The sequence below is a fragment of the Siccirubricoccus deserti genome, assembly GCF_014283215.1.
Taxonomy (GTDB): domain Bacteria; phylum Pseudomonadota; class Alphaproteobacteria; order Acetobacterales; family Acetobacteraceae; genus Siccirubricoccus; species Siccirubricoccus deserti.
Map to the genome: position 1 here is coordinate 1 of NZ_JACOMF010000002.1, position 222,712 is coordinate 222,712.

Consider the following 222,712-nt stretch of genomic DNA (forward strand, 5'->3'; position numbering starts at 1 on the left):
CGCCGCGCGGACCATCGACGGGCTCTGGGATGCCATCCGCGACGCCCTGCCACGCTTTACCCCGGAAGAGTGCCGAAACTACTTCACCGCCGCAGGCTATGAACCAGAATGATCGGATTCCGCCCTAGCCCTTGCCTGCGTCCTGGCTCTGCTCGTCTTCATCCAGGAGGTGGCGCGCATGGCGGTCGCCGACGACGTGGTCGAGCGCGTCGGTCGCGAGCTTGATGCCAGCATCAAGCCCCTCCCCGCCCTGACTGCGCAGGAGGGGCCGAAGCGCCGCGACGGTGATGATGAGGGCGCGAACGAGCGGACGCTGTGGGACGCGGCTGGGCATGTCGCGCAGCGCCACGAGGGCTACGTGCAGGCCATCGACTACGAGGGCCTCCTGACCTGGGCGGAGCGGCACGGCGCGGTGCTGCGGCTCGACTTCCTTGCGGGCGACTTCGTCGTCGCGGGCGACCGGCGCATCCTCGTCCACCCGCCTGAGACGGCGGATACGGCCGAAGCGGACGCAATCTGGAAGCTCGCTGTTGTGGGGCGGGAGCGCACGCCCACCCAGGACATCGAGTTCGCGGTCCGCCACCTCGTCGAGGTCGCGGTGCGGGCACTCTCGCCCGGCGTCAATGACCCCTTCACCGCCGTCGCGGTGATCGACCGGCTGCGTGGCTGCCTCACGCGGCTGACGGAGAAGCGCTTGCCCTCACCGATGCTGCGCGACGGGGCGGGTCGGGTGCGCCTCGTGCGCGAGACGACGACCTTCGCCGGCCTGACCGACGCCGCCTTCCACCAGATCCGCCAGGCTGGGGCGAGCCACCCGGCGGTGGTTATCCACCTGATCGAGGCGATCGCCCGCGTCGCCGAGCATGCCCGCACCGCGGAGCAGCGCGAGGCGCTGAACCGCCACGCCCGGATGGTGGCCGAGGTCGGGCTACGGGAGGTGGCCGAACCAGGTGACGGGCGCGACATCAAGCGGAGCCTGGCCAGGGCGGAACGGGCGCTCACCGATGGGGAGACGCCGGAGCCATCGACCGGCCGCGCGGCGTGACCCGCACTGGAGGCAAGAACCGACCAAGCCAGTGCTCTCAGGCTCTGAGCCAAGCCGCCGCCGCGAGGCAGAGAAGTCCGAGATAAGGAGCGGGCGGTCCTCTCATTGCGGGTAGCGAGGGCGCGCCATCCATCAGGCGGGCCCAGAGGTTCTCGACGAGATGTCGGTTGGTGTAAGCCCAGTCTGGGCAATCGACGGGCGCGCCGGTCGCTTCGGTGGGATCGCGGGGCATGCGCCCCTTTCCCAGATGCGTTCACGGAAGGTATCGGGGGCGAAGCCGCGATCGCCAGCCACCCATTCCGGCACATCGGGTAGGCAGCCGAGCAAGCCCGGCGCCCAGGTCTGTTGGTGCGCCTGACCGGGCGCGAGCATGAAAGCGAGCTGGGCAAGATTAGCCGGGATGCTCCGCCACTTGGCTCCGTTCTGGTGCCGCCAGAAGATCGCCGAGATTGTCCGCCGCAGCTCCTCGGGCGGCAGCTTGCCATGAGACCGCACCTCGTCAATTGCCGGTTCCCACTTCGCCCAGGCCGCATCCGTGAAAACAGGCACAGGGCATAGGAATAGTATTCAAGCTCTAGCACGCTTAACCCTCGTACCGGCTCGGCGGCAACGTCAGCCCGTAGTGCTCGCGCAGCGTCTTCCCCGCATAAGCCCGGCGGAACCGCCCGCGGCGCTGCAGCAGCGGGATCACCTCGGCGGTGAAGGCATCCAGCATCGCCGGCAGGATCGGCGGCATGATGTTGAAGCCATCCGCCGCACCGGTGCTGAACCAATCCTCGATGAGATCGGCGATCTGCTCCGGCGTGCCGGCCATGGTGAAATGGCCGCGGGCGCCGGCCAGGCTCTGCAGCAGCGCCCGCAAGGTGGGCTGTTCCCGCCGCACCAGGCCGATGATCACCTCGGTCCGGCTGCGCGCCGCCTGGACCTCGGACGGATCGGGGAAATCCTCCACCGTCAGCGGCCGGTCGAGCGGCAAATGCGAGAAGTCGAAACCGCCGAAACGGTTGGACAGGCGGATGCGGCCGACCTCCGGGTCGGTCAGCGCATTCAGCTCGCGCCAGATGCGCTGCGCCTCGGCCTCGGTACCGCCGATCACCGGGCTGAGGCCGGGCAGGATCAGGATCTGATCGGCGGCGCGCCCCTCGGCCGCCGCCAGCACCTTGAGATCGGCATAGAATTCCTGCGCCGTGGATTTCTCCATATGGGCGGTGAACACCGCCTCGGCATGGCGCGCGGCGAAGCGTCGGCCGGTGTCGGAGGAGCCGGCCTGCACGAAGACCGGCCGCCCCTGCGGCCCGCGCGGCAGGTTGAGCGGCCCGGCCACGCGGTAATGCGCCCCGGCATGGTCGATGCTGCGTACCCGCCGCGGGCTGGCGTAATGGCCGCCGGCGCGGTCATCCAGCACCGCGTCCGCCGCCCAGCTGTCCCACAGGCCGGTCACCACCTGCATGAATTCCTCGCCGCGGTCGTAGCGCTCCGCATGCGTCAGCGGCGGCGCGCCGCCGAAATTCCGCGCCGCCGTCGCCATCCAGGAGGTGACGATGTTCCACCCCACCCGGCCGCCGCTGATGTGGTCCAGCGAGGCGAATTGCCGTGCCAGGTTGTAGGGCTCGGTATAGGTGGTGGAGGCGGTGGCGATCAGCCCGATGCGGCTGGTGGCCCCGGCGAGCGCCGCGAGCGCCGTGATGGGTTCCAGCCAGTTGCGCGCCGCATGGTCGAGATCCTCGGCCAGCGCGAGCTGATCAGCCAGGAAGATGCTGTCGAACAGCCCGGCCTCGGCGCGCTGCGCGACATCGCGGTAGTAGGCGATGTCGGTCAGCGCCAGCGGCGAGGCCGCCGGGTGCCGCCAGGCCGCCTCATGGTGGCCGCGGGCATGGATGAACAGGTTGAGGTGAAGCTCTCGGGCCATGCGCACGGCCTACCAGCTGGCGTCGAGCGGGGCGCTGAGCGGCACGCCGGGGACGCGGATGCCGGCCGGCCGGCCCTTCGCCGTCGCCCCCTGCCAGACCTTTGTATAGATCGCCGGCAAGGCAGGGCCGTCGTCGCAGGCCAGCCACAGGCGGAACAGGTGGCGGCGCTGATCCGGCGCGGGGAAATCCTCGTAGGCGGTGCGCGAGTGCATAATCCAGTGGTTGTTGACGAACTGGATGTCACCGGGGCGGAATTCCATGTCGAGATGGATTTTCGGGCTGTCGGCCAGCGCGTCCAGCGCGTCGCAGGCGGCTTCCAGCGCCGGCGTCATGCGCGGCACCTCGGGGAAGCGTTGTGCCTTCCGCATCGCGCTGCGGACGTAGGTGGCGATGACGCTGCCATCTGGCATCGGGTTGAACACCGGCACGGCGTACCAGGGGTCGGCGCCCTCTGGCACCTCGTTGCGGCGGTCGCGGTACACCGGCTTCAGCAATTCGGGCAGCAGGTCGGGGTGGCGGCGCAGCATCTCGTTGTACAGCGCGGAGGAGCTGACGATGCTGGACAGCCCGCCGGATTTCGCCGGCTTCAGGCAGAGCAGCCCGACCACGTCGGAGCTGTCGCAATGGTAGGGCAGCCGCGCCGCGGTCTGGTAGCCGCGATGATCGGGCCGGGCGTAGTCCGCGCCGATGTCCTTCACATGGCCGAGGATATGCCCCATCGCATTCTGCGACACCGGCTCGCCGAGCAGCGTGCCGAGGCCGAAATAGGCGATGGCGCATTGCCGCACGGTCCAGCGTTCCACCGGCACGCCGCGCAGTAGGATGAAGCCGCGGCCGTGCAGCACCGCGCCGCGGATCTCCGCCACCAGCGGCTCCAGCCCGGCCTGTTCCAGGTCGGTCGGGCCGATGGCGGCGATGTCGATGCCGGTGGCATCCAGCCGGATGACGGCGGCATCCAGCGCCTCGGTCTCGGCCGCGCTGAGCAGGCGGATCCAGTCGCGGCGATTTGCGAGATCGGGTCCATACCAGAGCTGTGGCCCGTCGACCGGCCGCATCGGCATCGCCTGAGCCATTCCGCTCTCCCGCGTTTCCCTTGGCGTGCAGCCTAACGGCCGGGTAGCGCGCGCGGCAAGGCTGGGGCCGGGTGGCTGCGCGTGACGGCGGCGGTGCAAAGTTTTTCTGAGCGGGCGAGGCCCGGTTAGCGGCGCACCGGCCTTGATGCGATGACCGATCCACACCGTACGCCGGGGCGGCACCGCCGCGACGAGTTCTCCAGCATGGCGCGGCAGGTGATGCATTGCACTCTCCGGCGGTCATCCTTCCAACGCCGGGCGACCGGCGGCCAAGGTGAAGCAAGCAAGCCGAAGCTGCCGCCGTCATCCCACCGCAATCCCACCAGCGCCGTGTCATAAACATGTGTACGCCGACATCGATAGGGATTGCGCCAAGTCGCAGGCTTTATTACTTAGCCTTGTATCAGCCAAGAAAACTATGCCTGACGACTCGCAGGCCAGGTCGCCGGGCGGCGGCGTTTCTGCGCATTTCCGTGAACGAGGACCCACTTTGGTATTGACCGCCGAACAAGTCGCAGCCGCTGTCGCTTCCGGCTGTGTCTTCGAGCCAGCCTCGCCCGCCGCGGTGCAGCGCCTGGCCATGCAGCGCAAGGTTTTCTACATCGACGGGCAGGCCGTGTTGGCCGGCAGGGGTGACGGGTTGTTCGAAACCGTCGGCACCCTGATGCAGCTTATTGATCAGGGCCGGCAGGTGCTGGCGTATCATGAGGCGCCGGTCGCAGCGTCTCCGGCCGAAGCACAGCAGTCGGAGCCACTGGCCCGGCCGGAGGCGGTCGCCACCGAAGGCGCGCCGCCGGGCGATGCCACGGCGGATGATGCCCCGGCCACCCCGCAGGAAATATTGGCCGAAGCCCCGGTGGCAGCGCCACCGGCCCAAGCACAGCCGTTGGAGCCACCAGCCCGGCCGGAGCCGGTCGCCACCGAAGACGCGCCGCCGGGCGATGCCACGGCGGATGACGCTCCGGCCGCCCCGCAGGAAACATTGGCCGAAGCCCCGGTTGCCGCACCTCCCCGCAGGGCGCGGCGCCGCACGCTGCCGGCCCCGGCCAGCGGCCTGCCCTCAGTCGACGAACCCACCGAAGCCGCGCCGCTGGCCCCGGATGCCCCGGCCGTCCAGGCGCGGCTGCCGGCCCGGCGCCCCGGTCGTGCCAAGCCCCGATGGGTGACCGCAGGCGCTGAACGCCGTGGCCGGCGCGACAATCACTGGAGCGGTCGCCAGAAGTAATCAGGCCCATGGGCGCCATCGCCTGGCGGAGCGTACTTCACCCCTGGACAAGCTTCGCTCAGCCGCCGCACCCTTCCGGCAAATCCGCGCCATCGGCGCTGGGAGGGATGCATGTCAGAGCCAATCGGCCCGCGGACGATGTTCGAGAAGATCTGGTCGCGCCACCGCGTGACGGAGCGCGAGGATGGCCAGACGCTACTCTACGTCGGGCGGCATTTGCTGCATGACGGCGGCGCCACCGCCTTCGACGTGTTGCGCAGGCGCGGGCTGAAGCCGCGCGCGCCGGACCGCATCTTCGCCACGCCGGACCACTACGTCTCCACCGCGTCGCGCAAGGTCGAGGAGATCGAGGATCCGCGCCACCGCGAGATGGTGGAGAAGCTGGCGCGCAACACCGCCGAGCATGGCATCCGCCAATTCGGCCTCGGCGATCCCAACCAGGGCATCGTGCATGTGGTCGGGCCGGAGACCGGCCTTTCCCAGCCCGGCATCCTGCTGGTCTGCGGCGACAGCCATACCTCGACGCATGGCGCGCTGGGGGCGCTGGCCTTCGGCATCGGCAGCACCGAGGTGGCGCATGTGCTGGCGACCCAGACGCTCTGGCAGCGCCAGCCGAAGACCATGCGCATCACCGTGGACGGCACGCTCGGCCCGCAGGTGACGGGCAAGGATGTGATCCTGGCGATCATCGCCAGGATCAGCGCCGCGGGCGCGACGGAGCATGTGATCGAATTCGCCGGCAGCGCCATCCGCGGCCTGTCGATGGAGGGCCGGCTGACGCTCTGCAACATGTCGATCGAGGCCGGCGGCCGCGCCGGCATGGTGGCGCCGGATGAGACCACCTACGCCTATCTCGCCGGCCGTGCCTATGCGCCAAAGGGCGCGGAATGGGACCAGGCGGTCGCCCGCTGGCGGCAACTGCCGAGCGACGAGGGCGCGGTGTTCGACACCGAGGTGACGCTGGACGGCAACGCCATCCAGCCCATGGTCACCTGGGGCAACAGCCCGGAGGATGCGCTGCCGATCGACGGCGTGGTGCCCGACCCCGCCGCCGCGCCGGACGCCGAGCGGCGCGAGCAGATGGAGCGGATGCAAGCCTATATGGGCCTCACCCCCGGCATGCCGCTGACAGACATCGGCATCGACCGTGTCTTCATCGGCAGCTGCACAAACTCCCGCATCGAAGATCTGCGCGCCGCTGCCGCCGTGGCCCGCGGCCGCAAGGTGGCCGAAGGCGTGCTGGCCTGGGTGGTGCCGGGCAGCGAACCGGTGAAGCGTCAGGCCGAGGCGGAGGGGCTGCACGAGGTGTTCCGCACCGCCGGATTCGACTGGCGGGAGCCTGGCTGTTCGATGTGCCTCGGCACCAATGGCGATATCGCCCGGCCGGGGCAGCGCGTGGCCTCCACCTCCAACCGCAATTTCATGGGACGACAGGGGCCCGGCGCGCGCACCCATCTGCTGAGCCCGGCGATGGCCGCCGCGGCGGCGGTAACCGGACGTTTCACCGATGTGCGCCGGCTGGTGGGGGGCTGAGCCGATGGAAGCCTTCACCCGGCTCGATGCCGTCGCCGTGCCGATGGCGCGACCGAACATCGATACCGACCAGATCATCCCGGCCCGCTTCCTCTCCCGCCCGCGCGAGGTGGATCACGGCCAGTTCCTGTTCCATGACGCGCGACGGCTACCGGATGGCGAGCAAAACCCCGAGTTCCCACTGAACCGGCCGGAGTGGCAATCGGCCCGCATCGTCGTCGGCGGCAGGAATTTCGCCTGCGGCAGCTCGCGCGAGAGCGCGGTCTGGGCGCTGTTCGACGCCGGCTTCCGCTGCGCCATCGCGCCCAGCTTCGGCGACATCTTCCGCAACAACGGCATGAAGAACGGGCTGCTGCCGGTGGTGCTGCCGGCGGAGGTGGTGGAAGCGATTATCGCTCAGCTGGAAGCCGAGCCGGGCGCGCGGATCGGCGTGGATCTGCCGACGCAGACCGTGACCGCGCCGGATGGCAGCGTGCATTCCTTCGAGATCGACCCCTTCGCCAAGCATTGCCTGCTGAACGGGCTGGATGATTTCGGCCTGACCGCCGCCTATGAGGAGGATATCGCCGCCTTCGAACGCCGCTACGGCCGCGAGAACACGCTGTAGGCCGCAAGGCGGCGGCCGGAACCCAGTCCAACCAGAGCCTGAAAGGCCGACCATCATGCAGCGTCCGACCCGCCGTGCCGTCCTGGGATTTGCCCTCGCCACCCCCACCGTGCTGGCGCGGGCGCAATCCGCCGAGGGCTGGCCCAGCCGCCCGGTGCGGCTGATCGTCGCCTTTGCCGCCGGTGGCGCCGCTGACACCGCGGCACGCACCATGGGTCAGAAGCTGGCCGAGATCATCGGCCAGTCGGTGGTGATCGAGAACCGTACCGGCGCCAATGCGGTGATCGCCGCCAATGCCACGCTGCAATCGCCGAAGGATGGCTACACCTTCCTGGTGGATGCGGCGAACCAGCTGACCAATCCGCCGCTGATGAAGGACCTCGGCTTCGACTACCGCACCGCCTTCATTCCGATCACCCAGGTCTGCAGCTTCCCGCAGGTGATCGCGGTGAAGCAGGATTTCCCGGCCCGCACGATCCAGGAGTTCATCGCCCTGGCCAAGGCGCGGCCCAATGGCATCAGCTACGGCACGCCGCCGGCCGCCGGCATGGGCCACCTTGCCGGCGAGATGTTCCAGAAGCAAGCCGGCATCCGGCTGATCCACACTTCCTATCGTGGCGGCGCCGATGCGGCGCGGGACATCGCTGCCGGCGTGGTGGATGCGGTGCTGATCACCACCAGTTCCATCCGCCCGCCGGTGCAGGCGGGCCGGGCGCGGATACTGGCAGTGACCAGCCTGAACCGCGTGCCCTCTATCCCCGAGGTGCCGACCCTGGCCGAAAGCGGCTTCCCCGGCTATGACATGAACGACTGGAATGGGATCTTCGTTGCCAGCGGCACGCCGGCGCCGATTGTCGCGCAATTTGCCGCCGCGGTCGCCAGGGCCTGCGCCGATCCGGGGGTGAAGCAGCGCATGGACCCGCTCGGCGCAGTGATGGTCGGCAGCACGCCGGCGGAATTCGCCCGCTGGCTGGAAGCGCAGCGGGTGATCTGCGAGCAGGTGATCCGTGACGCGGATATTACCCTGGGATAGGGTAGCTCGACCGCTCCGCCTGGATGGCTGGGCGGGGCCCAGAGCAGAGCGTAAATTCACTGTAGCCGCCGGACAGTGACTTTCGTCGCATCCGCGCCCCCCGCGCCGGGCTAGGGAGAAGGCCGGACGCCGGGGTCATTCGTCCAGGACATACCCCTCATTCGACCTGCGAGTTGGCGCCAGACGCGTCGATCAACCAGTTTGCGCCTACATCCAGGGGCCGAAGCCGGCGCCCGCCTTCTACGAAGAAGCCACCATGTCCCGCCTTGCCATCCTTCTCGCCGCCATCGGCTTCGGCCTTACCCTGCTGTCCGGCAGCGGCTTCGGCCTGGGCCGGTCGGTCACGGGCATCACCAACTGGGCCTCGCGGGCCCCGGTCGCGGCGGCGCCCAAGGCGGCGCCCGTCGCGCCGAACAACTGGGCCTCGCCACGCCAGGCCCGCTGACCCAAGGGTGAAGGTTCCCCGCCGTACTCAGCAGCGGTACTTGGCGCCCTTGCGGTCCACCGTGCGCACCAGGCCCTGGAACTCCATCAGCCCGTATTCCGGCGTGCCGCGCAGCTTCTGCATTCGCGCCTTGGCGCGTTCCTGGACATAGGGCTCGATCACCACCGGCGGCTCGTCCAGGCTGCGGGCCATCAGCTCCACCTCGCAGGCCCGCTCCAGCATGTAGAGGCGCATCAGCGCACCATGGATGGTCTCGCCCCAGGTCAGCAGCCCATGGTTCAGCAGCACCACGCAGCTGCCCTTCTGGCAGGTCACGCCCAGCGCATCGCATTCCTCCTGCGAGGTCGGCACGCCATATTCATGGTAGGCGACGTCATCCAGCACATGCAGCGCGTCCTGGCTGATCGGCCGCAGCCCATTGCGCAGCAGGGAGACGCCGGCGCCGGCGCGGGTGTGGGTGTGCAGCACGCAATTCGCATCCGGCCGCGCCTTGTAGACGCCGCTGTGGATGGTGAAGCCGGCGGCGTTGAACTTGCCCTGATCGCCGATGACGTTGCCGGCGAGGTCCATCTTCACCAGGCTGGAGGCGGTGACCTCATCGAACATCTCGCCATAGCGGTTGATCAGGAAGTGCTCCGGCTCGCCCGGAATCCGCGCCGACATGTGGGTGTTGATCAGGTCGGTCCAACCCAGGTCGTGCACCACATGGTACAGCGCGGCCAGGTCGCAGCGGGTCTGCCACTCGGCGTCGGACATGTCGGTGGCGGCGAGCTTCATTGCTGATGACATCGCTCTATCCCTTTTCATGCGTGCCGGCGGCGATGCCGGGGCGCGGGATATCCTGGGCGAGGTCCAGGGGGCCGGCAAGGCGGAAGCGCAGCGGGTGCCGCCAGGATCAGTAGAACCGGGGCGTGGCGCGCCTACAGCGGCATGCAGCGGACGATGTTGTCGTGGCCGTGGGCCAGCGTCGCCATGGTGCCGTCCGGGCATTCCCGGGCCTGGACATTGGCCGCTGCCTCCAGCCCATGCATCCAGCGCACCGTCGGCGTGCGATTGCGTGCCTTGCCGCGCCGGGCGGTTCGGCGATTGCCTATGGCGGTGCTGGCGGAGGCCGCCCGCGCATCCCGTGTCACCCCCACCTGGCCGCGCACCGGCACCGAGCGGTGCACGACTGCCGGCGGCCGCGTGGTATGGGGCTTGCTGGCCTTGGCCGAGGCACTGGGGCTGCTCCGTGGGCCGGCGGTGGCGGTACCAGCGGCCAATAGCAGGCCAAGGATGGCAAGCGTCAGGAAGCGCATGAACACCCCTCTCGAATCCGTGATTGTTATTACAGCGTGTTACGTCAAATGCGGCAAGACCAGATAATCCTGACTCTGCATTTCCATCAAGCGGCTCGCAGTGCGCTCGAACATCGCCGCGTTCTGACCTGATTCATAAAGACTGTCAGGCGGCGCCTCGGCCGAGACAACCAGCTTGCAACGATGTTCGTATAATGCATCCACCAATGTTACGAATCGCCGCGCCCGGTCGAAATTCTCCGGCCCGAGCCGCGGCACGCCATCCAGCACCAGCGTATGGAAATGCGTCGCCAGTGCCAGGTAGTCCGCCGGGCCCAGCGCCCGGCCGCACAGCGCGTCGAAATCCATCCGCGCCACGCCGCGCGCCGTCTCCGTCACCTCGACATTGCGGCCGAGCACGGTCAGCCGACAGGGCGCGCCCTGCGCCTGCCCGGTCAGCTCCAGGAAGGCGCTGTCGAGTGCCCGTTCCGCCCTGCCATCCACCGGGCAGTGCCAGGTGGGCAGGCCGCGGATGCGCTCCCGCCGGTAGTCGCGCTCGGCTTCCAGGTGCAGCACGTTCAGCCGCTGCTTGATCAGCGCGATGAAGGGCAGGAAGGCGTCACGTCCCGGGCGGCCCTTGAACAAATCGTCCGGCGCGGTGTTGCTGGTCGCCACCACCACCACGCCGCGGGCGAACAGCGCCTCAAACAGCCGGCCGAGGATCATGGCGTCGGTGATGTCGTGCACCTGGAATTCGTCGAAGCACAGCAGCGCCGCCTGGGCGAAGATGCTGTCGGCGAGTGGCGGGATCGGGTCGGCCTCGCCCGGATTGGCCTGCTTCCAGCGATGGATGCGCTGATGGCAGTCCTGCATGAACTGATGGAAATGGATACGCTGCTTCCGCGGCACCTCCGCGCAGGCGAAGAACAGGTCCATCAGCATGGATTTGCCGCGCCCGACTTCGCCAACCAGATAGAGGCCCTGCGGCGTGCCCTCCGGCGCCTCCGGTACCGGCTTCCTGCGGAAGAAGCGGCTGAGGAAGCCGCCCTGATCGGGCGCCTCGGTCGAGGGGTCGTAGCCGCGCAGCCGGCGCCACAGGTCCTGCAGCGTCTCGGCGGCCAGTTCCTGGGCGGGGTCGGGTTTCAGCTGGCCGGCGGTGACGCGGGCGCGGTAGGCCGGCAGCGGGCCCGCGGCCAGGCCGGTTGCCGGGGAAGGGCCGGGTTGGAAGTCCATTGCCGCCCGGGATAGCCCGGCCGCTGGCGCCGGACAACCGTGGCCCGGCACGTTCCGCTGCCGCGGTTGACGTTGCGCTCCCCTCTCCCTAGCCTCTTAGGTCGGAGTCCAAAGGGGTTTACGCCGCTGATGTTCACGCCGAAAGCGCCGGTCGGTTCGCCCCTGGGGGTGTCGCTGAGCGGGTCTGCCGGCGCCAGCTTCGCCGGCCTCGACAGCCGCAGCTCCACCATCCTGCGCGAACTGGTCGAAGTCTACGTCCTGACCGGAGAGCCGGTGGGCAGCCGCACCTTGTCCCGCCGTCTGCCGCTCGGCCTCTCCCCCGCCTCGATCCGCAACGTCATGGCGGATCTTGAGGAGGCCGGCTTCCTCTACGCCCCGCATACCTCCGCCGGGCGGCTGCCGACCGAGCGGGGGCTGCGGCTGTTCGTCGACGGGCTGTTGGAATTCGGCGACCTTGGCGAGCAGGAGCGCAGCGATATCGCCGCGCGCTGCGCCGCCTCCGGCCGGTCCTTGCAGGAAACATTGGCGGAGGCGGGGCAGATGCTCTCGGGCCTCGCCGGTGCCGCCGGGCTGGTGGTGGCGCCGAAATCCGAGGGCACGATCCGCCATATCGAATTCGTGGCCCTCGGCCCGGGCCGCGCCCTGGTGGTGCTGGTCGGCGCCGATGGCCAGGTCGAGAACCGCGTCATCGAAGTGCCGCCCGGGCTGCCGCCGAGCGCCCTGGCCCAGGCCAGCAACTACCTCAACGCCCAGCTCGCCGGCCGCAGCCTGGATGACGCCCGGCTGCGGGTGTCGGAGGACATCGCCGCCAACCGCACCGCGCTCGACGCGCTGACCAGCCAGGTGGTGGAAAGCGGCCTCGCCACCTGGTCCGGCGGCGGCGGCGGCAGCTTGATCGTCCGCGGCCAGGCGCGGCTGCTGGAGAACCTCGACCAGCTGGCCCGGGTGCAGGAGATCCAGGCGCTGTTCGAGCGGCTGGAGGCGCAGGAGACGGTGCTGCGGCTGCTGGAACTCGCCCAGCGCGGCCAGGGCGTGCAGATCTTCATCGGCGCCGAGAGCGGGCTGTTCGACACCGCCGGCCTCGCCATGGTGGTGGCGCCCTTCCGCAATGGCCCGGCGGGGCAGGGCGAACGCATCGTCGGCGCCATCGGCGTGATCGGGCCGACCCGGATCAACTACGGCAAGGTGATCCCGGTAGTGGACTACACCGCACGGGTGATCGGCCGGTTGCTCGGATAGAGCAGATCGCCTGAAGGCGTGACCCTGCTCTGGGAGCAACAGGCCAGGGCGGATCGCAATCCCAGGCGGACTGCGATCCGCCCTGGCTTGTCGCGCGGCCGCGCCTGCTTCCATGATGCCTCAACATCAGGGGAGGACATGGGCCATGGCACGGCTCGCAGGCAAGGCGGCCTTCATCACCGGTGCTGGCACCGGCATCGGCCGGGCCACCGCCGAAGTCTTCGCGCGGGAAGGCGCGCGGGTGACGATCGCCGAGATCGACGCCGCGAGCGGCGAGGAGACGGCGCAGCGCATCCAGGCCGCGGGCGGACAGGCGATCGCCATCACCACCGACGTGCGGGTGCCGGAGAGCATCGAGGCATCCATCCGCAAGGCGGCGCAGCACTGGGGTGGGCTGCATGTGCTGCACAACAATGCCGGCGGCTCCACCCTGGTTGATTCCAACGTGGTCGATGTGCCGCTGGAGGAATTCTGGCGGGCCATCACCCTCGACCTGTTCGGCACCTTCCTTGGCTGCCGCTTCGGCATACCGGAGATCATCCGGTCCGGCGGCGGATCGGTGATCAACATGGCCTCGGCCGTGGCGCTGATGGGCTTCGAGGGGCGGGATTGCTACACGGCCGCCAAGGGCGGCATCGCCGCGCTGACCCGCTCGCTGGCGGTGCAATACGGCCGCCAGGGGGTGCGGGTGAATGCCATCGCCCCCTCCGTCACCATGACCGACCGGGTGAAGCGGCTGCTGGCGGAAAGCCACGGCGTCAAGCAGGTCGCCGACCAGCATCTGCTCGGCCTCGGCGAGCCGCTGGATGTGGCGCATGCCGCGCTTTACCTCGCCTCGGACGAGGCGCGCATCACCACCGGCAGCATCCTGCCGATTGACAGCGGGGTGGTGGTGGCATGAGCGCGAACATCGCCGATATCGGCTTCATCGGTCTCGGCCAGATGGGGGCGCCGATGGCCGAGCGGCTGTTCGGGCCGGATGTACGGCTGCATGTCTTCGACCCGCGGCCGGAGGCGGTGGCCGAGTTCACCGCCCGCGGCGCCATCGGCCATGCCTCGGCCCGGGCGGTGGCGGACGCCGCGGCTATCGTCTTCGCCTGCCTGCCGAGCGGCAAGGTCAGCGAGGCGGTCGCCGCCGACGCCGCCGAGGGACGCGCGGTGAGGGTCTACGCCGAGATGTCCACCATCGGCCGCGCCACGGTGGAGGCCATCGCCGCCCGCATGGCGGCGCGTGGCATCGCCATGGTGGATGCGCCGATCAGCGGCGGCCCGGCCGGCGCGCGGGCCGGCACCCTGGCGATGCTGGCGGCCGGCGATCCGGCGGCGGTGGCGGCGCTGCGCCCCTGGCAGCTGCGCATCGGCGCCCGGGTCTTCGTGCTGGGGGAGACGCCGGGTCAGGCGCAGGTGATGAAGCTGGTGAACAACCTGGTCTTCGCCGCCAACATGGTCTCCACCTGCGAGGCGCTGGTGATGGGCGCCAAGGCCGGGCTCGATGCCGACACCATGGTGGCGATGCTGAACGCCGGCACCGGCCGCAGCATGGTGAGCGAGCGGGTGATGGAGACGATGCTTGCCGGCGAGTTCCGCTTCGGCGCCGCCATGGCGATCCTCGACAAGGATGTCTCGCTCGGCATCGCCGAGGCGGGGGCGATGAAGGTGCCGATGTGGACGCTGGAACAGGCCGCCCGGGTCTGGCGGCTTGCCACGGTGGCGGAGGGGCCGGAGCAGGACATCTCCACCGTCATCCGCATGATGGAAGGCTGGGCCGGGGTGGAGGTGCGGCGGCGCGCGGAATAGGCCGGCGCCCGGCAAGGAATCGGCAATCGCGGTACGGCAGGAATGCAGCGCCGCGACCCACGCGCGGGTTGCGGCAATCGGCTCCGCCACGCGCACCGCAGGGTGGCGGCGTGCGGAACCACACGGCGCGCTGGATGTTGCCGGTTGCGTCCATGGTAAGATGCCCTGGCCGCCCGGGGATTGCTGCCGCCGTCGGAGCCGATTCCACCGCGGCGCGGCCTGAATGCCGTCCCTTCCACAATGCACGGATGCGAGCGTGACCTTCCGACCCAGCCTGTTCCGCAGCTTCTTCCTCGGCGGTTTCGAATGCTCGACGCATCGCCGGAATGACGGGCGCCGCCTCGATCTCATCGCCGCCACCCGCCACGACCTGCTGGCCGAGGAGGATTACCGGCAGGTCGCCGAGCACGGCATCCGCGCGGTGCGCGACGGGGTGCGCTGGCACCTGGTGCAGGCCGCCGGCCCCGGCCAGTACGATTGGTCGGCGGTGCTGCCGATGCTGCACGCGGCGCAGCGCGCCGGCACCCAGGTGGTCTGGGACCTCTGCCATTACGGCTGGCCGGATTGGCTGGACATCTTCTCGGCCGATTTCGCCCCGCGCTTCGCCGAATACGCCGCCCGCTTCGCCGAGCTGGCGCGGGCCGAGACCGGCGCCGCGCCGACGCTCTGCCCGCTGAACGAGATCTCCTTCCTCGCCTGGGCCGGCGGCGAGACCGGCCATTTCAATCCCTGCACCAATGGCCGCGGGCCGGAGGTGAAGCGCCAGGCGGTGGCCGCGACCCTGGCCGCGACGCGCGCCATGCGCCAGCTGGTACCCGGTACCCGGGTGTTCGCGGTGGAGCCGCTGATCAACACCGTCGGCCGGCCCAATGTCGACGCCGACATCGAGCCGGCGGAACGGCGCAACGCCGGCATGTGGGAAGCCTGGGACATGCTGCTGGGCCGCCAGGCGCCGGAGCTGGGCGGCAGCGAGGATATGCTGGACGCCATCGGGGTGAATTTCTACTGGAACAACCAGTGGTGGCTGCACGAGGGCCGCGACGCCGCGCCACTTTCGGTGTTCGACGAACGCTGGGTGCCGCTGCGGGCGCTGCTGGCACGGGTGCATGCGCGCTTCCAGCGGCCGATCTTCGTCGCCGAAACCAGCATCGAGGGCGACCGCCGCGCGCTGTGGCTGCGCTACGTGGCGGATGAGGTGATCGCCGCGCTGGAGGCCGGCGTGCCGGTTGAGGGCATCTGCCTCTATCCGGTGCTGAGCCACCCGGGCTGGGACAATGACCGCTACTGCCCGAACGGGCTGCTGGAGATGGAGCCGAAGCATGGCCGCCGCCCGGTGCACCTGCCGCTGGCGCAGGAGCTGCGCCGGCAGCAGGCACGGCTGGCGGCGCTGTTCGGGACGGGGGAGGAGGCGGCGGCCTGACCGGGCGGCGCCGCGCGCCTACTCGACGATCGCCACCTGCGCCGGGTCCAATTGCATCCAGACGGGATCACCGACCTCGTGGACCTGCAGCGGTGGCGCGGTCACGCGGAGCCGCATGTCGCTGCCCGCCGGCTGGATGACGTAGTCCCAGGTCTCGCCCAGGAACACCCGCTGCGCGATGACACCAGGGATCACCGGGCGCCCGTCCCCGTTGCCTGGCCTGCCGCAGTGCAGCCCGATGCTCTGCGGCCGGACGGACAGCAGAATGGGGCGGTTGGCGCCGCCCATCGCGGGGTCGAGTTGCAAGGCCTTCATGGCGAAGCCGTCGCACCGGATGTCGCCATTCTCCAGCCTGGCTTCCAGCAGATTGGTCCGGCCGATGAAGCTGGCCACGAAGCGGGTTCTTGGCCGGGTATAGAGCAGGTGGGGGGCGTCCACCTGCTCGATGCGGCCGGCATTCATCACGGCGATCCGGTCCGAAGTCGCCATCGCCTCGGCCTGGTCATGCGTCACATAGACCGTGGTGATGCGGAATTCGTCATGGACGCGGCGGATCTCGAAGCGCATCTCCTCGCGCAGATTGGCGTCGAGGTTCGATAGCGGCTCATCCAGCAGCAGCACATCGGGCTTCACCACGATCGCCCGCGCCAGGGCCACGCGCTGCTGCTGGCCGCCCGACAGCTCCGCCGGGTAGCGCCCGGCGAGGTGCCCCATCTGCACCACGCCCAGGATCTCCGCCACGCGGCGGCGCACCTCCTCCGCGGGCAGCTTGCGCAGCTTCAGGCCGAAGGCGACGTTCTCCTCCACCGTCATGTTCGGCCAGATCGCATAGCTCTGGAAGATCATCGACATCTGCCGCCGCTCGGGCGGCATCACCGCCCCGGGCGCAGAGATGATCTTCCCGCCCATCTCGACCGTGCCGGCCGTGGGCTCGACGAAGCCCGCGATCATGCGCAGGGTGGTCGTCTTGCCGCAGCCGGATGGGCCCAGCAGGGACACGAACTCGCCCTCCACCAGGGTCAGGTTGATGTGGTCGACGACCGTCAGCTTGCCATAGGCCTTGGTCAAACCCCGAAGGGAAAGGCGGGACATCCTCAGCTTCTCCGCAGCATGAAGTCGCGGCCGACCAGCTTCATGCCGATGGCGACGAACACCAGGGTGATCAGCAGCAGAAGCCCGCCGAAGGCGGCGAGCACCTCGAAATTGCCGGCCTCGCTCAGGTCGTAGAGCAGGACGGACATGGTCCGCGTGCGCGGCCCAACCAGGAAGATCGCCGCCGAAAGCTCCCGCGAGGCGACGATGAAGACGATCAGCCAGCCGCCCAGCAGGGCCTTCTTGATCAGCGGCGCGGTGACGCGGGAGATCGCGTGCAGCCGGCCGCTGCCCAGGATGCGCGCGGCCTCCTCCATCTCCGGGTGCACGGCACGTATCGCCGCCGACGAATTCGCATAGGCGATCGGCAGGAAGCGCGCGGTGAAGGCGAAGATGATGATGGCGGCGGTGCCGTACAGCGCCAGTGGCGGCGAGGCATAGGCGGCGTAGAAGCCGATCGCCATGACGATGCCCGGGATGACGAAGGGCGCCATGGCCAGGAAGCCGAGCGCCTCGCCGAAGGGAACCAGCCGCCGGTTCACGATATAGGCGACCAGCAGCGCGATCAGCACGGCAAGGGTCGCGGCCGCGGCGGAGAACCAGATGGTGTTCCAGATGGAGGTCATCGCCATCTCATGCTCGAACAGCAGCAGCTGGTAGTTTCGCAGGGTGAAGTTGTCGAGGCTGACGCCGCGCCCCCAGGCCTTGGCGAAGGAGGCCTGCACCAGGATCAGCAGCGGCATCGCGACGGACAGGGCGCCGACGCAGGCGCACCAGCCGAACAGCGCCCAGCGCCAGGGGCCCAGCTTGATGACCCGCCGCTCGCCGCCCTTGCCGGTCTGGGAGACGAAGCCCTTCCGCGCGAGCATCAGCTTCTGCACCACGATCATGCCGATGGTGATCAGCAGCAGCGGCATGGCATAGGCGGCGGCCACCTCGACCCGCACGGGGTATTCGAAGAACTGCCAGAGCTGGGTCGTCACCACATTGATGCGTGCCGGGATGCCGATGATCGCCGGCGTGCCGAACAGGGCGATGGTCTCGAGGAAGACGATGATGAAGGCGCCCAGGATGGAGGGCCAGACCAGCGGCAGCGAAACCTTCCGCATCGCCGTCCAGGTGCCAGCGCCGAGGATGTTGGCGGCGTCCTCCATTTCGGATGAAACGAGGTCGAGCGCCGCCTTCACGAAGATGAAGACCAGCGGGAAGGAGTGCAGCGCGATGACCAGCGACAGGCCTTCGAAGCTGTAGACGTTGAAGAATGCCCCCTCGGCGCCGGTGATGGCGCGCCAGAGCTGGTTAACCACGCCGGAATTCGGCCCGGCCAGCAGGATCCAGCCGATGGCGCCGAGATAGGGCGGCATGACGAAGGCCCCGAGCACCACCGCCCAGGTGATGCCCTTTCCCGGCATGTCGGTGCGCGAGACCGCCCAGGCCATCGGCACTGCCAGTACCACCGAGATGGTCGCGGAGGTGAGGCCAAGGATCAGCGAGTTGACCAGGGCATCGAGGTAGCGGGCCCGGCCATAGGCGGTGAGATAGTTGGACAGGGTGAAGGCGCCGGTGTCCTGCGTCTCGAAGCTCACCATGAAGAGCTTCGCCAGAGGCGCCACCACCAGGAACAGGAGCAGGAGGACCAGAACCAGCCAGACCAGGGCAACCGGTTCGACCTGGCGCAGCCGGCCGAGAAGACCGGTGCGCCGGCCCGCCGACCCGGTTGCGGGTTCGCGAAGCGCAGTAGCGGAATTGGTCATGCGGTGGACATCCGGCCGCCCGTGATGGAGGCCCTGCCGCAGCGGGCGCAGCAATGCCGCAGGGCCGGGCGGATCAGACGCCGAAGGTGTCGCGCCAGAGCTCGCGCACTTCCGGCACGCCCTTCTCCTGTTCCTCCAGGGTCGGTGTCAGCAGCTTGATTTGGTCGAGCGGCAATGAGCCTTCCGGGCCAGGCACATCTGGCCGCAGCGGCTCAGCGAACAGGCCGCGGATCACCTGGGACATCTCCTTGCTGGCCTGGTACTCCATGAACAGCTTGGCGGCGTTCGGGTGCGGTGCGTTGCGCGGGATGGCCGATGGCGCGATGGTCGCGAGGACGCCCTCGGTGGGGTAGATGAGCCGCAGCGGATTGCCGCGGGAGATGCTGAGCAAGGTTGTCCCCGCCGGCACGCAGACGCCGACGGTCCGCTCGCCAGCGTTCAGCAGGGTCACCGGGTCCTGGCTCGACCGGCCGATCTGCGGACGGTTCTGCTCCAGCCGCTTGAAGTAGTCCCAGCCGTACATCTTGCGCATCTGCACGGCCCAGACGCCGATCGCGCCGCTGAACCCCGGATGGCCAACGGCGAGCTGGTCGCGCCACTTCGGCTCAAGCAGGTCGGTCCAGCTCTTGGGCGCCTCGGCCTCGCTCACCTTCTGGGTGTTATGGCCGAGCTGAAACAAGCCGAGGAAGGTGGTCTGGTAGAAATTATCCGGATCCGCAACGCGGATCGACTCCAGCATCCCATCGGCATTGCGCGGGCGGAATTGGGTCAGGCGGTTCTCGCGCTTCAGCAGGGTGAAGTGCCCGGAATTCGTCGAGCTGAAGACATCGCATTGCGCGACGCGGGCGCGGGCATCCTGCGACAAGCGCTGGAAGGCGACCTGGGAGGTGCTGCGGACGACATTGCACCGTACCCCGGGATAGCGTTCGGTGAAGGCGCGGCCGACGGCTTCCGACCCCTCCGCGCTGTACTGGCCGGAATACCAGGTGATCTCGCCTTCGCGCTTGGCCGCCTCATAGAGCTCGCGCTCGTGTGGAGGCAGGGTCTGGGCGGTTGCCAAGGCCGGGGCGGCCAGGCCGTAGACGGCGGCGCCGGCCGCAGCCTTCAGAACGTGGCGCCTTGTGGCGTTCTGCATCTTCGTTCCTCCCGTTTCGTTTGTTTTTGCAAACCTACCTTATCGTGCAACGGAACAGTGCTCGATGCCGGGTTTGGCGTCTGTTGAAGCCTGCCATGATGACCGTGCACCTCCAAGCTTGGATATCGGCTTCGGTAGGTCTGAAACAGTCTCGTGCCGGAGTCGTGTGGCGCTGCCGGTGCGGTCCGCGGCATTCCGTTCCGCAGGCAGCCCTTCTCTACCCCTGCCGCAGGAGCGCCGCCGCCCGCTCCCCGATCATCAGCGCCGCCGGCTGGATGTTCGAGGACGGCACCAGCGGCATCACGCTGGCATCCGCCACCATCAACCCCTCCACCCCTTTTAACCGCAGCCCGCTGTCGACCGGCGCCAGCGCATCCTCGCCCATCCGCGCCGTGCCGCAGGGGTGATAGACGGTGCCGCCGTCGCGACGGATGTGGGCGAGGATCTCCTCATCCGTCGTCACCTTGGCGCCGGGGGTCAGCTCCTCCTCGATCAGCGCCGCCAGCGGGGGCTGGGCGGCCAGCGCCCGGGCGTATTTCACCCCCTCGACCATCAGCCGCTGGTCATGCGGCGCTTCCAGGTAATTGGCGCGGATTACCGGCTTGTCGTCGGGGGAGGCGCTGCGCAGGGTGATGGTGCCGCGGCTGTCCGGGCGGCACTGGCAGGCGCTGAACATGAAGCCGGGCCAGGGGTCGGGGCCCTGGTCGTAGGTGGTGACGGTGAAATTGACGAAGAGGTACTGCATGTCCGGCTCCTCGGCGCCGGGCAGCACGCGGGCAAACAGGTTGGCCTCCGCCGCGCCGATGGACATCGGCCCGCGCCGGTCGAAGGCGTAGCGCGCCGCCATGCGCAGCTTGCCGATGGGGCCGCGCACCAGCTCGTTCACCGTGCCGCAGGGCTTCACCCGGTAGCGCATGCGTTGCAGGAAATGGTCCTGCAGGTTCTGGCCGACGCCCTTCGATTCCACCAGCACCGGAATGCCGTGGTCCTGGAGATGCGCGCCATCGCCGATGCCGGACAGCATCAGGATCTGCGGCGTGCCGATGGCGCCGGCGCTCAATACCACCTGGCGCCGCGCTTCCCAGCGTTCCAGCCCGGCCGGCCCGCGCACCAGCGCGCCGATGCAGCGCCTGCCCTGAAACAGCAGCCGCTGGATGGCACGCTCCGGCATGATGCGCAGGTTGGAGCGGGTGCGGGCAGGCTTGAGGAACATGTCGCCGGAATGGCTGCGCATGCCACGCCTGACGTTCATCTGCATCGGCCCGGCGCCCTCATGCCAGGCGCCGTTGAAATCCTTCACCCGCTTGTGTCCCATCGCCAGGGCGGCATCGATGAAGGCCTGCGCGCCCTTCGAGGTATGCCGCGCCTCGGCAGCGTGGATCGGGCCATCGGTGCCACGCTCCTCGGAGGGCTCGCCGGACCAGGTCTCCAGTCGCTTGAAGAAGGGCAGCACGTCGTCATAGCTCCAGCCACGTGCGCCGGATTGCGCCCAGCGGTCGTAGTCGCGGGGTGAGCCGCGCAGGAAGACCAGCCCGTTCACCGCGCCGGAGCCGCCCACCACCTTGCCGCGCGGCCAGTGGATGCTGCGGCCGTCCAGGCCCGGCTCCGCCTCGGTATGGAAGCGCCAGTCGTACTTGCCGCTGGCGTAGAGCCGGGCGAAGCCAGCGGGGATGCGGATCCAGGGATCACGCCAGGCCGCCGGCCCGGCCTCGATCAGCGCCACCTGGGTGGTGCTGTCCTCCGACAGCCGGGTGGCGATGACGCAGCCGGCGGAACCGGCGCCGAGCACCAGCACATCGGTGGTGTGGACCGTGGCGACGGTGGCCGCATCGGGCGCTTCGGGCATGGCGGTTCCCCCCTTTGGTGTCGTTGGGGGGATGATGGCAGCGGGCGGCGGGCGCGGCTACTGCCCGGCGCGGTCCAGCGCGGCGCGGATGGCGGCGGCAGGGATGCGGATGGTACTGGAACAGTATTGGGCGGCAGGCATCGCACCGCCAACGATATTGAGGCAGAGACCTCGTTGATGTGCTGCAGGTCATGGGCGGGCCGGCGCCGTGCCCACCGTAGGGCCGCATAATGTAGAGGCAGGAACGGACGCTTATCCTGATCTTATAGTGATGCCGTACCGATCCGCCAAGCTGATGGTCTGGCTTTCCGCAGGAGAGTGTCCTCTCGCCGGACAAGATTGCTCACCAACTCTCTGATGTTGGACCGACCGAAATCGCAGAGGCAGATCTTGGCGACGGCGGTCATCGCACGCAGACGCCAAAGAACCGCGAGGTTCCAGCGAGTGCGGAGATGGACGAAAAGCAGCTCGCGTGGCGGATCGTTGCCGGCCGAACCCGGCAGTGGTGGTGCCTCTCCGGCCTTCAAAACAGTCCATTGCACATCCGTGATGCGCGACGGCACGAGCTGCATGCAGCCGCCAAGGACCACGGCAAGCAATGGCACGAGGAGGAAGGATATGCGCAGCACGGGGCTATCCGCCTGCCGTGCAGCAGATCCTCGATTGTGCCGCCACCGGATATTCGACTCCGCAGCATGCGCGCGAAGTCAGCGTGGATTTCTGGCACCTGAGTGAACACGGTCGCATGGCGCCGCGGCGCACGCCGTAGCGATCGCCTATCCGGACGATGGGAGTGGGAAATTCGGACCAGGCACCGCCGGTCGCCCGCATGTTGATCCAGCGCTGGGATATGGCTTCCCCATTTACCGTAACCCCCGCCGCCCCTGAACGCCCCCCCCTGCGTCACCGCCCTCCGCGCCCGCAGCACACCGTGCCCGACGCAATACGCATGTCACTGCGCTGTCATCCAAGCGTCACAGCGGATTGCTACAGCCCCCGCAACGCGGGAGATGGGGATGCTGGAGCTGGAAGGTCTGACGCGCCGGTTCGGCGCCATGACGGCGGTGGACTGCGTCTCGCTGGCGATCGGGCCGGGCGAGATGGTGGGCGTCATCGGCCGCTCAGGGGCCGGGAAATCGACCCTGCTGCGGATGATCAACCGGCTGACCGATCCCTCGGAAGGCCGCATCCGCTGGAACGGGCGCGAGGTGACGGCGCTGCGCGGCCGCGCGCTGCGGCAATGGCGCGGGCAATGCGCCATGGTGTTCCAGCAATTCAACCTCGTCCCTCGGCTCGACGTGCTGACCAATGTGCTGGTCGGCCGGCTTTCCCACGTGCCGTCCTGGCGGGCCCTGCTGCGGCTGTGGTCGGAGGAGGAGCGGGCCATCGCCCTTTCGGCGCTCGAGCAATTCGACATGGGCGCGCTGGCGCCGCAGCAGGCGGGTTCGCTCTCTGGCGGCCAGCAGCAGCGCGTCGCCATCGCCCGCGCCCTGGTGCAGGAGCCGGCGATCATCCTGGCGGATGAGCCGGTCGCCTCGCTCGACCCGCGCAACACGCAGCTGGTGATGGATGCGCTGGCGGAGATCAACCGCCGCTACGGCATCACCGTGCTGGTGAACCTGCATTCGCTCGATCTGGCGCGGCGCTACTGCGACCGGCTGGTCGGGCTCACCGCCGGCCGGCTGGTGTTCGACGGCCCGCCGGAGGCGCTGACCGATGCCGTCGCCCGCCGGCTCTACGGGCTGGAAGCGGCCGAGGTGGTCGGGGCCGTGCCGGCCCTGGCCGATGCCTGAACGACCAACACCTCTGGAGCATTCCCGCATGTTCAACCGCCGCAGCCTGCTCGGCGCCGCCCTCGCGGGTGCCGCCATCCGCCCGGCCGCCGCCCAGCCCTGGCGCGCCGCCTACCCCGAGCTGGTCTTCGCCGTGATCCCGGCGGAGAACGCCGCCGGCGTGCTCAACCGCTACACCCCCTTCGTCGAATACCTGGCGAAGGCGCTGGGCACCAAGGTGACCTTGCGCATCGCCAATGACTATGCCGCGCTGATCGAGGGCCAGCGCGCCGGCAACATCCATATCGGCCAGTACGGCCCCTCCTCCTTCGCCCGGGCGCTGATGATCGGCGTGCCGGTCGAGGCCTTCGCCATCGAGGTCAACCTCGACGGCAGCAAGGGCTATCATTCGGTCTTCTACGTGAAGGCGGACTCCAGCTATCAGAAGATCGAGGATCTGCGCGGCAAAAATCTCGGCCTGGTCGATCCCAACAGCACCTCCGGCAACAACGTGCCGCGTTTTGCGATGAACAAGATGGGGATCAACCCGGAGCAGTTCTTTGGCCGCGTCGTCTACACCGGCAGCCATGAGAACGCGGTGATCGCGCTGAACCAGGGTACCGTCGATATTGCCGCCAATTGGTGGAACGACGAGCAGGAAAGCAATCTGCTGCGCATGGCGCGCAAGGGCATGGTGAAGGCGGAGGATTTCCGCATCATCTTCAAATCCGAGCAGATCGTAAACTCGCCCACCGCCTATCTCACCACCCTGCCGGCCGAGCTTCGCGCCGCCATCCGCACCGCGGTGCTGGAGCTGCCGGCGAAGGAGCCGGCACTGTTCGAGCGGCTGGTCGATGGCAAGCAGCGGCCCTGGGTTGCGGTGGACAACGCCGCCTATCAGCCGATCATCGAGCTGAACCGCTTCGTCGACGGCCTGCGCCGCCATCGCGGCTGAGCCCTTGCGTCCCGCTCCCCTGCTGCCCCGCCTGCCGGGGAGGCAATTGGCCCCGCTGCTGGTTGCGGTGGAGGAGGCGCGGCGGCAGGACCGCCTGCGCCATCTCTGCGCCACCGTGGTGCTGCTGGCCCTGGCGCTACTCAGCGGCTGGGTTGCGCAGGTCCAGCCGGAGACACTCTGGACGCATGGCGGCCGCTTCTTCGGCTATTTCGACCGGCTGCTGACCCTGGAGGCCGGCGCCCATGCCGGCCAGCGGGTCTGGATGGATCCGGCGGAATGGCTATGGGGGCTGCAGCACTGGCTGGCGCTGCTCGGCGACACGCTGCTGATGGCCTATGTCGGCACCGTGCTCGGCGCCGCCGGTGGCTTCCTGCTCGGCCTGCTCTCCGCCGCCAATATCACCCGCGGTGCGGCGCTGCGCTGGGTGGTGAAGCGGGTGCTGGAGTTCTGTCGGACGGTGCCGGAGATCGTCTTCGCCCTCGTCTTCGTCATCGCCTTCGGCCTTGGCCCGCTGCCTGGGGTGCTGGCCATCGCGCTCCACACCATCGGCGCGCTGGGCAAGCAGCTTACCGAGATCGTCGAGAACATCGACCTGAAGCCGGTGGAAGGTGCGGTCGCCGCCGGCGCTGGCTGGTCAGCCATGGCCCGCTTCGCGGTGGTGCCACAGGTGCTGCCCGGCTTCACCGGCTATGCGCTGCTGCGGTTTGAGGTGAATCTCCGCGGCGCTGCGGTGCTGGGCTTCGTCGGCGCCGGCGGCATCGGCCAGGAGCTGATCGAGGCGATCCGGAAGTTCTATTACAACGATGTCGCGGCGTTGCTGCTGCTCATCATCCTCAGCGTCATGGTCATCGACACCGCGACCGGCGCGCTCCGCCGCCGCCTGCTGGAGGGCCGCGCATGACCCCGCTCCGCGCCGCGGCGCTGGACCGGCTGCCGGCGCTGCGCGACAGCCACCCGGCGGTGTTCCGGCAGGTGACGACGTCCCGCGCCACGGTGCTGGGTGTGGTGCTGTGCGGCACGCTGCTGCTGGCCTTCGGCATCTGGCGCCTCGACATCGAGCCGGCACGGCTGGCCACCGGCTTCGGCCGGATGCTGCATTTCCTGGCGCTGATGCTGCCGCCCGACCCGGGCTCGGCGGCCAATCTGGCGGGCATCCTGCGGGCGCTGGCGGAGACGCTGGCGATCGCCTTCCTCGGCACCTTCGGCGCGGCGCTGATCGCCCTGCCGGTCAGCTTCCTTGCCGCCCGCAACGCCACCCTGCACGGGCTGGTACGCTTCGCCGCGCGCCGGGTGCTGGACGGCATCCGCGGCGTCGACGCGCTGATCTGGGCGCTGATCTGGGTCGGCATCGTCGGCCTCGGCCCCTTTGCGGGCGTGCTGGCCATTCTCACCTCCGACATCGGCACCTTCGGCAAGGTCTTCTCCGAGGCGATCGAGGCGGCCGACCGCAAGCCGCAGGAAGGGGTGGTGGCGGCCGGCGGCGGCGGGCTCACCCGGCTGCGCTTCGGCGTGCTGCCGGAGGTGTTGCCGGTGCTGGCCGGGCAGGTGCTGTATTTCTTCGAATCCAATGTCCGCTCCTCCACCATCATCGGCATCGTCGGCGCCGGCGGCATCGGGCTGCAACTGGCGGAGATGATCCGGACCCTGGAATGGCCGGTGGTCTCCTTCATCATCCTGCTGATCCTTGCGATGGTGGCGGTGATCGATCTGGTTTCCGGCCGGCTGCGGCGGCAGCTGATGGGCAGGCGCGGGCGGCTCGACGGCTAAGGCGGGAGGCGTTACCTCCCGGCGATCGGCGTGCTGCCAGCGCACCGCCCCCGCCGGAGACCCCTGCTTATGCGCCTCGCCCGCCGCGCCCTGCTCGCCGCCCCTATCCTGCTTGCCCTGCCGGCTCAGGGGCAGGCCCAGCCCGCCTGGCCAGACCGGCCGCTGCGGCTGATCGTGCCCTTCCCGGCCGGCTCCACCCCCGACATCGCCGGCCGCGCGGTGGCGACGCATCTGGGTCAGGTGCTCGGCCAGCCCTGCGTGGTGGAGAACAAGGCCGGCGCCGGCGGCAACATCGGCACCGATGCGGTCGCCAAGGCGACCGACGGCCACACCATCGGGGTCTCGATCAACGGCCCGCTCAGCACCGCCCCGGCGCTGTTCCCCAACCTGCCCTACGACCCGGCACGCGACCTGGCGCCGGTTTCGCTGCTGCTGCGCGGGGCGCAGATCCTGGTCATCCACCCGGATGTGCCGGCGCCGGATTTCGCCGGCTTCGTCGCCCATGCGAAGGCCAATCCGGGCAAGCTCGCCTTCGGCTCGGTCGGCTCCGGCTCCGGCAGCCATCTGGCGATGGTCGACATCATGGCGCGAAGCGGGCTGGACCTGCTGCACGTGCCCTATCGCGGCTTCCCGCCGGCGGTGCTGGACCTGATGGCGGGACGGATCCAGGCGCTGGTGCTGATCAGTGCCGGCATCCTGCCGCAGATCCGCGAGGGCAGGGTGCGGGCGCTGGCGGTGACGGCGGAGGCGCGGCTGCCGCAGGCGCCCGACGTCCCGACCCTGGCCGAGGTCGGGCTGGCGGATGCCGCGAGCTATGCCTGGAACGGGCTGATTGCCCCGGCCAGCATGCCGGCGGAGCGGGTGGCCCGACTGGCGACGGAGACGCAGCGCGCCCTCGCCGTGCCGCAGACCAGGGCGGCGCTGGAGGCGGCGGGGTTCGAGGTGGTGGGCAGCAGCCCGGCGGAGTTCGCCAGCTTCATCGCCGCCGAGGCAGTGCGCTGGGGCGGGCTGATCGCGCGGTTGGGAATCAGGGCGGAGACCTAGGCGGCCCGCTTCGGAAGGCACGGCGCCATCACACCCGGCTCAGTGCCCGAATCATACTTATGCGGACCGTTCCGGCATTCGGGAGTATTGGCAACGGTCGGCAAGGCTGTCCGTGCGCGCCGGATTCCGCGACCGCCCCTGTTGCTTCGACGTCCTCGCGAGACCATCTCCCTGTTTGCGCCATAGGGGCCGGCACACTACTGTCCAGCCCGGCACAGCACCGCCGCGCGCGGTGACACACACGGTTTCATCGGGGCGTCACAATGGGTTCCTTCAGCATCTGGCACTGGGTCGTCGTGCTGCTCGTGGTCCTGCTGCTGTTCGGCAGCGGCAAGATCAGCGGGCTGATGGGCGACCTCGCCACCGGCATCAAGTCCTTCAAGAAGAACATGAAGGAAGACGAGCCGGATGCGTCGCTGGCCGAAAGCGCGCCGCCCGCGGCAACGCCGCCCGGCGGCAGCATCCAGGGCCCCGGCGCTACCCAGGCGGCGTCGCAGCCGCACGCGACCACCAGCCGCCCGGCCGCCTGAGCCGCCCATGTCCGGCGCGCTGGGCTGGGTCCGGCCCGGTGCCGGTGCGGATGGAATGAGCCTCGCCACCGCCGCGATCATCGCGGCGGGACGGCGCATGGATCGTCATGGCTGGGTACCGGCCACCGCCGGGAACCTCTCCGTCCGGCTCTCGCCTGGCCTGATCGCCATCACCCGCTCTGGCGGCCACAAGGGTCTGCTGGAGCCGGAGGACGTGATCCAGGTCGACCTGGACGGTGCGCCGCAGCGGCAGGGTGACCGTCCCTCCGCCGAAACCGGCCTGCATTGCGGCATCTATCGGCATTTCCCCGAAGCCGGAGCGGTGCTGCATGGCCATTCGGTGGCGGTCACCGTGCTGTCGCGCCTCGGCGGCGATGCCATCCGGCTCAGCGGCTACGAGCTGCTGAAGGCCTTCCCCGGCCTGCCGACACATGACGCCACCATCACCCTGCCGGTGTTCGACAACGACCAGGACATACCCCGCCTGCAGGCCGCGGTCGGGGAGCGCTGGCGGCAGGCCGAGGCGGTGGTGCCCGGCTACCTGATCCGTGGCCATGGCATTTATGTCTGGGGCGCCGACATGCCGGCCGCGCTGATGCGACTGGAAGCGCTGGAATTCATGCTGGCGTGCGAAATGGAGCAACGGAGGATCGCATGACAAGCCGTCTGACCGTGTGGGAGGCCGCGAGCGGCCGGGAAATCCTGCGCACCGAGGACCCCACCGCCATTGCCCAGGCGCTGGCCCCGATCGGCGTGCGCTTCGAGCGCTGGGAAGGCGTGGCGGTGCCCGATGGCGCCGACAACGACGCCATCCTGGCCGCCTACCGCCCCTGGCTGGACAAGCTGATGGGCGAGATCGGCGCCGGCTCGGCCGATGTCGTCAGCCTGACGCCCGACCACCCGCAGGCTGCGGCGATGCGCGAGAAATTCCTCAACGAGCATACCCACTCGGAGGATGAGGTGCGCTTCTTCGTCCGCGGCAGCGGCGATTTCGTCCTGCATGTCGATGGCAAGGTGTGGGATGCGCATTGCGTCCAGGGCGACCTGCTGAGCGTGCCGGCCGGCACCCGCCACTGGTTCGACGCCGGAGAGAAGCCGTATTTCACCGCGCTCAGGGTCTTCACCGACCCGGCCGGCTGGGTGGCTGAGTTCACCGGCACGGACATGGCGCAGCGCTTCCCAGTCGCGGCCTAGGTGGCCATGCCGAAGGCGGTGCTGCTCGACATCGAGGGCACGACCACCAGCATCGCCTTCGTCAAGGACCGGCTCTTTCCCTTCGCCGCCGAGGCGCTGGACGGCTTCCTGGCGACGCATGGCGACGCGCCGGCGGTGCGGGAGATCCTCGCCGAGGTGCAGCGTGCCGCGCCGGCCGAGTCGCCGGCGGAGACGCTCCGTGGCTGGATGGCGGCGGATGCCAAGGTGACGCCGCTGAAGGCGTTGCAGGGGCTGATCTGGCACCAGGGCTACGCCGACGGCAGGCTGAAGGGGCATCTCTGGCCCGATGTGGCGGCCTGCCTGCGGGCCTGGGCGGCCGGCGGGGTGCGGCTGGCGATCTATTCCTCCGGCTCGGTTGAGGCACAGCGTGACCTGTTCGGCCATTCCGAAGCCGGAGACCTGACCCCGCTGCTCGCCGGCTTTTTCGACACCCGCATCGGCGCCAAGCGGGAGGCGGCCAGCTACGCGGCCATCGCCGCGGCGCTGCAGCAGCCCCCGGGCGAGATCCTCTTCCTCTCGGATGTGGCGGAGGAGCTGGATGCGGCGCGCGAGGCCGGGCTGCTGACCTGCCAGCTGGTCCGGCCGGCGGATGGCACGCGCCCGGCCGGCCGGCACCCCGAGGCGGCGGCGTTCCCGGAGGTCGCGGCACGGTTCGGGCTGCCGCGGTAGCGGCCCGGGCATCGCACCGCGCCACGCGCATCGCGGCATCCATCCTGTCGATCCGGCAGGGCTGTGGCCCCTGGGACGCGATGGCGCGGGCAAAACATTTCCTGACGTTGCGTGGCCGCCGATTCATGCCTCGGGTGTTTCCACCTGGGGCGATCGCAGGTTAGAAGCCGGACACGCCGTCCGGCCGGGAGACGTGCATGCTCACGACCTACACCATCGAGACCGGCCACCTCGTGGTGCGGGAAGGTGCGCAGGATACCGAGGCGCTGCGCCGCGCCGTCTGGATCGACCTGCTGACCCCGACCCCGGAGGAGGAGCAGCAGGTCCAGAACGCGCTCCGGCTCGAGATCCCGACCCGGGAAGAGATGCAGGAGATCGAAAGCTCCTCCCGCCTCTACAAGGAAGACGATACGCTGTTCCTGACCGCGCCCTTCCTCTACGGCGTGGATGGGGGAGAGCTGGGCTCCACCGCCATCACCTTCGTGCTCGGCAACAGCCAGCTGGTGACGGTTCGCTACGCCACGCCCAAGGCCTTCGCGGTGTTCAGCGCCCGCTGCCAGCGCACGCCGGCGATGCTGCTGGGCACCGCCGATGGGGTGATGCTGCACCTGTTCGAGCAGGTGGTGGACCGGCTGGCCGACATCCTTGAGCGCGTCGGGGCCGACATGGACCGCGCCAGCCAGGCCGCCTTCCGCACCGCCCGCGCCAAGGTGAAGGCAACCACCAAGGACGCCGACCTGAAGGGCGCGCTGATCACCCTCGGCCAGGTCGGGGAGGTGACGACGCGGGCGAATGAGACGCTGCTCGGCCTGTCGCGTATCCTGACCTTCGTCGGCGCCGAGAAGGCGACGGCGGTGCGGCGGGAGAACCAGGCGCTGATCAAGTCGCTGGTGCGCGACGTGCGGTCGCTGGTGGAGCACGCGAACTTCCTGAACAGCAAGGCGAATTTCCTGCTGGATGCGGTGCTCGGCATCATCAACGTCGAGCAGAACGCGATCATCAAGACCTTCACCGTGGCCAGCGTGGCGCTGATGCCGCCGACCCTGGTCGCCAGCATCTACGGGATGAATTTCCGGGTGATGCCTGAGTTGCAGTGGGAGTTCGGCTACCCGATGGCGCTGGGGGTGATGGTGGTCTCGGCGGTGCTGCCGATCTTCTATTTCAAGCGGAAGGGATGGCTCTAGGCCGCGCCGCCACCGCGGCCGGCGCGGCGCTGCTGGCGCTGGGGCTGGCAGGAGCTGCCCGGGCGCATGGCGGCTGCCCGTCGGCGGAGCCGCGCCTGCGGCTTTCCGTGGTGGACCCGGAGCCTGTGGTGGGCCATGAGCTGGGGATCGACGCGCTGCATGGCGAGACCGGCCAGCCACGTAGCGAGACGCTGCACCACCTTGGCCTAACCACCTCCCGCGTCGAGTGGCAGAGCGAGATCGAGACGCGCTACCGCAACACCGCCGGCGGGGTCTGCGCGGTGCCGGCGCGAGTGACGCTGACCCTGGTGCAGACCGAGCACCTGCTGCGCATCGCCCGCGAGCTGCCGGAGGGCAGCTGCCTGTACCGCGAGGTGCTGGCGCATGAGCGAAGGCATGTGGCGGTGAACCGGCGGACCCTGCGGGCGGCGGCGGAGCGGGCGCGCGGCGCGGCCGAGGCCTGGGCGGCGCGGGCGGAGGGCCGCGGGGCGACGCTGGAGGAGGCGATGGCATCGCTGCAGCAGGGGCTGCGGCGGGCGCTGGAGCCTTCGCTGGCCGGCATGCGAAAAGCCCGGGAGGCAGGGCACCGGGGCATCGACACCGCGGCGGAGTACCAGCGGTTGGCGCGGGTTTGCCCGGCCGACCAGCGGTTGTTGAGAGAGGGGCTGCGGGCGGCGGCGACAGGGTGACGCGGCCGGTGCAGATCTGATCGCTTCCGGGCGAGCCTTAAGTCAACCAGCCGGTTCCATGACCCACTCGAGCGTATTTCTGCGCGCCGCACCCGGTGGTGCGAAGCCAAGGCTCACGGATGCGGGCCGCCCGGCTTTGAGGCGGCCCTGAACCTGGCAAGGTTCAGGGCCGCTGATATCAGGTATTCATCGCGTCGAAGAAATCCTGGTTGGTCTTGCTGTACTTCAGCTTGTCCAGCAGGAATTCCATCGCATCCTGCGTGCCCATCGGGTTCAGGATCCGCCGCAGCACCCACATCTTCGCCAGGGTCGGCCGATCCACCAGCAGCTCTTCCTTGCGGGTGCCGCTCTTGGTGATGTCGATCGCCGGGAAGGTGCGCTTGTCGGACAGCTTGCGGTCAAGGATGACCTCGGAGTTACCCGTGCCCTTGAACTCCTCGAAGATCACCTCGTCCATGCGCGATCCGGTGTCGATCAGCGCGGTCGCGATGATGGTCAGGGAGCCGCCTTCCTCGATATTGCGCGCCGCGCCGAAGAAGCGCTTCGGCCGCTGCAGGGCGTTGGCGTCCACGCCGCCGGTCAGCACCTTGCCGCTGCTCGGCACCACGCTGTTGTAGGCGCGGCCGAGCCGGGTGATGGAATCCAGCAGGATCACCACGTCGCGCTTGTGCTCGACCAGGCGCTTGGCCTTCTCCAGCACCATCTCCGTCACCTGCACGTGCCGCGTCGCCGGCTCGTCGAAGGTGGAGGCCACCACCTCGCCGCGCACGGTGCGGGCCATGTCGGTGACTTCCTCGGGCCGTTCGTCGATCAGCAGCACCATCAGGAAGACATCGGGGTGGTTGGCGGTGATCGACTTGGCGATGTTCTGCAGCATCACCGTCTTGCCGGTGCGCGGCGGCGCCACGATCAGCGCCCGCTGGCCCATGCCGATCGGCGCGATCAGGTCGATGACCCGGTGGGTGTAGTCCTTGGTTGGCCCCTTGCCGACCGCCTCCGCCTCGGCGTTTTCCATGTGCAGGCGGCGGTTGGGATAGAGCGGGGTGAGGTTGTCGAAGTTGATCCGGTGGCGCAGCGCCTCCGGCGGCTCGAAGTTGATGGCGTTGACCTTCAGCAGCGCGAAGTAGCGCTCGCCATCCTTCGGCGCGCGGATCTGGCCCTCGACCGTATCGCCGGTGCGCAGGCCGAACCGCCGCACCTGGGCGGGGCTGATGTAGATGTCGTCGGGCCCGGGCAGGAAGTTCGCCTGCGGGCTGCGCAGGAAGCCAAAGCCGTCCGAGAGGATCTCGAGCGTGCCCTCGCCGTAGATCGCCTGGTCGTTGTCGGCGAGCTGTTTCAGGATCGCGAACATCATGTCCTGCTTGCGCAGCGAGGACGCGTTCTCGATCTGCAACTCCTCGGCGAAGGAGAGCAGGTCCGCGGGGGTCTTGGCCTTGAGTTCGGAAAGATGCATGGCGCAGTGCGTCCGGATGCGAGGGGACGGGACCGTCCCAAGTGAAACCGGGCCAGTGAAGCCGGGGGCCGCGCGGCAGGCCGCGGGATGACCCCGGCCGGTCCGCCGGTGCCGAGAACACGACCGCCATCCGAATCATTCGGAGAGGGTCGGGGCCTTCGGCCGGCGAATGTCCCGAGGAGGAGGAGGGAGGTAGGGATCGCGCGGTGCGTGACGCCGGCTGGCCCAGGAAGCGTTGCGACCCTAGGGATCGCCCCGCCAATCGTCAACTGGCTATCCGCGGGGGCGGAGTCAATGATTTTCTGAAGAGGGGCCAGGCCCCGCTGTCAGAACGGCTTCACGATCACCATGATGACGATCACGATCATCAGCAGGGTCGGCACCTCGTTCATCGCCCGCCAGTAACGCTCGGAATGCCGCCGGTCCTCCTGCGCCAGCGCCTTGCGGCTCGCGCTCAGATGGTGGTGCACGCCGGTCATTGCCACCACGCTGAGCAGCTTGGTGTGCCACCAGCCGGCCCGCCAATCGACCACACCCGGGGTCAGCACCAGGGTGATGCCCAGCAGCCAGACCAGGATCATCGCCGGGTTCATGATAGCCCGCAGCAGCCGCCGCTCCATCCCCTGCAGCATCTCCGCCTGGGGGGAGCCGGCCGGGGCGCGGTAGTGGTTCACGAACAGCCGGGGCAGGTAAAGCATCCCGGCCATCCAGGCGATGACCGAGATCAGGTGCAGCGCCTTTACCCAGGGGTAGGCGGGCGCCAGGGCATCCAGCGTCACGTATCCTCGCCCTGGCAGCTGCTGGCCGGGCGGGTGAAGGCGATCCAGCGGCCCTGCAGCTCCAGGCAGCCGTTCTGCCATTCGCCTTCGAACACCTGGCCGCGCAGGGTCAGCCTGCCCTGGCCCTGCGGCTGGCCGGCCCGCATTCCGCCTTCGTACACCAAGCCGATCCGGCTCATCTCCAGCCGCCCCTTGGCCAGGTGGTCGTTGCGGTACTCGCCCTCCTCGATGGCGATGACCTGGCCGGCCTCCCGCGTGGTCAGCCGGCCCGGGCCTTCCGCCTTGCCGCGAATCAGCGTGCCTTCGTATTCCATCGACCGATCCTTGCCGCCGACCCGCCAGCGAATGTCGGAGCGGCCGGTGCCCTCGGCCGGGCCTTCCGGACAGGTGCCGGACCAGCGGGCGGTGACCTCCGAGGCGCCGGCCTCGATCCCGCCGACCCAGACCCAGCAGCCGCCGGCGCCATCCGTCGCCCAGCCGGATCTGCCACCAGGCACCACGCGCTCCGCCGCCGGGGGCTCGCCGGCCGCCGCCAGCAGCAGCAGCGCACCCGCCAGCCCAAGCCCGCGCCAAGCCCTCATGCCTTGTCCTCCCTCAGCCCCAGCAGCCCGGGCAATTCCGCCATCCGCGTGAAGGTCCGGGCGCCGACTGCCGCCAGCACCCGCGCATCCGTCTCCCGCGCGAAGCCCAGCACCCGGCAGCCGGCGGCGATGCCAGCGCGGGCGCCGAGCAGGCTATCCTCCACCACCACGCAATCGCCCGGGGCGGCGCCGCAGGCGGCGGCGGCGGCCAGATAGATGTCGGGCGCCGGCTTCGGCCGTGCCACATCCTCGAAGCTGAAGACCCGTGGGCCGAAGATCGCGGTCATTCCCAGCCGGGCCAGCTTCACCCGCAGCTCCGCCGCGGTGGAGTTGGAGGCGACCGCCACCGGCACCCCGGCGGCCACCACCGCCGCCAGCGCCGCCGGCGCGCCGGGGATCGGCTCCAGCATCTCCTCGACCATCCGGCCGATGCGGTCGGCGACGTCGCGGACCCAGCCCGCCGGCAGCGGCCCGACCCGGGCCTCGATCACCGGCAGCATGGTGGTGATCGACATGCCGAGGAACAGCTCCTGGCATTCCGCCGAGGAGATGCGCCAGCCGCGCACGGTCAATTCCTCGGCGACGACGCGGCTGGCGAGGCCCTCGCTGTCGGCCAGCACGCCGTCGCAGTCGAACAGCACGGCTTTGGGAAGGGTCACGCCGGCTCCTTCGCCCCGGCCCGTAGCTTGCCGTGCGGACAGCCGCCGAAGGGTTTCGGGCATTGCCGGGCGCCGGCGAAGCTGCGCAGCGCCCGGCCGCCGGACCGCGCCTGCAGCACCAGATCGCGCAGCGCGGCGATGAAGCCGGCATCGCTGTTCAGCGCCGGCACCCGGAAATAGGCTGGCACGCCCAGCTTCTCGGCCTCCGCCCGGTATTCCACGTCCAGCTCCACCAGTGTCTCGGAATGCTCGGAGACAAAGGCGATGGGGCAGACCAGCACCGCCGCCTTGTCCGCGGCGGCGCGCTTCAGCTCCTGCTCGATGCTTGGGCCGAGCCATTTCTGCGGAGTGACGCGGGACTGGTAGCAGATGGCGTGGTCCAGCTCGCCGAGCCGCGCCATCACCGCGGCCACGGTTCTCTCCACCTGCCACTGATAGGGGTCGCCCTGGCGGACGAAGGTCTCAGGCAGGCCGTGGGCAGAGAACAGGATGCGCAGCGGCACCGCCGCCGGCAGCTTCGCCCGCGCCTCGGCATGGGCGGTGCGCAGCAGGGCCGCAGTCGCCTCGGCGAAGCCCGGGTCGGAGTGGTAGCAGCAGAGGGTGGTGGTCGGTACCGCCAGCCCGGCCCGCTGTGCGGCCGCCGTCCAGGCGGCGATGCTGCTGCCGGTGGTGGTGGTGGAGTACTGCGGGTAGAGCGGCAGCAGCAGCACCGAATCCGGTGCCCAGGCCGCGACCTCCCGCGCCGTGGCGTCGCTCATCGGGTGCCAGTAGCGCATGGCGATGAAGCAGCGGTATTCGGCATCGGCGCCGGCCAGCGCCGCCTGCAGTGCCGCCGCCTGCGCCTGGGTCAGTTCCAGCAGCGGGGAGCGGCCGCCGAGCACGGCGTAGTTCTCGGTGGCGGTCGGTGTGCGCCGGCGGGCGATGAAGCGGCCGAGCCAGGACCGGATGAAGCCCGGCACGCGCAGGATGGCAGGGTCGGTGAAGAGATTTTCCAGGAAGGGGCGAATGCTTTCGGCCCGGTCTGGCCCGCCGAGGTTGAAGAGCACCACCGCAACCCGCTGCATTCCTGCTCCTCTGCCCTCGGGCACCGATCGTGCAGATGCACCTGCGCCCTGGGTTTTCAAGCGCCAGGCGCCGCATGTCCCAGGGGTCTAGACCGGATCGGGGCTGGCCGGAACCGGCCGGACGGTAAATCCGGCGCCGGGCCGGCCGCTGGCCCCTTGCGGAATGCTTGCACAACGCAAGCTGGAATGCTTGCATATCGCAAGCTGTGCCAGGAAGACCCCATGGGCCGGATCGACTTCACCCGCATGCGCTGCCCCGTTGCTCGCTCCATGGCCGTGCTCGGCGAGCGCTGGGCCATGCTGGTGCTGCGGGAGTGCTTCTATGGCACGACCCGCTTCGACGAGTTCGAGCGCAACCTCGGCATTGCCCCCAACATCCTCTCGGCCCGGCTGCGCGACCTGACCGGCCATGGGTTGCTGGAGCGCGTTCCGCTCTCCGACGGCGCCCGCCACGAATACCGCCTGACCGAGAAGGGCCGCGACTTCTTCCCCGCCTATCTGGCGCTGAAGGCCTGGGCCGACCGCTGGATGACCGGGCCGGAGGGCCCGCCGGTGGTACTGGAGGAATCCGCCACCGGCCAGCCCGTGGTGGCCCGGCCGGTGCTCTCCGCCGCCGGCACCCCGCTTCGGCCCGAGGAGGTGCGGGTGTTGCCCGGCCCCGGCGCCGGCGAGGCCCTCCGTGCCCGCTTCGGGGAGACCGACCGTGGTCGATAGCCTCGCCGCTCCCGGGGCGGCCCCTGGGGCGATCGCCGCCCCCACCGGCTGGGGCGTGCTGCTGCGCCGGGTTCTGGCGCTGGCGGCGCCGACCACCCTTGTCGCGGTGATACAGTCGCTCTGCCAACTGGTGGAGCCGGTGCTGGCCGCCCGCCAGGGCACCGCCGCCCTGGCCGGCTGGGCGGTGGTGCTGCCCTTTGCCCTGCTGCTGCAGCAGATGTCGACCGGCGCCATGGGCGGCGGGGTGGTCTCGGCCATCGCCAGGGCGCTGGGCGCCGGCAGGCGAGAGGAAGCCTCGGCGCTGGTGCTGCATGCGGTGGTCATCGCCCTCGGCTTCGGGCTGGTGTTCAGCGTGGTGCTGGCCGGGTTTCCGCACGCTATCCTCGGGCTGATCGGCGGGCCGGATGCGGCGGCGGGGGCGGCGGCCTATTGCGCCTGGCTGTTCGGCGCCGGGGCGATCCCGGCCTGGCTGGCGAACACCCTCGCCTCCGTGCTGCGCGGCGGTGGGCGGCATGCGCTGGCGTCGCGCGTGCTGCTGCTGGCCTGGATCGGCTATCCGCCGCTGGCCTGGGCGCTGATGGAGCCGGCCGGCCTCGGCCTGGCCGGCGCCGGCATCGCCTTCGCCGTGATGATGACGGCGGCGACCGTCGGCATGGCGGTGGTGGTGCTGCGCGGCGGCGCCGGCTTCGTGCCGACCCTCCGGGTGCGGCTGCAGGCGGCGCTGTTCCGGCGGATCCTCTCGGTCGGGCTGATCGCCTGTGTCATGGCGACCATCGCCAACCTCACCACCATCCTGGTCACCGCCGCCATCGCCCGGCATGGCGCCGCGGCGGTCGCCGCCTATGGCGTCTCGGCGCGGCTGGAATTCCTGATGGTGCCGCTGGCCTTCGGCGTCGGCTCGGCGCTGACCGCACTGGTCGGCCGGGCGGTCGGGGCCGGGGATTGGGGCACGGCGCGCCGCATCGCCTGGACCGGCGGGCTGCTGGCACTGGGGGTCACCACCAGTGTCGGGCTGGTCGTCTCGGTCTTCCCGGCGGCCACCGCTGCGGTCTTTGCCAGCGACCCCGCAGTCGCCGGCATCGCTACGCGGGCGATCGCCATCATCGGCCCGGCCCTGCCGGGGTTCGGTATCGGCATGGCGCTGTACTTCGCCTCCATGGGCGCCGGCCGGATGCGCTGGCCGGCGGTGGCAGCCTGCGCCCGAATCACCATCGCGGTTGGCGGTGGCTGGCTGCTGTCGGACGGGCTCGGCTGGGGGCTGGAGGGGCAATTCCTGGCCGTCGCCCTCGGCATCTCCGCCTATGGGCTGATCACAGCTGCGTCGGTTCGCCCCTCCGTATGGTCTGCGTCGTGGAAATGAAAACCAATAGTACATAAGAACGATGTGCCGCAGTTACAGGACCTAAACCATGTCCGATGCCCCTCGAAAGCCGCCACGCCTGCTGCCGGGCGATCCGGCGCCCTGGTTCCATGCCGCCGTGGCTGGTAACCCGCGCTACAATTTCGCCTCGACCGCGGGGCGGTACGTGCTGCTGGTCTTCCTCGGCCCGGCCAGCAACTCCGCCTCGGCCGCTGCCGCCGCGGCGTTGCAGGCAGCGCAGGCCGAGGGGCTGCTGGACGATGAGCACGCGACCGCCTTCGCCGTCAGCGCCGACCCCGCCGACACGATCCAGGATGCGAGGCCGGGCCTGCGCGTGCTGCTCGACCGCGACCTGGCGGTCAGCCGGCGGTATGGCGCGGCAATGCCGGAGGCGGAGGCGCGGGGCGTGCGCTACCTGCCGCAGGTGATACTGCTGGACCCGCTGCTGCGGGTGATGGAGGTGGCCGGGCTGGACCAGCTGCCGGCGCTGCTCGCCCGGCTACGCGACCTGCCGCCGCCCGGGCTGCATGCCGGGCAGGAAACCCCCGCCCCGGTGCTGCTGCTGCCGCGAGTGCTGGAGCCGGAGCTCTGCGCCCGGCTGGTCGCAACCTACGAGGCCAAGGGTGGCACCGAGAGCGGCTTCATGGTGGAGCGCGATGGCAAGACCATCGGTGTCCACGACCCCTTCGCCAAGCGCCGCCGCGATTGCGAGATCACCGACGAGACGTTGCAGGCGGCGCTGCGCAGCCGCATCGTGCGCCGGCTGGCGCCGGAAATGCGTAAGGCCTTCCAGTTCAACCCGACCCGGATCGAGCGCTATATCGTCGCCTGCTACGATGCCAACGAGGGCGGGCATTTTCGCGCCCACCGCGACAACACCACTTCCGGCACCGCGCACCGCCGCTTCGCCGTCACCATCAACCTCAACGATGACTTCGAGGGCGGCGAGCTGTGGTTCCCGGAATTCGGCCCGCGCCGCTACCGGCCGCCGGTGGGCGGCGCGGTGGTCTTCTCCTGCTCCCTGCTACATGAGGCAACGCCGGTGACGCGCGGCATTCGCTATGCCACCCTGCCCTTCCTCTACGACGATGCCGCGGCGGCGGTGCGCGAAGCGGGTCGGGCGAGCCTCGTGGCCGGAAGGACGTCGGCAGCGTAAACTCTCTCCCCTTTGCACGGGAGATAGAGACGCATGGCGACCACACCGCAGCCGCATGCTGCGATCATCGGCTTCGGCCTCATGGGCTGCGACATCGCCGCCATCTTCCTGGCCGGCGGCTGGCGGGTGACGGCAGTGGAGCCGGCGCGGGCGGCCTGGCCGGCGCGCTTCGACCGCGTCGCCCTTTCGCTCTCCCAGCTTGGTGCCGAGCCGGCGCGGCAGTCCGGGCTGGCGCTGGTCGAGAGCCTTGGGGATGTCGGCTTCTCCGATGTGGCGGTGGTGGTAGAGGCGGTGCCGGAGCAGCTCGACCTCAAGCGGGCGGTCTTCGCCGAACTCGATCGCCTCGTGCCGCCGGAGGTGCCGGTGGCCAGCAACGCCTCCGGCTTCCGCATCACCGACATCAGCGAGGGCTGCGCCACGCGGTCCCGCATGGCGAACCTGCATTTCTTCCTGCCGGCGCATCTGGTCCCCGGCGTCGAGGTGGTGCGCGGCGAGCACACCGACCCGGCGGTCTGCGAACGGCTGGCGGAGATCATGGAAAGCCTCGGCCGGGTCGCCATCCGGGTGGCGCGGGACGTGCCGGGCTTCCTCGCCAATCGCATCCAGCACGCCATGGTGCGGGAGGCGTTCAACGCCATCGACGAGGGGCTGGCGAGCCCCGAGGATGTCGACAAGGCGGTGCGCTTCACCTTCGGCATGCGCATCCTGGGCGCAGGGCCGATTCTGCAGAAGGAGCTGGCGGGGCTGGAGACGCAGCTGGCCGCCGCGGCGACGATCTATCCCTCCCTCACCAACCGTACGACGCCGAGCCCGGCGCTGGCGGCGCTGGTCGAAGCCGGCAAGCTGGGCGCCAAGACCGGCGAAGGCTTCTGGCAATGGACGCCGGAGCAGGTGGCGGAGGCACGGGCACGCTACGAGAAGCTGCTGCTGGCTGCCGCGGCGCTGCTGCGCGCGTAACGGCAAGCGGCAGCGGCGGAACCGCGCCGGGCACACGGCGTCTTCCGGATGCAAGTCAGCGGTGCGGGAGACGGCAATGGGCGGCGGCATGATTCCATGGCTGTTGGCGACGGGTCTTTGCGCCGCCGCGGCACTCGGCCTCCGGCAATACGGCGCGGTGGCGGTGCCGGCCGCACGTCGGCGCCGGCGCCGCTGACCGCATTCAGCCGCGCGGAAGCTCCTGTTCCACCAAGGTGGTGAAGGAGCTGGCGCCGACCGGCAGGGCGTCGTCATTGAAATCGCAGGGGAGGGTGCAGCGGCACCTCGCCCTTGCCGGCGTCCTTCTGGCCGATCTTCGCGAAGCAGCCGGGGTGTTGCGGCAGCATAAAGGAGAAATCCCCGGCACCCATGATCGGCGGCCGGCTGCGCAGAATCGTGTCCTCGCGCGGATGCTGCCGCCAGGCGGTCATCTCAGCGCTGAGTTCGGCGATGCAGTCGAGGAGGGGCCTGCGGCGCTCCTGCGGGGTGGGACCGTGCAAGCCCTCGCCGCCGGACTTGTCGAGGGGTTAGGCTCCCGGCATGGAACCGCTGCTGCTCGCCCTCGACCAGGGCACCACCTCGACCCGCGCCATCCTGTTCGGACCGGCGCTGGCGCCGCGTGCCACCGCCAGCCAGGAGCTGCCGCAGCATTTCCCCGCCCCCGGCTGGGTGGAGCATGAGCCGGAGGATATCTGGCAGGGCGCGCTTGCCACCCTGCGCGCGGCGCTGGCCCAGGGCGGCGCGGCGGCGCGGGACCTCGCCGGCATCGGCATCACCAACCAGCGGGAGACGGTGGTGCTGTGGGAACGCGCCAGCGGCCGCCCGGTGCACCGCGCCATCGTCTGGCAGGATCGCCGCACTACCGCCGCCTGTGCCGCGCTGCGCGAATCAGGGCAGGAAGCGCTGATCACCCGCCGCACCGGGCTGCTGGCCGACCCCTATTTCTCCGCCACCAAGCTGGCCTGGCTGCTGGACCATGTGTCCGGCGCCCGCGCCCAGGCGGAGCGCGGGGAGCTGGCCTTCGGCACCGTGGACAGCTTCCTGCTCTGGCGGCTGACCGGCGGGCGGGTGCATGCGACGGATGCGACCAACGCCGCCCGCACCCTGCTGTTCGACATCACCCGCGGCGCATGGGACGACGACCTGCTCCGCCTGTTCGGCATCCCCCGTGCCATCCTGCCGGAGGTGCGCGACTGCGCCGCCGAATTCGGCACCACCACCCCGGAGATCCTCGGCGCCCCGGTGCCGATCCGTGGTATCGCCGGCGACCAGCAGGCGGCGACCATGGGCCAGGCCTGCTTCGCCCCGGGCATGCTGAAATCCACCTATGGCACCGGCTGCTTCGCCCTGCTGAACACCGGGGCGACGCCGGTCTTCTCCCGCCACCGGCTGCTGACCACCATCGCCTGGCAGCTCGGCGGCGCACGAACCTATGCGCTGGAAGGGGCGATCTTCGTTGCCGGCGCCACGGTGCAATGGCTGCGCGACGGGCTCGGCCTGATCGGCACGGCGGCCGAGACCGGGATGCTGGCGCAGCAGGCCGACCCGGCGCAGGCAGTATATCTGGTGCCGGGCTTCGTCGGCCTCGGCGCACCCTGGTGGGATGCCGAGGCGCGCGGCGCGATCTTCGGCCTGACCCGCAACACCGGCAGGGCGGAGCTGGCCCGCGCGGCGCTGGAAAGCGTCGCTTTCCAGACCCGTGACCTGCTGGATGCCATGGCAGCCGATATCGCCGGCGAGGTTGGTGTGGCGGCTTCGGGCACCGGCGACACCATGGTGCTGCGGGTCGATGGCGGCATGGTCGCCAGCGATTGGACGATGCAGTTCCTCGCCGATGTGCTCGGTGCGCCGGTGGACCGGCCAACGGTGATGGAGACGACCGCGCTCGGCGCCGCCTGGCTGGCCGGGTTGCAGGCCGGGATCTTCCCGCCGCCGGGCGGCGCGGGCGATGTCCCGCGGGCCTTCGGCGCGACGCACTGGCGCCTCGAACGCCGCTTCCTGCCGCAGATGGCGCGGGAGGAGGCGGCGCGGCGCCATGCCGGCTGGCTGGATGCGGTGCGGCGCACCCGGAGCGGCGGGTGATCCGGCCTTCGGCGCCGCTTGCCCTAGGCCTGATCGGCTTCGATGATGCGGATGCGGCGCTGCTCGGGGCCTCACGGCGCGCCGCGGAGGGAATGACATGAGCTTTCTCGTCGGCAATGGCGGCGGGTTTTCCGGCGACCGGGTGGATGCGCCGATTCCAGTGGTGCGCAGCCTGGTCGCGCGCGGCCTGCCCGCCGCGCTGTTCTTCGAGACCCTCGGCGAGCGCACCGTGGCGCTGGCCCAGCTCGAGCGCCGGCGCGACCCGGAACTGGGCTATGAGCCGATGCTGGAGCGGCTGCTGGAGCCGATCCTGGCGGATTGCTTCCGCCATCGTATCCCGATCCTCGGCAATTTCGGCGCCGCCAATCCGCCGGCGGCGGCGCGGCTGGTGGCCCGGCTGGCGCTGCGGCTCGGCCTGCCCGAGCTGAAGATCGCCACCATCTCGGGCGATGACGTCAGCACCAGCATCGCCCTGGACCAGTTGCCGGTGCATGAGGCGGATGACAGCATCGACACGAAATCCGCTCGCCTCGTCGCCGCCAACGCCTATATCGGCGCCGAGCCGCTGGTGGATGCGCTGCGCCAGGGCGCCGATGTGGTGGTTGCCGGCCGCACTTCCGACCCCGCGCTGGCCATCGCGCCGCTGGTGCACCATTTCGGCTGGGCCTTCGACGATTGGCAGCGTCTGGCGGTGGGTGCGGCCTGCGGGCACCTGCTGGAATGCGGCAGCCAGGTCACCGGCGGCGTTTTCTGGGACCCCGGCTTCAAGGACATCCCGGACCCCGCCAACATCGGCTTCCCCATCGCCGAGGTGACGGCCGAAGGCGGCCTCATCATCACCAAGCCCGAGGACACCGGCGGCATCGTCGACCTGCGCACGGTGAAGGAGCAGCTGCTCTACGAACTGCACGACCCCGCGCGCTACATCACCCCCGATGTGGTGCTCGACATCAGCGGCTGCACGGTGGAGCAGGTGGGCAAGGACCGGGTCGTGGTGCGCGGCCTGGCGGGCCATCCGCGCCCGGAGACGCTGAAGGTGACAGCCTGCTTCGAGGGTACCTGGCTGGGTGAGGGTGAGGTCTCGGTCGCCGGCCCCAATGCCCTGGCACGGGCCAGGGCCACCGCCGATGTGCTGCTGCAACGGCTGAAGCTGCGCGCGCTGCCGGTGCGGCCGCGTGTCGACCTCATTGGCATCGCCAGCGTGCTCGACAGCGACGATGGCGCCCTGTGGCGCGGCTACAACGGGCCGGAGCCGCCGGAGGTGCGCATCCGCCTGGCGGTGGAGGGCGCCGACCGCGATGCGGTGGACCAGGCGGCGCGGGAGGTGCTGGCGCTGCTGTGCTGCGGTACCGCCGGCACCGGCGGCGCCCGCTGGCGGCTGACGCCGCGCATCCTGACCCGCAGCTACCTGGTGCTGCGGGAGAGGGTGCCGACCGGGGTGAAGGTGCGGACAGCGGCGGAGATGGTGGCATGAGCGAGACGGTGGAATTGCCGCTGCATGCGGTGGCGCACAGCCGGGCCGGGGACAAGGGCAACCGCAGCAACATGTCCCTCATCCCCTACGACCCGGCGCTCTATCCGCTGCTGGCCGAGCAGGTGACGGAGGCGCGGGTGCTGGCGCTGTTCGCGCATCGCGGCGCCACCCGCTGCACCCGCTATGCGCTGCCGCTGCTGCATGCTTTCAATTTCGTGGTGGATGACGTGCTGGAAGGTGGGGTGAACGGCAGCCTCAACCTCGACGGCCACGGCAAGACCCACTCCTTCCGCCTGCTGTCGCTGACGGTGCGGGTGCCAGGGGAACTTGCGCCGCGATGAACGGAAGCGGCGGCTGCGCGTTGCGGCCGCTGTCATGACCTATTTCCTGTTCGCCACGGGCATCGAGAACAGCAATCCCACGATCGAGGGCGGCCGCATCCGCCGCGACCAGATGGAGGAGTGCAACCACTACGCCCGTTGGCGGGAGGATCTGGCGCTGGTCGCCGAGACCGGCTGCAATTTCCTCCGCATCGGCCCGCCGTTGCACCGCACCTTTCTCGGCCCCGGCCGGTATGACTGGGAGTATGCCGATCAGGTCTTCCCCGAGCTCTGCCGGCTGAAGATCATCCCGATCGTCGACCTTTGCCATTTCGGCGTGCCGGACTGGATCGGCGACTTCCAGAACCCGGACTTCCCCGCGCTCTTCGCCGACTACGCCCGCGCCTTCGCGCGGCGCTATCCCTGGGTTCAGCTCTACACGCCGGTGAACGAGATGTTCATCACCGCCGTGTTCAGCGCGCGGTACGGCTGGTGGAACGAGCAGCTCAGCAGCGACCGCAGCTTTGTCACCGCGCTCAAGCACGTCGTGCGGGCGAATGTGCTGGCGATGAAGGCGATCCTCGAGGTCCGGCCGGACGCGCTCTTCATCCAGAGCGAATCCTCGGAATACTTCCACGCCGACTGCCCAGGCGCCATCGGCCCAGCCGAGGTGAAGAATGCCGAACGCTTCCTCTCGCTCGACCTCAATTACGGCCGGCGCGTCGACAGTGGGATGTACGACTACCTGCGCGACAATGGCATGACGCGGGAAGAGTACCAGTTCTTCCTCGACCACCAGCTGAAGCGCTGGTGCATCATGGGCAACGACTACTACGTGACCAATGAGCACCTGGTCTCGGCCGATGGCCAGACCCGTTGGGCGGGGGAGGTGTTCGGCTACGCCACCATCACCCGGCAGTACTACGACCGCTACCGCCTGCCGGTGATGCACACCGAGACCAACCTGAAGGAAGGCCCGGATGGCGACGAGGCGGTGCGCTGGCTGTGGAAGCAATGGGCCAATGTGCTGCGGGTGCGCAACGACGGCGTGCCGATCGTCGGCTTCACCTGGTACTCCCTGGTCGATCAGGTGGATTGGGACACCGCACTGCGCGATCGGAACGGCCGGGCCAATCCGCTTGGCCTCTATGACCTCGACCGCAAGCCGCGCCGCGTCGGCCTCGCCTACCGCAAGCTGATCTCCGACTGGCGCGACGTCCTGCCGGCACAGAGCCTGTGCCTGCAGGTGCCGGTGCGGATGCTGACCGAGCGCGATGGCTGGCCAGCGGGGGAAGGGCGCGACCCTACCCCCCCGCGACCCCCTGTGTATTGACGTAGAGCGCGTACAGCGACTGCGCCGCGGACATGAACAGCCGGTTGCGGTTGCGGCCGCCGAAGGCGAGGTTGGCGCAGCGCTCCGGCAAATGGATGTGGCCGATATAGGCGCCGCTGCTGTTGATGACCCGCACGCCATCCAGTTCCGGCGTCATGCCCCAGCCGCACCAGAGGTTGCCGTCGACATCGACGCGGAAGCCGTCCGGCGTCTCGTTCGGCCGGCATTCGACGAAGACCCGGCGCTTCGCCAGCTTCGTCCCGCCAACCACGTCGAAGGCCAGGATGTTGCGCGGGTCGCTGCGGCTCTCGATGACGTAGAGGATGCTTTCGTCCGGGCTGAAGGCCAACCCGTTGGGGTGGTTCACGTCGTCGGCGACGCAGGTGATCGCGCCGCTCTGGCCATCGATCCGGTAGACATTGGTGTGCGGCAGCTCCGCCGTGGTCTTGATGCCCTCGTAGAAGGCGTAGGTGCCGAAGGGCGGGTCGGTGAACCAGATGCTGCCGTCGCTTTTCACCACCACGTCGTTCGGGCTGTTCAGCCGCTTGCCCTGGTAGCTGTCCGCCAGCACGGTGATGCTGCCGTCATGTTCGAACCGCACCACGCGCCGGCCCGCATGCTCACAGGCGATGATGCGCCCCTGGCGGTCGCGGGTATGGCCATTGGCGTTGTTGGAAGGCTTCCGCCATTCGGAGACGGCGCCGGTCGTCTCGTCCCATTTCAGCACGCGGTCGTTCGGGATGTCGGACCACAGCAGGCAGCGCAGGTCGCCGAGCCACACCGGCCCCTCGCCCCAGCGCGAGCCATGCCACAGCCGCTCCACCGCCGAGAGCGCCAGATGGTATTTCTTGAACGACGGATCGAGCGCGACGATGGCCGGGTCCGGATAGCGTTCGCTTGGCTGCCAGCGTTCGGTCATGGCGATTCCCCCTGAAGCGGATCGCCGGAAGGCGTGCATCCGCGTTGAACACAACAGGCCGAAGCGGATCGCGGCCCCAACCGGGCTGCGACCCTTCCAGGCCTGCCGGCACCGATCCTGCCGCCGGTGCCGGCATGGCCGCAAGACCGCTCCGGCTCAGCCGCCGGCCACGCCCTGGGTATTCACGTAGATCGCATAGAGCGACTTGCTCGCCGGCATGAACAGCCGGTTGCGGTGACGCCCGCCGAAGGCCAGGTTGGCACAGCGTTCCGGCAACCGGATATGGCCGATCGGCGCGCCATCCTTGTTGAGGATGCGGACGCCGTCCAGCTTCTCCCGCCCCATGCCCCAGCCGCACCAGAGATTGCCGTCGACATCCACCCGGAAGCCGTCCGGCGTCTCGCCTTCCTTGGCCTGGTGGAAGACGCGGTTGTTCGCCAGGCGGCCGGTGGTGCCATCCACGTCGAACACCCGGATCACCCGCGGCGTCGCCGCCGCCTCGACGACGTAGAGCTTCGATTCATCGGGGCTGAAGGCCAGGCCGTTAGGCCTGCCGATGTCGCCGGTCGCCACGGTGATCTGCCCGCTGCGGCCATCGACGCGGTAGATGTTGGTCGGCAGCTCCGGCTGGGCCATCTCGCCCTCGTAGAAGCCGAGCACGCCGAAGGGCGGGTCGGTGAACCAGATGCTGTCGTCGCTCCTCACCACCACGTCGTTCGGGCTGTTGAGCGGCTTGCCGTCGAAGCGGTCGGCGATGACGGTGATGCGCCCGTCATGCTCGGTGCGGGTGACGCGGCGGGTGAGGTGCTCGCAGGTCACCAGCCTGCCCTGGCGGTCGCGGGTATTGCCGTTGCTGTTGTTCGAGGGCTGCCGGAACACCTCCACCCGCCCGGTGCTCTCGCTCCAGCGCAGCATGCGGTTGTTCGGGATGTCGGACCAGATGAGGCAGCGCTGGTCGCCGAACCAGGCCGGCCCCTCGCTCCAGCGCGCCCCGGTCCACAACCGCTCGAGCCCCGCCAGCACCAGGCGGTAGCGGTTGAAGCTCGGGTCCAGCACCTGCACCGCCGGGTCGGGGTAGCGTTCCACGGGCTGCGCCAACGCGGGCATCGCCAGCGGCGCAAGCAGGCCCGCGCCCAGCAGGGCGCGTCGGGTCGAGTGCATTGGCTTTCCTCCCAGTCCGGTGTCCCGGTCCGGCGACGCTAGCATGCGGCCCGCGGCGGTTGCATGCTGCGCCGATGGACACGCTGCCCAACCCGCTCCCCGCCCCCATCGGCGCCGAAGCCGTGCCGGACAGCCAGGGGCTGAATCTCTACCGCGCCGACCCCTGGCTGGCGCCGCTGCTCGGCCTCTACCTGCCCGCCGATCTCCACGCGCATCTTGCACCGCGGCTCGACCGCATGGGCGCGCTGGCCGGCGGGAGGCTGGATGCGTTGGCGGCGGAGGCCGACCGCAACCCGCCGGTGCTGCACCACCGCACCCGCCGCGGCGAGGATGCGCAGCACATCGACTATCACCCCGCCTATCGCGAGATGGAGCGCATTGCCTTCGCCGAATACGGGCTGGCCGCCATGTCGCACCGCGGCGGCGTGCTGGGCTGGCCGGCGCCGATGCTGCCAGCGGCGAAATACGCGCTGACCTATCTGTTCGTGCAGGCGGAATTCGGCCTCTGCTGCCCGCTGTCGATGACTGACAGCCTGGCCCGGACGCTGCGCCGCTTCGGTGATCCGACATTGGTCGCGCGCTACCTGCCGGCGCTGACCGCCACCGACCTCGACACGCTGCGCCAGGGCGCCATGTTCATGACCGAGCAGGGCGCCGGTTCCGACATTGCCGCCACCGCGGTGCAGGCGGTGCCGCAGGATGACGGCAGCTGGGCGCTGACCGGCGACAAATGGTTCTGCAGCAACCCGGATGCCGGCATGGCGCTGGTGCTGGCACGGCGCCAGGGCGGGCCGCCCGGGCTGCGCGGTGTCTCGCTCTTCCTGCTGCCACGGGAGCGGCCGGATGGCACGCTCAACGCGTATCGGATCATCCGGCTGAAGGACAAGCTCGGCACCCGCAGCATGGCCTCCGGTGAGATCCGGCTGGAGGGCGCGACGGCCTTCCTGGTTGGCGCGCCAGAGGCCGGCTTCAAGCAGATGGCGGATATGGTCAATGCTTCCCGCCTGTCGAATGGCATGCGCGCCGCCGGGCTGATGCGCCGTGCGGTGACCGAGGCCGTGTTCATCGCCCGCCACCGCATGGCCTTCGGCCGCCGCCTGGTCGAGATGCCACTGATGCGCCGCCAGCTGCTGAAGCTGGTGCTGCCGATGGAGCAGGCGCGCAGCATGATGTTCCAGGCCGCCGAGGCGATGCGTCGCAGCGATGCCGGCGAGCCCGGCGCCTATGCGCTGCTGCGCATCCTGACGCCGCTGCTGAAATTCCGCGCCTGCCGCGACGCCCGCAAGGTCACCGGAGATGCCATGGAGATACGCGGCGGCTGCGGCTACATCGAGGAATGGGCCGATCCCCGGTTGCTGCGCGACGCCCACCTCGGCAGCATCTGGGAGGGCACCAGCAACATCGTCGCGCTGGACGTGCTGCGCGCGGCGCAGCGGGAGGGCTCGCTGCCAGTGCTACGGGCACATGTCGAAGCGCTGGGTGGCGAGATGGCGCTGTTCGACCGCGCCGCGGCGCTGGTGGAGGCGGCGCAGGGCAATGCCGCCCTGGCCCGCCAGGCGGCCAGCGCGCTGTACCACGTGACCAGCGCCGCGACGATCGCCTGGGAAGCGGCGCGGCTTGGCGATCCCGAGCGCGCGGCGCTCGCCGGCCTCGTCCTCCGCCACCGCGTGCTGCCGCGCGACCCGCTGGCCGCCGAGGATGAGCCGGTGGCGGAGGCGCTGCTGGCGAGGGCGCTGGCATGAGCCTCGTCACCTTGCTGGCGGCGGCGCGGCGTGATGGGCGGCAGGTCGGCTCCCTGCCGCCCGCGCTGGTGCCGGCGGACGCCGATGCCGCCTATGCGGTGGCGCTGGAAGTCGCGGCGCAGCTCGGCTGGGCGCCGCTCGGCTGGAAGATCGCCGCCACCACCGATGTCATGCGCGCCCGGCTGCGCATGGAAGAGCCGATCTTCGGTCGCAGCTTCGCCCGCTTCCTGCGCCAGCCGCCGGCCCGCTTCCGCCATGCCGAGCTGCTCGACCCGATCGTCGAGGCGGAGTTCTTCTGCCGCCTCGGCGCTGATCTGCCGCCGCGGGCGACGCCTTGGACCGAAGCGGAGGTGCTGGCGGCGGTCGATGCCATCCATGCCGGGGTTGAGCTGGCGGAATGCCGCTTCCCCACCGCCGCGCTGCCGCCGCCGGACGCCATCCTCGCCGATGGCAGCGGCAATGGCCATTACGTGCTGGGCCCGGCGATCCCGCGCGATACCGACCTCGCCGCGATGCCGGTGGAGGTCGCGGTGGATGGCGTGGTGCGCCGCCGCGGCAGCGGTGCCGATGTCATGGGCCATCCGCTGCGGGCGCTGACCTGGCTGGCGAACCGGCTGCCGCGCGCCGGCACCCATCTCCGCGCCGGCGAATGGGTCAGCACCGGCACCGCCAGCGGGTTGCTGGTGCCACGCCCTGGCCAGAGGATGACTGTGCGCTTTGGTGCCCTGCCGGGCTTCGACCTCGCCTTCGACTGAGCCGCCGCGCCGGCCGGGTGCATCGGCGGGCGGCGGGGCCTGCCCGCCGCGCCGATGCCGCGCGCCGTCAAGCTCGGGTCAGCGGGCAGGCGCCGTCGCTGAGCGGGCGAAAGGCCTCCTCCGGCGGCGTGGTCTGCAGCAGCTTGTAATAGTCGAACGGCCCACGGCTTTCCTCGGGCTTCTTCACCTCGAAGAGATACGCCGGGTGCATTTTGCGGCCATCGGCGCGGATGGTGCCGGTGCCGAAGGCATCGTCATCCGTCGGCATCGCCTTCATCCGGGCGACTGTCGCCGCGCCGCTGGCCTTGGCGGCCGGGGCCCCCATATCGGCAACGGCCTTGAGGTAATGCAGCACCGCTGAATACTCGCCGGCCTGGATCATGCTCAGAGGCACCTGCCCGACCATGGCCTGGGCACGCCGGGAAAAGGCGCGGGTGCGGTCATTCAGATCCCAGTAGAAGGTTTCGGTGCAGACCAGCCCCTGCGCCGTCTGCAGGCCCAGCGCGTGCACATCCGGCAGGAACATCAGCAGGGAGGCGATCTTCACGCCCCGGCGGGTCAGCCCGAATTCCGCCGCCTGCTTGATGCAGTTCACCGTATCCGTGCCGGCATTGGCGAGACCGATGACCTTGGCGCGTGAGGCCTGGGCCTGCAGCAGGAAAGAGGAGAAGTCCGTCGTGCCGGGAAAGGGTGTTCGGATCGCGCCGAGGACTTGGCCTCCGGCGGCCTGCACGAAGCTCGTGGTGTCGCGTTCCAGCGAATGGCCGAAGGCGTAGTCGGCGGTGATGAAGAACCAGCTGTCGCCGCCGGATTTCACCGTCGCCTGGCCGGTGGATTTCGCCGCCATATAGGTGTCGTAGACCCAGTGCAGCGAATTCGCCGTGCAGGCACGGCCGGTCAGGTCCGAGGTGGCCGGCGAGGTGGCGAGCGCAACCTTGTCCTTCTCGCGCGTCAGCTCGGCGACCGCCAGCGCCACCGAGGAGGCGGCGACATTGACCACGGCATCCACCCCGTCACGGTCATACCATTGCCGGGTGATGTTCATGGCGACGTCGGGGCGGTTCTGGTGGTCGGCGACCAGCACCTCGACCCCGAAGCCACGGGCGGCGAATTCCTGGACCGCCAGGCGGGTGCAGGCCACCGAAATCGGCCCGTTGATATCGCGATAGGGGCCGGACATATCGGTCAGCACGCCGATCTTGATCGTATTGGCAGCCTGAGCGCGTGCCGCATGCCAGGGCAGGCTCGCCGCCGTCGCGGCGACACTTGCCTGGAACAGTGTTCTTCTTTGTATCGTCATATTTTGTTTCCTCCCGTGGCGCCAATGCAGATGTGTTCTCGTATCGGCGTGGCCTGGAATCTACGCGGTTTCGACCACACGTCACCAGCAGGTGAATACCTGCCGGACCCGGCGGTCATGGGCAGGGCGGCAGGGTTTCAAGAGATGCGCGCTGCCTTCCGCCGGGCCTGAGCAGCGCATCCAATCTGAAGGCCACGGAGGATGCGTGGCATCGTCATGGTGGCGCTGATCGAGATGCCGGCCGCACCGCCGCCTCCAACGTCTGCGACTGGCTGCAGCCGACCACCGGCCTTGTGTTCGACCGCGGCATGATGGGCGACGGCGCGATTGACATCCCTGCCATCCGCGCCATGGCCGAAGCGGCCGGCTACGCCGGCCCCTGCGAGTTGGAGATCCTGTCGCGCCGCTGGTGGGCGGAGGATCCCGGGATGGTGCTGCCGCTGGTCAGGCAGCGCCACGTGGCGGCGTGGTAAGCCCGGCCATCGCCTCCAGCGCCGGCAGCAGGTGCGGCTTCAGCCTTGCGAAATCCTCGCTCATCGGGAAATGCCCGAGGTCCTGCATGATCACCGTCTTGGCGCCGGGAATCGCCGCGGCGGTCGCCAGCGTGTCAGCCGGCCGGCAGGAGTAGTCGTACTCGCCGGTCAGCAGCGTCACCGGGCAGCGCGTGGTGTCGATGCGCGCCAGCTTCGGCCGCAGATCGCCTTCCTCGGCGTAGAAATGCAGGTCGCCGCGGAATACGCCTGGGCCGCCCTGCATGTAGTGCCACAGCGTCTCCCATTTTCCGGCCTCGGGCGCGGTCGGCGCGATCAGGCCGGAGACCAGCGCGCCGCAGACCTCGCCGCCATGGATATGCGGGTGGTGCAGCACCGACAGATCGTAGTAGCGCCCGGTGAAGGCGCTGCCCTGCAAGCCGATGACACCGCGCAGCGCCGCCGCATGCTCCGCCGCCAGATCGAGCACGATGCGGCCCCCGATGGAGCACCCCATGACGATCGGCCGGTCCAGCCCCAGCGCCCGCGCCATGGTCATCACCAGCCCGGTGTAGCCGGCGGTGGTGAGCTGGTAGCGCTCCTCCTGCCAGCCGGCGGGGGGCGAGGACTTGCCGTGCCAGGGCATGTCGAAGGCGATGCAGCGGAAGCGCGCGGTGATGTCCGGGTCGTTCAGCAGGTCGCGCCACTGGCGGCCGTCGCTGCCGGCGGTGTGCAGCAGCAGCAGCGGAATGCCTCCGCCACCCGCTGGGCCGGCTTCCTCCACATAGACGCGGTGCGGCCTTCCATCGATGTCCATGCGCAGGTAGCGGCCGCGGATCGGCTCCTCCGTCACCGTGCCGAAGGCGGGTGGGCGCGGCGGGGCGGCGGGCGCCGGCGGGGCCTCCCGCAGCAGGGCGAAGACGCCCTTGAACCACAGCAGATGCGCGAAGAAGAGATGCGTGTCGCCTTCCACCCGCAGCGCCCCCAGCCGGCGCAGCGCCAGCAGGTCGTGCCAGCCCGCGGCGGGTTCCGGCTGCAGGAAATGCTGCAGCGCGCGCGGCTCGATCCGCAGCGCGAGGCTGAAGCGCGGCATGACGAAGGGACCGCGCCGCACCGCCAGGATCCGGCCGTCCTGCACGGTCAGCAGCCATTCCTCGCTGCCCACCTCCAGCAGCCATTCGGCATCCAGCGCATGGCCCCAGCGGGCAAGGCCAGGGGTCGCCGCCAACCGTTCGGGCAGCGCCTCGACCGCCAGTTCCACCGTTCGTTCCATGCCGCCAGCTCCTTCCCCCAGTCGTCGTCGCCCTCGTATAGATCGCGGCAACACTTATGATGATACCGGAGATCGGGCGGTACAGGGCCCTGGCGATAGGGTGCGGCCCGTCGCGACTGCGGCAGCCATCGCGCTGGCCGGCAACCGATCGCACTCGACGTCACCCGCCGCCTGTCGATAGGCTCCTCGCAGCGGGGAAACACCCGCGGGGATGGAGGCGACCATGCAACGGCTGATCGGACGGCGCCAGGCCCTGGCCGCTGGGGCGCTCGGCGTCGGAATGCTTGCCGCGGCCGCACCGGGCCGGGCGATCGGCCGCGAGGATGTGGCCGCGCCGGGCTTCCAGCCGGAACGCGGCGCCCGGCTCCGGGTGCTGCGGCCGGCGAAATACATCGACCCGGATGAGGCGATCTTCAACGCCAACACCCGCCGCTTCACCGAGACCACCGGCATCGAGGTGCGGGTGGATTACGTGAACTGGCCGGACATGCCGGTGCAGCTCGCGGTCGGCTTCAACACTGGGCAGGGGGCGGATGTCGCCATCGGCTTCGGCGCCGATCCGCATCTCTACGCCGACAAGCTGCTGGAGGTGACCGACCTCGCGGAGTATCTGGGCGCGAAATACGGCGGCTGGTACGAGCTGGCCGAGGTCTACGGCAAGCGCCGCGGCAGCCGCACCTGGCTCGGCCTGCCGATGGGCGGCACCACCGGGCCTCTGGTCTACCGTCGGAGCTGGATCCGGGAAGCGGGGTTCGAGCACATCCCGAACGACCTCGGCGATTTCCTCCGCCTGTGCCAGGGGCTGAAGCGCATCGGCCATCCCTGTGGCTTCGCCCTCAGCCACGCGCCGGGGGATGCACCGGGCTATGCGAACTGGCTGCTGTGGACGCATGGCGCGGCGCTGACCGATGAGGCGGGCAGGGTCACGCTGGACACGCCGGAGGTGCTGCGGGCGCTGGACTACGCAAGGGCGATGCAGGAGACGATGATCGCCGGGACCATGGCGTGGAACGGCGCCTCCAACAACCGCGCCTACATTGCTGGCGAGATCGGCGCCACGCAGAACGGCGTCTCGGTGTATTTCTCGCTGAAGACCTCGGGTGATGCGGCACAGTTGGCCATCGCCGCCGATACCGAGCATGCCGAGATGCCCCATGGCGCCGCCAGCAAGGCGCCGGAGACGGCGCTGACCCTGAACGCCATGGTGCCGCGCCACACCCGCTTCCCCCAGGCGGCGAAGGAATACCTGCGCTTCATGATGGAGGCGGAGCAGTACGATCCCTGGCTGACCGGCTGCCTCGGCTACTGGTCCCAGCCGCTGAAAGCCTATGCCGAGAGCGCCGTCTGGGCCTCCGATCCGAAGATCCTGACCTATCGCGGCGCCATGGATACGCCCTTCTACGAGGGCTATCGTGGCCCGATCAACGCCGCGGCGGGTGCCGTGGCGGAGAATTGGGTGGTGGTCGACATGTTCGCCCGCGTCGTCACCGGGGAACAGCGGCCGGCCGACAGCGCGCGGGCCGCCCAGCGGGCAGCGCAGCGCTGGTACCGAAGCTGAGAGGGAACGCATCATGCTCACGCAAGCGCAACGGGAAGAATACGACCGCGTCGGCGCCATCGTCGTGCCCGACGTGCTCTCGCCGCAGGAGGTGGCGGAGCTGCGCCGGGTGACCGACGGCTTCGTCGCGCGCGCGCGCAGCGTCACCACCCATGACGCGATCTACGATCTGGAGGACAGCCACACCCCGGCGATGCCGCGGGTCCGTCGGATCAAGGCGCCGCATCTGCACGACCCGGCCTATGCGGCGCTGGTGCGGCACCCGAAGATCGTCGCCGTGCTGCAGGACCTCTGGGGCCCGAACATCCGCTTCGACACGGCGAAGCTGAACATGAAATCCGCCGGCTTCGGCGCGGCGGTGGAATGGCACCAGGACTGGGCCTTCTACCCGCACACCAACGACGACCTGGCGGCCGTGGGCGTGATGATGGACGACATGGAACTGGCGAACGGTCCGCTGCTGATCGTCCCCGGCAGCCACAAGGGCCCGGTCTATGACCACCATGCGGAAGGCCGCTTCTGCGGCGCCATGGACCCAACCAAGCGGGAGGTGGACTACGCCGCCGCCGTGCCGCTGACCGGCAAGGCGGGGTCGATCACCGTGCATCATGTCCGGGCGGTGCATGGCTCGGCACCCAATACCTCGAACAAGGAGCGGCGGCTGATGCTGTTCCAGTTCCGCGCCGCCGATGCCTGGCCGTTGCTCGGCTTCCCGCAGGGGATCGAGGCCTATGACGCGCTGATGGTGGCGGGTACGCCAAGCCTCTCGCCACGGCTGGCGGATGTGCCGGTGCGGCTGCCGCTGCCGCCGGCGGACCTTCAAGGCTCGATCTACGAGAACCAGAAGGGGCTTAAGAATAAATTCTTTGCCGCGGCCGAGTAGCGGCCGGACGGCAAGGCCGCCGCCGGGCGCGGCGTGACCTTGGCCAGATAGGCGCTGAAGCCGTCATCCGGCACCCGCCAGCGTTGCGGCGGGTCGGAGGCGCTGGGGTCGATGCGGCGCCAATGGGGGGGGCTGCCGTCGCCGGCTGCGGCGCATCCCGAGGCCATGACGAGCAGGAGGAGCGGGGCGGCCCATTTGCGGCGCATGGAGGTCCCTTCCGGCAAAACGTCGTCTGGCGAAGCCAGCATAGAACAGCTTCCTGGCAACCGTATACGCTTAGGCTGCGGTTGGGCTGCCAGAAGTGCTTGATTCCAGACCGGCTATTGCTTGCAGCTCATTGCCGGTCCGCGTCGAGCCGCACCACTGCGCCACCGGAGCGAAGGAGTGGCGGTGGTGGCGGGTCGGGCCGAGCCGGGTCAGCGCCGCGATATGGATGGATGTGCCGTAGCCGGCATTGCGCTCCCACCCATAGGCCGGGTGCCGTGATCCCAGCATGGCCATCAGCCGGTCCCGCGTGGTCTTCGCCACGATCGAGGCAGCGGCGATCTGCGGCACGCGGCGATCGCCGCCGACCACGGCCGCACACTCCAGCCCGGTATCCGGCGGGATGTCGACGCCATCCACCAGCACCGGCGCGCCAAGCCCGAGGCAGCGAATGGCACGCCGCATGGCGTCGAGGGTCATGGTGCGGATGCCGCGGCGGTCGATGGCGGCGGCCGAGCCTGCCGCGACGGCCACACGTGCGCAGCGGAGGATCTCCGCCGTCAGGGCTTCGCGCCGGGGCGCCGGCAGGCGCTTGCTGTCGTCCAGCGCTTCCAGCAGGGCGGGTGGCACGGTTGTGGGATCGAAGAACACCGCGCTGACCACCACCGGGCCGCACAGCGCGCCGCGGCCGACCTCGTCGCAGCCGATCACCGCCGGGTAGAGATGCGCCTCGGCGCGGTTGAAGGGTCCCGCCATGCGCTTGTCTCCTGAGGGCGGCCGGGATCGGGCAGGCGGATGCGCCGGAAGGCCGCAGGTCCCCAAGGTTCGGGGATCGGTGCAGGCCGGTCAACCGCCCGGCCCCGCCGCGCCACGGCAACATCGCCGGCCGGGTGCTCTTGCGCAGCCGCGGCACGTTGCGCAGGCTAAGGGCAAGCGCCCGCGCATGGAACCGAAATGGACATCACTGAACAGACACGCATCCCCTCGCCGCTCGCCGAGGTCTGGCCATTGCTGAGCGACCCTGCGACCGTGGCCGGCTGCATCCCCGGCGCGCAGCTGGCGCCGGACCAGGGCGACGGCGTGTGGCGCGGCGCCATCCGCGTGCGCTTCGGCCCAACCGCGGCGATGTTCCGCGGCGAGGCGACCCTGGCCTTCGATCATGACGCGCATCGCTGCACCATCGAGGGCCGCGGCATCGACCAGCGCGGCGCGTCCCGCGCGCTGTCCTCCGGCACCATCCACGCAGTGGAGGAAGGCGGCGACACGCTGCTGACCGTGGCCGGAAGCTTCACCGTCACCGGCCCGCTGGAGACCTTCGCCAATGCCGGCGGCGTGCATCTGGCGCGCGCGCTGCTGGCGGATTTCTCGGCCAATATGGCGAAGCTGGTGGCGGAGCGCCGCGCCGCGGCACCCGCGCCCGCCGAGCCCGCGGCGGCCGAGGCCACGCCGGCAGCCGCGCCGTCCGCGCCACCACCGCCTGCACCGCCACCACAGGCCCGCGAACTCAGCGCCATGCGGCTGCTCTGGCAGGCCTTCCGTTCCTGGCTCCGCAGCCTGTTCGGCAACACGAGGAAACCCTGACGATGTCCAAGCTATTGGTTTCAGACATGCTGGCCAAGGCCTTCCAGGCCGAGGGCTGCGAGGTGCTGTTCACCCTGATGGGTGACGCCAACATGTACTGGTCGGAGGCAATGTCGCGCCTGCCCGGCATGCAGGTGATCCACGCCCGTCACGAGCATTGCGCCGTCGCCATGGCCGATGGCTACGCCCGCGCCACCGGCAAGGTCGGCGTGGCCTCCACCACCTGCGGCCCCGGCTTTACCCAGATCATGACCGCGCTGGCCATCGCCGCGCGGGCCAGCGTGCCGCTGGTGGTCTTCGCCGGCGATTCGCCGATGACCGCGCCCTTCTACATCCAGCAGATCGACATGGCGCCGCTCGCCATGGGCACCGGCGCGCATTACATCCCGGTGCGCAGCATCGACCGCGTGCTGGACAATGTGCGCGAAGCCTTCCACATCGCCGCGCTGGAACGCCGGCCAGTGGTGCTCAGCGTGCCGATGGACCTGCAGAAGCAGGCCTTCCCCTTCATGGCCGACTATATCCCCTCGGCCGATGTGCTACCAACGCAGCAGCGCCCCGCGCCGGATCCGGCGCTGGTGGACCGGCTGGTCGGCATGATCGCCGAGGCGGAGAAGCCGATCCTCATCGCCGGCCGCGGCGCCAAGCTGTCCGGCGCAAAATCGGCGATGGTGGCGCTGGCGGAAGCCTCCGGCGCGCTGCTCGCCACCTCGCTGCAGGCCAAGGGGATGTTCCACGACACCCCCTTCGCGCTCGACATCGCCGGCGCCTATTCCAGCGATTTCGCGCGTGAGCGCTTCGCCGAATCCGACCTCGTCATCGGCGTCGGCGTCGGCCTCGGCAGCTACACCACTGAGAGCGGGTACCTGTACCCCGGCGCGCGCACGGTGCAGATCGATACCAACCCGCGCGGGCTGTGGCAGGGGCTGCGCACCGCCGACATGCACATCCGCGCCGACGCCCGCGCTGGCGTCGAGGCGGTGACGGCGGCGCTGAAGGCGCGCGGCATCTCCCGCACCGGGTTCCGCACCGCCGGCATGGCGGCGGAGATCGCCGCCGACCATCCGGACCGGAAGGAGTTCGCCATCGCCCCCGGCGTTGTCGATCCGCGCCGGGCGATGGAGGAACTCGACGCCATCGTGCCCAAGGATTGGGACCTGGTGATCGGCGGCGGCCACTACTTCGGCATCGCCATGACCCATCTGCGCGGCCGCCCGGCCGAGAAATACCATGTGGTCAGCGACTTCGGCGCCATCGGCAGCGGGCTGCCGGCGGCGATCGGCGTGGCCGCGGCGCGCGGCGACGGCAAGGTGCTGCTGATCGAGGGCGACGGCAGCCTGCTGATGCACATCCAGGAGCTGGAGACCATCCGCCGCCAGGGCATCCGCCTGCTGATGGCGATCATCAACGATGGCGGCTATGGCGCGGAGATTCACAAGTTCCGCGCCCATGGGATGAGCCCGGAGACGGTGATCCACGGCCGCGGCGACCTGGCTGGGGTGGCGAACGGCTTCGGCGTGCGTGGTGCCACGGTGAACCGGCTGGGCGCCATGGCGGGGATGTTCCAGGAGCATCAGGCGGCGAACAGCGCCGGGCTGTGGGATGTCCACACCGACGACACCGTGGTCTCCCGCCCCTATCGCCGGATCCACTACGGCGAGGCGTGAGCCGCGCGGGCCGGTCCTCTGGACCGGTCCGTCGCCGCCACGGCGGAACCCGCTACTCCAGCCGGATCTTCGCCTCGGCCAGCAGGTGTCGCAGCCCATCGGCGGCGCCCTGCATTTCCGCCGTCAGCGCTTCCGGCGGGCCGGGACGGGGTGTGACGCCCTCCTTGGTCAGCCAGTCTCGCATCACCGGCTCGCTGATGATCCCGTTCAGCGCCGTATTGAGCCTGGCGGTGATGGCCGTGGGCAGGGTCGGCGGCGCCATTACCGCCAGCCCATCCGTCAGCGCCGCGCCAGGGATCGCCTCGGCGACGGTGGGAATCTCCGGCAGCACGGGGGAACGTTCGGCATTGCCGATGGCAATGGCGCGGACCCGATTGTCGGCCATGTAGGGGCGGGCGAAGAGCACTGTCGCCAGCGTCGCATCCACCCGCCCGCCGAGCAGATCGGTCATCGCCGCCGCGCCGCCGCGATACGGCACATGGGTGAAGGACAGGCGGCCATAAGCCTGCATCTGCTCGATCAGCAGGTGGTAGGAGCTGCCGATGCCGACGCTGGCGAAATTCACCCGCCCGGGATTGGCGCGCGCATGGGCGATGAAGCCACGCAGGTCCTGGACGGGCAGGCCCGGCCGCACCAGGAGCAGCACGCTCATCGGCCCGACCATCGCCACCGGCGCCAGGTCGCGGAAGGGGTGGAATTCCAGCCGAAGGTCGGCCGCCGCGGCGATGATGAGGTTGCCGTAGGAGGTGAACAGCAGCGTGTGGTCATCGCCGCGCTGCCGCGCCACATGCGCCGCGGCGATATTGCCGCCGGCACCACCGCGATTCTCGATCACCACATTCTGCCCGAGCGCGGCACCGAGCCGCTCGGCGACGCGACGGCCGACGGTGTCGGTGATGGCGCCGGGCGGGTAGGCGACCACCATCACCAGCGGCCGGGTTGGCCAGGCCGGATCGGCGGCCCGCGCCGCCCCGGGCAGCAGCAGCGCCAGGGTGAGGAACAGCCAGCGCATCGGTATCACTCCGCCGCCGCCGGCCGGGCGACCTGCACCGCATTCGGCCCGAAGCGGTCGCGGAAGGGCGCGGTGTCGATCTCCTCCAGCTCGATCTCGCCGGCCAGCACGCCGCGCTTCCACGCCTGGTGCTCCGGCTCGCGCGCGTGGAATTCCGGCATCACCTCGCGGGCAAACAGCTCCAGGCTTTCGCAGATGTCGGCATGGCTGTTCTTGCCGGCCTGGTTCAGCAGGATGATCTGGTCGATGTTCGAGCTTTCGAACTTCCGCAGCTTGCGCCTGAGCGTCTCGGGCGAGCCGATCAGCCCGCCGGACAGGGCGCGCGCCACCGCTTCCGGGTTGGCCCGCTTCCAGGCCTCGTATTCGGCCCAGAGGCTGACGGTGCCGGGCTTCGCCCGCTCGCGGCCCTGGGCGGCGTTGTAGTAGCGCAGCGCGAATTGGAAGAAGGTGACGCCATCGGCGCGGCGCCGGGCTTCCTCATCGGTCTCGGCGCACATGAAGTAGCTGACCAGGGCGATGTTCGGGTTTGTGGCGTAGTCCGCCAGCTTGTCCAGCCACTTCACGAAGCTGTTGTAGTAGGCGTGCACCCAGGCATGGGCGGCCTCGGCGCTCAGGAACTGGAAGCCCAGTGCGCCCATGCCGCGCCGCCCCGCCATCTCGATGGTCTCAAGCTGTGAGCAGGCGACCCAGAGCGGCGGGTGCGGCCGCTGCAGCGGCTTCGGCAGCACGTTGCGCAGCGGGAACTGGAAATACGGCCCGTCGTACTCGAAGCCTTCCTGCTGCATCATCGGCAGGATGCAGCGCACCGCATCCTCCCAGACCGCGCGCTTCTCCGCCATGCCGCGATCGAAGGGGCCGAGTTCGGTGATGCTGGCGCCTTCGCCGATGCCGAATTCCACCCGCCCGTCGCTCAGCAGGTCGAGTGCCGCGACGCGTTCGGCGACCCGAGCCGGGTGGTTGGTGGTGAGCTGGATGATGCCGTGGCCAAGCCGGATGCGGCTGGTGCGCTGGCTGGCGGCGCCGAGGAACACCTCCGGCGCCGGGGAATGCGAATACTCCTCCAGGAAGTGGTGCTCCACCTCCCAGGCGTAGTCGTAGCCCAGGCGATCCGCCAGCTCGAGCTGCGCCAGGGCGTTGCGGTACAGGTCGCGCTCGCTGGTCGGGTCCCAGGGCTTGGGCAATTGCAGTTCATAGAAGATCCCGAATTTCATGGCTGTCCCTCCCGACCGCAGGCGGCCTTTGCCGGCAGGCTGTTGGCGACGGCGCAGGAGGTCAAGCGGAAACCGGGCGGCGCCATCGGCGCCGCCCGATCCCATGTCAGCCGAGCTGCGCGCCCTGCGCCTTCCAGAAGGCTTCCGCGGCGGGGTGCCAGGGCACGCCGGCGGCGGCGGTCTTCTGCTTGTCCAGGGTGAAGTTGCGGCCCTCGGCATGGACCTGCGCCAGCTCGGCGCGTTTGCCCCAGGTCACTTCCAGGATCTTCTTCACCTGCTCATCCGGCATGGTGTCCAGCACGGCGAGGATGTTGGCCACTGACATCTGGTGGTTGTCCGTGGTCTGGCCCGGATAGGTGCCGGCCGGGATCACCTCCGGGAAATAGACCGGCCCGTGCTTGGCGACGATCTTCGGCACGAACTCGGCGTGGTCGACCAACTTCAAGGTGATGCCAGGCGAGGCGCCGAGGTCGGTGACGGCACTGGTGGGCACGCCGGACACGAAGAAATAGGCGTCGAGCTTACCATCCTTGATGGCATTGGTGCTCTCGGCCGGGGAAAGCCGTTCGCGGGCGCGGAAATCCTTCTCGCGGTCAAGCCCGGCGCCCTCGATCAGCCGGAACGCCATCACTTCGGTCGCCGAGCCCGGCGCGCCGGTGGAGACACGCTTGCCCTTGAGATCGGCCATGGTGTTGATGCCGGTCGCGGCGGTGGTCACCACCTGCATGCGGTTGGTGTAGAGCACGGCGATGGCGCGCACCTTCACCGGGCGGCCACGGAAACGGTCCTCGCCGCGCACCGCATCCACGCTGGCATCCACCTGGGTGAAGATCATGCCGACGCGGCCGGCGCCCAGCAGCTGGTTGTTGGCGACCGAGCCGCCGGTCACCTCGACGGTGGCGCTGAGCCCGGGAATGTTGCGGGACAGGATATTCGCCAGCGCGCCGCCCAGTGGATAGTAGACGCCGCCGGTGGTGCCGGTGGCGATGGCGAGCTGGGTGGCCTGGGCGTGCGCCAGGCGCGGCGCGGCAAGCGCGGCCCCCAGCGCCAGGGCGGTGCGGCGAGTGAAGCCCGTCATGCTGCAAATTCCTCCCAATGAAGCAACTATCGAGACATAGCCACGACTGCCAGTGCACGGAAGGGGTGGGGTTGTGCCGAAGCAGGGCGAACGGCGTTGCCATGGCGTAGGCTGCGATCACCGAGCGGAGGAAAGCACGGCATGGCCCACGTCCCGACTGCCCGCGACCTGATGACCCCCGATGTGGTGAGCGTTCCCCCCGACACCGCGGTGGTGGCGGTGGCACGGCTGCTGGCCGAGCGCGGCATCTCCGCCGTACCGGTGCTCGACAAGGCCGGCACGGTGCTCGGCCTGGTCACCGAGGCCGATCTGATCCGCCGCCTGGCCGGCGCCGAGGACCAGCCCACCGGCTGGTTCCGCAACCCCTTCGCCGACCCGGCCGAACAGGCCAACCGCTACGCCCGCACCCATGGCGCCACCGCCGCCGACATCATGACGACCGAGGTGGTGACGGTGGAGGAGACGGCGCCCGCCACCCATATCGCGCATCTGATGGAGGAGCGCGGCATCCGCCGGGTGCTGGTGGTGCAGGACGGAAAGCTCCGGGGGCTGGTGTCCCGCGCCGACCTGCTGCGCGCCCTGGTCGCGCCGCCGGTGGAGGCGGCCGAGCTGTCCGACGACCGCATCCGCCGCGCGGTGCTGGCGACGATGCGCAAGGAACCCTGGGCCGATACTTTCTACACCCTGGTCGAGGTGAAGGGCGGCGTGGTGGAGTTCCACGGCTTCCGGACGGCCGAGGCGGTGCAGCGCGGCCTGCGGGTGATGGCGGAGAATGTGCCCGGGGTGAAGGGCGTGATCGATCTGACCGAGCCGCTGCCGCCCTACCTCTACCCCGCGGTGTAGCGCCGGGCGCCGAACAGGATGGCTCGCCCTTCTACGAGGGAGGGGGAGCTGCCCTCGGGCCAGCCCGGAAGGGCTCAGGCCGGGACGGGTACCCGTTGCGCCAGCGGGTCCAGCAGCGCCTCGATCGCCACCGTATCCGACCATTCCAGGCGAATGGTCACCACCGTCACCCGGCTGCGGAAGGCAGGCGGGATGCGGACGTAATCCTTGCGGGTGGTCACCGGCATGGCCCGCAGCGTATCCGCCTCGGCCAGCAGGTCGCGCATGTCGCCCTCGTCGAAGGGGTAGTGGTCGGCGAAGGCCATCTTGCCGGCCAACACCGCCCCGGCCTCCTGCAAGGTGGAGAAGAATTTCTTCGGGTTGGCGATGCCGCAGAAGGCGTAGACCGGCTGGCCGGCCAGCAGTTCCGCCTCAGGCCCCGGCCGCAGCATGGCTCGCAGCACCGGCAGGCGCGGCGGCAGCAGCGCCGCGGCGCCAGCCTCGTCCTCGCCGATCATCACTGCGGCGCGGCTGCGCGCCGCTGCCTTCGCCACCGGCTCCCGCAACGGCCCGGCCGGGATGACGCGGTTGTTGCCGAAGCCGAAGCTGCCGTCGATGACGAGCAGCGAGAGATCCTTCTCCAGGGTCGGATTCTGCAGCCCGTCATCCATGACGATGGCCTGCGCCCCGGCCGCCACCGCCGCCCGCGCCCCGGCGGCGCGGTCGGCCGAGACCCAGGTCGGGCGTTCATTCGCCAGCAGCAGCGCCTCGTCGCCGACCGCCTGGCTGTCATGCACGCTGGGGTCGACCCGCACCGGGCCCTTGAGCCGCCCGCCATAGCCGCGGGTCAGGAAATGCACCGCGACGCCGCGGTTCGCCAGCCGCTGGCCGATGTCGAGGGTGACGGTGGTCTTGCCGGCGCCGCCGGCCGTGGCGTTGCCGCAGCAGATCACCGGGACCGGCGCCTGCCAGCCCGGCCGGGCCATCCGCCGCGCGGTGGTGCAGGCGTAGATGGCGGCGATGGGCGAGAGCAGCAGGGGCAGCAGCCCCTTGCCATTCCCGCCCCAGAATTCTGGGGCACGCATCAGGTCCAGACCGGTCCTTGCAGCATCGACGGTTCAGGCAGCCGGCCCGGCAGGCGGGTCGGCACCCAGGGGAGACTCATGCTGGACGCGCCACGGCGGACTGACCCCGTCACCCGTGAGGGCACCCAGCGGAAGGCGAAGCGGGCGGTCCGGCCCGGCACCGGCATCGCCCCTGGGCAGCAAGCGCAGCAGCTTATCAGCCACAACCTCCGGCAAGCCAGCCCCGATGGCGGCGACCGCGGCGGCATTGGCGGCCATGCCCCGGCCCAGGTCGGGGCTGGTCAGCACCTCGGTGACCGCCGCCGCCAGCGCCGCGGCCTGATCCACCGCATCCGGCCCGGCCACCACCCGGCGTGCCCCAGCGGCGGCCAGCAGCCGCGCCACCGGATCGGCGAAGTTCCAGGTATGAGGTCCGAGCAGGATCGGGCAGCCCAGCCGGGCCGGCTCCAGCGGATTCTGCCCGCCATGCGGCACCAGCGAGCCGCCGACCAGGCAGGCGGAGGCCAGGCGGTAGAACAGCCCGAGTTCGCCCAGCGTGTCGGCGACATGCACCATCGTATGCGGCGTCGGCAGCGCCCCGGTGGCGCGCCGCGAGACGGCGAGCCCGCCGGCCTCGGCGGCGATGGCGGCGCCGCGCGCGGGATGCCGGGGGACGATGACGGTCAGCAGCCCGGGATGCGCCGGTGCCAGCAGCCGGTGCGCCGCCATGACCACCGCCTCCTCCCCCGGGTGGGTGCTGGCGGCGAGGAAGACCGGCCGGGCGCCGATCGCCGTCCGCAGCGCCGCCAGCTTCACCGGGTCGGCCGGCAGCGGCGGCGCCGCCTCCTTCAGATTGCCGGGGATCTCCACCAGCGGGGCGCCCAGGTCGCGCAGCCGCGCCGCATCGGCCTCCGACTGCGCCAGCACCAGGCGGAAGGCGGCCATCATCTCCCGCCCCAGACCCGGGGCCAGGCGCCAGCGCCGTGCCGCGCGGGCGGAGAAGCGGGCGTTGACCAGGGCCAGCGGGGTGCCGCGCGCGGCGAGCGCGGCGATCAGGTTGGGCCAGAGCTCGGATTCCACCAGCGCCGCCGCATCCGGCCGCCAGCCATCGAGGAAGCGGGACACCCAGCCCGGCACGTCCAGCGGCAGGAAGCGGTGCAGCACCCGCGGCGCCAATTCCGGCGGCAGCCGCTGCGCCAGCAGCTCGGCGCCGGTCACGGTCACGGTGGTGACCAGCAGGTTGAGGTCGGGGGCGCGTGCCGCCAGCGCCGAGAGCAGCGGCAGGATCGACATGGTCTCCCCGACGCTTGCGGCATGCAGCCAGAGCAACCGGCCCGGCGGCCGTGCCGCACCCTCTCCCTCGCGTTCCGGCAGCCTTGTGGCGATCTCCTTGCCCCGCGCCGCGCGGCGGCGGAGGAAGGGCCGCAGCGCCGGAGCCACCACCGTTGCGGTGCCATACCAGAGCCTGCCACCGAGGCTCACGCCACCGCTCCCAGCCCGGCGACGCCGGCGGCGGGCCGGCCGGCCCAGGCATCGGCGGTGTCGCAGGCGGCGGAGAGCGCCGCCTCGATCGCCGGTAGCGCCGCCTCCGGCGCCTCCCGCGGCACCGGCACCGGGCGGCCCATGACCAGCACGCCGCGGCCGAAGGGCAACGGCAGGACCATCCGGTCCCAGCTGCCGAGCACCCGGGCGCGGCGGGTGCGGGCGGCGCAGGGCAGCACCGGCAGGCCGGAGAGGGCGGCAAGCTGCGCCACGCCGGGTGCGGCGCTGCGGCGCGGCCCGCGCGGGCCGTCGGGCGTGATCACCACCACATCCCCGGCCGCCAGCACCCGCAGCAGCACGCGCAGGCCGGCGGCACCGCCGCGCGAGGTCGAGCCATGCACCATCTCCAGCTGGAAGCGCCGCACCACCTCGCCGATGAAGCGGCCGTCGCGGTGACGGGAGACCAGCACATATGCCCGCTTCGGCGCCAGTGCCGGCACCTGCCGCCGGGCGGTGAGCCAGAGCATCGGCATCATCGGCAGGCGTTCGTGCCAGAAGGCGGCGACCACCGGCCGGCCAGAACCCTCAGCTGCCGGGCCGAGGGCGGCGCGCAGATGCTCCTCGCCCAGCAGGGTCCAGCGGGTGGTGCGGAAGACCAGCGCCAGGTAAAGGCCAAGCACCCGGGCGAAAGCGGCCTGGGTCGCAGGATGGCGGATCAGTCGCCGGAGCATGGGGCGTGGGGCATCGCGGGTGCCCTCGCCCTAGCACGGTCAGAAGCGGCGCGGAAGCCGCGCGAGTCACGCGGTCGCGAGGGGCGCGAGCTGGCGGCGGAAGCCGGTGGCGCAGGCGGCCCAGGAATAGCGCTCGGCATGGGCCCGCGCGGCGGCGCGGTCGCAGGCCAGCGCGGCCAGCGCCGCGGCGCGCAGGTCGGCGTCCACCACCCCGGCGCCGGACCCCGGGATGACATCCAGCGGCCCCATCACCGGAAAGGCCGCGACCGGCGTGCCGCAGGCCATCGCCTCCAGCATCACCAGGCCGAAGGTGTCGGTGCGGGAGGGGAAGACCAGCACATCGGCGCCGGCATAGGCCCGCGCAAGCGCCTCACCCTGCCGCCAGCCGGCGAAATGCGCGGCGGGGAAGCGGCGTTCCAGCGCGGCGCGCTGCGGCCCGTCCCCCACCACCACCTTCGAGCCCGGCAGGTCAAGGGCGAGGAAGGCCTCGATGTTCTTCTCCACCGCGACGCGGCCGACATGCAGGAAGACCGGCCGCGGCAGGCCCGCCCATTCGTCGCGCCCGGCGCCGTTGAACTGCGTCAGATCGACGCCGCGGGTCCAGGGGCGGATGCGGGTGAAGCCGCGCAAGGTCAGCTCCTCCCGCAGGCTGCGCGTCGCCGCGAAGGTGCCGTCGCCGGCGGCGTGGAAGCGCCGCAGTATCGCCCAGGCGAAGCGCGGCGGCAGCCCAGTGCGGGCGTGCAGGTAGTCGGGGAATTTGGTGTGGAGGCTGGTGGTGAAGCGCCAGCCGCGCCGCCGGCACAGCGCCCGCATCGCCCAGCCGAGCGGGCCTTCGGTGGCGATGTGCACCGCGCTGGGCGCGAAGCCGTCCACCATGCGGGCGAGCGCCCGGCGTGGCCACAGTGCCAGGCGGATCTCCGGGTAGCTCGGCAGCGGCAGGGTACGGAAGCGATCGGGGCCGATCACCTCCACCGCATCGCCCTGGGCCCGCAGCACCTTGGCGACGGTCGAGAGGGTGCGGACCACGCCGTTCACCTGTGGGTGCCAGGCGTCCGTCACGATCAACAGACGCAGCGGCGTGTCATCGTCCAGCATCGCGGGCGCATCCCATGCGGCGTGCCAGACGGCACGCGGAGGGTGGTCGAGGGTCGCGCCGGCGAGCGCGCCGCTTGCATCGAGGAGCATGAGGTGGGTCGGGAGTCCGGCTAGGGCGTGCGGGCGAGCGCCGCGGGGGTGCGGCGTTCCGGCTCGGGCCAGAAGGAGAGGCGGTTCTCCTCCGCCCAATCCACCAATTCGAAGCGGCCATCGGCATGCTCGACCAGCGCGGTGCAGCTTTCCACCCAGTCGCCGTCGTTCATGTAGGCGACGCCCTGCACCAGGCGCATCTCGGCATGATGGATATGGCCGCAGATCACGCCATCCAGGCCGCGCCGCTTCGCCTCATGCGCCAGCGCCACCTCGAAGCGGTCGATCGCCTTCACCGCTTCCTTCACCTGCCGCTTCAGCCATTGGCTGAGCGACCAATAGGGGTAGCCGAGGCGGCGGCGGGCGGCGTTGAACAGCCGATTCAGGGTCAGCGCCCAGTCATAGGCGCGGTCGCCGAGCAGGGCGAGGACGCGGGCGTAGCGGATCACGCCGTCGAACTCGTCGCCATGGATGACCAGGTAGCGCCGGCCATCCGCCGCGGTGTGCACCGCTTCCCGCGCCAGCCGCACCCCGGCGATCTCGAGCCCCAGCCATTCGCGGAACATCTCGTCGTGGTTGCCGGGGATGTAGGTGACCTCGACGCCGCGCCGCGCCATCTCCAGCACCTCGCGCAGCACCTCGTCGAAGGCCGCGGTCCAGTACCAGGACTTCCGCAGCCGCCAGCCATCGACCACGTCGCCCACCAGGAACAGCCGCTCGCAATCCGTGCGGCGGAGGAAGTCGAGCAGGAAATCGGCGCGGCAGCCGCGGGTGCCGAGGTGGATGTCCGAGACGAAGATGGTCCGGTAGCGGCGCCTGGTTTCGCTGGTCTGCATTGCCCCCGCCCTGTTGAGGCTTGTACTCCGATCCCGATGCCGGGACCCCGGGTGCCGCGGCCCGCGACCAGGTTCCGCCGCAATACGGAGGCACCGATTCGCTGACTGTTGCTGGTGCCGCCAGTACCGCAACAAGGCAGGACTGGTGATGAATCTTGCATGACGCGGGCGGAATCCACGGTTGCTTCCGCAAAGTGTCACGCGGCTGCGGCATGACTGTCGCGCCGCTGTCATCCCGGGCCGATACCGCCCGGCGCGACGCGGGCGACGAAGGACCGGATGCTGATCATCTTCAACCCGACCGCCGGGCGCCGCCGCCGCCGCCGGCTGGAGCAGGCGCTGGCCGCGCTGTGCGACCGCGGGCTTGCCGCGGCGGTGGCGGAGACCCGCCATCCCGGCCATGCCACGGCGCTGGCGCGTGACGCCGCCGGCCGGGGCCTGCGGCTGGTGGTGGCGGCGGGCGGCGACGGCACCATCGCCGAAGTCGCCGCCGGCCTGGCCGGAACCGCCGCCGGCCTCGGCGTGCTGCCGCTCGGCACCGCCAATGTGCTGGCCTGGGAGCTTGGCCTGCCCGCCGCCCCGGCCGCCGCGGCGCGGGTGCTGGCGGAGGGCGTGCCGACCCTGTTGCGCCCTGGCCTCGCCCGCTTCGGCGATGGCGGGCAGCGGCTGTTCGTGCAGATGCTGGGTGCGGGCTTCGACGCCGCGGTGGTGGCGCGGCTCGACCTCGGGCTGAAGCGGCGGCTCGGCCGCGGCGCCTATGTGCTGCAGGGCATGCGGGAGCTTGGACGTTACCGCTTCCCGCGCTTCACCGCGGTGCTGGACGGCGTGGCGGAGGAGGTGGCGAGTGCCATCGTCTCCAAAGGCCGGCTCTATGCCGGGCGGCACCTGCTGGCGCCGGCGGCCCGGCCGGGCGAGGCCGGTTTCCAGGTGGCGTTGTTCCGGCGCGGCGGGCCCTGGTCTGCCGGGCTTTACGGCGCCACCCTGCCGCTCGACCTGCTGCCGCGCATGCCCGGCGTGGTGCTGCGCCAGGCCATGGCGGTGCGGCTGGAGCCGCTGCCGGGCGGGGCGGTGGTGCCGGTGCAGGCGGATGGCGACCCGGTCGGCACGCTGCCGGTCGAGGTCACCGATGCGCCGGGGCCGATCCTGGTCCTGCTGCCGCGGCGGTAGGGGTGGCCCACGGGGCATGGCCACCCCGGCGCCACGGGGTCAGCCATTGCAGCCGATCCGGATCGCGGAGGCCCCGGTGGCACGCTCGCCCGGCGGCCGCTGGAGTTCGGCCAGCGCCGCCCGCGCCGCCGCCGCCAGCGGCACCGCCCCCTGCGCCTCCGCCACGGCGACCGCGCCGCGCAGCGCGGCGGCGGCACCCGCCGGGTCCCGCCCGGCCAGGGCAAGGCCGCGCAGCCGCAGCAGGGCGGCCTCGACGAAGCGCACCTGGCTGCGCTCCACCTCCTCCAGCCCCGCCGTGGCATGGCGCTCCGCCGCGGTGGCGTTGCCGCAGCGCAGGCTGGCATCGGCCAGCAGCAGCAGCCCGTAGGATTGCATCAACCCGCCGCCGGTGGCGGCATAGGCCGCCAGACCCTCGCGCAGCCGGCCGATGCCGGCGCCGCCATCGCCGGGCGTTGCCTGGGCCCAGCCGGCCACCATCTCGCCCCAGGCATCCCAGTAGGAGAAGCCGTTGTCGCGGGCCAGCCGCACCACCGCCTCCGCCCGCTGCCGCGCCGCCGCCGGCTCGCCCCGCCACTGGTGCAGCGAGGCGGAGAAGCTCTGCGCAAAGGCACGGCTGTGCGGATGGTCGAGGTCCGTGGCGAGGTCGAGCGACGCCGCATCCTCGGCCAGCGATGCGTCCGGCTGGCCGCGGAACCACAGCACCCAGCCGAGCGCGCAATGCGTCAGCACCCCGGGGTCGGAGCCGTATTCGAAGCGCTGCGGCGCGTCGCGCTCCCGCAGGTACAGTGCCCGCGCCCGGCCGAGGGCGGCCTCGGCCGCGGCGAACTCACCGCTGTAGAGCGTCACCAGCCCGGCCAGGCGATGCGCCTGCAGCAGCATGCCGGGCTCGCCCAGCCGCTCGGCCAGCGCCAGCATCCGGCCGCCGACCGAGCGCGCCACATCCAGCCGGCCACGCACGATGTAGAAGGTCTGCAAGCCGTAGAAGCCGCGAAACGCCATCGGCGTCTCGGCGATGTCGTGGCTTTCGGCCAGCGCCGCGTCGAAGGCCGCCTCCACCTCGGGTGCGCCATTGCCGCGGGTGATCAGGTATTGCGTGCCGAGCGCCATGCGCAGGCGCAGCATGGTCTCGGCCCGCTGCTCCGGCTGGGGGAAGCGGCTGGCCGGCAGCTCCTCCAGCAACTCCACCGCGCGGGCGAAATGCGCCGCCGCCTCGACGCTCGCCGAACGCTCGGCGGCGGCCAGGCCGGCGCGTTCCCAGGCGGCCAGCGCCTCCATCGTCATGCCCGCAAGGGTCAGGTGGTTGGCCAGCACCTCCGGCTGCGCCGCGACATCACCGGCGCTGCCATCCTGCAGCACCGTGGCGATGCGGCGATGGATCTCCCGCCGCCGCGCCAGCAGCAGCGACTCATAGGTCGCGTCCTGGATCAGCGCATGGCGGAAGGCATAGACCGCATCCGCGCCGGTGCCGCTGCGTTGCAGGAAGCGCTCGGCAACCAGCCGGTCGAGCGCCGCATCCAGCGCCGCCGGCTCCACCTCTCCGGCCGCCGCCGCCAGCACCCGGCTGAAGCTGCGGCCGAGCGCGGAGCAGAGCTGGGCGACCGGCCGCGCCGCGCCGAGCCGGTCGAGCCGGGCCATGACCGAGCCCTGCAAGGTGGTCGGGATGGCCAGCGGCCGCGGCCGCGCCGCGGGGTCGTGCAGCGTGGCGGAATCCAGCACCGCCCCCAGCAGTTCCTCGACGAACAGCGGCACGCCCTCGGTGCGTTCCAGGATCTGGCGGCGCACCGCGTCCGGCAGCGGACGGCCGGCGGTCAGCGCGTCGATCATGCTGCCGGTGTCGGCCGGCATCAGCCGCTGCAGGTCGAGCCGCGTCACCGCCGGGTGGCGCATCCAGCTGGCCTCGAATTCCGGCCTGGTGGTCAGCACCGTCAGCATGGTCATGGAGCGCAGCCGGTCGAGCAGCAGCTTGAGCAGGCTGAGGGTCGAATCATCCGCCCAGTGCACATCCTCGAGGATCAGCAGCACCGGGCCCTCCGCGGCCCGCAGCGCCAGGTACTTCATCACCGCGGCGAAGCTGCGCCGGCGGCGAAGCTGCGGCGTGGCCGCCGCCTCGATGCTGCCCTGGCCGGGGAACAACAGCTCGACCAGCCCCTCGATCAGGGCCGCGCGCGGCCCTGGCTCCAGCACGGCGAAGCTTTCGCCAAGCTTGCCGCGCATCACCTCGGCGCCCGCCGCCCGGGGCATGTCGAGCAGCCGCAGCATCGCCTCCACCGCCGGCTGCAGGGCGCTGGTCTGGTGCTCGGGCAGGCATTGCAGGGTGATGCAGCTTTCATCGGCGATGCCGCGGCGCAGCTCCTGCAGCAGGCGTGACTTGCCCACCCCCGCCTCGCCGCGCAGCAGGATGGCACGGCCCTGGCCGCGCCCGGCGCGCGACCAGGCGCGGCGGAGCAGCGCGATCTCCTGCCGGCGGTTCACCATCGGCGTCAGCGCCGGGCTGGCTTCGAGCCGCGTGGTGGCGCCGGTCGAGGCCAGGATCTCGAAGGCCTCGACCGGGCGCGGCAGGCCGCGGAGCTGCTGCAGGCCGAGCGAGCGGCATTCGAAATAGCCGCGCACGGCGCGGCAGGTGTCGGCGCTGACCACCACGGTATCGGGCGCCGCGGCCTGGTGCAGCCGGGCGGCGATGTTGGGGCCCTCGCCGACCACCGCCATGGTCTCCCGCGCCACGCCGACGCCGAGGTCGCCGACCATCACCAGCGCGGTGTGGATGCCGATGCGGATGGCGAGCTTCGGATTGTCTTCCGCCGCCAGCCTTTGATTCACCGCCTGCATCGCCGCGAGGATGCCGAGGCCGGCGCGCACCGCCCGTACCGGGTCGTCCTCATGCGCGGTCGGATAGCCGAAATAGGCCAGGATGCCGTCGCCGACATAGCGCGCGACGCTGCCGCCCACAGCGGTGATCGCCTGCACGCAGGCCTGGCGGTAGAGCAGGATGACCTCGGCCAATTCCTCGGGGTCGAGCCGGCTCGATAGCCCGACGGAATCCACAAGGTCGCAGAACAGCACGCTGACCGGGCGGCGTTCGGCGTGGTGCGGCGTCGGAGCAGGGGCGGGGGTGGGAGCGAGGGTGCCGGACTCGTCACGGCTGCGCGGCCGGCCTGCCGGCGCCGCGGCAAGTGCCCGGCCACAGGCGCCGCAGAAACGGAAGCCCGGCGGCTGGGTCGCGCCGCAATCATCGCAGCGCAGGGCAAGCGCCGCCCCGCAGTGTCCGCAGAACCTGCCGGCGGCGGGGTTGTCCTGGCCGCAGGCGGCGCAGGCAACGCTTCGGTTGGTCGAACCGCCCATGCGCAAAGTCCGGGTCCAGCTGTCGCAGCATCGTGTGAGTGCGGTGCAGTATGCGCGGTATGTTTGCGCACATACAATCCACTTGCTCTTTGCCTTATGGACCCGCAGCCTGGAATGGACTTGCGATGATCCGTCGGTCCTTGGCTGTATTCTGACGTCCCGCCGGCTGGCTCACGAAACCGTGTGTTGTTGGCCGGCGGTTGAAGCCTGGGGGAAGGGGTCCGGAATGGCAAGTCTGGCTTTGCGCTGCGTGGCGGACGACCCGGAACGGCTGGCCTGGCTTGACCGCGACAAATCCGGCCCACGGCTGGCGATGATGGTGGCGCGGGTCGAAGGCAGGGCCAGGGGCGCCGTCGCCCGGGTCTTCGTCCGCAGCCGGCGTTTCCCCTTCGGCGCCGATGGCGCGCCCATCCTGCCCGGACTTGACCCGGGCTTCGTCACCGACGTCGCCACCGGCGAGGTCTTCGCCCACGGCCAGAGGCCCGCGGCCGAGAGCCCCGGCGGCTATCTCTACACCACCCGCGTCCGGCTCACCGAAGCGGCGCCCTCCGGCGCCGATCCCGGGATCATCCCACTGCGCCGACTGCTTGAGGCCGATCACGTGCAATGGGTACGGGAGGCGCAGCGGCTGCGCGCCCAGCTCAACTGGTCGCTGCCGGAGATCGGGGTGCCCCACCTCGGCGCCCAGGATGCGGCGCGCGGCGTCTCCGGTGGCCATGCGGGCGCTGGTGTCATCATCGGTGTCGCCGATTACGGCATCGACTTCGCGCATCCGAACTTCCGCCATGGCCTGGGTGGGCAGGGCGGCACCCGGCTGCTCGCGCTATGGGACCAGAATGGCGAGGTGCCGGGGCGGGACGGCCTGCCGCGCGGGCGGGTCATCGGGCCCGGCGCCATCAACGCGGCGCTGCAGGCGCCGGGCTGCCCCTATGCCGCGCTCGGCTATCATCCGCATGACAATTACTACGCCGGCCGCAGCCCGGAGGAAGGCCGCGCCATCGCCGCGGCGGAAGGCGCGCACGGCACCCATGTGCTCGACATCGCCGCCGGCAACGGCGCCGCCACCGGGCTGCCGGGGGTCGCGCCCGAGGCCGGGCTGGTGTTCGTGCAACTGCCGCGCTTCGACTGGCAGGATCCCGGCGACCTCGCGCAGGGCGCCTGGGTCTACGAGGCGGCCGCCTTCATCTTCGCCCAGGCCGCCGAAGCCCGCATGCCAGCGGTGGTCAACCTCAGCCTGACCACCAACACCGGGACACATGACGGCACCAACCCGGTGGAGGTGGCGCTGACGGCGCTGCTGCGGGCGCCCGGCCGCGCCGTCGTCGTCTGCGCCGGGAACGAGCGCACCAGCCGCACCCACAGCACCGGCATCGCCTCGCCGGGGCGGCCGCAGACGCTGGTCTGGCGCCAGCCGGCGCGGGACGCCATCCCCAACCAGCTGCTGGTCTGCCACGCCGACGCGTCGGCGCTGCGGCTGACGCTGACGCCGCCGGGGGCCGAGGCCGAGACGGTCGAGCTGCTCGCCAGCGCCGAGGCCGATGGCGAATACGAGCTGCGATGGGGGGACACCGCCATTGGCACGGTGGTGACCCGGAACGGCCGGCGCCCGGCGGGCCTCGATGTCGCGCCGGATGCCGAGATGCTGCGCCAGGTGGTGATCACCATGCTGCCGGATCTCGACACCAAGGCCGACGACTGGCGCCTGGCGGTGATGGCGGAGGGCGGCCCGGTGCAGTTCCACGCCTGGATCGAGCGCGACGACCCCGACCAATCCTGGTTCCCGGAGGATGCGGCGCCGAGCCACACTCTCGGCTCGCTCGCCTCGGCCGATGATGTCATCGTGGTCGGCGCCTATGACGCGCTGGCGCCGTTGCACCGGCCCGCCGCCACCTTCAGCTCCGAGGGGCCGACCCGGGATGGGCGGCAGAAGCCCGACCTCATCGCCCCTGGTGTCGGCATCCTCGCGGCCCGCTCCACCGGCGGCGCGGCCCGCCGGCAGCCGGGGCGGATGCCGGGGCTGGCCGCCGGGATCGTCGGCTCCGGCACCAGCCAGGCGGCGCCGCATGTCGCCGGCGCGGTGGCACTGCTGTTCGCGGCGGCGGGCAAGCGGGCCATGGAGCTGCGCGGCACCGACCTGCGCGACCTGCTGCGCGATACCGCGCGGCGCGATGGGCTGACGCCGGGCCGCCCCGGCTGGGACCCGCATTCGGGCTGCGGCCGGCTGGCGGTGCAGGCGGCGCTGATGACGCTGTCCGAGCGGCTGGGCTCGATGAACGGCACGCCGGCCGCGACGAAAGCGGAAGCGGTGACGGAAGAGGTGGCAGCCGGCGTGCTGGATGGGGTGCCGGTCGGGCCGCCGATCGATGCGCCGGCCCCGAGGAAGAGTGGTGCGCCTGGTGGTGCGGTGAGCGGGCCGGAGCCCGGCCAGGCATGACCGCGCCGCCCCGCAACCCGGTGCTGGAACGCCCGCTGAAGGTGACGCTGTCCTTCACCAGCAGCTGCAACCTGCGCTGCCGGCACTGCTATGCCGATTGCACCGCGGCTGCCTCGGCCGCCGAGCTGCCGGCGGCGGAGTGGTGCGGCATCCTCGACCGGCTGGAGGCGGATGGGGTGATCGGCCTCTACATCGAGGGCGGCGAGCCACTGCACCGTGCCGATTTCCTCGATGTGCTGCGGCATGCGGCGGGGCGCTTCCATGTGCAGCTCCGCACCAACGGCACCCTGGTCACCCCGGCGCTGGCGGCGGCGCTGAAGGCGGAGTGCGGGATCGCCACCCTGCTGGTCGACATCATGGGCCCGGATGCGGCGACGCATGACGCGGCGACCGGTGTCGCCGGCAGCTTCGACCTCGCCATCGCCGGTATCCGCGCCGCGCTGGCCGCCGGCATCGACACCCAGATGCTGACCATCATGACCCGCTGGAACGCGGCGCGGCTGCAGGATTGGGTGGCGCTGGCGGCCGGGCTCGGCGTGGCGACGGTCGGTATATTGCGGCCCTACCCGCTCGGCCGGCTGCGGCAGCGCTGGGCGGAGGCGTCGCTGAGCCTGGAGGAGATGCACGCGGCGCTGGAGGCGCTGCGCCTGCCGCCGGGGATGCGGCTGATGCAGTCCTGGCATCCGAACAACGGCAATTGCTGCTGGCAAACCGCGGCGATCGACGCCTTCGGCAATTCCATCGGCTGCGCCTACCTTCGCGAATACGTCAATTTCGGCAATCTGCGGGAGGTCGGTTTCCTCGACACCTGGGCGCATCCGCTGCATCGCCAGCTGCGCTCCGGCGCGGTGACGGAAAGCTGCGGCGATTGCGCCGCGACCCAGGGCTCGCATGGCGGCTGCCGCTCCACCGCATTCGCCTTCCATGGCCGCTGGGACGCGCCCGACCCCTTCGACCGCGCCACCAACCACGGAGTGGATTTGCGTGTCCTGCCCGACCGGCCACTATAGCCAGATGCCCGGCCTGCGGCTGCGGCCGGTCCGGGAACTGGGGGTCTGCGTCGTCTTCGCCCCGGCGGAGGCGCGGCTGTTCCGGCTCAACGCCCAATCCTGGCTGGCGCTGGAGCTGTGCCGCGGCGGGACTACGGCGGCGGCTCTGCGGAAGGCGTGGCGGGAGGTGGTGACCTCGGACGATGCCGAGGAGCGGCTGCGCGTGGCGCTCGATCTGCTGCTGGCGAACCGCTTGCTGCACCACGAGCCGGCGCCGGCCGAGGCGCCGATGACCGCCGCAAGCTGAGGGGGAGAATCGATGGCCGAGGACGAGTTGGAAGGCATCAAGGCGTTGCTGCGCCGTGGCGGCGTGCAGGCAATGCCGGAGGTGGTGGAGATCAGGCCGGAGATCCGCTCCGCCGGCAGCTGGCATCTGGTGGACCCGGAGTTCAAGCCGGCGGAGCCGCCCCGCCAGCCCACCGCGCCGCGGCCCGAAAGTGGCCAGGAGCAACAGCCACAACCGCAACAAACGCCACAGCCGCAGCCGAGCCTGACCAGCGGCTTCTCGCCGGGCATGATGCTGCGGCAGGTCACCTATTTCGTGCCGCCGCAGGAAGCCGCGCGGTTCCAGGATTGGCTCTACCGCAACGAGCCGCATCTGCACGCGTTGGCGCCCGCCGGCGTCACCTACCTTGGTACCTATGGCGTGTTCGGCCGCGGCAGCACCTATGCCAGCTTCTGGCGCTATGATTCCTTCGCCGCGGTGCAGCGCATGGCCACCGCGGTCGGCGACCCGCTGAGCGACTTCGGTGGCGTCCTGCGGGTACTGCAGCAGTATCCGCAGATCAGGGCGGCGGAGGATTACACCGAACAGCTGTACCTGCCGGCGGGGTCGAGCCCGCTGCTGACCCCGGGGGTGACGCGGGACGAACAGCCGGGCGGGGCGCGCGCGCCGCGAGGGTGAGAGAGGGGGGGCAAACCAACGGACCGGCTCCCTGACCGATCCGAACTTGTTGCTGCGCGTCGCCTGGAGTCTGATTGCCGCTGTCGTCAGAAGCCGGTCAGCAGCATGTCGAGCGCGCGGGTGATGTCATCGGCCTGGGCCAGCAGATTGCCGACTGGCCGGCCAAGGATGCGGCGCGGTACGCATCGCCCAGTTCAGCCGCTGCAAGGCAAGCTGTCGATCATCCATTCAGGACGCCTGACAAACTCCGGCACTGCAATCAACCGGGACCTGGAACGGGCCGCCGCATCCACGCCCCATAGATCCTTGGCACCGCCAGCGCCGCCACCGCCAGCAGCAGGATGGCCAGCGACACCGGCCGGGTGACGAAGGTTGTCCAGTCGCCCTGGCTGATGGTCAGCGCCTGGCGCATCGCCTGCTCCGCCATCGGCCCGAGGATCATGCCGATCACGACCGGCGCGGTCGGGAAGTCGAAACGCCGCATGAACATGCCGATGACGCCGATGCCGTACAGCAGCACCAGATCAGTCACGCTGTTGCTGATGCCGTAGGTGCCGATGGTCGCGAAGACGAGGATGCCGGCGTACAACTGGGGCTGCGGGATCTTGAGGATCCGCGCCCAAAGCCCGACCAGCGGCAGGTTCAGCACCACCAGCATCACATTGGCGACGTAGAGGCTGGCGATCAGCGTCCAGACCAGCGCGCCCTGCTGCTCGAACAGCAGCGGCCCGGGGTTGATGCCGTAGCTCTGGAAGGCGCTGAGCATGATCGCCGCCGTCGCGCTGGTCGGCAGGCCAAGGGTCAGCATCGGCACCAGCACCCCGGCCGCCGCGGCGTTGTTCGCCGCCTCCGGCCCGGCCACGCCCTCGATGGCGCCAGTGGTGCCGAACTCCTGCTGCGCCTCAGGCGGGGCCAGCTTCCGTTCGGTGTAGTAGCTCAGCATGGTCGGCATCTCGGTGCCGCCGGCCGGCATGACGCCGAAGGGAAAGCCGAGCAGCGAGCCGCGGAACCACGGCCCGAGGCTGCGCCGCCAATCCGCGCGGGACATCATGATGCGGCCGACCGCGCGCACCTGCCGGCTGCCCTCCACATGCCGCCAGGCAAGGAACAGCGTCTCCCCCACCGCGAACAGGGCGACCGCCACCAGCACCACATTAACCCCGTCCAGCAGCTCCGGCACGCCGAGGGTCATGCGTGGCTGGCCGGTCTGCAGGTCGATGCCGATCAGCCCCAGCAGCAGGCCGAGGAACAGGCTGGTCAGCCCGCGCAGCGCCGAGCCGCCGAGCACCGCCGAGACGGTGACGAAGCACAGCAGCATGAGCGAGAAATATTCCGCCGGCCCCAGCTTCAGCGCCAGCTCGACGACGATGGGCCCGAGGAAGCTGATGCCGAGGGTGCCGATGGTGCCGGCGATGAAGCTGCCGATGGCGGCGGTGGCCAGCGCCGGACCGGCCCGGCCGCTGCGCGCCATCTTGGCACCTTCCAGCGCGGTGATGATCGATCCCGACTCGCCCGGCGTGTTCAGCAGGATGGAGGTGGTGGAGCCGCCGTACATCGCGCCGTAGAAGATGCCGCAGAACAGGATGAAGGCGCCGGTCGCCTCGACCTGGAAGGTGACCGGCAGCAGCAGCGCGATGGTCAGCGCCGGGCCGATCCCCGGCAGCACGCCGACCGCGGTGCCGAGGAAGCAGCCGAGCAGCGCCCAGCCCAGGTTGGTGGCGGTCAGCGCATGGCTGAAGCCAAGCTGCAGGCCGGCGATCGGGTCCATCAGCCTTCCGCTCCCCGCGCCCGTGTCATGGCATCTCCCATCCCACCGCGCGCAGCACCATGGCCTCCAGCACGCCCGCGCCGATGTTCACCCCGAGCAGCTCGACGAAGCCGAACCACACCGCCAGGGTCAGCACCAGCGCCAGCGCCATGTCGCGCACCAGCCGGCGCGAGCCGAAGGCCGCCGCTACCAGCACGAATTGCACGGAAGCGGCAGCGGAGAAGCCATAGGCGCCGATCAGCGCGAGATTGGCCAGCAGCCCTGCCACCAGCAGCGACAGCGCCTTCCAATTGGTCGGCGGCGCGTCCTGCACCTCCTCCAAGGTCCAGGACCAGCCGCCGCGCAGCGCGACATAGGTCAACCCGCCGCCGAGCAGCAGCAGCCCGGCCGCCACCCCATAGGGCACCGCCCGGGGGCCGACCTGGGCGTAGATCGGCGAGACCGGGATCGACCCCGCCTGCCACAGCGCCACGCCGCCGAGCACCAGCACGAACAGCCCGACCCAGAGGTCGGGCAGGATGGAGAAGCGCGTTGGAGGAGTCGCGGCGATCACCTCCGGCTGCTGCGCTTTGCGCGCTGGGCGCGCTGGCTTGTACCGCTGGCCGCGCTGCTTCGACTTACGCTCGACGGGCGTTGTCACGCCAGCCCGATCTCCTTCAGCACCGCCTCGGTCTTGACCTGGTCCTGCGCCAGGAAGGCGGTGAAGGCGTCACCGGTGAGGAAGGCATCCTGCCAATCGCGGGTCTTCAGCATCTCCTGCCAGGCGGGCAGGGCGTGCAGCTCGATCATCAGCGCCACCAGCTTCTCCCGCGCATCGGGGCGGATGCCGGGAGGCGCGAAGACGCCGCGCCAATTGGTCATCACCACATCGACGCCGCTTTCCTTCAGTGTCGGGATGGCGGGGTCGGTACGGGTCTCGCCGGTGGTCGCCAGCGCCCGCATGCGGCCAGCCTTGATCTGCTCGGCGAATTCCGAAAGCCCGGAGATGCCGGCCTTCACTTGCGCGCCGAGGATCGCCGCCTGGGCCGGCCCGCCGCCGGCGAAGGCGACATAGGAGCCCTCCTTCGCCGAGCGGCCGAGCGACTTCAGGATCAGCCCGAGGGTGATGTGGTCGGTCCCGCCGGCGCTGCCGCCGGCCACCGCGACGGCGCCCGGATTGGCCCGCAGCGCATCGAGCAGCCCCTTCAGATCGCGGATGTCGGAGCTGGCCGGCACCACCACCACCCCGGCTTCCTCGGTCAGCCGGGCGATCGGCGTGACATCCTTGATGCCGACCGGGGTGCGGTTGGTCAGCGTCGCGCCCACCATGATGGAACCTGCCACCATCAGCGCATCCGGCCGGCCGCGGCGCTGGCTGACGAAGCGCGGCAGCCCTACCGTGCCGCCGGCGCCGCCGACATTCTCGAATTGGAAATTCGCCACCAGCCCGGCCTGCCGCGCCACCTGCTCGATGGCCCGGCCGAGCCCGTCCCAGCCGCCGCCCGGCCCGGCGGGGATGAACATGTAGAGGCTTCCCAGCCGCGGCTGCGCCGCGGTCTGGGCCCTGGCTTGTGTCAGCCCAGCGGCAAGGAGGCCGGCGGTCCCGGTCAACAGCGCGCGGCGATCAGGCATCCGGATGTCCTCTCCCATACTTAGCGGCCGTTGATCGTGGACCGATCAACGGCCTCCCTCGATCGCTGCACGGTTTGCTCCGCAAACCTTGGCTACGCGCCACCTGGCACGGCGCCCCTTCAGGCGCTCGGCGTGAATGAAACATTCATGCCGCTGGTATTAGGCCGATTTCTACCCCGCCCTTGGGGCAGGCGCTACCGCGCCGCGGCCGGCGTGGCGCCGGCGAGTTCCGGCAGGCCGCCGAGCGAGAGCAGATGGGCGTAGATCACCTCCAGCCAGTTCTTCTCGCGCAGCTCCAGCAGCTGTTCGGCCGGCAGCGCCGCCAGCGCCGGGCGATCCACGGCGTAGAAGCCATCGATGCGGATCGGCTTGCCGAGCCGCTCGAACTCCACCACCGCCGGCTTCAGCAGGCCTATTTCGGCCAGGCGGGTGGTCATGTTGCGGGTGCGCAGCATTGCCTCCTCGACCGATTTGGTGAAGGCGAAGGCGCGCTCCAGCTGCGGCGCCATCTTGCCCTCCGGGGTGAACATCGGCTCGCCGGCCGTCTCGCTCACCTGCGGCGCGGCAGGGTCGAAGCACAGCGCCAGCTCGTCCGAGCCTTCGGCGACCCGCAGCAGGAAGAAGGGGTAGCGCCGCAGATAGGCCGGGACATAGGCGCCGATCCGCCAGGCTCCCCCGGCATCGACGTAGTGGTTGGTCTCCGGCGTCAGCCCGGTGAGCGCCACCGGCATGTGCGGCGCCTGGGCGGCGAAGACGATGGTCAGGCTGCGGGCGGCGACGCCGAATTCCTCGGCGGTCAGCGGCACCGCGCTGGCGGTACGGGCGAAGCCGAGGCCGACGTCACGCAGCCGCAGCTTGCCGTGCCGCTCGGCGCTCACGGCTTCGAGGCTGCGATACAGCGGGGGCAGGATCGGCGCGGTGGTGGCGGTGCCGTTCGCGGCGGCGGGCTCGGACATGCGGGGCCTCCTGATGGATGTGGTTCTGCCCAGGCGGCAACCCTTCCGCAAGGACTCCCGATGATCTTCCACTGAAATGGTGCGGCCTGACATTGCCAGGCTGTTGCGGAAGCGGATGTTTAACTAATCTTGAACGCGATTCCAGGGGATCGGATATGGACGAATCGGATCGGCAGACGCGGCTTGGCCGGCGGCTGCTCGTGCTGCGCGTGGCAACGCTGGGCGCCACCGGCACGGCCGCGGCCTCTGTCACGGCGGAAGCCGCTTCCGGCCTGCCGCAGCCGGGGGCGCCGGGCGGGACGGAGCCGGTCCGCACCGACAACGACCCGCATGATGCCGCAGGCCATGGCCGTGGCTATCGTGGCAACTCCGGCCGGACCGACAACGACCCGTCGGACGGCGTTGGCAGTGGCCGGGGCGGCTATCGGGGCAATACCGGCCGCACCGACAACGACCCGCGCGACGGCGCCGGACAGGGCCGTGGCGGCTATGCCACGCCACAGGCCCGCGGCGTGACCGACAACGACCCCTCGGACGGCCCGGGCCGCGGCCGTGGCCATGCGCCGCGCCGCACCGTGACCGACAACGACCCCTCGGACGGCGCCGGCCGCGGCCGCGGCTGGCGCTGACCGCGCCCGCCATGGCCGATACCCTGGCGGCGACGGCCTGCCGCCTTGCCTTCGGCGAGCTACCGCTGGCCGAGGTGCTGGCGCTGCGCGAGGACACCCTCTGGCGGCATTTCACCGGGGCCGCGCCGGATCGGTTCCGGCCACTGCTCTCGGTGGCCGACCTCGACGCCACCTTGCTCACCGCCGTGGCCCGGGTGCCGCGCATCACCATGGCCGACAGCGCCCGGCCGGGCAGCGCCAGCGTGCCGGACCACGAGTTCAGCCTGCCGAACGGCCAGGTCGATCCGTTGCGGCTGTTCGCCCGCTTCGATGCCGGCGCCACCCTCGTCGCCTCCCAGATGCAGGAGGTGCACGCGCCGCTGGCGGCGTTCTGCCGTGGGCTGGAGATGCTCTTCCTGCACGGGGTGCAGGCCAATGCCTACCTGACCCCGCCCGGCGCCCAGGGCTTCCGCCCCCATTTCGACACGCATGACGTGCTGGTGCTGCAGGTGGAGGGCGAGAAGGCCTGGCGGGTCTGGCCCGGCCAGCCGCGGCCCTACCCCACGCCGCAGACACCCTGGCGGAACGACATGCTGCCGGAGGGCGAGGCCGTGAGCCTCACCCTGCGCCCCGGCGAGGCGCTCTACCTGCCGCGTGGCACCGTGCACGACGCGAAGGGACAGGAGGCCAGGGCGTCGCTGCACCTGACCATCGGCTTCCTCGAACCCTGCTGGGCCGATGCGCTGCGGCTGCTGCTCGACCGGCGGGAGGCCGAGGATGCCGCGCTCCGCGCCCCTTTCCCGAGCTGGCGGCTGGCCGAGCCGGCGGCCATGCCGGCGCTGCTGGCCGGCTTGGCGGCGCGGGTTCAGGCGTTGGCCGATCCCGCAGCGCTGGACAGCATCGCCCTCGGCCTGCTGGACGGGCTGGCCGAGGCGCGGATGCCGCTGCCCGGCCGCGGCCTGCTGACCCCGCTGCCGGAGGAGGGGGAGGTGTTGCGGCTGTCCGATGCCATGCTGCACCACGTCGCCGCACTGCCGGACGGCACCGCCTCGCTTCGCTGGGGCGGCGGCAGCCTGGCCCTCGGCGCGCGGGAGCTGGGGTGGATGGCGGCGCTGGAGACAGGGGCGAGCGCCGCCTCGCTCGGCGAGGGCGGGCTGGCATTCTGTCGCCGGCTGGCGGCGGCCGGGCTGCTGGTGCGCGAGGGCTGAGCTGGCGAAGCGCGCCACCGATGCCATCGGACCGAAGCCCGAGGCGTCTACTCACGCCGCGGTGTAGGTCGGACGCTTGGTTCCCAGCGGGGAGCCTGGTCGCTGGCTTCGCCACCTTGATCCATAAATGGGCTTTTCTGCCGCCATTATCCACTTGGCGCAGTCAAGCCTTGCGCCGGGCGGCGGTCCAGGTCATGCGGAGCCCATGCAACGGCAGGGTGCTCCATGCAGGCGGTGCTGACCGTCGATCTAGGCGCCATTGCGGCGAATTGGGTGATGCTGCGCGACCGTGCCTCCCCAGGGGCCGTGGCCGGGGTGGTGAAGGCAGATGGCTATGGTCTCGGCGCCGGCCCGGTCGGCCGTGCCCTGCTGGCCGCCGGCTGCCGGCACTTCTTCGTGGCGCAGCTCGCCGAGGGAATGGCGTTGCGCGCCGCCCTGGGCCCCGGCCCGATGATCGCCGTGCTGGGCGGCTTCGCCCCCGGCGCCGATGAGGATGCTGCGCTGGTCCCGGTGCTGAACAGCCTGGCGGATGTCGCGGCGCATGCCACGGCGGGCGGCGATGGCCCCGCCATCCTCCACCTCGATACCGGCATGGCCCGGCTCGGCCTCGATGCCACGGAGCAGGAGCGGCTGGCGTCGGAGCCGGGGCTGCTCGACCGGCTCGACCTGCGCTTCGTGATGACTCATCTGGCCTGCGCCGATGAACCCGACCACCCGCTGAACGCTGCCCAGGCCATGCGCTTCTCCGCCGCCCGGGCGCGGCTGCCGGGCCACGGACCGAAGGTGCGGGCCAGCCTTGCCAATTCCTCCGGCCTGTTCCTGGGCCCGGCCTTCGCCAGCGACCTGGCGCGGCCGGGCTGCGCGCTCTATGGCATCAACCCGACGCCGGGGCGGCCGAACCCGATGCGGCAGGTTGCCACGCTGCACGCGCCGATCCTGCAGATCCGGGAGATCCCGCCCGGTACCACGGTGGGCTACGGCGCATCCTGGACCGCCGGCAGGGCTAGCCGGATTGCCACGGTTGCCGCAGGGTATGCGGATGGCTACCTTCGCGCCCTCTCGGGGCGGGGCACCGGCATCCTTGCCGGGCGGCCGGTCGCGCTGGTCGGACGGGTGTCCATGGATCTCCTCACCTTCGATGTCACCGACGTGCCCGGCGCCATGCCCGGCGACCCGATCCAGCTGATCGGGCCCGGCAACACGCCGGATGAGGTGGCGGCGCGGGCCGGGACCATCGGCTATGAGATCCTGACCTCGCTCGGCGCCCGCTACCGCCGCGATTACGTCGGCGCCTGATGGCCGCCATCCTGCTCGACCCCCTCGCGACCATCGGCCGCGCCACGCTCGGCGCCTGCCGGGTGACGGGCAGCGTTGCGCTCTTCGCGTTGGAGGCGGTCAGCCATCTGATCCGGCCGCCCTTCTACCTGCGGCTGTTCTGGCGCGCCTTCATCGAGATCGCCTGGTTCTCGCTGCCGGTGGTGGCGCTGACCGCGGTGTTCACCGGCATGGTGCTGGCGCTGCAGAGCTACACCGGCTTCGCCCGCTTCAATGCGCAATCGACGATCGCCAGCGTGGTGGTGATCTCCCTGGTGCGGGAGCTTGGGCCGGTGCTGGCGTCGCTGATGGTGGCCGGGCGCATCGGCGCCAGCTTCGCCGCCGAGATCGGCACCATGCGCGTCACCGACCAGATCGACGCGCTGACGACGCTCTCGACCAACCCGATGAAGTACCTGGTGGCGCCGCGGCTGCTGGCCGCCGTCATCGCCATGCCGCTGCTGGTGCTGGTGGCGGATATCCTGGGCGTGATGGGCGGCTGGCTGATCGGCACCCTCAAGCTCGGCTTCGTCTCCGCCGCCTACCTGAAGTCGACCTTCGACTACCTGCAATTCGACGATGTCTTCTCCGGCCTGGTGAAGGCCGCGGTCTTCGGCTTCGTCATCGCGCTGATGGGCACCTGGTGCGGCTACAACAGCCGGGGCGGGGCGCAGGGCGTGGGCGGGGCGACGACCTCTGCGGTGGTCGCTTCCTCCATCCTGATCCTGGCGCTGGACTACGTGCTGACCGAGATCTTCTTCGCGCGATGAGGGACACCAGCGCAGAACAGGGGCTTGGTGCGGCGATGGCCGCGGGGGTGCCGAAGATCCGCGTGCGCGGCCTGCGCAAGGCCTTCGGGCCGAAGCAGGTGCTGGACGGCGTCGACCTCGACGTCGCGGCGGGGCATTCGATGGTGGTGCTCGGCGGCTCCGGCTCCGGCAAGTCGGTGACGATCAAATGCATCATCGGGCTGATCGATCCGGATGAGGGCAGCATCGAGATCGACGGCGTCGACGTGCTGCGCATGAGCCGGCGCGACCGCGAGGCGATGGGCGACCGCATCGGCATGCTGTTCCAGAACGGCGCGCTGTTCGACAGCCTGCCGGTCTGGGAGAATGTCTGCTTCAAGCTGCTGGCGCAGAACCGCATCAGTCGCGACAAGGCGCGGGACAAGGCGGCCGAGGTGCTGGCGCAGGTCGGGCTCGCGGCCAGCGTCGGCGATCTTTCGCCGGCCGAGCTTTCGGGCGGCATGCAGAAGCGGGTGGCGCTGGCCCGCGCCATCGCCGCGCAGCCCGACATCATCTTCTTCGACGAGCCGACCACCGGGCTAGACCCGATCATGGGCGCGGTGATCGACGGGCTGATCGTCGATTGCGTGAAGCGCCTGGGCGCGACGGCGATCTCCATCACCCATGACATGGCGAGCGCCCGGCGCATCGGTGACACCGCGGCGATGATCCACAAGGGCCGCATCGTCTGGACCGGGCCGGCGCAGAGCCTCGGCCACGCCGGCAACGCGATGGTGGACCAGTTCGCCAACGGGCAGCGCGAAGGACCCATCCAGATGGAGCTGCGGCGATAGGGCACGCTGGCCCGCGCGGCATCATTGCGCCGACGCCACCTCCAGCACCGCCGGCACACCCAGCGCCGCGAGGAGCGGCGCATGCTGCTCCTGCTGCCCGGCGATGCTGCGCCCGACCCAGCGATGCACCACCGCCAGGCTGAGCGGCCGCCCGGTCTCGCGCGCGACGAAGATCTCCCGGTTCCGGGCGAGGCCCTCGCGCGATACGACCTCGGAGGCTTTGCGGCCGGGCTGCTTTTGCATCGCCTCAAGGAAGCTTCGCGCACCGCTCGGCCCGAGGAGATGGACGAGGTAGAGGTCGGATGAGGTGGCTCGCCGGCCGAGTGCCCGCTCCAGCCCGGTACGCGCCTGGCTGACCCGCTCTGCCGCCAGCACGGCGGCGAAGCGTGGCTCGTTGCGCAGTTCCAGGATCCGCCGCCGGTGTCGTGGATTGCGCGTGGAGATGGCGCCGCTCTCCCGGTCGGTCGACAGTTGCGCCGCGCGCCGCGCCAGCCCGTGCCTTGGGCCGAAGTCCCGCACCACCTCCAGCCAGGTGGCCTCGGTGAACTGCATCAGGCCGCGCGCCGAGGAGCGCGGGTTGCGCGCCCGCACGTCGAACCGGCTCTCCTGCCAGGCGAGGGCGACCAGCAGCACCGGATCGACGCCGGTCGCGCGGGCCGCGCGGCCGAGCGCCGGCACCAGGTGCCGGGTGGGATCGCTCGCGGTGGCGGGCTTGCCGCGCGACGGCGCGGCGGCCGGCTTGCGGGTGCGGGCGGGCTTGCCATGCCGCGCCGGGCGGGGCGGCCGTGCCGTGGCGGCGGTTGCCCTGGCCGGCGGCGCGGCGGCGGCCGGCCGGCGTGACTGGCTGGCGTCGGGCCGCGGCCTGGTGCCGGCCGGCGCCTCCAGCGGCAGGGCGAACAACGCCACCGCCGCGGCAAGCAGCGGCAGCAGGCGGAAGCGGCCAACGGGCCGCGCGTAGGAAGCCTTGCCACGCCACGGGGAGGCGGCGCGACCGAGATACGCTCGCATGGGGGCCGATCTCCCTTGGGGGGTGGGGAGAGCAGGAATGCGAGGCGATACGCCGCCGGGGGTAGGCCGGTTCCGCCGCGGCCAGGGCGGATGCGCCGCACGGCGGTGCAAAGGACGTCCTGGCGCTGCCGCGGCGTCGCTTTGCCCGGCCATCACCAAATCGGGAAGGCTGGCTGAATCCTTCGCCGCCGGGCCACGGCGTGTCGCATCCTCCCGACTGCCGGGCGCGCTCCCGGGCGTGGCCCTGGCCAAGGCCATGTCTGGGAGGAACAAACATGCAACATATCACGCGACGCGCCACGCTTGCATTGGGTGCCGCCAGCCTCGCCACCGGCGCGCAGGCCCAGGGTGTGCCCCGCGCCGAAATCCCGCCGCCGGCCCAGCCGATCGAGCAGGGCGCCGCGCTGCGGGTCATCCGCCCTGCCCGCTTCATCGATGCCGACGAGACCATCTTCCGCGAGAATGCCGCGCGCTTCTCGGAACGCTACAACGTCCCGGTCCGCGTCGACTTCGTTGGCTGGGAGGACATCCGCCCGCAAACCGCCGTCATCGCCAATACCGGCAGCGGCCCGGACGTGGTCATCGGCTGGGCCGACGACCCGCATGTCTATGTCGACAAGCTGCACGACCTGAGCGAACTCGCCGACTATCTCGGCCGGCGCTACGGCGGCTGGTCCTTCCTCGCGCGCAAATATGGCATGCAGCACAACAGCACGAAGTGGATCGGCATTCCCTTCGGCGGCGGCACGGGGCCGATCTGCTACCGTGCCTCCGCTCTGCGCGAGGCCGGCTTCGACAAGCTGCCGGAGGACCATGCCGGCTTCCTTCGCCTCTGCCAGGCGCTGAAGCGCATCAACAAGCCGGCCGGCTTCGCCCTCGGCAATGCCGTCGGCGACGGCAACGGCTTCGCCAACTGGCTGCTCTGGTCACATGGCGCGTCGCTGACCGACGAGGAAGGGACGATCAGCATCAACAGCCGTGAGACCCTCGCCGCGCTGAACTACCTGCGGGAACTGTATCCGACCTTCGCCCCAGGCACCCTTTCCTGGCTCGATCCCTCGAACAACCGCGCCTATGCCTCGCAGGAGGTGCACCTCACCGCGAACGGCGTCTCACTCTATTACGCGTTGAAGAACGATCCCCGCACCAAGCCGATCGCCGACGACACCGAGCACGCGCCGCTGCCGCGCGGCGTCTCCGCCGGCCCGCCGCAATCGGCAACGGTGCTGAACGCCATGGTCTTCCGCCATGTGCGCTATCCCAACGCGGCGAAGGAGTTCATCCGCTTCATGATGGAGGCGGAGCAGTACGATCCCTGGCTGACCGGCAGCCTCGGCTACTGGTCGCAGCCGCTCGAAGCCTACCGGCAGAGCGCGGTCTGGACCTCCGATCCCAAGCTGACGTTGTTCCGCGAGGCGATGAACCACCAGTACTGGAGCGGCTACAAGGGCCCGATCACCCAGGCGTCGGGCGCCGTCGCCGCGGATTACGTGCTGGTGCAGATGTGCTCTTCCGTCGCCTCCGGCCAGGCGACGCCGGAAGCGGCGGCGCGGGAGGCCGAGCGGCGGGCGCGGCGCTACTACCGGGCGTGAGCCGAGGCAAGGCGGAGAGCAGTGCTCTCCGCCTTGACCTGCCGGCACCGGGGGGCGCTACATTTGCGCCATAACGCCGCATCGGACGGCGGGAGGAATGCGATGCCCTTGCAGCTCACCCCACTCCATCCGCTGTTCGCCGCCGAGGTCCGCGGCCTGGACCTGCGGACCACCCCCGATCCCGCGCTCTGCGACGAGATCCATCGCGCGATGGACCGCTACGCGGTGCTGGTCTTCCCCGACCAGCAGATCGACGACGACCAGCAGATGGCCTTCGGCCAGGCGCTCGGCCCGCTGGAGCAGACCCGTGGCGTGGTCGATGCGCACAAGCAGCGCCTCAAGCACCAGCAGATGGCGGACATCTCCAACATCGACCTGGACGGCAAGCTGCTGGGGGCCGATGACCGGCGGCGGATGTTCAACCTCGGCAACCAGCTCTGGCATTCCGACAGCAGCTTCAAGGCGACGCCGGCGAAATACTCCATGCTGCATGCCCGGCTGATCCCGCCCGAGGGCGGCGAGACCGAATTCGCCGACATGCGCGCCGCCTGGGATGCGCTGCCGGAGAAGACCAAGGCGAAGATCCGCGACATGGTGACGGAGCACAGCCTGATCTTCTCCCGCGGCAAGCTCGGCTTCACCGACTATACGGAGCAGGAGCGGAAGGATTTCGCCCCGGTGCAGCAGCGGCTGGTGCGCTGGCACCCGGGCTCGCAGCGGCATTCGATCTACCTGTCCTCGCACATCGGCCGCATCCTCGGCTGGCCGACACCGGAAGCCATGGCGCTGATCCGCCAGCTGGAGGAGTTCGCGACGCAGCGGCCCTTCGTCTACAGCCACCGCTGGCGGCAATGGGACATCGTGATGTGGGACAACCGCGCCACCATGCACCGCGCCCGGCCCTATGAGGACCAAACCTTCGCCCGCGACATGCGGCGGGTGACGCTGACCGATGTGGCGCCGACCCTGGAACAGCAGATGGCAGCCTGAGGGCGGCGGGCCCGCCGGCGGGCCGCCAGCGCCTCCTCATCCCTCCGCCGCATCCACCTCCCGTCCGCGGCCGTCGCGGCGGAACACCTCCGCCAGATGTGGCCGCAACCGGAGCTGGTGCCGGTAGAGCAGCGGCGCCGCAGCCACCAACGTGCCGCCACGCCCGAGCATGGCATCGCCCAGCTCCAGGATGCGCAGGTTGGGCCAGGCCTTCTCGCGGATCGCCAGGATGCCCCGCAGGATCGCCTCCGCCGGCAGCGCCGGCTGGGCCTGTGCCAGGATCAGCGTCATCGCCGCGGTGGAACGGGAGATGCCGGCGTGGCAATGCACCAGCAACCGCGCCGCCGCCTCCGCCTGAAGGCCGCGGCCGAAGCCGAGGATGGCGGCGACATCCTCCGGCTGGGGCGCCACCACCCCGGGCCGCTCCTCGATCACGTCGTGGAAGCGCAGCTCCAGTTTGGCGTGCTCGCCGAAGCTGCCGAAGGCTTCGGGCACCGGCCATTCGGGGTCCAGGATGGACAGCACATGGCTGACCCCGGTCTCGCAATGGCCGGCAATCTCCTCGATGCCGCAGACGCTGATGTCGAAGGGGGCGATGCCGTTCATGGCCACAGCCTGCGCCGGCTGGCACCCATGGTCCAGACTCCGTGGATGACCTGCGGCGGTAGCGGCGCTATATCAACGTTCACTTTTCGTACCCGAGCTGCAAACGCTGCCTGGGTTTTCCTGAAGCGCAAGCCCCCAGAGGTTTGCTTGGGAGGTCCCTTGGCCAAGGAACGCAACCGCTTCGTCTGCCAGTCCTGCGGCGCCGTTCATCCGAAATGGCAGGGCCGCTGCGACGCCTGCGGCGAATGGAACACCCTGCAGGAGGAAGCCGCGCCCGCGGCCCGCGGCCCCGGCCCGGCGGCGCGCACCGGCGGCGGCAGGCGGGTGGAATTCGTCGGGCTGATGGGCGAGACGGCGCCGCCCGCCCGCATTCCAACCGGCTTGGAGGAACTGGACCGGGTGCTCGGCGGCGGCATCGTCCCGGCCTCCGCCGTGCTGGTGGGCGGCGACCCTGGCATCGGCAAATCCACCATCCTGCTGCAGGCCGCCGCCCGCATCGCCGCATCCGGCCAGCGCGTGCTCTACATCAGCGGCGAGGAGGCGGTGGATCAGGTGCGGCTGCGCGCCCGGCGGCTCGGGCTGGAGCAGGCGCCGCTGGCGCTGGCCGCCGCCACCGCGCTGCGCGACATCTCCGCCAGCCTGGAACAGGAGCCGGAGGCCGCGCTGGTGGTCATCGATTCCATTCAGACCCTCTGGCTGGACGCGCTGGACAGCGCACCGGGCACCGTCGCCCAGGTCCGCACCTGCGCCGCGGAGCTGATCCGCCAGGCCAAGTCGCGCGGCTTCGCCCTGGTGCTGATCGGCCATGTGACCAAGGAAGGCACCCTGGCCGGGCCGCGGGTGCTGGAGCACATGGTCGACGCCACGCTCTATTTCGAAGGCGACCGCGGCCACCAGTTCCGCATTTTGCGCGCGGTGAAGAACCGCTTCGGCGCCACCGACGAGATCGGCGTCTTCGAGATGACCGAACGCGGGCTGGTCGAGGTCCCCAACCCCTCCGCCCTCTTCCTGGCGGAGCGCCGCGGCAATGTCTCCGGCAGCGCGGTCTTCGCCGGCATTGAAGGGACGCGGCCGGTGCTGGTCGAGGTCCAGGCGCTGCTCGCCCCCTCGGCCGGCGGCAGTCCGCGGCGGCAGGTGGTGGGCTGGGACAGCGGCAGGTTGGCAATGCTGATGGCGGTGCTGGAAGCCCGCTGCGGCATGACGCTTGGGATGAACGACGTCTATCTCAACATCGCCGGCGGGTTGCGCATCGCCGAGCCGGCAGCCGATTTGGCCGTCGCCGCCGCGCTGGTCTCCGCCGCGACCGATCGACCGACCGATCCCGGCACCGTCTATTTCGGCGAGATCGGCCTCTCCGGCGAGATCCGGCAGGTGGCGCAGGCCGAGGCACGGCTGCGGGAGGCGCAGAAGCTCGGCTTTGGCGCCGCCGTTTTGCCCCGCCGCGCCGCCCGTGGCGGCCGCCCGCCAGCGGCGCTGGACGGGCTGAAGCTCACCGAGATTGGCCACATCGCCGATCTGGTGGCGCCCTTCGCCGCCAAGCCGGGGCGGAAAGACGCGTTGAAATCCACTTGAGCCGTATCGTTGGCCGAGGCAATGGTGCGGCCATCGCCCGGATGACGGGCCGGACAGGAGGAGAGTCCATTGCCCAGCCGCCGCGCATTGCTCGCGCTTGCCACCCTGCTGCCCGCCACGGCCCGCGCCGCCAGCTTCCCCGACCGGCCGGTGCGGCTCATCGTTCCCTTCGCGCCCGGCGGCAATGCCGATACCGTGGGCCGGGTGCTCGCGCCGCGCCTCGCGGATGTGCTCGGCCAGCCGGTGGTGGTGGAGAACCGCGCCGGTGCCGGCGGCAACGTCGCCGCCACCGCCTTCGCCCGCGCCCGGCCGGATGGCTATTCGATCTTTCTTGGCTCGAACGGGCCGCTGACGGTGAACCCGACCATCCAAGCCAACCTCGGCTATGAGCCGAGCCGGGATTTCGCCCCGCTCGGGCTGGCGGTGCGCACCCCCAATGTGCTGGCGGTGCATAAGAGCGTGCCGGCGCGGACCCTGCAGGAGCTGATCGCCCTGGGGAAAGCGGCGCCAGGCAGCATCTCGGTCGGCTCCTCGGGCACCGGCAGCACCTCGCATCTGGCGATCGAGAGCTTCAACGCAATGACCGGCGCGGCGCTGCAGCACGTACCCTATGGCAGCGGCGGGGCGATGTCGCCCGACCTCATCGCTGGCAACGTCCAGTGCGGGGTGACCGAGATCTCCACCGCCCTGCCGCTGCACCGTGACGGCGCGGTGCGGATCCTTGGCGTCGGCTCGGCCCGCCGGCTGGCGGTGGCACCGGATGTGCCGACCATGGAGGAGCAGGGCCTTACCGGCTACCGCGCCGCCGCCTTCCTTGGGCTGGTGGTGCCGGCCGGGACGCCGGCGGAGGTCATGGCGCCGCTCGCCGCCGCCCTGGCCGCGGCGGTGGCCGACCCGCCGTCGCGCAAGCGTTTCGAAGATATGGGCAGCGAGATGGCCAGCCCGGAGGAGGCGACGCCGGCCGGCTTCGCCGCCTTCCTGGTGCGGGAGACCGCCTGGACTCGCGAAGTGGCGGGACGCGCCGGCCTGCGGCCGAGCTGAGGCTTCTCCATAAAACTGCTGCGCAGTTTTGCGGGGGGGACCCGATGGTCCCTCCCAATCGGCGCTTCGGCACGGCCTTCAGTGGCAAAGCCGCGGAAGGCACACTGGGACTTGACGGGACGGTCTGCCGGCCGGCCCGTTCGCCTTCAGGCGGGGGCCACCGCCAGCGTCGGCACCGCCTGGTCTCGCAGCAGTGCGGCGAATTCGCGAGGAGGCATGGGCCGGCCGAACAGGTAGCCTTGCGCCTCCTCGCAGCCCTCCCGCCGCAGCGCCTGCAATTGCCCGCTGGTCTCCACCCCCTCGGCATTCACCCGGATGCCGAGGCTGTGGCTCAGCCCGATCACCGCGCGGATGATGGCGGCGGACTCGGCGCTGCGGTCCATGCCGCGGACGAAGCCGCTGTCGATCTTCAGCTTGTCGAAGGGGAATTGCCGCAGGTAGCTGAGGCTGGAATACCCCGTGCCGAAGTCATCGAGCACGATCCGCACGCCAAGCGCCTTCAGCCGCCGCAGCTTCTCCAGCGTCTGCTCGCTGTCCTGCAGCAGCGCGCCCTCGGTGATCTCCACCTCCAGCCGGCGGGGGTCGAAGCCGGTCTCGGCCAGGATGCGGGCGAATGTCTCGGCCAGGTCGCGCTGACGGAATTGCAGCGGCGAGACATTCACCGCGATCCGCAACGGCGCCCAGCCGACGGCTTCCAGGCAGGCCTGGCGCAGCACATGCTCGCCCAGCGTGCCGATCAGCCCGGTATCCTCGGCCAGCGGGATGAAATCGGTCGGCGGCACCGCGCCGCGCTCCGGGTGGTGCCAGCGCACCAGCGCCTCGGCACCGATGATCCGCGTGTTGCCCAGCTCGACCTGCGGCTGGAAATGCACCGCCAGCTCCCCGGCCGCCAGCGCCTGGCGCAGGTCGCCTTCCAGGGAGCGGCGGGCGCGTAGCTTGTCGTCCATTGCCGGCTCGAAGAAGCAGGCGCGGTTGCCGCCCTCCGCCTTGGCGGCATGAAGCGCGAGGTCGGCGGCGCGCATCAGCTGGCCGGGATCGGCGGCGACGCCGGCATCGCCGGGCAGGGCGATGCCGATACTGGTGCCGATTACCAGTTCCGTCCCCTCCAGCCAGATCGGCTGGCGGATCGCCTCGATCAGCCGCTCGGCAATGCCGGCGGCGTCTTGCCGCACCGTCACCGGGTCGATGATGACGGCGAATTCGTCGCCGCCGAAGCGGGCCAGCGTGTCGGTCTGGCGCAGCGCGCCGCGGCAGCGCGCGGCCATTTCCCGCAGCAGCCGGTCGCCGGCGGCATGGCCCAGCGTATCGTTGACCTCCTTGAAGCGGTCGAGGTCGATGGTCAGCAGGGCGAAGCTGCTGCGCAGCCGGCAGGCCTCCAGCACCTCCTCCAGCCGGCGGTGCAGGGCCACGCGGTTCGGCAGGCCGGTCAGCGCATCCTGCTGCGCCATTCGGTGCAGGTCGGCCTCGGCCCGCAGCCGCTCGGTCACGTCCTCGAAGGTGGTGACAAAGCAGCCATCGGGCAGTTGCCGCCGCCTGGTGATCAGCGTGCGCCCGTCCGGCAGGGCCAGCCGCTGAGGTCGCAGCTCGGCGCCGTGGCGCGGCTGCAGGGTACGGGTCAGCGCAGCGGCGATCGCCGCCTCCCCGCCCTCGGCCAGCACGCTGTGGCGCAGCATCTCAGCCAGCGGGGTGCCGAGCCGGACCACGCCGTGCGGGACCCGCAGCAGCTCCAGCAGCCGGGTGTTCCAGACGATGCAATGGCCAGCCGGGTCGTAGAGGCAGAGCCCGTCCGACATGTTCTCGAGCGCCGCGGTGAAATGCATGTTCTGCTGCGCCAGGGTGGCGACCGAGGCTTCGAGGCTGGCATTGGTCTGGTCCAGCTCCTCGGCCATCAGCGCGCTGGCGCGCTCGACCCGCAGCCGGTCGAGGTCGGCATGGTCGTAGGTGGTGGCGACCAGGGCGAGCAGCACGTCCAGGTCGACCGCCCCATCAGCCTGACGGGCCTGGGCCAGCTGCCGGTCGAGCAGCCGATGCCGGGTGGTCATGCGCCGCGCCCGCCGGGCAGGGGGGTCGCCATGGCTTGGTCGCGCTTCTCGATACCGTCGGCGCCGCGGTCGGTGATCCCGTCGGCCGGGACATGCCCGCCGCTGCGGCCGAACAGAAGCGTCTCCGGTGCCAGGGCACGCAATGCGGCGTGGCGGAGGCCATCCCCCAGCGTCGCATCGTCGCCGAAATGCGTTGCGAACTCAGGGCCAAATTCGATCCGCCGGGGAGACCAGCCGATGGTCGTGGTCCAGGTCAGGGTGGCCGTCTGCATGCGCGCTCCCCGGGGTTCCGCAGCGTGGTGGCGGTCCGGCAAGCGACACAATGTCGAAGCTCGGATGAATCCGTGGTTACGAAGCCGGAGAGGGACGCTGGCGCTGGCGGTCCCGCCACGTGGACTCCCCGCCCCCCCGCCGCTATATCCGGCCGACGATGACCTGGGTCGACGGGGTGGTAGTGGCGGTGCTCGCCGTCTCGGCGGTGCTCGCCTTTCTGCGGGGGCTGGTGCACGAGGTGCTGGGGGTGGGTGCCTGGATCGGCGCCGCCGTGCTGGCGCTGGCGCTGCGCCCGCAAGTGGCGCCGCTGCTGCAGGACACGGTGGAGCCGCCGTGGCTGGCGGATGCGCTGGCCAGCGGCGGCGTCTTCCTGGTGGTGCTGCTGGTGCTGAAGCTGATCATCGGCGCCATCGCCCGGCGGGTGCAGGATTCGATGCTGGGCGGCACCGACCGTGCCCTGGGGCTGGTATTCGGCGTGGCCCGGGGTGCCTTTCTCGTGATCCTTACCTATATCATCTGCGGCATGCTGCTACCCGCCGCCGACCGATGGCCGGAGCCGGTGCGCGACGCCCGATCGTTGCCGCTGGTGATCGACGGCGCCCGTTGGCTGGTGGCGCAGCTGCCGCCCGAATACCGCCCCCGCGTGGCCGAGCCCCCGGTCCAACGCGGCCCGACCCTGGATGACTTCATGCGACCGCCGGCCCGCAACCGGACGTGAGGACCAGCATGCCCGACATGTCCACCCAACCGTGGTCCGGCGAGGATGACAAATTCCACGAGGAATGCGGCGTCTTCGGCGTCTGGGACGCCACCGACGCTGCGGCGCTGACCGCGCTCGGCCTGCACGCGCTGCAGCACCGCGGGCAGGAAGCGGCCGGCATCGTCGCCCTGGACGACGGCGGCAGGTTCCATGCCCACAAGGGCCAGGGGCTGGTCGGCGACACCTTCTCCGACCCCAAGATCATGGCCGGGCTGCGCGGCCGCGCCGCCGTCGGCCACAACCGCTACGCCACCACCGGCGAGACTGCGCTGCGCAATGTCCAGCCGCTCTACGCCGATTTCGCCTTCGGTGGCTTCGCCGTGGCGCATAACGGCAACCTGACCAATGCACTCGGTCTGCGGCGCAACCTGGTCAACCGCGGCTGCCTGTTCCAGAGCACCACGGACAGCGAGGTGTTCATCCACCTCATCGCCATCAGCCTCTATTCCACCGTGGTCGACCGGCTGATCGACGCGCTGCGCCAGGTGCAGGGCGCCTACAGCCTGGTGGCGCTGTACAATGGCGCGCTGATCGGCGCACGCGACCCGCTCGGCGTCCGGCCGCTGGTGCTCGGCCGCTTCGGCGGCGCGGATGGCCAGCCGCCGGCCTGGGTGCTGACGTCTGAGACCTGCGCGCTCGACATCGTCGGCGCGGAGTTCGTCCGTGACATCGACGCCGGCGAGATCATCGTCATCGACGCCCAGGGCGTGCACAGCATCAAGCCCTTCGGCAAGCAGCAGGACCGCTTCTGCATCTTCGAATACATCTACTTCGCCCGGCCGGACTCGGTGGTCGAGGGCACTCCGGTTTACGAAACCCGGAAGCGGATCGGCGCCGAGCTGGCGCGCGAGAGCGGCGTCTCCGCCGATGTGGTGGTGCCGGTGCCGGACAGCGGCGTGCCGGCAGCGATGGGCTACGCCGCCGAGAGCGGCATCCCCTTCGAGCTCGGCATCATCCGCAATCACTACGTCGGCCGCACCTTCATCGAGCCGACCGACCAGATTCGCAATCTCGGCGTCAAGCTGAAGCACAGCGCCAACCGGCCGATGCTGGAAGGCAAGCGGGTGATCCTGGTGGACGACAGCATCGTCCGCGGCACCACCAGCAAGAAGATCGTCGAGATGGTCCGCGCCGCCGGCGCTCGCGAGGTGCACATGCGCATCTCCTCCCCGCCCACGACGCACAGCTGCTATTACGGAATCGATACGCCTGAACGCGCCAAGCTGCTGGCGGCGCAGCACGACCTGGACGAGATGGCGCGGATCATCGGCGTCGACAGCCTGGCCTACATCTCGCTGGACGGGCTGTACCGCGCGCTCGGCAAGCCGGGGCGCGACCCGGCGAAGCCGGTCTATTGCGATGCCTGCTTCACCGGCGACTACGCCATCCCGCTGACCGATACCCAGGACAACAACGACAAGCAGCTTTCCCTGCTGCAGGTGGGATGATGGTGCGCTTGGCTGAGGGTTATGTCGCGCCGGTCGCCGGCGCATCCCGCATGACCGGCGCCGCCCGATGAGCGCCGCCGAGGACGCGGCGCGGCCGCTTGAAGGCTCCGTGGCGCTGGTCACCGGCGCTTCCCGCGGGATCGGCGCGGCGGTGGCGCTGGAGCTGGCGCGGCTCGGTGCGCATTGCGTGCTGACCGCCCGCACCCAGGGCGCGCTGGAGGAGCTGGACGACGGCATCCGCGCCGCCGGCGGCACCGCGACGCTGTTTCCGCTCGACTTGGTGCGGGATGCCGACAAGCTCGACCTGCTGGGGCCTTCCATCGTCAACCGCTTCGGCCGGCTGGACCTGCTGGTGCATGCCGCCGGCGTGCTGTCGAAGCTGACGCCGGTCGCCCACATCATGCCGCGTGACTGGCAGGAAGCGGTGGCGGTGAACCTCACCGCCTGCTGGCGGCTGATCCGCACCTGCGACCCGCCGCTGCGCGCCGCCCCGGCCGGGCGGGCAGTGGTGGTGACCGATGGGCTGGTGGCCGAGCCGCGCGCCTATTGGGGCCTCTACGGCTTTGGCAAGGCGGGGCAGGAGCACCTTGCGCGGTCCTGGGCGGCCGAGGTGGCGAACACCAAGCTGCGGGTGAACCTGTTCGACCCGGGCGCGGTGGCGACCAAGCTGCGCGGCATGGCGATGCCGGGCGAGGACCCGACGACATTGGCGCAGCCGGCCGATGTGGCGCCGGCGATCGCCGCCCTCTGCCTGCCGGCTGAGGTGCGGAATGGCGCGGTGGTGCGTTTCCCCGGGCGGTGACGCCGCCATGAACTACCGCCACGCCTTCCACGCCGGCAATTTCGCCGATTGCATGAAGCACGCGCTGCTGGTCTGGCTGCTGCGCGCCCTGGCTGCCAAGCCGGCCGGCTTCGGCGTACTGGATACTCATGCCGGGCTTGGGGCTTACGACCTCTCGGCATCGGAGGCGGAGCGCACCGGCGAATGGCGCGCCGGCATCGGCCGCCTGCTCGACATCACCGAGGGGCCGCTGGCGGATTACGTCGAGCTGTGCCGCGCCGCCGGCGCCCCCGCCGCCTACCCCGGCTCCCCGGCACTGGTCCGCGCCCTGCTGCGGCCGCAGGACCGGCTGGCCGCCTGCGAGCTGCACCCAGAGGACCACGCCACGCTGCGCGCCCGCTTCCGCCGCGACCCCCAGGTGGCGGTGCATCTGCGCGATGGCTGGGAGGCGCTGAAGGCGCTGACGCCCTTCCCGGAGCGGCGCGGCCTCATCCTCATCGACCCGCCTTTCGAGCAGGAGAGGGAATTCGATCGCATCGCCGCTGGTCTCGGCCTGCTGGCCCAGCGGATGCGTGGTGTGGTGGTGGCCTGCTGGTACCCGATCAAGCACCGCGCCCCGGTGCGCGCCTTTCACACCGCGTTGCAGGAGGCCGGGCTGCGCGACCTGATCGCCGCCGAGCTCTGGCTGCGGGAGCCGCTGGACCCACAGCGGCTGAACGGCTGTGGGCTGCTGGTCGCCAACCCGCCCTGGCGCTTCGAGGCGGAGGGCGGTGCCATCCTCGCCGCGCTGCTGGACCGCCTGGGCACGGGCGAGCCGGGCCAGGGCTGGGGCATGGTCCGGGTGGCGGAGGAGTAGATGCAGGACGGCCGGCGCATCGCGGTGCTGGGCGCGGGGGCCTGGGGTACCGCGCTTGCCATCCAGGCGGCACGGGCCGGGGCGGCGGTGACGCTCTGGGGCCGCGATCCGGCGCGGGTGGCGGCAATGGCGGCGGCCAGGGAGAACGCCCGCCACCTGGCGGGCCTGCCACTGCCGCCCGGGGTGGCGCCGACCGCCGATGCCACCGCCGCGCTGGCAGGGATGGGGATGGCCGTGCTGGCGGTGCCGGTGCAACACCTGCGCACAGTGCTGGCCAAGTTGCCACGGCCGCTGCCGCCCGTGGTGGTGGTGGCGAAGGGGGTGGAGCGGGACACGCTGCGCCTGCCGCTGGAAATCCTCGCCGAAGCCTGCCCTGGCCTGCCCGTGGCGGTGCTGTCCGGGCCGAATTTCGCCCATGAGGTGGCCATCGGCCTGCCCGCCGCGGCGGTGGTGGCCAGCCTGGATCCGGCGCTGCGGGAGCAGGCGGCGACATGGCTCGGCTCGCCCGGCTTCCGGCTCTATGGCGGGGATGATCCGCTGGGGGTGCAACTCGGCGGGGCTACGAAGAACGTCATCGCCATCGCCGCCGGGGCGGTGATCGGCGCCGGGCTCGGGGAGAACGCCCGGGCAGCGCTGGTGACCCGAGGGCTGGCAGAGCTGTCGCGGCTGGTGGTGGCGCTCGGCGGCAGGGCGGAGACGGCGGCGGGGCTGTCCGGCATGGGCGACCTGCTGCTGACCGCGACCGGGCCAGGCAGCCGCAATACCTCGCTCGGCCTGGCGCTTGGCCAGGGTAGGACGGTGGCGCAGGCGCTGGAAGGCAGGGTGAGCGTGGCGGAGGGGGTGGCGACGGCGCCGGCCCTGGTCGCACGCGCCGCGGCGGCGGGGGTGGAACTGCCGATCTGCGCCGCGGTGGCGGAGCTGGTGGCCGGGCGGCTGACCGTGGCCGGGGCGATGGGGCAGTTGCTGGCGCGGCCGCGGCGGGATGAGTGAGGCTGCTCTACCTGCCGCAGGGCCAGACTGCCGAATACCGCCTCCGCTTGCCCGTCATCCGGGTCTCACAGGCGGACCGAGCTTGACCTCCTGCCCGAGATCCGGGGACCACTTCAGCCATCAGGCTCCGGCCATGTCGCTGGCCGCGTGCCTCACGCTCTACTCCGTCCGGTAGCGGAGGTAGACCAGTCCGCGCGCCTCGTTCCAATCGGCGGCGCGGTCGTAGCGGAACAGCCCGCCGAGGCGGAGTTGCGGCGTCAGCGGGTATTCGATGTCGCCGCGCAGCCCGCCGATCACCCCGGTGCGGTTCTACCCCGGCCGCATCGCCACCAGGGTCGGGTCGCCGGCCGAGGCGGCGACCAGCTGGGCCTGCCGGCCAGGGTCGCCCGGGAAGACCGGCGACGCATCTTCGCGGAAGCTGGCGACGCCGAGGGTGCCGCCGATCCGCCAGGACAGATCGCCGCTGCGCGCACGGTAGTCCACCGGCAGGTTCATCGCGGCGTAGCGCTGCGGGCTGAAATACCCGCCATGGCCCAGGCTGAAATCGTGCAGGTTCTTGTCATAACCGAAATACACCAGGTCGAGCCCGGCGGTCAGCGATTCATCCGGCCGCTGGAAGACGGTGTAGCTGGCGCCGGCCCCGGCCTCGATCCGGCTGTTGTCGACGACACCCCGGCCGGCCAGGGCCGAATAGCCGCCGCCAAGGTAGAAATTGATCGGCCCGCTGGCGAATTCGAGCTGTGCCCGGCCGCCGGTGCGGGTCACCCCGCCCCAGACCTGGCCGGTCAGCGGGTCGCGCACGCCGGCCCAGGACAGCACGCTGTCGGTCACCGCGCGGCGCTCGGCAAGCAGCCGCAGCCGGACGTTGTCGGACATCCGCGGCGCCACCTCCATCCCGCCCACCACATTGGTCTCGTGGAAGCCGAGCGGCGTGGTGCCGACATCGGCCGAGAAACCGCCGCGCTGGAAGCCGAGGCCGAGGCCGACGCCAGCCGCCGATTGATCCCCCGCCGGCTGGCCGCCGCCGGACCCGCCTAGTGCATTGCTGCCGAGACGGCGTTGCACCTGGACATGGCCGCCGAGGTCGCCGGCGGTGATGGTCACCGGCGTCGCCCGCACCGCCAGCCTGCCACCCATGGCGCTGGTCGAGGCCTCGAGCTGCGCCCCCATCTCGGTCAGCCGGTCGAGCCCGCCGCTGCCGGACCGGCTGCGGCCGATCGCCGAGACCATGACGCGGGGCGCCGTCTCCTCCCGCACCGCCGCCAGTTCGCGGGCGATCTCCGCCACCATCGGGTCGCCCGCCGGGGCGGCGATCTCCGTGTTGAGTCCGGCCGGACGCGGCCGGAACGGGTTTTCCAGCGTCGCTTCACGTGGGAAGGGCTGGCCCGGCCCGCCGGCGGTGCGGCCAAGCTGGGCGCTGCGCCGCGCCGCCGCCAGCTCCAGCGCCTGCAATGCTCGCGGGCCATCGCCCGCGGCCCGGGCGATCCGAGCTTCCATTAGCGCCACCCGCGGCTCATTCGGGCTGCGGGCCTGCGCCTCGGCCAGCAGCGCCTCGGCCCGGCGGAGGTCGCGCGCCGCCAGCGCCGCATCGACCACCGCGGCGCGGGCATCGAGGTTGCCGGGATCACGGGCCAGCACCGTCTCGGCGATACGCGCCGCCTCGGCCGGCTGCCGCGCCCCCTGGTAGAGCCGCGCCAGGGCCAGGTTGGCCGCCGGATCGGCAGGGCTGCGCGCCAGCACCGGGCGCAGCCGCTCGAAGCCGCCCGCGGCATTCCCCTCGGCGTTCAGCCGGTCGCTGCCGCGCACCGCCAGGCCGGTCTGCAGCGCCTGCACCTGCCGGCGTTCCTCGGTGCCCAGCCGTGGCTCGGTCTCCAGCCCGGCGAGGATGGTCTGGGCCGGACCCTCCCGCCGCGCTTCCAGCAGGGCGCCGGCCAGGGCGAGCCGCAGCCCCGGGCTCGGCGAACGGTTGGCGGCCAGCGCCGCCCGCGCAGCCTCCTCGGCGCCAAGGCCATCGCCAGCCTCGCCGAAGGCGCGAACCACGGCGGCGGCGGTGGTGCCGGAAGGGTCCGGGCGGACCGCCAGCGCCATCAGCCGGGTCCGGCCCTCCGGCACCCCGGCCCGGACCAGGGCGGCGGCCGAGGCGACCTCCCCGGCACTGCGGGCGCGAGCGGCCAGCCGGGTCATGTCCTGTGTGCGGCGGCCGGGCGGGATGCGGTCCAGCAGCGCCGCGGCCTCCGCCTGCCGGCCCTCGTCGGCGGCAAACAGCGCGGCGGCGAAGAGCGCATCCGGACCTGGCCGGCTGCCGAGCTGCGCCTCCATGACCGCCCGCGCCTCGGCGGTGCGGCCCTGGCCGGAGAGCCGGCGGGCGAGGTCGTAGCCGACCCAGGGATTCTCCGGATCGCTCGCCTGGGCGGCACGCAGCAGCGCGATGGCGGTCTCGTCATCGGCCTGGGCGGCCTGCTCGCGCAGCGCATTGGCGCGGTTCGGCGGCGCCGGCGGCGCGGCGGCGGCCTGGCGGCGGGCGATGGCTTCGGCTTCGGCCACCCGCCCCTGCAGCCTGAGCGCGCGCTGCAGCCCGGCCAGCGCCAGGCCGAAATCGGCGCGGCGGGCCAGGGCGGTGCGGTACAGCGGCTCCGCCGCCGCGGCATCGCCGCGGCGCAGCAGCACGTCGCCGAGCAGCGCCTCGGCATCCGCCCGGTCGGTCACTTCGCGTGCCACGGCGCGGCGCAGCGCCGCCTCGGCGGCATCGGCGTCATTGGCCCGCAGCCTGGCGCGGGCCTCGGCCAGCTCGGTCGCATAGGCGGCGGCGTCCAGCGCCGGACGCCATTGCGCGGCATTGCCCGGCGCCTCGGCCGTGGCACGGTCCAGCAGCGCCTGCGCCTCGGCATGGCGGCCCTCGCGCAGCCGCACCACGCCGAGCCCGCCCAGCGCCTCGGCATCGCGCGGGTTGGCCGCGATGGCCTGTTCGAAGGCGGCGCGGGCCTCGCTCAGCCGGTTGCTGTTCAGCCGCTCGAAGCCGCCCTGGCGGGCGAGGTCGGCGGGGCTGGCGCCGGGCGGCGGCGCCTCGGCCTCTGCCAGCCGCTGGCGGATGGCGGCATCCTGCGGATGGCGTTCCAGGAAGCTGCGCAGCGCCGGCACGGCGGCGGCATTCGCCCCCTGCCAGAGCAGCGCCTGGCGCCAGGCCGCGGCGGCGGCTTGGCCGACCGAGGGATCCTCCGCCAGCCGGGCCAGCATCGCCACGCCCTCGGCGCGGCTGGCCTCCCGGTAGCTGAGCACCTGGGCATAGGCCAGCCGCTGGCGCGGGTTGCCGCGTGCCGCCAGGGCGGCGAGCCCGTTCCGCGCCTCGGCATAGCCGCCCTCGGTGCCGGCCAGCACCAGATAGAATTCGCCGGCGAGGAAATCCGGCGGGGCGCCGGCGCCGAAGACCTCGCGGTAGCGCGCCACCGCCTCGGCCGCGCGGCCGGCCTGGGCGAGGCGACGGGCCTCCGCCAGCCCTTCTCGGTCCAGCCGGGCGCCGCGCAGCCCGGCCTCGGCATCCTGCACCCGCGCATCGCCGGCCGGGACGCCCTGGCGCAGCCGGGTGAGCAGCGCCTCGGCCGCCGTGGCATTGCCGAGCTGGGCCTCGGCCCGGGCGGCGCCGGCCAGGGCCGTGGCATTGGTCGGCTCGGCAGCCAGGACGCGCTCGAAGCTGCGCAGCGCCAGATCGGGGCGGTTCTGCTCCTGCCAATGGGCGCCCTGGCGCAGCAGCGCGCCGACCGCGCCATTCTCCTGCGCGATGGCCGGGCCGGCGGCCAGCGCCAGACCCAGCAGGGCGGTGCTCCAGCCCCGGCTCACGGGCTGCGCGCCCGCAGCCGGCGCAGGGTGATCCGCCGCAGCGCGCCGCGGATCGGCAGGCCGATCAGCAGGCAGGCCAGCGCCAGCCCCAGCAGCATCACCTCCGGCCGGTTGCCGAGGTAGTATTCCGGCCAAAGCCAGAAGGGCAGCGCGCCGTGCTCGTAGCGGCTGCCTGTGGCGAAGCTCTCGACCTTGCCACCGGAGAGCACGGCGAGGTCGCCCTGGACATGCGGCTGCTGCCGCGGGTCGCGCAGCGCCGCCGCCATGGCCTCGACGCCGGCCGGCGCCGCGCCGGTGAGCACCACCACGGATCGCCCGGCCCGCAGCGGGGATTCGAAGCCGATGAGGGCGCCGAAGCCCTCGGCCGGGGCGTCCAGCCGGGTGGTGGCACGGGCGCGTTCCTCGACCGCGGCGCTGCCGCCGGGGAAGAGGCGCCCGAGCACCAGCAGGCGGCTGGGCAGCGCCAGGGTCATCCGGTTGCCTTCCAGCCGCACCGGCGCCGAATCCCGCAGCAGCTGCGACAGCCCGGCGTGGCGGCCGAGGGTGCCGAGGAGGATCAGGTCGCGGTCCGCGACCTCCCGCATCCCGGCCGGGCCGGTCACCATGATGCCGGACGCCGGATGGCCGACGATCGCCGCCATGCGCCCGAGCAGATCCAGCATGGCTGAGATCTCGGCCGGCTGCGGTCGCTCCGGCAGCACCACCGCGGTCTCGGACAGGTCGGCAAGCCGAGTGAAGGGGAAGCCGGCATTGCTGAACAGCGCAAGGTTCGGCAGCACGGCGAAGCGGTGCGCGCCGGAGATGTCGATGTTGCTGTCGGGGTCGATGGAAGCGTTGATGTCGCCGGGCACTGCGCCGCACTCGCCACGGTTCAGCGGCCGCATGTCGAAGCGCAACTGCAACTCGTTGCCGCCGGAGAGCAGGAAGGGCGGCAGGCTGGCGCTGGCGGTCTCGCGTTCCCGCGGCCAGCCGAACCAGCCGGCGAGCTCGGATATCGGCCAGGCCGGCAGCGCCGCCCTGAGCGGCAGGCTGCGCAGGTAGGTGCCGCTCAGAGCGATGTCGAGGCGGGAGACCGAGGTGTCGATCACCGGCCCGGGCGGCGGCCGGAAGCTCAGCTCCACCGGCACGCCGCGGGCGCGGGTGAAGTAGAGATCCGGCGCGGTGCGGACCGGAATGGCGACGGCGCCGGGGGAATAGCCATGCGCCTGGAGCTGCTCGGCCGACACCAGCTCGCCGAACCGCACCGGGCGGTCCGGCCGCAGCCAGCGCGGCGCATCATAGGGCAGGCGCGGCGCGGCCTCGGCCGCCTCCACCAGCGCCTGCGTGCCGGACAGGGTGGCGCGGCCGAAGGCCAGGCCGGTGGCGGCCACGGCGGCTTCGGCCGGGGTGCGGCCGCCGATGACCAGGATCTGCCCGACCGGATCGTTTGGATTGGGCAGCAACGCCAGGGTCGGCCCCTGGAAGGCCGGCAGCTCGAGGCCGGGGATGCCGGCGCCGCCGGCGACCACTGCCATGGCGTTGCCGTGGGCCGGCAGGGCGCTGGAGACCGGGAAGCTGGCGCCGCGGTATTCCGCCAGCATGCCGAACCAGGACGCGGCGATGGCGGTGGCGCGCAGGATCTGGCTGCCCGGATCGGCGGCCAGCAGCACCGGCAGGGTGAGCGGGCCCTGCAGCTCGCGCCGATCTAGGAAGGGCTCCGGCAGGCGGGACAGGTCGCGCGGCAGCGGCAGCCGCTCCAGCGTCATCCGCAGGGTGGACAGGTCGGAGACATTCGCCCAGAGCAGGCCCGAGAGCGCGTCGTTGCATTCCTGGGTGTAGCGGCCAGAGAAGCGGAAGTTCAGCCGGTTCAGCTCGGTGAAGAACAGCGGGCTGAGGGGGAATTCCAACGGCCCGAAGCTCGGTCGCCCGCGTTCCGGCTGGACCGCGCCGATGAACTCCTCGTTCAGGGTGATGGCGATCTGGCTCAGCTCCGGCAGCAGCCCGGGCGAGGTCGCGCCGGAGATGCTGAGCCGGGCCGAGGTGACGACCTCATCGGCGCGGATGCCGAATTGCACGCCTTGGAGGTCGGAGATGCCACGCAGCTGCATCGGCCCGGATACGCCGAGTTGGCGCAGGGTCCGGGTGATGGTGCGGGTGGTGGCTGCGGCGGCCGGGGCAGCTTGCGCCGGGGCCCCGGTGGGCACCAGGCCAGGCGGCGGCGGGATCACCACCGGCGGCGGCAGGGTGAGGGGCGGGATGATGGTGGTGTCGCCAACACCCGGCCGGACCGGCTGCGCCAGGGCGATTCCCGGCAGCAGCAGGGCGGCCAGGACCGCAGCCGCCTGGGCCCGGCGCGGCCGCAGCACTTCCGTACGGCGTTCCTGCGGCGGCGTGGCCTTGGCCGCGGGCGCGGCCGGCCGGCGCGGCTGCACCGGCACCGGCCCCCGCCGGCCACGCAGCAGGTTCCACAGCTGGGACTGGCCGACGAAGGCGGCGCTTACGCTGCCCACCACCTCGGCGAGGGCGCGCAGCGGGCGGTCCCGGCGGTGCTGGTCCCAGCCGACCCAGGCATCCGCCCGGCCCATGACGGCGCGGACGATGTCGCCCTCCTCCGCCAGGGTGCGCGGCGCGAAGGCGAGGGAGGCGGCGGCGCCCTCGGCGCGCAGCACCCGGATGCGCGTCGTCACCCGCTCATGGCCGAGGTCGAGCTCCAGCGTCGCCTCCCCGGTAGCCGGCATGTCGCCGCCGGCCAGGGTGAGCGAGGCGCCGCCCAGCGAGACATCGCTGGTGGTTCCCTCGAGGCGCCGGCCATCGGCCAGCAGCAGCGTCGCCGGCAGGGTCGCCAGGGTGCGCGACCGGGCCCGCACCTGCCGCCGCTCGCGGCCGACCGCGAGGCTGGCCAGCACCGGCACCAGGCTGAGCAGCGCCCAGCAGCCGTTCAGCAGGAAGGCCTGGAATTCCAGCGACCCCGTCGGGTTGGTCAGCACGCCGTGCAGCCCGACGCCAAGCCCGGCCAGCAGCAGCAGCGCCAGCACCAGGTTCGGCCAGACCGCACGGATGTCGTAGTATCCCTCCGCCAGCAGCCCGCCCTTGTCGGTCACGTTGAACTTGCCCTTGCGCGGGTTGAGCAGCGTCACGATGGTCAGCGGCACCAGATAGAGCGCCAGCGAGGTCTCGTAGATCTCGCTCCAGAAGGAGTGCCGAAAGCTGCCGGTCAGTCGGCTGCCGGTGGCGACGGCATGCACGATGTGCGGCCCGGCATAGGCGATGATCGCCAGCGGTGAGGCGGCGATGACGTTCTGCCCCAGCAGCAGGAAGGCGAGCGGCGAGGTGAGGAAGACCACCCGCGGCAGCGCGAACATGAAGTGGAACATCGAGGAGAAGTAGCAGAACCGTTGCGGCAGGCTGAGGCCGCGCGCCAGCAGCGGATTCTCGACCCGCATGATCTGGATCATGCCGCGTGCCCAGCGCATGCGCTGGCCGATGTGGATCAGCAGCCGCTCCGTCGCCAGGCCGGAGGCGAGCGGCAGGCGGATGTAGGCGGTGTGCCAGCCGCGCTTCTGCATCCGCAGCGAGCAGTGGCAATCCTCGGTCACCGTCTCATGCGGGACGCCGCCGACCTCCTCCAGCGCGGTGCGGCGGATGACGGCGCAGGAGCCGCAGAAGAAGGTGGCGTTCCAGAGGTCGTTGCCCGGCTGGATCAAGCCGTAGAACATCAGCCCTTCGTTCGGCACGTCGCGGCCGGCGGTCAGGTTCCGCTCGAAGGGGTCGGGCGAGTAGAAGTAGTGCGGTGTCTGCACCATCGCCAGCCGGCGGTCGCGCAGCAGCCAGCCGAGGGTGAGCTGCAGGAAGGCGCGGGTCGGCACATGGTCGCAGTCGAAGATGGCGATGAACTCGCCATCCGTCTGTTTCAGCGCATGGTTGATGTTGCCGGACTTGGCGCCCTTGTTGTCCGGGCGGATGATGTAGCCGGCGCCGCAGGCCTCGGCGAAGGCGCGGAATTCCGGGCGGCGGCCATCGTCCAGGATGTAGACGTTGAAGCGGTCCTCCGGCCAGTCCATCGCCAGCGCGGCGAGGACGGTCGGCTTCACGATCTCCATCGCTTCATTGTAGGTCGGGATGTAGATGTCGACCGTCGGCCATTGCTCCGAGTCTTCCGGCAGCAGCACCGGCTTGCGGTGCAGCGGCGCCAGGGTCTGGAAGTAGCCGAGGAACAGCGAGATGCCGGCGTAGATCTCGGCCGCCACCAGGCCGAGCATGAAGAAGCCCTGCAGCGGCGTGTCGAAGGCGATGGTCTCGGTCAGCCGCCAGTGCAGGTAGCGGATGGTGACGGCGCAGGACAGCACGACCAGGAAGGTGGAGGCGGCCGAGCCGCGCCGCCGGTTCACCACCAGGAACAGCAGCAGGCAGCCCAGGGCGAAGATCGTTTGCCGCCCGGCATCCAGCGGCACGAAGAGGATCGGCGCCAGCAGCAGCAGGCCGCCAATGGCCGAGAGCCCGGCGAGCCGGCCGCCCGCGGCCGTCACGTCGAGACGCCCCACTTGGCGCTCCATAAGGTGGTCGCCGTGGACGCCGGCGCCAGCGCCGGGACCGGCAGGGCGCGGTCCACCACACAGGCGATATCCGCCAGATCCGCCGCCGCGCGGCTGGCTGGCGCGTGATCCGCCAGCAGCTGCTGGCAGGCCAGCGCCTCGGCCACCGCGGGGTCGCGGGCAATGGCGCCGACCAGCCGCGGGCCGAGCGTCTGCGCCAGCGAGCCGGCTACCTCCGAGGCGAGGCGGGAGCCGGCGTCCACCTCATTCACCACCACCCGGAGGCGGGCGGCGAAGAGGCTGCCCAGCGTGCCGCGGCCGAGGAACCGGCCACTCTGCAATTGCGGCAGTTGGGCGATGCTGCCGCCGTCGGCGAGCAGCGCCACCAGCACCAACGCCGCATGCGGCACCAGCGCGGCGAGGGTGCGGGTGGGACCGGGCGGGGTATCGGCGATGACCAGCAGCCCCGGCTCCGCCAGCATGGAGGCCAGCGGCGTGTCGAGCAGCGCGGGGTCGCGCTCCAGTGCCGTGGTCAGCGCCAGCGCCTCCCGCAGGTCGACGGTGCCATGCGGCAGCAGCCGGATGCCGGGCGCGACCTCCCGCGCCAGGGCGCGCCAATCCGGCCGCCGCGGCAGCTCCGCCGTGAAGCCGGCATGGTCGTCCAGCGGAATGCCGAAATGCAGGCGCAGCGCATTCTGCGGGTCGAAGTCGATCGCCAGAACCTGGCGCCCAGCCCGCGCCAGGGCATGGGCGAGGTTGGCGGCGATGGTGGTCTTGCCGACCCCACCCTTCGGCGAGCTGATGCAGACCAGCGGCATCAGCGGCTGGCCAGTGCCGCGGCATGGACTGCCGGCAGCAGTGCGAAGCCGCCGGGACGCGGGGTGGCGACTGGTGCCGGCGGCACCGGCAAGGCCGGTGGCGGGGTGGCGGCCGGGCTGGCAGAGGCATCGCCGAGCGCCTGCCGCAGCAGGCTGAAGCCGGCCGTGGGCCGGATCTGGGCCGCCACCGGGGCCGCCTCGACCGGCACGGTCACTGCCGGCGTTGGCGCCGGCGGGACGATCACCGCCGGGGGCGCGCCGGCAACCGTCAGACGCGGCAGCGGCGCCAGGGGCAGCGGCAGGGCCATCACGGGCGGCGGCACCGCCAGAACGGGGTCGGGCCCGCGGCCCGGCACCGGCTCCTCCGGCGGTATGACCGTTGCCGTCTCGGCTGGTGGGGCGACTTCGGGGACCAAACGGACTGCCCGGTTGCCGAAGCTGCGATAGCGGAAGCCGCGCAATCCGAACGACAAAATCAGCCGGGCAACATCACCCTCACCCGCCGACAGCGTCATATAGGATTTTCCCCTGGGATACGCCCATCTTAAAGGGGGAAGATTACCAGTGTTCTTCTAGCAAACGCTGAATTCCTGTAACCCAGCCCCTTCAGGCGGGGCTCAGCACCGTAGGCAGGCCGCGGTCGGCGCAGGCCAGCGCCACCAGCAGCCCGAGCGAAGCGGCGTAGTAATCCGCCGCACCCCGCACCGGCGGCAGCGGCACCGGCCGTGCATTCCCCACCAGCGCCGCGATCGCCCGCACCCCGCCGGAGGCGGGGTATTCGGCGACCGCATCGGTCCGCAGATCGGCCCAGGCCGGCATGGTCGGAGCAGCCCAGAAGGCCCCCGCCGCCCCCACCGCCGGCTCCGTCGCATGGCCGCCCCAGGCCAGCAGCAGCGGCACCCGCACCGCGTCGAAGGAGAAGCGCGGCGGCCAACGGGTGGGCAGATCGGGGCGGCCGCCAGCCCGCGGCAGGGACAGCCAGTCCGGCGGCAGGCCCCAGCGGCCGAAACGCGCGACGCGCAGGACCGCCAGCGCATCCGTCGTCAGCCGCTGCCAGCGTGGGTCAGGCACCGCCTCGGCCAGCGCGGCATAGGCCGGGAACACGAAATAGGAAGGGTTGACGACCACCTGAGTCGCCGTCTCGAAGCCGTTCAGCCCTGGCAGCAGCACCCCTTGGCCCGCCACATCGCGCCACAGCAGGCGCAGCAGGTCACGGCCGATCGCCACTGCCAGGGCTCGCAGCCCCGGGTCGCCCCAGCGGGCGGCGCCGCGCAGCAGCGCCCAGGCGATATAGATGTCGCCGTCGGTAGCGTTGTTGGGATCGTCCACGGGCTGCGCCACGTTCGGGCGCCAGCGCCAGGAGAACAGCGCGTCGCCGCGCCGCTGCAGGTTGCGCCGGGTCCAGCCGAGGATCCGGTCGAAGCTGGCGCGATCGTCGAAATGCACCGCGAAGAGCAGTGCCCAGCCCTGGCCTTCGGTGTGCGAGACATTGCCGTTGCCAGTATCGACCACGCGGCCTTCGGGCGCCATGAAGCGCTGCCGGAAGCCAATCCATTCCGGATCGTGCCGTCCGGCGGCGGCGGGTGCGGCGAAGGCCAGGGGGAGCAGCGCGGCAAGGCTTCGCCGGGACATGGGCAAGGGCATGATGATGGCGCTGTTCCAATCGGGGCAGCGCTGGGCGCCGGCGGCCGGATGCTACCCTGTAATCGTCCCTTACGGGAAGCCTGGGTTGCATCCGGACAACGCACTACCCGCAAAACGGGCGGGCCCCGGATGACCTGCCGGGCCATGCGCATGCAGCCCGGTAACCGCAGCAAGCGCATTGACCTGAGCCGGTGGACCCGCGCATCGTTGGGCCAACGGTACCCGCGGCAAGCGGCACCAGGGAGCGAACGGAGATGCGCGATCTCGACCCGCAAGGCGTGTTGGATGAGGCGCTGGCCCAGATGGCGACCACGCCGGACCCGCGGCTGCACGAAATCATGGCCGCCGCGGTGCGCCACCTGCACGGCTTCGCCCGCGAGGTGCAGTTGAAGCCCGACGAATGGCTCGCCGGCATCGCCTTCCTCACCGCCGTCGGCCAGGCCTGCACCCCCTATCGGCAGGAGTTCATCCTACTGTCCGACGTGCTCGGCCTCTCCCGCCTGGTCAACCTGATGCACGATGCCGAGGGGCGCGAGGCGGCGGGCACCGAGACCAGCCTGCTTGGTCCCTTCTTCCGCGACAAGGCGCCGGAATTCCCGCCCGGCGGCAGCATCGCCGTGCACGATACCGCGGGGCAGGAGATCACCATCTTCGGCCAGGTGACCGATGCCGCAGGCAGGCCAGTGCCAGGCGCCGAGATCGACATCTGGCAGACCAATGCCGCGGGCCTCTACGACCTGCAGGCGAACGACGCCTCGGTGATGGACCTGCGCGGTCGCTTCCGCACCGATGCCGAGGGCCGCTACCACCTGCGCACCGTCCGCCCGATCGGCTACTCCATCCCGATGGACGGGCCGGTGGGCCGGCTGGTGCATCAGCAGAACCGGCATGGCATGCGGCCGGCGCACATCCATGTGCTGGTCGCCGCGCCCGGCTTCCGCGAGCTGGTCACCGCGCTCTACTTCGCCGACGACCCGAACATCGGCAGCGACACGGTATTCGGCGTCAGCGCCTCCCTGGTGGTCGATGCGGCAATGGGGGTGCCTGGCTCGCCGCGTCCGGACCTGCCGGGCATTCGCTATGATTTCCGCCTTTCACGCCGCGCCGCGGGCGAGACCGGCGGCAGGGTCGGGGCCGATCCATCGCAGATAATGCCAGCGGCGGAATAGCCGCGGCGAAGGGGAGGAAACAACAATGAACACGATCACGAGGCGGGACCTCGGGCGGCTGTCGCTTGCCGCAGCCGTTGCCGGCGCGGGAGTGACCGCAGGCGTCTTCCCCGCCGTGGCGCAATCCGCCAATCCCATCCGCATCGGCTTCGCCATGGCGCTGTCGGGCGGCCTTGCCGGCAACGGAAGGGCGACGCTGCTCGCCTACCAGATCTGGGCGGCGGAAGTGAATGCCCGCGGCGGCATCCTCGGCCGGCCGGTGCAGCTGGTGTTCTACGACGATCAGACCACCCCCGGCCTGGTGCCCGGCATCTACACCAAGCTGCTCGACGTCGACCGGGTGGATATCGTCACCTCGCCCTATGCCACCGCGATGATCGCTCCGGCGATGCCGGTGGTGATGCAGCGCAACGTGACCTTCCTCACCATCTTTGGCGCGGGCGTGAACGAGGCATTCAAATACGACCGCCACTTCAACATGAACGTCGTCGGCGACAACATGAAGGAGACCTACGCCAAGGGCTTCCTCGACATCGCCGCCAGGCTGCCGACACCGGCACGCAGCATCGCGATCCTCGCCGTCGACAATGAGTTCGCGCAGAAGGCGGCGGAGAGCACCCGCTTCCTCTCTCGCCAGCGTGGCTTGCGCATCGTCTATGACCGCTCCTACCCGCCGAGCACGGTGGATTTCACGCCCACCATCCGCGCCGTCCAGGCGGCGCGGCCGGATGTGGTGTTCATCGCCTCCTACCCACCGGACAGCAGCGGCATCCTGCGCGCCGCCAGCGAGCTGCGCTTCACCCCGCAGATCTTCGGCGGCGGCATGGTCGGGCCGCAGCTCGCCGCCTTTCAGGCGCAGTTCGGGCCGATCCTGAACAATCTGGTGAACTGGGACGTCTATTCGCCCGAGCCGACCATGAACTTCCCCGGCGTCGCCGCCTTCCAGGAGAAGTACCGCGAGCTGGCGGTGAAGGAGCAGACCGACCTGCTGGGCAATTACATCCCGCCCTACGCCTATGGCCAGATGCAGGTGCTGGAGCAGACGCTGACCCGGATCGGCAAGATCGACCAGACGGCGATGGCGGCCGACATGCACGCCAGCGAGTTCGACACCATCGTCGGCAAATTCCGCTTCAGCGCCAGCGGGGAATGGGCCGAGCCGCGCAACCTCTATGTCCAGTTCCAGTCGATCCGGGACGGTGACCTGGAGAAGTACAAGCGCCCCGGCGCCAAGGTGATCCTGGCGCCGGAGAACCTGAAATCCGGCGAGCTGCGCGCTCCTTACGGCCCGGCGGCCTGACGGCAGCCACAGGGCATGGATCCCGATCTCGTCCTGCTGCTGAACGGCATCGTCAGCGGCCTGCTGCTGGGCGGCCTCTACGCCGCCGCAGCCTCCGGTCTCGCGGTGTCCTTCGGGATGCTCGACATCGTCAACATCGCGCATCCTGCGCTGATGGTGATGGGCGCCTTCACCGTGGTGCTGATCGGCACGACCCTCGGGCTCGACCCGCTGCTGGTCGCGGTGCTGCAGGCGCCGCTGTTCTACCTGCTCGGCATCGCCATCTACGGCGTCTATCACCATTTCTTCGAACGCCGGGGCGAGGAGGCGCTGCAGGGCCTCGCCTTCTTCTTCGGCGTCATGTTCATCATCGAGGTCGGGCTGGTAATGGGCTTCGGGCCGGAGCAGCGCTTCCTCGACCCGCCCTATGCCTTCACCACCCTGCGTCTCGGCGAGATCGACCTGCCGCTGCGCATGCTGGCGCCGGCACTGCTGGCGCTGGCGGCGCTCGGGCTGCTGTACCTCTACCTGCGGCGCAGCTTCACCGGCCTCGCTATCGCCGCGGTGGCACAGGATGCCGAGGCGCTGCGGCTGATGGCGGTGGATCCGGTGCGGATCAAGCGGCTGGCCTTCGGCATCTCGGTGGCGCTGGCCTCCATCGCCGGCGGCGCGCTGGTGGTGGTGCAGCCGGTCGAGCCTTCCTCCGGCCAGATCTTCATCGGCCGGGTCTTCGCCATCTGCATCATGGGCGGCATGGCCAGCCTGCCGGGCTGCCTGATCGCCGCGCTGCTCTTCGGCGTGGTGGAGAATGTGACCGCCACCTTCTACGGTCCCTCCTGGTCACCCGCCGTCGCCTTCGGCTGGCTGCTGCTGGTGCTGGCCTTCCGGCCGCAGGGCCTGTTCGGGAAAGCCGCATGAGCGCGACCGAAGACCATGTCGCCGGCCGCCCGGCCATCGACAGGCCAGCCGCGGCATTGGCCACGGCCAGCCGGGTCGCGCCGCCGCCGCGACATTTGCTGTTCTGGCTTGCCGCCGCCGGCCTCGGCGCCGCGCTGGTGGTCGGGCTGCGGATGATCGGCAATGAGTATGGCTATTTCGCCGGCTACTTCATCCTGCAGTACATCGTCCTCGCCAGCGCCTGGAACATCCTCGGCGGCTATGCGGGCTATGTGAATTTCGGCGCCGCCGGCTTCATGGCGGCGGGCGCCTACACCGCCATCGCGCTGCGCAAGGCGACAGGGCTGGACCTGCTGCCCGGCATCGTCGCCGCCGCGGCGGTGGCCGGGCTGCTCGGTCTCGGCACCGGCTACCTCACCCTCAGGCTGCGCGGCGTGTTCTTCTCCATCGCCACGCTCTGCCTCGCGGTGGTGCTGCAGACCCTGGTGGTGAACTGGGACTATGTCGGCGGCTCGCGCGGCGCCTATATCGTCCGGCCGCGCGAGGTGCCGCCCTTCGTCAGCTACGGCGAATACATGTTCGTCGTCATGCTGGTGCTGGCGATCCTCGCCGTCGGCATCAGCCGCACGGTGGAGCTCACCCGCCTCGGCCGCGGGCTGCAGGCGATCCGCGACAATGAACGCGCGGCGGAGGCGATGGGGGTGCCGACCCTGCGGCTGAAGCTCATCGCCACCACCCTCTGCGGCGCGCTGATGGGGGTGGCCGGCGCGCCGCTGCCCTACTACTCCGGCTACCTGAACCCCGAGGCGGCCTTCAGCCTCGCCTATGCGGTGAACGCCATTGCCATGCCGCTGATCGGTGGCGCCGGCAGCTGGCTGGGCCCGGTGATCGGCGCGGTGCTGCTCGGCGGGCTGCAGCAGGCGGCGACGGTGACCATCTCCTCGGCGCTGAACCTCTGGATCGTCGGCTGGATGCTGGTGATCTTCGTCGCCGTGGCGCCGCGTGGAATCCTCGGCTGGTTTCGGAAGCGCACATGAGCGACGCGGATGTCCTTCTCCGTGCCGAGGGCGTCGGCAAGCGCTTCGGTGGCTTCGTCGCCCTGCAGGGCGTCGACATCACGCTGCGCGCCGGGGAGCGGCTGGGGTTGATCGGCCCCAATGGCTCCGGCAAGAGCACCTTCGTCAATTGCATCAGCGGTGACTTCGCCCAGCACGACGGAAGGGTGACCCTCGGCGGCGCGGCGCTCAACGGGCTGAAGCCGCATCGCCGGGCCCGCCTTGGCCTCGCCCGCACCTTCCAACTGCCGCAGCCCTTCAACAGCCTCTCGGTGCTGGAGAATGTCCGGGTGCCGCTGCTGTTCTCCGGCCAGTCGGGCAGCGCCACCGCCCGCGCCATGCATTGCCTCGAACAGGTGGAGCTGGCGGCCAAGGCGGAGAAGCTGCCGCGCGAGCTGACCCAGGTGGAGCAGCGCCGGCTGGAACTGGCCCGCGCCATCGCCCTCGACCCGCAGCTGCTGATCGCCGATGAGGCGATGGCCGGGCTGTCGCACGCCGAGATCGACCAGATCCTGCTGCTGCTGCGCCGGCTGAACGCCGCCGGCACCGCGGTGATTATGATCGAGCACATCATGCGGGCGGTGACGGAGTTCGCCGAACGCCTGGTGGTCTTCGTCGCCGGCCGCAAGATCGCCGACGGCGAGCCCCGTGCCGTCCTGTCCATGCCGGAGGTGGAGGGCGCCTATCTTGGCAAGCAATAGCCTGGAAGTCGCCGGCATCGATGCCGGCTATGGCGCGGTGCGGGTGCTGGAGGATGTCTCGCTCAGCGTTCCGGCCGGGGAGACGGTGGTGCTGCTCGGCACCAACGGCAACGGCAAGACCACGCTGATGCGCAGCATCATGGGCCAGGTGCGGCCCAGCGCCGGCAGCATCCGCGCGACCATCGAGGGCGTGACGCATGACCTCATCGGCCGTGCGCCGGAGGAGATCGTCGAGCTCGGCATCGCGCTGGTGCCGGAGGGGCGGCGGCTGTTCCCGCGCCTGACGGTGGAGCAGAATCTTCGCCTCGGTGCGTATCGCCAGGCGGCACGGGCGATGCTGCCGCAGAACCTGGCGCTCTGCTACGAGCTCTTCCCCCGCCTCGCCGAGCGCCGCGCCCAGCTGGTCGGCAGCATGAGCGGCGGCGAGCAGCAGATGGTGGCGCTCGGCCGCGCGCTGATGTCGGCGCCGCACATCCTGCTGGTGGATGAGCCATCGGTCGGCCTCGCCCCCATCCTGGTCTCACGGACCATGGAGATGATCGCCGAAATGAAGGCGCGGCTCGGCCTGACCGTGCTGATGGCGGAGCAGAATTTCCACCAGGCGGTGCGCATCGCCGACCGCGGCTATGTCATCGCCCATGGCCGCATGGCCTTCGAGGGCGGCTCGCCGGCGGCGTTGCAGGACAATGAGTTGGTGCGGAGGGTTTATCTGGGGCTTTGACCCTGCACCGTGGCGCGGAAGCAGCCGTCCTGATGGTCGTCCACCACGCCGGTGGCCTGCAGGAAGGCATAGGTGATGGTCGAGCCGACGAAGCGGAAGCCGCGCCGCCGCAGATCGGCGCTGATGCGGTCGGAGAGCTCGGTACGCGCCGGTAGCTGTGCATCCATCGGCCATCGCGTGACGATCGGCTTGCCGTCCACGAAGCCCCAGAGATAGGCGGCGAAGCTGCCAAACTCCCGCTGCACCGCGAGAAAGGCAGCGGCATTGCCGATGGTGCTCTCGATCTTGCCGCGATGCCGCACGATGCGCGGGTCGGCCACCAGCGTGGCGACGCGCGCCGCATCGAAGCCCGCCACCACCGCCGGGTCGAAGCCGGCGAACAGCTCCCGGTAGCCGGCGCGCTTGTTGAGGATGGTGCGCCAGCTCAACCCGGCCTGCGCGCCTTCCAGGGTCAGCATCTCGAACAGCATGCGGTCGTCATGCTGCGGCACGCCCCATTCCTGATCGTGGTAGTCGCGGTAGTCCTGGTCATGCGCGCCATGCGCCCAGGTGCAGCGCGGGCGATCCATCAGGCAATGACCTGGACAGGCGCCTCGGCCGGCTTACCCGAGGCTTGGTCACGGCAGCTACGGTCCTCGGTCATTGTCGGGATCCTGCGCGGGCGGGGATGATCTCATCCAGCATCTTGCGGCCTCAGCCATGCCGGATCCAGCACCCGCAGCGGTCGATCTGTCCGGCGGCCAGCCCTATGATGTGCCGCCGGTCAAATCGGGCGGTGACGCGTGGCAACCGGGACGCGGTGGAGTTCATGAACATCGCCATCGACATCCTGATGACGACCGGGCAATGGGAAAAGATGGTGGAACCCTATGGTCCCTCCGGCCGCGCCTTCGCCGAACCACAGCTCCCGGTCTTCGGACCCAGGGCCTGAGATGGGGGGCGCGGGACCGATGGCCGATATCCTCGGCCTGGAACGCGCCTGCCTGAACGCCCTGCCGGCGCCGCGCCAGGCCTTCATCGGCCCCTTCGTGTTGAAGGGGTTCCTGGGCGGCACCGGACGGGCGAATGCGGCAAGCGCACTGGATCCGGCGCCGCTCGCCGACCTCGCCGGCACCGTGGAACGGGTGGAGGCGGCCTATGCGCATATGGGCCTGCCCTGTCGCTTCCGCCTGACGCCGCTCGACCCTGCCGGGCTCCACCCATTCCTGCTGGCACGCGGCTACGCTGAAAAGGACGAGACCGTCGTCGTCGCCGGCCCCATTGCCGGCATCGCCACGCCGGATGCGGCGGTGCGCGACGAGGGCGGGCCAAGCGAGGCCTGGATGGCGCTGGTCGCCACCGCCGAATACCAGCTTCCGGCCCGTCAGGCGGAGAAGCTGCGAAATCCGGAGTTGCTGGCGGTGCCCGGCGCCTGGCTGGTGCTGCGGGAGGATGGCATGGATGCCGCCTGCCTCTTCGCCGTGGCTGACGGCCCCTATTGCGGCTTCTTCGATCTGGCGACCCGGCCGGAGTTCCGCCGTCGCGGGCTCGGCGAGCGCATCATCCGCGCCGCCGCGCATTGGGCGCGGGCGCGTGGCGCGACGGTGCTCTGGGCCCAGGTCGCGGCGGCCAATGGACCCTCGCTGGCGTTGCAACGGCGGGTCGGGCTGACCGAGGTATACCGCTACCGGTATCTGGTCAGGGCCTGAGTTCCCGCGCCTGCAACCGCGGCTCCCGCGCCGCCTTCTCCACCATCAGGTCGAGCACCGCCCGCACCCGGCGGGGCATGGCGCGGCTCGCCGGCCAGACCGCGTGTACGTCGCGCGGCTGGGTCCGCCAGCCGGGCAGCACCGGCACCAGGGCACCGGAGTCGATCTGCGGCGCCACGCTCCAGGGTGCCAGCAGGGCGATGCCGAGCCCGTCCAGCGCCACCCGCTGGACGCTGGTGATGTTGTCAGCGCGGAACCGGCTCCGCATGCTGACGCTCACCGTGCGGCCGTCCGGCCCGTGCAGCGTCGCCTCGTCGACGCTGCGGCCACCGATCAGCAGGCCGCAGAAATCATGCAGGGCCAACGCCTCCGGTGTTTCGGGCATGCCGGCACTGGCGATGTAGGCCGGCGAAGCGAAGAGCGAGAAATCCATCCGGCCGAGCTTCCGCGCGATCAGCGATTGCTGGCGGATGGTGCCGAAGCGGATGGCGAGGTCGACACCTTCCTCGACCAGGTCGATCGGCAGGGGGCTCAGGTTCGCCTCCAGCTCCAGCGCCGGGTTGGCCAGCAGGAAGTCGCGCAGCCAGGGCATGACGACGGTATCGAAGAAGGCGGCGATGCAGGTGATGCGGACGGTGCCGGTCAGCGCGGTATGGGCACCACGGGCGTTGGCCTCGGCCTCCTCCAGCGCGTCGAGGATGCGCACCGCATCGGCATGGAAGGCGGCACCAGCCTCGGTGGTCGCCAGCCCGCGCGGGGAGCGCAGCAGCAACAGCACGCCGAGCCGCTGCTCCAGCTCCGCCACCAGGCGAGAGACGCTGGGCTGGGAGAGGTTCAGGTCGCGCGCCGCGCGGGTGATGTTGCCGGTTTCCACCACCCGCCGGAAGACGCTGAGCTGCTGCAGCCGGTCCATCAGCCGGAATTTTTCCGGCCGAAAACTGGCGGATGATCCAGCCCAGCCATCGAAAGATTTACGGCAGAAGGACGGTGCTGCCGGTGGTCTTCCGGCTCTCCAGCGCGATATGCGCCTGTGCCGCGTCCTTCAGTGGCACTTTCTGGTTGATGGCTATCTTCACCGCGCCGGACTTCACCACCGCGAAGAGATCGGCGGCGGAAGCGACCAGATCCTCGCGCTTCGCGGTGTAGGTGTTGAGAGTCGGTCGGGTGACATAGAGCGAGCCCTTGGCCGCCAGCACGCCGAGGTCGGTGGTCACCGGGCCCGAGGCATTGCCGAAGGAAATCATCAGTCCAAGCGGGCGGAGGCAGTCGAGCGAGGTCAGGAAGGTATCCTTGCCGACGCTGTCATAGACCACCGGAAGCATGGCGCCGGAGGTGATCTCCTTCACCCGGGCCGGAATGTTCTCGCTGGTCAGGATGGCATGGTCGGCGCCAAGCGACTTGATCAGCGCAGCCTTCTCCTGGGTGCTGACCACGCCGAGGACGGTGGCACCCAGGTGCTTCGCCCATTGCACCAGGATGGAGCCGACCCCGCCCGCCGCGGCATGCACCAGGATGGTGTCGCCCGCCTTCACCGGATAGGTGCGCTTGATCAGGAATTGCGCGGTCATGCCCTGCAGCATCATCGCCGCGGCCTGGGTGAAGTCGATGCCTTCCGGGATCTTCACCAGCTTTTCGGCCGGCACTGCGCGGGCTTCGGCATAGGCGCCGAGGGCGCCGGCATAGGCCACCCGATCGCCGACCGCGATGTCGGTGACGCCGTCACCTACCGCCTCCACCGTGCCGGCGCCCTCCATGCCGATGGTCACCGGCATGGACGGGGCCTTGTAGAGGCCGGTGCGGAAATAGACGTCGATGTAGTTCAGGCCAATCGCTGCCTGCCGTACCAGCGCCTCGCCGGGCTTCGGGTGCGGTCTCGGCACCTCTTCCCACACCAGCTTCTCGGGGCCGCCGTACTCATGGACACGGATGGCGTGATTCATCGGGGGTATCCTTCAGCGGCTGCCGGATGGGGATGGTATGTGGCCAAACAGAGGCAACGACCCGGCTTTGTCTTGCGAAACGGCGCGGGCTTCAAGGGCCAACAGCCAGCGCTTGGTGGGCAGGCCCTCGCCGCCGGAATAGCCGCCGATCGAGCCATCGGCGGCGATCACCCGGTGGCAGGGAATGAGGATCGGGATCGGGTTGGACCCGTTCGCCTGGCCGACCGCGCGCGGGGAACGGCAGCCTACCTCCCGCGCGATATCGACGTAGGAGCGGGTCTCGCCGGGCGGGATGCGGCAGAGCGCTGCCCAGACCTGGCGGCGGAAGGCGGTGCCCTCCGGCGCCAGCGGCAGGTCGAAGCAGCTGCGCAGCCCGTCGAAGTAGTCCTGCAGCTGGTTGGCGGCGTCCCGCAGCAGTGGCGTGGTTTCGCCCGGCTGGGCACGGCCCCAGTCAACGGCGACGATGGCGCCCTCCGCCTCGAAGACGGTGAGTTCGCCGAGCGGGGAATGGAGCGAGATATGGGGCATAAGGCGCGGATGCCACACCCGCTACCGCGCGGCGTCAAGCGGCGGGTTGGTGAGCGGGCGGCCCGGATCATACCGGGTTTGCGAGGCGCGTCTCCGGCCGGATTGCCCACGACGGTGCCCCTTCCCTGACCCTGGTCGCAGCGGGAGGAGGTCGCTACATGGGTGGGACGGGCCGGCACCCACCCCCCTGCGCCACCGGCCGATCGGAGAGACAGACGCCGTGTCCGACACACCGCTTGCGGCCGATCCGCCGCCCTATTTCCGCGCCCATGTCTTCGTCTGCTGCAACCGCCGGCAGGACGGCCACCCGCGCGGTTCCTGCGCGGCGCGGGGCAGCGAGAAGCTGCGCGACTACATGAAGGTCCGGGCCAAGGAACTCGGGCTGAAGGATGTCAGGGTGAACCAGGCGGGATGCCTCGACCGCTGCGAATTCGGCCCGACGATGGTGATCTATCCGGAAGGCGTATGGTACCGGCCGGAAACCCCGGCCGATGTGGACGAGATCCTGGAGGCGCATCTGCAGCAGGGCGGACGGGTGTCCCGCCTGATGCTGACGGAGAAGGATGTGCCGCCGCCGAAGAGCAAGTGACCGGCAGCGCGCGGCCGAGGGAAAGCTGATGGACCACCCCGCCATCTTCGCTCTCGCCTCCGGGGTCGGACGAGCGGCGGTAGCGGTGGTCCGGGTGTCCGGAGCGGGGACGCCGGGCATTCTCCAGGCCCTCGCAGGTGGTCTGCCCGAGCCTCGCCTCGCCACGCTCCGGCGCCTGCGCCACCCGGGCAGCGGCGAGACCCTGGACCGGGCGCTGGTGCTCTGGTTCCCCGGCCCGGCAAGCTACACCGGCGAGGACAGCGCTGAGTTGCATCTGCATGGCGGGCCGGCGGTGATTGCCGGGGTGGCGGAGGCGCTGGTTGCGGCCGGCGCGCGGCCGGCCGAGCCCGGCGAGTTTACCCGCCGCGCTTTCCTCAACGGCAAGCTCGACCTCACCGCCGCCGAGGGCATCGCCGACCTCATCGATGCCGAGACCGCGGCACAGCGCCGCCAAGCCCTGCGACAGGCGGGCGGGGCGCTGGCCACGCTCTATGGTGGCTGGGCGACGCGGCTGACCGCGCTACTGGCGCGGCAGGAGGCCTTCATCGAGTTCGAGGATGAGGATCTGCCAGCCGGGCTCGATGATGCGGTGGCGCTCGCCGCCGCCGGGCTGCGGGCGGAGATCCTCACGCATCTCGCTGACGGCCAGCGCGGTGAGCGGTTGCGGGAGGGGCTGGAGGTGGCAATCCTCGGCGCACCCAATGCCGGCAAATCCTCCCTGCTGAACGCCCTGGCGGGGCGGGAGGCGGCGATCGTCTCGGCCCGCGCCGGGACCACGCGGGATGTGGTGGAGGTGCGGCTCGACCTCGGCGGGGTGCCGGTGACCCTGGCCGATACGGCCGGGCTGCGCGAGGCAGCGGATGAAATCGAGGCGGAAGGGGTACGCCGTGCCCGCCGTCGGGCGGAGGATGCTGACCTCATTATCGCGGTTTTCGCCGCCGACCAGGCGCCGGATGCGGAAACCCTTGCCTGGGTGCGGCCTGGGACTCTGGTGCTGGCGAACAAGACGGATCTGGCCGCCGCCCCGGTGATGATCGGTGGTCAGCCAGCGCTCGGGCTGTCGCTGCGCAGCGAGGAAGGGCTTGCCGCGTTGCGGCAGCGTCTGGCCGAGGAGGCCGCAACCCGCGCCGGCCTGGCGGCGGAGGCGGTGCTGACCCGCCCGCGCCACCGTGCCGCGCTGGCCGAGGCTGCTGGCTGGCTCGCTGAGCTGGAGACGGCACCCCTGCCGGAGCTTCGAGCGGAGGCGCTACGCGCGGCGTTGCGGGCGCTGGGTCGGATCACCGGCCAGGTGGGGGTGGAGGCGGTGTTGGATGCCGTCTTCGGCGAGTTCTGTATCGGGAAGTGAAGGCCATGGCTCAGGGCGCGGACGAGATCCGGGAATTCTATGGGCGCTGCGCCGCGGCGCGGCAGCGCTTCCAGCAGATGGCGGTGCAGGCGACGCCACGGCCGAAGCTGGAGGAACAGGCGAAGAAGCTCGGCCTGCCGGTGGGCGAGGAGCTGGCGCAGCTCGATGAGGGGGAGCTGGCCTATGCCTTCGACCTGGCCATCTACACCGCCCCGCCCGGGCGTTCGCGCGCCATTGACCGGGTGGCGCGGCAGCATGCCAGCCTGAAGACCGAGGCGGTGCTGGTGCTGAACGGGCTGACGCATTCCTGGCTCTCGGTCTTCCGGGTGATCGGTCCGCATCCGGAGATGGGGCTGGTGCTGGAAGATGCGTTGCTGGGTGGCGAGGTCTGGGTGGTGGATGAGGCGCTGGAGGAGTTCGGCCAGCCTGAGACGGTGTTCGCGGCTCGAGTCGCCCGGGTCTGGGGCTTCGCCATCGCCTGTGGGGTGGTGGCGCGGCTGGATGAGACGATGCTGGCCGGCTTCCGAGGCGTAATCGCCGAGGGTGGGCTGGATCCTGCGACACTGACCGAGGACCCTCGCTTCGCCCGAGCCATGTGGCAACGGGCACTTGGCTTCCACTTTGGCCCGGAGCGCCATCTCACCTGACCCCCGGCTGGCGCTTCGTCGCCGGCCATGGGTCCGCTATACCCCGCGGCATGGACGACATGCGCTTCGATGTGGTGGTGGTGGGCGGTGGTCATGCCGGCTGCGAGGCCGCCGCCGCCGCAGCCCGCTGCGGGGCCCGCACCTTGCTGCTCACCCATCGGGTGGAGACGCTCGGCGAGATGTCCTGCAACCCGGCGATCGGCGGGGTTGGCAAGGGGCATCTGGTGCGGGAGATCGACGCGCTGGACGGTCTGATGGGCCGTGCCGCCGATGCCGCCGGCATCCATTTCAAGCTCCTGAATCGCAGCAAGGGCCCGGCGGTCCGCGGCCCGCGGGCCCAGGCTGACCGCAAGCTCTACCGCCAAGCAGTGCAGGCGCTGCTGCGGGCGACCGCGAGACTGGAGATCCTGGCCGAGGCAGCCGAGGATCTGGTGGTGGCCGAGGATGGCCGGATAGCTGGGGTGATCACCGCCACCGGCCGGCGCATTGGCGCAGGCGCTGTGGTGATCACCACTGGCACCTTTTTGCGCGGCGAGATCCACATCGGCGACACCCGCATCCCCGCCGGCCGGGTGGGCGAGGCGCCGTCCCTGGGGTTGGCTTCGACTCTGGACCGGCTCGGCCTGCCGCTGGCCCGACTGAAGACCGGCACACCGCCGCGGCTGGATGGCAAGACCATCGACTGGGCGGCGTTGGAGCCGCAGCCCGGCGATGATCCGCCTGAACCGCTGTCCTTGATGACGGAGCGGATCACCAATCGGCAGATCGCCTGCGCCATCACTGCCACTACCCCAGCAACTCACACGCTGATCCGGGACAACCTGCATCGCAGCGCGGTCTATGGCGGACGTATCGCCGGCGTCGGGCCGCGCTACTGCCCCTCCATCGAGGATAAGGTGGTGCGCTTCGCCGATCGGCAGCGGCACCAGATATTTCTGGAGCCTGAGGGGCTGGACGATGACACGGTTTACCCGAACGGCATCTCCACCAGCCTGCCGGAAGCGGTCCAGACGGCGCTGATCGCCTCCATTCCCGGGCTGGCGCGGGCCAGGATCCTCCGGCCCGGCTATGCCATTGAGTATGATCATGTCGATCCGCGAGCCCTGGCGCCGACATTGGAAGTGCGGACAGCGCCGGGGCTGTTCCTCGCCGGCCAGATCAACGGCACCACCGGCTATGAGGAAGCAGCCGCCCAGGGGTTGCTTGCCGGGCTGAATGCCGCCCATCGCGCCGGCGGTGCCGTGCCAGATAGGGTGCTGACCCGGAGTGAGGCCTATGCCGGGGTGCTGGTGGATGATCTGGTGCTGCAGGGGGTGACCGAGCCCTACCGCATGCTCACCGCGCGATCCGAATACCGGCTGGCCCTACGAGCGGACAACGCGGGCTTGCGTCTGACGGAGAAGGGCATCGCCTGGGGCTGCGTTGGAGCGGAGCGTGCCGCCATGCACCGCGCCTTTGCCGCAGTTCTGGCCGATGCCCTGGCTCGGGCCAGGGCGGAAGGCTGTACTCCACGGCAATACGCCGCCGCCGGCGTGCCGGTGAACCAAGATGGCCGGTGGCGCAGTGCCCTCGAAGCGCTCGCGCTGCCGGCCATGACCGTCGATGCGGCCGACCGCATCTTCCCCTGGCTACGCGACCTGCAGCCCCGAGTGCGGGCGGAGCTGGAGGCCCAGGCGCTCTATGCTCCCTACCTTGATCGCCAAGCCGCGGAGCTGCGGGTGCTGGAGCGGGAGGAGCGGCTGGCGATTCCGCCGGTGCTGGACTTCGGCCTCATCCCCGGCCTTTCCGCCGAGATGCGGCAGCGCCTCTCCGCCGCCCGCCCGGCCACGCTCGGCAGCGCCGGCCGCATCCCCGGCGTCACTCCAGCCGCCCTCGCCGCTTTGGCCGTTCACCTGCGGCGCACGGAGCCGCGTTTCACGTGAAACACCTTGAGGCCTTCGACTTCGGTGTTTCACGTGAAGCAGAGGCGAAGCTGCGCGACTACTTGGCGCTGCTGCTACGATGGAACGCCCACATCAACCTGGTTGCCGACCGTGACGCGGAAACGGTTTGGCGCCGACATGTGCTGGACTCTCTCCAACTCCTGCCGCTGCTGCCAGAGACTGAAGAGCCGCTGGTGGATATCGGCGCAGGCGCCGGCTTCCCCGGCCTCATGCTGGCCGTCGCTACCGGCCGCCCGACCCATTTGGTGGAGTCGGACCGCCGCAAGGCCGCCTTCCTGAACGAAGCTGCCCGAGTTCTTGGTCTTGCCGGCACGGTGGTGGTCCATGCCAGCCGCATCGAGGTCGCCTCCTTGCCCCAGGCCGCCATCCTTACCGCTCGCGCCCTCGCATCCCTGCCCGATCTGCTCGCCCATGCCCACCGCCTGCTCAAGCCTGGCGGTGTCGCGCTCTTTCCTAAAGGCCGAACCGTCGATCAGGAATTGACGGCAGCGGCCGCGGGCTGGACCATGCGCATCGAACGGTTCCCCAGCCGAACCGACCCTTCCGCCATCATCCTTCGCCTAAGTGAGATCAGCCCTGTCGCCGCTTCAGCCTGAGCGCGCCACGCCGCGCGTCATCGCCCTTGCCAACCAGAAGGGTGGCGTCGGCAAGACCACCACGGCCATCAATCTGGCGACCGTGCTGGCGGCGGAGCACCGCGTGCTGCTGCTCGACCTCGATCCGCAGGGCAATGCCTCCACTGGCCTTGGGATCGACCGCACGGAGCGCGGCGCCGGCTCCTATGCCATGCTGATCGAGAATCAGCCGCTGGCCGAGGTCATCCGCACCACGCCGGTACCCAAACTCTTCCTGGTGCCGGCCGATACGGATCTGGCCGGCGCGGAGGTGGAGCTGGTCGGGTTTGAGGACCGTGATCGCCGCCTGCGCAACGCGCTGCACGCGGATGAGGCGCTGTTCCGCAGCTTCGACTACGTCTTCTTCGATTGTCCTCCATCTCTCGGCCTGCTCACCCTGAATGCGCTGGTGGCCGCCGACAGCGTCCTGGTCCCGCTGCAGACCGAGTTCTTCGCCCTGGAAGGCGTCAGCCAGATCACCCAGACCATCGAGCGCATCCGCCGCAGCCTGAACCCGGGCCTGAGCCTGGAAGGCATCGCGCTGACCATGTACGACCGCCGCAACAACCTATCGGAGCTGGTCGCGCAGGATGTCCGAGGGTTCTTCAAGGACAAGGTATTCGAGACGGTGATTCCGCGGAACATCCGGGTCAGTGAGGCGCCGTCGCACGGCCTGCCCGTCACGCTCTATGACTTCCGTTCCCCAGGCGCGCAGGCCTATGTCGCCCTGGCCGCCGAGCTCCGCCGCCGCGAAAGGGCCCGCTCCTGATGAAGCCCCCCAGGCTCGGCCGCGGCCTCTCTGCCCTGATGGGTGAGCCACCCGTCGCACCCGCCGCCGGCGAATCCCTCCGCACCCTGCCGATCGAGATGCTGGAGCCCGGCCCCTTCCAGCCGCGTGGCCCGATCGACCCCGCCCCCTTGCAGGAGCTGGCCGAAAGCATCCGCGAGCATGGCGTGCTGCAACCCATCCTGGCGCGTGAGCATCCCAGCCAGCCCGGCCGCTACCAGATCATCGGCGGCGAACGACGCTGGCGCGCCGCCCAGCTGGTGCCGCTGCATGAGGTGCCGGTCGTCGTCCGCCCGCTCGGCGACCGCGAGGCCATGGCCGCCGCCCTGGTCGAGAACCTGCAACGCCAGGATCTGAACGCGCTGGAGGAAGCGGATGGCTACCGCCGCCTGCTGGAGGAGTTCGGCCTGACGCAGGAGACGCTGGGCAAGGCGGTCGGCAAGAGCCGCAGCCATGTGGCGAATACCCTGCGCCTGCTCGCCCTGCCCGAACGGGTGCGGGAGTTGCTGCGCGACGGTGCCCTCACCGCCGGCCATGCGCGAGCCCTGCTGACGGCGCCGGACCCGGTCGCCCTGGCTCTGCAGGTGGTGGATCGCGGGTTGAACGTGCGCCAGGCCGAAGCCCTCGCCGCCACCAAACCGCGCGATCCTGACAGCGCCAGCCGCACCTCGCGGGCCGAGCCGGAGGTGCTGGCGCTGGAACGCCAGCTCTCCGAACGTCTCGGTCTACGCATCGGCATCCGGCAATCCGGCCGCGGCGGCCAGCTCACCATCAGCTACCGCGACCTCGACCAGCTTGATAGCGTGATAAGGCTGCTCCAGGGCGGGTAATCACCGCCGGGCGGCTGCCTGCCGCGCCAGCCCAATCACCGCGTTCCGCGCCACAACCTCGCTCGGCACGCCGGTGGTCTTGGTGCGCCGCTCGGCCTCCAACAGCGCGTTCCCCGCCGCCGCCAGCGCCGTCGCCCGCCACAGCCGCAGCGCCCGCTCGAACCCCGGCTTGTGGCGGAAGAACACTGGGGGCCGCAATGCATCCACCGCCTGCCGCGGCTCCGCCCCGCCCGAGATGGCCAGCGCCGCCTGGTACAGCCGCTGCACATACCGCAGCGCCGTCCGCACCACCTGCACCGGGTTGGCGCCCTCGGCGAAGGCGGTGTCGAGCGCCTTGTCTGCCACCGCCACCTCTCCCGTCATCGCCGCCATCAGCGCCTCCTCAAGGTCGAGCGCGGAGCCTTCCGCGATGCAAGCCACCGCATCCTCCGGCGTCACCTTGCCGCCGGCGCCGACGAACAGCGCCAGCTTCTCCAGCTCCCGCCGCAGCAGCATGCGGTCCTCACCCAGCCGCTGCGCCAGCCAGTCCAGCGCCGCCGGCTCGGCCGAAACGCCCAACTCCGCCAGGATGCGGTTGATCGAGCCGGACAGCTCCATCCCCCGTTCCCGATAGCAGGCAATCACCGCGCCCTGGGCGCTGGCTTCCACCGCCTTCAACAAGGCCGCAGAGCCGCGCAGCTCCGGCGCCTCGATCACCACCACCCCGGGCCCAGGACCGGCCAGCGCCGCCTTGGCGGCGTCTGTCATCTGCTTGCCATCGCTGGCGTCGCGCACCCGCACCAAGCAGCGACCGCCTGTCAGCGGTGAGCTGGCTGCCTCATTCGCCAAGGTGGCCGGGGCCCGAAGCCCATCCTTGCCGATCTCCACCAGCCGCAGCGCATCGCCCTGGGCGACGCTGCGCACCAGCGCCTCCGCCCGCTCACGGATCAGCCCCGGGTCGTCGCCATGCAGCAGCACCACCCGGCAGGTGCCAGGATCGGCGAGGAAGACGGGCACCCGCCGTGGATCGATCTTCGGCATGGGGAAACTCGCCTCAGGCGGCGGAACTGGCTTCCTTCCGCCGCCGCAGCTCCGCTGCCACCCGGCGGAAGATCTCCTCCGAGAGATCCTCGGCCACCCGCGCCTCCATGGCATCGCGGGCGGAATCGGCGGCGAAGAACTGCAGGTCGGGAATGTTGAAGCTGTCGAGCGTCCGGTACGGGATCGCCGAGGCCGCAATCGGCTGCGGCGGCACCGAGAGCGTCTGCAGGGTCCAATTTCCCGTCACCACATAGCGTACCCGGGTGATCGCGCCGTCACGGCGATAGCCGAGGATTTCCGCCCCGCCGCTCACCGCCACCTGCAGCATGTAGCGCGCTGGCGTGCCGGGGGCGCTTTCCTCCAGCTTCCGCTGCAGGCTACGGCGCAGCAACTGGCCCTGCCGTTCATAGGTCGCGCCCACCCGCACCGCCGCCAGCTCCGAGCGGATATCGGTCTCGCTGCCGTCTGCCGCGGAAACCGGCGCATAGAGCGGGCGGAAGCCACAGCCTGCGAGGCCAAGCAGCCCGCCAAGGGCAGCCCGCCTGGACCACATGCTTCTAGACCACGAAATTGACGACTCGTCCCGGGACATGGATGCGCTTCCGGATGCTGCGGCCGGCGAGGGAGCGGGCGACGTTTTCCTCCGCCTCGGCCAGGGCGAAGATGGTAGCCTCATCCGCATCGACTGCCACCTCGATCGTACCACGCAACTTGCCGAGAACCTGTACCGCGAGCGTTACCGTCTCCGCCTTCAGCAGCGCCGGGTCGGCATCCAGCCAGGGCAGCTCCGCCACCAGCGCGCCCTCGCCCGGCCGCAGCAGCGACCAGAGCTCCTCCGCCAGATGCGGCATCATCGGCGAGGCGAGACGGGTGATGGCCTCCAGCGCCTCGCGCTTCGCCGCGCCGGTATCACCCGCCTCGGCGATGGTATTGGCGAATTCATGGATGCGGGCGACGGCGACATTGAAGGCGAAGGTCTCCAGCGCCTCTGTCACCGCGGCGATGGTCCGGTGCGTCGCCTGGCGCAGCTTCCGCGCCTCGCCCATCGCGCTCTCGGCCGAAGTGCCTGCCGGCGGCAGCCCGGGCAGCGCCGTTGCCACCAGCCGATACAGCCGCTGCGAGAAGCGATAGGCCCCGGCGACGCCGGCTTCGGTCCATTCCATGTCCCGTTCGGGCGGGTTGTCGCTCAGGATGAACCAGCGCGCGGTGTCGGCGCCGTAGCGCTCGATGATCGCGCCCGGGTCCACCGTGTTGCGCTTCGACTTCGACATCGCCTCGACCCGGCCGATCACCACCGGCTCATTGCCGCCCTTCAGGGTTGCGATGCGGCCGCCATTGGCGTCAGCGCTGAACTCCACCTCCTCCGGGTAGAGCCAGCGGCCATCGGCGGATTTGTAGCTCTCATGCGTGACCATGCCCTGGGTGAACAGCCCGGCAAATGGCTCCGACACCGAGAGGTGCCCGGTCTCCCGCATGCCACGGGTGAAGAAGCGGCTGTAGAGCAGGTGCAGGATCGCATGCTCGATCCCGCCGATGTACTGGTCCACCGGCAGCCAACCATCCACCGCGGCGCGGGTCACCGGCTCCGCCGCGCGGGGCGAGCAGAAGCGGGCGAAATACCAGCTGCTGTCGACGAAGGTGTCGAAGGTGTCGGTCTCGCGCCGCGCAGGCTTGCCGCAGCTCGGGCAATCCACGTGCTTCCAGCTCGGGTGGTGGTCCAACGGGTTGCCGGGGCGGGAGAAGTCCACATCCTGCGGCAGTTCCACCGGCAGCTGCGCCGCCGGCACCGGCACCACGCCGCAGGCCTCGCAATGGATGATCGGGATCGGGCAGCCCCAGTAGCGCTGGCGAGAGACGCCCCAGTCGCGCAGCCGCCAATTCACCACCCCGGTGCCCTGCCCGGTCGCCTCCAGCTTTTCGATTGCCGCGCGCTTCGCGGCCGCGACGTTCAGCCCATCGAGGAAACCGGAGTTGAAGGCGGTGCCATCATCCGTGTAGGGCGCATCGCCCAGGGTGAAGCTGGCCGGATCGGCGCCGGGCGGAAGCACCACCGGGATGATTTCCAGCCCGTACTTGCTGGCGAATTCGAAGTCCCGCTCATCATGCCCGGGGCAGCCGAAGATCGCGCCGGTGCCGTATTCCATCAGCACGAAATTGGCGATCCACACCGGATAGCTTGCGCCTTCGATGAAGGGGTGCGCGACCCGGAAGCCGGTGTCGTAGCCACGCTTCTCCGCCTGCTCGATCGCCGCCTCGCTGGTGCCCATGCGGCGGCATTCGGCGACGAACTCGGCCGCCTTCGGGTCGCGCGCCGCGGCGGCGGCGGCCAGCGGGTGCTCGGCGGCCACCGCCAGGAAGCTCATGCCGAAGAGCGTGTCCGGCCGTGTGGTGAAGACCTCCACCTCCTGCGGCGCGGCCGGCGGGGCCTCGGCCATGCGGAAGCGCACCCGGGCGCCCTCGCTCCGGCCGATCCAATTGGCCTGCATGGTCTTCACCCGGTCCGGCCAGCGGTCGAGCGTCCCCAGCGCCTCCAGCAGCTCCGGCGCATATCTGGTGATGCTGAAGAACCACTGGCTGAGCTGCTTCTTCTCCACCAGCGCGCCGCTGCGCCAGCCGCGGCCGTCGATCACCTGCTCATTCGCCAGCACGGTGCCGTCCACCGGGTCCCAGTTGACCCAGCTTTCCTTCCGTTCGACCAGCCCGGCCTTGAAGAAGTCGAGGAACAGCTTCTGCTGCTGGCCGTAATACTCCACGTCGCAGGTGGCGAATTCGCGCGACCAGTCGAGGCCGAGGCCCATGCGCTTCAACTCGGCGCGCATGTTGGCGATGTTGTCGTAGGTCCATTTCCCCGGATGGATGCCGCGCTCCCGCGCCGCATTCTCCGCCGGCAGGCCGAAGGCATCCCAGCCCATTGGGTGCATCACCTGGTGGCCGCGCGCCCGCTTGTAGCGGGAGACGACGTCGCCCAGCGTATAGTTGCGCACATGCCCCATGTGGATCTTGCCGCTGGGATATGGGAACATTTCAAGAACATAATACTTCGGCCTGCCGCTCTCCGGCACGTCCGGCACGGCGAAGCAGGCGCGCTTTTCCCATTCCGCCTGCCAGCGCGGCTCGGCGGATTTGAAATCATGCCTGATCTCGGGACGCGGATCGGTACGGGGCGTGGTGCTGGCGTCGGTCATGGCCATCGATGAAAATTGGGTCGGCACAAGGGAATAAGGCCAGCCTCGCACGGAGGGAAGGGCAGCATTGCCGCTGGCCATGCCGCGGCGCTGGCGGGATGCTGCGGGGATGACGCGCCTCCTGCCCTGCCTGCTCGCCCTGCTCCTCGCGCTGCATCCGGCGCGCGCCGAGATGCCGGCCGAGGCGGCCTACCGCAGCGCCTTCTCCGCCGAGCGGCTGGGAATGCCACCACCCTCCGCCGCATTGGCGCTGGACTTCACCCTGTCCTACCGCGGCGCCGTGCCGCACGCCGCCTTCGCGGTCGCCCGTGACGCCGCCGGCCGTTCCAGCTGGACCTTCGTCGGCGGCCGCGCCACGCCGGAGGCCGCGGCGGCCGATGCGCTTGCTGCCTGCCGCGCCCGGGTCACCGCGCTCGCCGTGCTCGCTGCCGAATGCCGGGTGCTGGCCCGGGATGGCGCGGTGGAGGGCGCGGCGCCGGTGCCGCTGGCGGAGGGCGGCATCGGCCCCTTCCGTGCCAGCCCGCTGCACCTGCGCCGGGGGCCGGAGGCGGCGCGCGGCGTGCTGGTTTGGGGCCATGGCTATGGCGGGGCAGGCAAGGACAACCGCAACCGCCCCGCCCCCGGCCTGGTCGCCGCGCTGAACGATGCCGGCTGGGACGTGCTGCGTTTCGACCGCCACCCCGGCGACGACGCGCTGACTGCCGCGCTGCCCCGGCTGATCGGCGGCCTGCCGGCACTGCGGGCGGCCGGCTACCGCCGCATCCTGCTCGGCGGCCAATCGCGCGGCGGCTGGCAGGCTATCCTGGCCGGCAGCGCCAACCCGGCGCTGGTGGAGGCGGTCATCGCCACCGCTCCGGCCGCGCATGGGGAGGCCGGCCGGGGCAACAACCTCGGCGCCGCGGTCGATGATTTCCGCCGGCTGCTGGCCGGGCTGCCAGCCGAGGGACCCCGGCTGCTGGTCGCGTTGTTCGACGGTGACGACTTCGACCCGGACCCGGAGCGCCGCGCCGCGATGTTGGAGACGCTGGCGGCACAGCGGCCGGCGCCGCTGCTGGCGCTTTGGCCGCAGCAGGGCATCCGCGGTCATCGCGGCGCCGCCAATCCACGCTTCGCGCAGTTCTTCGCCGGTTGCGTGGTGAGCCTGGTGCAGGCGCCCCCGGCCGCGGCGCCGCGTGGGCTGCGCCGCGCACCTTGCGGCGGGGGCTGAGGCGCATGGACGATCCCGTTCCCGCCATCGCCGAGGCAGACGCCACCGGCGAGACCGCCGCCCTCTTCGCCGATATCCGCACCGTGCTCGGCGTTGGCGTGGTCAACCTCATCTGGCGGCATCTGGCGACCCTGCCGGGGGCGCTGCCCTGGGCCTGGGGCGGGCTGCGGCCGCTGTATCGGGACGGCTCCCTGGCCGCCACGGCAGCGGCGCTCGGCGGCCGGCTCAGCCCGCCGGCGACGCCGGGGCTGCCACCCGAGGTGCTGGCCGCCGGCCTTGACCCCTCGGCGCAGGCGGGCATTGCCGCGGTGCTGGCAGCCTATGAACGCACCAATCCGCTGGCGCTGATCGCCCTCACCGCGCTGCAACGGCGGCTGGAAGGGCTGCCTTCGGCTGAGGCCGCCGTTCCCCTGGCACCGCCGCCCGCGCCCAACCTGCCCCTACCGCCGCTACCGGCCGCGCTGCCCTCCGAGGTGGCGGCGCTGGTGCTGCGGCTGAACACGCTCGGCGCCGAGCGGGAGGATGCGATGATGGCGACCATGTACCGCCACCTGGCGCATTGGCCGCCCTATCTGGCATTGGCCTGGGCGACCCTCGCGCCGCTTGCCGCCAATGCCACCCTGGCCACCGCCATCGCCGCCTGCCGGCAACAGGCAAACACCCTCGCCAGTGCGTTGGCCGTGCCGGCGCTGCCGCCACCGCCGGAACCCGAGGCCATTGCGGGGGCGCTCGACCGTTTTGCCGGGGAGGTGCTGCCGCGCATGGTGGTGATCCGAGCCATTCTGGCAGGAGACAAAAGATTCAAACAATAGATTGGGGACTTTGTCCCCAAACCCCTACTGGGGAGACAAGCGTCTCCCCAGACCCCGGCCTGAGTTTGGGCTCCGGTGGTGAAATGGTTGGCTCATGGCGGGGTATTGGGACAGCACCCCCGTCTTTTGCCTATCCTTTTGCCTCCGGCAGATGCCCCAAGGTCCCTGCATATTTCTGTTGGCTCTCCGTCGGCAGGAATCCCTCCTCCAGCGCCCGGATGCGATCGAAGCCGGCGAAAAGATGCAGATTGCCCAGCGGATGCGTTTTGGTCCGCGCATCCACCTCCGCCTCGGCGAGCGCGCCCTGCTGCTTCAGCGCCACTGCCAGATCATGCACCGCCATGATGGTCTGCCGCAGCACCGCCCCCGGCAGGATGGTCACCGCGATGCCGAGTTCCGCCATCTCCGCCTCCGAGAGCCGTGGCGAGATGCCGGTCTGGTTGTAGAACACCGGTCCATGGACCCGGCGGCAGACCTCGGCGATCTCCGCCTTGCTCGCCGGCCCTTCGACGAAGGCGAGATCGGCGCCGGCCTCAAGGAAGAGGTTCGCCCGGGTGATCGCCTCATCCAGGCTGCCGCCATGGGCGCCGCGCGCATCGGTGCGGGCGACCAGCACGAACTCCGGGTCCAGCGCCTGGCGCGTCGCATGCGCGGCGCGGATCTTCCCCACCGCCTCCTCGCGGTCGATCACTTCCCGCCCCGCGACATGGCCGCAGCGCTTCGGCGCCACCTGATCCTCGATGTGCAGCCCGGCGACGCCGGCGCGAATGTATTCCTCGATAGTGCGGACCAGGTTGATGGCATTGCCGAAGCCGGTATCCGCATCGGCAATCACCGGCGCCCGCACCGCGCCGGCGATCAGCCGGGCGTTCAGCGCCATTTCGGTCAGAGTGATCAGCCCGGCATCCGGCAGCCCGAGCAGGCTCAGCGAGGTGCCGTAGCCGGTCATGTAGATCGCCTCGTGGCCGGCATGTTCCAGGATGCGGGCGGTCAGCGCGTTGTAGCAACCGGGGACGACCAGTGGACGCCGCTCGGCGAGCAGGCCGCGCAGGCGGGTGGTCGTACGGGCGGCTTCGCCGAGGCCGAGGCGCATTGGTGCTGAACTCCCTTGGACGCCTCGCAGCCTGTCGGCCCCGGGTACGGCGGGTCAAGCGACGGCATCAGGGCGGTATCCCGTTCCTCCAGCGGGGTTGGGGGCTGGCGCCAATCCCCCACATAGGCCGGACCGATACAGGAGCACCCCGGATGGACATCGCGGCCCTCGGCGCCAAGCCCTATGACCGGCGCTTCCTCGATGCCGCCAATCCCGCGGCCGGCGGGCGGTACCGGCTGGAACATCATCGTCTTCGAGACGAGCTGGCAGACGGTGCACGAGGTCTCGACGGTACGCCTGACCTGACCAAACGACGCCGAGCCGCTAAATAGGCGGCAACAGGAGCCACCCGTGCACATCACCTCCCCCGCCTTCAAGGAGAACGCCGCCCGCGCCCTAGCCGACCCCGGGCTGCAGAAGGCGCTCGGCACAGCCAAGGGCGCCTTCCTGCAGCGCCGCGCCGCCGCCGTGGCGAACCTGCCGGAGTTCGAGCGTCTGCGCGACATCGGCCGCGACATCAAGAACCACACCCTGGCCAACCTCGACTTCTACCTGGAGGCCTTCGAGGCCAAGGTGGTGGCCGCTGGTGGCAAGGTGCACTGGTGCAGCACGGCGGATGACGCCCGCGCCAAGGTGCTGGAGATCTGCCGCGCCGCCGGCGCCCGCACCGTCACCAAGGGCAAGTCGATGATCTCCGAGGAGCTGGGCATCAACCAGCACCTGGAGGCGCATGGCATCCGGCCCGTCGAGACCGACCTCGGCGAATACATCCTGCAGCTGCGGAACGAGCCGCCCTCCCACATCATCGCCCCGGCCTTCCACCTGAACCGGGAGGATTGGGAGGCCGACTTCCGTCGGATGCACACCGACCTGCCGGCCGACCGGGTCTTCGCCGAACGCCGCGACATCCTGGCCGAGGCCCGCAGCCGGCTTCGGGAGCGCTTCCTGGCCGCCGATGTCGGCATCACCGGCGCCAATTTCCTGATCGCCGAGACCGGCAGCAGCGTCATCGTGACCAATGAGGGCAATGGCGACCTGACCCAGACCCTGCCCAGGGTCCATATCGCCCTGGCCAGCATCGAGAAGCTGGTCCCAACCCTGGAGGACGCCACAAGCCTGCTGCGGCTGCTGGCGCGCAGCGCCACCGGCCAGGATTTCTCGGTCTACACCACCTTCAGCACCGGCACGCGCCGACCCGGCGACCTGGATGGGCCGGAGGAATACCATGTGGTGCTGGTGGACAACGGCCGGTCGAACATGATCGGCACGGACTTCCAGGACATGCTGCGCTGCATCCGCTGCGCCGCCTGCATGAACCACTGCCCGGTCTATGGCGCGGTCGGCGGCCATGCCTATGGCTGGGTCTATCCCGGGCCGATGGGCAGCGTCCTCACCCCTTCCCTCGTCGGCGTCGAGAAGACCGCCAACCTGCCCAATGCCAGCACCTTCTGCGGCCGGTGCGAGAGTGTCTGCCCGGTGAAGATCCCGCTGCCGAAGCTGATGCGGCATTGGCGGGAGCGGGAGTTCGAGCGGCACCTGACCCCCACCGTCGCCCGGGCTGGCCTTGGCACCTGGGCCTTCCTCGCCCGCCGGCCCGGGCTGTACCGGATGGCGACGCGGCTGGCGGTCGGCGCGCTCGGACTGCTCGGCCGCGGCAAGGGGTCGTTCCGCTCGCTGCCGCTGGCCGGTAGCTGGACCCGGGGGCGGGACCTGCCGGTGCCGGAGCCCGGGGGCACCTTCATGGCGCGCTACGCCAGGACGCAGCGGGGCCGCCGATGACGAAGGAGGCCATTCTCGGTGCCATCAGGCGCGGGCTGAAGCGCGGCCCGTTGCCGGCCGATCAGCGGGCGATGCTGGAAGGGCGGCTGGCCAGCCATCCGCGTCACCTGATCCCGGCCCGCTCCCGCCTGCCGCGGCCGGATCAGGTCGCGCTGTTCATTGCCAATGTCGAGAAGGAGTTCGGCACGGTGGAGCGGGTGCCGGACCTCGACGCCATCCCCGCCGCGCTCGCCGACTATCTGGCGGCGCAGAACCTGCCGACCGGCTTCGCCATGGCCCCGCACCCGGAACTGCTGGGCATCCCCTGGTCGAGCCGTCCCTTGCTGCAGCCTGCGGCGCGGCGCGCCGAGGCCAGCGACCAGGTCAGCCTGCAGCACGGCTTCGCCGGCATCGCCGAGACCGGCTCCTTGATGTTGCCCTCGGCGCCGGAACGCCCGACCACGCTGAACCTGCTGGCCGACACCGCCGTGGTGGTGCTGCGCGCCAGCCGCATCCATGGCGCCTATGAGGAGGCCTGGGACCGGCTGCGGGCCGAGCACCGCGACCAGCGCACCGGCGGCGCCATGCCGCGCAACATCATGTTCGTCACCGGCCCCTCGCGCTCCGCCGACATCGAGCAGACGCTGGAGCTTGGCGCGCATGGTCCACGCCGGCTGCACATCCTGCTGGTGGACGATGACCCCGCCGCCCTGCCCCCTGGCGAAGCGGAGGCGCCGCCACCTGCCGCCGTCCCCGGCGGCCCTGCCGTCCCTGGCGACTGAGCTGCCATGAAGCGACGGCTGATGCAGGAGACGCCGCTGACGATGCGGCCACGCCCCCGGCGCGGGCTGACGGCGGAGGATCGCGCGCTGTGGCAGGCCTATACGGTACGCGCCGCGGTGGCGCCGCTGCCGGGCAAGGCGCTGGCCATTGCCATGGCCGAGCCGGCGCCGCCGCCCCCTTCCGCCGCCCTGCCGCCCCCGGTGGATCATCGGCCCGCGCCACGCACCTCCACCCCATCGCGGCCGCCGCCCGAGATCCAGGTCGGCGCCGCGCCGCCCGGCCTCGATACTCGACGCTGGAAGGCGCTGCGCCGCGGCCAGACGGCGCCCGAGCGTACCCTCGACCTGCACGGCCGCCGGGCGCATGAGGCGCATGGCGCGGTGCGCCGCTTCCTCACCGACGCCCAGGCCGACGGGCTGCGCTGCGTCGCCATCGTCACCGGCAAGGGATCGAGCCTGGAGGGCGGGGTGCTGCGGCGGGAGCTGCCGCATTGGCTGAATGCGCCGGAGTTGCGCGGCCTGCTGCTCGGCGCCGCACACCCGCATGCCACCAACTCAGGTGCGGTGCACCTGCTGTTGCGGCGGCGGCGCTCCGGGCCGGCGGGGCGATGACCCCCTTCGGCGCCCGGCTGCGTGCCCTCAGGGAGGCACGCGGGGTTGGCCTGACCGAGTTGGCCCGGGCACTGCACGTCTCCGCCGCCTATCTCTCGGCACTGGAGCATGGCCATCGCGGCCGGCCCTCGGCCGGGCTGGTGCACCAGGTGAATGAGTTCTTCGGCCTGATCTGGGACGACGCCGAGGAACTGGTGCAGCTTGCCCGGCTGTCGCATCCGCGGGTGGTGGTGAACACCGCGGGCCTCAGCCCGGAGACGACCGCGCTCGCCAACCGCCTGGCACAGGACATCCACCGCCTGCCGCCCGAGGCGGTGCGGCAGATGACCGCGGTGCTGGAATCCCTGCCCGAGGAAGGGCTGCGGCCCGCTGGGCAGGCAGCGGGGCGGCGGCGGTAGGAACACCGTCGCGCATCTGGAGCGCCTGTCATGACCGGGCGCTTCCTGGTGCTCTCCGCAGCGGAAGGCGTGCCGAAGCGCCGATCGGGAGGGATCATCGGGCGCCCGCGAAACCGCGAAGCGGCTTTGCGGGGGGATCCTATTCCAGAAGGACCCCCTGCTGCCTCAGAAACCCCAGCAGCGGCAATAGCGGCAGGCCGAGGATGGCGCTGTGCTCGCCTTCGACGGCACTGAACAGCTGTGGCCCCCGCGCCTCCAGCCGGTAGGCGCCGACCGAGGCCAGCACCGCCTCCCCTTCCGCCGCCAGATAGGCGTCGAGGAAGGTTTCGGAGAACCGTCGCATGGTCAGCCGCGGCCGCGCCAGATGTTGCCAGATACGGGCACCATGGCGCCAGACGACCATGGCCGTCACCAGCTCATGCGGCCGGCCCCGCAGCGCCAGCAGCTGGGTCCGGGCGGCGGCCAGGTCGGGTGGCTTGTCGTACCAGACGCCATCGCAGACCAGCATCTGGTCGGCGCCGATCACCAGCGCCTCCGGCTCACGCCGGGCGATGCGCTCGGCCTTGGCCTCGGCCAGCAGCATCGCCGCCTCGCCAGCGGAAATCCCCTCGGCCTGGCAGCCGGCCTTGATCGCCGCCTCATCCACCGCGGCGGGGCGGGAGGTGAAGGTCAGCCCGGCGGCCGCCAGCACCGCGCGGCGGGCCGGGCTGGCAGTGGCCAGAATGATGAGCGGATCAGGCTGCTGGATCATCTCGCGCCGCGCCCGCCCAGCACCTCTGCCGCCGGATCCTCGGGCTGATGCGGCGCCGCCCGGCCACGGCGCTGGTGCCAGGCTTCCATTAATTGCAACACGGTCGCCGCGGTCTCCTCGATGCTGCGTCGGGTGACGTCGATCACCGGCCAGCCGCGCGCGGTGCAGAGCCGCCTTGCGGCCTGGATCTCGGCCTTCACGCTGTCATGGTCGATGTAGTCGTTGGTGTCCTGCCGCACCCCACCGGCGCCGATCAGCCTCAGGCGGTGGCGGCGGATCTCGATCAGCGCATGGGTGTCGATGGTGAGCCCGACCACGGGGCAGGGCGGCTGGTCCAGTTCCGGCGGCAGCGGCGCGTTGGGAACGATTGGCACATTGGCCGCCTTGATCCCGCGGTTGGCCAGGTAGAAGCATGTGGGTGTCTTCGAGGATCGGGAGACGCCGACCAGGCAGACATCCGCCTCGGCAATTCCCGCCGTGCCCTGGCCGTCGTCGTGCGAGAGCACGTAGTGCATGGCGTCGATGCGGCGGAAGTAATCCGCGTCCATCACATGCTGCGCCGCGCGCTTCTCCCGCGCCTGCACCCCAATCTGGCTGGCCAGCAGGTCCATCACCTGGTCGAGCACCGAAAGGCAGGGCACGCCGAGCCGCTGGCAGGCTTCCTCCAGCGCATGCCGCAGGCTGCGGTCCACCAGGGTGAAGAACACCGGGCCGGGTTCATGCTCCAGCCCCTCCAGCACGCGGTCGAGTTGGAGGCGGGAGCGGATGAGGCTCCAGCGGTGATGGATGACGTGATGATCCTCGAACCGCGCGAGGGTGGCGCGGGCGATCGAGTTCAGCGTCTCGCCGGTGCTGTCGGAGACCAGGTGCAGGTTGATGGGCCGGTGTGCCATGGCGGGAGAATAGCGTGGATGTCTGTGGATAACGGGGAAATCTGCCGGTATCCGACTCGCGCCGGGGGATGAGGAGGGATGACGCGTTTTTCACCATGCCCTGGGACCGACTCCGGCATTGTCTCCGGATGATTCGGGATCGTCGCGAATTGCGGTGCCGAGTCAGTCGCTTGCCCGACTCAGCGCCGGTGGATTGCGCTGTGGACTGAGTCGGGCGTGGCTGCGTCCCCGACATCCACAGGCCCTACTAGCCCTACTACCCTTCAGAGATTCTTATCTTTGGAAGTAGGATGCCCGGCATGGAGACCGAAATGCCCGGCATGGCCCCGGTGAAACCCCTTTTGCGCGCCCTGACCGGAGAGGCGGTGTGGCCGCCACCGATGTGGCTGATGCGCCAGGCCGGCCGCTACCTGCCGGAATATCGCGCGCTGCGGGCCCAGGCGGGCGATTTCATCACCCTCTGCACCACGCCGGAGATGGCGGCCGAGGTCACGCTGCAACCGGTGCGGCGCTATGGGATGGACGCCGCCATCCTGTTCTCCGACATCCTGATGGTGCCCTGGGCGATGGGCCAGCCGCTGCGCTTCGCCGAGGGCGAGGGGCCGGTGCTGCAGCCGGTTCGGGATGCGGCGGCGATCGGCGCGCTGGACCCCTCGGTCTGCGCCGCCAATGCCGCGCCGATCATGGAAACCGTGCGGCTGACCCGGGAGGCGCTGGAGGCGCATGGTTCAAGGACGGCGCTGATCGGCTTCGCCGGCAGTCCCTTCACCGTCGCCTGCTACATGGTGGAGGGCCACGGCAGCCGGGACTTCGCTGCGGTGCGGGGCATGGCCTATGCCGATCCGGCGCTGTTCGGCCGGCTGATCCGTACCCTGGTGGAGGCGACCACCGATTACCTGCTGGCCCAGGCCGCCGCCGGGGCCGAGGCGCTGATGCTGTTCGACAGCTGGGCCGGGCTGCTCTCGCCGAGCCAGTTCCGCCGCTGGGTGATCGAGCCGACGGCGCTGCTGGTGCGGGCGATCCGCAAGACCCGGCCGGAGATCCCGATCATCGGCTTCCCGCGGCTGGCCGGGCCGCTGCTGGCGGAATACGCCCAGCGTACCGGGGTGCAGTGCCTCGGTATCGATACCGGCATGGATCTGCGCTGGGCGGCGGGGGCGGTGCAGCCAGGGCAGGCGTTGCAGGGCAACCTCGACCCGCTGGCGCTGGTCGCCGGCGGGATGGCGCTGGAGACGGAGGCGCGCAGCATCCTCGGCGCGATGCGCGGCCGGCCCTTCGTCTTCAACCTGGGCCACGGGATCGAGAAGGTGACGCCACCGGAGCATGTGGCGGCGCTGGTGCGGCTGGTGCGGGCCGGCTGAGCTACAGCGGCTTCATGCCTCTCCGCGGTCCGCCCTACTCTTTCGGCGGCTTGTCGGAGGCAGGTTTGGCAAGGGCGGCTTTCGCCGGCGGAAGCTTCTCCGGCAGCAGCTTGTCGCGCAGGGCGGTAATGCGCTGGCGCAGCGCCTGGGCAGCATCCTGGTCGCCCTCGAACACCCGGTCGACCCATTCGATCTTCTCGCCCTTGGCCGTCTCGCGCAGCGCCCGGCCCTTTTCGGTCAACCGGATGCGCACCTGGCGCTCATCCGCCGCGTCGCGGGTGCGATGGATGTAGCCAGCCGTCTCCAGCCGCTTCAGCAGCGGTGTCAAGGTGTTGGATTCGAGGAACAGCCGGTCGCCGATGCCGCCCACCGTCTGGCCGTCCTCGGCCCAGAGCACCAGCATGACCAGGAATTGCGGATAGGTCAGGCCGAGCTTGTCGAGCAGCGGCTTGTTCGCCCGGCCGACGGCTTGCGCCGCCGAATGGATGGCGAAGCAGAGGTATTGGTCGAGGTCGAGACGGGTTTCAGTCATGGCTGTCTCCTGACGCCTACCCTCCCTGGCGCCGTCCTTCAAATCTCATTTATATCGCACACGACTAAATCGCTCATGATCTCCCTGCATGGCTGGGCTGCGAGGTTATCTATCGCACGCGATATAATCGCGTCGTATCTACCGCCCATCGAAACCGCCACCCCGCCGCCCGGCCAGAAGGCCCTGCCTCCGAGGTGACCTGAGGAGAGATTTCCATGATCCGCAACGCCCTCATCGCTTCCGTCATTGCTCTTGGCACCTTCGGTGCCGCCCAGGCCCAGGACAACGGCCCCCGCCTTGTCGGCGGTGGTAACAACGCCGAGGTGGTCTATGCTGTCCCCAGCCATAATGTGGTTGGCGGCGGCGCCGCGACCATCACTGGTGGTGGCGATAACCTTCGCATCGCCTATGGCAGCGGCACCACGACCCAGGAGCAGAATGGCCTGGTCGCCGAGCTGATCGGTGGCGGCAACGACAGGCAGCTGGTCTACCGCCCGGTGGCCCCTGCCCACACCGGGTCGCTGCTCGCCGGCCATCCCGCGCGCCAGGGCGGCTGACCCAGGCTGGTCCAGGGGGCGCCTGCCCCGTGGCTGGGAAACGCGAGGGGGCGACGCCTCCTCGCACCCTCAGTTCAGCAACTCAGCTGTGACGTCGCCCAGCGACCCACACCCCGCCAGCCGCATCGCCACGCCGAGTTCCTCCACGATGCGCCCGAGCACCGCCTGGACCCCCTCGGCCCCGCCCAGCGCCAGCCCCCACCACATCGGCCGGCCAATGGCGACCGCCGTTGCCCCGGCAGCCAGGGCCTTCATCACATCCAGCCCCCGCCTCGGGCCGCTGTCCATCAGCACCGGCACCCGCCCCGCCACCGCAGCGACGCAGCGCGGCAGCGCCTCGAAAGCCGCCGGCGCGCCGTCGAATTGCCGGCCGCCATGCGAGGAGACGATGAGCGCCGCGGCGCCCGCCTCCATCGCCCGCCGGGCATCGGCCGCTGCCAGCACCCCCTTAGGCACTACCGGCAGCGGTGCTCGCGCCATGAACCAGGCGAGATCCGCCCAACTCAAACCCGCATCGGTGCCGCCCAGCAGCGGGTGGGCATAACTTGGCCGGTCATTGCCCCGGGCGAGGGCCGGCGGCGGGGTGAAGCCATGTGCCAGGTCGCGCTCCCGGAAGGCGGCGATCGGTGCGTCCAAGGTCGGCACCAGCGCGGTATAGCCGGCCGCCGCTGCCCGCGTCGCGAGGTCGAGCGCCATCCCCCGGTCGCGCGGCAGGTACAGCTGGAACCAGCGCGGCCCGCCGGCAGTGGCCACCTCCTCCAGGCTGCGGCTCGCCACCATCGGCGCGCAGAACAGCGCCCCGGCGGCGGCGGCGCCCCGGGCGCTGGCCACCTCGCCCTCCGGATGCGCCAACCCCTGCAGCCCCATCGGCGCCACCAGCACCGGATGCGCCAGCGCCTGGCCGAGCAGGGTCAGCGAGAGGTCGGGCGGCCCGACCCCGGTCAGCATCCGCGGGGTGATGGTGGCGGCGTCCAGCGCTGTTCGGTTGCGCCGCTGGGTCAGACCGGCCCCGGCGGCGCCGGCGATCCAGTCATAGGTGGCGGGTGGCAGCACGGCCCGGGCCGCGGCCTCCAGCGCCTCCATGCTGGTAATCCGCAGTGGCGCAGCCGCCGGCTGGCCCAGCACCGCCGCGCCCATTGCCGGGGCCGCCAGCACGCCACGGCGGGTCGGGCTCATCGCCAGGCCAGGGTGGCCAGGCCGAGCATCGCCGGATCCTGGCGCAGGATGAGCCAGGCCGGGATCGGCGCCAGCCAGTCGCGGAACCGGCCCTTGGCTTCGAACCGCGTCCTGAACTCCGAGGCGGCGAGGAAGTCCGGGAAGCGCGGGCAGATGCCGCCGCCGATGAAGACGCCGCCGCGGGCGCCATAGAGCAGCGCCAGATCGCCGGCGACACCGCCGAGGATGGCGCAGAACATCGAAAGCGCCTCCCGGCACCGCGCATCCGTGCCGGCAATGGCGCGGACGGTGATCTCGGTATCCTCGAGCGCCGGATCGCCGCCGAGCGCGGCATGGATGTTCTCGATCCCCATGCCCGAGAGCAGCCGCTCAGCGGAGACATGGCCGTACTTCGCCCGCAAGGTCTCGATCACCGCGGCTTCCCTTGCGTCATGCGCGGCGAGGCTGGCATGACCGCCCTCGCTTGCCAGCACCCGGTCGGGCGGCAGGAAGGCACCGACGCCGAGGCCGGTGCCGGCGCCGAGCACGGCCATCGGCGCTCCCTTCTCCCCCACGCTGCCGCCGAGCTGCAGCAGGTCGGCGCCGCCGAGATGCGGCAACGCCCAGGATAGCGCCTCGAAATCATTCACCACCCGGACCCGGCCGATGCCCAGCGCGGCGGCGATCTCGGCGCCATCCACCACCCAGCCGCGGTTGGTCAGCCGCACCTGGTTGTTCTGCACCGGGCCGGCGACGGCCAGCACCGCGGACGCGGGGGGCGGGCGGTCTCCAAGATAGGCGGCGATGGCGGCGGCGATGTTGGTGAAGCCGTCCAGCGCGAGCTTGACCGGCGGGGTGTAGGTGGTGCCGTCGTGCAGGGCGAAGCGGGCGTTGGTGCCGCCGATGTCGGCGATGAGAGTGTTCATGGGGCGCAGTCTGGAGGGGCTCTGCCCCTCCAGGCCACCCCGCCAAGGGCCGAAGGACCCCTGGAACCCGATTGTGAGCGGGTGATGGCGCCTTGCCACCGGGGCGAAGCGGTCCGTACCCTCCTCGAAAGGGAGGAAACGGCCCATGAAGATCGATCATGTCTCGCTGACGCTGTTCGCCTGGGACGGGATCCCGCCGACAAAATACCACGCCGCCAGCCGGCTGGACTCGGGCTCCTCGGCGCTCGGGCTGCTGCGCATCGGCACCGACAGCGGCATCATCGGCCATGCCTTCCTCGGCTCCGCCACCCATACCGCGGTGAACGACGGGCCGGGGTTGATCCGCTTCCTGAAGCCCCTGCTCATGGGCCAGGACCCACTGGAGCGGGAACGGCTGAACGCCGCGCTCTGGCCCTGGTCCCGGCTGATCTCGGTGCGCTCGATCGGCGCCGTCGACGTGGCGTTGTGGGACATCGCCGGCCAGGCGGCGGGCATGCCGATCCACCGGCTGCTCGGCACCACCCGCCACAGCATCCCGGCCTATGCCAGCAGCGCCGTGCTGCCCTCCATCGAGGCCTATGCCGAAGAGGCGCAGCGCTTCAAGGCGGATGGCTGGGCCGCCTACAAGATCCACCCGCCGCAGCATCCGCCGACCGACATCAAGGTCTGCCAGGCGGTTCGCGCCGCGGTCGGCGACGACTACACGCTGATGCTGGACAGCACCTGGTCCTACGACTTCCCCGCCGCGGTCCGGGTCGGGCGCGCCATCGAGAAGCTCGGCTTTCTCTGGTACGAGGACCCGCTGCACGACCAGGACATCACCAACTACGTCAAGCTGCGGCAGAAGCTCGACATCCCGATCATGGCGACGGAATACCCGCAGGCGGGGCTGGAGAGCTACGCGCCGTGGCTGCTGCTGCAGGCCACCGACTACCTGCGCGGCGACGTCGCGGTGAAGGGCGGCATCACCACGCTGGTGAAGACGGCGCATCTCGCCGAGGCCTTCCGCATGACCTACGAGATCCACCACGGCGGCAATTCGCTGAACAACGTGGCCAACCTCCACGTCGCCTGCGCCATCCGCAACACCACCTATTTCGAGGTGCTGCTGCCCGATGGCGCGCACAAGTACGGTCTGGCGCAGGACATCGTGGTCGGCAAGGACGGGCTGGTGCATGCGCCGACCAAGCCCGGCCTTGGCGCCGAGATCGACTTCGAATTGATCGGGCGGAAGCAGATCGCCGTGCTGGAGTAGCTGGCCGAGGCGGCGGGCGGCTTCACGTCTCCGAGCAAGACTGCCCTGCGGCGATCCTCCGACCGGGGTTCAGCCGCCTTCCTTCTGCAGCGCCTCCAGCGCCGCGCCGAAGCCGCGGAAGGAGACCGGGATGCCAACTTGCTGCCCCGCCGGTTCGCGGAACTCCAGCTTGCCCGGCTGTTCCGGCGTGCGGCCGCGCAGCCGGCGTAGCACCGCCTCGTCGCCCAACTCGAACTCGGCATAGCAGCCGACCGGATTGGCGCTGCAATGGCGGAACGGCAGGGTCAGCGGCTGGTCGCCCTCCAACGTCAGCCGCGCCGGCTGCGACACCAGCGCATTCACCGGCACCCGCGCGACCATCCGCAGCGGGTCGGTCTTCGCCAGCCGGCCGATCGCCAGCACCGAAACCGGCTGCTGCTGCTGGTTCTGAGTCGCCTGAATCATCTCGCAGGCCCGGTTGCCTGGGGTGCGCGTCACGCATTGCACCGTCCAGTCGCCGAACACCGCGGAGGTGCGTTCCGGCGCGTCCGCCGAGGTGGCCGGGGTCGTCGTAGATGGCGTCGTGGCCGGGGCGGGTGCGCGTGGCGCCGTCTGCGCCGTTGCGACACCGGCCATGAGCAGGAAACCGAGCGTCGCCAGGCCGAGACTGAATCCGGACATGAAATCCCCACGCAGGAAAATGCCGTGGCCCCAGCCGGCTCAACCAGGGCTGTAGCCAAGCTGCCCCGGCCCTGTCCGGGGCGATGATGGCTCTAGCGCGGTGGTTGCAGCGTTACAACCGCAACTGCGCGGCTCAGGCCGGTTCCGGCTGGGGTGTGGCGCGGCGGACCGTGCCGCCCCATTCCTGCAGCAACTCGCCGCCGGCGACCGTCTCCGGCGCCCGGTGCGGATCCTGCACCAGAACATCCGGCCGCAGCAGCCGGATCAGCTCCACCGGGGTGGGCGCACCGAAATGAACGATGAGGTCGACGCTGGGGGCCTCCGCCAGCGTCCCTGCCAAGGCGTCGCCATCGGCCAGGCCGACCACCAGCCGGTCGCACCAGGACCGTGCCTGGGCCAGCAGCCCGGCATCGCCCGCCGCCCGGCTGCCGGCAAGGAAGCCGACGCGCAACCCGGCCCGCCGCCAGCGCTCCACCCGTTCCGCCGCATGCGACCGGCTGGCGAGTTTGCGCATCGCCATGCGGCCGGGGGTCAGCACTTCCAGCAGCTCATCCTCCCGCACCACCGCGATGCCGGATTTGCCGATGGCGATGCCAGCGGCCAGCGCCCCGAGCCGTGCCGCCACCGGCAGCGCCAGCCCGGCGGCGAGGCTGGTCGCCACCACCGCCAGCAGCGCGTCGCCGGCGCCGGCGGCGTCCACCACCTCCGCCACATCGGCGGCGATGTGCTGCACCGCCTCGCCGGCCGGGGCATCCTCCACCAGGGTCACGCCCTGCTCCCCGCGCACCACCATCACCGCGCCATAGCCATGGGTGGTGCGCAGGGCGGCGGCGGCCAGGGCGATCTCCGCATCGGTGCGGGTCGGCAGGCCGGTGGCGGCGGCAAGCTCGGCGCAATCGGGCAGGATAAGGTCGGCGCCCGCGTAGCGCGCGGGGTCGCCACCCTTCGGGTCCACCACCACCTTGCGGCCGGCGGATTGCGCGGCGGCGATCAGCCGGGCAGCGGTGTCGCCATCCAGCACGCCCTTGCCGTAGTCGGACAGCACCATAACCTTGGTCGCCGCCACCGCATCGGCGGCGATCCGCACCAGCCGATCGGCGAGGCGCTGGTGGATCGGCGCCACCACCTCGTGATCCACCCGCATGATCTGCTGGCCGGTGGCGACGAAGCGGGTCTTGGTGGTGGTGGCGCGGCCGCCCTGCACCAGCAGCCAGGGCTCCACCCCCGGCTGGCCGCCGATCAGCCCGGTGAGGTCGCTGCCGGCCTGGTCGTCGCCAACCACCGAGACAAAGGCGACGGCGGCACCAATCGCGGTAAGGTTGCGGACCACGTTGCCGGCGCCGCCGGGCAGCGCTACTTCCCGTTCCACCGCCAGCACCGGCACCGGCGCTTCGGGACTGACGCGATCGACCCGACCGTAGACGTAACGGTCCAGCATCGCGTCGCCGACCACGAGGATCGCGCCGCGCTTGAGTTGGCGTACCGCATCGGCAAGGTCGGTCGTGATGGGACCGCCGGCGGCAGATGTCTGACCGGGCGCGGAGCCGTGCATTGCATTGCGGTAGCGCATGCCGGGCTTACGGCGCAAGCCACGCACGCGGGATTCGGCGGAATTCGCGCATCGAGCGGCCGGAACCCGCCATCATATCACACCACCAGGAACCGCAGCCTTTGGCCTTCCAGCACCAGGCAGGTCAGCGTTCCGCCAAAGCAGGCGCCGGTGTCGATGCCGATACGGTGCGCCCGGATCGCCGGCTGGCTCGCCGGGGTGTGGCCATGCACCACCACCTGCGGCAGGTCGCCCTCATAGGACAGGAAGGGCTCGCGGATCCAGATCAGGTCAAAGGGGTCCTGGCGTTCCAGCGGGATGCCGGGCCGCACCCCGGCATGGACGAAGAGGTAGTCGCCCACCCGGTGCTGCAGCGGCAGTTGCCGCAGCATCTCCAGGTGATCCTCCGGCACCGCGTCCCAGGCATCAGGGTCCTCGGCCGCGACGCCGTAGCTGCGCAAGGTCTGCGCCCCGCCATTGTCAAGCCAGAACGGCATCGCCCCCTCCGCCGCATCGGCGGCGCAGGCGTCGAGCATCATCGCCTCATGGTTGCCAAGCAGGTTCACCACCTCGGCCTCCGGCAACGGCGAACGACCGATCAGCCGGTCGAGCACGGCGGCGCTGTCCGGCCCCCGGTCGACGTAATCGCCGAGGTGGACCAGCGTCACGCGCGGCACCGGCCGCGCCCGGGCATCGGCCGCAATCAGCCGATGCATTGCCGCCAGTTTGTCGTCGCAGCCATGCACATCGCCGACGGCATAGACGCGCATGCCCGGCGGCAGGCTGCCGGGCGCTAGGGTTTCGTTCACCATCCGGCGTGACTCTAGCCGAGGATTTCCCGCTTCGCACTGCGCAAGGACTGCGCATGACCGTGACCATCGCCGAACCCCCCCGCCCTGTTGCCGCCTCGCCGCTGGCGGCGGCGCTGCCGCGCCTGCTGGCGGGCGCGGCGCTGCGGGTTGCGCCGGAGGCCAGGCTGGCCGGGCCGGCATCGCGCCGCCGCATGGCCCGCGCCCTGCTGCTGGACGTCTCCGAGGCCGCCGGTAGCCAGGTGTTCGAGACCCTGGCGGGGGAGCTGTTGCTGTTCGGCGCCCCGCCCCGCGCCGCCACCCAGGCCGCGCTGCAACTCGGCCGGCTGGCCGGGCTGCCGCCGCCGCCGGTCTGGCTGCTGCCCCAGGATGCCGCGCCGTTGCTGGCCTGGGCGCAGGATGCGGTGCTGGCGCCGCCCGCCGGCCCGCCGGCGCTTGTCCCCCCCACCCCCGGCCTCGCCGGTCTCGATGCCCGGCTGGAGGTGCTGGCACCGGAACGGCTGCTGCGCAGCCGGCCGCTGCGGCGACCGGTGCCCGGTGGAGGCCCAGGCACCGCCATGGCGACCGCCGGGGTGCGGCTGCGCCTCTGCCGCCGCGACCTGGCCGCCGAGCTCGGCACCCTCGCCGCCGACCCCGACCTGCTGCGCCATGCGGAGGATCGGCTCGCGACCCGGCTGCTGCACCCGCTGGCCGCCTGGGCGTTGGAGTTTCCCGGCCTTTGGCTACTGCCGCTGCCGCGCGCCGTCACGCCGCTGCCGCCGGCCCGGCCCGGCCTCATCGGCGTGCTGCCCCTCGCCGCTGTCGGCGATGCCGGCTTCGGCGCGGCACGGCAGGCGCTGGCGGCGCAGGGCTGGGGCCTGGCGCTGGAAGGGCCGGAAGCGGCCAGCCTGTCGCTGTTCGACCTCACCGCCCTGCCGGCCGACCTGCTGCTGCTGCGCTGGTCGTCGGCGCTGGCCGAGCCGGCGGCGCTGGCGGCGCTGCGCCGGGCCGATCCGGCACGGCTGGTGCTGACCGCGGCGGCTGGCGCGGAGGCGCTGGAATTCGCCGGCCGGCTCGGCCTTGCCGCGGTGTCAGGGCCGGCGGTGGCGGGGTGAGGGGCGAAACCCTCGCCCAGCCGGGCAGCCTGCCGGCGGCGCTGGGCGGGCTCGGCCGGCGTGGCACCGGCGATGCGCTGGCGCTGGCCCGGCTGGTGCGCGGCATCGTCGCCGCCGGCGCGGCGCGGCAGGCGCTGCACCTGCGGCTATCGAATCTCGGCCCCGACTGGACCCGTGCCCACCATCGCCGCCTGGTGCGGGAGGCGCTGGAGCCACTGCTGCACCCGACCCGCGCCCAGTTCTTCGAGCTGGCGCATGGCGATCTGGTGGTGGTGGCGCCATCCCGGGGCCGCCACCTGCCGGCAGCGGAGGCGGCGCTGTCCACCCTCTTCGCCGCCGATCTGCCGTCACGCCCGCCCTTCGCGGTGCATCGCCTGCCGGAAGAGGCCGCGGCGCTGCTGGCGGCGGTGGAGGTCAGCCTCGGCCCCCGCGCCCCGGTCCCGCCGCAGGACAGCGGCGCCGCCCTGACCACCGCCGATCTGGCGGCGCTGGAACGCGGGCTCGGCAATGCCAGCCTGGCCCGCTTCCTGCGTCGCCGCCCGGTCTGCCGACTGGTGGCGGGGGGCGGCGGTGCCGAGACGGTGTGGGAGGAATGCCGCCTGGCGGTGGATGAACTGCGGACGGCACTGCTGGCCGGGGCCGATCCGGCGCTGGCGCCCTGGCTGTTCCGCCGGCTGCGCCGGCTGCTCGACCGCCGGCTGCTGGCCGAGCTGGCCCGGCCGGAGGAGTTGCGGCAGCGCGGCCCGATCGGCCTCTCCCTCGGCCTCGACAGCCTGGGCAGCGCCGAATTCCTGCGGCTGGGCGGCATGCTCGGCGGTGCCGGGCGGGCCCGGACCGTGCTGGCGCTGCCGGCCGAGGATGCGCTGGCCGACCCGGAGGGGTTCCTCTTCGCCCAGGCGTTCTGCGCCGCCCGCGGCTTTCGCGTGGCGGTGGACGTGGCGGAGCCCGAGGTGTTGCCGCTGCTGCCGGTCGCGCGGCTGGGGGTGGGGCTGGTGCGGCTGCACTGGACCCCGGCGCTGCCGCTGGCCGCTCAGCGCCTGGCCGGCGGGCTGGCGGCGGCGCTGCCGCCGGGGCCGGAGCGGGTGGTGCTGACCGGCGCCGATCGCGCCGCGGCGATCGGCTGGGGTTGGGAGGAGGGTATCACCCTGTTCGAAGGGGCACTGTTGCGGCCCCGTGGATGACCCTCGGCCCGTCGCCGCCTTGGCGCGGCCCGACACCGCGCGCATATGGTCCCGATGGAAACCCCCGCGATCCTCGCCGAGGCGCTGACCAAGCGCTACCGGCCCGACGCGCCGCCGGCGGTCGATATGCTCTCCTTCCGCATGCCGCGCGGCGCCACCTGGGGGCTGCTGGGCGGCAATGGCGCCGGCAAGACCACCACCATCGCCATGCTGCTCGGCTTGCTGGTGCCGAGCGGCGGCCGGGTGACGGTGCTGGGCCACGACATGGCGCGCGACCGCTTCGCGGCGCTGGCGCGGATGAATTTCTCCTCCCCCTACATCGCCCTGCCGGCGCGGATCAGCGTGGCGGAGAACCTGCGAGTCTACGCCCATCTCTACGATGTGCCGCAGGCCGAGAAGCGCATCGTCGAGCTGGCGGCGCAACTCCAACTGACCGAGTTGCTGGACCGCCCGGCCGGCGAGCTTTCCGCCGGGCAGAAGACCCGGGTCGCGCTGGCCAAGGCGCTGGTCAACCGTCCCGAATTGCTGCTGCTGGACGAGCCCACCGCCAGCCTCGACCCCGACACCGGCGACTGGGTGCGCGGCTGGCTTGAACGCTACCGGGCGGAGACCGGCTGCTCCATCCTGCTCGCCAGCCACAACATGGCCGAGGTGGAGCGGCTGTGCGACCATGTGCTGATGCTGAAGCAGGGAAGCGCGGTGGATGAGGGCAGCCCGGCCGCGCTGCTGGCGAAATACGGCCGGGACGATCTGGAACAGGTCTTCCTCGACATTGCCCGCGGCCGGCCGCGCGAGGCGATGCCGGCATGAACCGCGCCGCGTTGCGCCGCATCTGGGGCCTGGTCTACCGCCATCTCGCGCTCTACCGCCGGTCCTGGCCGCGGGTGCTGGAGCTGATGTACTGGCCGGTGCTGCAGATGGTGGTCTGGGGCTTTGTCACTGCATTTCTCGCGGGCGTGCAGAACAACACCGCCAGCCTCGCCGCCGGCATGCTGCTGGGCGGTGCGCTGCTGTGGGAGGTCGCGCTGCGCAGCCAGATGGGTTTCTCCATCTCCTTCCTTGAGGAGATCTGGTCCCGCAACCTCGGCCATATCTTCGTCAGCCCGCTGAGGCCGCGGGAGCTGGTGGCGGGGCTGATGGCGATGAGCCTGATCCGGGTGGTGGTCGGCGTCGCGCCTGCGGTGCTGCTGGCCTGGCTGTTCTACGCCTTCGGGCTGTTCGCCATGGGGCCGGTGGTGGTCGCCTTCCTGGTGGCGCTGCTGCTGATGGGCTGGGCGGTGGCGCTCGGCGTCACCTCGCTGCTGTTGCGCTTCGGCGCCGGGGCGGAGACCCTGGCCTGGTCGGTGCTGTTCGGACTAACCCCCTTCGCCTGCGTCTTCTACCCGGTGGGCGTGCTGCCCGCCTGGCTGCAGCCGGTGGCACTGGCCCTGCCGGCGGCGCATGTCTTCGAGGGAATGCGGGCGGCGCTGCTCCAAGGCAGCATCGCCTGGGGCCATCTCGGCACCGCCTTCGCGCTGGATGCGGCGTGGCTGGCGGCGATGGCGCTGGTCTTCATGCGCCAGTTCCAGACGGCCCGGGTGCGCGGGGCGCTGCTGAACATAGGGGAGTGATCGTCGCGAGGCATTCCCCGCCATGCCCTGCCTGGACAGGTCCTTGCGTCCGGTGGCGGGACGCGTAATTCACCGCCGTGCCCGAACCCACCCGCCTCTTCCTGATCCGCCACGCCCTTGTCGAGCCCTCGGCTCGCGTCACCTTCTACGGCTCGATGGACGTGGCGCTTTGCGACATGGCGCTGCGGCAGGACGCCGCGCTGTACCGCTGGCTGGCCTCCCGCCTGCCGAGGCCGGCGCAATGGGTGGTCTCCAACCTCGCCCGCACCCGCGCCACCGCCGCCGCCATCTTCGCCGCCGGCTACCCGGAGGCGCCGCTGGCCGAGGAGCCGGACCTCGCCGAGCAATACCTCGGCGAATGGCAGGGCATCCCGCATGAAGCGCTGACCGAGCGGCTGCGCCACCCGCCGCACCCCTTCTGGCCGCATGCAGCGGAGGAGCGGCCGCCCGGCGGCGAGAGCTTCGCCGAGGTGCAAGCCCGGGTCGCGCCGGTGCTCGAGCGGCTGGTCGAAACCCACGTCGGACAAGACATCGTGATCATCGCCCACGGCGGCTCGATCCGAGCCGCGCTGGCGCATGCAGTGGGGCTGAGTGCCTACCAGGCGCTGGTGTTCTCCATCCGCAACCTTGGGCTGACGCGGCTTGAGAAGCATGGCGGGGATTGGCGTGTCGCCACGGTGAACGAGGAACCCTGGACCCCGCCCGCCGGGTGAATTCCGCGGCCGGGCCCAGACACTTCGCTGCGGCCTTGGACAGAAGCGCTGCAACGCGTTAGCGTCCCGCCAATTCCGTGGCTTGGCAGGGGGGCTTGATGCGCCGTCTTATGATCCTGGGGCTTGCCCTGGCGAGCCTTGCCGGTTGTGCCGGCACACCTTCCGGCGGCGAGGAGCAGGCGCTGGTCGACCGCGCCACGCTGACGGTGCAGGAGATCCTGTCCGAAGGGAACGACCGCCTGCACGCTGCCAGCATGCTGCGCCGGGCCCGAGCCGCGGTGATCTGCCCACGCATCTTCCGCGCCGGCTTCTTTTTCGGCGGTGAGGGTGGCGGCTGCGTGATGCTTGGGCGGGATGCCGCCGGCTCCTGGTCCTCGCCGGCCTTCTACTCCCTGAGTACGGGCAGCTTCGGCCTGCAGGCCGGCATCCAGGACCTGCAGGTGCTGATCCTGATCATGAACGACCGGGCGCTGAATGCCGTGCTCGACAGCCAGTTCAAACTCGGCGCCGACGCCTCGCTCGCCTTCGCCACCTTTGGCGGCTCGGTCGAGGCCTCGACCACCGCGGCGGTTGGTGCCGACATCCTGGCCTTCGCCCGGGCGCGCGGACTCTACGCCGGCCTGACCCTGGAAGGCTCGCTGCTGAGCTCCCGCAGCGAATGGAACCGCGGCTACTACCAGCAGGATGTCGGGCCGCGGCAGATCGTGGTGGCGATGCAGGCGCACAACCCGGGCGCCGACCCGCTGCGCGCGGCGCTGATGCGTTACGGCAGTGGCGGCGGCGCGGCGGCCGCGGCGGCGCCGCCGGTGTCGGGCGGCGCCGCCCCGGGCACGGCCCCTGGCACCACCCTGGGCAGTGGCCCGGTTCAGCGCAGCACCCTGCCGCCGCTGCGCTGAGCCATGCGCGCGCCCATCCTGCTGGCGCTGCTGCTCCTGGCTGCCGCTCCGGCGCGGGCGGAGGGCGAGCCGCAGACCCTGATCGACCGCGGCACGCTGGCGGTGCAGGAGATGCTGGAGACCGGCGACGCGGCGGCGATCGAGGACACCCGCGCCATGCTCCGCCGCGCCCGCGCCGTCATGGTCTGCCCGCAGGTGTTCCGCGCCGGCTTCTTCCTGGGCGGCGAGGCGGGTGGCTGCGCCCTGCTGGCGCGGGAAGCGGCGGGGTCCTGGTCCTCGCCGGCCTTCTACGGCCTGACCTCGGGCAGCTTCGGCCTGCAATTCGGCATCCAGGACATGCAGGTGCTGATGCTGATCCTGACCGACCGCGGCCTCTCGGCGGTGATGGACAGCCAGTTCAAATTCGGCGCGGATCTCTCCATCGCCGTCGCCACCATCGGGGCCGGGATCGAGGGCTCCACCACCGCGGCGGCGGGGGCCGACATCGTTGCCCTGGCGCGGTCGCGCGGGCTGTTCGCCGGGGTGGCGCTGGAGGGCTCGCTGCTGACCAGCCGCAGCGCCTGGAACCGCGAATACTATGGGCAGGAGGTGTCGCCACGGCAGATCGTGGTGACGATGCAGGTGCACAACCCGGGTGCCGACCCGCTGCGTGGGGCGTTGCTGCGCTATGGCGCGACGCCGGAAGCACCGGCGGTCACGCCCCTGCCGGTGCAGGCAGCACCCGGCCCTGCGCCCGGGTCGATGCAATCGGCGCCGCTGCCGCCCATCGCCGGGCCGCGCCGCTGACCCAGGCCAGGGTGGCGAGGGCAGGAACGCCGACACACCGGGCTTCCTCCCCGCAATGCGCCGGTTTGGCGTGACGCCACAGCCACCATGGATCGGTGGCATGCCTGGCCCTTGCTGCGCAGGCGGATCGACCCTTTCGCTGCGGAACTGTCCAGCCTGCCACGGTGGATCGGCGTTCAGATACGGACCCAATCCGCTTTGGAGAGGTTCATGACAAGCGTCCCGCACCAGCCGGAGGCCGGGCCGGCGCGGGTCGCAGCCGCGCCATGGCGCCTTGCGATGGCTGCCCTGCTGATCATCCTTTCCGCCAAGATCGCACTGGTCGCCAGCTTCGGAAGCATCGTGCCCTTCTGGGACCAGTGGGATGACGAGGCCGTTCGTACCTATCGGCCCTATCTGGACGGCAGCCTCTCGCTCGACGGGCTGCTGATCCCGCACAACGAGCACCGGCTGGTGCTGACCCGCCTGCTGAATCTGACGGTGCTGGAAGTAGTGGGGCATTGGGACCCCATCCTGCAGATGCTGCTCAACGCCCTGTTACATTGCGCGGCGCTCGGCGTGGTGCTGGCCATGCTGCTGCGCGGCCTGCCGCCGCGCCGCGCCGCCCTCTTCGCCGGCGCGACGGCGCTCGTGTTCGTCATTCCTTATGCGCGCGAGAATACGCTCTGGGGCTTCCAGTCACAGATCTACTTCCTGCTGCTGCTGAGCCTGCTCGCACTCTGGTGCATGGCGGCCGGCCGTGCATGGTCGCCGCGCTGGTGGCTTGGCGTCCTGCTTGGCGTCCTCGCTTATTTCGGCATGGCGTCCGGCGCCCTCGTCTTCCTGGCCGCCGCCGCGTTGCATGCCGTGCAGATGCTGCTGCGCCGGCGGGGCGGCCGGGCCGAGGCGATCGGCATCGCCGCCCTGCTTGCCACCGGGCTGTTGCTGATCCGCTGGGTCCCGACGGTGGAGGGTCACGCGCCGCTCAAGGCCGACAGCCTGGGCGGGTTCCTGGCGATGTTCGGCAGGAATGCCGGCTGGCCGCTCAACCTCGGCCTGCCGGGCGCGATCATCGTCAGCCTGCCGGGGGCCGCGCTCGCCTGGCGCCTCTGGCGGGAGCGGCCCATGCCCGCCGACATCCGCTGGCTGATCCTGCTGCTCATCCTGTGGGCGGGGCTACAGGCCGCTGCCATGGCCTGGGCCCGGGCAACCGGCGCGCCGGCGCCCCGCTATCTCGACATCCTGGCGCTCGGGCTGCTGGCCAACCTTGCCGCGTTGCTTCGCCTGCCCTGGACCTGGCTGCGGCGCGCGGCGCCGGCCTGGCTTGCGATCTTGGCGCTCGGTGCCGCGGTCGCCGCGGCGCGGCTGCCACGGGATCTCCACCGCCACCATGAGTGGAGCGTTGCCCATGCCGAGGTGATCTCAGCCTTTCTCCGCTCAGGCGATCCTGCGGTGTTCGAGGGCAGGCAGGGCCCGCAGGAACTGCCCTACCCCACCGCCGACCGGCTGCACGGCGTGCTGGCCGACCCCGTGCTGCGCCGCCTGCTGCCGCCTGTGTCATCCGGGTTTCCGGCACCGGATCGGGCGAGCCGCTGGCTGACCGACCCGCGTTGGGGGGCCGCCGCCCAGGGTGCACGGCAGGCGGCGCTGGCCTCGCCGCCCCTGCTGTTCGGCCTGGCGCTTGTGCTGCTGGCCTGGTGGGTCAGGACGAACGCACGGCGGCCACGCGCCGGCGGTTGATCCAGGCTACCGATCCGGTCGCCAGGAGATGGTGAACAGCCATTGCCGGAGGTTTGCCCGCACCACCGGCTCCACCGCCGCATCCAGCGCCGCCGTCCCGGCAACCACATTGCCGTCCGGCGGCAGCGCCACCGGCGGCAGGAAGTGGGTGCGGAAGCGGGTGCCCGGCAGCCGTTCCACATAGCCCGGCACGATGGCGCAGCCCGACAGCCGGGCCAGCCGCGCCGCATAGGGGATGTTGCCGGTGATGCGCGGCCCACGGCCGAGCGAGGGCCCGCGCACCACCCCGCCGATGTAGTCATCCATCCAGAACAGCAGCGTCTCCTGCCGCGCCTGCAGCACGCGCAGCGCCGGGCGGGCGCCGTCGCGGTCGGCGCGGATCATCCGGCCGCCGCCGCGCAGCCGGATATCGGTGATCACCCGCTCGCGGAAGGCCGTCGGCTGGCGGGTGGCGACGCCGACCGGCCGCAGCCCGAGCCGCGCCAGGGTCAGCCCCAGAACCTCCGGATTGCCGAGGTGCAGCCCGGCCAGCAGCAGCGGCCCGGCCTGGCGGGCGGCGAACAGGTGCTCGGCGCCGCGCACCTCCACCCTGCCTTCCTCCCAGAACCGCAGGATGCGGGCCATCTCCGCGAAGGTGGCGGCGATATTGGCCCAGCTTTCGGCCACCGCCTGGTCGGGGTCGAGGTCGGGGCGCAGCAGCTGGAAGGTCTCCCGCGCCTGCGCGTGCAGATGCGGGTAGAGCCGCGGCACCAGCCCCGCCGCCAGCCCGGCGCCGATCCGGGTCACCCGCTCGCTCGGCAGGAATTGCAGCGGGTGGTACAGCGCGCGTTCCAGCCCGGCGGCGATCAGCCCCCGCATCAGGCTCGGTCCAGCAGCATCGGCAGCGTCTCGCCCGGCCGCAGGGTCAGCCGCGCCACCGGCTGCACCGTGACGCCCGGCGCCAGCCGCGGCGCAAAGCGCTGCGCCAGGGTCGCCAGCACGATCACCGCCTCCGCCATGGCGAAATGCGCCCCGGTGCAGACCCGCGGGCCCAGGCTGAACGGGACATAGCCGTGTCGCGGCCGGGGCGGGGCGCCAGGCAGGAAGCGGTCCGGAAGGAAGGCATCCGGGGCCTCCCACAGTGCCCGGTGCCGGTGCAGCAGCCAGGGCACCACCATGACGATGCCGCCCTTCGGCAGCTGGTGGCCGGCGAGCGTCACCTCCCGCTGCGCCTCCCGCGCCAGCACCGGGATGGGCGGGTAGAGCCGCAGCGTCTCCTCCACCACGGCGCGGGTGAAGGGCAGGGCGGGCAGGTCCCCGAACTCCGCCGGCCGGCCGCCGAGCGCCGCCGCCGCCTCGGCCCGCAGCCGCGCCGCGCTGCCGCCGTCCTGGCTCAGCAGGAACCAGCACCAGGCGAGGGTGGAGGCGCTGGTCTCGTGGCCGGCGAGGAACAGCGTTGCCGCCTCATTGCGGAAGGCGGCGCGGGACATCGGCTGGCCGCTCTCGCGCAGGGTGGCCGCGGCCATGGCACGCAGCAGGCTTGCATCCCCCTTGGCCTCTCTCTCATCCGGCATGTCGAGCACCGCGGCGATCATCCCGTCCAGCACCGCATGGATGCGCCGCACCTCCGGCCGCAGCCGCAAGCCCCGCAGCCGCTGCACCCAGGCCGGCGCGCCGATCAGCCCGAGCAGGTCCCCGGCGCCGACCTTCCGCTGATAGGCGGCGAAGGCGGCCACCACCTGCCCGGCATCGGCATCGCCCAGCCGTAGGCCGAAGACGCTGCGGCAGATCACCTCGGCGGCCAGCGCGCCCATCTCCGCCAGCATGTCGATCGGCTCGGCCGGGTCGCGCGCCGCCCAGGCCTCGCCGCGTTCCGCCGCCGCCGCGGTCATCACCCCGGCCAGCGCGCCGATGCGGGAGGCATGGGTGACCGGGGCCACCACCCGGCGGCGGTCCTTCCAGACCAGCCCGTCCGAGATGATCAGCCCGTCCCCCACCAGCGGCTCCAGCGCGTGGCGCATCTGCGGCGTCTTGCGCTCGAAGGCCTCGGCCTGGCGGATGAAGGCGTCCTGCACCGTCTCCGGGCTGTTGCAGATCAGGATCCGCCGGCCGAGCACGGCGGTGGCGATCAGCGGCTCGGAGAACTGCCGGTCCGTCCAGATCTCCAGCATGTTCCGCCTGAGCCGGCGCAGCAGTTCCGGCAGCGGCAGGCGGGCGATGGGGCGGTGGGGGTGGGGCGGGACATAGGCCATCCGGCGACGGGGCCGCGCCGGCTCTCCGCTAGCCCCGGTGCACCCGCAGCGGTCCGTAGCTCTGCACCACCGGCATCACCTGCACCAGGTTGACGTTCACCCGGGCCGGACGGGTCGCCACCCAATGCACCGCATCGGCGATATCCTCCGGCGTCAGCGGCTCGGTCCCGGCATAGACGCCGGCGGCCTTCGTGTCGTCGCCCTTGAACCGCACATTGGAGAATTCGGTGCCGCCGACCAGCCCCGGTTCGATGTCGGTAACGCGCACCCGGGTGCCATGCAGGTCGGCGCGCAGGTTGTTGCTGAACTGGCGGACGAAGGCCTTGGTCGCGCCATAGACATTGCCGCCGGGATAGGGCCACTCGCCGGCGGTAGAGCCGATGTTCACCACATGCCCGGCGTTGCGCGCCACCATCCCCGGCAGCACCGCATGGGTGACGTACATCAGCCCCTTCACGTTCACATCGACCATCGCATCCCAATCATCCAGCACCGCGGCCTGCGCCGGTTCCAGCCCCCGGGCCAGGCCGGCGTTGTTCACCAGCAGGTCGATGGCGGCGAGGTCCGCCGGCAGCCCGGCGATGGCGGCGGCTACGGCAGCGCGGTCGGCCACGTCCAGCGGCAGCGGGTGCACCACCCCGGCGCCGAGTTCCGCCACCAACGCCTGCAGCCGGTCCCGCCGCCGTCCGGCGGCGATGATCCGCGCGCCATCCGCGGCGAAACGACGGGCAATGGTGAGACCGAAGCCGGCGGTCGCGCCGGTGACGAGGACGATCATGCTGACGCTCCTGTGCGGCCCATGGCGTGCGGGCGAACCCCATGAGGATGTACGGGCGATCGGGGCCGTGTTTCCACCACGCCGGCCCCAGGAATTTCACGCCACGGTGGAGAAAGCAGCCCTGGCTGGCCTTGCTTCAAGCCCTGGCGATACCCAATCCCGGTTGACAGGGAGGTTGATCAAACTTACCGAGAGGGCTTGAAAAACCTTACAGAACGTCCATTATCCACGCGCTGGCCGGCGCTGAAGACCATCGCGAAGGTGGTATGTTCTGCATTCGACGGAACCGGTTGAGCCCAGCCAAATTGTGCTGACACCGTCCAGTGCAGAAACTTCGGGCGCTGAGCCGTGCGCCTCCCAACCTATTGGAGGCTTCCGACCGTGCGGATTCGTTTCGGCGCTCGTCTTCTGGCGTGTGCCTTGCTGTTTGTCTGTCCGGCGCTTGCCGAACCGGCGCCGAATGACATTCTGATCCGCCTCGATGAGCGGCAGCAACGCGCTGCCGGCATCGATGTTGCGCAGGTGCAGGCCGAGGCAGGCACCACCCAGACCGTGCTGCCCGGCACGGTCAGCGTGCCGCCCCGCCAGCTACGCGTGGTCGCGGCCCCTGCCGCCGGCCTGCTGGAGGCCGTGCTGGTGGCGCCGAACGAGGCGGTGATCAAGGGCCAGCCCATCGCCCAACTGCGCAGCACCGACCTTCTGGAAGCGCAGCGGCTATTCCTCCAGGCGCTAGCCGGCGAGACCCTGGCGGCGGAACGGCTGCGCCGCGACCAGCAACTCCACCGTGAGCGCATCATCGCCGAGCGGCGCCTGATCACCACCCGCGCCGACCATGAATTCGCCCGCACCACCCTGCAGGAACGCGAGCAGATGCTGGCGCTGCTCGGCATGGCCGAGCCGGCGATCGAGGAGCTGAAGGCGAAGCGCCGAATGGCTCCGGCGCTGACCATCGTCGCGCCGGTCGACGGCGTCGTGTTGCAGGTGAGCGTCTCCGCCGGCGAGCGCGTCGCCCCGGCGGCGCCGCTGTTCAGCATCGCCGAACTCAAGCCGCTGTGGGTGACCCTGCAGGTGCCACTGGCCCAGGCGGTGGCGATCGAGACCGGCACGCGCGTCAGCGTGCCCGGTACTGCGGCGCAGGGCGAGGTGGTGCGGCTCGGCCGCAGCGTCGACCCCGCGACGCAGAGCATCGCCGCGGTGGTCGAGGTGGAGGATGGCGCCGAGGCGCTGCGCCCGGGACAGGTGGTCAGCGCCTCCGTCGCGCTGCGGCCCAATGGCACGCCGCAATGGCGGCTGCCGGCCGGCTCCGTCGTGCGGCATGCCGGGCGGTCCTGGGTCTTCATCCGCACCGCGGATGGCTTCCGTGCCCGGCCGGTGACGGTGGTCGCCGAGAGCGGCAGCGCCGCATCGATCCGCGCCAAGCTGGCGCCGGACGACCAGGTGGCGACGCGCGGAATCCTCGCCCTGCTGGCGGAACTCACTGAAATCTACGGGGGCTGACCCACCATGCTGGGACGTCTTGTGGATCTGGCGCTGCGGCAGCGCCTGCTCGCCATGCTCGCGACCCTTGGGCTGATCGTCTGGGGGGTTAACGCCTATCGCAGCCTGCCGATCGACGCCTTCCCGGATGTCTCGCCGACCCAGGTGCTGGTGGCGATGCAGGCCCCCGGCCTGCCGCCGGAGGAGCTGGAGACGCAGGTCACCAACCCGGTCGAGCTGGCGATGAAGGGCATCCCCAACCTCGTCAACATCCGCTCCATCACCCGCTACGCCAGCACCCTGATGACCTTCGAATTCGCCGCCGGCACCGACATCTACTGGGCGCGCACGCAGGTGGACCAGCGGCTGGACGATCTGGAAAGCCAGTTCCCTGACGGCGTCTCCGGCGGCCTTGCGCCGGTGGTGACGCCGCTCGGCGAGATGCTGATGTTCACCCTGGAAGGCGGCAGCCTGACGCCGATGCAGCGGCGCACCCTGCTCGACTGGGTGATCCGGCCGCAGCTGCGCGGCCTGCCCGGCATCGCCGATGTGAACACCCTCGGCGGCCATGTCCGCACCTATGAGGTAGCGCCCGACCCGGCGGCGATGGCGGCGCGCGGCATCACCACGGCGATGCTGGCCGAGGCGCTTGACCAGAACAACCGCAACGACGGCGCCGGCCGGGTACGGGATGGGGAGGAAGCGCTGCTGGTGCGCGCCGAGGGCCGCATCCGCACCCTGGACGACATCCGCGCCATCGTCGTCGCCTCGCATCCCACCGGCGTGGTCCGCGTCTCCGACGTCGCCGACGTACGCTTCGGCGCGCTGGCGCGCAACGGCGTCGTCACCCGCAACGGCGAGGGCGAAGCGGTCTGGGGCATCGTGCTCGGCCTGCGCGGCGCGAACGCGAAGACCGTGGTCAGCGGCGCCAAGGCGAAGCTCGCCGAGATCCAGCGGACCCTGCCCGAGGGTGTCACCATCGAGATCTTCTACGACCGTAACGAGCTGATCGAGGCGGCGGTCTGGACGGTGCAGAAGGTGCTGCTGGAAGCCATCGCGCTGGTCGCGGTGCTGCTGATCCTGTTCCTCGGCAATCTGCGTGCCGCGCTGGTGGTCTCCCTGGCGCTGCCGCTTTCGGTGCTGGCGACCTTCGGCATCATGCGCACTACCGGCATCTCGGCCAACATCATGTCGCTCGGCGGCCTTGCCATCGCCATCGGCCTGCTGGTGGACTGCGCCGTGGTGGTGGTGGAGAACGTCGCGCACCGGCTGTCCGAGATGCATGGCCGCACCGATTACCGGGCGCGGATGACGGTAACCGGCGAAGCGGTGCGCGAGGTGGCGGTGCCACTGGTCGCCGGCGTCATCATCATCGTCACCGTGTTCCTGCCGCTGCTGTCGCTGCAGGGGCTGGAAGGCCGGCTGTTCGCCCCGGTGGCGCTGACCATCGCCTTTGCGCTCTGCGCCGCGCTGCTGCTCTCGCTCACCATCGTGCCGGCGCTGTCGGCGACGCTGCTGAAGGCCGGCGGCCATGCGAAGGAGCCCTGGCTGGTGCGCCGGCTGCACGCCGTCTACGACCCTTTCCTCGGCTGGGCGATGCGCAACCCGCTGAAGATCGGCGCCACCGCGGTGCTCGGTCTGGTCCTGGCGGGGCTGCTGTTCACCCGCATCGGCTCCACCTTCATGCCGGTGATGGACGAGGGCACGCCGGTCATCACCCTGCGCAAGCACCCGACCGTCAGTGTCGACGAAGCCGCCTCGACCGATCTGCTGATCCAGCAGCAGATCCTGGCCGAGGTGCCGGAGGTGCGCGGCATCATGGGCCGCGCCGGCGCCGATGAGCTTGGCATCGATCCGGTCGGGCTGAACGACAGCGACCTGTTCCTGACCATCGCGCCGCGCGCCGAATGGCGCGAGAAGGACAACAAGGACTTCGTCATCGACGCGGTCCGCCAGGTGCTGGATCGCTTCCCCGGCATCTCCTACGCAATCAACCAGCCGATCGACATGCGGGTGCAGGAGATGATCATCGGCGCTCGCGGCGACGTGGTGGTGAAGATCTTCGGCTACTCCATCCCCGAGCTGAACCGCATCGCCCGCGAGGTGGAGATGGTGGTGGAGGGGACCCAGGGCAGTACTGAGGTGTTCGCGCTGCGCAACGAGGGGATGAAATACCTGAAGGTCGCGATCGACCGCTTCGCCGCCGGCCGGCTTGGCCTCAGCGTGCGCGACGTGCAGCAGGCGCTGCGCGTCTGGGTCGATGGCCGTGACATGGGCATCGTGATGGAACAGGAACGCCGCATCCCGCTGATGCTGCGCGGCGAGGGCAGCCTGCGGCGCTCCGCCACCGACCTGTCGCGCGTTGTCCTGGCGCTGCCAGGCGGCCGCACCGTGGCGCTGTCCCAGGTGGCGCGGATCGAGGAGGAGGAAGGCCCGATCCAGGTGATCCGCGAAGGCACCCAGCGCTACGCGACCATCCTCTCCAATGTGCGCGGCCGCGACCTGGTGGGCTTCGTCGCCGAGGCGCAGGCGGCGGTCGCCGAACGGGTGCAGTTGCCGCCCGGCTACCGGTTGGAATGGGGTGGGCAATTCGAGAACCAGCAGCGCGCCTCCGCCCGGCTGGCGGTGGTGGTGCCGATCGCGCTGGCGCTGATCTTCCTGCTGCTGCACTTCACCTTCGGATCGGTGCGGCAGGCGGCGCTGGTGTTCTGCAACGTGCCCTTCGCCGCGATCGGCGGTGTCATTGCGCTGTATCTCTCGGGCGAGTTCCTCTCGGTGCCCGCCTCGGTTGGCTTCATCGCGCTGATCGGCATCGCCGTGCTGAACGGCGTGGTGCTGGTGTCCTACATCAACCGGCTGATTGCCGAGGAAGGGCTGGCGCTGCGCCAGGCGGTGATGGAGGGGGCGCGGCGACGAATGACGCCGGTGGTGCTGACGGCGACCATTGCCGCCTTCGGCCTGGTGCCCTTCCTGTTCGCCGACGGCCCGGGCGCCGAGATCCAGCGGCCGCTGGCGGTCGTCGTCATCGGCGGGCTGGTGACGGCGACGGTGCTGACCCTGGTGCTGCTGCCGATCCTGTATGACCGCTTCGCCCTGCCGAAGGCGGCGCGGGAGAGGCCGATGCCGGCGACCCAGCCGGCGGTGGCGGAGTGATGCGGATGCGCTGGCTGCCCCTTGCCACCCTGCTGCTCGCCGGCCCGGCCTTCGCCCAGCAGACGCCGCTCTCGCCCCGGCCGCTGGGCGTCCCGCCGGAGGTCAACCCGGCCCCGCTGGCGCCTATTGCCCGGCCGCCGGCCGGGTCCGTGCCGCCGCCGAGTGCCCGGCCGCCAGTGGCACGCCGCGATCCCGCCACGCCGCGGCACCCGCGCGGGCGCACCGCGGCGGTGGCGGACGCCAGCGGGCTGGCGAGCGACCTTGATGCCGCGATGGAGATCGACGCCGGGGCGCGGGCAATCGCCGCCCGGCGCAACGCCGTCCGCGCCCGGGATGCGCAGGTGCGCTCGCCCATCGCCGGCTCGCCGGCGCTCGGCGGCAGCTTCCGCTCCGACACCCGCGGGCCGGACCGGGCGCGGGAATGGGATCTGGAGATCGCCGCGCCGGTCTGGCTGCCCGGCCAGCGCGGCGCCCTCGCCGGCACGGTGGAGGCCGGCGTCGCCGAGCAGGGCTACCGGCTGGAGCTGCGGCGGCTGGAAGTCGCGGCGCTGCTGCGGGATGCCTATTGGGCGGTGGGCGCGGCGGAATCCGAGCTGCGCGTCGCCCGCGACCGCCTCGCCACCGCCCGCGACGTGGCGCGCGACTTCAGCCGCCGTGCCGAACTCGGCGACATCTCGCCGACCGAGGCGCTGCTCGGCCGCAACGAGACCCTGGCGGCGGAGCTGGAGCTGGCGCGGGCCGAGGCGGCGGCGGACAGCGCCCGGGCCGCCTACGCCACCCTGACCGGCGGCAGCACCAACGCGCTGGCCGCCATCCGGCCGGAGCCGCTGGCGCCGAATGGCAACGGCCACCCGGCGCTGCGCGCGGCGGCGGCGGCGCTGGCCAGCGCCGAGGCGCAGGCCCGGCTGGTGGCGGCGACGCCGATCGACAACCCGGAGGTCGGGCTGTTCACCCGCCGCCAGGGCGGGCCGCTGACCGAGGACGGCTATTCGGTCGGCCTGCGCCTGCGCCTGCCGCTGCCGACCGAGGCCCGCAACGCCCCCCGCCGCGCCGATGCCGAGGCCGACCGCACCCGCGCCAATGCGGAACTGCTGCAGACCCGCCGTGTGGTGGAAGGCGAGGTCAGGCTGGCCCGCGTCGCGCTCTCGGCCGCCGAGGCGTCGAGCCGGCTGGCGGCCGACCGCCGCGCAGTGGCGGACCAGCAGGTGGCGGCGGCGCGGCAGGCCTTCCGCAGCGGCGAGATCGGCGCCTTCGACCTGTTCCGCGTGCGGCAGTTGCAGATCGAGGCAGCGGCCGCGGATGCGCAGGCCCAGGTCGGCGTCGGCCGGGCGCGGTCACGGCTGAACCAGGCGATGGGGGTGGTGCCGCGGGGATGAGGGGAGGCTGGAGCGGGCGATGGGAATCGAACCCACGACATTCAGCTTGGGAAGCTGACGTTCTACCTCTGAACTACGCCCGCGCTCAGCATCCCCTTATAATGGCGCGACACCGCGGCGGGCAACCCGGTACTGGCGGATGGCAGAGGCGACAAGACCCGGCTGGTCCGAGAATCCTAAATCGCCTCTCCCTTGACCGCCTCGCCCACCCGGGCTTATGCCTTTCCGGTAGCTGAACTGCTCCTCGCGATTTGTCCGGCCAGCTTGCGGCGAGGTCCCTACGGGGCCCCTGGTTTCGGGGGAAAACAAGCGCGCTAAACGGCCGTGGGGATGCGTCCTCGCACCCCATGCCCCGTCCAGGGGGCCGGACGCCGCGCGTTTGCCGAGGTGTTCGCCGCCATGTCCAAGACCCTGCCGACCCGCCCGCTGCGCCCTGCCACGCTTCTCGTGCGCGGAGGCACCAACCGCAGCAACCATGATGAAACTTCGGAGGCATTGTTCCTCACCTCCGGCTTCGTCTACGACAGCGCCGAGCAGGCCGAGGCGACCTTCGCCGGCACCCAGCAGCACTACCAGTATTCCCGCTTCGGCAACCCGACCGTCGCGATGCTCGAGGCCCGGCTGGCCGCGCTGGAAGGCGCCGAGGCCTGCCGCGCCACGGCGACCGGCATGGCGGCGGTGCATGCCGCGCTGCTCTCCCACCTGAAGACCGGTGACCGGGTGGTGTCCTCGCGCGCCCTGTTCGGCTCCTGCCACTGGATCGTCTCCACCCTGCTGCCGCGCTACGGCATCATCGGTGAGTTCGTCGACGGCGCCGATCTGGCGCAGTGGGAGAAGGCGCTGTCGACACCGGCCGCGCTGGTGCTGCTGGAAACCCCGTCCAACCCGATGCTGGAGCTGGTCGACTTGCCGGCTGTCGCCGCGCTGGCGCACAAGGCCGGTGCCATCGTCGTGGTCGACAATGTCTTCGCCACCCCCCTGCTGCAGAAGCCGCTGCAGCTCGGCGCGGATGTGGTGGTCTATTCCTGTACCAAGCACATGGACGGCCAGGGCCGCGTGCTCGGCGGCGCGGTGCTCGGCTCGAAGAAGTGGGTGGAGGAGGTGCTGCAGCCCTTCACCCGCAATACCGGCCCAGCGCTCAGCCCGTTCAATGCCTGGGTGGTGTTGAAGGGGCTGGAGACCTTGCAGCTGCGGGTCAACGCCATGTGCCGCAGCGCCGCCGCCATCGCCGATTTCCTGTCGGAGCGGGTCGAGGTGGCGCGGGCCCTCTACCCCTTCTCGGTGTCGCATCCGCAGCATGCGCTGGCCAAGAAGCTGATGACCGGCGGCGGCACGGTGGTGACCTTCAACCTGGCCGGCAGCCCGGAGGCGGCGAAGGCCGCCGCCTTCCGCTTCTGCAACGCGCTGCAGCTCATCGACGTGTCCAACAACCTGGGCGACTCGAAGTCGATGGTGACCCATCCGGCGACTACCACGCATATGCGCATCGGCGCCGAGGAGCGGGCGCGGCTCGGCATCACCGACGGCACCATCCGGCTGTCGGTCGGGCTGGAGGATGTCGCAGACCTGATCGACGATCTGGCGGAGGCGCTGGACGCCGCCGGCAGCCCGGCCGCGCGCGCCGCCGAATAGTGCGGATCACGAAGGGGCGCGAACGCCCCGGAGCATGTAGGGCGACGCGGCCATAGCCTTCCCGGCGCCCGGCATGGCAGGCTGGCGCCAAGCCAGCCAAACCGGGGAGGATGCCGTGATGGGCCTGGAGAATTGGGCGGCCTTCATCGCCGCCTCGGCCGCCCTGCTGCTGATTCCGGGGCCGACCATCCTGCTGGTCGTCGGCCGCTCCCTCGGTGGCGGCGTCCGCACCGCCCTGCCGCTGGTCGTCGGCGTCGCACTCGGCGATCTGACGGCGATGTCGCTCTCCCTGGCTGGGCTGGCCACGCTGCTGGCCACCTCGGCCACGCTGTTCGGCGTGCTGAAATGGATCGGCGCGGCCTATCTGGTCTGGCTCGGCGTGCAGCTCTGGCGGGCGCCGGTCGAGGCCGCAGTGGCCGCCCCGCGCCGGGCGCTGCACGACGCCTATGTGGTGACCGCGCTAAATCCGAAGAGCATCGCCTTCTTCGTGGCCTTCGTGCCGCAATTCCTCGACCCCGCGCTTTCCTACCTGCCGCAGGCCGTGATCATGGTGGTAAGCTTCGTCGCCCTGGCCACCCTGAACGCGCTGGGCTACGCCCTGCTGGCTGGCCGGCTGTCCGCCGCGGTGGCGCGGCCGGTGGTGCGGCGCACCTGCAACCGGCTGGGCGGCGGGCTGTTGATCGGCGCCGGCCTCGCCACCGCCACGATGCGCCGGAGCTGATGCCATGGCCCGCCCTGCCGACCAATACTCCCAAGTGACCCGCGACGTCCGGGTGACGGTCCGGACCTTCTATCTGGCTGACCAGTCGGAGCCGGCGCGCAGCCATTACGTCTGGGCCTATCGCGTCACCATTGCCAATGAGGGCAGGCAGACGGTGCAGCTGCTGAAGCGCACCTGGCTGATCACCGACGCTCAGGGTCGCACCCAGCGGGTGCATGGCGAGGGGGTGGTGGGGGAACGCCCGGTGCTCGATCCTGGCGAAAGCTTCGAATACACCTCGGGCACCCCGCTGGCGACGCCCTCGGGCTTCATGCGCGGCACCTACCACATGGTGGCCAGCGCCAGCGGCGAAGCCTTCGACGTGGTGATCCCGACCTTCAGCCTGGACAGCCCGCACCAGCCGCAGCGGGTGCATTGAGCCGCACCCCTGCCCCGATCAGGGCCCTGCGTCGGACCGTGATGCCGCGCTCAGGCCGGCGCAGAGGGCCGCGAAGCTCAGCAACGCATTGGCGGCGTGGGACCATTCCCAGGCCGCTCGCAGCGCCTGCCAATCGGCGGGCAACCGCGTCCAATTCGCGGTCGCTTGGTTGGCCGGGAAGGTCCAGGTGAAGAAGATGGCCAGCCCCGCCAGCAACAGCAGGGCGGCGAGCCAGGCCATTCCGGCCGGCCGGCCCCGGCGACGCAGGGCCAGCGCGGCCCCAAGGTTGGCGAGGATCGCCGCCATCGGCAGCACCCCTAGAAGCGCCCACCCGTCATAGGCGCGCTGCGCCGCGAGGTAGGTCTCCGCCGGCATTGCCAGCTTGTTCGGCAGGGCGAAGAGATGCGCGCCGGCCGGCATCAGCGCCAGCGCGGTGAGCAGCACGGCCAGCGACGCCAGGACAGGGGTGCGGCGCATGCCGGCTGAACAGCCTCACCGCCGCCAGGGTTCCGGCCGGTCGTCAGCCCGGGGTCCCGGCCTCCGACCAGCCGAGCCGGCGCTCGTAATGCTTGTGGTACTTGTCGGTGATCAGGGCGGTCTTTACCACCACGCAGATGTCGGTGGTGTTGAACGGCCGGTCCAGCACTGCGCCATCCCCGACGAAGCCGCCGAGCCGCAGGTAGCCCTTCACCAGCGGCGGCAGCTCATTCAGCACCGCCCGGATATCGAGCGCCTCCGGGTCCAGCCGGTTCATCGGCACATAGCGGTGTGGCACCGCGCGCGGCCGCAGCGATACCGGCGCAAGATGCTTGGTGTGGAGGTAGGTCAGCACCGGCGCCAAGGCGTCCAGGTCGGTGCCCGGCAGGCTGGCGCAGCCGAACATCAGGTCGATCTTGTGGACGAAGACATAGGCGGCAATGCCCCGCCACAGCAGCTGCAAGGTCCCCCGGGTGCGATGGTCCGCATCGACGCAGGACCGCCCCAACTCCAGGATCTCGCCCGGGAGGGCGATGAGCGGGGAGATGTCGAACTCCTCCGCCGAGTAGAACCGCCCAAGTTTGGCGGCCGCGGCACGGCGGATCAGCCGATAGGTGCCGACCACCGCCTGTGGCCCCTCGCCGAGGTCATGGTCCACCACCAGGAGATGGTCGGCGACCTCGTCGAATTCATCGCGGTCACGGCGGGCGGCGCGGGAAGCGGCATCGGCCTGGGCGCCCATTTCCTCGAAGAAGATCCGGTAGCGCAGGGCCTGCGCCGCATCGACCTCCGCCTCGGTGGAGGCGACCCGCACGCCGAGGTTGCCGGCGCGGAGCTCGCCAAACCCGGCTGGTTGCAAATCCGCGGTCATTCGGCGTCCCGCGGCTTGCCGCGCGGCACAGCAGGGTCAGGCGTGTCGGCGACGCGTCGGCCGAACAACTCAATCCGGTTGTCCTCCAGCGTGAAGCCGAGCCCGGCGGCGATCTCGCGCACCAGCGTGTCAAGCCGGGGGTCAGCGAATTCGATCACCCGGCCAGTGTCCACGTCGATCAGGTGGTAATGGTGGCCGCGGTCGGCTTGGTCGTAGCGGGCGCGGCCGCCGCCGAAGTCCCGCCGTTCCAGTATGCCCTTTTCCTCGAGCAACCGGACCGTGCGGTAGACGGTGGCGATCGAGATACGGTCGTCGCGGGCCACGGCACGCCGGTAGAGCTCCTCGACATCCGGATGGTCGGCGCTTTCCGACAGCACGCGGGCGATCAACCGGCGCTGGCCGGTCATTTTCAGGCCCCGCTCGATGCAGAGCCGCTCGATGCGGGAGATCCCCTCATGCTCGGCAGTGGCGGGAGTGTGCATGCGGCCTGGGATCCGCCCTTCTTGCTGCGGGCAGGCAGAGCCTGCCCGCAGGAGGGTTGGTAGGGGCGGAGACCATAGCGCCATGCCGCTACGGCCACCATGCCGGACACGGGGCTGCCGGTCCGGGCGGGGCACGGCGCGCCAGCGTGGCATGGTGCCGGCGCGGCCGCCAGTGCGGGCCCCGCCCGCACCGCCCGGAGGGTTAGACCGTTTTCGCCGCGGCGGCTGGCGTTTCACGCCGCACGCCGCGGGCCGGCCGGCCGCGCGGCTTGGTGCCCAGCCCGATCTTCTTGGCCAGGGAGGAGCGATGCTTGGCGTAATTCGGCGCCACCATCGGGTAATCCGGCGGCAGGCTCCAACGTTCCCGGTATTGGTCGGGCGTGAGGTTGTAGGAGGTCTGCAGATGCCGCTTCAGCATCTTCAGTTTCTTCCCGTCCTCCAGGCAGATCAGGTATTCGGGCGTTATCGACTTCTTCACCGGAACTGCCGGCTGGGGCCGCTCCGGCTGCGGCTTCGCTTCCGGCTGTCCGACCGAGGCCAGGGTTCTGTAAACCTCCTGAATGAGGTTCGGCAGATCGGCCAGCGACACCGGATTGTTGGAAACATGGGCGGCGACGATTTCAGCCGTCAATCCCAGAACGTCGGCAGCGGGGGTTTCTTCAGCCATCTGGCGCATCTTCCCAATTCCAGCGCTACAGCTATACTGCGATGGCCAGCCGTTTCGCAATGCGGCTCCGCGATTTCCGGGACATGTACCCTTGGAATTTCTTCACACAAAAGAAATCAGCGGCGACCGCGAGCTCGACATCACCGCTGAGACTTGTCCGATGACCTTCGTGCGAACCCGTTTGGCACTGGACCGCATGGCGTCCGGTCAAACCCTTTTGCTGCGATTGCGCGGTGAAGAACCGCGCCGCAATATTCCGCGGACTGCGACCGAACAGGGTCACATGGTTATTGCAGAACGGGAAACAGCCGACGGCACCGTTCTGCTGTTGCTGCGCAAGGGTTAGGATATGTTCAGCCGGTTGTCAGGCAAGTTCGCGCCGTAGCACCAGCGCATCGCCACCATCCGGGTAATAGCGGCTGCGCCGCCCCACCGGCCTGAACGCTCCGGCGGCATAGAGCGCGCAGGCCGCGGCATTGCCCTCCGCCACCTCCAGAAACATCGTCGTCGCGCCACGGGCGCGAGCGGCCGCCATGGCGCTCGCCAGCAGCGTCCCGCCCAGCCCGCGCCGGCGTGCCGCCGGTATCACTGCCAGCGTCAGGATCTCGGCCTCATCGGCCGCCGTGCGGGCCAGGATGAAGCCCTGCCCATCCTGGATCAGGGCGAAGCTGCCAGGCATTTCCAGCATCAGCTGCAGGGCGTCCGGCCCCCAGGCCTCGGCCGGCGGGAAGGCGGCGGCATGCAGCGCCGCCAGCGAGGCGGCAACCGCGGCGGCCTCGGCCGGGCCGGCCGCACGCAGGCTCATCCGCCAGCCGCCCCCGTCGGCATGCGCACCGCCGGCGCCTCGACGTAGAGCGGCTGCGCGGCCAGTGGCGGCACCCTGCCGGCCAGCCGCAGCGCTGCGACCCGCGCCGCGGCGGCGGCCTCCGGCATCCGGACATCGGTCGGAACAGCGTTCGTGCCGGCGGCGGCAAGCCAGGCCGCCACCGTGGGGGCGGCATCGCCAACCAGCGCGACCGGACCTGAGGCCGGGGGCAAATCGGCTTCGCCCACCACCTCCGGCGGGCCGAGCGGCGAGTCGGCGCCCGGTGCGAAGCGTTCCAGGATGACCCGGCCGCGGCGGTTGTCGATGACGCTCCAGACCGCCTGCGTTGCCCGGATCCCGGCGGGCAGGGCGGCGGCCAGCGCCTCGCCGGTGGTGACGCCGAGGCAGGGCAGCCGGGCACCCAGGGCGATGCCCTGGGCCAGCGCCAGCGCGGCCCGCAAGCCGGTGAACCCCCCCGGGCCGACCACCGCGGTCACGGCATCCAGCGCGCCGGCGTCGATGCCGGCTTCGTCGAGCACCGCCTGCGCCATCGGCGGCAGCAGCGCGGCATGGCCGCGGCCGGCGTCCTCCGAGCGTTGCGCCAGGATCACCCCGTCCGCGAGGACGGCCGCGGAGCAGCGTGCGAGGGAGGCATCGACAGCTAGAATCCACACCGGACGGCTTCCCATGGCAGGGCCGGCATCGGCGGCCGCAAGAACAAAAGGCTGGAGCAGCTTCCGTCAGCCGATGCTGTAGGAGCCATGGTGCCGCGCGACCACCGAATACATCATGCAGTCGCCGCCATCACGGTGCGATCTCGACCATCACCGGCACATGGTCGCTGGCCTGGGGCCAACTCCGGGCGGGCTTCAGGACCGCATGCCGGACCAGCCCGCCGATGAGGTCCTGGCTCACCCAGACATGGTCCAGCCGCCGGCCACGGTCCGAGGCCTCCCAGTCCCGCGCCCGATAGGACCACCATGTGTAGAGCTTCTGGTCGGCCGGGACGAAATGCCGCAGTGCGTCATGCCAGGCACCGCTGCGTTGCCAGGCGCCCAGCGCCTCCACCTCCACCGGCGTATGGGAGACGACGTCGAGCATCGCCTTGTGCGACCAGACATCATGCTCAAGCGGGGCGATGTTCAGGTCGCCGACCAGGACGCTGCGGCGGGCCTCCCCCCGGGCGGCGCACCAGGCGGTGGCCTCGGCGACGAAATCCAGCTTATGGGCGAATTTCGGGTTGGCCTCGCGGTTCGGCGCGTCGCCGCCGGCGGGGACGTAGAAATCATGCAGCTCCACAGCCCCGCCCGGGGCGTCGAGGGTGACGCCAAGGTGCCGGCAATCGCCCTTGCTGCACCAGTCCGGGTCCTCGTCCCGCACCTCGAAGGGCAGGCGGGAGAGGATGGCGACGCCGTTGTAGCCCTTCATGCCCTTATGGGCGATGTGCGGGAAGCCGAAGGCCCGGAGGTCTTCCAGCGGGAAGAACTCATCCGGGCATTTGGTCTCCTGCAGGCAGAGCACGTCAGGATCGAGCGCCTTGACGAGCTCGGCCAGCAGCGGCCGGCGGAGGCGGACGGAGTTGATGTTCCAGGTGGCGACGCGCAGGGCCTGCCGCGACGCGGCGATGGCGGGCGCGGCAGGTTTGCGCGCCACCCTCAGACGATCCGGGTGCGGACTTCGCCGACGCCCTCGACGAAGCCTTCTAGCAGGTCCCCCTTCACCACCGCGGCGACGCCTTCCGGGGTGCCGGTCATGATCAGGTCGCCCGGTGCCAGCCGGACCAGGTGGGAGAGGTTCGAGATCACCTCGGGCACCGACCAGATCAGCTTCGACAGGTCGGAGGATTGCACGACCTTGCCGTTCACCTTCAGCTCGATCTTCCCCTTGGAGGAATCGACGCCCTTGGCCGGCACCAGCGCGCCCATCGGCGCCGAGTGATCGAAGCCCTTGCCCATGTCCCAGGGGCGGCCGGTTTTCTTCGCTTCGTTCTGGATGTCGCGGCGGGTCATGTCGAGGCCGGCGCAATAGCCCCAGATATGGCCCAGCGCATCCTCGACGCTGATGTTGGCGCCGGCCGCGCCGATCGCGACCACCAGCTCCATCTCATGGTGCAGGGACTTCGAGGCCGGCGGGTAGGGCATGTCGGCGTCGTTCACCACCAGCGCGTCGGCCGGCTTGGCGAAGTAGAAGGGCGGCTCCCGGGTCGGGTCGCTGCCCATCTCGATCGCATGCTCGGCATAGTTGCGGCCGACGCAGAAGATGCGGCGCACGGGAAACATCTGGCTGCTGCCCTTGATCGGGACGGCGGCGATGACCGGCGGGGCGATCACGTAATCGGACATCGGCTTGGCGCTCCATGCACGGCTGCTGTGGCAGCCATACCAGTGCAGGAAACGAGCCGAAAGCCCGCGCGATGAAATCCCTACTTCAAGTGTTACTTTAGGAAAATCGGCGTAATCCCGTGCAGCGCACAAAAAAGCGCCCGGACAGGGGGGTGTCCGGGCGCCATTGTGTAGTTTCCGATCGGAAAGGTCGGGCGAGCCGGTAGGGGAAACCGGACATCGACCACCGGCCTATTTAGGAGCCGGCGTCAATAGACTAGCGTGTTGTTCACAGGGACGCAAAAGACGATTATGCGTCCCTGCCATGCAAAGGCGCCCTGAAGCGCCAATTTCGCGCAGCTGTGATTCTTATTGTGCCGCCGCCGCGGAACCTGGCTACTCGGCCGCCTGGGCCATGTGCCGGCGGGCCGCCCAGGCCGCCGCAGCGGCGCCGAAACGCTCGAACAAGGCGCGGCTGAGCGCATCCGACTCCCAATCGTATTCCGGATGCCATTGCACGCCGTAGGCGAAGCCGGGGGCGTCCTTCACCCGCACCGCCTCGATCGTGCCATCCGGTGCCCAGCCTTCCGCCACCAGGCGCGGCGCCAGCCGGCGGATGCCCTGGTTGTGCAGGGAGTTGACCGGAACCTCCGTGCCGCCCGCCAGGCTGGCCATCAGGCTGCCCGGCAGCAGCCGCATGCCATGCGCCTTGGCAGTGCGGATCCGCGCCAATCTCTGGTCCGCCGGGGTGGAGTGGTCGATCCGCCCCGGCAAATCCTGGATGCGCTGGTCGAGGCTGCCGCCCAGCGCCACGTTCAATTCCTGGAAGCCGCGGCAGATCGCCAGCAGCGGCACGCCGGCGGCGATGGCGGCGCGGATCAGCGGCAGGGTGGTGGCGTCCCGCGCATGGTCCTCCGGCGTGCCTTCGGCATGCGCGGGGCCTTCGTAGTATTCGGGGCACACATTGGACCGGCTGCCGGTGAGGATCAGCCCATCCAGCCGCGGCAGGATCTGCGGCGCCAGTGACTCGCCGGCGGCAGGCAGCAGCACCGGGATTCCGTTCACCGGCCCGAGCACGACGCGTACGTAACTGTCGGAGGCGGCGTGATTCGGCGTCCCGAAGATGCCGAATGCCTTGATACAGCAGGATATGCCAATGAGCGGCTTCATCACGGCACCAGCTTCGTCTGCGATTGCGGCACGATCAAGATGGAGAAGGCTGAACGGAAAACGAACTCGCCACGCGAATTCGCAATCGGCCGCGATTTGATGGACCGTTTCATGGAATGCCGAGGTTCTCACGGAACCGCGGATCGTTGAAATCGAACAGCAGGGACGGAAAGCGGGCGCCGTATTGGGGCTGGAACAGGCTCACCCGGGTTTCCTGCCCCTGGGCATCCAGTACCGCCCATTGCTTCAGCTCGAAGGGTGCGTCGCCGAACACCAGGGTCAACCGGCCCTCCGCCGCCTTGCCGGTGCGATGCAGGGTGATGCGCAGCAGCCCGCCGCCACGTTCCACCCGGGTCACGGTGATATCACCCGACAGCCGAAGATTCTCGCCGAGCAGGATGCCGAGCGGCGTGGCCGAGAGCGGCACGGTCGTCGCCTGCTTCAGCTGCTTGTCGAAATAGAAGAACTGGCCGTGGCTGGCGACCAGCAGTAACGGCTCCGGCGGATCGTATTCGAAGCGCATGCGGCCGGGCCGGACAATCCAGCCGGTGCCCTCCGCCGCAGCGCCGTTCTGGGCGATCTGCAGGAAGCGGGCCTTCAGGCTCTGCAGCCCATTCAGCCAGGCCTCGGCCCGGGCCAGGTCGGCCCGGTCGCGGTCCGAGAGCGTGGCCTGGGCCATGGCGCCAAAGGCGGGGAGGGCGAAGGGGAGGGCAAGGAGGGCGCGGCGGTGCATCGATCCCCATGTGGGCCGTGGCGGGCCCCGGGGAAACCCCCGATCGCTGCCGCCCTGCGTCCTGGCTGGGGCATGGCCGGCGCCGTCACGCACCGCCGCAACCGGCCAGCGCCGTCGCCAGCGGCAGCGGCGCCTCGCCCAGCGCCGCTGCCACCGCCGGATGCACCACCCGGCCGCCGAAGACGTTCAGCCCCTGGGCCAGATGGGCATTCTCCGCCAGGGCACGGGGAAACCCCTTCTCCGCCAATTGCAGGATGAAGGGCAGGGTTGCGTTGTTCAGCGCCACGGCGCTGGTGCGGGCGACCGCCCCCGGCATGTTGGTGACGCAGTAATGGATGATGCCGTCCACTAGGAAGGTCGGCTCGGCATGGGTGGTGGGGCGGGAGGTCTCGAAGCAGCCGCCCTGGTCGATCGCCACATCCACCAGCACACTGCCCGGCCGCATGCCGCCCAGCATGGCGCGGGTGACGAGCTTCGGCGCCGCCGCGCCTGGCACCAGCACGGCGCCGATCACCAGATCCGCCTCGGTCACCGCCTGCTCCACCGCCTCAGTGGTGGCAAACAGCGTGGCGATATGGCCGGCGAACTCCCGGTCGAGCGCATCCAGCACCCTGGCGCTGCGGTCCAGCACCGTCACCCGCGCCCGCATGCCGGCGGCGATGCGCGCGGCGTTGGAGCCGACCACCCCGCCGCCGAGGATCGCCACCCGCGCCCCTGGCACGCCCGGCACGCCGGAGAGCAGGATGCCGGCGCCGCCCATCTCCTTCTCCAGGCAGCGGGCGCCGACCTGTATCGCCATGCGCCCGGCCACCTCGCTCATCGGCGCCAGCAGCGGCAGGCCGCCCTCCGGGCTGGTGACCGTCTCATAGGCGATGGCGGTGCAGCGGCTTTCCATCAGGCCGCGGGTCTGCTCCGGGTCGGGCGCCAGATGCAGGTAGGTGAACAGGAGCTGGCCGGGGCGGAGTTGGCGCCACTCCTCCGGCTGCGGCTCCTTCACCTTCACCACCAGCTCGGCGGTGGCGAAGACCCCGGCGGCATTGGGCGCGATGGCGGCGCCGGCGGCGGCATAGGCGGCATCGGGGAAGCCGGTGCCGGCGCCGGCGCCGGTCTCTACCAGCACCCGGTGGCCATGCCCCACCAGCTCCCTCACCGAGGCGGGGACCAGCCCCACCCGGTATTCGTGGTTCTTCACCTCGCGCGGGACCCCGATGAGCATGCGCCGTCCTCCGCCTGTTGTTGCCGGAGGATGTGGGGGCTCAATCGACCGGCAGGAATATGAAGACCACCGCGGCGATCAGGCAGCCCATGGCGGCGAGGTAGGTCCAGCGCAGCGGCTCGCCCAGGACGAGCACGCTGAAGCCGGCGAAGACGGTCAGGGTGATGACTTCCTGCATCACCTTCAATTGCTGGCCGGAATAGGCGCCGTAGCCGATGCGGTTCGCCGGCACCGCCAGGCAGTACTCGAAGAAGGCGATGCCCCAGGAGATCAGGATCGCCAGCCAGAGCGGCCAGGCGGGGCGCTTGAGATGGCCGTACCAGGCCCAGGTCATCAGGATGTTGCTGCCGAACAGCAGCAGTGGCGGCAGCAGGTACGGCGGCGTCATGCGGTGGTCCCTTTTGACCCCGCGAACCTACCGTGCCGGCTGCCCCGGCGGCAGCCGCCGCAGCAGCCAGAGCATGATCGCCATCGCCGGCAGCGCCGCCGCCGTGGTCAGCAGGAAGAAGGCCGACCAGCCCACCGCCTCCGCCAGCCAGCCGGAGGAAGCGCCGAGGGTGCGCAGCGGCACCGCCGCCAGCGAGGAGAGCAGCGCGTATTGCGTCGCGGTGAAGGCCCGGCTGGTCAGGCCGCTGAGGTAGGTGAGGAAGGCCGCGTCGGCGAGGCCATCGGTGAAGCTCTCCACCCCGACCTGGGCGAAGAGCATGGGCATGTCCCGCCCGCCGCCGACGAGTGCCAGGTACATCAGGTTGGACAGCATCTGCCCCAGCCCGGTCACCACCAGTGCCCGGCCGATGCCGATGCGGCCGATCAGCCAGCTGCCGGCCAGCGCGCCGCCCAGGGTGGCGACCATGCCGAAGACCGTGGCGACGGTCGCCACATCCTCCCGCGTGAAGCCGAGGGAGCGGTAGAAGGGTGTCGTCATGACGCCGGCCAGCGCCTCGCCCAGCTTAAACAGCGAGACGAAGAGCAGGATGGCCAGCCAGCCGCGGCGGCGCAGGAATTCCGCGAAGGGATCCATCACCGAGGCCCGCAGCCGCGCCCGCCAGCCGAGCACCACCGCCACCGGCCGTACCCCTTCCCGCCCCGCCAGCACCGCGATGATGCCCGGCAGCAGCAGCAGCGAGGCCACCGCATAGGCACCGCCCCAGCCGAGCCATTGCACCAGCAGCAGGGTGCCGGCGCCGCTGGCCAGCAGCGCCAGCCGGTAGCCCCAGACATAGGCGGCAAGGCCCCAGGCCTGGCGCTCCGCATCCTCGCCCAGCATCTCGATGCGCCAGGCATCGACCACGATGTCCTGGCTGGCCGAGAGGAAGGCAACCACCACCGCCAGCGCCACGGTCAGCGTGGCGCCCTGGGTCGGGTCGGTCGTCGCCACGCCGAGGATGGCGGCAATCAGCGCGAATTGGATGGCCAGCAGCCAGCCCCGCCGCTGGCCAAGCGGCAGCGGCGGCCGCACCGCGTCGAGCGCCGGCGACCAGAGGAATTTATTGGCATAGGCCAAGCCGATCAGGGCGGTCAGCCCGATGGCGCCGAGCGAAAGCCCGCTTTCGGTGAACCACTGCCGCAGCACCTGCCCCGCCACCAGCGGCAGCGGCGCCCCGGCGGAGAAGCCGAGGCCGAGCAACACCAGGAAACGCCGGTCCCGCCACGGGCGGGGCCGGGAAGACTGCACTGCGCCATCGGCCATGCCGCCCGCTACCAGAAGCGGCGGCGCGCCGCTACTCGTTCAGCCCCTTGCCGGGGTAGGGGTGGGTGGCCATCCAGTGCCGGGCGATGTCGACCCGCCGGGTGATCCAGACATCCTTCCGCTGCATCATGTAGTCCAGCAGCCGCTGCAGCCCCATCGCCCGCGCCGGGTGGCCAATGAGGCGCATGTGCAGCCCGACCGACATCATTTTCGGTGTCTTCGATCCCTCGGCGTAGAGCATGTCGAAGGCGTCGCGGATGTAGGAGAACCACTGGCCGCTGGTGCCCGTCCAGCCAACGTACTTGCCGTCGTTGTTCACCAGCGAATAGGGCACGACGAGGTGCGGCTTGCCCTCCACCGTCAGCCAGAACGGCAGTTCCTCGCCATAATAGTCGCTGTCGTAGAGGAAGCCGCCGTGCTCGACGACCAGCCGGCGGGTGTTCACGCTGGGCCCATAGCGGCAGTACCAGCCTGCCGGCTTCTCGCCGAGGGTCGTCTCCAGGCTGGTGACGGCGCGGGCGATATGCTCCCGCTCCTCCGCCTCCGACAGTTCGAAATGCTTCACCCAGCGCCAGCCATGCGAGCAGATGTCGTAGCCTGCGGCGCGGATTGCCGCCGCGGCCTGCGGGTTGGCCTCCAGCGCCAGGGCGCAGCCGAAGATTGTCAGCGGCAGGCCGCGGTCCTGGAACAGCCGGTGCAGCCGCCAGAAGCCGACCCGGCTGCCGTATTCGAACATCCCCTCCGCGGCCAGGTCGCGGCCGGATTTCACCTGGCCGCCGCCATGCGCCTCGGTCAGCCCGGTCTCGGTGTAGCCGTCGCCATGCGCGAAGGAGGGCTCCGAGCCTTCCTCGTAATTCACCACGAAATTCACCGCCAGCCGGGCGCTGCCCGGCCAGTGCGGGTCTGGCGGGGCGTCGGCGTAGCCGATGAAGTCGCGCTTCACCGCATAGGTCATCAGGGCAGCTCCACGCTGAAGGGCGGCACCTCGACGAATTCCTCGTCGCCCGCGCCGCCGGTGCGCCACATGACGATGACGAAGCGGGCCTCGCGATCGAGCACGGTGAAGGGGTGGTGCCAGACATCGGCGCCATAGGTGACGCCCTGGTTCGGGCCGCAGAGGAAGGCGCGGGCGCGGGCCATGTCCGGCCCGCCGCCAGCCGCGTGCGGCGCGACGATCGCCAGCCACCGCCCGCCCTCCTGCGGGATGAAGCTCTGGGAGGAGTACTCATGCCGCTCCATGGTGGTGGAGCGCAGCGGCAGCGCCGCGAGCGGTGGCTTCACCGTCAGCGATATGCTCAGCCGCGCCGCGGGGCGGAGGTTCGCCAGCGCATCCTCGAAATAGGTGCGGCCGGGGATGGCGGGGCATTCGATCACCTCGCCGTAAGGCAGGAAGGCGGCGGAGGTCAGTGGCTCGGCGCGCAGGATCATCGCCTCGGCCTCGCGGCGGCGGAGGGGGTTGGCCAGCGCGGCATCGGCGGGAAGGCGATGCGGATCTTCAAGCTGCTCTCCATCATGCCCGGATGCGGATCGGTGGCATGCCGATCCGCACCGGGGCAGCAAACCGCGCGGCCGGCGGATTGTCCATCGCGGCGCGTGCCGGGTGGTGACCGAATCTGCCTGGGAATGCGGCGGAGAATCGAGAAATTGCCGCGATAGGCGGCAGTTTCCGGCTGCCCGCGCCGCATGCCATGCTGCGCGCGATGCCCCGTGACCTGCCGCCCCCGCCCGCCCGGCACCAGCGCGCCAATGGCGCCTTCGAGGTGCATTTCGCCACCGCGGCGCGCGGCCCCGGGGCGCCGGCCACCGTCCTGCGCCACCTGTTCCAGCAGGCCCCGCTGCGCGTGCTGTTTCCGACGCCGGAGCCGGATGAGGCGCTGACCGCGGCGTTGCTGAACTGCGCCGGCGGCCTCGCCGGCGGCGATGCGCTGCGCCAACGGGTGAGGCTCGGCCCCGGCGCCCGCGCCACCGTCAGCACCGCGGCGGCGGAGAAGATCTACCGCAGCCTGGGCCCGGAGACCCGGGTGGAGAGCGAACTCAGCCTCGGCTCCGAAGCGGTACTGGAATGGATTCCGCAGGAGGCGATCCTGTTCGACGGCGCCCGGCTGCACCGAAGGATGCGGGCCGAGCTGGCGGAAGGAGCGAAGCTGCTGGCGGCTGAGACGCTGGTCTTCGGCCGCGCAGCGCGGGGCGAGCGGCTGACTCATGGCAGCCTCTTCGACGCCTGGCGCCTGCACGGGCCTGAGGGGCTGCTCTGGGCCGATGCGCTGGAACTCAACGCCGATATCGGCGATCGACTTGCGGCGCGTTTTGGCTTCGGTGGTGCCGAGGCGCTGGGCACGCTGTTGCTGGCCGGCGCCGACGCGGTGATGGCGCGCGATTTGCTACGAAACCTGCCCGAAGCGGCGCCCGGCGCGGCGACATTGCCCCGTCCAGGGTTGCTGCTGGCGCGCTGGCTGGGCCCGGCTACCGCGGTGCGGCGGGCGGTGGCGGCGGCGATCGTCACGCTGCGGGTCGCCGCGCTTGGCCTGCCGTCGCGGCTGCCGAGGCTGTGGACGACTTGAGGCAGGGCGGATGATGATCGGGCCGGGGATGAGGGATTCTGCATGCATCTGACGCCGCGCGAGAAGGACAAGCTGCTGATCGCCATGGCGGCGCAGGTCGCCCGCCGGCGGCTGGAGCGCGGCGTGAAGCTCAACCATCCCGAAGCCGTGGCGCTGATCACCGACTTCGTTGTCGAGGGCGCGCGGGACGGTCGCAGCGTCGCGGAGCTGATGCGGGACGGCGCCGCCGTCATCACCCGCGACCAGGTCATGGAGGGGATCGCGGAGATGATCCATGAGATCCAGGTGGAGGCGACCTTCCCCGACGGCACCAAGCTGGTCACCGTGCACGAGCCGATCCGGTGAGCGGGATGCAACGAAGCAATACCCCCGATCTTGCTTCTGTCCCCGTCATGACCGGGCCTGACCCAGCCATCCGCCCCGGCATGCGCGGCGCAGGGGATGCGCGGGTCAAGCCTGGGCATGAACTCGCAGGCCGGGTTCGCACATGATCCCCGGCGAACTCCTCCCCGCTGCCGGCGAGATCGAGCTGAACGCCGGCGTCGAGGCCGTGGAGGTCGAGGTCGGCAACACCGGCGACCGGCCGGTGCAGGTCGGCAGCCACTACCATTTCGCCGAGACCAACCCGGCGCTCTCCTTCGACCGCAGCGTTGCCCGCGGCCGCCGCCTGGACATCGCCGCCGGTACCGCGGTGCGGTTCGAGCCGGGGCAGACCCGCACGGTGCGCCTCATCCCCTTCGCCGGCGCCCGGATGGTGCACGGCTTCCGCGGCGAGACGGAAGGACAGGTCTAGATGCCCACCCGCCTTTCGCGCGCCGCCTATGCCGGCATGTACGGCCCGACCACGGGTGACCGGCTGCGCCTTGCCGATACCGAGCTGATCATCGAGGTGGAGAAGGATTTCACCACCTATGGCGAGGAGGTGAAATTCGGCGGCGGCAAGGTGATCCGCGACGGCATGGGCCAGTCGCAGGTGACCCGCGCCGGCGGCGCGGTGGATACGGTCATCACCAATGCCCTCATCCTCGACCACTGGGGCATCGTGAAGGCCGATGTGGGGCTGAAGGACGGCCGCATCATCGCCATCGGCAAGGCCGGCAACCCGGATACCCAGCCGGGCGTGACCATCGTCATCGGCCCCGGGACGGAAATCATCGCCGGGGAAGGCCGCATCCTGACCGCCGGCGGGCTCGATGTGCACATCCACTTCATCTGCCCGCAGCAGATCGAGGAGGCGCTGGCCAGCGGCATCACGACCATGGTCGGCGGCGGCACCGGCCCGGCGCACGGCACCCTGGCTACCACCGCGACGCCGGGCCCGTGGCACATGGCGCGGATGCTGCAGGCCGCCGAAAGCTTCCCGATGAACCTCGGCTTCCTCGGCAAGGGCAATGCCGCCCTGCCGGCGGGGCTGGAGGAGCAGGTGCTGGCCGGCGCCTGCGGCCTGAAGCTGCATGAGGACTGGGGCACGACCCCCAAGGCCATCGACACCTGCCTCCGCGTCGCCGATGCGCTGGACGTGCAGGTGGCGATCCACACCGACACGCTGAACGAGAGCGGCTTCGTCGAGAGCACCGTCGCCGCCATCGCCGGCCGCACCATCCAGGCCTTCCACACCGAGGGCGCCGGGGGCGGCCATGCGCCCGACATCCTGCGGGTGGTGGGCGAGCCGAATTTCCTGCCCTCCTCGACCAATCCGACCATGCCCTACACGGTGAACACCGTGGACGAGCATCTCGACATGCTGATGGTCTGCCACCACCTGGACCCGCGCATTCCGGAAGACGTGGCCTTCGCCGAAAGCCGCATCCGCCGCGAGACCATCGCCGCCGAGGACATCCTGCACGATCTCGGCGCCATCAGCATGATGAGCAGCGACAGCCAGGCCATGGGCCGGGTGGGCGAGGTGATCATCCGCACCTGGCAGACCGCGCATAAGATGAAGGTCCAGCGCGGCCGGCTTTCCGGAGAGAGCGGCGACAACGACAACCTGCGCGTCCGCCGCTACATCGCCAAATACACCATCAACCCGGCCATCGCGCAGGGCATCTCGGCGCATGTCGGCAGCGTGGAGGTGGGCAAGCTGGCCGACCTGGTGCTGTGGTCGCCGGCCTTCTTCGGGGTGAAGCCTGATCTGGTGCTGAAATGCGGCAGCATCGCCATGGCGCCGATGGGCGACCCCAACGCCTCCATCCCCACCCCACAGCCGGTGCACTATCGTCCGATGTTCGCCGGCTTCGGCAAATCCATGGTGGCGAGCGCCGTCACCTTCGTCTCCAAGGCGGCGCTGGGGCATGGGATCGGCGAAAGGCTCGGGCTGCAACGCGCGCTGCTGGCGGTGGAGAACACCCGTGGCGGGATCGGCAAGCGCGACATGGTGCTGAACGACGCGCTGCCGCGGATCGAGGTGGATCCGGAAACCTATGAGGTGCGCGCCGATGGCGCGCTGCTGATCTGCGAGCCTGCGAAGGTGCTACCGATGGCCCAGCGGTACTTTCTGTTCTGATGAGCGCCGCCCTGCCCCGCGCGACCCAGGTGCTGCCCGCCGGCGGCTGGGTGGAGCGCACCGCCCGCCACACCGTCACCCTCGACTTCGACGACCGCTTCCGCCGCCGCAAGCGCTATGTGGCGGAGGATGGCTTCGCCTTCCTGCTCGACCTCGAAGCGGCGACGGCGCTGCGCGAGGGCGACGGGCTGCTGCTGGAAGGCGGTGGCGTCATCCTGGTGCGGGCCGCGCGGGAGCCGCTGGTCGAGATCACGGCGGAGGCGCCGGAACAACTTGCCCGCCTCGCCTGGCACCTCGGCAACCGGCACCTGCCGACGCAGATCGAGGGCAGCCGCATCCTGATCCGCGATGACCATGTGATCACCGCCATGCTGCGCGGCCTCGGCGCCACCGTGCGTCAGGTCGCCGCCCCCTTCAACCCGGAGGGCGGCGCCTATGGCGAGCACAACCGCCAGCCCGGCCATCACCACCACCACGGCGATGACGACCACCACCATCACCACTGACGCCGCGCTGTACCGGCTGCTGGCCTGGCTCTCCCCGGCCTATCCGGTCGGTGCCTACACCTACAGCCATGGGCTGGAGACGGCGGTGGAGGACGGCCTCGTCGCCACCCGTCCCGCCCTGGTCGAGTACATCGCCACAGTGCTGCGGCACGGCGCCGGGCGGGTGGATGCGGCGCTCCTGGTCGCCGCCTGGCGCGCCGCCGCGGCCGCGGATGACACGGCGCTGGACGAGGTGGCGCGGCTGGCCGCCGCCTGGCGCGGCACGGCGGAAACCGCGCTGGAGAGCATGGCCCAGGGCACCGCCTTCACCAGCGTGACGGAGGCTGCCTGGCCGGAGCCGCGCTTCGCCGCCTTCGCCGCGCGCCATCCACGGCAACTCGCCCATCCGGTGGCCTTCGGCGCCGCCGCCGGCTTCCAGGCCCTGCCGCTGCGCCCCGCGCTGACCGGCTGGCTCGCCGGCTTCGCCGCCAACCTGGTCTCGGCGGGGGTTCGGCTGGTGCCGCTCGGCCAGACCGATGGGCAGATCGCCACCGCCGCGCTGCACGCGGTGGTAGAGGCGGCGGCGGCGGCGGCGCTCGATGCCGAACTGGAGCAGATCGGCACCGCGACGCCCTTTCTCGACCTGCTCTCGATGCGCCACGAATCCCAGTACACGAGGTTGTTCCGCTCATGAGCACGGATACGTCGGGCCAGCCGATTCAGGCCTCCACGCGCGATGCGCGCTCCGGTCATCGGACGGCCAACGGCCCCTTCAGGGTCGGCATCGGCGGCCCGGTCGGCTCGGGCAAGACCGCGCTGACCGAGCGGCTGTGCCGCCGGCTGCGCGACAGCCACGACATCGCCGTCATCACCAACGACATCTATACCAAGGAAGACGCCGAATTCCTGACGCGGGCCGGCGCCCTGGACCCGTCCCGCATCGCCGGCGTCGAGACCGGCGGCTGCCCCCACACCGCGATCCGCGAGGACGCCTCCATCAACCTGGCCGCGGTGCACGACATGGTGCAGCGCTTCCCGGCGCTGGAGGTGCTGTTCATCGAGAGTGGCGGCGACAACCTGGCCGCGACCTTCAGCCCGGAACTGGCCGACCTGACCCTCTACGTCATCGATGTCTCGGCCGGCGACAAGATTCCCCGCAAGGGTGGCCCTGGCATCACCCGATCCGATATGCTGGTGATCAACAAGATCGACCTGGCACCGCTGGTCGGCGCCGATCTTTCGGTGATGGACCGCGACGCGCGACGGATGCGCGGCGCACGGCCCTTCATCTTCACCAATCTCAAGGAGGATACCGGCGTGGCCGAAATCGTGGACTTCATCCTGCAGCAGGGCGGCATCGCGCCCCGGGCGACCGCGTGATGAACGCGCTGCTGCTGATCGCGGCGTTGCTGCTGCCAGTGCCGGCGCTGGCGCATGTCGGCGATGGCCTCCACGCCGGGCTTATGGCCGGGTTCCTGCACCCATTCAGCGGCGCCGACCATCTGCTGGCCATGGTGACTCTCGGCGTCTGGGCCGGGCTGCTGGGCGGCGCGGCACGGCTGGTGCTGCCGGGCGCCTTCCTCGGCGCCATGGCGACGGGCGCGATCCTCGGCGTCACTGGCGTCGCGCTGCCGGGCGTGGAGGCGGGGGTGCTGGCCTCCGTGCTGGTGCTCGGCGCGCTGGTGGCGCTGATGGTGCGGCTGCCGCTGGCGGCGGGCGCGGCGCTGGCCGGGGTGTTCGGCCTGCTGCATGGCCATGCCCATGGCACGGAGATGCTGGGAGGGTCCTTCGCGCTCTATGCGGCCGGCTTCCTGGTGGCCACTTCGGTCCTGCTGGCCTCCGGGCTGGCGCTGGCCTCGGCCACCGCGCCCTGGGCCCGCCAGGCGGCGCGCACCGCGGGCGGCGCCGCGGTGGCGGCGGGCGTGGTCCTGTTGCTGGCGGTCTGAGCCGCCATCCCCACGCCGGCCGGCCAACGGCCGGCGTGGGTCCGGTACTTCGGCTACTTCTTCTTCTCGGCCTCGTAGCGCGCCTTGTTCTCGGCGTTCGGCGGATAGAGGCCGGGCAGCTTCTCGCCCTGCTCCACCTTGGAGACGATCCAGGCCTCCAGCCGCTCCTGCTCCGCGCCGCCGTCCAGCACCTCCTGCAGGAAGGCCTTCGGGATGCAGACCGCGCCATCGTCGTCGCAGACGATGATGTCATCCGGGAAGACCGCGACGCCGCCGCAGCCGATCGGCTCCTGCCAGCCGACGAAGGTGAGGCCGGCGACGGAGGGCGGGGCCGCGCCGCCGCGGCACCATACTGGCATGTTGGTGCCGGTCACGCCGGCCACGTCGCGCACCGCGCCATCCGTCACCAGCGCGGTGACGCCGCGCTTCATCAGCCGGGCGCAGAGGATGTCGCCGAAGATCCCGGCATCGGTCACGCCCATCGCATCGGCCACGGCGATCACCCCTTCCGGCATGTCCTCGATGGCGGCGCGGGTGGAGCGGGGGGAGGACCAGCTTTCCGGCGTCGCCAGATCCTCGCGCGCCGGGACGAAGCGCAGGGTGAAGGCCGGCCCGACCAGCCGGCGGCCCTTGGCGGTCGGGGTGAAGGGCTGCGGCCCGCGCATCCAGATGTTGCGCAGCCCCTTCTTCAGCAGCAGCGTGGTGATCGTCGCGGTGGAAATCTGTTCCAGTGTCGCGCGGGCAGCGGGGTCCAGGGCCATGCTTGGCCTCCTTTCGTCGGGTGGGCGGATAGTGCAGGGCGCGGTGGGCGGAGGAAACCGCCCCCTTGCGGAAATTCAGCCGGCGGCGGCCAACGCCAGTATGTCGCCGGCGGCCTCCGCCAGGCGGTGCGGACCGTGCCGCGCCAGGGCGTAGCGGCGCGCCTCCTTGCGGAGCGCCCGCAGCCCTACCGAATCGGCCAGCAGCGCCTCCACCGCCGCCTCCAGCCCGTCCCGCGGCACCAGCCGTACCGCATCGGTGCCGGCGAAGCGGTCCTGCACGGCGAAGCCAAAGGCGATGGCCGGGGTGCCGCAGGCGAGCGATTCGAGGATCGTCCGCGGTACCCCCTCCCAGATCGAGCTGTGGACCATGAGGCGGGAGCGTGCCAGCACCCGCAGCACCTCGGCATTCTCCAGCAGGCCGAGGAGGTGCACCTGCGGCTGCCCGGCCGCGGCGGCGGCCACCGCCTCGAAGGTCTCGCCCTCGCCGATCATCGCCAGGCGGTGCCGGTCGAAGAAGGGACGCAGGCCGATCTGGTTCTTGCGCGGCTCGAATTTGCCAACGTTCACCAGCTCGTAGAGCGGTTCCTCCGCCGCCGCATGCGCCGCATCGGCCGCTGCCCAGTCGATGTATTTGGCCAGCGGCCGGCAGGGTAGCGGGCGGCCGAGCGCCGCATGGATCGCCGCGATCTGGTCCTCGCTCTCGGCCAGCACGAAATCCACCCGCGCGAGGATCGGGTCCACCGCGATGCCGCCGAGGATCAGGCCGACACGGGTGGTGGGCGCCAGAAGGTCCAGCGCCAGCGGCACGATATCGTAGCCGATGCCCTTGAACAGCACGATGTCGGGCGGCTCGGCGGCCAGCTGCCCGATCAGCGCCGGAGAGACCAGCTGCGGCCAGGGCGCGCCGTCGTTGGCGACCGGGAAATAGCTGACCGGCACCAGCCCGCCGAAGCTTTCGGTGCGCATGGCCGGCTCGCCGGACATCCGGTAGATCGCGACGTCATGGCCCAGCCGCGCCAGCGCCTGGGCAACCATTCCCTCGCGGATTTCGCCGTAGAGGCGGGAGCCGGCATGCGACAGGACGAAGCGGATCCTCATCCCGTCGCCAGCGCCTCCAGCGCGGCGGCGAGGATCGCCTCCGGCGTCGCCGCGACCGAGAGGGTGATCGCCCCCTCCTCCGGCGCCGGCGGCTCCAGCGCGGCGAATTGGCTGGCCATCAGGCTCGGCGGCATGAAATGGCCTTCCCGCGCCGCCTGCCTCGCCATGATCAGCGCCGCCTCGCCGCTCAGGTGCAGCAGCCGCACCGCCGGCCGTCCAGCCCGCAGCCGGTCGCGGTAGCTGCGCTTCAGCGCCGAGCAGGTGACGACGCCGCCGGCGGCGCCCCGCGCATCCAGCCAGGCGCCGATCGCATCCAGCCAGGGCCAGCGGTCCGCATCCGTCAGCGGCTGGCCGCGGCTCATCTTGGCGACGTTGGCGGCCGGGTGGAACGCATCGGCATCGGCGAAATCGACGCCGAGCGCCGTGGCCAGCAGCGGCCCGATCGTGCTCTTGCCGGACCCCGACACGCCCATCACCACGACCAGCGGGGTCACGGCTTCGGCGGCTCCAGATGCCCGCCGAAGCCCTTGCGCTGGGCCGAGAGCACCTTGCCGGAGAAGCGGTCCTCGTCCCGGCTGGTGAAGCGGGCGTAGAGCGCGGCCGAGAGCACCGGCGCCGAGACCGCCGTCTCCACCGCTGCCTGCACCGTCCAACGGCCCTCGCCGCTGTCGGAGACATGGCCGGAGAAGCCCTCCAACTGCGGGTCCTGCGCCAGCGCCTGGGCCGTCAGGTCGAGCAGCCAGGAGGCGACGACGCTGCCGCGCCGCCAGGCCTCGGTGATGTCGGGCAGGTTGAGCGTGAGGCGCTGGTCCTCCGGCAGGGTGGGGCTGTCGGCGTGGTGCAGGATATCGAGGCCCTCGGCGAAGGCCTGCATCATCCCGTACTCGATCCCGTTGTGGATCATCTTGGTGAAATGCCCGGCGCCATTCGGCCCGGCATGGACATAGCCCTGCTCCGGCCGCGGGTCGCCGGTGCGGCCTGGTGTCGGCGGCGCCGCCTCCTTCCCCGGCACCAGCGCGGCGAAGATCGGGTCCAGCCGTCGCACCACCGCATCCTCGCCGCCGATCATCAGGCAGTAGCCGCGGGCCAGCCCCCAGACCCCGCCGGAGGTGCCGATGTCGAGGAAATGCAGCCCCTTCGCCCGCAGCATGGCGCCGCGGCGGACGCTGTCCTTCCACATGCTGTTGCCGCCATCGATCAGCACATCGCCGGGCGAGAGCAGCCCGGCGAGGGTCACCAGCGCCTCCTCGGTCGCCGCGCCCGCCGGTAGCATGATCCAGATGGCGCGCGGCGCTTCTAGCGCGGCGACCATTGCCGGCAGGTCGGCCACCGGCAGCGCGCCTTCCGCCCCCAGCGCCTCGCGCGCCGCGGTGTCGCGGTCGAAGGCGACGCAATGATGCCCGGCCTTCAGCAGCCGCCGCACGATGTTGCCGCCCATCCGCCCAAGGCCAACCATGCCGAGCTGCATCTTTTCCATCCCCATATCCTGGCTCTGCCGGCGGCCCCGTGGCGCCGCTTCATCATCATGGCCGGGGCTTGACCCGGCCATCCAATCACCTGTTTTCACCACACGTCCGGCTGCGCGGGTCAAGCCCGAGCATGCCGGAAACGGGTCAGCCTGCTAGCCGAACCGTGCCAGCGTGAACTCCGGCGGCACCGCATCCCGCCCCAATACCGCATCCGCCGTCATCCGGCCGGCGATCGGCGCCAAGGTGTAGCCATTGCTGGTCACCGCCTGGAACAGGCCGGGGACCCCCGGCACCTCGCCCAGCAGCGGCGCCCGGTCCACCTCCACCGCCAGCCCGGTCCAGGCGCGGAGGGCGTGCATCCCGGCCAGCGCCGGCAGCACCCGCCCGGCGACCCACAGGTTGCCCTCGATGGAACGGCGCAGGTTGCGCGGGGAACCCCGCGCATCCAGCACCCCGGGCCAGCCGCCGCCGATCAGCACATGACCGCCGTCGCCCTGCTTCAGCGACAGGTGCCGCCCGGCATGGGCGACCAGGTGGCGCATCGCCGGCGCCGCCGCCTCGGTGGCGATCACCTGCTGCACGGACCCCACCACCGGCAGGCTGACGCCGAGCATGCCCGCGATCCGCCCGGCGTAGGCGCCGCCGCAATTGACGATGCGCCCGGCGCGAATCTCGCCGGCCCCGCTCGCCACGGTGAAGCCGCTGCCGGCGCGGGCGATGCCCTGCACCTCCACCCCTTCCCGCAGCCGGGCGCCGGCGTTTCCGGCCAGCCGGCGCAGGGCGGCGGTGCCGCGCAGCGGGTCGATCTGCCCCTCGCCGGGGCTGAAGCCGGCGCCGATGAAATCCGGGCCGAGATAGGGCGCCAGGCTGCGCAGCTCATTGGCGCCGAGTAGCTGGCTGTCGAGGCCCTGGCGCCGCTCGACCGCCACCTTGGCGCGCAGCCAGGCGAATTGCGCCGGGGTTTCGGCCAGCATCAGCCCACCTTCGGTGCGGATGCCAAGCCCCTCCCCCGCCTCGACGGCAAGCTGCTTCCAGAGGGCGATGCTGCGCGGCCCGAGCGGCAGCCGGTCGATCGACGGGCCGCCCTCCTGGCTGCCGTCGAAATCATAGCTGAGGAGCTGGACATGCAGGCTGCCGGCATTGGCGGTGCTGGCCGCCATGCCCGTCTCGCCGCGTTCCACCAGCAGCACATCGGCGCCCTCCCGCGCCAGGAACAGCGCGGTGGAGAGGCCGAGGGCGCCGCCGCCGATGACCAGCACCTCGCAGGATTCCGGCCGCGGCGCGGCGGGGCGGCCGGCCCAGGCGTTGTACTGCGGCCGCGGGTAGGCCGGCCAATCGCCGCCCTCGGGCACCTCCAGCATCAGCGCGGCGGCCGGCACCGGCTTCACCGGGGCGCGCGGCGCGGCGAAGCCGGCTTCGTCCGAGGCGCCCACCAGCCGGGCGATGGCGGCGCCGCACATCCGCCCCTGGCAGCGGCCCATGCCGGCGCGCGTCGCCTTCTTCAGCGCGCCGAGGCTGCGGGCGCCGGCGGCGTGCTCGGCCCGCAGCCGGCCGGCGGTCACCTCCTCGCAGCGGCAGAGGACGGTGTCATCGGCGACCGCGGCGATGTCGAAGGGAGGCGCGGCGAAGATCCGCCACAACGCAGCCTGGAACGCCGCGGCGCGGCGCCACTCGGCCCGCGCCGGCGCACCATCCGCCGCGGCGAAGCCGAGATCCCGCGCCGCCGCCAGCCCGGCCAGCCGGCCACGCGCGAGCGCGACGCGGGCGCCGCCGATCGTCGCGCCGTCGCCGACCGCGAAGACCGCATCCAGCGAGGTGCGGCCGACCTCATCGGTGACCGTCTCCAGCCGCCCGAGCCCGCTGTCGACGAAGCGATGCGCCGCGCCGAGCGCGCGGGCCAGCCCGGTCTCCGGCTGGAAGCCGAGGTTCAGCGCGCAGGCATCCGCCGCGATCCGCTGCTCTCCCGCCGGCGTCGCCAGCCTAAGGGCGGCGAAGCGGCCGTCGCCCTCGCAGCCGAGGATGGTCGTGCCCCAGAGCAGCGGCACCTTGGCGGCGCTCAGCCTGCGCAGGATGCGGAGCCCGTCCCAGGCCAGGTCGGGCGCCGTGCGCAGCAGCCGCGCCGCGTCGCGCAGCAGGGCGAGGCCCGGCTTCGGCGCCACCTCCGCCACCGCCGCGACGCGCACGCCGCCTTCCAGCAATTCGCAGGCAAGCTGCAGGTTGAGCGGGCCATTGCCGGCGATCACCACGCTTTCCCCGGGCGAGACACGGTTGGCACGCGCCAGGGTCTGCATCGCCCCGGTCGTCATCACCCCGGGCAGGATCCAGCCGGGCACCGGCACCGGACGTTCATGCGCGCCGGTGGCGAGGATCAGCCGGCGCGGGCGGAAGGTGAAGGCGGTCTCGCCGACCACCACGGCGATCTCATCCGGCGCGAAGCCGCCCCAGACGGTGGCGCCGCCGAGCATCTCCACCCCCGCCGCCCGCGCCTTGGCGCGCAGCGCCTCGCCCTGGCGGTGCTGCGCATCGGGTGCCGCATGGGTGTGGCTGGCGGCGAGCGGCTTCAGATACTGGCCGCCGGCCTCCACGCGCTCATCCAGCAGGATGACGGCGGCACCCGCCTCGGCCGCGGCGCAGGCAGCGGCCAGCCCGGCCGGACCGGCGCCGACCACCAGCACGTCGCATGCACGCTCGGCGATGGCGGCGGGCGGTGCGGCGAGCGGTGCCGGCAGGGCGGGGATCGCGCCCTGCACCTCCATGCCGGCGGCCACCTTCACCAGGCAGGCACGCTGGCCCGGCTTGCCATCGATGGTGACGATGCAGTCGAAGCAGGCGCCCATGCCGCAATAGAGGCCACGCGGCGCGCCGCCGGCGGTGTGGCGATAGGCGAGGATGCCGGCGGCCGAGAGCGCCGCAGCCAGGGTCTCGCCCGGCAACGCCTCGATCTCCCGCCCCTCGAAGCGCAGGCGGAGCGGCGTGCCGGCGGGGCGGATGTCCTTGTGGCGCAGGCGCAGGCCCTTGCCGCTGGACGGGGTATCGGGGAAGGGGCCGCGCATCGCCGCCAGCATGCCGGGGCCGACCGCCGGGCAAAAGCCTTTCCGTGCCGCGGCCGGGGCTTCTTCCGCCATCCCGGCGGTGCCAGGATGCCGGCGCCATTGAGGGGAAATCCGCATGCCAGGGTCACGCGAAGGCGCCATTGCACGGGCCGTCGCCCGCTACGACGACGGGCAGTATCTCGCGGCCCTCCGCACCCTGGTCGCGGTGCCGACCGAGAGCCAGATGCCGCAGCGCCTGCCCGACCTCTACCGCTACTGCGCCGAGGTGCTGCCACCAATGCTGGCCGATATGGGTTTCGTCTCCACCGTGCTCGACAACCCGGAGGCGGGGCGTGGCCCGGTGCTGCTGGCGACCCGCATCGAGGATCCCGCGCTGCCGACCGTGCTGGTCTACGGCCATGGCGATGTGGTGCGCGGGCTGGCGCCGCAGTGGAGCAACGGCCGCGACCCCTGGGCGGTGACGGTCGAGGGCGACCGCTGGTATGGCCGCGGCACGGTCGACAACAAGGGTCAGCACCTGATCGCGCTGGAAGCGCTGCGCGCCGTGCTGGCCGAACGCGGCCGGCTGGGCTTCAACGCCAAATTCTTCGTCGAGACCGGCGAGGAGGTCGGCTCTCCGGGCCTTGCCGAATTCCTGCAACTGCACCGCGAGGCCTGCGCCGCCGACGTGTTCATCGCCCTCGACGGGCCGCGCCAGACCACCTTCATGCCGGAGATGTCGCTCGGCGCCCGGGGCGGCGTCGCCTTCGACCTGATGGTGGAGTACCGCGAGGGCGAGCATCATTCCGGCCATTGGGGCGGGGTGCTGGATGATCCGGGATTCGTCCTGGCCCATGCGCTGGCGTCGATCGTCACGCCGCGCGGGAAGATCCTGGTGGATGGCTGGCTGCCGCGGCAGGTGCCCGCCGCGGTGAAGGCGGCCGTCGATGCGCTGGTGTTCGAGGACATCCCCGGCCTGCCCGAAGGCAGCGCGGATTGGGGCGAGCCGGGCCTGTCCAAGGCGGAGCGGATCTACTCCTCGACCGGCGTCATTGTCCTTGCCTCGGTCTGCGGCCACCCGGATGCGCCGACCAATGCGGTGCAGGGCAAGGCGCGGGCCAGGCTGCAGGTGCGGCACACCGTCGATGTGCCGGCCGAGACCATCGTGCCGAACCTCCGCCGCCACCTCGATGCGCGGGGCTTCGGGATGGTGCGGATCGAGGAGGCGCTGAACCGTTCGATGTTCCCGGCCAGCCGCACCGATCCGGAGAACCCCTGGGTGAAGGCGGTGGCGCGGTCGATGCAGCGCACCTCCAACCGCGCGCCGAACATCGTGCCCAACTCTTCCGGCTCCTCGCCCTCGGACCTGTTCCTGAAGATCCTCGACGCGCCCTGCATCTGGATTCCGAACAGCTACCCTGGCTGCAACCAGCATGGGCCGGATGAGCATGCGCTGGCGCCGCTGCTGCGGGAAGGGCTGGGACTGATGGCCGGCATCTGGTGGGATTTCGGCACCGGCGATGCGCCCGCGGCGAAGGGTGTCTGAGACGCGGAAGGCCCGGCCGCCGCGCCACTTGTCATTTGTGATGAGGCGGTAAGTCATCCTCTCCCAGGGCTGCGCCGGCCCCTACCAGCCGGGTTGCGGGCGAAGGTGAAGACCACGTCATCCGCGGTGAAGAGCGTGCCGTTCTGGAAGCGCACGCCCTCCCGCAGCCGGAACTCCCAACTGCGGTCGTCGATGGCGCGCCACCCGGTGGCGAGGCCGGGCTGCGGCCGCTGGTCGAGATCCGGATGCACCAGCCGGTCGAGCACATGCCAGGTCAGTGCAGGGTTGGGCGATAGGCCGAAGAAATGCGGATCCATGGAGGTGAAGGCACCGCCCACCGCAATGATGAGGTCGGCCGCCTTCGCCGGCATGGCCAGCAGTCCGGCCAGGGCAAGCCCGGGCCATCGCGCCCGATGTCGCATCTCCCGGCCTCCTTGCTCTCCCCGGAACAAGGAGGCCGGAAGGCGCGCCGCCGATACAAGCGGATCAGTTTCCGCTGTAGTAGAGGGTGACGGTGTGGGTCGCCTCGGCGAACATCAGCCAGCGCTCCACCAGCAACCCGCCGAGCGCCAGCACCGCCGCCAGGGTCAGCGCCGCGGCGGCCAGCCCGCCGCCTAGCAGCAGGGCGAGCAGCGCCAGCAGCATCGGCGCGGCGAAGCCAGCAAGCAGGGTGATGTGGCGCAGCCTGGCGGCGTGCTTGCGGGCGATGCGGAAGCCCATCTCCCGCAGCAGGTAGTTGGTTTCCGTATGCGGCGGTTCGAGCGGCCGGACCTTGCCGATGAAGCCGAGGCTGGTGGCGGATTCCACCGTCGCCTCCGGCGGCGCCGCATCGATCGCCCGCCAATAGGCCCGCTTCAGCACCAGCGCCGCGCCACCGCCCAGCAGCGCCAGCACCACCGCAACGACGCCATCGCCCCAGAAGCCGCAGAGCATGGCCAGCAGCGCGGCGCCGCTGAAGGCCGAGAGCACCAGATAGCCCGGCACCACCAGCGGATGGTGCCATTGCCGGATCGGCGGCAGGGAGGCGTAGATCATACCGGTGCAGTAGACGGTGGCCACTGCCCCGGCTGCGGCCAGCAGCCCCATTGCCGCCGCCAGCCCCGGCCGGTCCGTGAGCAGCGCCAGGCCGAAGATTCCGGCCGGCACATAGGTGGCCAGCGCCGCCACCCCCTCCCGCGACAGCCAGGAGCTGCGCCATTGGCTGACGGCGCGCCAGGCCCGCCGCGGATTGCCGAGATGCGCGGTGGAGGAGAGCAGGCCAGCGGTGACGAGGACCAGCGCCAGGACCAGCGCGGTCAGGCCGAAGCCCTGCCCGCCCGGCACCAGCCCGAGCGGCCGCAGCAGCCCGAGCCAGAACAGCAACCCGTAGCCGGCACCGGAGGCGGTGGTGAAGAAGACGATCGAAGGTGCGGGGTTCATACCTGCCGCTCCGATTCCATCGCCGGCATGCGGGTCAGCACCCGGTCCACCCAGCGCAGCAGCGGGTTCTTCACATCCATATGGGTCGGCGCATCCTCCACCGGCTTGGCCGGCGGCGTGGCGCGCTTGCGCGGCGGCAGGTAGCGGTTCACCGGGCTGTAGCCCAGCTCCGGCATCAGCGGCTGGCCACCGCGCTCTGCGACCAGCCTGCTGACCGCGCTGTCGGGGTCGCCGAGGTCGCCGAAATGCCGCGCCTTGGTCGGGCAGGTCAGCACACAGGCCGGCTGGCGCTGCGCCTCCGGGATGGTCTCGTTGTAGATGCGGTCGATGCAGAGGGTGCATTTCTTCATCACCCCCTCATCCTCGTCCATCTCCCGCGCGCCATAGGGGCAGGCCCAGGCGCAGAGGCCGCAGCCGATGCAGGTGTCGGCATTGACCAGCACGATGCCATCCTCGGCGCGCTTGTAGCTGGCGCCGGTGGGGCAGACGGTGACGCAGGCCGGCGTCTCGCAATGCAGGCAGGAGCGGGGGAAGTGCACGGTGCGCCCGGCCTCGCCCTCGCCTGCCTCGAAGCTGTGGACGCGGTTGAACCAGACGCCCTCGGCGCCGGCCGAATAGGGCTTGAGGTCGGGCAGCGGCGCGCTGTGGCCGCTGGCGTTCCATTCCTTGCAGTTGGTGGCGCAGGCCTGGCAGCCGACACAGGTGTCGAGGTCGATGACGAGGCCGAGCTTCTTCTGGCCGGGGGCGATTTCGGGCAGGCAGGTCATGCGGAGCTCTTCACCGAATAGCGCAGGATGTCGGGACGGTCGGGCATGTGCGGCGGCGGGCGCAACGCATCGGGATGCGGGCTGGTGATGCCGGCCTCCTCCGGCGCCGCCTTGGTGACGCGCACCCGCAAATCGTACCAGGCGGCCTGGCCGGTGACGGGGTCGGCATTCGCGTGGCGGAAGCCGCCCTGGGCGGGCAGCCATTCGCTGATGACGTGGTTGAGCAGGAAGCCGCGCTGCGCCTCCGGGCTGTCCGGCGTCAGGCCCCAGGCGCCGGCGCGCTTGCCGATGGCGTTCCAGGTCCAGACGGTATCCGGGTTCACGCCCTCCATCAGCGCGACCTGGCATTTCAGCCTGCCGCTGCGGCTGTCCACCCAGACCCAGTCATCGGCCGCGAGCCCCATCGCCTCCGCCCGGCTGCGCGCCATGTAGAGCTTGTTGGCGCCGTGGATCTGCCGCAGCCAGGCATTCATCGAGCCCCAGGAATGGTACATCGCCATCGGCCGCTGGGTGACGGCGGAGAGCGGGAACTCCGCCAAGTCCTGGCTCGCGTGCTCCAGCGGTGCGTACCAGATGGGCAGCGGGTCGCAGTAGGTGCGGATGCGCTCGCGCAGCCTTTCGGGCGGCTGCTTGGCGCCATGGCCCTCGGCGGCAAGGCGGAATTTCTGCAGCGGCTCGGACCAGAGCTGCAGCACGATCTGGTCGGACTTCCCCATCAGGCCCATGGCCTTGGAGTGCTCCAGATAGATGCGGTTGGCGTGCTTCATCCATTCCTGCTCGGGCGGCAGGTGGTCGCGCCAGAAGCAGCCATTGTCGATGTAGCGCTGGAGCTGGTCCGGGTTGGGCTCGCCGACGCCCTTCCTGCTGCCGTCGAGGCCGCGGAAGCCGGCGAGCGGGCCGACCCCCGGCATGCGCTGGTGGTTCACGATGTAGTCCGGGTAGTCCTTGAAGCGCGGCGCGCCATCCTCCTTCACGAAGGCCGGCAGGCCGAGCCGCGCGCCCAGCTCGATCAGCACGTCCTGGAAGGGGCGCACGTCGCGGTCGGGCTTGATCACCGGCTGGCGGATCGCATCGCCCGCGCCATGCGGGCTGCCGATTGGCCGGTCGAGGATCGAGATGCAGTCCCAGCGCTCAAGGTAGGTGGTGTCGGGCAGGATGAGGTCGGCGTAGGGCACCGTCTCGCTGAAATAGGCGTCCGAGTAGATGACATGCGGGATGCGATAGCTGCCATCCGCCTTCGTCTCGGTCAGGATGCGGATCACCTCGCCCGGATTCATGGCGCTGTTCCAGGCCATGTTGGCCATGAACATGAACAGCGTGTCGATCGGGTAGGGATCCTCGGCGCCGGCATTGCCGATGACCGTGTGCATCATCCCGTGCAGCGCCAGCGGCGCTTCCCAGGAGAAGGCCTTATCGATGCGCAGCGGGTTACCCTCGTCGTCGACCAGCAGGTCATCCGGCCCATGCGGGAAGGAGAGGATATTGCCCGCCAGCGGCGTGTTCGGCTTGGCGCCCTTGCCGGCTGGCCCCGGCCCCGGCGGGATCGGCCGCGGGAAAGGCGATTTGTAGCGCCAGGAACCGGGGGTATCGACCGCGCCCAGCAGCATCTGCAGCAGGTGCAGCGCGCGGCAGGTGTGAAAACCGTTGGAATGCGCGCTGATGCCGCGCATGGCGTGGAAGGCGACCGGCCGGCCGGTGACGGTCTCGTGCCGGCGGCCCCAGACATCGGTCCAGGGCTGTTCCAGCGTGATCGCCTGGTTGAAGGCGACCTCGGCAATCTCGTCGGCGATACGGCGGATGCGGTCGGCGGTGATGCCGCAGCGTTCCGCCACCGCCTCCGGCGCGTAGTCGGGCGTGAGGTAACGCTCCGCCAGCAGATGGAAAACCGGACGGGCGCTGCGGCCATCGGGCAGGATGAAATTCCCGACCATCACCGGCGACAGGTCCGCCGCCTGCGCCTCGGTCGCGCCGCGGGCGCGGTCCCAGGCCAGTGGCTGGCCATTCGCATCACGGGCGAAGAGCCCGTCGTCGGCGCCGCCGGGATTGCGCACAACCAGCCAGGCGGCATTGGTGTAGCGCGCCATGAACTCCAGATCGATGCGATCGGTCCGCAGCAGCTCATGCACCAGGGCCAGCACGAAGAGCCCGTCGGTGCCGGGGCGCAGCCCCACCCATTCATCGGCGATGGCGGAATAGCCGGTGCGCACCGGGTTGACCGAGAGGAATTTGGCGCCGCGCGCCTTCAGCTTCGACAGGCCGAGCTTGATCGGGTTGCTGTCGTGATCCTCGGCGACGCCGAACATCAGCAGGTATTTGGTGCGCTCCCAATCCGGCTCGCCGAATTCCCAGAAGCTGCCGCCGATGGAGTAGAGCCCGCCGGCCGCCATGTTGACCGAGCAGAAGCCGCCATGCGCGGCGAAATTCGGCGTGCCGAATTGCGCCGCCCAGAAGCCGGTCAGGCTCTGCGACTGGTCGCGGCCGGTGAAGAAGGCGAGGCGGCGCGGATCGGTCTCCCGCACATGCCGCAGCCAGCCGGTCGCGGTTTCCAGCGCTTCCTCCCAGCTGATCTCGGCATATTCGCCGCTGCCGCGCGGGCCGACCCGCTTCAGGGGCGCGCGCAGCCGGGCCGGGGCATACTGGGTCATGATGCCCGCGCTGCCCTTGCCGCAGAGCACGCCGCGGTTCACCGGATGGTCCGGGTTGCCCTCGATGTAGCGGATCCTGCCATCCTTCAGATGCACCCGGATGCCGCAGCGGCAGGCGCACATGTAGCAGGTGGTGGTCTTGACCGTGTCACCCACCGGCGGCGAGTAGTCGACGCGGGCATCCGGCAACGGGCGGGTTGGCGGCGGCGTCGGCGCTTCCGGCATGCCTCTGGTGTCTCCCCTCACTGGTTGGCCGGCAAGTAACGCACGCGCCACTCCTGCGGGCAATTCTCGCGCCCGGCCGGAATTCCACGACATTATTCGTGGGATAGGGTGGCTGATGCAGATTTCACGCGAAAGCGGCGGAGTTCATTTCCCGTGTCGCCGGCAACGCTATTGTTGTGTCGCTTCCACGAAGGGCGGCGTGAGCCAGAGCGGCTCCTTCAGCCGCTTCAGGAATGCCAGATGCGCCTCCTGCTCCGCCGCGCTCGGCACGATCGGCCGCGGCGTCCGTTCGCGGGCCAGCCCGGCCACCTGGACGACCGGCGTCCTGCTGGCGGTCGCCAGGTGCAGGCCCGGCTGCTTGCCGCCCATCAGCTCCAGGTAGACCTGGGCCAGCAGCTTCACGTCGAGCAGCGCGTTATGGCTGGTGCGCATCGAGTTATCGACGCCGAAGCGGCGGCAGAGCGCATCCAGGCTGTTCGGCATGCCGGGAAAGCGCTTCTTCGCCAGCGCCAGGCTGTCCACCATGCGGGCGCGGTCAAGCGGCGCCTGGCCCACCCGGCGCAGCTCCGCGTCGAGGAAGCCGAAATCGAAGGGAGCGTTGTGCGCGACGATGGGATCGCCGGCGATGAAGCCCAGGAACTCCCCCGCCACCTCGGCGAACTTCGGCTTGCCGCGCAGCATCTCGGCGGTGAAGCCGTGGATGCGCGTGCTCTCCTCCGGCACATCGCGTTCCGGGTCCAGCAGCACGTGATAGGTCTGGCCGGTGGGGATCAGGTTCACCAACTCGATCGCCGCGATCTCGATCACCCGGTCCCCGGTCGCCGGGTCGAGGCCAGTGGTTTCGGTGTCCAGCACAAGCTGCCGCATCAGCCCCTCAGCTCCCGCACCAGCTTACGGATGCGGCGCTGCGCGAAATGCCGCGACAAGCCGGTGTGGACCAGGTGATCGGCGCGGCGGCGCTTCTCGGCATCCGGCATCTGCCGGGCCAGGATGGCGCGTAGCCGCTCCTCCGTCATGCCGGGGCGGCGCAGCACCCGCCAGCGCTGCACCGCGGCGGGGGCGGTGACCACGACTACCTGGTCGCAGCGGCCGGCGCCCTTGGTTTCGAACAGCAATGGCACGTCCAACACCACCAGCGGCTCGGCGCGGCGGCGGGCGGCGGCGATGAAGCGGCGTTCGGTATCGCGGACCAGCGGGTGCAGGATGCGCTCCAGCCGCGTCAGCGCCGCGGGATTGCCGAGCACGGCGCGGCGCAGTGCCTCCCGGTTCACCCGGCCTTGCTCCACCGTGCCGGGGAAGGCGGCGGCGATCGGCCCGACGCCGCGGCCGCCCTTCGCCTGCAGTTCATGCACCGCCGCATCGGCATCGAAGACCGGGATGCGCAGCCGGCGGAAGGTGCCGGTGGCGGTGGATTTTCCCATGCCGATGCCACCGGTCAGGCCGAGGATCTTCATGCCTGGCTGGGCGCCTCGGCCCGCAGCGGGATGTCGCCGCCGACGAAATCGCGCAGCTCATCATCGACCGCCGGCGTCACCCCGAACCAAGCGCTGAAGCCGGGCCGCGCCTGGTGCAGCAGCATGCCGAGCCCATCGACGGCGCGCAGGCCACGCGCCCGGGCGGTCGCCAGCAGCGGCGTCTCCCGCGGCACGTAGACGATGTCGGCCACCACCGCATCCGCCGGCAGCGAAGAAAGGTCGATCCGCAGCGGCGGCTGCCCCTGCATGCCGAGCGAGGTGGTGTTCACCAGCAGCTTCGCGGCGTCGAGCGGCGGGGCCTCGGCCACGGCGATCGGGCCACCCAGGGTCCGCGCCAGCGCCTCGGCCCGCGCCGGGGTGCGGTTCACCAGGGTCACCCGCGGGCAGCCGGCATCCAGCAGCACGGCGGCGATGGCCCGGGCGGAGCCGCCGGCGCCGAGGATCACCACCGGCCCGGCATCCGGCGTCCAGCCCGGCACCTGCTCGGCGCAATGCGCGAGGAACCCCCAGCCATCGGTATTGGAACCCTCGATCTGCCCGTCCCGGAACACCAGCGTGTTCACTGCCCCGGCCCGCAGGGCGGAGGGGTCCACCCGGTCGCAGACCGCGAAGGCGGCTTCCTTGTGCGGGATGGTGACATTGGCGCCGCGGAAGCCGAGGTCGGCGAGGGCCCGGACGCTATCGGCGAACCGCTCCGGCCGCACGGCCAGCGGCACATAGGCGCCGTCGATGCCATGCCGGCGCAGCCACAGCCCGTGCAGCCGCGGCGAGCGGGAATGGGCGACGGGCCAGCCGAGGATGCCGGCGAGGCTGGTATGACCGGTGAGGATCGACATGCGCCATACCAAGCCCCGGACAGGCTTGCGGTCAATGCCGGGACGGCGCCAGGGTGACGGCATGCTGCCCGATCCTGAGCTGATCTTCGATCTTGGTGCAAACCGCGGGGAGGACACCGAATTCTACCTCGCCAAGGGCTTCCGCGTGGTCGCGGTGGAGGCCAACCCGGTGCTGCATGCGGACCTCGCGGCCCGTCTCGCCGCGCCGGTCGCCAGCGGCCAACTGGTGCTGCTCAACATCGGCGTATGGGAGGCGCCGGGGGTGCTAGGCTTCTACGCCAATGCCGACAACGACCATTGGAGCAGCTTCGACCCCGCCTATGGCACGCGCCAGGGCACGCGCTACCAGGTATTAGAGATCCCCTGCCGCACCCTGCCCGCGCTGGTCGCGGAGTTCGGGCTGCCGCATTACCTGAAGATCGACATCGAGGGCGCCGACCGCTTCGCCGTCGCCCAGCTCACCGCGCTGCCGGGGCTGCCCGACTACATCTCGGTGGAGGAATACGGCGTGGCGGCGATCGATGCCCTGGCCGCCGCCGGCTATGCCCGCTTCCAGTGCCTGCCGCAAAACGACAAATCCTGGGCGGTGCCGCCGCGGCCACCGCGCGAGGGCGGCTATGCGCCGCGGCTCTCCACCGGCAAGGACAGCGGGCTGTTCGGCGCCGAGCTGCCGGGGGCATGGCTGGATCCGGCGGCGGCGCGGGCGGCCTATGTCGCCGGTATCCGGGACGAGGATTGGCGCTACGTCGGGCCGCCCGGCGAGTGGTGGGACATCCACGCCGGGCGGTAGCCCGCCCTGCTACTCCGCCGGCACCGCCGCCGGCTGAGCCGCGCCACGGGTCCAGAGCTCCGGCTGCAGCTCCTCCGGCCGGTTGGGGAAGAACATGGCGCAGACCAGGGTGATGGCGCCGGCTGCCGCCAGCAGCAGCATCGGCACGGTCAGCCCGCCGGTCGCCGCATGCAGCAGCCCGACCAGCGGCGAGGCGGCGGCGGCGCCGAGGAAGCCGATGGTGAAGCGGATGGAATAGAGCTTCACCCGCAGCGGCGGGGCGACGTAGCGCGCCGTCATCGTCTCGTTCACCGTCACCTGGCCGAAGATGGAAGCCGCGACCAGGGCCGAGAGCGGCAGCACCCACCAGCCATCGGCGAAGGCCAGCAGCGCCAGGCAGGGCGCCAGCACCAGGGCGAGCGGCATGAACACCCGCTTCAGCGTGTGGCGGTCGATCATCTGCCCGACGGTGTACTGGGTGAGGCCGCCGCAGAGCGTCGCCAGGAAGGCCAGCATGCCGACGACCGGCAGCAGGTCCGGCGAACTCGCCAGGCGTTCCGCCATCAGCTTGGGCAGCAGCAGGGTGAAGGCATTGAACACCAGCCCGGACACCGCGGCGATCGCCAGCAGCACGATGACCGCCCGCCGCACCACCGCCGGCGGAATGGCAGGGAAGGGCTTCTGTGGCCCGCCCGCCTTGGCGGCATCGAAGGGCGGCTCGAACAGGTAGAACAGGCCGAGCACCACGCTGATCGCCCCCGGGATGCCGAAGGCCCAGTGCCAGCCGAGCTGGGCGGTCAGGAAGGCGGTGACCACCGGGGCGAGCGCGACGCCGAGATTGCCGAAGACGCCATTGATGCCGACCGCGCGGCCGACCCGGCTGCCCGCCGCCTCCACCAAGGTCGCGGTGCCGACCGGGTGGTAGATCGCCGCGAAACCGCCCATCAGCCCGAGCGCCAGGGCCAGGGCCAGGGGCGTGGTGGCGAAGGCCGTCAGCAGCAGCCCTGCCCCGACGCCGAAGAAGAAGGCCGCCATCAACGCCCGCGCGCCGAAGCGCGCCGCCAGCCAGCCCATCGGCAGGGCCCCGAGCCCGTAGACGACGAACATGCCGGTGCCGAGGGCCAGGATCGGCCCATAGGATTCGCCGAAGTCGAACGGCGATTGCTGCACCATGCCGAGCACCGCCGTTGCCAGGATCAGCAGGCAGTAATGGGTGATGGTATGGGCGGCGTTGATGAAGGCGATCTGCCGCGAGGCGGGGTCCAGCATCTTGGGGCGTGTCCTTCCCGGAACCGCCATCCTACCCTCGGGACGGTGGCATCGGCCAAGCCGCAGTTAGCACCGGTCGGGCCCGGCCTCGACACCCTGTTGCGGTGCCGGAGCGGCTTGGGGCCGGGCACCGCCCGCCCCGGCCATATCAAGCCCTTGTTCTCGCTGGAAACCGGAATTCGCGGGCCAAGCCCGTGGATGGGGCTGGCCGGGCGGCTGCTCGGAACCGACCTGCTACGCCTGCTTCCGCTCGATCAACCCGCGCCTTATCCGCCGCCCGCGCCGGATCCGGTCCTCGATGAACTCCGCCTGGCCATAGCGCACCGCGCGGGCCAGCGCATGGCTGTCCTCGGTGAAGCGCGCCAGCATCTCCAGCAGCGCGTCGCGGTTGTTGAGGAAGATGTCGCGCCACATGTCGACGTCGCTGGAGGCGATGCGGGTGAAGTCACGGAAGCCGGAGGCGGCGAATTTCAGCACCGCCTCGCGCGTCTCCTCCGCCAGGTCGTCGGCGGTGCCGCAGATGGTGAAGGCGATCAGATGCGGCAGGTGGCTGACGATGGCCACCACCTTGTCATGCGTCTCCGCATCCATCCGCTCGACCATGGAGCCGCAGCGGCGCCAAAGGGCGGTGATCTTCTCCACCGCCGCCGGATCGCCGTTCGGCACCGGGGTCAGGATGCAATAGCGGCCCTCGAACAAGGTGGCGAAGCCCGCCTCCGGCCCGCTGTGCTCGGTGCCGGCCATCGGATGCGCCGGCACCAGCCGCACGCCGGGCGGCAGCTGCGGCAGCAGGTCGCGGATCACGCTGCCCTTGGTGGAGCCGACGTCGCTCAGGATGCAGCCCGGCGCCAGATGCGGCGCGATCTGCGCCATCACCCCGGCATAGGCGCCGACCGGCACGCAGAGGATCACCGCATCGGCACCCTCCACCGCCCGCGCCGGATCCTCCTCCACCACATCGGCGAAGCCGAGGGCGCGGACCTTGGCCAGCGTCTCCGGCCGGCGGGTATGCGCCACCACGGTGCGGGCGATGTCCCCGCGCTCCCGCGCCGCCCGGGCGATGGAACTGCCGATCAGCCCGACGCCGATCAGGCAGAGCCGGTTGAACAGCGGCGCGTCCCCCGCGTGGCCGGACAACGGCTCAGGCGGCATCGGCGCTGCGCATGAAGTCCCGCAGCGCATCCGCCACCATGCCGCATTCCTCCGCCGTGCCGATGGTGATGCGCAGGCAGTGCGGCAGGGCATAGGCGCCCATGGCGCGGACGATCAGGCCGCGCCCCTTCAGTGCCGCATCCGCCGCCGCGGCACGCGCCGGGGTCGCGAAATCGGCCAGGATGAAATTGCCCTCGCTCGGGTGGACGGTGATGCCGGCCGCACGCAGGGCCTCGGAGAGCTTTGCCCGCCATGCGGTGTTGTGCGCGACCGACTTCTCCACCCAGCCGGGCTCGGCCAGCGCCGCGACGCCGGCCGCCATGGCGGGCGCGTTCACGTTGAACGGCCCGCGCACCCGGTTGAGCACGTCGATCACGTGCGGCGGGGCGTAGCACCAGCCGAGCCGCACGCCGCCGAGGCCAAAGACCTTGCTAAAGGTGCGCGTCATCACCGTGTTGGTGCCGGCTTCGACCAGCGCCGTGCCGGGGTCGTAGTCCGGCCGGGTAACGTATTCGGCATAGGCGCTGTCCAGCACCAGCAGCACATCCTCGCGCAGCGCCGCGCGCAGCCGCGTCACCTCGGCCGCCGGCAGCAGGGAGCCGGTCGGGTTGTTCGGGTTGGCGAGGAACATCAGCCTGGTCCGCGGCCCGACCGCGGCCAGCATGGCGTCCACATCGGCGGTCAGGTTGCGCTCCGGCGCCTTGATGATCTGGCAGCCGGCGTAGCGGCCGGAGACCTCGTACATGGTGAAGCCATGCGCGCTCATCACCAGCTCCGTCCCCTCGCCGCCATAGGCGAGGATCAGGTGCTGGATGATCTCGTCCGAGCCGTTGCCGCAGACGACGCGCGCCGGATCGACCCCGAAGCGCGTGCCGATCGCCTCGCGCAGCGCGGTGGCGCCGCCGTCCGGGTAGCGATGCAGCTTGGCCGCCAACTCGGCATAGGCCGCCTGTGCCGCGGGCGGCACGCCGAAGGCGCCTTCGTTGGAGGAGAGCTTGATGATGCGGTTGACGCCGGGGATCTTCGATTCGCCGCCGACATAGGGCTCGATCGAGAGGATGCTCGGGCGCGGCATGACGTTGGGCATGGCGGTCACTCTCCTCTCTCGGGCACGGCATAGCCGCCGAGCGGCAGGGCCCGCGCCGGCAGGGAGCCAAGGCGCGGGTCGTCGGCGGCCACCACCCCATCCACCTCGGCCAGGGCACGCACCACCCCGCCATCGCGGCGCAGCTGCAACAGACGCGGCGGCAGGCCGGCGGCTGTCAGTGCCGCGGCAAGCTGGGCCCGGCCGCGGTCATCGGCCAGTTCCAGCCGCAGCAGGGTGCGGTCGGCGCCGGAGGGGTCGGCGGCGCCCTGGGTGACCGCCAGGGCTTCCGGGACGTTCTCGCCGCCGGGCGCCCAGAACGGCAGCCGGGCGACCACCTGCAGCCGTGGGCTGTCGAGGCCGGTCCACCAGGCGGCTTCGGGCGCCTCGGCCTCCTCCGGCAGGGGCAGCACGGCCACCTGGGCCTCGCCATTGGCGACGGCGGCCAGCGCCCGGGCGGCGGTCTCGTGGCTGCGCAGCGGGGTCTGGCTGCCGAAATGCTCGCGCGCCAGCCGGGCCTGTTCCGGCCCCCGGGCATAGACGGCAACGGAGAACCCGCCCTGCATAGCGGAGGAGCCGGCCAGGATCTCCCGCCAAAGCTGCACCAGGGCGCCGGGCGGCAGCGGCCCGGCATGGCGCCGCAGCAGGCGGCGGAGGATCATCGCCTCCCGACCCGGGCGGAGCGGGCTGGCCTGGCGCCCGGCCTTGATGCCGCTCGCCGCCAGCCGCGCCACCACATCGGCCCGGCGCATCACCAACTCGTGCAGGCGGTCGTCCAGGACGTCGATCTCGGCCCGCAGCGCGGCGAGGGCGGTGTCGGACGGGTTCGGCGCCGCGGCGGGCGTGGAGCCGGCGGTCGGCAGGTCGATGTCGTGGGGTGCGGTCATCTCGATAACGGCTTTCCCGCATGCTTTAGACGGGGCGGGGGCGGTCGCCAAGGCGTCCGCATCGGCCTGCCCCTCCCGCGCCGCGGCGGGCAATTGTTGAAGCCGGGGCGCCACGGCCCTATTGCTGCCGCCTCGGCCTGGAGAATGCACCGGACCGAACCCCGCGAGAACCTCGCAGCACCCAGGCCAGGCATGCCCGCACCCGTCGCCCCGTTTGATCAGGTGGACCACCAGCGCGCCGTCTTCGCCGACGGCCTTGCGCTGGATTGCGGGACCGTGCTGGCGCCCATGGCGGTCGCCTATCGCACCTATGGCAGGCTGAACGCCGCCCGCAGCAACGCCGTGCTGGTCTGCCATGCGCTGACCGGGGACCAGTACGTGGCGGAGCCGCACCCGCTGACCGGCCGCGCCGGCTGGTGGCAGACCATCCTCGGCCCCGGCAAGCCGCTCGACACCGACCGGTATTTCATCATCTGCGCCAATGTGCTCGGCGGCTGCATGGGCTCGACCGGGCCGCGGGAGGAGATGACGGATGCTACGGGTCGCGGCCTTGGCCGCCCCTGGGGCACGGATTTCCCCAATGTCACCATCCGCGACATGGTCCGCGCCCAGAAGCTTCTGACCGACCACCTCGGCATCTCTCGCCTGCTCGGTGTCGTCGGCGGGTCGATGGGGGGGATGCAGGTGCTGGAATGGGCGGCGACCTTCCCGGACGCGGTCTATGCCGCGGCACCCATCGCCACCGCCGCCTATCACAGCGCGCAGAACATCGCCTTCCACGAGGTCGGCCGCGCCGCCATCCATTCCGACCCCGACTGGAACGGCGGCCGCTACTGGGCGGATGGGCGGGTGCCGGCGAAGGGCCTGTCGGTCGCCCGGATGGTGGCGCACATCACCTACCTGTCGGAACAGGCGCTGACCCGGAAGTTCGGCCGCCGCCTGCGCGGCGCCAGCGCGGTGACCTTCCTCGAAGACGTGTTCGAGGTGGAGAGCTACCTGCGCCACCAGGGCAGCACCTTCGTCCAGCGCTTCGACGCCAACAGCTACCTGACCATCACCCGGGCGATGGACTATTTCGACCTGGCGGCGGAGCATGGCGGCAACCTCGCCGCTGCCTTCCGCGGCACCGGCTCGCGCTTCTTCGTCGCCAGCTTCAGCAGCGACTGGCTGTTCCCGACCAGCGAGAGCCGGGCCATCGTCCGCGCCCTGAACGCCGCGGCGGCGAATGTCAGCTTCGTCGAGATCGCCTCCGACAAGGGCCATGACGCCTTCCTGCTGGAGGAACCCGACTTCCACCGCGCGCTCGGCGGCTTCCTCGCCGGCTGCGCCGATCGCCTGGGGGTCTGAGCATGCCGGAAGCCGTCGGCGACATCCGCCCCTCGCCGCGGCGCGGCGACATCCGCTATGTCGCCAAGAACATGCGGCTCGACCTGCGGCTGATCGCGGAGATGATTCCGCGCGGCGCAAGGGTGCTCGACATCGGCTGCGGCGACGGCGCGCTGCTGGCGCACCTGACCGCCGAGAAGGGCGCCGATGCGCGGGGGATCGAGATCGACATGGCCGCGGCCACCCAGGCGGTCGCCGCCGGGCTCGCGGTGATCCAGGGCGATGCCGACAACGACCTGGCGGTCTACCCGGATGGCGCCTTCGATTTCGTGGTGCTGTCCCGCACCCTGCAGGCGGTGGAGAAGCCGCGCGAGGTGCTGCGGCAGATGCTGCGCATCGGCCACCACGCCATCGTCTCCTTCCCCAATTTCGGCCACTGGCTGGTGCGCTGGCAGCTGATCTCCACCGGGCGGATGCCGATGACCAGCACCTGGCACCGCGCCTGGTACGAGACGCCGAACATCCACCCCTGCACCATCCGCGACTTCTTCGACCTCTGCGCGCTGGACGGCTACACGGTGGAGCAGTGGCTGGCGGTGGATGAGCATGGGCTGAAGGCGCCCTGGCGCCGCTCGCCGCGACTGGCCAACCTGTTCGGCGAACAGGCGCTGTTCCAGCTCAGGCGGGGATAGGGCGGATCGCGGAGGGGCGCGAGCCCCCCGGAGCGTCCGCGCGCTGTCGCCACGGGTGCCGGCCCTTGCGTTCCGCGCACCGTCTTGCCTCCATACCGGCGCCAAACGAGGAGGCCGGCGTTGCCTGCGACCCACCATATCGAACCGACACTCGACAATATCCGCTGGGGCGCCTTCGACGCCCTGTTCCCGCCGGTGCGGGAGGTGGACCCGGGCGACCTCGTCATCCTCGAATGCGTCTCCGGCGGCCCGGAGCAGATGCCGCCGGCGGACAGCGGCCTGAAGCTGCCGCCGCGGCTGGCGGCGATCCATGGCGCCAGCCCACCGCGCCTCGGCCCGCACATCCTGACCGGGCCGGTGGCGGTGAAGGGCGCCGAGCCGGGCGACTGCCTGCGCGTCGACATCGAGCGGATCGATCTCGGCTGCGACTGGGGCTATTGCGGCTTCCGCCCGCTGATGGGCACTCTGCCGGAGGATTTCCCCTACCGGCGCGTCGTCCACATCCCGGTGGACCGGGAGGCGATGACCTGCAAGGTGCCGGTCGGCCCCGGCATCACCCTGCCGCTCTCGCCCTTCTTCGGCGTCATGGGCGTGGCGCCGCCGCCGGAATGGGGCGCGATCTCCACCAAGGAGCCGCGCGCGCATGGCGGCAACCTCGACAACAAGGAGATCGGCGCCGGCGCCACGCTGTTCCTGCCGGTCTTCGTGCCGGGCGCCAATTTCTCGGCCGGCGACGGCCACGGCGTGCAGGGCGACGGCGAGGTCTGCATCAACGCGCTGGAGATCTGCCTGACCGGGCATTTCCGCCTGAGCCTGGAGAAGGGCGGCGGCGCCCGGGATCCGGTGCTCCGCTTCCCCCGCGCCGAGACGGCGACCCACTACATCAGCATGGGCATGCACGAGGATCTCGACCTCGCCATGAAGCAGGCGCTGCGGGAGATGATCGCCTTCATCGTCTCCCGCTCCAACCTCTCGGCCGCCGATGCCTACCAGCTCTGCAGCCTGGCGGTGGATTTCCACGTCACCCAGACGGTGAACGGCGAGAAGGGCGTGCATGGTCTGCTGAAGAAGGGGCTGCTGTTCTGAGCTGAGTCCTGCGGGTGTATGCCGCGCCTCCGCTTCCCTTGCGAAAACAGGGGGTTGGGATGGCCGGGGCAAGCCCGGCCATGACGGAGGCGCGGCGTTTCCTCGCGGCCTGCTAACATGCCGCCATGCGCGCCATCCTCCTGCTGCTCGACGGCCTCCGCCCCGATCTCGTCACCCCGGCGCGGATGCCGCATCTGGCGGCGCTGGCCGCCCGCGGCACGCGTTTCGCCAATGCCCGCAGCGTCTTCCCGAGCGAGACCCGCGTCGCCACCAGCTCCCTTGTCACCGGCAGCCGCCCGGCGGCGCACGGGCTGACCGCCAACACCATCTTCGCCGCCCATCTCGCGCCGGAACGGCTGCTGAAGACCAACAGCGTCGCCGATCTGTTGGTGCTGGCCGATGGCGCGCCGTATCCGCTGCAGCGTCCCGGCCTCGGCGAGATCCTGGCGGCAGCCGGCCGGTCGCTCGCGGTGGTCTCGGCCGGCTCGCCGGGCCAGGCCTTCCTGGCGCACCCGCTGGCCGGGCCACTCGGCGCCTTCCGCTGGAACGCCGCCGACACCGAGGGCGCGGCCGCCCGGCTGGTCGCCACCCGCTTCGGCCCGACCCCGCCCGCCGCCATCCCCAACCTGCCCCGGCTGCGCCTCGCCACCCGCGTGCTGTTCGAGCATGTGCTGCCGGATCTCCGCCCCGACATCGCCCTGTTCTGGTGCCCGGAGCCCGACGTCAGCTTCCACTACCGTGGCCTCGACGCGGCAGAGACCCGCACCGCCCTCGCCGCCGCCGATGCGCTGGTCGGCCAGGCGCTGGACTGGCGCGCGGCGCAGCCCGATGCGGCGGAGATCGCCCTGCTGGTGCTTTCCGACCACGGCCATGTCAGCGGCGACCGCAAGCTGGATCTGGCGGCGGAGCTCAGCCGCGGCGGCTTCGCGGCGGGGCATGGGCTGGCGCCGGGCATCGATATCGTGGTGGCGCCGGCGGCGGCGCCCGGGCTCTGGCTGCGCGATCCGGCCCTGGCGCCGGCGGTGGCCGAGTTTCTCGCGGCGCAGAGCTGGGCCGGGCCGCTGCTGGCACGCGACCCGGCGCTGCTGCCGGGCGCGCTGCCGCTCGCCACCCTCGATGCCGCGCATCCGCGCAGCGCCGATCTCACCCTCTGCTTCGCCGGGACGGAGGCGGCGGATCACTGGGGCCTGCCCGGCCGCGCCCCCTTCGACGCGCCGGATGTGCCGGAGGGCGGCGGCATGCATGGCGGGCTGCACCGGCGCGAACTGGCCACGCTGCTGATCGCCGAAGGCGGCCCCTTCCGCCGCGCCGCGACGGTCCGGGCCGCCTGCGACCTGACCGATGTGGCGCCGACCCTGCTCCACCTGCTCGGGCTGCCGGCCCCTGGCATGCAGGGCCGGATCCTGGCGGAAGCCTGGGACGCTGGTGCCGAAGCGCCGCCCGTCCCGGCCGACATCGCCCTGCCGGGCGGCTTCACCCTGGAAGCGGTGCGCCAGGGCGGGCGGTTCTACCCGACCGGGCTCAGCGCCAGCCGCTGACCCGGCGCCCCGCATCCCGCGCCAGGCGCCGCACCGGCCGCGTCCCGGGCGCCATGACCCGGCCGGCGCCCATCCGCCGCGCCGCGCCGACCCCCAGCACCAGCGCGCCAAGGCCGACCAGGGCAGTCGCGGTCAGCACCGGGTGGAGCTGGGCCTCAAGAAATAGGCTGGTGCTGCGCACCGGCGCCACCGGCCGCGTCAGGCTCTTCTCCGTGCCGTCCTCGCGCGGGGCGTGCAGGTTGTCGGCCCGCTCCGGCTTCGGCCGCTTGTCAGTGGTCTGCACCGCATAGCCCACTGCCTCCAGCACCAGATCGGTGGTGCGGGGAAAGAGGCTGCCCATCAGCGCAATGACGTGGCCGCCGAAGCCCACCACGATCTCCCGCCGGCGATGCTCGCAGGCGTAGAGGATGGCGCGCGCCACCAGCCGCGGGTCATAGGCCGGTGGCGGCACCCGCACGCCGGGGCTGTCGAGGTAGCTGCGCGCATGCTCCTGGAACGCCGTCTCGATGCCGGAGGGCTTGATGAGGGTGACGCTGACCGGCGCCCCATCCCGCTCCAGCTCCATCCGCAGCGCGTCGGTGAAGGCCCGCACCGCATGCTTGGTGGCGGAATAAGGGCCCTGCAGGATCATCGCCCGGTCCGACAGCACGCTGCCGATGTTGACGATGGCGCCGCCGCCGCGCTGGCGCAGCGCCCGGGCCGCGATGGTGCTGCCATGCACCACGCCCCAGTAATTGGTCTCGAACAGCCGGTGGTGGTCGGCGAGCGGGATCTTCTCGATCTCGCCATAGATGGAGGTGCCGGCGTCGTTCACCCAGGAATCGAAGCCGCCGAACACCTCCTGCGTCTTCTGCGCCGCCGCTTCCAGCTCCGGCAGCCGGCCGACGTCGGCCACCGCGTAATCGGCCGAGGCGCCGCGGCCGCGCAACTCCTCGACAATGGTCCTCAGCGCTTCCTCGTTGCGGGCGATCAGCATGACCCGCGCCCCTGCCTGCGCCGCCATCCGGGCGGTGGCGAGGCCGATGCCGGAGCTGGCGCCGGTGATGACGATGGTCTGTTGCGACAGCGGCTTCAGGCGGATGGACGCCATGGGGAACCTCGGCGGCTTGGGGGCGGGCGTTGAACCCCGCCCCCGATGCCGGGTTCCGCGATGTTACGCCCTGCCGCCGGAGGAGCGGCTGCCCGCTACGGGCGCTCATCCGCCGCCGCGGTCCGCTCTGGCAGCCTGCGGAAAGACCCTGACAAGGTTCGGGAGTGCCGCCGCTCCGTCATGGCCGGGCTTGACCCGGCCACCGCTAACCACCTGACTTTGCCGGGCGTCTGGATGCACGGGTCAAGCCCGTGCATGACGGAGGAGAGCGATCCGGCTGTTCCGCAGCCCGCTACACCTTCAGCGTGCCGGCCTTGGCCGCGGCGTAGCGCTGGCCGATGGCGTCCCAGTTCAGCACGTTCCACCAGGCGCGGGTGTATTCGGCGCGGCGGTTCTGGTACCGCAGGTAATAGGCGTGCTCCCAGACATCGTTGCCGAGCAGCGCCCGCTGCCCCTCCATCAGCGGCGAGTCCTGGTTCGGCTTCTGCACGATCGCCAGCTTGCCGTCCCGCGTCACCGTCACGAAGGCCCAGCCGGAGCCGAATTGGGTGTTCGCCGCCTGTTCGAAGCGATTGCGGAAGGTATCCCAGCCACCGAGGTCGCGCTGGATCGCCGCCATGAGCTCGCCCGTGGGCTGGCCGCCGCGGCCGCCCATCAGGCCCCAGAACATGCTGTGGTTGGCGTGGCCGCCGCCGTTGTTGCGGACCGCGGTCCGGATGCCCTCCGGCAGCTCCCCGATCTTCGACAGCAAGGTCTCGATCGGCATGCTGTGCAGCGCGGTGTGCTCGCGCAGCGCGGCGTTCAGGTTGTTCACATAGGCCTGGTGGTGCAGGTCGTGGTGGATCTGCATGGTCCTGGCGTCGATCGCCGCCTCATTCGCCTCCGCGGCATAGGGCAGCGGCGGCAGGGTGAAGGGCCCGGTCGGCGGCGTCGGCGCCGGCGCCTGGGCGAAGACGCGGTGCGGCCCCGCAAAGGCGATGCCGAGGCCGGCCGCGCCCCACAGCATGCTGCGGCGGTCGAGTGGTCTGGTCATGACGTGCCTCCTGAAACCCTGCGCAATTGGGCCGCCGCCGCCGCGAACCAAGCCTCAGCGCAGGGCGCGATAGGCGAAAGCCGCATTGCCGTCCCAGGCGACCGCGGCGGGTCCGCCGATGCGCGGCATCCGGGTGCCCGGCGGGCGCCGCGCCACCAGCATGCCGCCCTCGCCGATCTCCAGCAGCAGCCGAACATGGTCACCGAGGAAGACCTGGTCGCGCAACGCCGCGGGCAGCGCGCCCTCCCCCATCTCCTCCGCCGACATCGCCGCTACCGCCACTTTCTCCAGCCGGACCGCGACGATACAGCGGCTGCCAGGGCCGCCGGCATCGGCAACCCGCGCTTCCACCTCCGGCCCGCAGTCGAGGCGGATGCGCGCCATGTCATCCTCCAGCGCCAGCACCGTGCCGGGCAGCCGGTTGTTCTCGCCGACCAGGCTGGCGACGAAGGCGGTGGCGGGCGCCTCGTACAGAGCCTGCGGCGTCGCCACCTGCACCACCGCGCCGGCCTCCAGCACGATGATGCGATCGGCCAGCGCCATCGCCTCCGGCGCCTCCCGCGTTGCCAGCAGCACCGTCAGCCCGAGCCGGCGGAACAGGCCCCGCATCTCGAGGCCGAGACGTTGGCGCATGGCGGGATCGAGGCCGTCCAGCGGGTCGTCCAGCAGCAGCACCGCCGGCTCCGCCACCACCGCCCGGGCCAGGCAGAGGCGGAGCTGCTGCAGCGGCGGCAGCTGCGGCGGCTTGCGCCCCTCGAACCCATCCAGCCCGAGCAGGGTCAGCACCCGGGCGATGCGCGCCGGCTGTTCCGCCGCCGGCACCCCCCGGGCGATCAGCGGATGGGCGACATTCTCCTGCACCGTGCGGTTGCGGAACAGCGCCGCCGGCGGCACCAGCAGGCCGAAGCCGCGGCGGTCCGGCGGGATCCGGAACAGTGGCTCGCCGTGCAAGGTGGCGCTGCCGGCATCGGCGGTGTCCTGCCCGGCCAGGATGCGCAGCGCCGCGGTCTTGCCGCTGCCGGCGGGGCCGAGCAGCGCCACGCATTCGCCGGCCGCAAGCTCCAGATCCAGGCGGTGAAGTCCCCCGGCCGCCTTGCGCAAGCCCTCCAGCCGCAGCAGCGACGCCGCCATTCCCCGTTCCCCGACGCTCCGTGGCGGCGCCCGCCTCCCGCCGCACCGCGGCCCGTACCACCGATCCATGGCCACCGGAACCATGGCGGGCCGGGCGGCGTTCCAGCGCCAAGGTTTCCCCCTCGCAAGGAGTAGATGCGATGAGCAGCAGCGCCGCGAATGATTTTTCCCAGGACGCCAAGGTGTTGAAGGAGCAGGCCAAGGACAGCGCCGCGCGGGTGAGCGACGACGCGCGCGAGGAACTGGCCAAGCTGCGCGCCCAGGTGGAGCGGCTGATGTCGGAGCGGGTGACCCCGGCGCTCGCCGGCGCCGCCGACCAGGTGCAGGACTATGCCGACCGCGCCCGCGCCAGCATCGAGCACCAGGCGGATGCGCTGAGCGACACGGTGCGCGAGCGGCCGCTGATGGCGATCGCGGTCGCCGCCGTCGGCGGCTACCTGATCGGCCGGCTGATGGGTGGAAACACCTACGTCTATCCGCGCGACCGGCACTGACCGGCGATGCGGCTGATCAGCCTTCTGCGGCTGGCGGCGCAGGCGGAATCGCTGCGCTGGCGCCGCATGGGCCGCGGCTACGCCATCCAGGCCGCGCTCGGTGCTGGCGCCGCCGCCTTCGCGCTGATGCTGCTGGTCATGCTGCATGTTGCGGCGCTGATCTGGTTGGCGGAGGGGCGCAACGGCGTCTCGGCGGCGTTGATCATCGCCTTCGTCGATCTGGTGATCCTCGCCGTGCTCGGCTGGCTGGCCGCCCGGCATGCCGAGGATCCGGTGGCGGTGGAGGCTGAGCGGGTGCGCAACGACGCGCTGCGCCAAGTGGGCGACCAGACGGCGCGGGTTGCCATGCTGGCGCCGCTGCTGCGCAGCCAGTCGGCCAAGAAGGGGCTGGTGGGCGCTGCGCTCACCGCCGCGGTGGTCGGGCTGCTCACCCGGCGGTGATCCGGGTGAGGGTCTGTGGGGCAGATTGCCAGGGCAGACACTGTTCAGGTGGCATCACCTGAACGGTACGGCCGCAGTTTCCCCCGCGCCCTCACGTCATGCGCGAGCCTGATCCGCGCATCGGAGTCCACCTAAAAAGCAAGAGGCTGTATCGCCGGATCAAGCCCGGCCGTGACAGATCGGGAAGGTGCGCTCGCGTCGTGCACCGACCTGCCAGAAGGCCGCCCCCTACCCCGGCCGGTCCTCATGCCGCTTCAGGCGGCCGATTACGAACAGCGTGGCCGTGGTGAACAGGCAGATCATCAGCGCGACATCGTAATTTGCCAGGCCGACGGCGACGCCAATCGCCCCGGTCGCCCAGAGCGAGGCGGCGGTCGCCGTGCCATGCACCTCGCCGCCGCCCTTCAGTATCGCGCCACCGCCGATGAAGCCGATGCCGGTGATCACGCCCTCGACGATGCGCGCCGTGCCTTCCGGCGAATCCCGCAGCATGCCCTCGGCGGCCTGGATGAAGCCGCAGGCAGCGATGGCGACCAGCGGGAAGGTGCGGAGCCCGGCGCTGCGGTCCTCCCGCTCCCGGTTCCAGCCGATCGGGAAGGCCAGGGCATAGGCGATCGCCAGGTCACGGATATGCGGAATGAAGGCAAGGTGCCGGGTGGAGGGCAGCAGGTCCGAGAGGTCCATGAAATTGATAACGCCGCCGCGCCGATGACGTTGCGCAACGGCGCCCCCGGTTCTCCGCGGCCTCGGGTTGCCGCGCCGGACGTCACGGGCTACGCGGCACCCTGGATGCTGGAGAGGGACACGCCGCGTGAGCGAAACCGCTGAGCCGACCATCCTGGCCCGCCGTGAGGGCGCGGCCGGTACCTTGCTGATGAATCGGCCGAAGACCCTCAACGCCCTCGACCTTGAGATGATCCGCGGCTTCCAGGCGGCGATCGATGCCTGGAAGGATGATCCGGCGGTGCGGCTGGTGGTGCTGGAAGGCGCCGGTGGCCGGGCCTTCTGCGCCGGTGGCGACGTCCGCCGCATCCGCGAATACGCCATCGCCGGCGACACCGCGGCGATCGAGAATTTCTTCGCCGAGGAATATGCCGTGAACCGCGGCATCGCCACCTTCGGCAAGCCCTGGGCCTCGCTGATCGACGGTGTCTGCATGGGCGGTGGCATCGGCGTCTCGGTGCATGGCGCGCCGGTGGTGGTCACCGAAAGCGCCATGCTGGCGATGCCGGAGACGGCGATCGCGTTGTTTCCGGATGTCGGCACCTCCTACATCCTGCCGAAGCTGCCCGGTGCCATGGGCACCTGGCTGGCCCTGACCGGAGCGCGGCTACGCGGTGGCGAGGCGGTGCATGCCGGCCTCGCCACCCATTTTGTGCCGAAGGCGAAGCTGCCCGCGCTGCGCGAGGCGCTGCTGGGCGGCGATGCGGCGGTGGTGGCGCAGTACGCCGAAGCCGCGCCGGAGCCTTCCTTCGCGCCGCACCGCGCGGCGATCGACCGCTGCTTCGGCCAGGACAGCGTGCCGGCCATCCTGGCGGCGCTGGCCGCCGAGGGCAGCGAATGGGCCGCCGAGCAGGCGAAGATCCTCCGCCGGATGTCGCCGACCAGCCTCGCGGTCTCGCTGGAGCTGCTGCGGCGCGGCGCCGGCGCGACGCTTGACGCTTGCCTGGAGATGGAGCTGGCGCTGACTCGCAGCGTGGTGAACCGCCACCCGGACTTCCGCGAGGGCGTGCGCAGCGTGCTGGTGGACAAGGACGGCACGCCGCGCTGGACGCCGGATAGCGTCGAGGCGCTGGATCCGGCGGCGATCCGCGCGCTGTTCGCCGGGTAGGGCGGATCGCCAAGGGGCGTGAACGCCCCGAAGCGTGAACCCGCTCTACAGACAACAGGCTCCAGGATTGCGTTAGGGCATGGGCGCAATCCGTTGTAGCGGCCCCGGGTGGAGCATCGTCCAGATGGACCGGCTGAACACCGCCGGCACCATCTCGATTGGCCGGCGTTTCCATGCCATAGCATTGCGGACCGGGCCGGCGTTCTGAACACGCCCACAGAACCGCCGCGCAGTTTTGCGGGGGTACCGATGGTCCCTCCCGATCCAGGCCGCCTTCCGCGGCAAAGCCGCGGAGAGGCCCCAGCAAACGCCCGGTTCCGACAGGCGCTTCAAGTGGCACCTACCAGGGCCCGGCGGCATGCTTCGGCCGAACGGCGAAAGGAGCGGGCCGATGCAGCAGGACCCCAGCCCGATGCCGCGCGGCGAACTCGCGGTACGCACCCTGGCCATGCCGGCCGACACCAACCCGGCCGGCGACATCTTCGGCGGCTGGATCATGTCGCTGATGGATGTGGCCGGCGGCATCACCGCGGTGGCGCGGGTCGGCGGGCGGGTCGCCACGGTGGCGGCGACCGACATGGCCTTCCTGAAGCCGGTGAAGGTCGGCGACGTGGTCTGCTGCTACTGCGACCCGGCGCGCACCGGCCGCACCTCCCTCACCCTGCATGTCGAGGTCTGGGTGCTGCGCCAGGGCCAGGGCGAGCGCATCAAGGTCACCTCGGCCGACATCACCTATGTGGCGCTGGACGGGCAGGGCCGCCCGCGCCCGATCGGCTGACACCATTTCGGCCTGGCGAGGTTTGGGTTAAGGCAGGGCACGCTTCTCCCCCACTGCGCGAGACCCGCATGACCAGCAGCACGACCCTGCCGCCCGAAGTGCCCCAGGGCGCGCTGGACGACGTGACCGCCCAGCGCGTCGAGGCGCTGATCGAGGAGGAGGAGGGCGCCCAGAACCGCTTCGCCGGCTGGCTCGGCTACCTCGGCACCGGGCTCGCCCTGGCGATGGCGCTGTTCCACCTCTGGGCGGCCTGGGACATCGTGCCGACCACGTCGCTGCGCTTCATCCATGTCGGCTTCGCCATGGGGCTCGGCTTCCTGCTCTTCCCGGTGGCGCGGCGCTGGCGGCACCGGCTGATGCCCTGGGACATGCTGCTGATCGCGGCCGCCCTCTATGTCACCTGGTACCTGCTCTACGGCGGCGACATGATCGGCACCGAGCCGCTGATCGACCGCTACGTCTTCCCTGAGATGCAGGACCTGCTGGTCGGCTGGCTGCTGATCCTGCTGGTGCTGGAGGTGACGCGGCGGGCCACCGGCTGGGTGATGCCGGTGGTCGCCGGGGCCTTCCTGCTCTACGGCTTCTTCGGCAACCTGCTGCCGTCGCCCTGGCAGCACCAGGGCTATGACAGCGAACGGCTGATCCCGCACCTGACCATCACCCTGGACGGCATCTTCGGCACGGCGGTGGATGTCTCCGCCTCGTTGATCATCCTCTTCACCATCTATGGCGCCATCCTGCAGCTCAGCGGGGCCGGGAAGTTCTTCGTCGACTTCTCCTTTGCCGCCACCGGCGGGCGGGCGACCTCGGCGGGGCGCACTGTGGTGCTCTCCTCCTTCCTGCTCGGTGGGCCGAGCGGCTCCGGTGTCGCCACCACCGTCACCCTTGGCACCGTCGCCTGGCCGATGATGAAGCGGGTGGGCTACCGGCCGGATGATGCCGGCGGGCTGCTGGCGGCGGGCGGGCTGGGGGCCATCATCTCCCCGCCGGTGCTGGGCGCGGCGGCCTTCCTGATCGCCGAGTACCTCAAGCTCGGCTACCTGGAAGTGCTGCGCATGGCGGTGGTGCCGACCGTGCTCTATTACGCCGCCCTGCTGTTCATGGTGGAGCTGGACCAGCGCCGTATCGGCGCTCAGCATGCGCTGGCCGGCACGACGCGGGAAACCGTCACCTCGGAAGGCGCCTGGGCGCTGACGAAGAAGTACGGCTTCCACTTCTCCTCGCTGCTGGCGATCGTCGTCTTCATGGTGCTGGGCTACTCGCCGACCATGTCGGTGCTCTACGCCATGGGCGTGGCGGTGGCGCTGTCGTTCATCCGGCGGGACAGCGCGCTCTGGCCGGGCAAGCTGGTGGCGGCGCTGGCCTCGGGCGCGGTGCAATCGGTCGGCATCGCCGCCACCTGCGCCTGCGCCGGGATCATCGTCGGCGTCATCACCCTGACCGGGCTCGGGCTGAAATTCTCCGAGATCGCGATCCAGGCGGCGGGCGGCTCGCTGGTCGTCACCGCGCTCTACACCGCGCTGATCGTCTGGATCGTCGGCCTCGCGGTGCCGGTGACCGCCAGCTACATCATCTGCGCGGTGGTCGCGGCGCCGGCGCTGATCAAGCTCGGCGTGCCGGATTACGCGGCGCATATGTTCGTCTTCTACTATGCGGTGCTGTCCGAGGTCTCGCCGCCTACCGCGCTCAGCCCCTTCGCCGCCGCGGCGATCACCGGCGCCGGGCCCTACCGCACCACCTTGCAGGCGTGGAAATACACCCTGCCGGCCTTCGTCCTGCCCTTCGTCTTCGTCACCGACCCGGATGGCGTTGGCCTGCTGCTGGCCTTCAAGCCGGGGATGACCTGGGCCGATGTCGCCTGGCAGATCACCCTGGCGGCGGCCGGGCTGGCGGCACTGGCGGCGGCCTGCCAGGGCTTTGCCCGGCGGGCATTGGCGGGGTGGGAGCGTGCGGGCTTCGCCGTGGCCGGGGTGCTGATGGTGTTCCCGGCGCTGCTCGAGGCCGGGTTCGGCGATGCGGTGCCGGCGCCGCACTGGATCGGCCTGGGCCTTGGCGCCGCGCTGCTGGCGCTGCAATGGCGGGGGCCACGCGTCGGCGTTGCGGCATAGAGCGGATCGCGGCGGGGCGCGAACGCCCCATCGGGTGAATCCGCCGCGGGGGGCAGCCCCGCGGCCGATCAGGCCTCGTCCAGTACGAAAGCCGGCACCTGCCGGCCGTCGGTGTCGGTGAAGCCGTATTCGCGTGCCAGATCCGCGACCCGCAGCGCCGTGCCGGTCTTCGCCATCACCGCCGGATCGGCGGCCAGCGCGGCGATGGCGCGGCCGAGATAACGTGGCGATTCGGTCCGGGCCAGCTCCGGCCGCTCCCGCCAATTGCGCTCATCCGCCCGGTGCATGGCCAGCACCAGCTCCGTCCGCATCCAGCCCGGCGAGACGGCCACCGAGGCGACGCCATGGGGCCGCAGCTCCTGCGCCATGCCGAAGGCGAGGCGGGTGATGGTGGCCTTCGCCAGGTCGTAGAAGAGGTTGCCGCGCATGTAGCGGTCGCGGTCCCAAAAGGTGGTGCAGATGATCAGCCCATGCCCCTGGCGGATCATGCGCGGCGCCGCGCAGCGGCTGGCCAGCAGGTGGTTGCGCACGCCGCGGTCCATCATGGACTCCCAATGCGCCAGCGGATGCGCCCAGAAGGGTGCGTCGAAGACGCCATCGAAGGTCTCGTGCCCGCCCCAGGCATTGTTGACGAGCAGATCGAGCCGTCCCTCCGCCGCCTCCACCTGCGTGAACAGCGCCTCGACCTCTTCCTCCCGGCCGTGGTCGCAGGGCAGGGCGATGCCGCGGCCGCCGAGCCGGGTGACCTCCTCGGCGGTCTCGTCGATGCTGCCCCGCATGATGGCGAGTCCGGAGGCCGCCATGATCCGCTCATACCCGCCGGCCGGCCGGCCACGCCGGCTGCGGCCGGTGACATAGACGGTCGCCCCTGCGGCGCCGAGTTCCAGCGCCGCGCCGCGGCCGGCACCGCGGCTGGCGCCGGTGACCATGGCGACCTTGCCGGCAAGGGGCCGGTCGAGTGTTCCGTCCTGCATCAATCCTCTCCGCTGCCTGAAGGTTCTGCTGCCCCGGGCCTCCTGGCAAGGGCCGGAAGGCCTTGCAGCCGGAAGCCGCGCCGCTTCGGACGCCGAAGCCGGAAATCCCAGCGTGACGCGGAAATAACGCCGGTTCGTTTCGGCTCTGCGTTACAATGGCGACCATGCATCCGCGCCTCGCATGGCTGGTCCTGCTTGCGTTGCTGCCCGGCGGCTGCGGCAACTCCGGCATGGCCGGGCTTCTGCCGGCGCTGGGGTGGCCCGAGGTGCTGCAACGCCTGCCCATCGCCACCGAGGAGGAGCCGGTCGCCGACCCCGCCACCGGCCGCGCCATCCGCCTCTGGATCGGCCGGCGCGGCACGCGGGCGGCGCTGCTGCAGGAGCTTGGCGAGCGGCGGCTGTGGCGGACATCCTCCGGCGTGGTGGTGGCGACCGATGGCGGCCGGGTGGTGGCGACCTCCGGCCTGCGGGAGGTTCTGGCCGCCACCCGCTTCGACGGCCCGGACCCGCTGGCCAACCCCGCCGCCCTGCTGGACCGCACGGTGGAGGCGCGACGGATGGTCGACCTGATGCGGGCCGACCGCGAGCCTGCCGGCATGCGCTTCGGCATCGCCGTCGAATGCCGGCTGCGGGCCAGGCGCACCGAGGAGGATGCGGTGCTGCTGGTCGAGGAACGTTGCCGCGCTGGCCGCGAGGGCCGCTTCACCAACCGCTACTGGGTGGCGCCGGAAGGCGGTGCGGTGCTGCGGGCCGAGCAATGGGTCGGCCCCGGCGCGCCGGTGCTGGCGCTAGAGTTCAGCCCCGCCAGCTGAGGCCCGCCCGTGCCACCCGCTGCCCGACATAGACGGTCCAGCCAAGCTGCACCGCCAGCGCGGGCAGCACCACCAGCGGCTTCAGCGTGCCCGGCAGGTGCAG

Annotated in this window: 213 protein-coding genes, 1 tRNA gene and 4 pseudogenes (1 of these 218 cut by a window edge); 117 read left to right on the plus strand and 101 right to left on the minus strand. The window is 71.0% G+C overall.

Features of this window, described 5'->3' with window-relative positions; genetic code table 11:
- A pseudogene (locus H7965_RS01660) lies at positions 1–112 on the plus strand (IS630 family transposase); the annotation flags it as partial.
- A gap of 21 nt (positions 113–133) precedes the next feature.
- Positions 134–1,045: pseudogene (locus tag H7965_RS01665) on the plus strand (DUF2254 domain-containing protein); the annotation flags it as partial.
- A 37-nt stretch (positions 1,046–1,082) separates the two neighbouring features.
- Here H7965_RS01665 and H7965_RS01670 read toward each other — a convergent pair.
- From H7965_RS01670 to H7965_RS01680, 3 genes and pseudogenes are all read right to left on the minus strand, one after another.
- Positions 1,083–1,594, minus strand: a pseudogene (locus tag H7965_RS01670) (transposase).
- Between the two features lie 34 nt (positions 1,595–1,628).
- Positions 1,629–2,954 (minus strand): LLM class flavin-dependent oxidoreductase, encoded by a 1,326-nt coding sequence (locus H7965_RS01675; RefSeq protein WP_186768799.1) that lies wholly within the window; start codon positions 2,952–2,954, stop codon positions 1,629–1,631.
- Positions 2,955–2,963: 9 nt separating this feature from the next.
- Positions 2,964–4,028 (minus strand): TauD/TfdA family dioxygenase, encoded by a 1,065-nt coding sequence (locus H7965_RS01680; RefSeq protein WP_186768800.1) that lies wholly within the window; start codon positions 4,026–4,028, stop codon positions 2,964–2,966.
- A 343-nt stretch (positions 4,029–4,371) separates the two neighbouring features.
- On the opposite strand from H7965_RS01680, the gene H7965_RS01685 reads away from it, so the two are divergent.
- The 5 genes from H7965_RS01685 (at position 4,372) to H7965_RS01705 (ending at position 8,871) form a co-directional block, all read left to right on the plus strand.
- A complete protein-coding gene (locus H7965_RS01685; protein ID WP_186768801.1) occupies positions 4,372–5,253 on the plus strand; it encodes a hypothetical protein in 882 nt (293 codons plus the stop codon).
- A gap of 111 nt (positions 5,254–5,364) precedes the next feature.
- Positions 5,365–6,786, plus strand: a complete 1,422-nt coding sequence (leuC, locus tag H7965_RS01690; protein ID WP_186768802.1) for a 3-isopropylmalate dehydratase large subunit — start codon at positions 5,365–5,367, stop codon at positions 6,784–6,786.
- A 4-nt stretch (positions 6,787–6,790) separates the two neighbouring features.
- Positions 6,791–7,393, plus strand: coding sequence for a 3-isopropylmalate dehydratase small subunit (gene leuD, locus H7965_RS01695; protein WP_186768803.1), 603 nt, complete (start codon positions 6,791–6,793; stop codon positions 7,391–7,393).
- Between the two features lie 55 nt (positions 7,394–7,448).
- Positions 7,449–8,426 carry a Bug family tripartite tricarboxylate transporter substrate binding protein gene (locus tag H7965_RS01700; protein ID WP_186768804.1) on the plus strand — a complete coding sequence of 326 codons (978 nt, stop codon included), beginning with the start codon at positions 7,449–7,451 and terminating at the stop codon, positions 8,424–8,426.
- Positions 8,427–8,682: 256 nt separating this feature from the next.
- A complete protein-coding gene (locus H7965_RS01705) occupies positions 8,683–8,871 on the plus strand; it encodes a hypothetical protein (RefSeq protein WP_186768805.1) in 189 nt (62 codons plus the stop codon).
- 27 nt (positions 8,872–8,898) lie between these two features.
- Here the strand turns inward: H7965_RS01705 and H7965_RS01710 are convergent, their stop codons facing one another.
- From H7965_RS01710 to zapE, 3 genes are all read right to left on the minus strand, one after another.
- Entirely contained in the window at positions 8,899–9,660 is a 762-nt protein-coding gene (locus H7965_RS01710) for a class II aldolase/adducin family protein (protein WP_186768806.1), read from the minus strand.
- Between the two features lie 131 nt (positions 9,661–9,791).
- Positions 9,792–10,169 carry a hypothetical protein gene (locus H7965_RS01715; RefSeq protein ID WP_186768807.1) on the minus strand — a complete coding sequence of 126 codons (378 nt, stop codon included), beginning with the start codon at positions 10,167–10,169 and terminating at the stop codon, positions 9,792–9,794.
- A 39-nt stretch (positions 10,170–10,208) separates the two neighbouring features.
- Positions 10,209–11,381: a cell division protein ZapE gene (gene zapE, locus H7965_RS01720; protein WP_186768808.1), complete on the minus strand. Its 1,173-nt coding sequence runs from the start codon at positions 11,379–11,381 to the stop codon at positions 10,209–10,211.
- A gap of 129 nt (positions 11,382–11,510) precedes the next feature.
- On the opposite strand from zapE, the gene hrcA reads away from it, so the two are divergent.
- The 4 genes from hrcA (at position 11,511) to H7965_RS01740 (ending at position 15,837) form a co-directional block, all read left to right on the plus strand.
- The gene (gene hrcA, locus H7965_RS01725) at positions 11,511–12,620 is read left to right on the plus strand and encodes a heat-inducible transcriptional repressor HrcA (protein ID WP_186768809.1); all 1,110 of its coding nucleotides are present in this window, start codon (positions 11,511–11,513) and stop codon (positions 12,618–12,620) included.
- Between the two features lie 145 nt (positions 12,621–12,765).
- On the plus strand, positions 12,766–13,521 hold the full coding sequence (locus H7965_RS01730; protein WP_186768810.1) for an SDR family NAD(P)-dependent oxidoreductase: 756 nt from the start codon (positions 12,766–12,768) through the stop codon (positions 13,519–13,521).
- Positions 13,518–14,417 carry an NAD(P)-dependent oxidoreductase gene (locus tag H7965_RS01735; protein ID WP_186768811.1) on the plus strand — a complete coding sequence of 300 codons (900 nt, stop codon included), beginning with the start codon at positions 13,518–13,520 and terminating at the stop codon, positions 14,415–14,417. The genes H7965_RS01730 and H7965_RS01735 overlap by 4 nt, the downstream gene beginning before the upstream one ends.
- A 256-nt stretch (positions 14,418–14,673) precedes the next feature.
- A complete protein-coding gene (locus tag H7965_RS01740) occupies positions 14,674–15,837 on the plus strand; it encodes a glycoside hydrolase family 1 protein (protein WP_229682386.1) in 1,164 nt (387 codons plus the stop codon).
- A gap of 18 nt (positions 15,838–15,855) precedes the next feature.
- On the opposite strand, the gene H7965_RS01745 is transcribed toward H7965_RS01740, so the two are convergent.
- From H7965_RS01745 to H7965_RS01765, 5 genes are all read right to left on the minus strand, one after another.
- Positions 15,856–16,929 (minus strand): ABC transporter ATP-binding protein, encoded by a 1,074-nt coding sequence (locus H7965_RS01745; protein WP_186768813.1) that lies wholly within the window; start codon positions 16,927–16,929, stop codon positions 15,856–15,858.
- 2 nt (positions 16,930–16,931) lie between these two features.
- A complete protein-coding gene (locus tag H7965_RS01750) occupies positions 16,932–18,683 on the minus strand; it encodes an ABC transporter permease (protein ID WP_186768814.1) in 1,752 nt (583 codons plus the stop codon).
- Between the two features lie 73 nt (positions 18,684–18,756).
- Positions 18,757–19,818, minus strand: a complete 1,062-nt coding sequence (locus tag H7965_RS01755; RefSeq protein WP_186768815.1) for an ABC transporter substrate-binding protein — start codon at positions 19,816–19,818, stop codon at positions 18,757–18,759.
- A 217-nt stretch (positions 19,819–20,035) separates the two neighbouring features.
- Positions 20,036–21,664 (minus strand): GMC family oxidoreductase, encoded by a 1,629-nt coding sequence (locus tag H7965_RS01760; RefSeq protein WP_186768816.1) that lies wholly within the window; start codon positions 21,662–21,664, stop codon positions 20,036–20,038.
- Positions 21,665–21,927: 263 nt separating this feature from the next.
- A complete protein-coding gene (locus tag H7965_RS01765) occupies positions 21,928–22,293 on the minus strand; it encodes a hypothetical protein (RefSeq protein ID WP_186768817.1) in 366 nt (121 codons plus the stop codon).
- 387 nt (positions 22,294–22,680) lie between these two features.
- Between H7965_RS01765 and phnC the strand changes: the two genes are divergently transcribed.
- From phnC to H7965_RS01820, 11 genes are all read left to right on the plus strand, one after another.
- Positions 22,681–23,457 carry a phosphonate ABC transporter ATP-binding protein gene (gene phnC / locus H7965_RS01770; protein WP_186768818.1) on the plus strand — a complete coding sequence of 259 codons (777 nt, stop codon included), beginning with the start codon at positions 22,681–22,683 and terminating at the stop codon, positions 23,455–23,457.
- Between the two features lie 28 nt (positions 23,458–23,485).
- Positions 23,486–24,391 (plus strand): phosphonate ABC transporter substrate-binding protein, encoded by a 906-nt coding sequence (phnD, locus tag H7965_RS01775; RefSeq protein WP_186768819.1) that lies wholly within the window; start codon positions 23,486–23,488, stop codon positions 24,389–24,391.
- 46 nt (positions 24,392–24,437) lie between these two features.
- Complete coding sequence (gene phnE / locus H7965_RS01780) at positions 24,438–25,292, plus strand: phosphonate ABC transporter, permease protein PhnE (RefSeq protein WP_229682387.1); 855 nt, start codon at positions 24,438–24,440, stop codon at positions 25,290–25,292.
- Positions 25,289–26,158: a phosphonate ABC transporter, permease protein PhnE gene (gene phnE, locus H7965_RS01785; protein WP_186768820.1), complete on the plus strand. Its 870-nt coding sequence runs from the start codon at positions 25,289–25,291 to the stop codon at positions 26,156–26,158. The genes phnE (H7965_RS01780) and phnE (H7965_RS01785) overlap by 4 nt, the downstream gene beginning before the upstream one ends.
- Positions 26,159–26,227: 69 nt before the next feature.
- Positions 26,228–27,202: a Bug family tripartite tricarboxylate transporter substrate binding protein gene (locus tag H7965_RS01790; RefSeq protein WP_186768821.1), complete on the plus strand. Its 975-nt coding sequence runs from the start codon at positions 26,228–26,230 to the stop codon at positions 27,200–27,202.
- A 263-nt stretch (positions 27,203–27,465) separates the two neighbouring features.
- On the plus strand, positions 27,466–27,732 hold the full coding sequence (locus H7965_RS01795; RefSeq protein ID WP_186768822.1) for a twin-arginine translocase TatA/TatE family subunit: 267 nt from the start codon (positions 27,466–27,468) through the stop codon (positions 27,730–27,732).
- A 7-nt stretch (positions 27,733–27,739) separates the two neighbouring features.
- Positions 27,740–28,390 carry a methylthioribulose 1-phosphate dehydratase gene (locus tag H7965_RS01800; RefSeq protein WP_390624545.1) on the plus strand — a complete coding sequence of 217 codons (651 nt, stop codon included), beginning with the start codon at positions 27,740–27,742 and terminating at the stop codon, positions 28,388–28,390.
- Complete coding sequence (locus H7965_RS01805; protein ID WP_186768823.1) at positions 28,387–28,926, plus strand: 1,2-dihydroxy-3-keto-5-methylthiopentene dioxygenase; 540 nt, start codon at positions 28,387–28,389, stop codon at positions 28,924–28,926. The genes H7965_RS01800 and H7965_RS01805 overlap by 4 nt, the downstream gene beginning before the upstream one ends.
- A 6-nt stretch (positions 28,927–28,932) precedes the next feature.
- On the plus strand, positions 28,933–29,616 hold the full coding sequence (gene mtnC, locus H7965_RS01810) for an acireductone synthase (RefSeq protein ID WP_186768824.1): 684 nt from the start codon (positions 28,933–28,935) through the stop codon (positions 29,614–29,616).
- A gap of 197 nt (positions 29,617–29,813) precedes the next feature.
- A complete protein-coding gene (corA, locus tag H7965_RS01815; RefSeq protein WP_186768825.1) occupies positions 29,814–30,800 on the plus strand; it encodes a magnesium/cobalt transporter CorA in 987 nt (328 codons plus the stop codon).
- A complete protein-coding gene (locus tag H7965_RS01820) occupies positions 30,791–31,489 on the plus strand; it encodes a hypothetical protein (protein ID WP_186768826.1) in 699 nt (232 codons plus the stop codon). Before corA ends, H7965_RS01820 begins: the two co-directional genes overlap by 10 nt.
- Before the next feature lie 178 nt (positions 31,490–31,667).
- On the opposite strand, the gene rho is transcribed toward H7965_RS01820, so the two are convergent.
- The 5 genes from rho to hemH form a co-directional block, all read right to left on the minus strand.
- A complete protein-coding gene (rho, locus tag H7965_RS01825) occupies positions 31,668–32,942 on the minus strand; it encodes a transcription termination factor Rho (protein WP_186768827.1) in 1,275 nt (424 codons plus the stop codon).
- Positions 32,943–33,268: 326 nt separating this feature from the next.
- Positions 33,269–33,721 (minus strand): protoporphyrinogen oxidase HemJ, encoded by a 453-nt coding sequence (gene hemJ / locus H7965_RS01830; protein ID WP_229682388.1) that lies wholly within the window; start codon positions 33,719–33,721, stop codon positions 33,269–33,271.
- Positions 33,718–34,302 carry an MORN repeat-containing protein gene (locus tag H7965_RS01835; RefSeq protein ID WP_186768829.1) on the minus strand — a complete coding sequence of 195 codons (585 nt, stop codon included), beginning with the start codon at positions 34,300–34,302 and terminating at the stop codon, positions 33,718–33,720. Before H7965_RS01835 ends, hemJ begins: the two co-directional genes overlap by 4 nt.
- Positions 34,299–34,961, minus strand: a complete 663-nt coding sequence (locus H7965_RS01840) for an HAD family hydrolase (RefSeq protein ID WP_229682389.1) — start codon at positions 34,959–34,961, stop codon at positions 34,299–34,301. Before H7965_RS01840 ends, H7965_RS01835 begins: the two co-directional genes overlap by 4 nt.
- On the minus strand, positions 34,958–36,025 hold the full coding sequence (hemH, locus tag H7965_RS01845; protein ID WP_186768831.1) for a ferrochelatase: 1,068 nt from the start codon (positions 36,023–36,025) through the stop codon (positions 34,958–34,960). The genes H7965_RS01840 and hemH overlap by 4 nt, the downstream gene beginning before the upstream one ends.
- Before the next feature lie 222 nt (positions 36,026–36,247).
- Here hemH and H7965_RS01850 point away from each other — a divergent pair, with 222 nt between their 5' ends.
- The 4 genes from H7965_RS01850 to H7965_RS01865 are packed head-to-tail and all read left to right on the plus strand — an operon-like array spanning position 36,248 to position 40,212.
- Entirely contained in the window at positions 36,248–36,739 is a 492-nt protein-coding gene (locus tag H7965_RS01850; protein ID WP_186768832.1) for a winged helix-turn-helix transcriptional regulator, read from the plus strand.
- On the plus strand, positions 36,729–38,099 hold the full coding sequence (locus tag H7965_RS01855) for an MATE family efflux transporter (protein ID WP_186768833.1): 1,371 nt from the start codon (positions 36,729–36,731) through the stop codon (positions 38,097–38,099). Before H7965_RS01850 ends, H7965_RS01855 begins: the two co-directional genes overlap by 11 nt.
- A gap of 49 nt (positions 38,100–38,148) precedes the next feature.
- Positions 38,149–39,255, plus strand: a complete 1,107-nt coding sequence (locus tag H7965_RS01860; protein WP_186768834.1) for a 2OG-Fe(II) oxygenase — start codon at positions 38,149–38,151, stop codon at positions 39,253–39,255.
- 33 nt (positions 39,256–39,288) lie between these two features.
- Positions 39,289–40,212 carry a 3-hydroxyacyl-CoA dehydrogenase NAD-binding domain-containing protein gene (locus H7965_RS01865; RefSeq protein WP_186768835.1) on the plus strand — a complete coding sequence of 308 codons (924 nt, stop codon included), beginning with the start codon at positions 39,289–39,291 and terminating at the stop codon, positions 40,210–40,212.
- Positions 40,213–40,481: 269 nt separating this feature from the next.
- Here H7965_RS01865 and H7965_RS01870 read toward each other — a convergent pair whose 3' ends face one another.
- Positions 40,482–40,730: a hypothetical protein gene (locus H7965_RS01870; protein WP_186768836.1), complete on the minus strand. Its 249-nt coding sequence runs from the start codon at positions 40,728–40,730 to the stop codon at positions 40,482–40,484.
- 40 nt (positions 40,731–40,770) lie between these two features.
- Here H7965_RS01870 and glpK point away from each other — a divergent pair, with 40 nt between their 5' ends.
- The 4 genes from glpK to H7965_RS01890 all read left to right on the plus strand — a co-directional run bounded on the left by glpK (position 40,771) and on the right by H7965_RS01890 (position 45,439).
- Positions 40,771–42,312 carry a glycerol kinase GlpK gene (gene glpK / locus H7965_RS01875; RefSeq protein WP_186768837.1) on the plus strand — a complete coding sequence of 514 codons (1,542 nt, stop codon included), beginning with the start codon at positions 40,771–40,773 and terminating at the stop codon, positions 42,310–42,312.
- Between the two features lie 97 nt (positions 42,313–42,409).
- Positions 42,410–43,786 carry an acyclic terpene utilization AtuA family protein gene (locus tag H7965_RS01880; RefSeq protein ID WP_186768838.1) on the plus strand — a complete coding sequence of 459 codons (1,377 nt, stop codon included), beginning with the start codon at positions 42,410–42,412 and terminating at the stop codon, positions 43,784–43,786.
- Positions 43,783–44,127 carry an AtuA-related protein gene (locus tag H7965_RS01885; RefSeq protein WP_186768839.1) on the plus strand — a complete coding sequence of 115 codons (345 nt, stop codon included), beginning with the start codon at positions 43,783–43,785 and terminating at the stop codon, positions 44,125–44,127. The genes H7965_RS01880 and H7965_RS01885 overlap by 4 nt, the downstream gene beginning before the upstream one ends.
- A 34-nt stretch (positions 44,128–44,161) precedes the next feature.
- Positions 44,162–45,439, plus strand: coding sequence for a family 1 glycosylhydrolase (locus H7965_RS01890; RefSeq protein ID WP_186768840.1), 1,278 nt, complete (start codon positions 44,162–44,164; stop codon positions 45,437–45,439).
- Here H7965_RS01890 and H7965_RS01895 read toward each other — a convergent pair.
- The gene (locus H7965_RS01895) at positions 45,411–46,358 is read right to left on the minus strand and encodes an SMP-30/gluconolactonase/LRE family protein (protein ID WP_186768841.1); all 948 of its coding nucleotides are present in this window, start codon (positions 46,356–46,358) and stop codon (positions 45,411–45,413) included. The two genes, H7965_RS01890 and H7965_RS01895, sit on opposite strands and share 29 nt — an antisense overlap.
- 156 nt (positions 46,359–46,514) lie before the next feature.
- Positions 46,515–47,465, minus strand: coding sequence for an SMP-30/gluconolactonase/LRE family protein (locus H7965_RS01900; protein WP_315898675.1), 951 nt, complete (start codon positions 47,463–47,465; stop codon positions 46,515–46,517).
- 128 nt (positions 47,466–47,593) lie between these two features.
- Here H7965_RS01900 and H7965_RS01905 point away from each other — a divergent pair, with 128 nt between their 5' ends.
- Positions 47,594–49,261, plus strand: coding sequence for an acyl-CoA dehydrogenase family protein (locus H7965_RS01905; protein WP_186768843.1), 1,668 nt, complete (start codon positions 47,594–47,596; stop codon positions 49,259–49,261).
- Positions 49,258–50,016, plus strand: coding sequence for a 2-keto-4-pentenoate hydratase (locus tag H7965_RS01910; RefSeq protein ID WP_186768844.1), 759 nt, complete (start codon positions 49,258–49,260; stop codon positions 50,014–50,016). The genes H7965_RS01905 and H7965_RS01910 overlap by 4 nt, the downstream gene beginning before the upstream one ends.
- 67 nt (positions 50,017–50,083) lie before the next feature.
- Here H7965_RS01910 and H7965_RS01915 read toward each other — a convergent pair whose 3' ends face one another.
- On the minus strand, positions 50,084–51,316 hold the full coding sequence (locus H7965_RS01915; protein WP_186768845.1) for an ABC transporter substrate-binding protein: 1,233 nt from the start codon (positions 51,314–51,316) through the stop codon (positions 50,084–50,086).
- Positions 51,317–51,609: 293 nt separating this feature from the next.
- Here H7965_RS01915 and H7965_RS01920 point away from each other — a divergent pair, with 293 nt between their 5' ends.
- Entirely contained in the window at positions 51,610–51,789 is a 180-nt protein-coding gene (locus H7965_RS01920; RefSeq protein WP_186768846.1) for a hypothetical protein, read from the plus strand.
- Here H7965_RS01920 and H7965_RS30310 read toward each other — a convergent pair.
- On the minus strand, positions 51,761–53,059 hold the full coding sequence (locus H7965_RS30310) for an alpha/beta fold hydrolase (RefSeq protein ID WP_222440433.1): 1,299 nt from the start codon (positions 53,057–53,059) through the stop codon (positions 51,761–51,763). The two genes, H7965_RS01920 and H7965_RS30310, sit on opposite strands and share 29 nt — an antisense overlap.
- Before the next feature lie 223 nt (positions 53,060–53,282).
- Here H7965_RS30310 and H7965_RS01930 point away from each other — a divergent pair, with 223 nt between their 5' ends.
- Positions 53,283–54,617 (plus strand): ABC transporter substrate-binding protein, encoded by a 1,335-nt coding sequence (locus H7965_RS01930; protein WP_186768847.1) that lies wholly within the window; start codon positions 53,283–53,285, stop codon positions 54,615–54,617.
- Positions 54,618–54,630: 13 nt separating this feature from the next.
- Positions 54,631–55,500 (plus strand): phytanoyl-CoA dioxygenase family protein, encoded by an 870-nt coding sequence (locus H7965_RS01935; RefSeq protein WP_186768848.1) that lies wholly within the window; start codon positions 54,631–54,633, stop codon positions 55,498–55,500.
- A gap of 276 nt (positions 55,501–55,776) precedes the next feature.
- Here H7965_RS01935 and H7965_RS01940 read toward each other — a convergent pair whose 3' ends face one another.
- Entirely contained in the window at positions 55,777–56,460 is a 684-nt protein-coding gene (locus H7965_RS01940; protein WP_186768849.1) for a ribonuclease HII, read from the minus strand.
- Positions 56,461–56,658: 198 nt separating this feature from the next.
- Between H7965_RS01940 and H7965_RS01945 the strand changes: the two genes are divergently transcribed.
- Positions 56,659–57,285, plus strand: coding sequence for an SRPBCC family protein (locus H7965_RS01945; protein WP_186768850.1), 627 nt, complete (start codon positions 56,659–56,661; stop codon positions 57,283–57,285).
- 2 nt (positions 57,286–57,287) lie between these two features.
- Positions 57,288–58,952 (plus strand): thiamine pyrophosphate-binding protein, encoded by a 1,665-nt coding sequence (locus H7965_RS01950; RefSeq protein WP_186768851.1) that lies wholly within the window; start codon positions 57,288–57,290, stop codon positions 58,950–58,952.
- Positions 58,953–59,004: 52 nt separating this feature from the next.
- Here H7965_RS01950 and H7965_RS01955 read toward each other — a convergent pair whose 3' ends face one another.
- The 3 genes from H7965_RS01955 to H7965_RS01965 all read right to left on the minus strand — a co-directional run bounded on the left by H7965_RS01955 (position 59,005) and on the right by H7965_RS01965 (position 62,253).
- Complete coding sequence (locus H7965_RS01955) at positions 59,005–59,964, minus strand: Bug family tripartite tricarboxylate transporter substrate binding protein (protein ID WP_186768852.1); 960 nt, start codon at positions 59,962–59,964, stop codon at positions 59,005–59,007.
- A 5-nt stretch (positions 59,965–59,969) separates the two neighbouring features.
- On the minus strand, positions 59,970–61,175 hold the full coding sequence (locus tag H7965_RS01960) for an LLM class flavin-dependent oxidoreductase (protein ID WP_186768853.1): 1,206 nt from the start codon (positions 61,173–61,175) through the stop codon (positions 59,970–59,972).
- Positions 61,176–61,281: 106 nt separating this feature from the next.
- Positions 61,282–62,253 (minus strand): TAXI family TRAP transporter solute-binding subunit, encoded by a 972-nt coding sequence (locus H7965_RS01965; protein ID WP_186768854.1) that lies wholly within the window; start codon positions 62,251–62,253, stop codon positions 61,282–61,284.
- 141 nt (positions 62,254–62,394) lie between these two features.
- Here H7965_RS01965 and H7965_RS01970 point away from each other — a divergent pair, with 141 nt between their 5' ends.
- Positions 62,395–63,096, plus strand: coding sequence for a CBS domain-containing protein (locus H7965_RS01970; RefSeq protein WP_229682390.1), 702 nt, complete (start codon positions 62,395–62,397; stop codon positions 63,094–63,096).
- A 74-nt stretch (positions 63,097–63,170) separates the two neighbouring features.
- Here the strand turns inward: H7965_RS01970 and lpxK are convergent, their stop codons facing one another.
- The 5 genes from lpxK to H7965_RS01995 all read right to left on the minus strand — a co-directional run bounded on the left by lpxK (position 63,171) and on the right by H7965_RS01995 (position 68,373).
- Positions 63,171–64,160, minus strand: coding sequence for a tetraacyldisaccharide 4'-kinase (lpxK, locus tag H7965_RS01975; RefSeq protein WP_186768855.1), 990 nt, complete (start codon positions 64,158–64,160; stop codon positions 63,171–63,173).
- 33 nt (positions 64,161–64,193) lie between these two features.
- Complete coding sequence (locus H7965_RS01980) at positions 64,194–65,621, minus strand: 3-deoxy-D-manno-octulosonic acid transferase (protein WP_186768856.1); 1,428 nt, start codon at positions 65,619–65,621, stop codon at positions 64,194–64,196.
- Positions 65,618–66,352, minus strand: a complete 735-nt coding sequence (locus tag H7965_RS01985; protein ID WP_186768857.1) for a lysophospholipid acyltransferase family protein — start codon at positions 66,350–66,352, stop codon at positions 65,618–65,620. The genes H7965_RS01980 and H7965_RS01985 overlap by 4 nt, the downstream gene beginning before the upstream one ends.
- A gap of 66 nt (positions 66,353–66,418) precedes the next feature.
- On the minus strand, positions 66,419–67,447 hold the full coding sequence (locus H7965_RS01990; protein ID WP_186768858.1) for a glycosyltransferase family 4 protein: 1,029 nt from the start codon (positions 67,445–67,447) through the stop codon (positions 66,419–66,421).
- Between the two features lie 110 nt (positions 67,448–67,557).
- On the minus strand, positions 67,558–68,373 hold the full coding sequence (locus H7965_RS01995; RefSeq protein WP_186768859.1) for a UDP-2,3-diacylglucosamine diphosphatase: 816 nt from the start codon (positions 68,371–68,373) through the stop codon (positions 67,558–67,560).
- Between the two features lie 279 nt (positions 68,374–68,652).
- Here H7965_RS01995 and H7965_RS02000 point away from each other — a divergent pair, with 279 nt between their 5' ends.
- Complete coding sequence (locus H7965_RS02000; RefSeq protein ID WP_186768860.1) at positions 68,653–69,540, plus strand: diacylglycerol/lipid kinase family protein; 888 nt, start codon at positions 68,653–68,655, stop codon at positions 69,538–69,540.
- A gap of 39 nt (positions 69,541–69,579) precedes the next feature.
- On the opposite strand, the gene H7965_RS02005 is transcribed toward H7965_RS02000, so the two are convergent.
- The gene (locus H7965_RS02005) at positions 69,580–72,879 is read right to left on the minus strand and encodes an adenylate/guanylate cyclase domain-containing protein (RefSeq protein ID WP_186768861.1); all 3,300 of its coding nucleotides are present in this window, start codon (positions 72,877–72,879) and stop codon (positions 69,580–69,582) included.
- Between the two features lie 226 nt (positions 72,880–73,105).
- On the opposite strand from H7965_RS02005, the gene H7965_RS02010 reads away from it, so the two are divergent.
- The 4 genes from H7965_RS02010 to H7965_RS02025 are packed head-to-tail and all read left to right on the plus strand — an operon-like array spanning position 73,106 to position 77,266.
- Entirely contained in the window at positions 73,106–75,313 is a 2,208-nt protein-coding gene (locus H7965_RS02010; RefSeq protein WP_186768862.1) for a S8 family serine peptidase, read from the plus strand.
- Positions 75,310–76,323: a radical SAM protein gene (locus tag H7965_RS02015; RefSeq protein ID WP_186768863.1), complete on the plus strand. Its 1,014-nt coding sequence runs from the start codon at positions 75,310–75,312 to the stop codon at positions 76,321–76,323. The genes H7965_RS02010 and H7965_RS02015 overlap by 4 nt, the downstream gene beginning before the upstream one ends.
- Positions 76,298–76,609, plus strand: a complete 312-nt coding sequence (locus tag H7965_RS02020; protein WP_186768864.1) for a hypothetical protein — start codon at positions 76,298–76,300, stop codon at positions 76,607–76,609. Before H7965_RS02015 ends, H7965_RS02020 begins: the two co-directional genes overlap by 26 nt.
- A gap of 12 nt (positions 76,610–76,621) precedes the next feature.
- Positions 76,622–77,266, plus strand: a complete 645-nt coding sequence (locus H7965_RS02025) for a hypothetical protein (protein WP_186768865.1) — start codon at positions 76,622–76,624, stop codon at positions 77,264–77,266.
- A gap of 259 nt (positions 77,267–77,525) precedes the next feature.
- On the opposite strand, the gene H7965_RS02030 is transcribed toward H7965_RS02025, so the two are convergent.
- The 4 genes from H7965_RS02030 to H7965_RS02045 form a co-directional block, all read right to left on the minus strand.
- Positions 77,526–79,034 carry a tripartite tricarboxylate transporter permease gene (locus H7965_RS02030; RefSeq protein ID WP_186768866.1) on the minus strand — a complete coding sequence of 503 codons (1,509 nt, stop codon included), beginning with the start codon at positions 79,032–79,034 and terminating at the stop codon, positions 77,526–77,528.
- A gap of 25 nt (positions 79,035–79,059) precedes the next feature.
- On the minus strand, positions 79,060–79,674 hold the full coding sequence (locus tag H7965_RS02035) for a tripartite tricarboxylate transporter TctB family protein (protein ID WP_229682391.1): 615 nt from the start codon (positions 79,672–79,674) through the stop codon (positions 79,060–79,062).
- Entirely contained in the window at positions 79,671–80,645 is a 975-nt protein-coding gene (locus H7965_RS02040) for a Bug family tripartite tricarboxylate transporter substrate binding protein (protein WP_186768867.1), read from the minus strand. Before H7965_RS02040 ends, H7965_RS02035 begins: the two co-directional genes overlap by 4 nt.
- A gap of 194 nt (positions 80,646–80,839) precedes the next feature.
- Complete coding sequence (locus H7965_RS02045) at positions 80,840–81,601, minus strand: SapC family protein (protein WP_186768868.1); 762 nt, start codon at positions 81,599–81,601, stop codon at positions 80,840–80,842.
- A 155-nt stretch (positions 81,602–81,756) separates the two neighbouring features.
- Between H7965_RS02045 and H7965_RS02050 the strand changes: the two genes are divergently transcribed.
- From H7965_RS02050 to H7965_RS02070, 5 genes are all read left to right on the plus strand, one after another.
- Complete coding sequence (locus tag H7965_RS02050) at positions 81,757–82,230, plus strand: hypothetical protein (protein WP_186768869.1); 474 nt, start codon at positions 81,757–81,759, stop codon at positions 82,228–82,230.
- Between the two features lie 11 nt (positions 82,231–82,241).
- A complete protein-coding gene (locus tag H7965_RS02055) occupies positions 82,242–83,417 on the plus strand; it encodes a cupin domain-containing protein (RefSeq protein WP_186768870.1) in 1,176 nt (391 codons plus the stop codon).
- Between the two features lie 225 nt (positions 83,418–83,642).
- A complete protein-coding gene (alr, locus tag H7965_RS02060) occupies positions 83,643–84,713 on the plus strand; it encodes an alanine racemase (protein ID WP_186768871.1) in 1,071 nt (356 codons plus the stop codon).
- Positions 84,713–85,501, plus strand: coding sequence for an MlaE family ABC transporter permease (locus tag H7965_RS02065; protein WP_186768872.1), 789 nt, complete (start codon positions 84,713–84,715; stop codon positions 85,499–85,501). Before alr ends, H7965_RS02065 begins: the two co-directional genes overlap by 1 nt.
- Before the next feature lie 35 nt (positions 85,502–85,536).
- Entirely contained in the window at positions 85,537–86,313 is a 777-nt protein-coding gene (locus H7965_RS02070; protein ID WP_186769082.1) for an ABC transporter ATP-binding protein, read from the plus strand.
- A 21-nt stretch (positions 86,314–86,334) separates the two neighbouring features.
- Here the strand turns inward: H7965_RS02070 and H7965_RS02075 are convergent, their stop codons facing one another.
- On the minus strand, positions 86,335–87,321 hold the full coding sequence (locus H7965_RS02075; protein WP_186768873.1) for a transglycosylase SLT domain-containing protein: 987 nt from the start codon (positions 87,319–87,321) through the stop codon (positions 86,335–86,337).
- 275 nt (positions 87,322–87,596) lie between these two features.
- Between H7965_RS02075 and H7965_RS02080 the strand changes: the two genes are divergently transcribed.
- Both H7965_RS02080 and H7965_RS02085 read left to right on the plus strand, forming a co-directional pair.
- The gene (locus tag H7965_RS02080) at positions 87,597–88,913 is read left to right on the plus strand and encodes an ABC transporter substrate-binding protein (protein WP_186768874.1); all 1,317 of its coding nucleotides are present in this window, start codon (positions 87,597–87,599) and stop codon (positions 88,911–88,913) included.
- A gap of 102 nt (positions 88,914–89,015) precedes the next feature.
- Positions 89,016–89,903 (plus strand): TauD/TfdA dioxygenase family protein, encoded by an 888-nt coding sequence (locus tag H7965_RS02085; RefSeq protein ID WP_186768875.1) that lies wholly within the window; start codon positions 89,016–89,018, stop codon positions 89,901–89,903.
- Between the two features lie 36 nt (positions 89,904–89,939).
- On the opposite strand, the gene H7965_RS02090 is transcribed toward H7965_RS02085, so the two are convergent.
- On the minus strand, positions 89,940–90,509 hold the full coding sequence (locus H7965_RS02090; RefSeq protein ID WP_186768876.1) for a tyrosine phosphatase family protein: 570 nt from the start codon (positions 90,507–90,509) through the stop codon (positions 89,940–89,942).
- A gap of 159 nt (positions 90,510–90,668) precedes the next feature.
- Between H7965_RS02090 and radA the strand changes: the two genes are divergently transcribed.
- Together radA and H7965_RS02100 are read left to right on the plus strand one after the other, a co-directional pair.
- A complete protein-coding gene (gene radA / locus H7965_RS02095) occupies positions 90,669–92,081 on the plus strand; it encodes a DNA repair protein RadA (RefSeq protein WP_186768877.1) in 1,413 nt (470 codons plus the stop codon).
- Positions 92,082–92,150: 69 nt separating this feature from the next.
- Positions 92,151–93,122 carry a Bug family tripartite tricarboxylate transporter substrate binding protein gene (locus tag H7965_RS02100; protein ID WP_186768878.1) on the plus strand — a complete coding sequence of 324 codons (972 nt, stop codon included), beginning with the start codon at positions 92,151–92,153 and terminating at the stop codon, positions 93,120–93,122.
- Positions 93,123–93,268: 146 nt separating this feature from the next.
- Here H7965_RS02100 and H7965_RS02105 read toward each other — a convergent pair whose 3' ends face one another.
- Positions 93,269–95,164 (minus strand): putative bifunctional diguanylate cyclase/phosphodiesterase, encoded by a 1,896-nt coding sequence (locus H7965_RS02105; RefSeq protein WP_186768879.1) that lies wholly within the window; start codon positions 95,162–95,164, stop codon positions 93,269–93,271.
- Positions 95,161–95,436 (minus strand): hypothetical protein, encoded by a 276-nt coding sequence (locus tag H7965_RS02110; RefSeq protein ID WP_186768880.1) that lies wholly within the window; start codon positions 95,434–95,436, stop codon positions 95,161–95,163. The genes H7965_RS02105 and H7965_RS02110 overlap by 4 nt, the downstream gene beginning before the upstream one ends.
- A gap of 158 nt (positions 95,437–95,594) precedes the next feature.
- On the opposite strand from H7965_RS02110, the gene H7965_RS02115 reads away from it, so the two are divergent.
- The 5 genes from H7965_RS02115 (at position 95,595) to H7965_RS02135 (ending at position 100,272) form a co-directional block, all read left to right on the plus strand.
- A complete protein-coding gene (locus H7965_RS02115) occupies positions 95,595–96,155 on the plus strand; it encodes a CvpA family protein (RefSeq protein WP_186768881.1) in 561 nt (186 codons plus the stop codon).
- A gap of 8 nt (positions 96,156–96,163) precedes the next feature.
- Positions 96,164–97,645 (plus strand): amidophosphoribosyltransferase, encoded by a 1,482-nt coding sequence (gene purF / locus H7965_RS02120; RefSeq protein ID WP_186768882.1) that lies wholly within the window; start codon positions 96,164–96,166, stop codon positions 97,643–97,645.
- Positions 97,646–97,712: 67 nt separating this feature from the next.
- Positions 97,713–98,447 carry an SDR family NAD(P)-dependent oxidoreductase gene (locus tag H7965_RS02125; RefSeq protein ID WP_186768883.1) on the plus strand — a complete coding sequence of 245 codons (735 nt, stop codon included), beginning with the start codon at positions 97,713–97,715 and terminating at the stop codon, positions 98,445–98,447.
- A gap of 7 nt (positions 98,448–98,454) precedes the next feature.
- Entirely contained in the window at positions 98,455–99,282 is an 828-nt protein-coding gene (locus H7965_RS02130; protein ID WP_186768884.1) for a 23S rRNA (adenine(2030)-N(6))-methyltransferase RlmJ, read from the plus strand.
- A complete protein-coding gene (locus tag H7965_RS02135; protein ID WP_186768885.1) occupies positions 99,283–100,272 on the plus strand; it encodes an NAD(P)H-dependent glycerol-3-phosphate dehydrogenase in 990 nt (329 codons plus the stop codon). It abuts the gene before it with no gap.
- Between the two features lie 159 nt (positions 100,273–100,431).
- On the opposite strand, the pseudogene H7965_RS02145 reads toward H7965_RS02135, so the two are convergent.
- The 5 genes and pseudogenes from H7965_RS02145 to H7965_RS02165 form a co-directional block, all read right to left on the minus strand.
- A pseudogene (locus tag H7965_RS02145) lies at positions 100,432–104,106 on the minus strand (cellulose synthase subunit BcsC-related outer membrane protein).
- Positions 104,103–108,626, minus strand: coding sequence for a UDP-forming cellulose synthase catalytic subunit (gene bcsA, locus H7965_RS02150; protein WP_186768888.1), 4,524 nt, complete (start codon positions 108,624–108,626; stop codon positions 104,103–104,105). Before bcsA ends, H7965_RS02145 begins: the two are co-directional and overlap by 4 nt.
- On the minus strand, positions 108,608–109,435 hold the full coding sequence (gene bcsQ, locus H7965_RS02155) for a cellulose biosynthesis protein BcsQ (RefSeq protein ID WP_186768889.1): 828 nt from the start codon (positions 109,433–109,435) through the stop codon (positions 108,608–108,610). Before bcsQ ends, bcsA begins: the two co-directional genes overlap by 19 nt.
- The gene (locus H7965_RS02160; RefSeq protein WP_186768890.1) at positions 109,435–109,950 is read right to left on the minus strand and encodes a hypothetical protein; all 516 of its coding nucleotides are present in this window, start codon (positions 109,948–109,950) and stop codon (positions 109,435–109,437) included. The genes bcsQ and H7965_RS02160 overlap by 1 nt, the downstream gene beginning before the upstream one ends.
- A 91-nt stretch (positions 109,951–110,041) precedes the next feature.
- Positions 110,042–111,067, minus strand: coding sequence for a glycosyl hydrolase family 8 (locus H7965_RS02165; protein WP_229682392.1), 1,026 nt, complete (start codon positions 111,065–111,067; stop codon positions 110,042–110,044).
- Positions 111,068–111,333: 266 nt separating this feature from the next.
- On the opposite strand from H7965_RS02165, the gene H7965_RS02170 reads away from it, so the two are divergent.
- From H7965_RS02170 to H7965_RS02195, 6 genes are read left to right on the plus strand one after another with little or no spacing between them, the layout of a single operon-like run.
- Positions 111,334–112,248 (plus strand): dioxygenase family protein, encoded by a 915-nt coding sequence (locus H7965_RS02170; protein WP_186768892.1) that lies wholly within the window; start codon positions 111,334–111,336, stop codon positions 112,246–112,248.
- 25 nt (positions 112,249–112,273) lie between these two features.
- Complete coding sequence (locus H7965_RS02175; protein WP_186768893.1) at positions 112,274–113,548, plus strand: amino acid ABC transporter substrate-binding protein; 1,275 nt, start codon at positions 112,274–112,276, stop codon at positions 113,546–113,548.
- A 15-nt stretch (positions 113,549–113,563) separates the two neighbouring features.
- The gene (locus tag H7965_RS02180) at positions 113,564–114,445 is read left to right on the plus strand and encodes a branched-chain amino acid ABC transporter permease (RefSeq protein WP_186768894.1); all 882 of its coding nucleotides are present in this window, start codon (positions 113,564–113,566) and stop codon (positions 114,443–114,445) included.
- On the plus strand, positions 114,442–115,461 hold the full coding sequence (locus tag H7965_RS02185; RefSeq protein ID WP_186768895.1) for a branched-chain amino acid ABC transporter permease: 1,020 nt from the start codon (positions 114,442–114,444) through the stop codon (positions 115,459–115,461). Before H7965_RS02180 ends, H7965_RS02185 begins: the two co-directional genes overlap by 4 nt.
- Entirely contained in the window at positions 115,458–116,180 is a 723-nt protein-coding gene (locus H7965_RS02190; protein ID WP_186768896.1) for an ABC transporter ATP-binding protein, read from the plus strand. Before H7965_RS02185 ends, H7965_RS02190 begins: the two co-directional genes overlap by 4 nt.
- Positions 116,167–116,901 (plus strand): ABC transporter ATP-binding protein, encoded by a 735-nt coding sequence (locus tag H7965_RS02195; RefSeq protein ID WP_186768897.1) that lies wholly within the window; start codon positions 116,167–116,169, stop codon positions 116,899–116,901. Before H7965_RS02190 ends, H7965_RS02195 begins: the two co-directional genes overlap by 14 nt.
- Here the strand turns inward: H7965_RS02195 and H7965_RS02200 are convergent.
- Positions 116,886–117,470 carry a DNA-3-methyladenine glycosylase I gene (locus tag H7965_RS02200; protein ID WP_186768898.1) on the minus strand — a complete coding sequence of 195 codons (585 nt, stop codon included), beginning with the start codon at positions 117,468–117,470 and terminating at the stop codon, positions 116,886–116,888. The genes H7965_RS02195 and H7965_RS02200 overlap by 16 nt on opposite strands.
- Positions 117,471–117,676: 206 nt before the next feature.
- On the opposite strand from H7965_RS02200, the gene H7965_RS02205 reads away from it, so the two are divergent.
- On the plus strand, positions 117,677–117,832 hold the full coding sequence (locus H7965_RS02205; RefSeq protein WP_186768899.1) for a hypothetical protein: 156 nt from the start codon (positions 117,677–117,679) through the stop codon (positions 117,830–117,832).
- Positions 117,833–117,851: 19 nt separating this feature from the next.
- Entirely contained in the window at positions 117,852–118,589 is a 738-nt protein-coding gene (locus H7965_RS02210; protein WP_229682393.1) for a GNAT family N-acetyltransferase, read from the plus strand.
- On the opposite strand, the gene H7965_RS02215 is transcribed toward H7965_RS02210, so the two are convergent.
- The 3 genes from H7965_RS02215 to H7965_RS02225 are packed head-to-tail and all read right to left on the minus strand — an operon-like array spanning position 118,579 to position 121,057.
- On the minus strand, positions 118,579–119,502 hold the full coding sequence (locus H7965_RS02215; protein ID WP_186768901.1) for a LysR family transcriptional regulator: 924 nt from the start codon (positions 119,500–119,502) through the stop codon (positions 118,579–118,581). The genes H7965_RS02210 and H7965_RS02215 overlap by 11 nt on opposite strands.
- A gap of 58 nt (positions 119,503–119,560) precedes the next feature.
- The gene (locus tag H7965_RS02220; RefSeq protein WP_186768902.1) at positions 119,561–120,529 is read right to left on the minus strand and encodes a quinone oxidoreductase family protein; all 969 of its coding nucleotides are present in this window, start codon (positions 120,527–120,529) and stop codon (positions 119,561–119,563) included.
- A 12-nt stretch (positions 120,530–120,541) separates the two neighbouring features.
- Positions 120,542–121,057, minus strand: coding sequence for a methylated-DNA--[protein]-cysteine S-methyltransferase (locus tag H7965_RS02225; RefSeq protein ID WP_186768903.1), 516 nt, complete (start codon positions 121,055–121,057; stop codon positions 120,542–120,544).
- A gap of 220 nt (positions 121,058–121,277) precedes the next feature.
- Between H7965_RS02225 and H7965_RS02230 the strand changes: the two genes are divergently transcribed.
- From H7965_RS02230 to H7965_RS02260, 7 genes are read left to right on the plus strand one after another with little or no spacing between them, the layout of a single operon-like run.
- Positions 121,278–121,646 (plus strand): (2Fe-2S) ferredoxin domain-containing protein, encoded by a 369-nt coding sequence (locus tag H7965_RS02230; RefSeq protein WP_186768904.1) that lies wholly within the window; start codon positions 121,278–121,280, stop codon positions 121,644–121,646.
- 28 nt (positions 121,647–121,674) lie between these two features.
- On the plus strand, positions 121,675–122,991 hold the full coding sequence (gene mnmE / locus H7965_RS02235) for a tRNA uridine-5-carboxymethylaminomethyl(34) synthesis GTPase MnmE (RefSeq protein ID WP_186768905.1): 1,317 nt from the start codon (positions 121,675–121,677) through the stop codon (positions 122,989–122,991).
- 5 nt (positions 122,992–122,996) lie between these two features.
- Positions 122,997–123,638: a hypothetical protein gene (locus tag H7965_RS02240; protein ID WP_186768906.1), complete on the plus strand. Its 642-nt coding sequence runs from the start codon at positions 122,997–122,999 to the stop codon at positions 123,636–123,638.
- Positions 123,639–123,688: 50 nt separating this feature from the next.
- Positions 123,689–125,560: a tRNA uridine-5-carboxymethylaminomethyl(34) synthesis enzyme MnmG gene (gene mnmG / locus H7965_RS02245; protein WP_186768907.1), complete on the plus strand. Its 1,872-nt coding sequence runs from the start codon at positions 123,689–123,691 to the stop codon at positions 125,558–125,560.
- The gene (rsmG, locus tag H7965_RS02250) at positions 125,557–126,177 is read left to right on the plus strand and encodes a 16S rRNA (guanine(527)-N(7))-methyltransferase RsmG (RefSeq protein ID WP_186768908.1); all 621 of its coding nucleotides are present in this window, start codon (positions 125,557–125,559) and stop codon (positions 126,175–126,177) included. The genes mnmG and rsmG overlap by 4 nt, the downstream gene beginning before the upstream one ends.
- Positions 126,146–126,964: a ParA family protein gene (locus tag H7965_RS02255; RefSeq protein ID WP_229682394.1), complete on the plus strand. Its 819-nt coding sequence runs from the start codon at positions 126,146–126,148 to the stop codon at positions 126,962–126,964. The genes rsmG and H7965_RS02255 overlap by 32 nt, the downstream gene beginning before the upstream one ends.
- Positions 126,964–127,812, plus strand: a complete 849-nt coding sequence (locus H7965_RS02260) for a ParB/RepB/Spo0J family partition protein (protein WP_186768909.1) — start codon at positions 126,964–126,966, stop codon at positions 127,810–127,812. Before H7965_RS02255 ends, H7965_RS02260 begins: the two co-directional genes overlap by 1 nt.
- Here H7965_RS02260 and holA read toward each other — a convergent pair whose 3' ends face one another.
- Genes holA through leuS form a run of 3 tightly spaced genes read right to left on the minus strand, consistent with a single transcriptional unit; the run spans position 127,813 to position 132,017 of the window.
- Positions 127,813–128,832 (minus strand): DNA polymerase III subunit delta, encoded by a 1,020-nt coding sequence (gene holA, locus H7965_RS02265; protein ID WP_186768910.1) that lies wholly within the window; start codon positions 128,830–128,832, stop codon positions 127,813–127,815. It lies immediately after the preceding gene.
- A gap of 13 nt (positions 128,833–128,845) precedes the next feature.
- Positions 128,846–129,385, minus strand: a complete 540-nt coding sequence (gene lptE / locus H7965_RS02270) for an LPS assembly lipoprotein LptE (RefSeq protein ID WP_186768911.1) — start codon at positions 129,383–129,385, stop codon at positions 128,846–128,848.
- A 4-nt stretch (positions 129,386–129,389) separates the two neighbouring features.
- Complete coding sequence (leuS, locus tag H7965_RS02275; protein WP_186768912.1) at positions 129,390–132,017, minus strand: leucine--tRNA ligase; 2,628 nt, start codon at positions 132,015–132,017, stop codon at positions 129,390–129,392.
- A 109-nt stretch (positions 132,018–132,126) separates the two neighbouring features.
- On the opposite strand from leuS, the gene H7965_RS02280 reads away from it, so the two are divergent.
- Both H7965_RS02280 and H7965_RS02285 read left to right on the plus strand, forming a co-directional pair.
- Positions 132,127–133,224 carry an alpha/beta fold hydrolase gene (locus tag H7965_RS02280; protein WP_186768913.1) on the plus strand — a complete coding sequence of 366 codons (1,098 nt, stop codon included), beginning with the start codon at positions 132,127–132,129 and terminating at the stop codon, positions 133,222–133,224.
- Positions 133,225–133,229: 5 nt separating this feature from the next.
- Positions 133,230–134,036, plus strand: coding sequence for a hypothetical protein (locus H7965_RS02285; protein WP_186768914.1), 807 nt, complete (start codon positions 133,230–133,232; stop codon positions 134,034–134,036).
- Positions 134,037–134,166: 130 nt separating this feature from the next.
- On the opposite strand, the gene H7965_RS02290 is transcribed toward H7965_RS02285, so the two are convergent.
- Positions 134,167–135,129: an isocitrate lyase/PEP mutase family protein gene (locus H7965_RS02290; protein WP_186768915.1), complete on the minus strand. Its 963-nt coding sequence runs from the start codon at positions 135,127–135,129 to the stop codon at positions 134,167–134,169.
- Positions 135,130–135,281: 152 nt separating this feature from the next.
- Between H7965_RS02290 and H7965_RS02295 the strand changes: the two genes are divergently transcribed.
- From H7965_RS02295 to H7965_RS02315, 5 genes are read left to right on the plus strand one after another with little or no spacing between them, the layout of a single operon-like run.
- Positions 135,282–135,461, plus strand: a complete 180-nt coding sequence (locus H7965_RS02295; protein WP_186768916.1) for a hypothetical protein — start codon at positions 135,282–135,284, stop codon at positions 135,459–135,461.
- Between the two features lie 19 nt (positions 135,462–135,480).
- Positions 135,481–136,908, plus strand: a complete 1,428-nt coding sequence (locus tag H7965_RS02300; RefSeq protein WP_186768917.1) for a LutB/LldF family L-lactate oxidation iron-sulfur protein — start codon at positions 135,481–135,483, stop codon at positions 136,906–136,908.
- Positions 136,905–137,669, plus strand: a complete 765-nt coding sequence (locus tag H7965_RS02305; protein WP_186768918.1) for a LutC/YkgG family protein — start codon at positions 136,905–136,907, stop codon at positions 137,667–137,669. Before H7965_RS02300 ends, H7965_RS02305 begins: the two co-directional genes overlap by 4 nt.
- 6 nt (positions 137,670–137,675) lie before the next feature.
- Complete coding sequence (locus H7965_RS02310) at positions 137,676–138,281, plus strand: Smr/MutS family protein (RefSeq protein WP_229682395.1); 606 nt, start codon at positions 137,676–137,678, stop codon at positions 138,279–138,281.
- A complete protein-coding gene (locus H7965_RS02315) occupies positions 138,278–138,679 on the plus strand; it encodes a helix-turn-helix domain-containing protein (protein ID WP_186768919.1) in 402 nt (133 codons plus the stop codon). The genes H7965_RS02310 and H7965_RS02315 overlap by 4 nt, the downstream gene beginning before the upstream one ends.
- Positions 138,680–138,818: 139 nt before the next feature.
- On the opposite strand, the gene H7965_RS02320 is transcribed toward H7965_RS02315, so the two are convergent.
- Both H7965_RS02320 and H7965_RS02325 read right to left on the minus strand, forming a co-directional pair.
- Positions 138,819–139,430, minus strand: a complete 612-nt coding sequence (locus tag H7965_RS02320; protein WP_186768920.1) for a Maf family protein — start codon at positions 139,428–139,430, stop codon at positions 138,819–138,821.
- Entirely contained in the window at positions 139,427–140,323 is an 897-nt protein-coding gene (locus H7965_RS02325; protein WP_186768921.1) for a pyruvate, water dikinase regulatory protein, read from the minus strand. The genes H7965_RS02320 and H7965_RS02325 overlap by 4 nt, the downstream gene beginning before the upstream one ends.
- Before the next feature lie 290 nt (positions 140,324–140,613).
- Here H7965_RS02325 and hemE point away from each other — a divergent pair, with 290 nt between their 5' ends.
- Positions 140,614–141,684, plus strand: coding sequence for a uroporphyrinogen decarboxylase (hemE, locus tag H7965_RS02330; RefSeq protein ID WP_186768922.1), 1,071 nt, complete (start codon positions 140,614–140,616; stop codon positions 141,682–141,684).
- 34 nt (positions 141,685–141,718) lie between these two features.
- Here the strand turns inward: hemE and H7965_RS02335 are convergent, their stop codons facing one another.
- A complete protein-coding gene (locus H7965_RS02335) occupies positions 141,719–142,216 on the minus strand; it encodes a MarR family winged helix-turn-helix transcriptional regulator (RefSeq protein ID WP_186768923.1) in 498 nt (165 codons plus the stop codon).
- Positions 142,217–142,431: 215 nt separating this feature from the next.
- Between H7965_RS02335 and H7965_RS02340 the strand changes: the two genes are divergently transcribed.
- Complete coding sequence (locus H7965_RS02340; RefSeq protein ID WP_186768924.1) at positions 142,432–142,773, plus strand: hypothetical protein; 342 nt, start codon at positions 142,432–142,434, stop codon at positions 142,771–142,773.
- 69 nt (positions 142,774–142,842) lie between these two features.
- Here the strand turns inward: H7965_RS02340 and H7965_RS02345 are convergent, their stop codons facing one another.
- Together H7965_RS02345 and glk are read right to left on the minus strand one after the other, a co-directional pair.
- Positions 142,843–143,949: an alpha-hydroxy acid oxidase gene (locus tag H7965_RS02345; RefSeq protein ID WP_222440434.1), complete on the minus strand. Its 1,107-nt coding sequence runs from the start codon at positions 143,947–143,949 to the stop codon at positions 142,843–142,845.
- Positions 143,946–144,854, minus strand: coding sequence for a glucokinase (gene glk, locus H7965_RS02350; RefSeq protein ID WP_186768925.1), 909 nt, complete (start codon positions 144,852–144,854; stop codon positions 143,946–143,948). Before glk ends, H7965_RS02345 begins: the two co-directional genes overlap by 4 nt.
- Before the next feature lie 145 nt (positions 144,855–144,999).
- Here glk and H7965_RS02355 point away from each other — a divergent pair, with 145 nt between their 5' ends.
- Complete coding sequence (locus H7965_RS02355) at positions 145,000–146,109, plus strand: enolase C-terminal domain-like protein (protein ID WP_186768926.1); 1,110 nt, start codon at positions 145,000–145,002, stop codon at positions 146,107–146,109.
- Positions 146,110–146,178: 69 nt separating this feature from the next.
- Here the strand turns inward: H7965_RS02355 and H7965_RS02360 are convergent, their stop codons facing one another.
- The 3 genes from H7965_RS02360 to H7965_RS02370 form a co-directional block, all read right to left on the minus strand.
- Positions 146,179–146,769: an invasion associated locus B family protein gene (locus tag H7965_RS02360; protein WP_186768927.1), complete on the minus strand. Its 591-nt coding sequence runs from the start codon at positions 146,767–146,769 to the stop codon at positions 146,179–146,181.
- A 133-nt stretch (positions 146,770–146,902) separates the two neighbouring features.
- Positions 146,903–148,321, minus strand: coding sequence for a bifunctional heptose 7-phosphate kinase/heptose 1-phosphate adenyltransferase (locus H7965_RS02365; RefSeq protein WP_390624548.1), 1,419 nt, complete (start codon positions 148,319–148,321; stop codon positions 146,903–146,905).
- Between the two features lie 95 nt (positions 148,322–148,416).
- The gene (locus H7965_RS02370) at positions 148,417–149,127 is read right to left on the minus strand and encodes a metallophosphoesterase family protein (protein WP_456308114.1); all 711 of its coding nucleotides are present in this window, start codon (positions 149,125–149,127) and stop codon (positions 148,417–148,419) included.
- A gap of 56 nt (positions 149,128–149,183) precedes the next feature.
- On the opposite strand from H7965_RS02370, the gene H7965_RS02375 reads away from it, so the two are divergent.
- From H7965_RS02375 to H7965_RS02410, 8 genes are all read left to right on the plus strand, one after another.
- On the plus strand, positions 149,184–150,221 hold the full coding sequence (locus H7965_RS02375; protein WP_186768930.1) for a hypothetical protein: 1,038 nt from the start codon (positions 149,184–149,186) through the stop codon (positions 150,219–150,221).
- Positions 150,218–151,402, plus strand: coding sequence for a hypothetical protein (locus tag H7965_RS02380; protein ID WP_186768931.1), 1,185 nt, complete (start codon positions 150,218–150,220; stop codon positions 151,400–151,402). The genes H7965_RS02375 and H7965_RS02380 overlap by 4 nt, the downstream gene beginning before the upstream one ends.
- 54 nt (positions 151,403–151,456) lie before the next feature.
- Positions 151,457–152,212 (plus strand): ABC transporter ATP-binding protein, encoded by a 756-nt coding sequence (locus H7965_RS02385; RefSeq protein ID WP_186768932.1) that lies wholly within the window; start codon positions 151,457–151,459, stop codon positions 152,210–152,212.
- Entirely contained in the window at positions 152,209–153,012 is an 804-nt protein-coding gene (locus H7965_RS02390; RefSeq protein ID WP_186768933.1) for an ABC transporter permease, read from the plus strand. Before H7965_RS02385 ends, H7965_RS02390 begins: the two co-directional genes overlap by 4 nt.
- A 77-nt stretch (positions 153,013–153,089) precedes the next feature.
- A complete protein-coding gene (locus H7965_RS02395) occupies positions 153,090–153,725 on the plus strand; it encodes a histidine phosphatase family protein (RefSeq protein ID WP_186768934.1) in 636 nt (211 codons plus the stop codon).
- 98 nt (positions 153,726–153,823) lie between these two features.
- Positions 153,824–154,621 (plus strand): lipid-binding SYLF domain-containing protein, encoded by a 798-nt coding sequence (locus H7965_RS02400; protein WP_186768935.1) that lies wholly within the window; start codon positions 153,824–153,826, stop codon positions 154,619–154,621.
- A gap of 3 nt (positions 154,622–154,624) precedes the next feature.
- On the plus strand, positions 154,625–155,407 hold the full coding sequence (locus H7965_RS02405) for a lipid-binding SYLF domain-containing protein (RefSeq protein ID WP_186768936.1): 783 nt from the start codon (positions 154,625–154,627) through the stop codon (positions 155,405–155,407).
- 210 nt (positions 155,408–155,617) lie between these two features.
- Positions 155,618–157,126, plus strand: coding sequence for a hypothetical protein (locus tag H7965_RS02410; protein WP_186768937.1), 1,509 nt, complete (start codon positions 155,618–155,620; stop codon positions 157,124–157,126).
- Positions 157,127–157,132: 6 nt separating this feature from the next.
- On the opposite strand, the gene H7965_RS02415 is transcribed toward H7965_RS02410, so the two are convergent.
- From H7965_RS02415 to H7965_RS02425, 3 genes are read right to left on the minus strand one after another with little or no spacing between them, the layout of a single operon-like run.
- A complete protein-coding gene (locus tag H7965_RS02415) occupies positions 157,133–157,984 on the minus strand; it encodes a lysophospholipid acyltransferase family protein (RefSeq protein ID WP_186768938.1) in 852 nt (283 codons plus the stop codon).
- Positions 157,984–159,357: a cytochrome P450 gene (locus H7965_RS02420; protein WP_229682396.1), complete on the minus strand. Its 1,374-nt coding sequence runs from the start codon at positions 159,355–159,357 to the stop codon at positions 157,984–157,986. Before H7965_RS02420 ends, H7965_RS02415 begins: the two co-directional genes overlap by 1 nt.
- Before the next feature lie 28 nt (positions 159,358–159,385).
- Positions 159,386–160,135 (minus strand): SDR family NAD(P)-dependent oxidoreductase, encoded by a 750-nt coding sequence (locus H7965_RS02425; RefSeq protein WP_186768939.1) that lies wholly within the window; start codon positions 160,133–160,135, stop codon positions 159,386–159,388.
- A gap of 420 nt (positions 160,136–160,555) precedes the next feature.
- On the opposite strand from H7965_RS02425, the gene H7965_RS02430 reads away from it, so the two are divergent.
- From H7965_RS02430 to H7965_RS02440, 3 genes are read left to right on the plus strand one after another with little or no spacing between them, the layout of a single operon-like run.
- A complete protein-coding gene (locus tag H7965_RS02430; protein WP_186768940.1) occupies positions 160,556–161,632 on the plus strand; it encodes an efflux RND transporter periplasmic adaptor subunit in 1,077 nt (358 codons plus the stop codon).
- A 6-nt stretch (positions 161,633–161,638) separates the two neighbouring features.
- On the plus strand, positions 161,639–164,764 hold the full coding sequence (locus tag H7965_RS02435; protein ID WP_186768941.1) for an efflux RND transporter permease subunit: 3,126 nt from the start codon (positions 161,639–161,641) through the stop codon (positions 164,762–164,764).
- A gap of 5 nt (positions 164,765–164,769) precedes the next feature.
- Positions 164,770–166,140, plus strand: a complete 1,371-nt coding sequence (locus H7965_RS02440; protein ID WP_186768942.1) for a TolC family protein — start codon at positions 164,770–164,772, stop codon at positions 166,138–166,140.
- An 8-nt stretch (positions 166,141–166,148) separates the two neighbouring features.
- Here the strand turns inward: H7965_RS02440 and H7965_RS02445 are convergent.
- Positions 166,149–166,223, minus strand: a tRNA-Gly gene (locus H7965_RS02445).
- Positions 166,224–166,539: 316 nt separating this feature from the next.
- Between H7965_RS02445 and metZ the strand changes: the two genes are divergently transcribed.
- The 3 genes from metZ to apaG all read left to right on the plus strand — a co-directional run bounded on the left by metZ (position 166,540) and on the right by apaG (position 168,911).
- The gene (gene metZ, locus H7965_RS02450; RefSeq protein WP_186768943.1) at positions 166,540–167,772 is read left to right on the plus strand and encodes an O-succinylhomoserine sulfhydrylase; all 1,233 of its coding nucleotides are present in this window, start codon (positions 166,540–166,542) and stop codon (positions 167,770–167,772) included.
- A gap of 118 nt (positions 167,773–167,890) precedes the next feature.
- Entirely contained in the window at positions 167,891–168,493 is a 603-nt protein-coding gene (locus H7965_RS02455; protein ID WP_186768944.1) for a LysE family translocator, read from the plus strand.
- Positions 168,494–168,497: 4 nt separating this feature from the next.
- On the plus strand, positions 168,498–168,911 hold the full coding sequence (gene apaG / locus H7965_RS02460) for a Co2+/Mg2+ efflux protein ApaG (protein WP_186768945.1): 414 nt from the start codon (positions 168,498–168,500) through the stop codon (positions 168,909–168,911).
- 18 nt (positions 168,912–168,929) lie between these two features.
- On the opposite strand, the gene H7965_RS02465 is transcribed toward apaG, so the two are convergent.
- The 4 genes from H7965_RS02465 to H7965_RS02480 form a co-directional block, all read right to left on the minus strand.
- Positions 168,930–169,388 carry a DUF1772 domain-containing protein gene (locus H7965_RS02465; protein ID WP_186768946.1) on the minus strand — a complete coding sequence of 153 codons (459 nt, stop codon included), beginning with the start codon at positions 169,386–169,388 and terminating at the stop codon, positions 168,930–168,932.
- Positions 169,389–169,431: 43 nt separating this feature from the next.
- Positions 169,432–170,259 carry a GNAT family N-acetyltransferase gene (locus tag H7965_RS02470; protein ID WP_186768947.1) on the minus strand — a complete coding sequence of 276 codons (828 nt, stop codon included), beginning with the start codon at positions 170,257–170,259 and terminating at the stop codon, positions 169,432–169,434.
- The gene (locus H7965_RS02475) at positions 170,256–170,741 is read right to left on the minus strand and encodes a Fur family transcriptional regulator (RefSeq protein WP_186768948.1); all 486 of its coding nucleotides are present in this window, start codon (positions 170,739–170,741) and stop codon (positions 170,256–170,258) included. The genes H7965_RS02470 and H7965_RS02475 overlap by 4 nt, the downstream gene beginning before the upstream one ends.
- A 202-nt stretch (positions 170,742–170,943) precedes the next feature.
- On the minus strand, positions 170,944–171,408 hold the full coding sequence (locus H7965_RS02480; protein ID WP_186768949.1) for a MucR family transcriptional regulator: 465 nt from the start codon (positions 171,406–171,408) through the stop codon (positions 170,944–170,946).
- A gap of 91 nt (positions 171,409–171,499) precedes the next feature.
- Between H7965_RS02480 and H7965_RS30685 the strand changes: the two genes are divergently transcribed.
- Complete coding sequence (locus tag H7965_RS30685; protein WP_261394018.1) at positions 171,500–171,754, plus strand: sulfurtransferase TusA family protein; 255 nt, start codon at positions 171,500–171,502, stop codon at positions 171,752–171,754.
- Between the two features lie 18 nt (positions 171,755–171,772).
- Here H7965_RS30685 and H7965_RS02490 read toward each other — a convergent pair whose 3' ends face one another.
- The 11 genes from H7965_RS02490 to H7965_RS02540 all read right to left on the minus strand — a co-directional run bounded on the left by H7965_RS02490 (position 171,773) and on the right by H7965_RS02540 (position 180,771).
- Positions 171,773–172,213 carry a GNAT family N-acetyltransferase gene (locus tag H7965_RS02490; RefSeq protein WP_186768951.1) on the minus strand — a complete coding sequence of 147 codons (441 nt, stop codon included), beginning with the start codon at positions 172,211–172,213 and terminating at the stop codon, positions 171,773–171,775.
- Entirely contained in the window at positions 172,210–172,887 is a 678-nt protein-coding gene (gene tsaB / locus H7965_RS02495; RefSeq protein WP_186768952.1) for a tRNA (adenosine(37)-N6)-threonylcarbamoyltransferase complex dimerization subunit type 1 TsaB, read from the minus strand. Before tsaB ends, H7965_RS02490 begins: the two co-directional genes overlap by 4 nt.
- A 130-nt stretch (positions 172,888–173,017) precedes the next feature.
- Positions 173,018–173,866, minus strand: a complete 849-nt coding sequence (locus H7965_RS02500) for an exodeoxyribonuclease III (protein ID WP_229682397.1) — start codon at positions 173,864–173,866, stop codon at positions 173,018–173,020.
- Positions 173,867–173,868: 2 nt separating this feature from the next.
- The gene (locus H7965_RS02505) at positions 173,869–174,555 is read right to left on the minus strand and encodes a fumarylacetoacetate hydrolase family protein (protein WP_186768953.1); all 687 of its coding nucleotides are present in this window, start codon (positions 174,553–174,555) and stop codon (positions 173,869–173,871) included.
- Positions 174,556–174,930: 375 nt separating this feature from the next.
- On the minus strand, positions 174,931–175,704 hold the full coding sequence (locus H7965_RS02510; protein WP_186768954.1) for a gamma-glutamyl-gamma-aminobutyrate hydrolase family protein: 774 nt from the start codon (positions 175,702–175,704) through the stop codon (positions 174,931–174,933).
- Positions 175,705–175,813: 109 nt separating this feature from the next.
- Positions 175,814–176,437 carry a LolA family protein gene (locus H7965_RS02515; protein ID WP_186768955.1) on the minus strand — a complete coding sequence of 208 codons (624 nt, stop codon included), beginning with the start codon at positions 176,435–176,437 and terminating at the stop codon, positions 175,814–175,816.
- Positions 176,438–176,522: 85 nt separating this feature from the next.
- Positions 176,523–177,653, minus strand: a complete 1,131-nt coding sequence (gene ald, locus H7965_RS02520; RefSeq protein WP_186768956.1) for an alanine dehydrogenase — start codon at positions 177,651–177,653, stop codon at positions 176,523–176,525.
- A gap of 40 nt (positions 177,654–177,693) precedes the next feature.
- The gene (locus H7965_RS02525; RefSeq protein WP_186768957.1) at positions 177,694–178,041 is read right to left on the minus strand and encodes a DMT family protein; all 348 of its coding nucleotides are present in this window, start codon (positions 178,039–178,041) and stop codon (positions 177,694–177,696) included.
- Between the two features lie 27 nt (positions 178,042–178,068).
- Complete coding sequence (locus tag H7965_RS02530; RefSeq protein ID WP_186768958.1) at positions 178,069–179,343, minus strand: AmpG family muropeptide MFS transporter; 1,275 nt, start codon at positions 179,341–179,343, stop codon at positions 178,069–178,071.
- Between the two features lie 31 nt (positions 179,344–179,374).
- Positions 179,375–180,298: an allantoinase PuuE gene (locus H7965_RS02535; RefSeq protein ID WP_186768959.1), complete on the minus strand. Its 924-nt coding sequence runs from the start codon at positions 180,296–180,298 to the stop codon at positions 179,375–179,377.
- Positions 180,298–180,771, minus strand: coding sequence for an ureidoglycolate lyase (locus H7965_RS02540; protein WP_186768960.1), 474 nt, complete (start codon positions 180,769–180,771; stop codon positions 180,298–180,300). Before H7965_RS02540 ends, H7965_RS02535 begins: the two co-directional genes overlap by 1 nt.
- A gap of 272 nt (positions 180,772–181,043) precedes the next feature.
- Here H7965_RS02540 and H7965_RS02545 point away from each other — a divergent pair, with 272 nt between their 5' ends.
- The 8 genes from H7965_RS02545 (at position 181,044) to H7965_RS02580 (ending at position 186,841) form a co-directional block, all read left to right on the plus strand.
- Positions 181,044–181,904, plus strand: a complete 861-nt coding sequence (locus tag H7965_RS02545; RefSeq protein WP_186768961.1) for an urease accessory protein UreD — start codon at positions 181,044–181,046, stop codon at positions 181,902–181,904.
- Positions 181,905–181,946: 42 nt separating this feature from the next.
- Positions 181,947–182,249, plus strand: a complete 303-nt coding sequence (locus tag H7965_RS02550; protein WP_186768962.1) for an urease subunit gamma — start codon at positions 181,947–181,949, stop codon at positions 182,247–182,249.
- Between the two features lie 142 nt (positions 182,250–182,391).
- Positions 182,392–182,697, plus strand: coding sequence for an urease subunit beta (locus tag H7965_RS02555; protein WP_186768963.1), 306 nt, complete (start codon positions 182,392–182,394; stop codon positions 182,695–182,697).
- Positions 182,698–184,410 carry an urease subunit alpha gene (gene ureC / locus H7965_RS02560; RefSeq protein ID WP_186768964.1) on the plus strand — a complete coding sequence of 571 codons (1,713 nt, stop codon included), beginning with the start codon at positions 182,698–182,700 and terminating at the stop codon, positions 184,408–184,410.
- Positions 184,410–184,916 (plus strand): urease accessory protein UreE, encoded by a 507-nt coding sequence (locus H7965_RS02565; RefSeq protein ID WP_186768965.1) that lies wholly within the window; start codon positions 184,410–184,412, stop codon positions 184,914–184,916. Before ureC ends, H7965_RS02565 begins: the two co-directional genes overlap by 1 nt.
- On the plus strand, positions 184,846–185,589 hold the full coding sequence (locus tag H7965_RS02570) for an urease accessory protein UreF (protein ID WP_229682398.1): 744 nt from the start codon (positions 184,846–184,848) through the stop codon (positions 185,587–185,589). Before H7965_RS02565 ends, H7965_RS02570 begins: the two co-directional genes overlap by 71 nt.
- Positions 185,586–186,275: an urease accessory protein UreG gene (gene ureG, locus H7965_RS02575; protein ID WP_186768966.1), complete on the plus strand. Its 690-nt coding sequence runs from the start codon at positions 185,586–185,588 to the stop codon at positions 186,273–186,275. The genes H7965_RS02570 and ureG overlap by 4 nt, the downstream gene beginning before the upstream one ends.
- The gene (locus tag H7965_RS02580; protein WP_186768967.1) at positions 186,275–186,841 is read left to right on the plus strand and encodes a HupE/UreJ family protein; all 567 of its coding nucleotides are present in this window, start codon (positions 186,275–186,277) and stop codon (positions 186,839–186,841) included. The genes ureG and H7965_RS02580 overlap by 1 nt, the downstream gene beginning before the upstream one ends.
- A gap of 53 nt (positions 186,842–186,894) precedes the next feature.
- On the opposite strand, the gene H7965_RS02585 is transcribed toward H7965_RS02580, so the two are convergent.
- From H7965_RS02585 to H7965_RS02605, 5 genes are all read right to left on the minus strand, one after another.
- Positions 186,895–187,602 carry a ribonuclease activity regulator RraA gene (locus H7965_RS02585; protein ID WP_186768968.1) on the minus strand — a complete coding sequence of 236 codons (708 nt, stop codon included), beginning with the start codon at positions 187,600–187,602 and terminating at the stop codon, positions 186,895–186,897.
- 75 nt (positions 187,603–187,677) lie between these two features.
- A complete protein-coding gene (locus tag H7965_RS02590; RefSeq protein ID WP_186768969.1) occupies positions 187,678–188,700 on the minus strand; it encodes a glycosyltransferase in 1,023 nt (340 codons plus the stop codon).
- Positions 188,697–189,194 carry a gluconokinase gene (locus H7965_RS02595; RefSeq protein WP_229682399.1) on the minus strand — a complete coding sequence of 166 codons (498 nt, stop codon included), beginning with the start codon at positions 189,192–189,194 and terminating at the stop codon, positions 188,697–188,699. The genes H7965_RS02590 and H7965_RS02595 overlap by 4 nt, the downstream gene beginning before the upstream one ends.
- The gene (gene gnd, locus H7965_RS02600; protein WP_186769089.1) at positions 189,191–190,168 is read right to left on the minus strand and encodes a phosphogluconate dehydrogenase (NAD(+)-dependent, decarboxylating); all 978 of its coding nucleotides are present in this window, start codon (positions 190,166–190,168) and stop codon (positions 189,191–189,193) included. The genes H7965_RS02595 and gnd overlap by 4 nt, the downstream gene beginning before the upstream one ends.
- Positions 190,169–190,321: 153 nt before the next feature.
- Positions 190,322–193,294 (minus strand): FAD-dependent oxidoreductase, encoded by a 2,973-nt coding sequence (locus tag H7965_RS02605; protein WP_222440435.1) that lies wholly within the window; start codon positions 193,292–193,294, stop codon positions 190,322–190,324.
- Positions 193,295–193,337: 43 nt separating this feature from the next.
- Between H7965_RS02605 and H7965_RS02610 the strand changes: the two genes are divergently transcribed.
- Positions 193,338–194,747 carry a M20/M25/M40 family metallo-hydrolase gene (locus tag H7965_RS02610; protein WP_186768970.1) on the plus strand — a complete coding sequence of 470 codons (1,410 nt, stop codon included), beginning with the start codon at positions 193,338–193,340 and terminating at the stop codon, positions 194,745–194,747.
- Positions 194,748–194,800: 53 nt separating this feature from the next.
- On the opposite strand, the gene H7965_RS02615 is transcribed toward H7965_RS02610, so the two are convergent.
- From H7965_RS02615 to H7965_RS02645, 7 genes are all read right to left on the minus strand, one after another.
- Positions 194,801–195,169: an ABC transporter substrate-binding protein gene (locus tag H7965_RS02615; protein WP_186768971.1), complete on the minus strand. Its 369-nt coding sequence runs from the start codon at positions 195,167–195,169 to the stop codon at positions 194,801–194,803.
- Between the two features lie 64 nt (positions 195,170–195,233).
- Positions 195,234–196,166 (minus strand): dimethyl sulfoxide reductase anchor subunit family protein, encoded by a 933-nt coding sequence (locus H7965_RS02620; protein WP_186768972.1) that lies wholly within the window; start codon positions 196,164–196,166, stop codon positions 195,234–195,236.
- A complete protein-coding gene (locus H7965_RS02625; RefSeq protein WP_186768973.1) occupies positions 196,163–196,933 on the minus strand; it encodes a 4Fe-4S dicluster domain-containing protein in 771 nt (256 codons plus the stop codon). Before H7965_RS02625 ends, H7965_RS02620 begins: the two co-directional genes overlap by 4 nt.
- On the minus strand, positions 196,930–199,803 hold the full coding sequence (locus H7965_RS02630) for a molybdopterin oxidoreductase family protein (protein WP_186768974.1): 2,874 nt from the start codon (positions 199,801–199,803) through the stop codon (positions 196,930–196,932). The genes H7965_RS02625 and H7965_RS02630 overlap by 4 nt, the downstream gene beginning before the upstream one ends.
- 168 nt (positions 199,804–199,971) lie before the next feature.
- Positions 199,972–200,673, minus strand: coding sequence for a DNA polymerase III subunit epsilon (gene dnaQ, locus H7965_RS02635; protein ID WP_186769092.1), 702 nt, complete (start codon positions 200,671–200,673; stop codon positions 199,972–199,974).
- Complete coding sequence (coaE, locus tag H7965_RS02640) at positions 200,670–201,257, minus strand: dephospho-CoA kinase (RefSeq protein WP_186768975.1); 588 nt, start codon at positions 201,255–201,257, stop codon at positions 200,670–200,672. Before coaE ends, dnaQ begins: the two co-directional genes overlap by 4 nt.
- Complete coding sequence (locus H7965_RS02645; RefSeq protein WP_186768976.1) at positions 201,254–202,114, minus strand: shikimate dehydrogenase; 861 nt, start codon at positions 202,112–202,114, stop codon at positions 201,254–201,256. Before H7965_RS02645 ends, coaE begins: the two co-directional genes overlap by 4 nt.
- Before the next feature lie 61 nt (positions 202,115–202,175).
- Between H7965_RS02645 and H7965_RS02650 the strand changes: the two genes are divergently transcribed.
- Positions 202,176–202,904, plus strand: a complete 729-nt coding sequence (locus tag H7965_RS02650; RefSeq protein ID WP_186768977.1) for an FkbM family methyltransferase — start codon at positions 202,176–202,178, stop codon at positions 202,902–202,904.
- Positions 202,905–202,913: 9 nt separating this feature from the next.
- On the opposite strand, the gene H7965_RS02655 is transcribed toward H7965_RS02650, so the two are convergent.
- The 4 genes from H7965_RS02655 to H7965_RS02670 all read right to left on the minus strand — a co-directional run bounded on the left by H7965_RS02655 (position 202,914) and on the right by H7965_RS02670 (position 207,275).
- The gene (locus H7965_RS02655; RefSeq protein WP_186768978.1) at positions 202,914–204,152 is read right to left on the minus strand and encodes an MFS transporter; all 1,239 of its coding nucleotides are present in this window, start codon (positions 204,150–204,152) and stop codon (positions 202,914–202,916) included.
- 234 nt (positions 204,153–204,386) lie between these two features.
- Entirely contained in the window at positions 204,387–205,304 is a 918-nt protein-coding gene (locus H7965_RS02660; RefSeq protein WP_186768979.1) for a prephenate/arogenate dehydrogenase family protein, read from the minus strand.
- A complete protein-coding gene (gene hisC / locus H7965_RS02665; protein ID WP_186768980.1) occupies positions 205,294–206,391 on the minus strand; it encodes a histidinol-phosphate transaminase in 1,098 nt (365 codons plus the stop codon). Before hisC ends, H7965_RS02660 begins: the two co-directional genes overlap by 11 nt.
- A 5-nt stretch (positions 206,392–206,396) precedes the next feature.
- A complete protein-coding gene (locus H7965_RS02670) occupies positions 206,397–207,275 on the minus strand; it encodes a chorismate mutase (RefSeq protein ID WP_186768981.1) in 879 nt (292 codons plus the stop codon).
- A gap of 192 nt (positions 207,276–207,467) precedes the next feature.
- Between H7965_RS02670 and metX the strand changes: the two genes are divergently transcribed.
- The 4 genes from metX to H7965_RS02690 all read left to right on the plus strand — a co-directional run bounded on the left by metX (position 207,468) and on the right by H7965_RS02690 (position 211,917).
- Positions 207,468–208,622 carry a homoserine O-acetyltransferase MetX gene (gene metX, locus H7965_RS02675; protein WP_186768982.1) on the plus strand — a complete coding sequence of 385 codons (1,155 nt, stop codon included), beginning with the start codon at positions 207,468–207,470 and terminating at the stop codon, positions 208,620–208,622.
- A gap of 71 nt (positions 208,623–208,693) precedes the next feature.
- Positions 208,694–209,293: a methionine biosynthesis protein MetW gene (gene metW, locus H7965_RS02680; RefSeq protein WP_186769093.1), complete on the plus strand. Its 600-nt coding sequence runs from the start codon at positions 208,694–208,696 to the stop codon at positions 209,291–209,293.
- 120 nt (positions 209,294–209,413) lie between these two features.
- Positions 209,414–210,379: an acetamidase/formamidase family protein gene (locus tag H7965_RS02685; RefSeq protein ID WP_186768983.1), complete on the plus strand. Its 966-nt coding sequence runs from the start codon at positions 209,414–209,416 to the stop codon at positions 210,377–210,379.
- Between the two features lie 125 nt (positions 210,380–210,504).
- On the plus strand, positions 210,505–211,917 hold the full coding sequence (locus H7965_RS02690; protein WP_186768984.1) for an alkaline phosphatase family protein: 1,413 nt from the start codon (positions 210,505–210,507) through the stop codon (positions 211,915–211,917).
- On the opposite strand, the gene H7965_RS02695 is transcribed toward H7965_RS02690, so the two are convergent.
- From H7965_RS02695 to H7965_RS02705, 3 genes are all read right to left on the minus strand, one after another.
- Positions 211,901–213,007, minus strand: coding sequence for an SDR family oxidoreductase (locus H7965_RS02695; RefSeq protein WP_186768985.1), 1,107 nt, complete (start codon positions 213,005–213,007; stop codon positions 211,901–211,903). The two genes, H7965_RS02690 and H7965_RS02695, sit on opposite strands and share 17 nt — an antisense overlap.
- A 292-nt stretch (positions 213,008–213,299) precedes the next feature.
- Positions 213,300–214,040, minus strand: coding sequence for a superoxide dismutase (locus H7965_RS02700; protein ID WP_186768986.1), 741 nt, complete (start codon positions 214,038–214,040; stop codon positions 213,300–213,302).
- 54 nt (positions 214,041–214,094) lie between these two features.
- Entirely contained in the window at positions 214,095–215,171 is a 1,077-nt protein-coding gene (locus tag H7965_RS02705; protein ID WP_186768987.1) for an ABC transporter ATP-binding protein, read from the minus strand.
- 140 nt (positions 215,172–215,311) lie between these two features.
- On the opposite strand from H7965_RS02705, the gene H7965_RS02710 reads away from it, so the two are divergent.
- Positions 215,312–215,665 carry a DUF883 family protein gene (locus tag H7965_RS02710; protein ID WP_186768988.1) on the plus strand — a complete coding sequence of 118 codons (354 nt, stop codon included), beginning with the start codon at positions 215,312–215,314 and terminating at the stop codon, positions 215,663–215,665.
- Between the two features lie 6 nt (positions 215,666–215,671).
- On the plus strand, positions 215,672–216,106 hold the full coding sequence (locus tag H7965_RS02715; RefSeq protein ID WP_186768989.1) for a hypothetical protein: 435 nt from the start codon (positions 215,672–215,674) through the stop codon (positions 216,104–216,106).
- Positions 216,107–216,334: 228 nt separating this feature from the next.
- Here H7965_RS02715 and H7965_RS02720 read toward each other — a convergent pair whose 3' ends face one another.
- Complete coding sequence (locus H7965_RS02720; RefSeq protein WP_186768990.1) at positions 216,335–216,790, minus strand: MgtC/SapB family protein; 456 nt, start codon at positions 216,788–216,790, stop codon at positions 216,335–216,337.
- A gap of 127 nt (positions 216,791–216,917) precedes the next feature.
- Here H7965_RS02720 and H7965_RS02725 point away from each other — a divergent pair, with 127 nt between their 5' ends.
- From H7965_RS02725 to H7965_RS02735, 3 genes are all read left to right on the plus strand, one after another.
- Positions 216,918–217,937, plus strand: coding sequence for an enoyl-CoA hydratase/isomerase family protein (locus H7965_RS02725; RefSeq protein WP_186768991.1), 1,020 nt, complete (start codon positions 216,918–216,920; stop codon positions 217,935–217,937).
- Positions 217,938–218,328: 391 nt separating this feature from the next.
- Positions 218,329–218,715: an acyl-CoA thioesterase gene (locus H7965_RS02730; protein WP_186768992.1), complete on the plus strand. Its 387-nt coding sequence runs from the start codon at positions 218,329–218,331 to the stop codon at positions 218,713–218,715.
- Between the two features lie 68 nt (positions 218,716–218,783).
- Positions 218,784–220,823, plus strand: a complete 2,040-nt coding sequence (locus H7965_RS02735) for a TRAP transporter permease (protein ID WP_186768993.1) — start codon at positions 218,784–218,786, stop codon at positions 220,821–220,823.
- A 68-nt stretch (positions 220,824–220,891) separates the two neighbouring features.
- Here H7965_RS02735 and H7965_RS02740 read toward each other — a convergent pair whose 3' ends face one another.
- Complete coding sequence (locus H7965_RS02740; RefSeq protein ID WP_186768994.1) at positions 220,892–221,797, minus strand: SDR family oxidoreductase; 906 nt, start codon at positions 221,795–221,797, stop codon at positions 220,892–220,894.
- A gap of 164 nt (positions 221,798–221,961) precedes the next feature.
- Between H7965_RS02740 and H7965_RS02745 the strand changes: the two genes are divergently transcribed.
- Positions 221,962–222,609: a YjbF family lipoprotein gene (locus H7965_RS02745; protein WP_186768995.1), complete on the plus strand. Its 648-nt coding sequence runs from the start codon at positions 221,962–221,964 to the stop codon at positions 222,607–222,609.
- Here H7965_RS02745 and H7965_RS02750 read toward each other — a convergent pair.
- A protein-coding gene (locus H7965_RS02750; protein WP_186768996.1) for a glycosyltransferase family 4 protein crosses the window boundary here: on the minus strand, positions 222,593–222,712 show its 3' end. It continues 936 nt past the right edge of the window; only the last 120 of its 1,056 coding nucleotides appear in the window; its start codon lies beyond the right edge, outside the window — the gene reads right to left on this strand; the stop codon is at positions 222,593–222,595. The genes H7965_RS02745 and H7965_RS02750 overlap by 17 nt on opposite strands.

Bases quoted from the DNA above. Each gene is read 5' to 3' on its own strand.
- H7965_RS01730 (WP_186768810.1), top strand. From the start codon at position 12,766: ATGGCACGGCTCGCAGGCAAGGCGGCCTTCATCACCGGTGCTGGCACC.
- H7965_RS01880 (WP_186768838.1), top strand. From the start codon at position 42,410: ATGAGCTTTCTCGTCGGCAATGGCGGCGGGTTTTCCGGCGACCGGGTG.
- H7965_RS02355 (WP_186768926.1), top strand. From the start codon at position 145,000: ATGAAGATCGATCATGTCTCGCTGACGCTGTTCGCCTGGGACGGGATC.
- rho (WP_186768827.1), bottom strand. From the start codon at position 32,942: ATGCATCTTTCCGAACTCAAGGCCAAGACCCCCGCGGACCTGCTCTCC.
- H7965_RS01795 (WP_186768822.1), top strand. From the start codon at position 27,466: ATGGGTTCCTTCAGCATCTGGCACTGGGTCGTCGTGCTGCTCGTGGTC.
- mnmG (WP_186768907.1), top strand. From the start codon at position 123,689: ATGGACGACATGCGCTTCGATGTGGTGGTGGTGGGCGGTGGTCATGCC.
- H7965_RS02015 (WP_186768863.1), top strand. From the start codon at position 75,310: ATGACCGCGCCGCCCCGCAACCCGGTGCTGGAACGCCCGCTGAAGGTG.
- H7965_RS02565 (WP_186768965.1), top strand. From the start codon at position 184,410: ATGAGCGCCGCCCTGCCCCGCGCGACCCAGGTGCTGCCCGCCGGCGGC.
- H7965_RS02650 (WP_186768977.1), top strand. From the start codon at position 202,176: ATGCTGCCCGATCCTGAGCTGATCTTCGATCTTGGTGCAAACCGCGGG.
- H7965_RS02315 (WP_186768919.1), top strand. From the start codon at position 138,278: ATGACCCCCTTCGGCGCCCGGCTGCGTGCCCTCAGGGAGGCACGCGGG.
- H7965_RS01675 (WP_186768799.1), bottom strand. From the start codon at position 2,954: ATGGCCCGAGAGCTTCACCTCAACCTGTTCATCCATGCCCGCGGCCAC.
- ureG (WP_186768966.1), top strand. From the start codon at position 185,586: ATGAGCACGGATACGTCGGGCCAGCCGATTCAGGCCTCCACGCGCGAT.
- H7965_RS02000 (WP_186768860.1), top strand. From the start codon at position 68,653: ATGCTGATCATCTTCAACCCGACCGCCGGGCGCCGCCGCCGCCGCCGG.
- H7965_RS02480 (WP_186768949.1), bottom strand. From the start codon at position 171,408: ATGGCTGAAGAAACCCCCGCTGCCGACGTTCTGGGATTGACGGCTGAA.
- H7965_RS02745 (WP_186768995.1), top strand. From the start codon at position 221,962: ATGCATCCGCGCCTCGCATGGCTGGTCCTGCTTGCGTTGCTGCCCGGC.
- H7965_RS02700 (WP_186768986.1), bottom strand. From the start codon at position 214,040: ATGACCAGACCACTCGACCGCCGCAGCATGCTGTGGGGCGCGGCCGGC.
- H7965_RS01950 (WP_186768851.1), top strand. From the start codon at position 57,288: ATGTCCAAGCTATTGGTTTCAGACATGCTGGCCAAGGCCTTCCAGGCC.
- H7965_RS02225 (WP_186768903.1), bottom strand. From the start codon at position 121,057: ATGCCCCATATCTCGCTCCATTCCCCGCTCGGCGAACTCACCGTCTTC.
- H7965_RS02240 (WP_186768906.1), top strand. From the start codon at position 122,997: ATGGCTCAGGGCGCGGACGAGATCCGGGAATTCTATGGGCGCTGCGCC.
- H7965_RS02490 (WP_186768951.1), bottom strand. From the start codon at position 172,213: ATGAGCCTGCGTGCGGCCGGCCCGGCCGAGGCCGCCGCGGTTGCCGCC.
- H7965_RS01680 (WP_186768800.1), bottom strand. From the start codon at position 4,028: ATGGCTCAGGCGATGCCGATGCGGCCGGTCGACGGGCCACAGCTCTGG.
- H7965_RS02465 (WP_186768946.1), bottom strand. From the start codon at position 169,388: ATGCGCCGCACCCCTGTCCTGGCGTCGCTGGCCGTGCTGCTCACCGCG.
- H7965_RS02590 (WP_186768969.1), bottom strand. From the start codon at position 188,700: ATGAGGATCCGCTTCGTCCTGTCGCATGCCGGCTCCCGCCTCTACGGC.
- H7965_RS02730 (WP_186768992.1), top strand. From the start codon at position 218,329: ATGCAGCAGGACCCCAGCCCGATGCCGCGCGGCGAACTCGCGGTACGC.
- alr (WP_186768871.1), top strand. From the start codon at position 83,643: ATGCAGGCGGTGCTGACCGTCGATCTAGGCGCCATTGCGGCGAATTGG.
- H7965_RS02075 (WP_186768873.1), bottom strand. From the start codon at position 87,321: ATGCGAGCGTATCTCGGTCGCGCCGCCTCCCCGTGGCGTGGCAAGGCT.
- H7965_RS02295 (WP_186768916.1), top strand. From the start codon at position 135,282: ATGGACATCGCGGCCCTCGGCGCCAAGCCCTATGACCGGCGCTTCCTC.
- H7965_RS01995 (WP_186768859.1), bottom strand. From the start codon at position 68,373: ATGCAGACCAGCGAAACCAGGCGCCGCTACCGGACCATCTTCGTCTCG.
- H7965_RS02170 (WP_186768892.1), top strand. From the start codon at position 111,334: ATGCGCGATCTCGACCCGCAAGGCGTGTTGGATGAGGCGCTGGCCCAG.
- coaE (WP_186768975.1), bottom strand. From the start codon at position 201,257: ATGAAGATCCTCGGCCTGACCGGTGGCATCGGCATGGGAAAATCCACC.
- H7965_RS02695 (WP_186768985.1), bottom strand. From the start codon at position 213,007: ATGGCGTCCATCCGCCTGAAGCCGCTGTCGCAACAGACCATCGTCATC.
- H7965_RS01705 (WP_186768805.1), top strand. From the start codon at position 8,683: ATGTCCCGCCTTGCCATCCTTCTCGCCGCCATCGGCTTCGGCCTTACC.
- H7965_RS01715 (WP_186768807.1), bottom strand. From the start codon at position 10,169: ATGCGCTTCCTGACGCTTGCCATCCTTGGCCTGCTATTGGCCGCTGGT.
- H7965_RS02390 (WP_186768933.1), top strand. From the start codon at position 152,209: ATGAACCGCGCCGCGTTGCGCCGCATCTGGGGCCTGGTCTACCGCCAT.
- H7965_RS02645 (WP_186768976.1), bottom strand. From the start codon at position 202,114: ATGTCGATCCTCACCGGTCATACCAGCCTCGCCGGCATCCTCGGCTGG.
- H7965_RS02055 (WP_186768870.1), top strand. From the start codon at position 82,242: ATGGCCGATACCCTGGCGGCGACGGCCTGCCGCCTTGCCTTCGGCGAG.
- H7965_RS02580 (WP_186768967.1), top strand. From the start codon at position 186,275: ATGAACGCGCTGCTGCTGATCGCGGCGTTGCTGCTGCCAGTGCCGGCG.
- H7965_RS02210 (WP_229682393.1), top strand. From the start codon at position 117,852: ATGGCCGATATCCTCGGCCTGGAACGCGCCTGCCTGAACGCCCTGCCG.
- phnC (WP_186768818.1), top strand. From the start codon at position 22,681: ATGCTGGAGCTGGAAGGTCTGACGCGCCGGTTCGGCGCCATGACGGCG.
- H7965_RS02280 (WP_186768913.1), top strand. From the start codon at position 132,127: ATGACGCGCCTCCTGCCCTGCCTGCTCGCCCTGCTCCTCGCGCTGCAT.
- glpK (WP_186768837.1), top strand. From the start codon at position 40,771: ATGGAACCGCTGCTGCTCGCCCTCGACCAGGGCACCACCTCGACCCGC.
- H7965_RS02040 (WP_186768867.1), bottom strand. From the start codon at position 80,645: ATGCCTGATCGCCGCGCGCTGTTGACCGGGACCGCCGGCCTCCTTGCC.
- H7965_RS02525 (WP_186768957.1), bottom strand. From the start codon at position 178,041: ATGACGCCGCCGTACCTGCTGCCGCCACTGCTGCTGTTCGGCAGCAAC.
- H7965_RS02110 (WP_186768880.1), bottom strand. From the start codon at position 95,436: ATGCAGACGGCCACCCTGACCTGGACCACGACCATCGGCTGGTCTCCC.
- H7965_RS02425 (WP_186768939.1), bottom strand. From the start codon at position 160,135: ATGATCGTCCTCGTCACCGGCGCGACCGCCGGCTTCGGTCTCACCATT.
- leuC (WP_186768802.1), top strand. From the start codon at position 5,365: ATGTCAGAGCCAATCGGCCCGCGGACGATGTTCGAGAAGATCTGGTCG.
- H7965_RS01755 (WP_186768815.1), bottom strand. From the start codon at position 19,818: ATGCAGAACGCCACAAGGCGCCACGTTCTGAAGGCTGCGGCCGGCGCC.
- H7965_RS02435 (WP_186768941.1), top strand. From the start codon at position 161,639: ATGCTGGGACGTCTTGTGGATCTGGCGCTGCGGCAGCGCCTGCTCGCC.
- H7965_RS01860 (WP_186768834.1), top strand. From the start codon at position 38,149: ATGTCCGATGCCCCTCGAAAGCCGCCACGCCTGCTGCCGGGCGATCCG.
- H7965_RS01850 (WP_186768832.1), top strand. From the start codon at position 36,248: ATGGGCCGGATCGACTTCACCCGCATGCGCTGCCCCGTTGCTCGCTCC.
- H7965_RS02185 (WP_186768895.1), top strand. From the start codon at position 114,442: ATGAGCGCGACCGAAGACCATGTCGCCGGCCGCCCGGCCATCGACAGG.
- phnE (WP_186768820.1), top strand. From the start codon at position 25,289: ATGACCCCGCTCCGCGCCGCGGCGCTGGACCGGCTGCCGGCGCTGCGC.
- H7965_RS02175 (WP_186768893.1), top strand. From the start codon at position 112,274: ATGAACACGATCACGAGGCGGGACCTCGGGCGGCTGTCGCTTGCCGCA.
- H7965_RS02660 (WP_186768979.1), bottom strand. From the start codon at position 205,304: ATGCCGCCTGAGCCGTTGTCCGGCCACGCGGGGGACGCGCCGCTGTTC.
- H7965_RS02515 (WP_186768955.1), bottom strand. From the start codon at position 176,437: ATGCACCGCCGCGCCCTCCTTGCCCTCCCCTTCGCCCTCCCCGCCTTT.
- H7965_RS02585 (WP_186768968.1), bottom strand. From the start codon at position 187,602: ATGGCCCTGGACCCCGCTGCCCGCGCGACACTGGAACAGATTTCCACC.
- H7965_RS01895 (WP_186768841.1), bottom strand. From the start codon at position 46,358: ATGACCGAACGCTGGCAGCCAAGCGAACGCTATCCGGACCCGGCCATC.
- H7965_RS02540 (WP_186768960.1), bottom strand. From the start codon at position 180,771: ATGATCCTGCGCGCCGAGCCACTGACCTCCGCCGCCTTCCTGCCTTAC.
- ald (WP_186768956.1), bottom strand. From the start codon at position 177,653: ATGCTCATCGGGGTCCCGCGCGAGGTGAAGAACCACGAATACCGGGTG.
- H7965_RS02530 (WP_186768958.1), bottom strand. From the start codon at position 179,343: ATGGCCGATGGCGCAGTGCAGTCTTCCCGGCCCCGCCCGTGGCGGGAC.
- H7965_RS02415 (WP_186768938.1), bottom strand. From the start codon at position 157,984: ATGCGGGGGCTGATCGCCGCCGGGCTGGAACGCGCGCTGTACCACCCG.
- H7965_RS02385 (WP_186768932.1), top strand. From the start codon at position 151,457: ATGGAAACCCCCGCGATCCTCGCCGAGGCGCTGACCAAGCGCTACCGG.
- H7965_RS02405 (WP_186768936.1), top strand. From the start codon at position 154,625: ATGCGCGCGCCCATCCTGCTGGCGCTGCTGCTCCTGGCTGCCGCTCCG.
- H7965_RS02610 (WP_186768970.1), top strand. From the start codon at position 193,338: ATGCCAGGGTCACGCGAAGGCGCCATTGCACGGGCCGTCGCCCGCTAC.
- H7965_RS02455 (WP_186768944.1), top strand. From the start codon at position 167,891: ATGGGCCTGGAGAATTGGGCGGCCTTCATCGCCGCCTCGGCCGCCCTG.
- H7965_RS02605 (WP_222440435.1), bottom strand. From the start codon at position 193,294: ATGGCGGAAGAAGCCCCGGCCGCGGCACGGAAAGGCTTTTGCCCGGCG.
- H7965_RS01710 (WP_186768806.1), bottom strand. From the start codon at position 9,660: ATGTCATCAGCAATGAAGCTCGCCGCCACCGACATGTCCGACGCCGAG.
- H7965_RS02050 (WP_186768869.1), top strand. From the start codon at position 81,757: ATGGACGAATCGGATCGGCAGACGCGGCTTGGCCGGCGGCTGCTCGTG.
- H7965_RS02470 (WP_186768947.1), bottom strand. From the start codon at position 170,259: ATGACCGCGGATTTGCAACCAGCCGGGTTTGGCGAGCTCCGCGCCGGC.
- H7965_RS02045 (WP_186768868.1), bottom strand. From the start codon at position 81,601: ATGTCCGAGCCCGCCGCCGCGAACGGCACCGCCACCACCGCGCCGATC.
- H7965_RS02030 (WP_186768866.1), bottom strand. From the start codon at position 79,034: ATGGACCCGATCGCCGGCCTGCAGCTTGGCTTCAGCCATGCGCTGACC.
- H7965_RS02570 (WP_229682398.1), top strand. From the start codon at position 184,846: ATGGCGAGCACAACCGCCAGCCCGGCCATCACCACCACCACGGCGATG.
- ureC (WP_186768964.1), top strand. From the start codon at position 182,698: ATGCCCACCCGCCTTTCGCGCGCCGCCTATGCCGGCATGTACGGCCCG.
- H7965_RS02005 (WP_186768861.1), bottom strand. From the start codon at position 72,879: ATGGGCGGTTCGACCAACCGAAGCGTTGCCTGCGCCGCCTGCGGCCAG.
- hrcA (WP_186768809.1), top strand. From the start codon at position 11,511: ATGTTCACGCCGAAAGCGCCGGTCGGTTCGCCCCTGGGGGTGTCGCTG.
- H7965_RS02160 (WP_186768890.1), bottom strand. From the start codon at position 109,950: ATGACGCTGTCGGCGGGTGAGGGTGATGTTGCCCGGCTGATTTTGTCG.
- zapE (WP_186768808.1), bottom strand. From the start codon at position 11,381: ATGGACTTCCAACCCGGCCCTTCCCCGGCAACCGGCCTGGCCGCGGGC.
- phnD (WP_186768819.1), top strand. From the start codon at position 23,486: ATGTTCAACCGCCGCAGCCTGCTCGGCGCCGCCCTCGCGGGTGCCGCC.
- H7965_RS02190 (WP_186768896.1), top strand. From the start codon at position 115,458: ATGAGCGACGCGGATGTCCTTCTCCGTGCCGAGGGCGTCGGCAAGCGC.
- H7965_RS01865 (WP_186768835.1), top strand. From the start codon at position 39,289: ATGGCGACCACACCGCAGCCGCATGCTGCGATCATCGGCTTCGGCCTC.
- purF (WP_186768882.1), top strand. From the start codon at position 96,164: ATGCCCGACATGTCCACCCAACCGTGGTCCGGCGAGGATGACAAATTC.
- H7965_RS01970 (WP_229682390.1), top strand. From the start codon at position 62,395: ATGGCCCACGTCCCGACTGCCCGCGACCTGATGACCCCCGATGTGGTG.
- metZ (WP_186768943.1), top strand. From the start codon at position 166,540: ATGTCCAAGACCCTGCCGACCCGCCCGCTGCGCCCTGCCACGCTTCTC.
- H7965_RS02125 (WP_186768883.1), top strand. From the start codon at position 97,713: ATGAGCGCCGCCGAGGACGCGGCGCGGCCGCTTGAAGGCTCCGTGGCG.
- H7965_RS02615 (WP_186768971.1), bottom strand. From the start codon at position 195,169: ATGCGACATCGGGCGCGATGGCCCGGGCTTGCCCTGGCCGGACTGCTG.
- H7965_RS02090 (WP_186768876.1), bottom strand. From the start codon at position 90,509: ATGAACGGCATCGCCCCCTTCGACATCAGCGTCTGCGGCATCGAGGAG.
- H7965_RS02535 (WP_186768959.1), bottom strand. From the start codon at position 180,298: ATGACCTATGCGGTGAAGCGCGACTTCATCGGCTACGCCGACGCCCCG.
- H7965_RS01960 (WP_186768853.1), bottom strand. From the start codon at position 61,175: ATGAAATTCGGGATCTTCTATGAACTGCAATTGCCCAAGCCCTGGGAC.
- metX (WP_186768982.1), top strand. From the start codon at position 207,468: ATGCCCGCACCCGTCGCCCCGTTTGATCAGGTGGACCACCAGCGCGCC.
- H7965_RS02115 (WP_186768881.1), top strand. From the start codon at position 95,595: ATGACCTGGGTCGACGGGGTGGTAGTGGCGGTGCTCGCCGTCTCGGCG.
- H7965_RS02180 (WP_186768894.1), top strand. From the start codon at position 113,564: ATGGATCCCGATCTCGTCCTGCTGCTGAACGGCATCGTCAGCGGCCTG.
- H7965_RS02305 (WP_186768918.1), top strand. From the start codon at position 136,905: ATGACGAAGGAGGCCATTCTCGGTGCCATCAGGCGCGGGCTGAAGCGC.
- H7965_RS02630 (WP_186768974.1), bottom strand. From the start codon at position 199,803: ATGCCGGAAGCGCCGACGCCGCCGCCAACCCGCCCGTTGCCGGATGCC.
- H7965_RS01745 (WP_186768813.1), bottom strand. From the start codon at position 16,929: ATGTCCCGCCTTTCCCTTCGGGGTTTGACCAAGGCCTATGGCAAGCTG.
- H7965_RS02285 (WP_186768914.1), top strand. From the start codon at position 133,230: ATGGACGATCCCGTTCCCGCCATCGCCGAGGCAGACGCCACCGGCGAG.
- H7965_RS02325 (WP_186768921.1), bottom strand. From the start codon at position 140,323: ATGGCACACCGGCCCATCAACCTGCACCTGGTCTCCGACAGCACCGGC.
- mtnC (WP_186768824.1), top strand. From the start codon at position 28,933: ATGCCGAAGGCGGTGCTGCTCGACATCGAGGGCACGACCACCAGCATC.
- H7965_RS01930 (WP_186768847.1), top strand. From the start codon at position 53,283: ATGCAACGGCTGATCGGACGGCGCCAGGCCCTGGCCGCTGGGGCGCTC.
- H7965_RS02320 (WP_186768920.1), bottom strand. From the start codon at position 139,430: ATGATCCAGCAGCCTGATCCGCTCATCATTCTGGCCACTGCCAGCCCG.
- H7965_RS01945 (WP_186768850.1), top strand. From the start codon at position 56,659: ATGGACATCACTGAACAGACACGCATCCCCTCGCCGCTCGCCGAGGTC.
- H7965_RS02735 (WP_186768993.1), top strand. From the start codon at position 218,784: ATGACCAGCAGCACGACCCTGCCGCCCGAAGTGCCCCAGGGCGCGCTG.
- H7965_RS02710 (WP_186768988.1), top strand. From the start codon at position 215,312: ATGAGCAGCAGCGCCGCGAATGATTTTTCCCAGGACGCCAAGGTGTTG.
- H7965_RS01805 (WP_186768823.1), top strand. From the start codon at position 28,387: ATGACAAGCCGTCTGACCGTGTGGGAGGCCGCGAGCGGCCGGGAAATC.
- H7965_RS02200 (WP_186768898.1), bottom strand. From the start codon at position 117,470: ATGGATCGCCCGCGCTGCACCTGGGCGCATGGCGCGCATGACCAGGAC.
- H7965_RS02510 (WP_186768954.1), bottom strand. From the start codon at position 175,704: ATGAAGCCGCTCATTGGCATATCCTGCTGTATCAAGGCATTCGGCATC.
- H7965_RS02215 (WP_186768901.1), bottom strand. From the start codon at position 119,502: ATGGACCGGCTGCAGCAGCTCAGCGTCTTCCGGCGGGTGGTGGAAACC.
- H7965_RS02740 (WP_186768994.1), bottom strand. From the start codon at position 221,797: ATGCAGGACGGAACACTCGACCGGCCCCTTGCCGGCAAGGTCGCCATG.
- H7965_RS02620 (WP_186768972.1), bottom strand. From the start codon at position 196,166: ATGAACCCCGCACCTTCGATCGTCTTCTTCACCACCGCCTCCGGTGCC.
- H7965_RS02360 (WP_186768927.1), bottom strand. From the start codon at position 146,769: ATGTCCGGATTCAGTCTCGGCCTGGCGACGCTCGGTTTCCTGCTCATG.
- H7965_RS02420 (WP_229682396.1), bottom strand. From the start codon at position 159,357: ATGGCCTATGTCCCGCCCCACCCCCACCGCCCCATCGCCCGCCTGCCG.
- H7965_RS01905 (WP_186768843.1), top strand. From the start codon at position 47,594: ATGGACACGCTGCCCAACCCGCTCCCCGCCCCCATCGGCGCCGAAGCC.
- H7965_RS02070 (WP_186769082.1), top strand. From the start codon at position 85,537: ATGGCCGCGGGGGTGCCGAAGATCCGCGTGCGCGGCCTGCGCAAGGCC.
- H7965_RS02085 (WP_186768875.1), top strand. From the start codon at position 89,016: ATGCCCTTGCAGCTCACCCCACTCCATCCGCTGTTCGCCGCCGAGGTC.
- H7965_RS02105 (WP_186768879.1), bottom strand. From the start codon at position 95,164: ATGACCACCCGGCATCGGCTGCTCGACCGGCAGCTGGCCCAGGCCCGT.
- H7965_RS02080 (WP_186768874.1), top strand. From the start codon at position 87,597: ATGCAACATATCACGCGACGCGCCACGCTTGCATTGGGTGCCGCCAGC.
- H7965_RS02365 (WP_390624548.1), bottom strand. From the start codon at position 148,321: ATGCACGGCTCCGCGCCCGGTCAGACATCTGCCGCCGGCGGTCCCATC.
- H7965_RS02655 (WP_186768978.1), bottom strand. From the start codon at position 204,152: ATGCTGGACCCCGCCTCGCGGCAGATCGCCTTCATCAACGCCGCCCAT.
- H7965_RS02705 (WP_186768987.1), bottom strand. From the start codon at position 215,171: ATGGCGGCGTCGCTGCTGCGGCTGGAGGGCTTGCGCAAGGCGGCCGGG.
- metW (WP_186769093.1), top strand. From the start codon at position 208,694: ATGCGGCTCGACCTGCGGCTGATCGCGGAGATGATTCCGCGCGGCGCA.
- H7965_RS01900 (WP_315898675.1), bottom strand. From the start codon at position 47,465: ATGCCCGCGTTGGCGCAGCCCGTGGAACGCTACCCCGACCCGGCGGTG.
- H7965_RS02340 (WP_186768924.1), top strand. From the start codon at position 142,432: ATGATCCGCAACGCCCTCATCGCTTCCGTCATTGCTCTTGGCACCTTC.
- H7965_RS02310 (WP_229682395.1), top strand. From the start codon at position 137,676: ATGAAGCGACGGCTGATGCAGGAGACGCCGCTGACGATGCGGCCACGC.
- H7965_RS01820 (WP_186768826.1), top strand. From the start codon at position 30,791: ATGGCTCTAGGCCGCGCCGCCACCGCGGCCGGCGCGGCGCTGCTGGCG.
- H7965_RS01700 (WP_186768804.1), top strand. From the start codon at position 7,449: ATGCAGCGTCCGACCCGCCGTGCCGTCCTGGGATTTGCCCTCGCCACC.
- lpxK (WP_186768855.1), bottom strand. From the start codon at position 64,160: ATGCGTGCCCCAGAATTCTGGGGCGGGAATGGCAAGGGGCTGCTGCCC.
- H7965_RS02290 (WP_186768915.1), bottom strand. From the start codon at position 135,129: ATGCGCCTCGGCCTCGGCGAAGCCGCCCGTACGACCACCCGCCTGCGC.
- H7965_RS02335 (WP_186768923.1), bottom strand. From the start codon at position 142,216: ATGACTGAAACCCGTCTCGACCTCGACCAATACCTCTGCTTCGCCATC.
- H7965_RS02220 (WP_186768902.1), bottom strand. From the start codon at position 120,529: ATGAATCACGCCATCCGTGTCCATGAGTACGGCGGCCCCGAGAAGCTG.
- H7965_RS01835 (WP_186768829.1), bottom strand. From the start codon at position 34,302: ATGAGGGCTTGGCGCGGGCTTGGGCTGGCGGGTGCGCTGCTGCTGCTG.
- gnd (WP_186769089.1), bottom strand. From the start codon at position 190,168: ATGCAGCTCGGCATGGTTGGCCTTGGGCGGATGGGCGGCAACATCGTG.
- hisC (WP_186768980.1), bottom strand. From the start codon at position 206,391: ATGCCCAACGTCATGCCGCGCCCGAGCATCCTCTCGATCGAGCCCTAT.
- H7965_RS02375 (WP_186768930.1), top strand. From the start codon at position 149,184: ATGACCGTGACCATCGCCGAACCCCCCCGCCCTGTTGCCGCCTCGCCG.
- H7965_RS02010 (WP_186768862.1), top strand. From the start codon at position 73,106: ATGGCAAGTCTGGCTTTGCGCTGCGTGGCGGACGACCCGGAACGGCTG.
- apaG (WP_186768945.1), top strand. From the start codon at position 168,498: ATGGCCCGCCCTGCCGACCAATACTCCCAAGTGACCCGCGACGTCCGG.
- H7965_RS02625 (WP_186768973.1), bottom strand. From the start codon at position 196,933: ATGACCTGCCTGCCCGAAATCGCCCCCGGCCAGAAGAAGCTCGGCCTC.
- bcsQ (WP_186768889.1), bottom strand. From the start codon at position 109,435: ATGCCGCTGGTCTGCATCAGCTCGCCGAAGGGTGGGGTCGGCAAGACC.
- H7965_RS01750 (WP_186768814.1), bottom strand. From the start codon at position 18,683: ATGACCAATTCCGCTACTGCGCTTCGCGAACCCGCAACCGGGTCGGCG.
- H7965_RS01990 (WP_186768858.1), bottom strand. From the start codon at position 67,447: ATGCTGGACGATGACACGCCGCTGCGTCTGTTGATCGTGACGGACGCC.
- H7965_RS02720 (WP_186768990.1), bottom strand. From the start codon at position 216,790: ATGGACCTCTCGGACCTGCTGCCCTCCACCCGGCACCTTGCCTTCATT.
- H7965_RS01885 (WP_186768839.1), top strand. From the start codon at position 43,783: ATGAGCGAGACGGTGGAATTGCCGCTGCATGCGGTGGCGCACAGCCGG.
- H7965_RS01940 (WP_186768849.1), bottom strand. From the start codon at position 56,460: ATGGCGGGACCCTTCAACCGCGCCGAGGCGCATCTCTACCCGGCGGTG.
- H7965_RS01890 (WP_186768840.1), top strand. From the start codon at position 44,162: ATGACCTATTTCCTGTTCGCCACGGGCATCGAGAACAGCAATCCCACG.
- H7965_RS02555 (WP_186768963.1), top strand. From the start codon at position 182,392: ATGATCCCCGGCGAACTCCTCCCCGCTGCCGGCGAGATCGAGCTGAAC.
- H7965_RS01790 (WP_186768821.1), top strand. From the start codon at position 26,228: ATGCGCCTCGCCCGCCGCGCCCTGCTCGCCGCCCCTATCCTGCTTGCC.
- H7965_RS02690 (WP_186768984.1), top strand. From the start codon at position 210,505: ATGCGCGCCATCCTCCTGCTGCTCGACGGCCTCCGCCCCGATCTCGTC.
- glk (WP_186768925.1), bottom strand. From the start codon at position 144,854: ATGAACACTCTCATCGCCGACATCGGCGGCACCAACGCCCGCTTCGCC.
- H7965_RS01935 (WP_186768848.1), top strand. From the start codon at position 54,631: ATGCTCACGCAAGCGCAACGGGAAGAATACGACCGCGTCGGCGCCATC.
- H7965_RS02165 (WP_229682392.1), bottom strand. From the start codon at position 111,067: ATGTCCCGGCGAAGCCTTGCCGCGCTGCTCCCCCTGGCCTTCGCCGCA.
- holA (WP_186768910.1), bottom strand. From the start codon at position 128,832: ATGCCGAAGATCGATCCACGGCGGGTGCCCGTCTTCCTCGCCGATCCT.
- H7965_RS01910 (WP_186768844.1), top strand. From the start codon at position 49,258: ATGAGCCTCGTCACCTTGCTGGCGGCGGCGCGGCGTGATGGGCGGCAG.
- H7965_RS02475 (WP_186768948.1), bottom strand. From the start codon at position 170,741: ATGCACACTCCCGCCACTGCCGAGCATGAGGGGATCTCCCGCATCGAG.
- H7965_RS02670 (WP_186768981.1), bottom strand. From the start codon at position 207,275: ATGACCGCACCCCACGACATCGACCTGCCGACCGCCGGCTCCACGCCC.
- H7965_RS02410 (WP_186768937.1), top strand. From the start codon at position 155,618: ATGACAAGCGTCCCGCACCAGCCGGAGGCCGGGCCGGCGCGGGTCGCA.
- H7965_RS01965 (WP_186768854.1), bottom strand. From the start codon at position 62,253: ATGACGGGCTTCACTCGCCGCACCGCCCTGGCGCTGGGGGCCGCGCTT.
- H7965_RS02505 (WP_186768953.1), bottom strand. From the start codon at position 174,555: ATGTCCGATTACGTGATCGCCCCGCCGGTCATCGCCGCCGTCCCGATC.
- H7965_RS01735 (WP_186768811.1), top strand. From the start codon at position 13,518: ATGAGCGCGAACATCGCCGATATCGGCTTCATCGGTCTCGGCCAGATG.
- H7965_RS30310 (WP_222440433.1), bottom strand. From the start codon at position 53,059: ATGGAACGAACGGTGGAACTGGCGGTCGAGGCGCTGCCCGAACGGTTG.
- H7965_RS02025 (WP_186768865.1), top strand. From the start codon at position 76,622: ATGGCCGAGGACGAGTTGGAAGGCATCAAGGCGTTGCTGCGCCGTGGC.
- H7965_RS01800 (WP_390624545.1), top strand. From the start codon at position 27,740: ATGTCCGGCGCGCTGGGCTGGGTCCGGCCCGGTGCCGGTGCGGATGGA.
- H7965_RS02440 (WP_186768942.1), top strand. From the start codon at position 164,770: ATGCGCTGGCTGCCCCTTGCCACCCTGCTGCTCGCCGGCCCGGCCTTC.
- hemH (WP_186768831.1), bottom strand. From the start codon at position 36,025: ATGCAGCGGGTTGCGGTGGTGCTCTTCAACCTCGGCGGGCCAGACCGG.
- leuS (WP_186768912.1), bottom strand. From the start codon at position 132,017: ATGACCGACGCCAGCACCACGCCCCGTACCGATCCGCGTCCCGAGATC.
- H7965_RS02550 (WP_186768962.1), top strand. From the start codon at position 181,947: ATGCATCTGACGCCGCGCGAGAAGGACAAGCTGCTGATCGCCATGGCG.
- H7965_RS02135 (WP_186768885.1), top strand. From the start codon at position 99,283: ATGCAGGACGGCCGGCGCATCGCGGTGCTGGGCGCGGGGGCCTGGGGT.
- H7965_RS01915 (WP_186768845.1), bottom strand. From the start codon at position 51,316: ATGACGATACAAAGAAGAACACTGTTCCAGGCAAGTGTCGCCGCGACG.
- corA (WP_186768825.1), top strand. From the start codon at position 29,814: ATGCTCACGACCTACACCATCGAGACCGGCCACCTCGTGGTGCGGGAA.
- hemE (WP_186768922.1), top strand. From the start codon at position 140,614: ATGCCCGGCATGGAGACCGAAATGCCCGGCATGGCCCCGGTGAAACCC.
- H7965_RS01760 (WP_186768816.1), bottom strand. From the start codon at position 21,664: ATGCCCGAAGCGCCCGATGCGGCCACCGTCGCCACGGTCCACACCACC.
- H7965_RS02130 (WP_186768884.1), top strand. From the start codon at position 98,455: ATGAACTACCGCCACGCCTTCCACGCCGGCAATTTCGCCGATTGCATG.
- lptE (WP_186768911.1), bottom strand. From the start codon at position 129,385: ATGTGGTCCAGGCGGGCTGCCCTTGGCGGGCTGCTTGGCCTCGCAGGC.
- H7965_RS02545 (WP_186768961.1), top strand. From the start codon at position 181,044: ATGCCCCGTGACCTGCCGCCCCCGCCCGCCCGGCACCAGCGCGCCAAT.
- leuD (WP_186768803.1), top strand. From the start codon at position 6,791: ATGGAAGCCTTCACCCGGCTCGATGCCGTCGCCGTGCCGATGGCGCGA.
- H7965_RS02065 (WP_186768872.1), top strand. From the start codon at position 84,713: ATGGCCGCCATCCTGCTCGACCCCCTCGCGACCATCGGCCGCGCCACG.
- H7965_RS02345 (WP_222440434.1), bottom strand. From the start codon at position 143,949: ATGAGCCCGACCCGCCGTGGCGTGCTGGCGGCCCCGGCAATGGGCGCG.
- H7965_RS02715 (WP_186768989.1), top strand. From the start codon at position 215,672: ATGCGGCTGATCAGCCTTCTGCGGCTGGCGGCGCAGGCGGAATCGCTG.
- H7965_RS01955 (WP_186768852.1), bottom strand. From the start codon at position 59,964: ATGCGCTGGCTGTTCCTCACCCTGGCGCTGCTGCTGCCCGGGGCGGCG.
- H7965_RS02260 (WP_186768909.1), top strand. From the start codon at position 126,964: ATGAAGCCCCCCAGGCTCGGCCGCGGCCTCTCTGCCCTGATGGGTGAG.
- H7965_RS02400 (WP_186768935.1), top strand. From the start codon at position 153,824: ATGCGCCGTCTTATGATCCTGGGGCTTGCCCTGGCGAGCCTTGCCGGT.
- H7965_RS01985 (WP_186768857.1), bottom strand. From the start codon at position 66,352: ATGCTCCGGCGACTGATCCGCCATCCTGCGACCCAGGCCGCTTTCGCC.
- mnmE (WP_186768905.1), top strand. From the start codon at position 121,675: ATGGACCACCCCGCCATCTTCGCTCTCGCCTCCGGGGTCGGACGAGCG.